This is a genomic window from Thermobispora bispora DSM 43833 (assembly GCF_000092645.1).
Lineage (GTDB): Bacteria > Actinomycetota > Actinomycetes > Streptosporangiales > Streptosporangiaceae > Thermobispora > Thermobispora bispora.
In genome coordinates, this window is record NC_014165.1 from 1,139,478 (window position 1) to 1,370,163 (window position 230,686).

At 72.5% G+C, this 230,686-nt stretch carries 188 protein-coding genes, 1 tRNA gene, 3 rRNA genes and 1 pseudogene (2 of these 193 only partly in view); 122 read left to right on the top strand and 71 right to left on the bottom strand.

Annotation, left to right across the window (positions count from 1 at the left end; all coding sequences use genetic code 11):
* The 5 genes from TBIS_RS05050 to TBIS_RS05070 all read left to right on the top strand — a co-directional run.
* On the top strand, positions 1-750 hold the 3' portion of the coding sequence (locus TBIS_RS05050; protein WP_013131267.1) for an ABC transporter permease. The gene continues 120 nt to the left of window position 1, outside the view; the window shows 750 of its 870 coding nt (coding positions 121-870); its start codon lies off the left edge, out of view; it ends in the stop codon at positions 748-750.
* Entirely contained in the window at positions 747-1,535 is a 789-nt protein-coding gene (locus TBIS_RS05055) for an ABC transporter permease (protein ID WP_013131268.1), read from the top strand. The genes TBIS_RS05050 and TBIS_RS05055 overlap by 4 nt, the downstream gene beginning before the upstream one ends.
* A gap of 18 nt (positions 1,536-1,553) precedes the next feature.
* Positions 1,554-2,948: an NAD(P)/FAD-dependent oxidoreductase gene (locus tag TBIS_RS05060; RefSeq protein WP_013131269.1), complete on the top strand. Its 1,395-nt coding sequence runs from the start codon at positions 1,554-1,556 to the stop codon at positions 2,946-2,948.
* Positions 2,949-3,131: 183 nt separating this feature from the next.
* Complete coding sequence (locus TBIS_RS05065) at positions 3,132-3,506, top strand: ArsR/SmtB family transcription factor (protein WP_013131270.1); 375 nt, start codon at positions 3,132-3,134, stop codon at positions 3,504-3,506.
* Positions 3,499-3,975 (top strand): SRPBCC family protein, encoded by a 477-nt coding sequence (locus TBIS_RS05070; RefSeq protein WP_013131271.1) that lies wholly within the window; start codon positions 3,499-3,501, stop codon positions 3,973-3,975. Before TBIS_RS05065 ends, TBIS_RS05070 begins: the two co-directional genes overlap by 8 nt.
* A 59-nt stretch (positions 3,976-4,034) precedes the next feature.
* Here the strand turns inward: TBIS_RS05070 and TBIS_RS05075 are convergent, their stop codons facing one another.
* From TBIS_RS05075 to leuE, 3 genes are all read right to left on the bottom strand, one after another.
* A complete protein-coding gene (locus TBIS_RS05075) occupies positions 4,035-4,907 on the bottom strand; it encodes a phosphotriesterase family protein (protein WP_013131272.1) in 873 nt (290 codons plus the stop codon).
* A 274-nt stretch (positions 4,908-5,181) separates the two neighbouring features.
* Entirely contained in the window at positions 5,182-5,907 is a 726-nt protein-coding gene (locus tag TBIS_RS05080) for an SDR family oxidoreductase (RefSeq protein ID WP_013131273.1), read from the bottom strand.
* Positions 5,908-6,101: 194 nt separating this feature from the next.
* Positions 6,102-6,758, bottom strand: a complete 657-nt coding sequence (leuE, locus tag TBIS_RS05085; protein WP_013131274.1) for a leucine efflux protein LeuE — start codon at positions 6,756-6,758, stop codon at positions 6,102-6,104.
* Positions 6,759-6,904: 146 nt separating this feature from the next.
* Here leuE and TBIS_RS05090 point away from each other — a divergent pair, with 146 nt between their 5' ends.
* The 5 genes from TBIS_RS05090 (at position 6,905) to TBIS_RS05115 (ending at position 14,119) form a co-directional block, all read left to right on the top strand.
* Positions 6,905-8,293, top strand: a complete 1,389-nt coding sequence (locus tag TBIS_RS05090; RefSeq protein WP_013131275.1) for a selenium-binding protein SBP56-related protein — start codon at positions 6,905-6,907, stop codon at positions 8,291-8,293.
* Complete coding sequence (locus TBIS_RS05095) at positions 8,290-8,892, top strand: hypothetical protein (RefSeq protein ID WP_013131276.1); 603 nt, start codon at positions 8,290-8,292, stop codon at positions 8,890-8,892. Before TBIS_RS05090 ends, TBIS_RS05095 begins: the two co-directional genes overlap by 4 nt.
* A 496-nt stretch (positions 8,893-9,388) precedes the next feature.
* On the top strand, positions 9,389-10,861 hold the full coding sequence (locus tag TBIS_RS19730; protein ID WP_013131277.1) for a carbohydrate binding domain-containing protein: 1,473 nt from the start codon (positions 9,389-9,391) through the stop codon (positions 10,859-10,861).
* Between the two features lie 171 nt (positions 10,862-11,032).
* Positions 11,033-12,511: a carbohydrate-binding protein gene (locus TBIS_RS05110; protein WP_013131278.1), complete on the top strand. Its 1,479-nt coding sequence runs from the start codon at positions 11,033-11,035 to the stop codon at positions 12,509-12,511.
* 276 nt (positions 12,512-12,787) lie between these two features.
* Entirely contained in the window at positions 12,788-14,119 is a 1,332-nt protein-coding gene (locus tag TBIS_RS05115) for a hypothetical protein (protein ID WP_013131280.1), read from the top strand.
* A 321-nt stretch (positions 14,120-14,440) separates the two neighbouring features.
* Here the strand turns inward: TBIS_RS05115 and TBIS_RS05120 are convergent, their stop codons facing one another.
* Positions 14,441-15,643, bottom strand: a complete 1,203-nt coding sequence (locus tag TBIS_RS05120) for an AI-2E family transporter (protein ID WP_242384312.1) — start codon at positions 15,641-15,643, stop codon at positions 14,441-14,443.
* A 975-nt stretch (positions 15,644-16,618) separates the two neighbouring features.
* On the opposite strand from TBIS_RS05120, the gene TBIS_RS05125 reads away from it, so the two are divergent.
* The 3 genes from TBIS_RS05125 to rrf all read left to right on the top strand — a co-directional run bounded on the left by TBIS_RS05125 (position 16,619) and on the right by rrf (position 21,620).
* Positions 16,619-18,156: ribosomal RNA gene (locus TBIS_RS05125) — 16S ribosomal RNA — on the top strand.
* A 180-nt stretch (positions 18,157-18,336) separates the two neighbouring features.
* Positions 18,337-21,377: ribosomal RNA gene (locus tag TBIS_RS05130) — 23S ribosomal RNA — on the top strand.
* Between the two features lie 126 nt (positions 21,378-21,503).
* Positions 21,504-21,620, top strand: a 5S ribosomal RNA gene (rrf, locus tag TBIS_RS05135).
* The 16S, 23S and 5S rRNA genes sit together here, the layout of an rRNA operon.
* Positions 21,621-21,694: 74 nt before the next feature.
* Here rrf and TBIS_RS05140 read toward each other — a convergent pair.
* A complete protein-coding gene (locus tag TBIS_RS05140; protein WP_013131282.1) occupies positions 21,695-22,171 on the bottom strand; it encodes an Lrp/AsnC family transcriptional regulator in 477 nt (158 codons plus the stop codon).
* Positions 22,172-22,300: 129 nt separating this feature from the next.
* On the opposite strand from TBIS_RS05140, the gene TBIS_RS05145 reads away from it, so the two are divergent.
* A complete protein-coding gene (locus TBIS_RS05145) occupies positions 22,301-23,194 on the top strand; it encodes a phenylalanine 4-monooxygenase (RefSeq protein WP_013131283.1) in 894 nt (297 codons plus the stop codon).
* Between the two features lie 66 nt (positions 23,195-23,260).
* Here the strand turns inward: TBIS_RS05145 and TBIS_RS05150 are convergent, their stop codons facing one another.
* Both TBIS_RS05150 and TBIS_RS05155 read right to left on the bottom strand, forming a co-directional pair.
* Entirely contained in the window at positions 23,261-23,536 is a 276-nt protein-coding gene (locus tag TBIS_RS05150) for a hypothetical protein (RefSeq protein ID WP_013131284.1), read from the bottom strand.
* A gap of 620 nt (positions 23,537-24,156) precedes the next feature.
* Positions 24,157-25,767, bottom strand: coding sequence for a PucR family transcriptional regulator (locus TBIS_RS05155; protein WP_013131285.1), 1,611 nt, complete (start codon positions 25,765-25,767; stop codon positions 24,157-24,159).
* A 495-nt stretch (positions 25,768-26,262) separates the two neighbouring features.
* On the opposite strand from TBIS_RS05155, the gene TBIS_RS05160 reads away from it, so the two are divergent.
* From TBIS_RS05160 to TBIS_RS05170, 3 genes and pseudogenes are all read left to right on the top strand, one after another.
* On the top strand, positions 26,263-27,558 hold the full coding sequence (locus TBIS_RS05160; protein ID WP_013131286.1) for an aspartate aminotransferase family protein: 1,296 nt from the start codon (positions 26,263-26,265) through the stop codon (positions 27,556-27,558).
* Positions 27,545-29,037: pseudogene (locus TBIS_RS05165) on the top strand (CoA-acylating methylmalonate-semialdehyde dehydrogenase). The gene TBIS_RS05160 and the pseudogene TBIS_RS05165 overlap by 14 nt, the downstream one beginning before the upstream one ends.
* A gap of 75 nt (positions 29,038-29,112) precedes the next feature.
* On the top strand, positions 29,113-30,306 hold the full coding sequence (locus tag TBIS_RS05170; RefSeq protein ID WP_148231459.1) for an extracellular solute-binding protein: 1,194 nt from the start codon (positions 29,113-29,115) through the stop codon (positions 30,304-30,306).
* A 51-nt stretch (positions 30,307-30,357) separates the two neighbouring features.
* Here the strand turns inward: TBIS_RS05170 and TBIS_RS05175 are convergent, their stop codons facing one another.
* A complete protein-coding gene (locus TBIS_RS05175; RefSeq protein WP_013131288.1) occupies positions 30,358-30,600 on the bottom strand; it encodes a hypothetical protein in 243 nt (80 codons plus the stop codon).
* Between the two features lie 170 nt (positions 30,601-30,770).
* Positions 30,771-32,132: a 4-aminobutyrate--2-oxoglutarate transaminase gene (gene gabT / locus TBIS_RS05180; protein ID WP_013131289.1), complete on the bottom strand. Its 1,362-nt coding sequence runs from the start codon at positions 32,130-32,132 to the stop codon at positions 30,771-30,773.
* A gap of 102 nt (positions 32,133-32,234) precedes the next feature.
* Between gabT and TBIS_RS05185 the strand changes: the two genes are divergently transcribed.
* On the top strand, positions 32,235-33,716 hold the full coding sequence (locus tag TBIS_RS05185; RefSeq protein WP_041431224.1) for a PucR family transcriptional regulator: 1,482 nt from the start codon (positions 32,235-32,237) through the stop codon (positions 33,714-33,716).
* Between the two features lie 10 nt (positions 33,717-33,726).
* On the opposite strand, the gene TBIS_RS05190 is transcribed toward TBIS_RS05185, so the two are convergent.
* Positions 33,727-34,356 (bottom strand): TetR/AcrR family transcriptional regulator, encoded by a 630-nt coding sequence (locus TBIS_RS05190; protein WP_013131291.1) that lies wholly within the window; start codon positions 34,354-34,356, stop codon positions 33,727-33,729.
* A 213-nt stretch (positions 34,357-34,569) separates the two neighbouring features.
* Between TBIS_RS05190 and TBIS_RS05195 the strand changes: the two genes are divergently transcribed.
* A complete protein-coding gene (locus tag TBIS_RS05195; protein WP_013131292.1) occupies positions 34,570-36,015 on the top strand; it encodes an aldehyde dehydrogenase family protein in 1,446 nt (481 codons plus the stop codon).
* Positions 36,016-36,103: 88 nt separating this feature from the next.
* Here TBIS_RS05195 and TBIS_RS05200 read toward each other — a convergent pair whose 3' ends face one another.
* Entirely contained in the window at positions 36,104-37,069 is a 966-nt protein-coding gene (locus TBIS_RS05200) for a trypsin-like serine peptidase (RefSeq protein WP_013131293.1), read from the bottom strand.
* 177 nt (positions 37,070-37,246) lie between these two features.
* Between TBIS_RS05200 and dxr the strand changes: the two genes are divergently transcribed.
* Positions 37,247-38,449 carry a 1-deoxy-D-xylulose-5-phosphate reductoisomerase gene (gene dxr / locus TBIS_RS05205; RefSeq protein WP_041431977.1) on the top strand — a complete coding sequence of 401 codons (1,203 nt, stop codon included), beginning with the start codon at positions 37,247-37,249 and terminating at the stop codon, positions 38,447-38,449.
* Between the two features lie 279 nt (positions 38,450-38,728).
* On the opposite strand, the gene TBIS_RS05210 is transcribed toward dxr, so the two are convergent.
* Entirely contained in the window at positions 38,729-39,778 is a 1,050-nt protein-coding gene (locus TBIS_RS05210; RefSeq protein WP_242384313.1) for a lytic polysaccharide monooxygenase, read from the bottom strand.
* A gap of 410 nt (positions 39,779-40,188) precedes the next feature.
* Here TBIS_RS05210 and ispG point away from each other — a divergent pair, with 410 nt between their 5' ends.
* The 3 genes from ispG to TBIS_RS05225 all read left to right on the top strand — a co-directional run bounded on the left by ispG (position 40,189) and on the right by TBIS_RS05225 (position 44,201).
* The gene (gene ispG, locus TBIS_RS05215) at positions 40,189-41,349 is read left to right on the top strand and encodes a flavodoxin-dependent (E)-4-hydroxy-3-methylbut-2-enyl-diphosphate synthase (protein ID WP_013131296.1); all 1,161 of its coding nucleotides are present in this window, start codon (positions 40,189-40,191) and stop codon (positions 41,347-41,349) included.
* Positions 41,350-41,669: 320 nt separating this feature from the next.
* Positions 41,670-43,277: an alpha/beta hydrolase gene (locus TBIS_RS05220; protein ID WP_013131297.1), complete on the top strand. Its 1,608-nt coding sequence runs from the start codon at positions 41,670-41,672 to the stop codon at positions 43,275-43,277.
* Between the two features lie 78 nt (positions 43,278-43,355).
* Positions 43,356-44,201 carry a GNAT family N-acetyltransferase gene (locus tag TBIS_RS05225; protein ID WP_206207268.1) on the top strand — a complete coding sequence of 282 codons (846 nt, stop codon included), beginning with the start codon at positions 43,356-43,358 and terminating at the stop codon, positions 44,199-44,201.
* A 583-nt stretch (positions 44,202-44,784) separates the two neighbouring features.
* Here TBIS_RS05225 and TBIS_RS05230 read toward each other — a convergent pair.
* The gene (locus tag TBIS_RS05230) at positions 44,785-45,327 is read right to left on the bottom strand and encodes a TetR/AcrR family transcriptional regulator (RefSeq protein ID WP_013131299.1); all 543 of its coding nucleotides are present in this window, start codon (positions 45,325-45,327) and stop codon (positions 44,785-44,787) included.
* 145 nt (positions 45,328-45,472) lie between these two features.
* Here TBIS_RS05230 and TBIS_RS05235 point away from each other — a divergent pair, with 145 nt between their 5' ends.
* The 4 genes from TBIS_RS05235 (at position 45,473) to TBIS_RS05250 (ending at position 51,846) form a co-directional block, all read left to right on the top strand.
* On the top strand, positions 45,473-47,641 hold the full coding sequence (locus TBIS_RS05235; RefSeq protein WP_241019887.1) for an MMPL family transporter: 2,169 nt from the start codon (positions 45,473-45,475) through the stop codon (positions 47,639-47,641).
* Positions 47,642-48,220: 579 nt separating this feature from the next.
* Entirely contained in the window at positions 48,221-48,619 is a 399-nt protein-coding gene (locus TBIS_RS18075) for a hypothetical protein (protein ID WP_013131301.1), read from the top strand.
* 791 nt (positions 48,620-49,410) lie between these two features.
* Positions 49,411-50,640 (top strand): HEAT repeat domain-containing protein, encoded by a 1,230-nt coding sequence (locus tag TBIS_RS05245; RefSeq protein ID WP_013131302.1) that lies wholly within the window; start codon positions 49,411-49,413, stop codon positions 50,638-50,640.
* Positions 50,641-50,829: 189 nt separating this feature from the next.
* Positions 50,830-51,846, top strand: coding sequence for an ATP-grasp domain-containing protein (locus tag TBIS_RS05250; RefSeq protein ID WP_013131303.1), 1,017 nt, complete (start codon positions 50,830-50,832; stop codon positions 51,844-51,846).
* 31 nt (positions 51,847-51,877) lie between these two features.
* Here the strand turns inward: TBIS_RS05250 and TBIS_RS05255 are convergent, their stop codons facing one another.
* Together TBIS_RS05255 and TBIS_RS05260 are read right to left on the bottom strand one after the other, a co-directional pair.
* A complete protein-coding gene (locus TBIS_RS05255) occupies positions 51,878-52,354 on the bottom strand; it encodes a TIGR00725 family protein (protein ID WP_013131304.1) in 477 nt (158 codons plus the stop codon).
* A gap of 25 nt (positions 52,355-52,379) precedes the next feature.
* Positions 52,380-53,141, bottom strand: a complete 762-nt coding sequence (locus TBIS_RS05260) for an SDR family oxidoreductase (RefSeq protein ID WP_013131305.1) — start codon at positions 53,139-53,141, stop codon at positions 52,380-52,382.
* A gap of 761 nt (positions 53,142-53,902) precedes the next feature.
* On the opposite strand from TBIS_RS05260, the gene TBIS_RS05265 reads away from it, so the two are divergent.
* Complete coding sequence (locus TBIS_RS05265) at positions 53,903-54,661, top strand: GntR family transcriptional regulator (RefSeq protein WP_013131306.1); 759 nt, start codon at positions 53,903-53,905, stop codon at positions 54,659-54,661.
* Between the two features lie 205 nt (positions 54,662-54,866).
* Complete coding sequence (locus TBIS_RS05270) at positions 54,867-55,451, top strand: GNAT family N-acetyltransferase (RefSeq protein WP_013131307.1); 585 nt, start codon at positions 54,867-54,869, stop codon at positions 55,449-55,451.
* A 359-nt stretch (positions 55,452-55,810) separates the two neighbouring features.
* Here the strand turns inward: TBIS_RS05270 and TBIS_RS05275 are convergent, their stop codons facing one another.
* On the bottom strand, positions 55,811-57,130 hold the full coding sequence (locus TBIS_RS05275; RefSeq protein ID WP_013131308.1) for an FAD-dependent oxidoreductase: 1,320 nt from the start codon (positions 57,128-57,130) through the stop codon (positions 55,811-55,813).
* A 301-nt stretch (positions 57,131-57,431) separates the two neighbouring features.
* Between TBIS_RS05275 and TBIS_RS05280 the strand changes: the two genes are divergently transcribed.
* Positions 57,432-57,899 carry a hypothetical protein gene (locus TBIS_RS05280; RefSeq protein ID WP_241019888.1) on the top strand — a complete coding sequence of 156 codons (468 nt, stop codon included), beginning with the start codon at positions 57,432-57,434 and terminating at the stop codon, positions 57,897-57,899.
* Between the two features lie 188 nt (positions 57,900-58,087).
* Entirely contained in the window at positions 58,088-59,830 is a 1,743-nt protein-coding gene (locus tag TBIS_RS05285) for a proline--tRNA ligase (protein ID WP_013131310.1), read from the top strand.
* A 7-nt stretch (positions 59,831-59,837) separates the two neighbouring features.
* Here TBIS_RS05285 and TBIS_RS05290 read toward each other — a convergent pair whose 3' ends face one another.
* Positions 59,838-60,383: a ferritin-like domain-containing protein gene (locus TBIS_RS05290; RefSeq protein WP_013131311.1), complete on the bottom strand. Its 546-nt coding sequence runs from the start codon at positions 60,381-60,383 to the stop codon at positions 59,838-59,840.
* Positions 60,376-60,876: a hypothetical protein gene (locus tag TBIS_RS05295; protein ID WP_013131312.1), complete on the bottom strand. Its 501-nt coding sequence runs from the start codon at positions 60,874-60,876 to the stop codon at positions 60,376-60,378. Before TBIS_RS05295 ends, TBIS_RS05290 begins: the two co-directional genes overlap by 8 nt.
* A 148-nt stretch (positions 60,877-61,024) precedes the next feature.
* Here TBIS_RS05295 and rimP point away from each other — a divergent pair, with 148 nt between their 5' ends.
* From rimP to dapB, 13 genes are all read left to right on the top strand, one after another.
* The gene (gene rimP / locus TBIS_RS05300) at positions 61,025-61,540 is read left to right on the top strand and encodes a ribosome maturation factor RimP (protein ID WP_013131313.1); all 516 of its coding nucleotides are present in this window, start codon (positions 61,025-61,027) and stop codon (positions 61,538-61,540) included.
* 24 nt (positions 61,541-61,564) lie between these two features.
* Positions 61,565-62,554: a transcription termination factor NusA gene (nusA, locus tag TBIS_RS05305; protein ID WP_050760442.1), complete on the top strand. Its 990-nt coding sequence runs from the start codon at positions 61,565-61,567 to the stop codon at positions 62,552-62,554.
* Positions 62,538-62,831 carry a YlxR family protein gene (locus TBIS_RS18545; protein ID WP_013131315.1) on the top strand — a complete coding sequence of 98 codons (294 nt, stop codon included), beginning with the start codon at positions 62,538-62,540 and terminating at the stop codon, positions 62,829-62,831. Before nusA ends, TBIS_RS18545 begins: the two co-directional genes overlap by 17 nt.
* 231 nt (positions 62,832-63,062) lie before the next feature.
* Positions 63,063-65,948: a translation initiation factor IF-2 gene (gene infB, locus TBIS_RS05310; RefSeq protein WP_013131316.1), complete on the top strand. Its 2,886-nt coding sequence runs from the start codon at positions 63,063-63,065 to the stop codon at positions 65,946-65,948.
* Between the two features lie 68 nt (positions 65,949-66,016).
* A complete protein-coding gene (locus TBIS_RS05315) occupies positions 66,017-66,316 on the top strand; it encodes a DUF503 domain-containing protein (protein WP_013131317.1) in 300 nt (99 codons plus the stop codon).
* Positions 66,317-66,366: 50 nt separating this feature from the next.
* Positions 66,367-66,861: a 30S ribosome-binding factor RbfA gene (gene rbfA, locus TBIS_RS05320; RefSeq protein ID WP_013131318.1), complete on the top strand. Its 495-nt coding sequence runs from the start codon at positions 66,367-66,369 to the stop codon at positions 66,859-66,861.
* Positions 66,858-67,886: a DHH family phosphoesterase gene (locus tag TBIS_RS05325; protein WP_013131319.1), complete on the top strand. Its 1,029-nt coding sequence runs from the start codon at positions 66,858-66,860 to the stop codon at positions 67,884-67,886. The genes rbfA and TBIS_RS05325 overlap by 4 nt, the downstream gene beginning before the upstream one ends.
* Positions 67,883-68,782: a tRNA pseudouridine(55) synthase TruB gene (gene truB, locus TBIS_RS05330; protein WP_013131320.1), complete on the top strand. Its 900-nt coding sequence runs from the start codon at positions 67,883-67,885 to the stop codon at positions 68,780-68,782. The genes TBIS_RS05325 and truB overlap by 4 nt, the downstream gene beginning before the upstream one ends.
* Before the next feature lie 96 nt (positions 68,783-68,878).
* Entirely contained in the window at positions 68,879-69,826 is a 948-nt protein-coding gene (locus TBIS_RS05335) for a bifunctional riboflavin kinase/FAD synthetase (protein WP_013131321.1), read from the top strand.
* 186 nt (positions 69,827-70,012) lie between these two features.
* Positions 70,013-70,282: a 30S ribosomal protein S15 gene (gene rpsO / locus TBIS_RS05340; RefSeq protein ID WP_013131322.1), complete on the top strand. Its 270-nt coding sequence runs from the start codon at positions 70,013-70,015 to the stop codon at positions 70,280-70,282.
* Positions 70,283-70,645: 363 nt separating this feature from the next.
* Entirely contained in the window at positions 70,646-72,967 is a 2,322-nt protein-coding gene (locus tag TBIS_RS05345) for a polyribonucleotide nucleotidyltransferase (protein WP_013131323.1), read from the top strand.
* A complete protein-coding gene (locus TBIS_RS05350) occupies positions 72,967-74,274 on the top strand; it encodes a M16 family metallopeptidase (RefSeq protein WP_013131324.1) in 1,308 nt (435 codons plus the stop codon). The genes TBIS_RS05345 and TBIS_RS05350 overlap by 1 nt, the downstream gene beginning before the upstream one ends.
* A gap of 548 nt (positions 74,275-74,822) precedes the next feature.
* A complete protein-coding gene (gene dapB, locus TBIS_RS05355) occupies positions 74,823-75,560 on the top strand; it encodes a 4-hydroxy-tetrahydrodipicolinate reductase (RefSeq protein ID WP_050760443.1) in 738 nt (245 codons plus the stop codon).
* 474 nt (positions 75,561-76,034) lie between these two features.
* Here the strand turns inward: dapB and TBIS_RS05360 are convergent, their stop codons facing one another.
* The 4 genes from TBIS_RS05360 to TBIS_RS05375 form a co-directional block, all read right to left on the bottom strand.
* A complete protein-coding gene (locus tag TBIS_RS05360) occupies positions 76,035-76,907 on the bottom strand; it encodes a 1,4-dihydroxy-2-naphthoate polyprenyltransferase (RefSeq protein ID WP_013131326.1) in 873 nt (290 codons plus the stop codon).
* Between the two features lie 595 nt (positions 76,908-77,502).
* Positions 77,503-78,072 (bottom strand): GNAT family N-acetyltransferase, encoded by a 570-nt coding sequence (locus TBIS_RS05365; protein WP_338113498.1) that lies wholly within the window; start codon positions 78,070-78,072, stop codon positions 77,503-77,505.
* Positions 78,073-78,150: 78 nt separating this feature from the next.
* Positions 78,151-78,852, bottom strand: coding sequence for a CGNR zinc finger domain-containing protein (locus TBIS_RS05370; protein WP_013131328.1), 702 nt, complete (start codon positions 78,850-78,852; stop codon positions 78,151-78,153).
* A gap of 49 nt (positions 78,853-78,901) precedes the next feature.
* Positions 78,902-80,341, bottom strand: a complete 1,440-nt coding sequence (locus tag TBIS_RS05375) for an aminotransferase-like domain-containing protein (RefSeq protein ID WP_013131329.1) — start codon at positions 80,339-80,341, stop codon at positions 78,902-78,904.
* Between TBIS_RS05375 and TBIS_RS05380 the strand changes: the two genes are divergently transcribed.
* Entirely contained in the window at positions 80,340-81,293 is a 954-nt protein-coding gene (locus tag TBIS_RS05380) for a DMT family transporter (protein ID WP_013131330.1), read from the top strand. The genes TBIS_RS05375 and TBIS_RS05380 overlap by 2 nt on opposite strands.
* Positions 81,294-81,356: 63 nt before the next feature.
* Here the strand turns inward: TBIS_RS05380 and TBIS_RS05385 are convergent, their stop codons facing one another.
* The 3 genes from TBIS_RS05385 to TBIS_RS05395 all read right to left on the bottom strand — a co-directional run bounded on the left by TBIS_RS05385 (position 81,357) and on the right by TBIS_RS05395 (position 84,355).
* On the bottom strand, positions 81,357-81,833 hold the full coding sequence (locus TBIS_RS05385; RefSeq protein ID WP_041431237.1) for a GntR family transcriptional regulator: 477 nt from the start codon (positions 81,831-81,833) through the stop codon (positions 81,357-81,359).
* Between the two features lie 102 nt (positions 81,834-81,935).
* Entirely contained in the window at positions 81,936-82,610 is a 675-nt protein-coding gene (locus TBIS_RS05390; protein ID WP_013131332.1) for a JAB domain-containing protein, read from the bottom strand.
* A gap of 1,007 nt (positions 82,611-83,617) precedes the next feature.
* Entirely contained in the window at positions 83,618-84,355 is a 738-nt protein-coding gene (locus tag TBIS_RS05395) for a GntR family transcriptional regulator (RefSeq protein ID WP_013131333.1), read from the bottom strand.
* Between the two features lie 109 nt (positions 84,356-84,464).
* Between TBIS_RS05395 and TBIS_RS05400 the strand changes: the two genes are divergently transcribed.
* From TBIS_RS05400 to TBIS_RS05410, 3 genes are all read left to right on the top strand, one after another.
* The gene (locus TBIS_RS05400) at positions 84,465-84,785 is read left to right on the top strand and encodes a hypothetical protein (protein ID WP_013131334.1); all 321 of its coding nucleotides are present in this window, start codon (positions 84,465-84,467) and stop codon (positions 84,783-84,785) included.
* Between the two features lie 498 nt (positions 84,786-85,283).
* Positions 85,284-86,201, top strand: a complete 918-nt coding sequence (gene dapA / locus TBIS_RS05405; RefSeq protein WP_013131335.1) for a 4-hydroxy-tetrahydrodipicolinate synthase — start codon at positions 85,284-85,286, stop codon at positions 86,199-86,201.
* 77 nt (positions 86,202-86,278) lie between these two features.
* Positions 86,279-87,964 (top strand): ribonuclease J, encoded by a 1,686-nt coding sequence (locus TBIS_RS05410; RefSeq protein ID WP_013131336.1) that lies wholly within the window; start codon positions 86,279-86,281, stop codon positions 87,962-87,964.
* A 203-nt stretch (positions 87,965-88,167) separates the two neighbouring features.
* Here TBIS_RS05410 and TBIS_RS05415 read toward each other — a convergent pair whose 3' ends face one another.
* The 3 genes from TBIS_RS05415 to TBIS_RS05425 are packed head-to-tail and all read right to left on the bottom strand — an operon-like array spanning position 88,168 to position 91,477.
* Complete coding sequence (locus tag TBIS_RS05415) at positions 88,168-89,322, bottom strand: hypothetical protein (protein WP_013131337.1); 1,155 nt, start codon at positions 89,320-89,322, stop codon at positions 88,168-88,170.
* The gene (locus tag TBIS_RS05420; RefSeq protein WP_013131338.1) at positions 89,319-90,578 is read right to left on the bottom strand and encodes a glucarate dehydratase family protein; all 1,260 of its coding nucleotides are present in this window, start codon (positions 90,576-90,578) and stop codon (positions 89,319-89,321) included. The genes TBIS_RS05415 and TBIS_RS05420 overlap by 4 nt, the downstream gene beginning before the upstream one ends.
* On the bottom strand, positions 90,572-91,477 hold the full coding sequence (locus TBIS_RS05425) for a 5-dehydro-4-deoxyglucarate dehydratase (protein WP_013131339.1): 906 nt from the start codon (positions 91,475-91,477) through the stop codon (positions 90,572-90,574). The genes TBIS_RS05420 and TBIS_RS05425 overlap by 7 nt, the downstream gene beginning before the upstream one ends.
* Positions 91,478-91,815: 338 nt before the next feature.
* Here TBIS_RS05425 and TBIS_RS05430 point away from each other — a divergent pair, with 338 nt between their 5' ends.
* A complete protein-coding gene (locus TBIS_RS05430; protein WP_013131340.1) occupies positions 91,816-92,619 on the top strand; it encodes an NAD-dependent epimerase/dehydratase family protein in 804 nt (267 codons plus the stop codon).
* 1 nt (position 92,620) lies between these two features.
* On the top strand, positions 92,621-94,093 hold the full coding sequence (locus TBIS_RS05435) for an aldehyde dehydrogenase (NADP(+)) (RefSeq protein ID WP_013131341.1): 1,473 nt from the start codon (positions 92,621-92,623) through the stop codon (positions 94,091-94,093).
* A gap of 183 nt (positions 94,094-94,276) precedes the next feature.
* On the opposite strand, the gene TBIS_RS05440 is transcribed toward TBIS_RS05435, so the two are convergent.
* Complete coding sequence (locus TBIS_RS05440; protein WP_013131342.1) at positions 94,277-95,587, bottom strand: pectate lyase family protein; 1,311 nt, start codon at positions 95,585-95,587, stop codon at positions 94,277-94,279.
* Between the two features lie 298 nt (positions 95,588-95,885).
* Between TBIS_RS05440 and TBIS_RS05445 the strand changes: the two genes are divergently transcribed.
* From TBIS_RS05445 to TBIS_RS05495, 11 genes are all read left to right on the top strand, one after another.
* Complete coding sequence (locus TBIS_RS05445; protein ID WP_013131343.1) at positions 95,886-96,752, top strand: carbohydrate ABC transporter permease; 867 nt, start codon at positions 95,886-95,888, stop codon at positions 96,750-96,752.
* On the top strand, positions 96,749-97,645 hold the full coding sequence (locus TBIS_RS05450) for a carbohydrate ABC transporter permease (protein ID WP_013131344.1): 897 nt from the start codon (positions 96,749-96,751) through the stop codon (positions 97,643-97,645). The genes TBIS_RS05445 and TBIS_RS05450 overlap by 4 nt, the downstream gene beginning before the upstream one ends.
* A gap of 19 nt (positions 97,646-97,664) precedes the next feature.
* Complete coding sequence (locus TBIS_RS05455; RefSeq protein ID WP_013131345.1) at positions 97,665-98,975, top strand: ABC transporter substrate-binding protein; 1,311 nt, start codon at positions 97,665-97,667, stop codon at positions 98,973-98,975.
* 74 nt (positions 98,976-99,049) lie between these two features.
* The gene (locus tag TBIS_RS05460; RefSeq protein ID WP_013131346.1) at positions 99,050-100,213 is read left to right on the top strand and encodes an enolase C-terminal domain-like protein; all 1,164 of its coding nucleotides are present in this window, start codon (positions 99,050-99,052) and stop codon (positions 100,211-100,213) included.
* Between the two features lie 45 nt (positions 100,214-100,258).
* Positions 100,259-101,032: an IclR family transcriptional regulator gene (locus TBIS_RS05465; RefSeq protein ID WP_013131347.1), complete on the top strand. Its 774-nt coding sequence runs from the start codon at positions 100,259-100,261 to the stop codon at positions 101,030-101,032.
* Between the two features lie 72 nt (positions 101,033-101,104).
* Entirely contained in the window at positions 101,105-103,627 is a 2,523-nt protein-coding gene (locus tag TBIS_RS05470) for an FtsK/SpoIIIE family DNA translocase (RefSeq protein ID WP_013131348.1), read from the top strand.
* A 104-nt stretch (positions 103,628-103,731) separates the two neighbouring features.
* On the top strand, positions 103,732-104,463 hold the full coding sequence (locus tag TBIS_RS05475; protein ID WP_013131349.1) for a helix-turn-helix domain-containing protein: 732 nt from the start codon (positions 103,732-103,734) through the stop codon (positions 104,461-104,463).
* Positions 104,464-104,492: 29 nt separating this feature from the next.
* Positions 104,493-105,914: a 30S ribosomal protein S12 methylthiotransferase RimO gene (gene rimO / locus TBIS_RS05480; RefSeq protein WP_013131350.1), complete on the top strand. Its 1,422-nt coding sequence runs from the start codon at positions 104,493-104,495 to the stop codon at positions 105,912-105,914.
* Positions 105,911-106,624 (top strand): CDP-diacylglycerol--glycerol-3-phosphate 3-phosphatidyltransferase, encoded by a 714-nt coding sequence (gene pgsA / locus TBIS_RS05485; RefSeq protein WP_013131351.1) that lies wholly within the window; start codon positions 105,911-105,913, stop codon positions 106,622-106,624. The genes rimO and pgsA overlap by 4 nt, the downstream gene beginning before the upstream one ends.
* On the top strand, positions 106,621-107,115 hold the full coding sequence (locus tag TBIS_RS05490) for a CinA family protein (RefSeq protein WP_013131352.1): 495 nt from the start codon (positions 106,621-106,623) through the stop codon (positions 107,113-107,115). The genes pgsA and TBIS_RS05490 overlap by 4 nt, the downstream gene beginning before the upstream one ends.
* Positions 107,116-107,365: 250 nt before the next feature.
* Complete coding sequence (locus TBIS_RS05495) at positions 107,366-107,734, top strand: helix-turn-helix domain-containing protein (RefSeq protein WP_013131353.1); 369 nt, start codon at positions 107,366-107,368, stop codon at positions 107,732-107,734.
* Here TBIS_RS05495 and TBIS_RS05500 read toward each other — a convergent pair.
* On the bottom strand, positions 107,731-108,516 hold the full coding sequence (locus tag TBIS_RS05500) for an Fpg/Nei family DNA glycosylase (protein WP_013131354.1): 786 nt from the start codon (positions 108,514-108,516) through the stop codon (positions 107,731-107,733). The genes TBIS_RS05495 and TBIS_RS05500 overlap by 4 nt on opposite strands.
* A gap of 19 nt (positions 108,517-108,535) precedes the next feature.
* A complete protein-coding gene (locus tag TBIS_RS05505; protein ID WP_013131355.1) occupies positions 108,536-109,000 on the bottom strand; it encodes an RrF2 family transcriptional regulator in 465 nt (154 codons plus the stop codon).
* A gap of 336 nt (positions 109,001-109,336) precedes the next feature.
* On the opposite strand from TBIS_RS05505, the gene TBIS_RS05510 reads away from it, so the two are divergent.
* Positions 109,337-110,515 (top strand): ROK family transcriptional regulator, encoded by a 1,179-nt coding sequence (locus TBIS_RS05510; protein WP_013131356.1) that lies wholly within the window; start codon positions 109,337-109,339, stop codon positions 110,513-110,515.
* 247 nt (positions 110,516-110,762) lie between these two features.
* Here the strand turns inward: TBIS_RS05510 and TBIS_RS05515 are convergent, their stop codons facing one another.
* The 4 genes from TBIS_RS05515 to TBIS_RS05530 form a co-directional block, all read right to left on the bottom strand.
* Complete coding sequence (locus TBIS_RS05515) at positions 110,763-112,241, bottom strand: glycoside hydrolase family 3 protein (RefSeq protein WP_013131357.1); 1,479 nt, start codon at positions 112,239-112,241, stop codon at positions 110,763-110,765.
* Between the two features lie 108 nt (positions 112,242-112,349).
* On the bottom strand, positions 112,350-113,201 hold the full coding sequence (locus TBIS_RS05520; protein WP_013131358.1) for a carbohydrate ABC transporter permease: 852 nt from the start codon (positions 113,199-113,201) through the stop codon (positions 112,350-112,352).
* A complete protein-coding gene (locus TBIS_RS05525) occupies positions 113,198-114,202 on the bottom strand; it encodes a carbohydrate ABC transporter permease (RefSeq protein ID WP_013131359.1) in 1,005 nt (334 codons plus the stop codon). Before TBIS_RS05525 ends, TBIS_RS05520 begins: the two co-directional genes overlap by 4 nt.
* A 5-nt stretch (positions 114,203-114,207) precedes the next feature.
* A complete protein-coding gene (locus TBIS_RS05530; RefSeq protein WP_013131360.1) occupies positions 114,208-115,539 on the bottom strand; it encodes a sugar ABC transporter substrate-binding protein in 1,332 nt (443 codons plus the stop codon).
* 422 nt (positions 115,540-115,961) lie between these two features.
* On the opposite strand from TBIS_RS05530, the gene TBIS_RS05535 reads away from it, so the two are divergent.
* The 4 genes from TBIS_RS05535 (at position 115,962) to fahA (ending at position 119,903) form a co-directional block, all read left to right on the top strand.
* Positions 115,962-116,519 carry a MarR family winged helix-turn-helix transcriptional regulator gene (locus TBIS_RS05535; protein WP_013131361.1) on the top strand — a complete coding sequence of 186 codons (558 nt, stop codon included), beginning with the start codon at positions 115,962-115,964 and terminating at the stop codon, positions 116,517-116,519.
* A 125-nt stretch (positions 116,520-116,644) separates the two neighbouring features.
* Entirely contained in the window at positions 116,645-117,844 is a 1,200-nt protein-coding gene (locus TBIS_RS05540) for a homogentisate 1,2-dioxygenase (RefSeq protein ID WP_013131362.1), read from the top strand.
* Positions 117,841-118,722, top strand: coding sequence for a hypothetical protein (locus TBIS_RS05545; RefSeq protein ID WP_013131363.1), 882 nt, complete (start codon positions 117,841-117,843; stop codon positions 118,720-118,722). The genes TBIS_RS05540 and TBIS_RS05545 overlap by 4 nt, the downstream gene beginning before the upstream one ends.
* Positions 118,719-119,903, top strand: coding sequence for a fumarylacetoacetase (fahA, locus tag TBIS_RS05550; protein WP_013131364.1), 1,185 nt, complete (start codon positions 118,719-118,721; stop codon positions 119,901-119,903). The genes TBIS_RS05545 and fahA overlap by 4 nt, the downstream gene beginning before the upstream one ends.
* A gap of 391 nt (positions 119,904-120,294) precedes the next feature.
* Here the strand turns inward: fahA and TBIS_RS05555 are convergent, their stop codons facing one another.
* The 4 genes from TBIS_RS05555 to TBIS_RS05570 all read right to left on the bottom strand — a co-directional run bounded on the left by TBIS_RS05555 (position 120,295) and on the right by TBIS_RS05570 (position 130,279).
* Positions 120,295-121,644, bottom strand: coding sequence for an MFS transporter (locus TBIS_RS05555; RefSeq protein WP_013131365.1), 1,350 nt, complete (start codon positions 121,642-121,644; stop codon positions 120,295-120,297).
* Positions 121,645-121,856: 212 nt separating this feature from the next.
* A complete protein-coding gene (locus tag TBIS_RS05560; protein WP_013131366.1) occupies positions 121,857-124,211 on the bottom strand; it encodes a cytochrome P450/oxidoreductase in 2,355 nt (784 codons plus the stop codon).
* Positions 124,212-124,480: 269 nt separating this feature from the next.
* Positions 124,481-125,149: an IclR family transcriptional regulator gene (locus tag TBIS_RS05565; RefSeq protein WP_013131367.1), complete on the bottom strand. Its 669-nt coding sequence runs from the start codon at positions 125,147-125,149 to the stop codon at positions 124,481-124,483.
* A 192-nt stretch (positions 125,150-125,341) separates the two neighbouring features.
* The gene (locus tag TBIS_RS05570) at positions 125,342-130,279 is read right to left on the bottom strand and encodes an ATP-dependent helicase (protein ID WP_148231461.1); all 4,938 of its coding nucleotides are present in this window, start codon (positions 130,277-130,279) and stop codon (positions 125,342-125,344) included.
* Positions 130,280-130,387: 108 nt separating this feature from the next.
* On the opposite strand from TBIS_RS05570, the gene TBIS_RS05575 reads away from it, so the two are divergent.
* The 3 genes from TBIS_RS05575 (at position 130,388) to TBIS_RS05585 (ending at position 132,729) form a co-directional block, all read left to right on the top strand.
* A complete protein-coding gene (locus tag TBIS_RS05575) occupies positions 130,388-130,582 on the top strand; it encodes a DUF3046 domain-containing protein (protein ID WP_013131369.1) in 195 nt (64 codons plus the stop codon).
* 130 nt (positions 130,583-130,712) lie between these two features.
* Complete coding sequence (locus TBIS_RS05580) at positions 130,713-131,591, top strand: ABC transporter ATP-binding protein (RefSeq protein ID WP_013131370.1); 879 nt, start codon at positions 130,713-130,715, stop codon at positions 131,589-131,591.
* 61 nt (positions 131,592-131,652) lie between these two features.
* On the top strand, positions 131,653-132,729 hold the full coding sequence (locus TBIS_RS05585) for an ABC transporter permease (RefSeq protein WP_013131371.1): 1,077 nt from the start codon (positions 131,653-131,655) through the stop codon (positions 132,727-132,729).
* Positions 132,730-132,824: 95 nt separating this feature from the next.
* On the opposite strand, the gene TBIS_RS05590 is transcribed toward TBIS_RS05585, so the two are convergent.
* On the bottom strand, positions 132,825-133,100 hold the full coding sequence (locus TBIS_RS05590) for a hypothetical protein (protein ID WP_013131372.1): 276 nt from the start codon (positions 133,098-133,100) through the stop codon (positions 132,825-132,827).
* 736 nt (positions 133,101-133,836) lie between these two features.
* Between TBIS_RS05590 and recA the strand changes: the two genes are divergently transcribed.
* The 3 genes from recA (at position 133,837) to rny (ending at position 137,616) form a co-directional block, all read left to right on the top strand.
* Positions 133,837-134,934 (top strand): recombinase RecA, encoded by a 1,098-nt coding sequence (gene recA / locus TBIS_RS05595; RefSeq protein ID WP_013131373.1) that lies wholly within the window; start codon positions 133,837-133,839, stop codon positions 134,932-134,934.
* A gap of 159 nt (positions 134,935-135,093) precedes the next feature.
* The gene (locus tag TBIS_RS05600; RefSeq protein WP_242384340.1) at positions 135,094-135,732 is read left to right on the top strand and encodes a regulatory protein RecX; all 639 of its coding nucleotides are present in this window, start codon (positions 135,094-135,096) and stop codon (positions 135,730-135,732) included.
* A gap of 270 nt (positions 135,733-136,002) precedes the next feature.
* Entirely contained in the window at positions 136,003-137,616 is a 1,614-nt protein-coding gene (gene rny / locus TBIS_RS05605) for a ribonuclease Y (RefSeq protein WP_013131375.1), read from the top strand.
* Positions 137,617-137,798: 182 nt separating this feature from the next.
* On the opposite strand, the gene TBIS_RS05610 is transcribed toward rny, so the two are convergent.
* From TBIS_RS05610 to TBIS_RS05630, 5 genes are read right to left on the bottom strand one after another with little or no spacing between them, the layout of a single operon-like run.
* Positions 137,799-138,557, bottom strand: coding sequence for a type 2 periplasmic-binding domain-containing protein (locus TBIS_RS05610; protein WP_041431240.1), 759 nt, complete (start codon positions 138,555-138,557; stop codon positions 137,799-137,801).
* 55 nt (positions 138,558-138,612) lie between these two features.
* A complete protein-coding gene (locus tag TBIS_RS05615; protein ID WP_013131377.1) occupies positions 138,613-139,479 on the bottom strand; it encodes an amino acid ABC transporter permease in 867 nt (288 codons plus the stop codon).
* Positions 139,476-140,147 (bottom strand): amino acid ABC transporter permease, encoded by a 672-nt coding sequence (locus TBIS_RS05620; protein ID WP_013131378.1) that lies wholly within the window; start codon positions 140,145-140,147, stop codon positions 139,476-139,478. The genes TBIS_RS05615 and TBIS_RS05620 overlap by 4 nt, the downstream gene beginning before the upstream one ends.
* 18 nt (positions 140,148-140,165) lie before the next feature.
* Positions 140,166-140,999 carry a glutamate ABC transporter substrate-binding protein gene (locus TBIS_RS05625; RefSeq protein WP_050760447.1) on the bottom strand — a complete coding sequence of 278 codons (834 nt, stop codon included), beginning with the start codon at positions 140,997-140,999 and terminating at the stop codon, positions 140,166-140,168.
* Between the two features lie 35 nt (positions 141,000-141,034).
* Entirely contained in the window at positions 141,035-141,787 is a 753-nt protein-coding gene (locus TBIS_RS05630) for an amino acid ABC transporter ATP-binding protein (RefSeq protein WP_013131380.1), read from the bottom strand.
* A gap of 207 nt (positions 141,788-141,994) precedes the next feature.
* Here TBIS_RS05630 and miaB point away from each other — a divergent pair, with 207 nt between their 5' ends.
* The gene (miaB, locus tag TBIS_RS05635) at positions 141,995-143,491 is read left to right on the top strand and encodes a tRNA (N6-isopentenyl adenosine(37)-C2)-methylthiotransferase MiaB (protein WP_013131381.1); all 1,497 of its coding nucleotides are present in this window, start codon (positions 141,995-141,997) and stop codon (positions 143,489-143,491) included.
* Between the two features lie 63 nt (positions 143,492-143,554).
* Here the strand turns inward: miaB and TBIS_RS19280 are convergent, their stop codons facing one another.
* On the bottom strand, positions 143,555-143,728 hold the full coding sequence (locus TBIS_RS19280; RefSeq protein ID WP_158306177.1) for a hypothetical protein: 174 nt from the start codon (positions 143,726-143,728) through the stop codon (positions 143,555-143,557).
* Positions 143,729-144,623: 895 nt separating this feature from the next.
* Here TBIS_RS19280 and TBIS_RS05645 point away from each other — a divergent pair.
* Positions 144,624-145,607, top strand: a complete 984-nt coding sequence (locus tag TBIS_RS05645; RefSeq protein ID WP_013131383.1) for a ribonuclease Z — start codon at positions 144,624-144,626, stop codon at positions 145,605-145,607.
* 242 nt (positions 145,608-145,849) lie between these two features.
* On the opposite strand, the gene TBIS_RS05650 is transcribed toward TBIS_RS05645, so the two are convergent.
* Positions 145,850-146,557, bottom strand: a complete 708-nt coding sequence (locus TBIS_RS05650) for a class III extradiol dioxygenase subunit B-like domain-containing protein (protein ID WP_013131384.1) — start codon at positions 146,555-146,557, stop codon at positions 145,850-145,852.
* 328 nt (positions 146,558-146,885) lie between these two features.
* On the opposite strand from TBIS_RS05650, the gene miaA reads away from it, so the two are divergent.
* From miaA to TBIS_RS05680, 6 genes are all read left to right on the top strand, one after another.
* Positions 146,886-147,821: a tRNA (adenosine(37)-N6)-dimethylallyltransferase MiaA gene (gene miaA / locus TBIS_RS05655; protein ID WP_013131385.1), complete on the top strand. Its 936-nt coding sequence runs from the start codon at positions 146,886-146,888 to the stop codon at positions 147,819-147,821.
* A gap of 1 nt (position 147,822) precedes the next feature.
* Entirely contained in the window at positions 147,823-148,635 is an 813-nt protein-coding gene (gene dapF, locus TBIS_RS05660) for a diaminopimelate epimerase (protein ID WP_013131386.1), read from the top strand.
* Positions 148,636-148,686: 51 nt separating this feature from the next.
* Positions 148,687-149,496 (top strand): SCO6745 family protein, encoded by an 810-nt coding sequence (locus TBIS_RS05665; RefSeq protein WP_241019890.1) that lies wholly within the window; start codon positions 148,687-148,689, stop codon positions 149,494-149,496.
* A 149-nt stretch (positions 149,497-149,645) separates the two neighbouring features.
* The gene (locus TBIS_RS05670; protein ID WP_242384314.1) at positions 149,646-152,006 is read left to right on the top strand and encodes a tetratricopeptide repeat protein; all 2,361 of its coding nucleotides are present in this window, start codon (positions 149,646-149,648) and stop codon (positions 152,004-152,006) included.
* A gap of 421 nt (positions 152,007-152,427) precedes the next feature.
* Positions 152,428-153,381, top strand: coding sequence for an ABC transporter substrate-binding protein (locus TBIS_RS05675; RefSeq protein WP_013131389.1), 954 nt, complete (start codon positions 152,428-152,430; stop codon positions 153,379-153,381).
* Positions 153,382-153,617: 236 nt separating this feature from the next.
* Positions 153,618-154,376 carry an HNH endonuclease family protein gene (locus TBIS_RS05680; protein ID WP_013131390.1) on the top strand — a complete coding sequence of 253 codons (759 nt, stop codon included), beginning with the start codon at positions 153,618-153,620 and terminating at the stop codon, positions 154,374-154,376.
* A gap of 258 nt (positions 154,377-154,634) precedes the next feature.
* Here TBIS_RS05680 and TBIS_RS05685 read toward each other — a convergent pair whose 3' ends face one another.
* From TBIS_RS05685 to aceB, 4 genes are read right to left on the bottom strand one after another with little or no spacing between them, the layout of a single operon-like run.
* Positions 154,635-155,885 (bottom strand): (Fe-S)-binding protein, encoded by a 1,251-nt coding sequence (locus TBIS_RS05685; protein WP_013131391.1) that lies wholly within the window; start codon positions 155,883-155,885, stop codon positions 154,635-154,637.
* Positions 155,886-155,934: 49 nt separating this feature from the next.
* Positions 155,935-157,158 carry an FAD-binding oxidoreductase gene (locus TBIS_RS05690; protein WP_013131392.1) on the bottom strand — a complete coding sequence of 408 codons (1,224 nt, stop codon included), beginning with the start codon at positions 157,156-157,158 and terminating at the stop codon, positions 155,935-155,937.
* Entirely contained in the window at positions 157,158-158,609 is a 1,452-nt protein-coding gene (locus TBIS_RS05695) for an FAD-linked oxidase C-terminal domain-containing protein (RefSeq protein ID WP_013131393.1), read from the bottom strand. Before TBIS_RS05695 ends, TBIS_RS05690 begins: the two co-directional genes overlap by 1 nt.
* A 40-nt stretch (positions 158,610-158,649) precedes the next feature.
* Positions 158,650-160,236 carry a malate synthase A gene (gene aceB / locus TBIS_RS05700; RefSeq protein ID WP_013131394.1) on the bottom strand — a complete coding sequence of 529 codons (1,587 nt, stop codon included), beginning with the start codon at positions 160,234-160,236 and terminating at the stop codon, positions 158,650-158,652.
* A 696-nt stretch (positions 160,237-160,932) separates the two neighbouring features.
* On the opposite strand from aceB, the gene hflX reads away from it, so the two are divergent.
* The 5 genes from hflX to holA all read left to right on the top strand — a co-directional run bounded on the left by hflX (position 160,933) and on the right by holA (position 169,436).
* Positions 160,933-162,336: a GTPase HflX gene (hflX, locus tag TBIS_RS05705; RefSeq protein ID WP_241019892.1), complete on the top strand. Its 1,404-nt coding sequence runs from the start codon at positions 160,933-160,935 to the stop codon at positions 162,334-162,336.
* 538 nt (positions 162,337-162,874) lie between these two features.
* Entirely contained in the window at positions 162,875-164,080 is a 1,206-nt protein-coding gene (locus TBIS_RS05710; protein WP_013131396.1) for an amidohydrolase family protein, read from the top strand.
* 466 nt (positions 164,081-164,546) lie between these two features.
* Positions 164,547-165,608 carry a ComEA family DNA-binding protein gene (locus tag TBIS_RS18550; RefSeq protein WP_242384315.1) on the top strand — a complete coding sequence of 354 codons (1,062 nt, stop codon included), beginning with the start codon at positions 164,547-164,549 and terminating at the stop codon, positions 165,606-165,608.
* A 128-nt stretch (positions 165,609-165,736) separates the two neighbouring features.
* Entirely contained in the window at positions 165,737-168,316 is a 2,580-nt protein-coding gene (locus TBIS_RS05720; RefSeq protein ID WP_013131398.1) for a ComEC/Rec2 family competence protein, read from the top strand.
* A 154-nt stretch (positions 168,317-168,470) separates the two neighbouring features.
* Entirely contained in the window at positions 168,471-169,436 is a 966-nt protein-coding gene (gene holA / locus TBIS_RS05725) for a DNA polymerase III subunit delta (RefSeq protein WP_206207302.1), read from the top strand.
* A gap of 263 nt (positions 169,437-169,699) precedes the next feature.
* Here the strand turns inward: holA and rpsT are convergent, their stop codons facing one another.
* Positions 169,700-169,987 carry a 30S ribosomal protein S20 gene (gene rpsT, locus TBIS_RS05730; protein WP_013131400.1) on the bottom strand — a complete coding sequence of 96 codons (288 nt, stop codon included), beginning with the start codon at positions 169,985-169,987 and terminating at the stop codon, positions 169,700-169,702.
* A gap of 1,445 nt (positions 169,988-171,432) precedes the next feature.
* Here rpsT and lepA point away from each other — a divergent pair.
* The 3 genes from lepA (at position 171,433) to hemW (ending at position 175,378) form a co-directional block, all read left to right on the top strand.
* Positions 171,433-173,262, top strand: a complete 1,830-nt coding sequence (lepA, locus tag TBIS_RS05735) for a translation elongation factor 4 (protein WP_041431995.1) — start codon at positions 171,433-171,435, stop codon at positions 173,260-173,262.
* Between the two features lie 203 nt (positions 173,263-173,465).
* Positions 173,466-174,092, top strand: coding sequence for an MOSC domain-containing protein (locus tag TBIS_RS05740; RefSeq protein WP_013131402.1), 627 nt, complete (start codon positions 173,466-173,468; stop codon positions 174,090-174,092).
* Between the two features lie 65 nt (positions 174,093-174,157).
* A complete protein-coding gene (hemW, locus tag TBIS_RS05745; protein ID WP_041431249.1) occupies positions 174,158-175,378 on the top strand; it encodes a radical SAM family heme chaperone HemW in 1,221 nt (406 codons plus the stop codon).
* A gap of 197 nt (positions 175,379-175,575) precedes the next feature.
* Here hemW and TBIS_RS05750 read toward each other — a convergent pair whose 3' ends face one another.
* Positions 175,576-176,379: a DUF3097 domain-containing protein gene (locus TBIS_RS05750; RefSeq protein WP_013131404.1), complete on the bottom strand. Its 804-nt coding sequence runs from the start codon at positions 176,377-176,379 to the stop codon at positions 175,576-175,578.
* 345 nt (positions 176,380-176,724) lie between these two features.
* On the opposite strand from TBIS_RS05750, the gene hrcA reads away from it, so the two are divergent.
* Genes hrcA through TBIS_RS05765 form a run of 3 tightly spaced genes read left to right on the top strand, consistent with a single transcriptional unit; the run spans position 176,725 to position 179,625 of the window.
* On the top strand, positions 176,725-177,747 hold the full coding sequence (gene hrcA / locus TBIS_RS05755; RefSeq protein WP_013131405.1) for a heat-inducible transcriptional repressor HrcA: 1,023 nt from the start codon (positions 176,725-176,727) through the stop codon (positions 177,745-177,747).
* Positions 177,748-178,878 (top strand): molecular chaperone DnaJ, encoded by a 1,131-nt coding sequence (dnaJ, locus tag TBIS_RS05760; RefSeq protein WP_013131406.1) that lies wholly within the window; start codon positions 177,748-177,750, stop codon positions 178,876-178,878.
* A gap of 6 nt (positions 178,879-178,884) precedes the next feature.
* Entirely contained in the window at positions 178,885-179,625 is a 741-nt protein-coding gene (locus tag TBIS_RS05765; protein WP_013131407.1) for a 16S rRNA (uracil(1498)-N(3))-methyltransferase, read from the top strand.
* A gap of 4 nt (positions 179,626-179,629) precedes the next feature.
* On the opposite strand, the gene TBIS_RS18080 is transcribed toward TBIS_RS05765, so the two are convergent.
* Positions 179,630-180,322 (bottom strand): hypothetical protein, encoded by a 693-nt coding sequence (locus TBIS_RS18080; protein ID WP_013131408.1) that lies wholly within the window; start codon positions 180,320-180,322, stop codon positions 179,630-179,632.
* Complete coding sequence (locus TBIS_RS05775; RefSeq protein WP_041431998.1) at positions 180,319-180,831, bottom strand: SigE family RNA polymerase sigma factor; 513 nt, start codon at positions 180,829-180,831, stop codon at positions 180,319-180,321. Before TBIS_RS05775 ends, TBIS_RS18080 begins: the two co-directional genes overlap by 4 nt.
* A gap of 208 nt (positions 180,832-181,039) precedes the next feature.
* Between TBIS_RS05775 and TBIS_RS05780 the strand changes: the two genes are divergently transcribed.
* The 7 genes from TBIS_RS05780 (at position 181,040) to era (ending at position 186,500) form a co-directional block, all read left to right on the top strand.
* Positions 181,040-181,384, top strand: a complete 345-nt coding sequence (locus tag TBIS_RS05780) for a histidine triad nucleotide-binding protein (protein WP_013131410.1) — start codon at positions 181,040-181,042, stop codon at positions 181,382-181,384.
* Between the two features lie 59 nt (positions 181,385-181,443).
* A complete protein-coding gene (locus TBIS_RS05785; RefSeq protein ID WP_013131411.1) occupies positions 181,444-182,466 on the top strand; it encodes a PhoH family protein in 1,023 nt (340 codons plus the stop codon).
* A 37-nt stretch (positions 182,467-182,503) separates the two neighbouring features.
* Positions 182,504-182,974, top strand: a complete 471-nt coding sequence (ybeY, locus tag TBIS_RS05790; protein ID WP_013131412.1) for an rRNA maturation RNase YbeY — start codon at positions 182,504-182,506, stop codon at positions 182,972-182,974.
* On the top strand, positions 182,947-184,305 hold the full coding sequence (locus TBIS_RS05795) for a hemolysin family protein (RefSeq protein WP_013131413.1): 1,359 nt from the start codon (positions 182,947-182,949) through the stop codon (positions 184,303-184,305). The genes ybeY and TBIS_RS05795 overlap by 28 nt, the downstream gene beginning before the upstream one ends.
* Positions 184,306-184,574: 269 nt before the next feature.
* Positions 184,575-185,231, top strand: coding sequence for a hypothetical protein (locus TBIS_RS05800; protein ID WP_013131415.1), 657 nt, complete (start codon positions 184,575-184,577; stop codon positions 185,229-185,231).
* Positions 185,228-185,563, top strand: a complete 336-nt coding sequence (locus TBIS_RS05805; RefSeq protein WP_013131416.1) for a hypothetical protein — start codon at positions 185,228-185,230, stop codon at positions 185,561-185,563. The genes TBIS_RS05800 and TBIS_RS05805 overlap by 4 nt, the downstream gene beginning before the upstream one ends.
* Before the next feature lie 25 nt (positions 185,564-185,588).
* Positions 185,589-186,500, top strand: coding sequence for a GTPase Era (era, locus tag TBIS_RS05810; protein WP_241019894.1), 912 nt, complete (start codon positions 185,589-185,591; stop codon positions 186,498-186,500).
* 139 nt (positions 186,501-186,639) lie between these two features.
* Here era and TBIS_RS05815 read toward each other — a convergent pair whose 3' ends face one another.
* Positions 186,640-186,879, bottom strand: a complete 240-nt coding sequence (locus tag TBIS_RS05815) for a DUF2630 family protein (protein ID WP_013131419.1) — start codon at positions 186,877-186,879, stop codon at positions 186,640-186,642.
* Positions 186,880-187,201: 322 nt separating this feature from the next.
* On the opposite strand from TBIS_RS05815, the gene leuA reads away from it, so the two are divergent.
* Positions 187,202-188,932 carry a 2-isopropylmalate synthase gene (leuA, locus tag TBIS_RS05820; protein WP_013131420.1) on the top strand — a complete coding sequence of 577 codons (1,731 nt, stop codon included), beginning with the start codon at positions 187,202-187,204 and terminating at the stop codon, positions 188,930-188,932.
* Positions 188,933-189,057: 125 nt separating this feature from the next.
* Here the strand turns inward: leuA and TBIS_RS05825 are convergent, their stop codons facing one another.
* Positions 189,058-189,894: a TetR/AcrR family transcriptional regulator gene (locus tag TBIS_RS05825; protein WP_013131421.1), complete on the bottom strand. Its 837-nt coding sequence runs from the start codon at positions 189,892-189,894 to the stop codon at positions 189,058-189,060.
* A 113-nt stretch (positions 189,895-190,007) separates the two neighbouring features.
* Between TBIS_RS05825 and TBIS_RS05830 the strand changes: the two genes are divergently transcribed.
* Positions 190,008-190,937, top strand: coding sequence for an NAD-dependent epimerase/dehydratase family protein (locus tag TBIS_RS05830; RefSeq protein ID WP_013131422.1), 930 nt, complete (start codon positions 190,008-190,010; stop codon positions 190,935-190,937).
* Positions 190,938-190,980: 43 nt separating this feature from the next.
* Here the strand turns inward: TBIS_RS05830 and rocD are convergent, their stop codons facing one another.
* The 3 genes from rocD to TBIS_RS05845 form a co-directional block, all read right to left on the bottom strand.
* Entirely contained in the window at positions 190,981-192,204 is a 1,224-nt protein-coding gene (rocD, locus tag TBIS_RS05835; protein ID WP_013131423.1) for an ornithine--oxo-acid transaminase, read from the bottom strand.
* Positions 192,201-193,037 carry a dimethylargininase gene (gene ddaH, locus TBIS_RS05840; RefSeq protein ID WP_013131424.1) on the bottom strand — a complete coding sequence of 279 codons (837 nt, stop codon included), beginning with the start codon at positions 193,035-193,037 and terminating at the stop codon, positions 192,201-192,203. Before ddaH ends, rocD begins: the two co-directional genes overlap by 4 nt.
* A gap of 103 nt (positions 193,038-193,140) precedes the next feature.
* Complete coding sequence (locus TBIS_RS05845) at positions 193,141-193,590, bottom strand: Lrp/AsnC family transcriptional regulator (RefSeq protein ID WP_041431256.1); 450 nt, start codon at positions 193,588-193,590, stop codon at positions 193,141-193,143.
* Between the two features lie 421 nt (positions 193,591-194,011).
* Between TBIS_RS05845 and TBIS_RS05850 the strand changes: the two genes are divergently transcribed.
* Positions 194,012-194,929, top strand: a complete 918-nt coding sequence (locus TBIS_RS05850; protein ID WP_041431258.1) for a LysR substrate-binding domain-containing protein — start codon at positions 194,012-194,014, stop codon at positions 194,927-194,929.
* A gap of 9 nt (positions 194,930-194,938) precedes the next feature.
* Here the strand turns inward: TBIS_RS05850 and TBIS_RS05855 are convergent, their stop codons facing one another.
* Positions 194,939-195,829, bottom strand: a complete 891-nt coding sequence (locus tag TBIS_RS05855; protein WP_013131427.1) for a helix-turn-helix domain-containing protein — start codon at positions 195,827-195,829, stop codon at positions 194,939-194,941.
* A 223-nt stretch (positions 195,830-196,052) separates the two neighbouring features.
* Between TBIS_RS05855 and TBIS_RS18555 the strand changes: the two genes are divergently transcribed.
* Positions 196,053-196,595, top strand: coding sequence for an ATP-binding protein (locus TBIS_RS18555; RefSeq protein ID WP_013131428.1), 543 nt, complete (start codon positions 196,053-196,055; stop codon positions 196,593-196,595).
* A gap of 95 nt (positions 196,596-196,690) precedes the next feature.
* On the opposite strand, the gene TBIS_RS20040 is transcribed toward TBIS_RS18555, so the two are convergent.
* Positions 196,691-197,407, bottom strand: a complete 717-nt coding sequence (locus TBIS_RS20040; RefSeq protein ID WP_013131429.1) for a DUF5941 domain-containing protein — start codon at positions 197,405-197,407, stop codon at positions 196,691-196,693.
* Complete coding sequence (locus TBIS_RS20045) at positions 197,404-198,996, bottom strand: CDP-alcohol phosphatidyltransferase family protein (protein ID WP_013131430.1); 1,593 nt, start codon at positions 198,994-198,996, stop codon at positions 197,404-197,406. The genes TBIS_RS20040 and TBIS_RS20045 overlap by 4 nt, the downstream gene beginning before the upstream one ends.
* A 392-nt stretch (positions 198,997-199,388) precedes the next feature.
* Between TBIS_RS20045 and recO the strand changes: the two genes are divergently transcribed.
* On the top strand, positions 199,389-200,171 hold the full coding sequence (gene recO / locus TBIS_RS05875) for a DNA repair protein RecO (RefSeq protein WP_013131431.1): 783 nt from the start codon (positions 199,389-199,391) through the stop codon (positions 200,169-200,171).
* A gap of 157 nt (positions 200,172-200,328) precedes the next feature.
* Entirely contained in the window at positions 200,329-201,114 is a 786-nt protein-coding gene (locus TBIS_RS05880; RefSeq protein WP_013131432.1) for an isoprenyl transferase, read from the top strand.
* 26 nt (positions 201,115-201,140) lie between these two features.
* On the opposite strand, the gene TBIS_RS05885 is transcribed toward TBIS_RS05880, so the two are convergent.
* The 3 genes from TBIS_RS05885 to TBIS_RS05895 all read right to left on the bottom strand — a co-directional run bounded on the left by TBIS_RS05885 (position 201,141) and on the right by TBIS_RS05895 (position 202,781).
* Entirely contained in the window at positions 201,141-201,689 is a 549-nt protein-coding gene (locus TBIS_RS05885) for a CGNR zinc finger domain-containing protein (RefSeq protein WP_013131433.1), read from the bottom strand.
* A 93-nt stretch (positions 201,690-201,782) separates the two neighbouring features.
* The gene (locus tag TBIS_RS05890; RefSeq protein ID WP_013131434.1) at positions 201,783-202,211 is read right to left on the bottom strand and encodes a Fur family transcriptional regulator; all 429 of its coding nucleotides are present in this window, start codon (positions 202,209-202,211) and stop codon (positions 201,783-201,785) included.
* Positions 202,212-202,355: 144 nt separating this feature from the next.
* Positions 202,356-202,781 (bottom strand): DUF6703 family protein, encoded by a 426-nt coding sequence (locus TBIS_RS05895; RefSeq protein WP_013131435.1) that lies wholly within the window; start codon positions 202,779-202,781, stop codon positions 202,356-202,358.
* A 128-nt stretch (positions 202,782-202,909) separates the two neighbouring features.
* Here TBIS_RS05895 and TBIS_RS05900 point away from each other — a divergent pair, with 128 nt between their 5' ends.
* Together TBIS_RS05900 and TBIS_RS05905 are read left to right on the top strand one after the other, a co-directional pair.
* On the top strand, positions 202,910-203,233 hold the full coding sequence (locus TBIS_RS05900) for an antibiotic biosynthesis monooxygenase family protein (protein WP_013131436.1): 324 nt from the start codon (positions 202,910-202,912) through the stop codon (positions 203,231-203,233).
* Positions 203,234-203,458: 225 nt separating this feature from the next.
* On the top strand, positions 203,459-204,844 hold the full coding sequence (locus TBIS_RS05905; RefSeq protein ID WP_013131437.1) for a glycine--tRNA ligase: 1,386 nt from the start codon (positions 203,459-203,461) through the stop codon (positions 204,842-204,844).
* Positions 204,845-205,061: 217 nt separating this feature from the next.
* On the opposite strand, the gene TBIS_RS05910 is transcribed toward TBIS_RS05905, so the two are convergent.
* Positions 205,062-206,549, bottom strand: a complete 1,488-nt coding sequence (locus TBIS_RS05910; RefSeq protein WP_013131438.1) for an alpha/beta hydrolase — start codon at positions 206,547-206,549, stop codon at positions 205,062-205,064.
* 359 nt (positions 206,550-206,908) lie between these two features.
* Here TBIS_RS05910 and ppdK point away from each other — a divergent pair, with 359 nt between their 5' ends.
* Together ppdK and TBIS_RS05920 are read left to right on the top strand one after the other, a co-directional pair.
* Complete coding sequence (gene ppdK / locus TBIS_RS05915) at positions 206,909-209,545, top strand: pyruvate, phosphate dikinase (RefSeq protein WP_013131439.1); 2,637 nt, start codon at positions 206,909-206,911, stop codon at positions 209,543-209,545.
* Between the two features lie 131 nt (positions 209,546-209,676).
* Positions 209,677-210,984 carry a deoxyguanosinetriphosphate triphosphohydrolase gene (locus tag TBIS_RS05920; RefSeq protein ID WP_013131440.1) on the top strand — a complete coding sequence of 436 codons (1,308 nt, stop codon included), beginning with the start codon at positions 209,677-209,679 and terminating at the stop codon, positions 210,982-210,984.
* 8 nt (positions 210,985-210,992) lie between these two features.
* Here TBIS_RS05920 and TBIS_RS05925 read toward each other — a convergent pair whose 3' ends face one another.
* A complete protein-coding gene (locus tag TBIS_RS05925; RefSeq protein WP_148231612.1) occupies positions 210,993-211,838 on the bottom strand; it encodes a M23 family metallopeptidase in 846 nt (281 codons plus the stop codon).
* A 294-nt stretch (positions 211,839-212,132) separates the two neighbouring features.
* Here TBIS_RS05925 and dnaG point away from each other — a divergent pair, with 294 nt between their 5' ends.
* From dnaG to TBIS_RS05940, 3 genes are all read left to right on the top strand, one after another.
* Positions 212,133-214,070 (top strand): DNA primase, encoded by a 1,938-nt coding sequence (dnaG, locus tag TBIS_RS05930; protein WP_013131442.1) that lies wholly within the window; start codon positions 212,133-212,135, stop codon positions 214,068-214,070.
* A gap of 155 nt (positions 214,071-214,225) precedes the next feature.
* Positions 214,226-215,362 (top strand): RNA polymerase sigma factor RpoD, encoded by a 1,137-nt coding sequence (gene rpoD / locus TBIS_RS05935; protein WP_041431263.1) that lies wholly within the window; start codon positions 214,226-214,228, stop codon positions 215,360-215,362.
* A gap of 109 nt (positions 215,363-215,471) precedes the next feature.
* A complete protein-coding gene (locus TBIS_RS05940; protein ID WP_013131444.1) occupies positions 215,472-215,981 on the top strand; it encodes a hypothetical protein in 510 nt (169 codons plus the stop codon).
* A 340-nt stretch (positions 215,982-216,321) separates the two neighbouring features.
* Here TBIS_RS05940 and TBIS_RS19740 read toward each other — a convergent pair whose 3' ends face one another.
* Entirely contained in the window at positions 216,322-216,627 is a 306-nt protein-coding gene (locus tag TBIS_RS19740; protein ID WP_013131445.1) for a hypothetical protein, read from the bottom strand.
* Between the two features lie 148 nt (positions 216,628-216,775).
* Here TBIS_RS19740 and TBIS_RS05950 point away from each other — a divergent pair.
* Positions 216,776-216,848, top strand: a tRNA-Asn gene (locus TBIS_RS05950).
* A gap of 216 nt (positions 216,849-217,064) precedes the next feature.
* On the opposite strand, the gene galK is transcribed toward TBIS_RS05950, so the two are convergent.
* Positions 217,065-218,186 (bottom strand): galactokinase, encoded by a 1,122-nt coding sequence (gene galK / locus TBIS_RS05955; RefSeq protein ID WP_013131446.1) that lies wholly within the window; start codon positions 218,184-218,186, stop codon positions 217,065-217,067.
* 72 nt (positions 218,187-218,258) lie between these two features.
* On the bottom strand, positions 218,259-218,996 hold the full coding sequence (locus TBIS_RS05960) for a GntR family transcriptional regulator (protein WP_013131447.1): 738 nt from the start codon (positions 218,994-218,996) through the stop codon (positions 218,259-218,261).
* A 288-nt stretch (positions 218,997-219,284) separates the two neighbouring features.
* On the opposite strand from TBIS_RS05960, the gene TBIS_RS05965 reads away from it, so the two are divergent.
* From TBIS_RS05965 to TBIS_RS06015, 10 genes are all read left to right on the top strand, one after another.
* A complete protein-coding gene (locus tag TBIS_RS05965; protein WP_013131448.1) occupies positions 219,285-220,397 on the top strand; it encodes an ABC transporter substrate-binding protein in 1,113 nt (370 codons plus the stop codon).
* 20 nt (positions 220,398-220,417) lie between these two features.
* On the top strand, positions 220,418-221,956 hold the full coding sequence (locus tag TBIS_RS05970) for a sugar ABC transporter ATP-binding protein (protein WP_013131449.1): 1,539 nt from the start codon (positions 220,418-220,420) through the stop codon (positions 221,954-221,956).
* Complete coding sequence (locus tag TBIS_RS05975) at positions 221,949-222,908, top strand: ABC transporter permease (protein WP_013131450.1); 960 nt, start codon at positions 221,949-221,951, stop codon at positions 222,906-222,908. Before TBIS_RS05970 ends, TBIS_RS05975 begins: the two co-directional genes overlap by 8 nt.
* Complete coding sequence (locus TBIS_RS05980; protein ID WP_013131451.1) at positions 222,905-223,891, top strand: ABC transporter permease; 987 nt, start codon at positions 222,905-222,907, stop codon at positions 223,889-223,891. The genes TBIS_RS05975 and TBIS_RS05980 overlap by 4 nt, the downstream gene beginning before the upstream one ends.
* 11 nt (positions 223,892-223,902) lie before the next feature.
* Positions 223,903-224,790 carry a 3-hydroxy-5-phosphonooxypentane-2,4-dione thiolase gene (gene lsrF / locus TBIS_RS05985; protein ID WP_013131452.1) on the top strand — a complete coding sequence of 296 codons (888 nt, stop codon included), beginning with the start codon at positions 223,903-223,905 and terminating at the stop codon, positions 224,788-224,790.
* Positions 224,791-224,891: 101 nt separating this feature from the next.
* Positions 224,892-226,547, top strand: coding sequence for a glycerol-3-phosphate dehydrogenase/oxidase (locus tag TBIS_RS05990; protein WP_013131453.1), 1,656 nt, complete (start codon positions 224,892-224,894; stop codon positions 226,545-226,547).
* Entirely contained in the window at positions 226,544-228,055 is a 1,512-nt protein-coding gene (locus TBIS_RS05995; RefSeq protein ID WP_013131454.1) for an FGGY-family carbohydrate kinase, read from the top strand. Before TBIS_RS05990 ends, TBIS_RS05995 begins: the two co-directional genes overlap by 4 nt.
* A gap of 839 nt (positions 228,056-228,894) precedes the next feature.
* Entirely contained in the window at positions 228,895-229,317 is a 423-nt protein-coding gene (locus TBIS_RS06005; protein WP_013131455.1) for a hypothetical protein, read from the top strand.
* Between the two features lie 391 nt (positions 229,318-229,708).
* The gene (locus TBIS_RS06010; RefSeq protein WP_013131456.1) at positions 229,709-230,308 is read left to right on the top strand and encodes a hypothetical protein; all 600 of its coding nucleotides are present in this window, start codon (positions 229,709-229,711) and stop codon (positions 230,306-230,308) included.
* Positions 230,292-230,686 carry the 5' portion of an OmpA family protein gene (locus TBIS_RS06015; RefSeq protein WP_013131457.1) on the top strand. Its footprint extends 187 nt past the window's final position, so only the first 395 of its 582 coding nucleotides appear in the window; its start codon is at positions 230,292-230,294; its stop codon lies beyond the right edge, outside the window. The genes TBIS_RS06010 and TBIS_RS06015 overlap by 17 nt, the downstream gene beginning before the upstream one ends.

Genomic DNA, 230,686 nt, shown 5'->3' on the forward strand with positions numbered 1-230,686 from the left:
TCGGGCAACGTGACCGACGGTTACGTGTTCACGTGGAACTGGCAGAGCTACGTCGACGGGATCACCACGTACACGGACCAGATCGTCCGTTCGCTGGTGTACGGTTTCCTCGCCACCGTCATCGAGCTGATCATCGGCTTCCCGGTGGCGTACTGGATCGCGTTCAAGGGCGGCCGGCACAAGTCGGTCTACCTGTTCCTGATCCTGCTGCCGTTCCTCGTGTCCTTCGTGCTGCGGACCATCTCCTGGCAGTTCCTGCTCTCCGACAACGGGATCCTGCTCGGCCCGCTGAAGAGCATCGGCCTGATCCCCAAGGACATGCACATCCTCGCCACGGGGGCCGCGGTGGTCTGCGGGCTGGTCTACAACTTCTTCCCGTTCATGGTGCTGCCGATCTACGCGGCGCTGGAGCGGATCGATCCGCGGGTGCTCGAGGCGGCGCAGGACCTGTACGCGAGCAAGTTCCAGACCTTCCTGCGCGTGGTGTTCCCGCTCTCACTGCCCGGGGTGTTCGCCGGCGTGCTGATGACGTTCGTGCCGGCCACCTCGGACTACGTGAACGCCACCGTGCTCGGCGGCACCGGTAACACGATGATCGGCAACGTCATCCAGAACCAGTTCCTGATCAACCAGGACTACCCGGTGGCCTCGGCCCTGTCGTTCACGCTGATGGCGATCCTGCTCATCGGGATCTTCCTCTACGCCAGGGCGCTCGGCACCGAGGACGTGCTGGAGGTGGCGGCCCGATGACGAAGGTCCGCCGGCTGCTCTCCGGCCGCCTGCTCCAGATCTGGACCTGGCTGGTGATCGCCTGGCTGCTCCTGCCGATCGCGGTGATGATCCTCTTCGGGTTCAATGACACCAAGGGGCGCTACAACACCGCCTGGCAGGGGTTCACGCTCAAGTGGTACGGCAAGCTGTTCGAGATCGAGGACCTCACCCGGGCCCTGGTGAACTCGCTGCTGCTCGCCCTGCTCACCATGGTGATCGCCGGGGTCCTCGGCTCGATGCTCGGGCTGGCGCTCGGCCGGTACCGGTTCCGCGGCTCCGGCGCGCTCAACGTCGTCATGTTCGCGGCGATCTCCTGCGCCGAGATCGTGATGGGCGCCTCCCTGCTCTCGCTCTTCGTCACCCTCGCCGTGCCGCTCGGGTTCTGGACCATCCTCATCTCCCACGTGATGTTCTCCATCTCGTACGTGGCGGTGACCGTGCGGGCGAGGGTGATGACGCTCGACCGCTCGCTCGAGGACGCGGCCAGGGACCTCGGCGCGGGCACCTGGGACACCTTCCGCCTGGTGACGCTCCCCCTGATCTTCCCGGGGGTGCTCGCCGGCTCGCTGCTGGCCTTCGCGCTCTCGATCGATGACTTCGTGATCACGAACTTCAACGCGGGCGGCACGGTGACGTTCCCCCTGTGGATCTGGGGGGCGACCCGTGTCGGGATCCCGCCGCAGGTCAACGTGATGGGAACGCTGATCTTCGCGGCGGGAGTCCTCATCGCGTTGGGCAACCTCCTCCTGACACGTCGTCGCTGATGTTGGGATGTGAAATGTGTGGATCCGCTGAAGTCTCTTGCTGACGCGGAGCGCAAACCGTACTGGCTGGACCGGCCGGATGTGCCGGACCCGATGCCGCCGCTCACCGGCGGCACCACCGCCGACCTCGCCGTGGTCGGCGGGGGATTCTCCGGACTGTGGACCGCGCTGCTGGCGAAGGAGCGCGACCCTTCGCTCGACGTGGTCCTGGTAGAGGGCCATCGGATCGCCTGGGCCGCCACCGGCCGCAACGGCGGCTTCTGCGAGGCGAGCATCACGCACGGGCTCGCCAACGGTCGCGAACGCTGGCCCGACGAGATCGCCGTCCTAGAGCGGCTCGGACGGCAGAACCTCACCGAGATCGAGGAGTCGATCCGCCGCTACGGCATCGACTGCTCGTTCACGCGGACCGGCGGGCTGCGGGTCGCCACCCAGGAATGGCAGCTCGCCGCGCTGGACGAGGACGCCGCGGCGTACGCCGAGCTCGGCCTCCGGGTCGACCGGCTCGACCGGGACCAGGTGCGGGCCGAGCTCGACTCCCCCACCTACCTGGGCGGGCTGTGGGACCGCGACGGGGTCGCGACCGTCGACCCCGCACGGCTCGCCTGGGGGCTGCGGGACGCCTGCCTCCGGCTCGGCGTGCGGATCTACGAGTACACGCCGGTGCGCGCGGTGCGGGACGCCGGCGGCCTGCTGGAGCTCGTCACCCCGGTCGGCATCGTCCGGGCGCGGCGGGTGGCGCTCGGCACCGGCGTGTTCCCGCCGCTGCTGCGGAGGCTGAAGTGGTTCGTGGTTCCGGTGTACGACTACGCGCTGATCACCGAGCCCTTGCCCGAGGCGAGGCTCGCGGAGATCGGCTGGCGGAACCGGCAGGGCATCGCCGACTCCGGCAACCAGTTCCACTACTACCGGCTCACCGATGACAACCGGATCCTGTGGGGCGGCTACGACGCCGTCTACTACAGCGGGGGCCTGATCAAGGCGGAGTACGACCAGCGGGACGCCACGTTCGAGAAGCTGGCGCGGCACTTCTTCGAGACCTTCCCCCAGCTGGAGGGCGTGCGGTTCACCCACCGCTGGGGTGGCGTCATCGACACGTGCAGCAGGTTCTGCGCCTTCTTCGGCACCGCCTTCGGCTCACGCCTCGCCTACGCGGTCGGGTACACCGGGCTGGGCGTGGGCGCCACGCGGTTCGGGGCGAACGTGATGCTCGACCTGCTCTCCGGCAGGGAGACCGAGCGCACCCGGCTCCGCATGGTGCGGGAGAAGCCGCTGCCGTTCCCGCCCGAGCCCTTGCGCTCCGGCGTCATCCAGCTCACCCGGTGGTCGATCGCCCGGGCGGACGCCCACCAGGGCAAGCGCAACCTGTGGCTGCGCACCCTGGACGCGATGGGCCTCGGGTTCGATTCCTGATCCCTCCGTTTCCGGTTCCGGCGCGGCCGTGGCGGGATGCCCGGCGGCGGGGACGTGCGCCCCGCCGCGCCCGCCCGGCCGCGCCGCCCTACCGGCGCAGTGGCGGCCACCGGGATGGCGCTTGACGACGTCCCCGTCCGGGCGCATTCTTAACTTACTCGTTCTAGAACAAGGTGGTTATTAATGGCGACAGACCGGCTGAGCCTGGTGTTCGGAGCGCTCGCCGATCCGACCCGCCGGGCGATCCTGACCCGGCTGGCCAAGGGCGACGCGACCGTCGGCGATCTGGCGGCCCCGTTCGACATGTCCCAGCCCGCGATCTCCAAGCACCTCAAGGTGCTGGAGAAGGCCGGTCTCATCTCCCGCATCCGCCGGGGAACCGCGCGGCTCAGCCATCTGGAGGCGCGGCCGCTCTACGAGGCCAGCGCCTGGCTGGCGCGTTACCAGAGGTTCTGGGACGAGAGCCACGAGCGGCTCGACGCGCTGCTCGAGGAGCTGCAGGAGGACGAGCCGGACCGCGCCGGCGCGGCCCGGGAGAGGGGAGAGGACGATGGGTGAGACGCGCATCACCGCGGAGCCCGGCCAGCCGCTGATCACGATCGAGCGGGAGTTCGCCGCCCCGCGCGACCTGGTGTTCCGCGCCTACACCGACCCGGAGCTGCTCGTGCGGTGGCTCGGCCCGCGCGAGCTGACCACGACCGTCGACTACTACGAGGTCCGCGACGGCGGCCGGTGGCGCTACGTCCAGCGCGACCCCCAGGGCAACGAGTACGGCTTCCACGGGGTCTTCCACGGCACCCCGTCGCCGGACCGCACCGTGCAGACCTTCGAGTTCGAGGGCGCGCCGGGCACGGTCTCGCTGGAGACGCTGACCATGGAGGAGCGCGGCGGCCGGACGCTGGTGCGCACGGTCGTCGGCTACCAGTCGGTCGAGGCCCGGGACGCCGTGATCACCGCCGGGATGGAGCACGGTCTCCGCGACTCCCATGAACGCCTGGCGGAGCTGCTCACCGGGCTGCGAGGCTGAGCACCCGCACGGCGGGCGGGCCGGCGCCCCCGGCCCGCGGGCGGGCGGGGCGGTCCCGCTCAGCCCGCCAGCCAGCGGACCGGGTTCTCCCGGGTGATCAGCCGGATGGTGCCCTCGCCGACCCCCGCGTCGCCGAGCGCCGGGATGAGCGTGTCGAACAGCCGGCCGTACCCGTGCCCGCCGTACCCGGCGAGGTGGTCCCGCCGGGAGACGCCGCTGCTGAGCAGCACCCGCTCGCCGTGCCCGGCCTCGAGCAGGGCGAGCACGTGCTCGGCCTCCCGCACGCTCACGTACGCGCCGGTCTCGGCGATCTTCCGCTGGGCCGGGACGTCGGCCGCGACCCCGCAGAGCCGGTGCGGCGGCACACCGTGGGAGAGGAGGAGCTCCAGCGGCTCCATGCCGTGCGCGACCACCGGGAGCCCGCTCCGGCGCGCGGCGCGGGCCGCGGCGAGGATGGCGCGCTCCTCCGCCTTGGTCGGCGCCTCGCCCCAGCAGGACGCCACGATCAGCCCCGGCCGCACCCCGGAGCCGTCGAAGCCCGCCCCGATCTCGCGGAGCAGGCCCGCGGTGAGGTCGTCCAGCCCGCACGGCCGGATCAGCTCCGCGGAGAACGGCTCGGGGGCGAACCCGGTCGCGGCGACCACCGGGACCCGGCAGGCCGAGGAGATCCGGACCAGGGCGGCCGGATCACGCCCCATGCCGAGGCAGGTGTGCTCGACCACCAGGCCGAGGCCGTGCTCCAGGCCGAGATCCCGGATCTCGGCGACGACGTACCGCTCCTCGTCGAGCCAGCGGTGGGGATCGGAGGGCACGCCGATCCCCCAGCGGGTGTCGGTGCGCAGGTGCTCGTGGGGGAGGATCGGGCCGGTCACCTCCGAGGCGGGCACCGCCCCGGTGACGGTCTGGATACGGGGGAAAGACGCGCCGAGCATAAGGGGACATTAACTGATTCCGTTCTGAGGGCCGCTCGCCCCCTCGCATTCCGTGCGCGCCACCCCGCGCGCCCCGCGGACGGTCCGGCGCGGTGCCGGCTCCCGGTCCGATGGGGTGCCGGCTCCCGGCCTGATGGGCGCAGGCTCCCCGTGCCCGGCGCCGGGCCCGCTCGCGGGGGCAGGGGCGGCGGCCGCCGGGCTCGCGGGCCGGCGCGCCGGCCGCGGCGGCGCACCGGCCTCCCGGGCCCGCCTTCCGGGCGCGCGCCCGACGGGGTCAGCTCATGGTCTTGCCGCCGTTGACCGCGATCCGCTGCCCGGTGATGAACCGGGCCGCGGGCGAGGCGAGGAACGCCACCGCCTCGGCGACGTCGAGCGGCGCGCCCATCCGGCCGAGCGCGACCCCGTGCAGGTACTCCTGGAACGCCTCGGGCGGGGTGCCCGCGTGGCGCTCCACCGGGATCCAGCCGGGCTCCACCGTGTTCACGGTGATCCCGTACGGCCCGAGCTCCCGCGCCCAGGACCGGGTGAGCCCGTGCATGGCGGCCTTGGCGGCCACGTAGTGCCCGAACTCGGGGTTGCCCAGGTCGGTCACCTCGCTGCCGATGTTGATGATCCGCCCGGAGCCGGCCTCCTTCATGCCGGGCAGCACGGCCTGCAGGATGAGCAGCGGGGCCTTGACGAAGAACCGGAGCTGCCGGAGGTGGTCCTCCCAGGTCTGCTTCTCCACCGGGATGAACGGTTGCGGGCCGGTGGCGTTGTTGACCACGACGTCGACCCGCCCGAGCTCGGCGATGCCCTGCCGTACGGCCTCCTCGTCGGTGACGTCGAACCGGGCCAGGCGGGCGGAGTGGCCGCGGGCGGTGATGCGGTCGACGACGGCGGACGCACCGGCCGTGTCGTGGGCGTAGTTGACGGCGACGTGCCAGCCGTCGGCGGCGAGCCGCTCGGCGATGGCGGCTCCCAGGCCGCGCGACGCGCCGGTGACGAGTGCGGTGCCCATGGGCGCCTTTCTGATCAGCGGACGGTCCTGGACGGCCGCTCACCGGACGCCCCGCCGGCGCCGCGCGGGTTGCGGCCGGTTCCCGGGGGACGGGCGCGCGTGGCGCCGGGCGCGGAGAGGGGGAGCGGGACGGGAACGGCGGACGGATCACCCTGGGCCGGCGGAGGCCGCGGCCTCGCCGCGCCCGGGCGCGGCTAGCCGAGGGAGGCGGTGGCGAGCTTGATCCCGAAGCCGAGGAAGAGCGCCCCGACCCCCGTGGAGAACCCGGCGCTGAGCCGGCGGCCGCGCCGGAACCGCTCGGCGATGTACGAGCCGCCGAAGATCAGCACGGTGAGGTACGTGAAGCTGCAGAGCTGCAGGATCAGCGCGAGGATCAGGAACGACAGCGCCGGGGCGCTGTAGGACGGGTCCACGAACTGCACGAAGAAGGCGACGAAGAACAGGATCGCCTTGGGGTTGAGCAGGCTGATCGTGAGCGCGGTCCGGAACGGGCTCCGGCCGCTCCGCGCCTGGGCGTGCTCGGGCAGCGCCTGGGCGGCGGCCTTGCCGCGCCAGGTCTTCCAGGCCGCGCGCAGCAGGCCGAGGCCGATCCAGGCGAGGTAGCCGGCCCCGAGGTACTTCACGATCATGAACAGCCACGGCGTGGACTTCAGCAGCGAGGCGGCCCCGGCGGCGGAGAGGAACATGAGCACGCCGTCCCCGACGAAGACCCCCATGGCCGCGCGGTAGCCCGCCTTGACGCCGTGCCGGGCGGCGGTGGAGAGCACGTACAGAGAGTTGGGCCCGGGCAGCAAGATGACCAAGATCGTCCCGGTGATATAGGCCCAGATGTTGGTGATCCCGAAGAACATCCCAGATCCCCCTTGAGCGGCGGGTATCACGATATAGCAGCCGGTCACGGCCGGACATCGGATATCCGCCCCGCCGTGGCCCGGCCATGTGGAGGGCCGAAATCTCCTATTGACCGAGTTAGGAATGTAGGAAATATGCTGAGCGCATGACACTCTGGAAGCCGGACCCCACGTTCTATCCCTCCCCAAGGGACGCCGCCGCCGCGCCCCCGGAGAAGCTCGCCTACGTCGCGGCCTTCGACCGGTCGGCCCAGCGCCCGGACGCGCTCGTGGTGCTCGACACCGACCCGGCCTCCCCGACGTACGGCAAGGTCGTCGGTTGGACGGACCTTCCGTACACCGGAGACGAGCTCCACCATTTCGGGTGGAACGCCTGCAGCAGCTCACTGTGCCCCTACGCCCCGCACCCGCACGTGGAGCGGCGCTACCTGATCGTGCCGGGCCTCCGCTCCTCCCGGATCTACGTCTACGACACCAAGGATCGGGTCAGCCCCGAGCTCGTCAAGATCATCGAGCCGGAGGAGTTCGGCAAGCGCACCGGATACTCCCGGCCGCACACCGTCCACTGCGGCCCCGAAGGCCTCTACGTCTCCGCGCTCGGCGGGTGGGAGTCGGACGGCCCGGGCGGCATCGCCCTGCTCGACCACACGTCGTTCGAGGTGCTCGGCCGGTGGGAGGTCGACCGCGGGACCCAGCACCTCGCCTACGACTTCTGGTGGCACATCAACCACGACGTGCTCGTCAGCTCGGAGTGGGGCACGCCGTCGATGATCGAGAACGGCGTGGTCGGCGAGCTGCTGCTCGGCCGCAAGTACGGCCACCGGCTCCACTTCTGGGACCTGCGCAAGCGCAAGCACATCCAGGAGGTGGACCTCGGCGACCAGTACCAGATGCCGCTCGAGCTGCGCCCGGCCCACGACCCGACCCAGACGTACGGGTTCGTCGGCGTCGCGATCAGCGTCGAGGACCTGTCCGCCTCGGTGTGGGTCTGGTACCGGGAGGGCTCCCGCTGGGAGGCGCGCAAGGTCATCGACATCCCGGCCGAGCCCGCGTCGCCCGACGAGCTGCCCGACATCCTCAAGCCGTTCGGCGCGGTGCCGCCGCTCGTCACCGACATCGACCTGTCCGTGGACGACCAGCGGCTCTACGTGTCGTGCTGGGGCACCGGCGAGATCAAGCAGTTCGACGTGTCGGACCCGTTCAAGCCGGTGGAGCTCGGCTCCATCCGCCTGGGCGGCATCGCCCGCCGGACCCCGCACCCGGCGGTCCCCGACCTCCGGCTCGGCGGCGGGCCGCAGATGGTCGAGGTCAGCCGGGACGGCCGCCGGGTCTACGTGACCAACTCGCTCTACGGGGCTTGGGACGACCAGTTCTACCCCGACGGGGTGGGCGCCTGGATGGCGAAGATCGACGCCGAGTCGTTCACCCTCGACGAGCGGTTCTTCCCGCACGGTGACGACTTCCGCGGGCTCCGCCCGCACCAGACCCGGCTGCAGGGCGGCGACGCGTCCTCCGACTCCTACTGCTACCCGTGACCCTCGCCGCCGTCATCCTGCTCGGAGTCTTCCACGGCATCAACCCGGCCATGGGCTGGTTGTTCGCCGTGGCCCGCGGGCTGCAGGAGCGCAGCCGCGACCTGCTGCTGCAGTCCCTGCCGGTGATCGCGCTGGGGCATCTCGGCTCGGTGGCGCTGGTGGTCGTCGTGGTCACCCTCACCGGGTCGCTGGTCACCGGCACCACCCTGAGCATCGTGTGCGGGCTGGTGCTCGTCGGATTCGGGCTGTGGCGGCTGCTCGCCAAGCGGCACTTCCGCTGGGTGGGCATGCGGCTGTCGCTCCCGCAGCTCGCGGCCTGGTCGTTCCTCATGTCGTCGGTGCACGGCGCCGGGCTGATGCTGCTGCCCGTGCTCACCGGCATGCCGGCGGCCGGGCATCACGGCCACGCCATGTCCGGCGGCCTGCTCGTCGCCGGGATCCACACCCTGGCGATGTTCGTGACGGCCACGGTCATCGCCGTGATCGTCTACGAGATCGTGGGCGTGGCCATCCTCCGGAAGGCCTGGTTCAACCTCGACCGCATGTGGGCCTTCGCCCTGATCGGGGCGGGCGTCTTCTCGCTCGTCGGCGCGGTGTGAGCCCTCCCGCGCCGGCGTGATGCGCTCCCGCGGGCCCGGTCCCGCCCGGGCCCGCGGCCGCAATCCACGGCGGACGGTCCTGTGGCCCCGGCGCTCGCCGGACCGCTCGCACCGCCGCGTCCGTTTCCCCGCCTCCACCGCGCTTCCGCCCGGCGGCCCGCGCTTCCGCCCGGCGGCCCGCCCTTCCGTCCGGCGGCCCGCCCGCCGGAGGCCCGCTCCCTGTTCATCCTCTTCATCCTCATCCGTTTCTCCGCCGTACCCGTGCCGGGCTCGGCCGCCCGGCACGCTCCCATCCCCACCGGCCCCGGGCTCCGCGATCGGTCTCCGGCGCCGATCACGCCGCCCCGCCGGGTCCGCACCGCCGTGGCGGCCGCCCGGATCCCGGTTCGCCGCCCGGCCTCCGCCGGTGAGATCCGCTCTTGCCGCGCGCCCCGGCCGGAGTTAGCATCCGGCTAACTCTTAGGAAACTTTCCTTTTAGAATCCCCGGGAGCGCGCATGAGAGGACCGCTCGGCCTCGGCGTGGCCGCCGCCCTCGTCCTGTCCGGCCTGTTCACCGGCACGGCGCACGCCGAAAACCTCGTCACCAACCCCGGGTTCGAGTCAGGGCTCTCCGGATGGACGTGCTCGCCCGCCTCCGGGGCGCAGGCCGTCTCCAGCCCGGTGCACGCCGGGTCGCGGGCGCTCGCGGCGACGCCGACCTCGAGCGACCACGCCCGCTGCGAGCAGACGATCAGCGTCCGGCCGTCGACGACCTACACGCTCTCGGCCTGGGTCCGGGGGAACTACGTCTTCCTCGGGGCCACCGGCGACCAGGTGAACGCGCAGACCTGGGCCTCGCCCGGCAGCGCGTGGACCCGGCTGACCACCTCGTTCACCACCGGGCCGTCCACCGGCAGCGTGACCGTCTACCTGCACGGCTGGTACGGCCAGGGCACCTACCACGCCGACGATGTCGAGCTCGACGGCGGGCACCCCGCGCCCTCGCCGTCGCCGAGCCAATCGCCCTCGCCCGGCGAATCGCCGTCGCCGTCCCCCTCGGTGCCGCCGAGCCCGTCACCGTCCCCCTCGGCCTCGCCGTCGCCCGGCACCCCGCCCGCGGGGGAGATCACGTTCGCGCCGTACATCGACATCACCATGCCCACCCCGTCGCTCACCGACGCGTACCAGGCGACCGGGGTCAAGCACTACACGCTGGCGTTCGTGCTGGGGGACAGCACCGGCTGCAACCCGTCCTGGGGCGGCACGATCCCCATCGACGACCCGCGGATCATCAACGACGTCCGGGCGCTCCAGGCCAGGGGCGGGCAGGTGATCGTGGCGACCGGCGGCGCGCTCGGGCCGTACCTGGAGCACGTGTGCGCCACCCCGGCCGCCCTGCTCGCCGCGTATAAGAAGGCGCTCGACACCGTCGGCACCAACCACCTCGACGTGGACATCGAGGCCTCCATCGACGCCCACAAGGTCAACACCGCGCTCAAGCAGCTCCAGGACGAGCGGGGCACCACGATCAGCTACACGCTCCGGGTGCAGGGCCAGGACTACGGGGTCGATCCGTTCTCGGTGCAGATCCTCCAGGACGCCGCGGCCAAGGGCCTGGAGGTCCTGGTCAACCCGATGCTGATGAACTTCGGCCACACCGGGAACTGGGGCGAGGCCATGGTCTCCGCCGCCGAGGCGACCCTCGGCCAGATGCGGGAGATCTGGCCCGGCAAGAGCGAGGCCCAGCTCAAGCGGATGCTCGGGCTCACCCCGATGATCGGCAGGAACGACACCGGCCCGATCACCACCCAGGCCGACGCCCGCACGCTCCTCTCTTACGCGCAGGCCAACCACGTGGGGCGGATCGCGTTCTGGTCGGTCGGCCGCGACAACGGCGGCTGCCCGGACGGCACGCTCTCCCCGACCTGCAGCGGCATCGCGCAGTCCCCGTACGAGTTCACCCGGATCTTCGCGGCGTACACCGGCTGACCCCGCGTCGCGCGCCCGCGCGGTGACGCCGCGGGGCCGCCACGGCCGATCCCTTCCCCCGTCCGGCCAGGCACCGCCGCCCGGCGGTGCTCCGCCGCGCCGTACCCGAGGGGCGGGTGCGCCGCCCGCCCCTCGGCCGTCCCCTTTCCCCCGAACCCGAGTGAGGAAGCGATGAGACACCGGTTACGCAGCGGCCGGCGCCTCCGCCCGGCCATGGCCCTCCTGGCCGCCCTCGCCCTGGCCCTCACCGGCCTCACCGCCGGGGCCACCGCGGCCTCCGCCACGGCCGCCGGGAGCCGGGCGGTCGCGCAGGCCTACCCGGCGTGGGCCCCGTACACCTGGTACGCCGTCGGGGCGCGGGTGACCCACGACGGCGTCGACTACGAGTGCATCCAGGCGCACACCTCGCTGCCCGGCTGGGAGCCGCCCGTCGTGCCCGCCCTGTGGCGGCCGATCTCCGGAGGCTCGCCCGGCCCGAGCCCGAGCCCGAGTCCGCAGCCCGGCGTCCCGGGCAAGCCCGGCAAGCCGACCGTCACCGCCACCACGAACTCGTCGATCTCGCTCTCCTGGGCGGCCTCGAGCGGGACGGTCACCGGATACCGCGTCTACGAGGGCGGCACCGTGGTGGCCACGGTGAGCGGGACCAGCGCGGTCATCTCCAACCTGGGCGCCTGCACCACCCACACCTACACCGTGCGGGCGTACAACTCCGCGGGCGAGTCGCAGCCGAGCGACCCGGTGACCGCCACCACCGGCGGGTGCAGCGGGGGAGGCGGCAAGCTCCCCGGCGCGCCCTACCTCTACCTGGGCTGGGGCGACCCGCCGAACCCGGTCACGGTGATGAACGCGACCGGGGTCAAGCACTTCACCATGGCGTTCATCCTCTCCGGTGGCGGGTGCACCCCGGCGTGGGACGGGTACCGGCCGCTGCACGGCGGCCCGGACGCCGCGGCGATCTCGCAGATCAAGGCCGCCGGCGGTGACGTGCAGATCTCCTTCGGCGGCTGGCAGGGCAACAAGCTCGGCCCGAACTGCGCCACCCCCGAGGCCTTCGCCGCCGCGGTCCAGCAGGTGATCGACGCCTACCGGCCGGCCGCCGTCGACTTCGACATCGAGAACATCGACGAGTTCGAGAACGAGGTCGTCCAGGACCGGATCCTGCGCGGCCTGAAGATCGTCAAGCAGAACAACCCGAACGTCAAGGTGATCATCACCTTCGGCACCGCCGTCACCGGGCCGAACTACTGGGGGACCCGCCTGATCAACCAGGCCAAGGCGTTCGGGGTGGACATCGACAACTACACGATCATGACCTTCGACTTCGGCGGCGGCCCCGACATGTACCAGAGCACGGTCCAGGCGGCCGAGGGCCTGAAGAACGCGCTCAAGGCGGCGTGGGGCTGGTCGGACGCCACCGCCTACGCCCGCATGGGGATCTCCGGCATGAACGGGCTGTCCGATCAGCACGAGCTGACCACGGTGCAGGCCTGGACCCAGATCCGGGACTGGGCCAAGTCGAAGGGTCTCGGGCGGCTGGCCTTCTGGTCCGTCAACCGCGACCGCGGCTGCCCCGGCGGCGGCGTGGTCTCCCACTGCAGCGGCATCGCGCAGAACGACTGGGACTTCACCCGGGTGACCGCGGGGTTCTGAGCTCCTGAGACCCGGCCCGGATCAGGCGGCCGGCCGGCGGGGAATCGTCACCCGTCGTGCCGGCCGCCGTTCCGTGTCGGCGCGAGCAGGCCGATCAGCATGCCCACGACCATCGCCACGGCGAGGGTGATCCACAGCCGAGTCTTCATGGACGTCTCCTCTTTGCTACGGTGCGTAGGAATGCTACTGCGGAGCGTGATGGAGTGGGTGTGATTGACGTAATTTCTCCCCCCAAGTCGGCACCACGTGCGTTTGTCGGGCAATCTTGACTGCACCATGGACCACGCAATCCCAGTCGGGCTCATCCTCATCACCGGTGTCGTCCTCGCCATCGTGGCGCAGCGCAAGGGCTGGCAGCCCTCGCTCGCGGTCACCCTGGCGGCCGGCATCGGCGTCCGCGTGCTGATCCTCGTGCTCGCCGCGGTGGACAGCTGGCAGCCCGTCGACTACGCGCGAAGCTTCCGGCCGGCCGGGGAGGCCATCCTCAACCACCGCGACCCGGTGCTGGAGAGCAACGGGGGATGGCACTTCCTGCCGATGATCCCGTACTGGTACGGCCTGCTGCTCTGGATGGGCATCCCCTGGGAGTTCGCCGGGCGGCTGGTCACGGTCGTCTGCGACATCGTGCTCATCCCGCTGGTGGGCAAGCTCGCCGGCCCGCCGAACGAGCGGCTGCGGGCCTTCCAGTACGCCTGCAACCCGCTCGCCATCCTGGTCGCGTCCGTGCACGGGCAGGTCGAGCCGGTCTCGCTGGTCTTCGCCGTGGCCGCGTTCGTCGTGGCCCGCGGCCCGGGCGGCTGGCGGCGCCCGGAGCCGCTGCCGTGGCTGCGGCCCCGGGAGCTCGTGCGCCGCTTCACCCACCCGCTGGAGGAGGACCGCGGCGCGACCTCCCGGGCGTTCTGGGCCGGCGTGCTCATGGGCCTCGCGCTGTCCGCCAAGAGCTGGCCGGTGATCCTCGTGCCGGCCCTGCTGATGTTCCTGCCGGGCCTGCGCTCCCGGGTGATCTCCGTCGTCGCGATCGGCGTGCCGCCGGTCCTCCTGCTGCTCTCGCTGCCGCTCGGAGGCTGGACCGCCTGGGAGCAGCTCCCCGAGGTGCTGAAGATCATCGGGCTGCGGCCGGGCGACGTCCGGCCGATCACCGGTGACTGGGGATGGACCGCCGTGCTCAACGGCGGCGAGTGGGTCCTCAACCCCACGGCCGCCAAGATCGGCCAGTACATGATCTACGCCGCGACGCTGGCGTGCCTGTACTGGTGGCGGAAGGCCGACCCGATCGACGTGTCGATCGCCATCCTGCTCGCCTTCATGATCTTCACCCCGCGGCTGGGGGCGCAGTACCTGCTGTGGTTCATGCCGTTCCTGGTCGCCCGGCCGACCCGGTGGGCGTGGCCCACGATCATCGGGTGCTCCCTCTGGGCGGCTGTCGGATATCTCGTGCTCACCCAGTTCCCCGGCGTCACCTGGTACCGGCTCCACTCGCCCTGGGCGATCAGCTCGGTCGTCCTGTTCCCGCTGATCATCGCGGCGATGCCGTGGCGCAGGAGAGAGGCCGAGGAGAGCGGGCCGGACGCCATCACCGCCCGCCCGGCCGCGGCGCCCACGCAGTGACGGGGCCCTAGCCGCGGCCGGTGGCCGTGGCGCGGACCGCGGTCACCGGACCGCCGTGCCGTACCGCGGGCGAGGCGGTCGTGCGCGGTGCGGCCCGCGCCTCGCCCGGCGGGGCCCAGGTTCACCGCGGCGTCGCCACACGGCGCGCGAAGGCGGCCCGCGCCGGCGGGTACGGCGCGGCCGGTACGGGCCGGCCCGCCTTCGCCATCGGAGGCCGGACCGGGCGGACAGCTCCCGGGCCGTCACGATCGTCCCGCCCGGCAGGGTCACTTGGTGAGCGCCTCGGCGCGGCGCCTCGCCTCGTCGCAGACGCCGCGCGGGCTACGGGCGGTGCGCCGTGATCTGTCCGGAGTCGGCCGCCCGCCCCTCCCCGGGATCGGGCGTGGTGGGTCCCGGTCCGGGGTCGGATTCCGGCCCGGGTCCGGGCCGCTGCCCGGGCCGCTCGGCCTCGCCGCCGCCCGGGCCGTGCTGCGGCGGCCGGGTATCCTCCGGCGGTCCGGCCGGAGCGGGCACTTCCCCGGAGACAAGGGCGGCCGCCCACTTGCCGCGGGGATCGCTGTCGATGAGCAGGGCGCGGACGAGCAGGCTCAGCGGGATCGCGAGCAGGGCGCCGAGCGGTCCCAGCACCCAGGTCCACATGATCAGCGACACGAAGGTGGCGGTGGTGGAGAGCCCCACCGCGTCGCCCAGGAACTTCGGCTGGATGAACGACTGGACCACGACGTTGATCACGACGTAGGCGACGATCACCAGCAGCATCGTCCGCGGGCCGCCCTCCAGCAGCCCCAGCAGGGCCGGCGGGGCGAGCCCGAGGATGAAACCGATGTTCGGGATGTAGTTCGTGATCAGCGCCAGCACGCCCCACAGCAGGGGGAGCGGCACCCCGAGCACGTACAGCGCGGCCACGTCGAGGATCGCGCAGATCAGGCCGAAGATGGTGGAGACGATCAGGTAGCGGCGCGTCTTGTCCGTGAACGAGGTGAGCGCCTGGGCGAGCGCCGGCCGCTCCGGGGCGATCGCCGCGATGACCCGCGAGAACATCGGGGCGTCGAGGCACATCGCGAGCAGCAGCACGACGATCAGGAACAGGCTGGAGAGCACCCCGACCAGGCTGCTGAGCACGCTCTGCGCCAGCTCGATGATCTTGCCGGGGTCCAGGGATGAGAGCACCTTGTTGAGCTGCTCGCTTCCGTACCCCCGCTCGGCCGCCCACCGCTGCAGGTCGGTGAGCATCGCGGTGACCTGGTCCGCGTAGGTGGGGGCCAGGATGGCGAGCTGCGCGGCCGCCAGGCTCAAGATCGCGATCATGCTCAGCAGCACGAGCAGGACCACGACCAGTGGGATCGCGATCTGCATCCAGACCGGGGCCTTGCGCCGGGCGAGCCACTCACGGAGCGGCGAGACCGCGATGACGAGCGTCAGCGCCAGCACGATCGGCCCGATGATAGACGACACCGCGTGGATCCCCGCCAGCGTGATCACCGCGGCGGCGGCGCCGACCAGGACGACCAGGGCGCGAGGCATTCCCGGTTGCCGAACCATCCCCCATTCCTACCCTGTTCCGAGGATCTCGCAAGCCGGCCCGGCGTCCCGGCGCGGCATCGAGGCCGGCGTCCTGGCCTCGTACCGGCGGAGCGGGCTCCCCGCGCGGGCGAGCCCGGCCGGGGTGCGCGGTGCAGCCGGGCGACACCGTGGCGGGCTCCTCATGCGGGGGAGCCCGGCCACCGCAGCCCCCTCATTCTTCACGAGGCCGCGCGCTTCCCGAGGCGCGTCACCTCACCGATCGAGAGATCGCGCCGGGCCGGCACCGTGCGCTCCGGCCTGGCGGCGGATGGCGGGGGACGCGCGGGAGCTCGGGTCCGGAGCCCACGGGCCGCGGATTCCGCCCCCGGCGCCGGCCCGCGCGCCAGGGGAATCCTCCGTCCGCGCCGCCGTGCACGACCACCTCCGAAACCCTGGTATCTTCTTTTGCCGCGAGGAGACGCGGCGGCGCTCCGAAGGCCGGCGATCACCTCCCGGAGCTCCCGGGATCAGACGGTAATCGACCGGGCTAAAATGGAGATAGCCGCGAGTCCTCCCTCAGCAGTGAGGGTGGAGACGGCGCCGTCCGATCGGCGGATCGCCCACCGGGCCCAGAGGGTGCGGCCGGGAATACCGCGCGACGGACGACGTTGAACCTCGAGGGTATCCGCGGACCGCCGATGAGGTAGGATGCGGAACCCGCCTTGCCACGCGTGAGACATCGCCCCACGGACGATGTCAGGGAAACGCGAGAGACGAGGTAACATACCTCGCGCGGATCACCGGAGTACGCGAAACGGACACACCGCAACGGTGTGCACCGCGGAGCGGACCCGATGAGAAGCGCGCCGGTGGCAAAAGCAGCCGCCGGACCGGGATAAGATACCTCCCCGGAACCGGGCCTCGGAAGAGGCGACGGGGACGGCGGAGACGCCCGCAGCTTGAGAACTCAACAGCGTGCCCTGTGTTACGAGACCTCGACTGGAGAGTTTGATCCTGGCTCAGGACGAACGCTGGCGGCGTGCTTAACACATGCAAGTCGAGCGAGGACCGCACCTTCGGGTGTGGAGCCGAGCGGCGAACGGGTGAGTAACACGTGAGCAACCTACCCCTGGCACCGGGATAGCCCCGGGAAACTGGGATTAATACCGGATACGACCACTTCCCGCATGGGATGGTGGTGGAAAGGTTCCCCCTTGTGGGGTTCCGGCCAGGGATGGGCTCGCGGCCCATCAGCTAGTTGGCGGGGTAACGGCCCACCAAGGCGATGACGGGTAGCCGGCCTGAGAGGGCGGTCGGCCACACTGGGACTGAGACACGGCCCAGACTCCTACGGGAGGCAGCAGTGGGGAATCTTGCGCAATGGGCGGAAGCCTGACGCAGCGACGCCGCGTGGGGGATGAAGGCCTTCGGGTTGTAAACCTCTTTCAGCAGGGACGAAGTTGACGTGTACCTGCAGAAGAAGCGCCGGCCAACTACGTGCCAGCAGCCGCGGTAATACGTAGGGCGCGAGCGTTGTCCGGAGTTACTGGGCGTAAAGGGCTCGTAGGCGGCTTGTCGCGTCGGCTGTGAAAGCCCACGGCTCAACCGTGGAATTGCAGTCGATACGGGCAGGCTAGAGGGCGGCAGAGGGGAGTGGAATTCCCGGTGTAGCGGTGAAATGCGCAGATATCGGGAGGAACACCGGTGGCGAAGGCGGCTCCCTGGGCCGTCCCTGACGCTGAGGAGCGAAAGCGTGGGGAGCGAACAGGATTAGATACCCTGGTAGTCCACGCCGTAAACGTTGGGCGCTAGGTGTGGGGATCTTTTGTGATCTCCGTGCCGTAGCTAACGCATTAAGCGCCCCGCCTGGGGAGTACGGCCGCAAGGCTAAAACTCAAAGGAACTGACGGGGGCCCGCACAAGCGGCGGAGCATGTTGCTTAATTCGATGCAACGCGAAGAACCTTACCAGGGCTTGACATGCTGGGAAATCCCGCAGAGATGCGGGGTGCCTTCGGGCGTCCAGCACAGGTGGTGCATGGCTGTCGTCAGCTCGTGTCGTGAGATGTTGGGTTAAGTCCCGCAACGAGCGCAACCCCCACCCTATGTTGCCAGCGGGTTATGCCGGGCACTCATGGGGAACTGCCGGGGTCAACCCGGAGGAAGGCGGGGATGACGTCAAGTCATCATGCCCCTTATGCCCTGGGCTGCAAACATGCTACAATGGCCGGTACAATGGGCTGCGATCCCGTGAGGGTGAGCGAATCCCCAAAGCCGGTCCCAGTTCGGATCGGGGTCTGCAACTCGACCCCGTGAAGTCGGAGTCGCTAGTAATCGCGGATCAGCAATGCCGCGGTGAATACGTTCCCGGGCTTTGTACACACCGCCCGTCACGTCCTGAAAGTCGGCAACACCCGAAGCCGGTGGCCTAACCCCCTTTTTTGGGGGAGGGAGCCGTCGAAGGTGGGGCTGGTGATTGGGACGAAGTCGTAACAAGGTAGCCGTACCGGAAGGTGCGGCTGGATCACCTCCTTTCTAAGGATGAAATTCGTCGCGCGCGAGCGCGGCGCACGCCATGCGAAAGCGTGGCGAAATCACTCTCGAATGCGAGGTCCGGGGATCTTCCCCGGGCGCGGGCACGCTGTTGGGTTCTGAGGGTGCGGGCGTGCACCCGGATGAAGCTTGAGAACTGCATAGTGGGTGCGAGCATCGTGTAGTCAAGTTACTAAGGGCACACGGTGGATGCCTTGGCACCAGGAGCCGATGAAGGACGTGGGAGCCTGCGATAAGCCTCGGGGAGCCGGCTACCAGGCGTTGATCCGGGGATTTCCGAATGGGGGAACCTGGCCCGAGTTGTGTCGGGTCGCCGCCGTCTGAACGCATAGGACGGTTGGTGGGAACGCGGGGAAGTGAAACATCTCAGTACCCGCAGGAAGAGAAAGCAATCGCGATTCCCTGAGTAGTGGTGAGCGAAAGGGGAAGAGGCTAAACCGGTGGCGTGTTAAAGCCGGCAGGCGTTGCGTTACCGGGGTTGTGGGACGCTCCTTTGCAGTCTCTGCCGGGGCTGCGGGCAGTGAGAAATCGGTGGGATAGCCGAACGCTCTGGAATGGGCGGCCGTAGACCGTGAGAGCCGGGTAGGCGAAATCTTGCCGACTGCCTGGGGGTGTTCCCGAGTAGCACGGGGCCCGAGGAATCCTGTGCGAATCTGCCAGGACCACCTGGTAAGCCTAAATACTCCCTGGTGACCGATAGTGGACGAGTACCGTGAGGGAAAGGTGAAAAGCGCCCCGGTGAGGGGTTGTGAAATAGTACCTGAAACCGTGTGCCTACAAGCCGTGGGAGCTTGGCAGCGCCCTTTGGGTGTTGTCGTGATGTGACCGCGTGCCTTTTGAAGAATGAGCCTGCGAGTTGACGTGCGTGGCGAGGTTAACCCGTGTGGGGGAGCCGTAGCGAAAGCGAGTCTGAATAGGGCGTTGAGTCGCGTGCGTCAGACCCGAAGCCGGGTGATCTACCCGTGGGCAGGGTGAAGCTCAGGTAAGACTGGGTGGAGGCCCGAACCCACCAGGGTTGCAAACCTGGGGGATGACCTGCGGGTAGCGGTGAAAAGCCAATCGAACTCGGTGATAGCTGGTTCTCCCCGAAATGCATTTAGGTGCAGCGTCACGTGGTCCTTGCCGGAGGTAGAGCACTGGTTGGCCGATGGGCCCTCACAGGTTACTGAGGTCAGCCAAACTCCGAATGCCGGTAAGTGTGAGCGTGGCAGTGAGACCGCGGGGGATAAGCTTCGTGGTCGAGAGGGAAACAGCCCAGATCACCGGCTAAGGCCCCGAAGCGTGTGCTGAGTGGGAAAGGATGTGAAGCCGCTGTGACAGCCAGGAGGTTGGCTTAGAAGCAGCCATCCTCTAAGGAGTGCGTAATAGCTCACTGGTCTAGTGGTTTTGCGCCGACAATGTAGCGGGGCTCAAGCACACCGCCGAAGCCGTGGCGTCTTCCGCGTGTGCGGGGGACGGGTAGGGGAGCGTCGTGCGGCGGGTGAAGCGGCGGGGTGACCCAGCCGTGGACGCCGTGCGAGTGAGAATGCAGGCATGAGTAGCGTTTCAGAAGTGAGAAACTTCTGCGCCGGATGACCAAGGGTTCCTGGGGCAGGTTGATCCGCCCAGGGTAAGTCGGGACCTAAGGCGAGGCCGATAGGCGTAGTCGATGGGCAACGGGTTGATATTCCCGTACCCGCCGTGGCGCGTTCTGCCGCTTCGGTGGCAGGTAAGCGATGGGGGGACGCAGGAAGGTAGCCCATCCCAGGCGGTGGTTGTCCTGGGGTAAGCATGTAGGGTGCGGGGTAGGCAAATCCGCCCCGTGTTAAGCCCGAGATGCGATGCCGAGCCGATTGTGGCGAAGTGGGTGATCCTCTACTGCCGAGAAAAGCCTCTAGCGAGCGCTATGGCGGCCCGTACCCTAAACCGACTCTGGTGGTCAGGTAGAGAATACCGAGGCGTTCGGGCGAACCGCGGTTAAGGAACTAGGCAAATTGCCCCCGTAACTTCGGGAGAAGGGGGGCCTCTGCTGGTGTAGGCACGTGCTGCCGAAGCTGGTGGGGGCCGCAGAGAATAGGCCCAGGCGACTGTTTACTAAAAACACAGGTCCGTGCGAAGTCGTAAGACGAAGTATACGGACTGACGCCTGCCCGGTGCCGGAACGTTAAGGGGACGGGTTAGCGGCCTTTCGGGGTTGCGAAGCTCGGAACCTAAGCGCCGGTAAACGGCGGTGGTAACTATAACCATCCTAAGGTAGCGAAATTCCTTGTCGGGTAAGTTCCGACCTGCACGAATGGCGTAACGGTCTGGGCACTGTCTCAACCGCGGACCCGGCGAAATTGCACTACGAGTAAAGATGCTCGTTACGCGCAGCAGGACGGAAAGACCCCGGGACCTTCACTGCAGCTTGGCATTGGCGTTTGGAATGGCTTGTGTAGGATAGGTGGGAGACTGTGAAGCGGGCACGCCAGTGTCCGTGGAGTCGCCGTTGAAATACCACTCTGGCTGTTTCGGACGTCTAACCCGGGTCCCTTATCGGGATCGGGGACAGTGCCTGGTGGGTAGTTTGACTGGGGCGGTTGCCTCCTAAAGGGTAACGGAGGCGCCCAAAGGTCCCCTCAGCCTGGTTGGAAATCAGGCGTTGAGTGTAAGGGCACAAGGGGGCTTAACTGTGAGACCGACGGGTCGAGCAGATGCGAAAGCAGGGCCTAGTGATCCGGCGGTGGCGAGTGGAAGCGCCGTCGCTCAACGGCTAAAAGGTACCCCGGGGATAACAGGCTGATCATCCCCAAGAGTCCATATCGACGGGATGGTTTGGCACCTCGATGTCGGCTCGTCGCATCCTGGGGCTGGAGTAGGTCCCAAGGGTTGGGCTGTTCGCCCATTAAAGCGGTACGCGAGCTGGGTTTAGAACGTCGCGAGACAGTTCGGTCCCTATCCGCTGCGCGCGTAGGAGACTTGAGGGGGGCTGTTCCTAGTACGAGAGGACCGGAACGGACGAACCTCTGGTGTGCCAGTTGTGCCGCCAGGTGCACGGCTGGTTGGCTACGTTCGGTTGGGATAACCGCTGAAAGCATCTAAGCGGGAAGCCCGCCCCGAGATGAGGTCTCCCTCCGGGTGAACCGGGTAAGGCTCCCAGTAGATGACTGGGTTGATAGGCCGGTGGTGGAAGCGCGGTAACGTGTGGAGCCGACCGGTACTAATAAGCCGAGAGGCTTGACTTCACATGCACGCACCCACTATGGGGTTCTCAAGCGGCCGGAAACGCCGTCCTCACCTGAAGGCTTGCCGCTATCCCGCGTCGAGCAGGTGAATTCCGAGCTCCGCGGATACGGTAAAATAGGTTTCGCCACGGTGGCCATAGCGGAAGGGAAACACCCGGTCACATTCCGAACCCGGAAGTTAAGCCTTCCAGCGCCGATGGTACTGCACCCGGGAGGGTGTGGGAGAGTAGGTCGCTGCCGGGCGTCATCTTCACAAGCGGGAGGCCGTTCCCACCCGATGGGAGCGGCCTCCCGCTTTTTCGTGTCTCCCGCTCCGGTCATCTGCGGCGTGGGTCCACCGCGGCCGCCCGGAGCAGCGGGTCGACCCGAGCGGGTATCTGTGTGGAGAGCGCGATCATGGTGTCGGTCCGGTGCACGGCCGGCGAGGAGAGGATCCGGGAGATGATCTCCTGCAGGTGGGGCGTGCTCTGCGCCACCACCCGGCAGAGCAGGTCGGCGTGGCCGCTGGTGCCGTACACCTCGAGGATCTGAGGGATCTCGTTCAGCGCCTCCACCGCCTCGGGCAGCCGGCCCTGGGCGATCTGCAGGGAGACGAACGCGAGGATCGGGTACCCGATCGCCTCGGGGTCGATCGTCGGGCCGAAGTCACGGATCACCCCGCGCGCGGTCAGCTTCTCCAGCCGGGATTGGACGGTCCCCCGGGCGACACCGAGCAGCCGGGCCAGCTCGGTCAGCCCGATCCGGGGGTGGGCGCGCATCGTGATCAGCAGGCGGGCGTCCAGGGCGTCGAGCATAGGGCGAGGGTAGGTCCGGCTGGTCGAATCGACCAGTCTTCGCCCGCAGATCGCCGCGAAGTTGAGCGTTCTGTGCACACAAACTGGTCACTCTTGTCAGCGAATCCACTACTTGTTGTGATATCGACCATGTTCGAGGAGGCCCAGTACTTCGCCCCGGTCGCGACGAAGGACGACGGGTCCGTCGTCGTCGAGCTGGCCAAGAGCCACCCCGGGTTCGCGGACGAGACCTACCGTCGGCGGCGCAATGAGATCGCCGCCCTCGCCCTCGCCTACCGCCCTGGCGACCCGCTCCCCACCGTGGAGTACACGGACGAGGAACACCGGGTCTGGGCGCTCGTGTCCAAGGAGCTCGCGGTGAAGCACCGCCGGTACGCGATCCGCGAGTTCCTCGAGGCGGCCGAGCGGCTCGCCCTGCCGAAGGACCACGTGCCGCAGCTTTCCGAGGTCACCGAGCTGCTCGAGCCGATCACCGGGTTCCGGTACGTGCCGGCGGCCGGGCTGGTGCCGCTGCGGCAGTTCTACGGCTCCCTGGCGGACGGCGTGTTCCACTCCACCCAGTACGTGCGGCACCACACCGTGCCGTTCTACACGCCGGAGCCGGACATCATCCACGAGGTCATCGGCCACGCCAACACCCTGGCCTCGCCCCGGCTCGCCGAGCTGTACCGTCTCGCCGGCCAGGCGGCACGCCGGGTGGAGACGGAGGACGCCCTCGAGTTCGTCTCCAAGGTCTTCTGGTTCACGCTCGAGTTCGGCGTGATGCGGGAGGACGGCGAGACGAAGGCGTACGGCGCGGGCATCCTCAGCTCCTACGGCGAGATCGAGGAGTTCCAGAAGATGGACATCCGGCCGCTCGACATCGCCGCGATGGGCACGACCACCTACGACATCACCAAGTACCAGGAGGTGCTCTACGAGGCCGCCTCGCTCGACCAGCTCGAGGACGTGGTGGGCACGTTCTGGGCGACCTGCGACGATGACTCGATCGCCCGGCTCGTCCGGGAGGCGGACGGGCGGTAGCGCCCTTGGAGACCCGTTGCGGCGGGCCGTCCGCTGCGGGAGGTGCGGGCGGAGCCGGCCACCGCGTCAGGCGGTGCGCGGCCCCGGGCTCCGGCGATCACGCCTCGTCTCCGGACGGTCCGCCGCATGGGACCGCAGCCATGCGTCGGTCTGGCGGGCCCGCTGGACGAACTCCTGCGCCGAATTCGCCTCGATGTAGATGAGCGCGCCGTCCCGGCGGCGGCGCATCCCCCAGTAGCGCCTCGTCGCCTCGCCCCACCAGATGGTCCACGCGGGGAAGCGCGCGGCGAGCGCGCGCACCACCTCGGCCGGGCTTATCTGCGGTTCTCTCGTCGTCTGCACAGAGTGAAGACAAGCACGATTCGCACCGTGCGCGCGAGTGCACGGAACGTAGCCAAGTGGCAGGTTTCTTCCACCCGGGGAGGCAGTTCTACCTTCGGGTATGCCGTGGTTGGACCGACAGGGTGCGCAAAGCGTCCTGAAACGGTCCGCCCGTGCGCGGACCGAGTTCTCGCGAACCCGCCGTCCCGCCTCACCTGCGGAGCCGTGTCCCGGCTGACCTGAAACAGCCCCGCCTCGCTCGCCTGAAGGCACCGCCCCCGCTCACCTTGAAGAGCCCGGTCCCCGCTCGCCTGAAGGCACCGCCCCGGCTCACCCCTGCAGAGCCCCATCACCTCACATGCGGAGCCCTGGCCCGCCTCCCCGGAGAGCGTCAGCCCGCCTCATCCGGAGCGCGCGAGCGCGGGCCTGAGCACGGCCCGCCCAGGCCGAGCGAGCCCCGGCCTGGGGTTCCACCGGCACCGTGGCGAGGTGAGGGCCTCACGCAGCCCGAGGACTCACCGGCCGGCACCGCGGCCGCGCGCAGGCCCCGCCGGCTCGCCGGGCGGGCCCGCCCGGCTCGGCTCCCCGCGGGACGGCGCCCGGCCGAAGGGCGGCGCGGCCGCCCGCGGGGTTTCCCTCGCTCAGCCGCGCTCGTTCCGGAACGTCTCCAGCGCGAGCAGGGCGACGTGCAGGGAGAGGCACGACTCCACGTCGTCCAGATCGGTCCCGAGGATCCGCTCCAGCCGGCGTAACCGGTCGTAGAACGCGGGGCGGGACAGGTGCGCCCGCTGCGCGGCGACCGCCTTGTTCCGCCCGGAGTCCAGGTAGATGCGGAGGATCTTGGTGAGGTCGCCGTTCCGCTGCGCGTCGTACGCGAGCAGCGGGCCGAGCTCCCGCTCGGCGAACGTCTGCAGCCGCGCGTCGTCCCGGAGCAGGTGGAGCAGGCCGCGCAGCCGCAGGTCGGGCAGGCGGTAGTACGGTCGTCCGTCGGGCTGGCGCACCGCCACCTCGGCGACCTGCTCGGCCTCGAGGAAGCTGCGCCGTACGTCCTTGAGCGACTCGACCACGGAGCCGGCGGCGAGCACGAACGAGGCGGGGAGCACGGCGCGGAGCCGCTCGGAGAGCGTGCCGAGCACGTTCTCGGCGGAGGCGCGGGGCGGGAGCGGGATGAGCATGCCGACCCGGTTCTGATCGAGTGTGCCGACGAGGGCGGGCAGCTTGCCCTCACGGCACGCGGCGGCCGCGGCCTCGGCCAGCTCGCCGAGCCGGGCCTGCTCGCCGAGCGCGGTCCCGCCCGAGGTGATCGGCCGGATCACCGCGCTGAGCAGCCTGCGCCCGGTGAGGGGAACCCCGAGCGCCCGCGCGCGGGCGGCGGCCTCGTCCGGGTCGGAGTAGGCGTGGCTGAGGATGCCGGAGAGGACCGTCCCGTGCGCCTGCCGTTCCAGTGACTCCTGGTGCCGTTCGAGCAGCCGGCTGAGGGCGAGGGTGGTGGCCGCCCGTTCGGCGAGCACGATGTCCCGCGGGCTCGGCGGGCCCTCACAGAAGAGGATCAGCCGGCCCCAATCCTGTCCCCGCGCGCCCACCATGGTGACGAGCCACCCCGAGGCCGCGTCGTAGGCGGTCCGTTCACCCGGGGAGACCGCCCGGGACCGGGTCTCCCAGTTGGCGAGGAGCGCCTCGGTCTCCTGGCCGGCGGGGTCGCAGGCGAGCACCTGGTGGGCGAGGTTCTCCAGCAGGACGGGCCGCCCGGAGAAGCGGGCCACCTGGGCGAGCACCTCCGCCGGGGAGGCGCCTTCGACGGAGAGCTCGGTGAAGACGTCGTGGAGCTGTTTGGAGGCGCGCAGCTCCTCGAGCTGGATGTCGATGATCCGTTCGTGGACCGACTCGGTGATCTGGACGAACGGGGTCTCCCTGGAGAGGGTGATCAAAGGGAGCCCGTGCTCCTCGGCCGCCTCGACGATGGCCGGCGGCAGCTCCCGCACGAACCTGCGTCCCAGCTCCACGATGAGCCCGGCGGCGCCGACGGCGGCCAAGTCCGCGACGTACTGGACCAGCTTCGCCGGGTCGTCGGGCAGCGCGACGCCCGTGGTGAGCACGAGTTCGCCACCGCGCAGCAGCTGCGCGATGTCGTAGATCTCGCCCACGTGAACCCAGCGCACTCTGGTGTCCAGCCGGTCGGCGCCGGCGACGACGCGAGGATCCCCCCGGCGGACCGCATCGAGAGCGAGCACGTCGGCGACGGTGGGAAGCATGCACCGAGGCTACCTGATCAGGTTGTAAGCATGTAAAGCCGCTCCCTGACATGGTGGACGGCATCGGGCCCGCCCGGAGGGCGGCTCGGCGGCCCGCCGTATGAGCGGTCGCATGGGCACTCCGGCCCGCGCGTGGAGGACTTCGCGGCCCTTCTCTTCGCGGGGGCGGACCGGCCCGCGCGCGGGGGACTACGCCCGCTCCGGGAGCGCCCGCTGGAACGGCACCGGGCCCGGCGCGCGGGACCGGCCCTCCGCAGGCTCGGGTACGGCACGGCCGGGACCGGCCCGGCGCGCGCCGGCCGTACCGGACACTCCGTCGAGAAGTCGTACCGGACATTCCGCCGAATAGGGGACAGGTGGCGAGTTGCCTGGTCGCCGGTGCCGGCGCCCGTCCGCGGGCGCGCCGGGCGGGGTTTCCGGAGTGTCAAGGATTTTCAAAGATCCCCGACATGTTGCGGGTTAGGCGCGGCCCTCGCCCGCCGCGATACTCGGAGCATGCCGGACCTGCTTGCACGCCATCGCGCGGTCATGCCGAAATGGATGACCCTGTACTACGACGAGCCCATCGAGATCGTCAGCGGTAAGGGATGCCGTGTCGTCGACTCGACGGGCAAGAGCTACCTCGACTTCTTCGCCGGAATCCTCACCAACATGATCGGGTACGACATACCCGAGGTGAAGGAGGCCGTTGAGCGGCAGCTCGCCACGGGTGTGGTGCACACCTCGACGCTGTACCTCATCCGCGGCCAGGTCGAGCTCGCCGAGAAGATCGCCCGGCTGTCCGGCATTCCGAACGCCAAGGTCTTCTTCACCAACTCCGGCACGGAGGCCAACGAGACCGCGCTGCTGCTCGCCACCTACGCCCGGGGCACCGACCAGGTGCTCGCCATGCGGCAGAGCTACCACGGCCGGTCGTTCGGCGCCATCAGCGTCACCTCCAACCGGGCCTGGAAGAACAACTCGCTCTCCCCGCTGAACGTGCACTTCCTGCACGGCGCCGACCGGCACCTCCCCCAGTTCCGCGGGATGTCGGACGAGGAGTACATCGCGGCCTGCGTGGCGGACCTGCGCCACGTGCTCGCCACCGTGGCGGCCGGCAAGGTGGCCGCGCTGATCGCCGAGCCGATCCAGGGCGTGGGCGGCTTCACCATGGCGCCCGACGGCCTGTTCGCCGCGTACAAGGAGGTCCTCGACGAGGAGGGCATCCTCTTCATCTCCGACGAGGTCCAGACCGGCTGGGGCCGTACCGGGTCGGCGTTCTTCGGGATCCAGAACCACGGCGTCACGCCGGACATGATCACCTTCGCCAAGGGGATCGGGAACGGCTTCGCCGTGGGCGGGGTGGTGGCCCGCGGCGACCTGATGGACGCCCCGCACGCCATCGGCCTGTCCACCTTCGGCGGCAACCCGATCGCGATGACCGCGGCGAACGCCACCCTCGACTACGTGCTCGACCACGACCTGCAGGCGAACGCGGCCCGGATGGGCGACATCATCATCCCCGGCCTGCGGGAGGCGGCGCGGCGGCTGCCGATCGTCGGCGACGTCCGCGGCAAGGGCCTGATGTTCGCGATCGACCTGGTCGACCCGGCCACCCGCGAGCCCTCGCCGCCGCTGGCCGCCCGGTTCATGGAGGAGACCAAGAAGCGCGGGCTGCTCGTCGGCAAGGGCGGCCTCTACGGCCACACGGTGCGGATGGCCCCGCCGCTCACCCTCAGCGAGGAAGAGGCCCGGGAGGGCCTGGGCATCATCGTCGCCGCGCTGGAGGCCATCAACGATGAAGCACGTTAGCCACTGGATCGACGGGGCCGAGGTCCGCGGCGAGGGCCGTACCGGGGAGATCTACAACCCGGCCACCGGCGAGGTCACCGGGCAGGTGGCCTTCGCGACCGTGGCCGAGGTCGACGCCGCGGTCGAGGCGGCCAAGCGCGCCTTCCCCGCGTGGCGGGACACCTCCCTGGTGAAGCGGAGCAAGATCCTCTTCGCCTTCCGGGAGCTGGTCGACAAGCACCGGGACGAGCTCGCCGCCCTGATCAGCTCGGAGCACGGCAAGGTGCACTCCGACGCGATGGGCGAGGTGGCCCGCGGCCTGGAGGTGGTGGAGTTCGCCTGCGGCATCCCCCACCTCCTCAAGGGCGGCTTCTCCGAGAACGTGTCGACCAGGGTCGACTCGTACTCGATCCGGCAGCCGCTCGGCGTGGTCGCCGGGATCACCCCGTTCAACTTCCCGGCCATGGTGCCGATGTGGATGTTCCCCATCGCGATCGCCTGCGGGAACACCTTCGTGCTCAAGCCGTCGGAGAAGGACCCCTCCGCGTCGATCTTCCTCGCGGAGCTCTGGCGGCAGGCCGGGCTGCCCGACGGCGTGTTCAACGTCGTGCAGGGGGACAAGGTCGCGGTGGACCGGCTGCTCGAGCACCCGGACGTGCGGGCCGTCTCGTTCGTCGGCTCCACCCCGATCGCCCGGTACGTGTATGAGAAGGCGACCGCCCACGGCAAGCGGGTCCAGGCGCTCGGCGGCGCGAAGAACCACATGCTCGTGCTCCCCGACGCCGACCTCGACCTCGCCGCCGACTCGGCGGTCTCGGCCGGGTTCGGCTCGGCGGGCGAGCGGTGCATGGCGATCTCGGTCGTGCTCGCCGTCGACCCCATCGGGGACGCCCTGGTGGAGAAGATCGTCGAGCGGACCCGCCGGATCGTCGTCGGCCCCGGGGACGACCCGGCCTCGCAGATGGGCCCGCTGGTCACCGCGGCCCACCGCGACAAGGTCGCCTCCTACCTCGACATCGCGGTGGACGAGGGCGCCAAGATCGTCGTGGACGGCCGGACCACGCCGGTCCGCGGCGGCCGGGGGAACGGCTTCTGGCTCGGCCCGACGGTGATCGACCACGTCACCCCGGGCTCCCGGGTGCACCGCGAGGAGATCTTCGGCCCGGTGCTGTCGATCGTGCGGGTGCGGTCGTACGAGGAGGGCATCCGGATCATCAACTCCGGCGAGTACGGCAACGGCACCGCGATCTTCACCAACGACGGCGGCGCGGCCCGGCGCTTCCAGAACGAGGTGGAGGTCGGCAGGTCGGCATCAACGTGCCGATCCCGGTGCCGATGGCGTTCTACAGCTTCGGCGGCTGGAAGGCCTCGCTGTTCGGCGACACCCACGTGCACGGCACCGAGGGCGTCCACTTCTACACCCGGGGCAAGGTCGTGACCTCGCGCTGGCTCGACCCCTCCCACGGCGGGGTGAACCTGGGCTTCCCCACGAACTCGTGACCTTCCGGTGATGCGCGTGCCGCCACGGGCCTCCGCGGGGTTCCGCCCCCCGGTAGGCTCGTGGCGTCCGCGTTCATGAGGGGAGTGCTCCGGGTGGGCAGCATGCGCCTCGGCGTCGCCGTCGCGGTGGCCGGGTTGCTCGCCGCCGCCTGCGGTGCGACCGGTGGGCCGGGGGCCGGCGAGACGCGCGCCGGCTCACGGGCGGCCCCGGCCGCGAGCTCCGCGACGCCGTCCCCGCCGTCCGCGCCGGCACCGGGCCCGGCCCGATCCCCGCTCGCCTCGATCGGCCCGGGCGAGGGGGAGGTCAGCGTGCTCGCGCCCGGCGGGTACGCGGAGTGGGGCGGCACCGACCCCAAGGTCAACTGGATCAGCGGGTTCGAGAAGTCCACCGGGTGCAAGGTCACCCTGCGCTCCTATGACCCGGAGCGGAGCGAGGAGCCGGGCGGATTCGACCCGGGCTCGTTCGACGTGATCGCCGCCCCGCCGCAGGTCTCCGGCCGGCTGATCGCCGAGGGCAAGGTCGCGCCGCTCAACACCGGCCTGATCGACGGGTACGGCGAGATCCCCAAGCGGCTGCGCACCCTGCCCGCGGTGCGCCAGGGCGACCGGGTGTACGGCGTGCCGTTCCTGTGGGGGATCACCGAGGTGCTCTACGACCCGGTCCGGGCGAACCCGGCCGGCAGGTCGGCGCTGTTCAGCGGCGCCGCGCCCGCGCTGATCAAGGACAGCCCGATGTCGATCGCGGAGGCGGCGCTCGCGCTCCGGGAGCGGGGCGAGAAGATCGACGACCCGTACGACCTCACCCCGGAGCAGCTCGAGCGGGCGGTCTCCCTGTTCCGCTCCGGGGCGCAGGCGCTCTGGCGCGACCCCATCGAGGTGGTCGAGGGGTTCGCCTCGGGCACGGCGCGGCTCGCGCTCGGCACGCCGTACCACCGCGACGTGCTCCGGCGCGGGGGCAGGCCGATCGCCGCGGTGCCCGCCCGCCCGGTGACCGGGTGGGCGGACGCGTGGCTGGTGTCGGCGGCGGCCGCGCACCCGTCCTGCGCGTACCAGTGGCTGAGCTGGACCCTCTCCGCCGAGGTGCAGCGCAAGGCCGCGGCATGGAACGGGCTCGCCCCGGTCAACCCCGAGGGGTGCACCGGCCGGACCCAGCGGATCTGCGAGATCTACCGGGTGGGTGAGCCCGGGGCGTTCGACGGCGTGCTCTTCGCGGTCCGGCCGCCCGGTTACGCGCAGTGGGCCGAGCGCTGGGCGGAGCTGCCCCGCTGACCGGGCCCGGCAGGCCGCGGGTAGGGCCACCCCGGCGGCGCGCCGTACCGATCAGGGCATCGCGGCCCGGTGGCGCCGGGGCAGGGGGACCTGCCCCTCGGGCAGGGGCAGCAGGGCCTCGGCGCAGTCGTCGCAGGCGTGGACCGGGGCGTTGTCGGGAAGCCTGCCCACCTTGACGCGGGGGCGAGGCCACTTCTTGTGGCATACGACGCACGCGTCGCCGTCCCGCTGTGTCACCGTCAGGCCCGCCGGGTCGAACAGGAGCATCCCGGCCTCGTTCGGGTTCCAGACCATCGCGGTCTCCCCTCGATCGCGTACCGGAACCGTTATAACGCGGTCACGGTAGGTGATCGACGCTCGAGGCCCCAAGGAATGCTTAAATCACGGCATAGTAGGGATCGTTAATGACAAAAGGGACATCCGGCATCAAGCCAGATGTCCCTTTTTGTTGCCGCTTAAACGGTTTAAACGGTCTTGTCGTGCTCGGCGATGGCCTTCTCGAGGATCGAGAGCCCTTCCTCGAGCAGGTGGTCCGGGATGACCAGCGGCGGCAGGAACCGGAGCACGTTGCCGTAGGTGCCGGCGGTGAGCGCGACCAGGCCCTCGGCGTGGCACCGCTTCGCCACGTCGGCGGCCGGCAGCGGGTCCTTGGTGCCCGGCACGACGAGCTCGATCGCGGTCATCGCGCCGCGGCCGCGGACGTCGCCGACGATGCGGTACTTCTCCTTGAGCGCGTGGAGCCGGGGGAGCATGACCTCGCCGATGTGGCGGGCGCGCTCCACCAGCTTCTCCTGCTCGATGGTCTCGAACACGGCGAGCGCGGCCTCGCAGGCGAGCGGGTTGCCGCCGTAGGTGCCGCCCAGGCCGCTCGGGTGGACGGAGTCCATGAGCTCGGCCCGGCCGGTGACCGCGGCGAGCGGCAGACCACCCGCGATGGCCTTCGCCGTGGTGATGATGTCGGGGACGATGCCCTCGTCCTCGCAGGCGAACATGTGGCCGGTCCGGGCGAAGCCCGTCTGGACCTCGTCGGCGATGAAGACGATGCCGTTCTCCCGGCAGAACTCGGCGATCCGCGGGAGGAAGCCGCGCGCAGGAACGATGAAGCCGCCCTCACCCGCGATCGGCTCGATGATCACGGCGGCCACGTTCTCCGCGCCGATCTGCTTGTCGATCATGTCGATCGTCTGCGCGGCCGCCTCCTCGGCGCACCGCTCCGGGCCGGTGGGCCAGCGGAACGGGTAGGCGAGCGGCGCCCGGTACACCTCCGGCGCGAACGGGCCGAACCGGTGCTTGTACGGCACGTTCTTGGCGGTCAGGGTCATCGTCAGCAGCGTCCGGCCGTGGTAGGCGTGGTCGAAGACGACGACCGCCTGCCGCCCGGTGGCGTGCCGGGCGATCTTGATCGCGTTCTCCACCGCCTCGGCGCCGGAGTTCACCAGGATGCTGCGCTTCTCGTGGTCGCCGGGGGTGAGCTGGTTGAGCCTCTCGCAGACCGCGACGTACGACTCGTACGGGGTGACCATGAAGCAGGTGTGGGTGAACCGGCCGACCTGCTCCCGCACCCGCTCGACCACCCGCGGCGCGGCGTTCCCGACGCTGGTCACGGCGATGCCGGAGGCGAAGTCGATGAGCGAGTTGCCGTCGACGTCGACCAGCACGCCGCCGCCGGCGCGCTCCACGAACACGGGGAGGATCGTGCCGACGCCGGGCGGCACGGCCGCCTGCCGCCGGGCGAAAAGCTCCCGCGACTTGGGACCGGGGATCTCGGTGACGAGGCGGCGCTCCTGGGGAAGCAGCGGGCCGCCCTCAGTGGTGGCAGTGCTCATGCCACGACGCTATGGCCAGGCATTTCCCTTGCGGATGTGTCATCGTGGCACAATGAAGACGGACATTTTGCCAAGGTGGCGAAAGACAGCCGGGGGAGGGACGTGGCGCCCACGCTACGCCGGGTGGTGGCGATCGCACCGCTCCACCTGACCGTCCTCGCCGGGCGGCGGCACCTCGACCGGCCGGTCCGCTGGGTCGCCGTGAGCGAGCTGGAGGACCCCACCCCCTTCCTGGAGGGCGGCGAGCTCGTCCTCACCACCGGGATGCGCCTGTCCGGCGCGGACGCCGGGCCGTACATCGACCGGCTCGTCGCCCGTGGCGTGGCCGGGTTCGGGTTCGGCGTGGGCCTCACCCACGACCGGGTGCCCCGGGAGTTCATCGACGCGGCCGAGGCGGCCGGGCTGCCCCTCGTCGAGGTGCCGCGGGAGACCCCGTTCATCGCGATCGGCAAGGCGGTCAGCGAGCTGCTCGCCGCCGAGCAGTACGAGGAGCTCAGCCGGGCCTTCGCGGCGCAGGGCCGGCTCACCCGGGCGGCCCTGCAGCGGGACGGCACCGCGGCCGTCGTGGACCGGCTCGCCAAGGAGGTCGACGGCTGGGTGATCCTGTTCGACCAGGCCGGCGCGGTACGGCGCGCGGCCGACGCCTCGGCGCCCGCGGCCGGGAGGGCGGACGGCCGGTGCAGTGAGCGCGTCGAGCGCGCCGCCCGGTCGCTCGAGCCGGAGCTCGCCCGGTTCCGCCGGGCCCAGTCACCCGCGAGCCTCGCGCTCTCCACCCCCGACGAGCACGTCATCGTCCATCCGCTCGGCCGGAAGGGGTTCCTCGCCGTCGGCTCGGAGCGGCCCTTCACCCCGAACGGGCACACGATCGTCAACGCCGCCGGGTCCCTGCTCACCCTCACCCTGGAGCAGGGGCGCGAGCAGCGGACCGCGGCCGCCCGGGTCCGGTCCGCGGCGCTCCGGCTGCTGCTCACCGGGGAGACCGAGGCGGCCGGGGAGGTGCTCGCCGCGCTGGGGGAGCGGCTCCCGGACCCGCCGTACATCGTGCTCGCCTGCGCCGCGGGGGACGAGAAGGCCGGGGCGGCGGAGCTGGAGGAGCTCGCCGAGGCCCTGCCCTGCTTCACCGCGCCGTGGGAGGGGATGCTCCTGGCCATCGCGCCGGCTTCCGCGGCCGACGACATCGCCGCGATCGCGGCCCGGCACGGCCGGGTCGGGCTCAGCGCCGAGGGGGCCGACCTGCCCACCGCCGTCGACCAGGCGAAACGGGCGCTCGCCGCCGCCTCGCCGGTGGCGCGGTTCGCCGATCTGGCCGGGCAGGGGCTGCTCTCCCTGCTCGATCCGGCGGCCGCCGCCTCGTTCGCCGCCGCCATCCTCGCCCCCTTGCGGGAGTACGGCCGCCGCACCGACCTGGTGGAGTCGCTCCGCGCCTACCTGGCGTGCAACGGGCACTGGGACGCGGCCGCCCACCGGCTCGGGATCCACCGGCACACGCTGCGGTACCGGATGAAGCGGGTGAGCGAGCTGCTCGGCCGCGACCTGGACGACCCCGGGGCCCGGGCCGAGCTGTGGATCGCGCTGAACGTGTGAGCCCGTGGGCTCAGTCCCGCTCCTTCACCATGAAGTGGCGGATCACCGCGGTGGTCACGGTCTCATAGGTCTTGCCGTCCGGCAGGTGCCCGGCACGTTCCAGACTGAGCGCGCCCTGCGCCGCCGCCCATAACGCGTCGGCGATCTTCCGCGGCTGGGTGGGCGTCAGGTAGCCGGCCGCGATGCAGTCCGCGATGATCCGGTCGGCGATGTTGAGCGCGGCCCGGGCGAGGGTGCGGGCCCGCTCGCTCGGCGTGAACCCGGGGATGGCCCGCTCGAACATCAGGCTGTAGTAGCCGGGCTCGGCGAGGGCGGCCTCCCGGTACGCGGCGGCGAGGGCGGTGAGCCGCTCCAGCGGGTCGCCCCGCTTCGGCAGGGCTTCGAGGCGGCGGCGGATGTGCTCGAACCCCTCAAGGTAAAGGGCCTCGGCGAGGCCCTCCTTGCTGCCGAACATCGTGTAGATGACCTGGGTCGAGCAGCCGGCCTCGGCGGCGATCCGGCGCACGGTCAGGCTCTCCGGCCCCGCCTCGGTGAGCAGCCGGGTGGCGACGTCCATGAGGCGGGTACGGAATTCGTCGTAGGTGTTCCGATGGCCGCGCGTGTAGGCGCCCTGCAGTCCGAGCGGCGTCGGCGAACCCATCAGCGACGAGCCCTTCTCACGTTGGGGGTCCCTGGGCGGACCCAGTTAGGCCTAACCCCGCTGCGCGTGTTCAAACCGACTAAACGGAAATCGTGCTGAAACCGCCGCGCAGCCGTGACATAACCATATTTATACATAGTGGCGTGCTTGCGCCCAATATTGTGCTGAGCGGAGTAGATTGGCCGCGCCGGCCGGTGGCGTAGCGTGGGAGGCATGGACGCCAGCCCCACACCTGAACCTCGTCCCTTCTGGCTCGCCGGCCGTCCCGCGACCGGGAGCGCCCAGCAGACCGTGACCAACCCGTACGACGGCCGCGTCGTGGGGGTGCACTCGGTTCCGACGCCGGAGCAGGTCGAGCAGGCCGTGGCCGCGGCCCACGCCGTACGCCACAAGGCGGCGGCGCTGCCGATCCACGTGCGCGCCGAGGCGCTCGCCCACGTCGCCCGCCGGCTGGCGGAGCGCGCCGAGGAGTTCGCCCGGCTGATCAGTGCCGAGAACGGAAAGCCTATCTTCTGGGCGCGTGGTGAGGTCAACCGCGCGATCTCCACGACCCGCTTCGCCGCGGAGGAGGCGCGCCGGTTCAGCGGCGAGGTGATGCGGCTCGACACCGACCCGGCCGCGCAGGGGCGGCTCGCCTACATCACCCGGGTGCCGCACGGGCCGGTGCTGGCGATCACGCCGTTCAACTTCCCGCTCAACCTGGTCGTGCACAAGGTCGCCCCGGCGATCGCCGTCGGCGCCCCGGTCATCGTGAAGCCCGCCCCGGCCACCCCGCTCTCCGCGCTCGCGCTCGGGGAGATCCTCGCGGAGACCGACCTGCCCGAGGGGATCTTCTCCGTCCTCCCGGTCCCGAACGAGCAGGCCGGGCAGCTCGTCGACGACCCGCGGCTTCCGGTGATCTCCTTCACCGGCTCCGGCCCGGTCGGCTACTCGATCATGGACCGGGTGCCGCGCAAGCACGTCACCCTCGAGCTCGGCGGCAACGCGGCCGCGGTGGTGCTCGCCGACGCCGACCTCGACTGGGCGGCCCAGCGGATCGCCCTGTTCTCCAACTACCAGGCCGGCCAGAGCTGCATCGCCGTGCAGCGGGTGATCGTCGAGGAGCCGGTCGCCGACGTCTTCACCGAGAAGCTCATCGCCGCGGTCGAGGCGCTGGTCACCGGTGACCCGGCCGACGAGCGGACCCAGGTCGGCCCGCTGATCAGCGAGGCCGCGGCGGAGCGGGTGGAGCAGTGGGTGAAGGAGGCCGTCGCCGCCGGGGCCCGCGTGCTCACCGGGGGCACCCGCGAGGGGACGACCTTCGCGCCCACCGTGCTCACCGACGTGCCGCGGGACGCGAAGGTGGCCTGCGAGGAGGTGTTCGGCCCGGTCATGATCGTGCAGCGGGTCGCCTCCGTCGACGAGGCCTTCGCCGCGGTGAACGACTCCAAGTACGGCCTGCAGGCCGGCGTGTTCACCCGCAACCTCGACATCGCGTTCCGGGCGAACCGGGAGCTGGAGGTCGGCGGGGTCGTCATCGGCGACGTGCCGTCCTACCGCGCCGACCAGATGCCGTACGGCGGGGTCAAGCAGTCCGGTGTCGGCCGCGAGGGCCTGCGCTCCGCGATGCACGACCTGACCTACGAGAAGGTCATGATCCTCACCGGCCTCACGCTCTGAGCCTCACGAATCGAGGTCCGCCCAGTGGCCAGGGTGCCGTCACGTCCCGGCCGGCGGGGCCGTCCACCCGCCGGCCGGGACGCCCGGGTCAGGCGCGCTCGGCCTTCAGGAACAGGTTCTTGATCGCCGGGCCGAAGTACGGGCCGTACATCGTGCGGTGGTCGGTGCTGTACTTGAAGCTGCTCACCGAGGTGAGCACCCCGCGCCCGGTCGCCGGATCGAACGAGGTCAGCCACGGCCCGCCGCTCGCCCCGGCGGTGAGCTCGCACCGCAGCCCCTGGCCGCGGGTCTGGCCGTGCGGGTCGTCGTGGGGCACGCCCGCGCAGTAGAGCAGCCGCTCGCCGCTGTACGGCGGATCGGCGGGGAAGCCGAAGCCGTAGGTCTGCTGCCCGCGCCGGGCGTTGAAGCCGATCTCCTGCCCGCCGACCACATCCCCGAGACGACGGCCGCCCGGGCCGTCGTTCACCACGACCATGCCGACGTCGTAGTCGTCGTTCCCGTCGCGGGCCCACTGCCGGGGCACGAACATGCGCCGCGCCGTGTAGGTGCCGTACGGGCGCCGGCCGGGCTGGTACCCGGGGACGAAGACCCAGTTCTCCGCCCAGGCGCCGGTTCCGTTCTTGACGCAGTGGCCGGCGGTGACCACCACGGACCGGTTCGCGCTGCGCACGGCGCTCGCCGAGCAGGCGAAGTCGACGCCGTTCATGGTGAGGAAGACGCGTCCGGTGGTCTTCCGCACCAGCCCGCCCGCCTCCCACACGGACCCGCTCGTGGTCGACCGTACGGCGGCGCGCCGCTCCCTGGCGAGCGGGAGGCGGCGGGCCGCCGCCGGGGGCAGGACGGTGGCGGCGAGCGAGCGCACCCGGTCGGCGGTCTCGCCGGCGCCGGGCAGGTCGATCGGGATCGCCCGCTCCATCCGCTCCGGCGTCCAGTGCGCGCCGGCGATGGGGGCGGCGAGGTGTTCGACGGCGTCGGCCACCGGGAGGAGCTCGGCGTGCGGCCCGGCGACGGCCCCGGCGGCGAGCGCTGCGGCGATCAGCAGGGGGAGGCTCATGGCACCGAAGTGTGGACCACGAGAAGTGATCATGCTGCTACTTTTCGTGAATCCCCTGGTGGGTGCGTGGTGATCCAGTCCGCGGCCGGCGGGCCGCCGCAGGCCGCCGGCCCGTCCTCCCGCCCCCTTCCGGGACGAGGACGACGCGCGGTGCGCATCGGGGAGAATGGGAGCGTGCTGTCCGAAACCAGCCCGCCGGCGGAGTCCCGCGCCGAGCCCCGCTCGATCGTCGTGCTGGGATCGACCGGCTCCATCGGCACCCAGGCCCTCGACGTCATCGCACGCGCCCCCGACCGGTTCCGCGTGGTCGCGCTCGCCGCTGGCGGCGGGCGGGTCGAGCTGCTGGCGCGCCAGGCCGCCGAGTTCGGGGTGGCCGCGGTCGCCGTCGCGGACCCGGGGGCGGTCCCGGCGCTGCGGGAGGCGCTCGCCGCGCGGGGCGCGCGGCCGAAGATCCTCGCCGGCATGGAGGGCGTCGCCGAGCTCGCCGCCCACCCGTGCGACGTCGTGCTCAACGGCATCACCGGCGCGCTCGGGCTCACCTCCACGATCGCCGCGCTCGAGGCCGGGCGGACGCTGGCGCTCGCGAACAAGGAGTCCTTGATCATCGGCGGCCCGCTGGTGAAGCGCCTCGCCGGGCCGGGACGGCTGATCCCCGTCGACTCGGAGCACTCCGCGCTCGCCCAGTGCCTCTGGGCGGCCGGGCCCTCGGGCGCGGACCCGCGCGCCGTGCGCCGGCTGGTGATCACGGCGAGCGGCGGGCCGTTCCGGGGGAGGACCAGGGCCGAGCTCGAGGACGTGACGCCGGAGATGGCGCTCAATCACCCGACGTGGAACATGGGCCCGGTGATCACCGTCAACTCGGCCACCCTGGTCAACAAGGGCCTCGAGGTGATCGAGGCGCACCTGCTCTTCGACATCGGCTTCGACCGCATCGAGGTGATGATCCACCCGCAGTCGGTGATCCACTCGATGGTCGAGTTCGTCGACGGCTCCACCATCGCCCAGGCGAGCCCGCCGGACATGCGGCTGCCGATCTCCCTCGCCCTGGGCTTCCCCGAGCGCGTCCCCGGCGCGGCGCCGGCCGTCGACTGGACCCGGGCGCACACCTGGACGTTCGAGCCGCTCGACGACGAGACGTTCCCGGCCGTCGCGCTCGCCCGGCACGTCGGCGAGCTCGGCGGCACGGCCCCGGCCGTCTACAACGCGGCGAACGAGGTGTGCGTCGAGGCCTTCCTCAAGGGCAGGCTGCCGTTCCTCGGCATCGTCGACACGGTCGGCAAGGTGGTGGCCGAGCACACCGTGGGCCCGGCCGATTCGGTGGAGGAGGTGCTCGCCGCCGACGCCTGGGCGCGGGAGCGGGCGGCCGAGCTGGCCGGCTGAGCGCGAGGTCCCGGTAGGGCGGCGGAAGGGCGGCCGAGCGCGGAAAGCGGGCCGATCGGGTACGGAAGACCAGGCCGAGCACGGGAAACCGGCCGGGCGCAGGCGACCGGCCGTTCACGGAACGCCGGCCGGGCGTGCGGGAGGGCCGGCCTGCTGTTCCGGAAAGCGGGCGGAAAGGGAAATCCGGGACGGCGGGAAAGCCCGCCGCCCCGGATCACATCACCGGCCGGTATGACCGGGCGGGCCGGTCAGGGCCGGATGGGCAGCCTCCGCCTCGGATCAGGAGGCCTCGCAGGACACCGACGGAGCCTCGTCGCTCGGCCCGTTCGCGATGAAGCCGAACGTGGTGGACCCGTGCGCCTCCACGTTGCCGTTCCAGCTCTCGTTCTTCACCGTGACGGTGCCGTTCGACTGGCTGAGCCGGCCGTTCCAGACCTGGGTGATGGACTGGCCGCTCGCCGGCTGCCAGCTCACGCTCCAGCCGGACAGCGCCGTGTGGCCCGAGTTGTGGACGGTGACCTCACCCTGGAAGCCGCCGCTCCAGGAGTTGACGACCCGGTAGGTCGCCGTGCACTGACGCTCCGACGGCGGCGGGGAGACCGGCGGAGAGACCGGCGGGGAGACGGGCGGCGAGACCGGCGGGCTGCTCGGCGGGTTGGTCGGGCCGCCGGAGCCGGGGCCGATGCCGGTCACCTCGCCGTTGCCGCCGTCGAACACGACGTCAGAGCAGTTGTAGAAGGTCTCCTGGCTGTCGGACCGCTGCCAGATCGAGTAGATGATGTGCCGCCCCGACTTGTTCTCGGGCAGCTTGGCGTTCCAGTAGTAGTAGGCGTCCTCGTTGCCCGGCGAGCCGACGCTCGGCGGGTCGGTGACCTCGCTGAACGGCGTGGGCTCCAGGTCGTCCCAGCTGAGCGGGCGGTTCGGGTCCCAGGAGTCCTTGGTGACGTACAGGCGGAAGGTGCCCGGGTGGTGGGCCCACATGTTGTACCGGATCTGGATGGTGGCGCCCGCCGTCAGGTGGGTGACGGGCCAGTCGTCCCGGGCCAGGTCGAAACCGCTGAAGTCATAGACCTTGGCGTCCGCGCTGCACAGCTTGCCGTCGGGGATGTACCCGCGCGTCCGCCCGGCGCCGTCCGAGCGGAGCACGGCGAACCAGTTGTACAGGGCGTTGGTGCCGCTCTGGGCCACCGCGGCCGCGCAGGCGGGGTTGTTCGGCACGATGTTGCCCTGCGGGGTGAGGCCGTCCTTCCAGCACAGGTAGGTGCGGCTGCCGGGCATCATCATCGCGCCGTGCGCCGCCGCCGGGGACGACGGCAGGACACTGGCCACGAGGGCCGCGAGCGCCGCGGCTGAGATGCTGACTGTCGTTTTCGACGTGCTTCTACGAAGTCTTCCCACGGCTTAACCCTTTCGCTGGTCATGGCTGCCGTATGGGTGGTGCGGCACGGGCGACGCCGGACACGTCGGCCAGAGGGCAGCCGGTGACCGTCTGTCGGGATGCGCGAGCGCTCACGCGGTTCGGACTGTAGACCGGCCGGCGGGCCCGGCCCAGGGAGGCGGGGCGACCGGAGGGCGGGCTCCGGCGTTTGCCCAGGTAAATGCGGATAAAGTCAACGAATTTTCATGAAAGCTTCATTGCGGCGCAGCCGTACGGTCGCCGGCGGCGCGGCGAGCCGCCGCGGGGCACTGCCTAGACTGGGAACGCCTCCACGGCATCGCCGATACCACAAGGTGCTGATATGTCTGTTGATCTCGGGATTCCCACAGTCCGGACCAAGCCGATCGCCAAGCGGCGGGTGTCCCGGCAGATCATGGTCGGCTCGGTTCCGGTCGGCGGTGACGCGCCGATATCGGTCCAGTCGATGACCACCACGGTCACGGCGGACGTCAACGCCACACTCCAGCAGATCGCCGAGCTCACCGCGGCCGGATGCCAGATCGTGCGCGTCGCCGTGCCCTCCCAGGACGACGCGGACGCGCTGCCGGAGATCGCGAAACGGTCCCCGATCCCGGTGATCGCCGACATCCACTTCCAGCCGAAGTACGTGTTCGCCGCGATCGACGCCGGCTGCGCCGGCGTGCGGGTGAACCCCGGCAACATCAAGAAGTTCGACGACAAGGTGGCCGAGATCGCGAAGGCCGCCTCGGACGCGGGGGTCCCCATCCGCATCGGCGTCAACGCCGGCTCGCTCGACCCGCGGTTCCTCAAGAAGTACGGCAAGGCCACCCCCGAGGCCCTGGTCGAGTCGGCGCTGTGGGAGTGCTCGCTCTTCGAGGAGCACGGCTTCCGGGACATCAAGATCTCGGTGAAGCACCACGACCCGGTGGTGATGATCCAGGCGTACCGGCTGCTCGCCGAGCGGTGCGACTACCCGCTGCACCTGGGCGTCACCGAGGCGGGGCCCGCCTTCCAGGGCACGATCAAGTCCGCGGTGGCGTTCGGCGCGCTGCTCGCCGAGGGGATCGGCGACACGATCCGCGTCTCGCTCTCCGCGCCGCCCGTGGAAGAGGTGAAGGTCGGCACCCAGATCCTGGAGGCGCTCGGGCTCCGGGAGCGCGGCCTGGAGATCGTCTCCTGCCCGTCGTGCGGGCGCGCCCAGGTCGACGTGTACACCCTCGCCGAGCAGGTGCAGGCGGGCCTGTCCGGCCTGAAGATGCCGCTGCGGGTCGCCGTGATGGGCTGCGTGGTGAACGGGCCGGGCGAGGCGCGCGAGGCCGACCTCGGCGTGGCCTCCGGCAACGGCAAGGGCCAGATCTTCGTCAAGGGCAAGGTCATCAAGACCGTGCCGGAGTCGCAGATCGTCGAGACGCTGATCGAGGAGGCGCTCCGCCTCGCCGAGGAGATGGGCGTGGACCCGGAGAGCGGCGAGGGCACCGGCCCGCAGGTGGTCGTCCGCTAGACCGGGGCCGGCCGTACCGGTGGGCGCGGGTGCGCTCCGGCATGCCGTGACCGCACCCCGGTGACTCGTCCGTCACCACGCCCCGCTGACCGGCCCGCGTTCCCAATCGGCCCGGCGGTCTCCATCCACGGCGGCCGAGCCGTCTCCACGTCCGGACGGGCCGGAGCGCCCCACCGGGCGGCGTTCGCCTCCGGCGTGCGACACAGCGCAATGGCTTGATTACACACTGGCAGGAATCGCGCGGACCGGCCGGTGGCCGTCCGCGCGCTCCTGGAAGCTGTCCTCTGCCGTACGTGAGCCGCCAGAGGGGAGCGTCGCCGGTGAGACAGGTCCTCGCAGTGGTCGCGGGCGCCGCCGCGCTGATCGCCGGATCGGCCGTCCCCGCCGGAGCGCGGCCCGCACCCGGGCGCGGCATCGCCTGGCGCCCCTGTGACCGGACGCTCACCGCCCGGCCGCCCCTCGGCATCGGCATCCGCGCGGCCCGGGAGGATCCCGGCGGGAAGCGGGCCGGGCGCGCCCTTCAGGAGGAGTGCGCCACGGTCCAGGTGCCCCTCGATCACTCCCGGCCGGACGGCCGGCAGATCACCCTCGCGATCAACCGGATCAGGGGCACGGCCCCCCGGAACGGCGAGCACCGCGGCGTGCTGCTCGTCAACCCCGGCGGGCCGGGCGGGTCCGGGCTGGAGCTCGCCCGCCACGTGGCGGCCCTGCTGCCGCCCGAGGTCGCGGCGCGCTACGACGTGATCGGCTTCGATCCGCGTGGCGTGGGCGCCAGCCGGCCCGCCCTCACCTGCGTGGACGCCCGGCGGTACTTCGCGGCGCCCCGGCCGGACAACGTGCCGCGCACCGCGGCGGAGGAGGACGCGCTGGTCGCCCGCGCGAAGCGGTACGCGAAGGCGTGCGGCGAGCGCTGGGGCTGGTTCCTGCCGCACCTGCACACCGAGAACGCCGCGCGGGACATGGACGTGATCCGCGCGGCCCTCGGCGAGGAGAAGATCAGCTACCTCGGCTACTCGTACGGCACCTACCTCGGCGCCGTCTACGCCACGCTCTTCCCGCACCGGGTCCACCGGCTGGTGCTCGACAGCGTCGTCGACCCGGGCCGGGTCTGGTACGACTCCAACCTCGATCAGAACCACGGCTTCGACCGGCGGCACCGGGACTTCCTCGCCTGGGTGGCGCGGTACCACGCCGAGTACCGGCTCGGCCGGACCGAGGCGGCGGTGAGCCGCGCCTGGTACGCGCTGCGCGACCGGCTCCGCACCCGGCCGGCGGCCGGGATCATCGGGCCGAGCGAGCTCGACGACATCTACACGGCCGGCGCGTACTCCTCACGGCTCTGGCCCGCGCTCGCCGGCGCGTTCTCCTGGTACGTGCACCGCGGGGAGACCGCGGGCCTGGTACGGCTGCACCGCGCCCTCGGCAAGGAGGACGAAGAGGAGGAGAACTCCTACGCCGTCTACCTGGGCGTGGAGTGCCGCGACGCCCCCTGGCCGCGCGACTGGGCGCGCTGGCACAGGGACACCGTCCGGTCGCATGAGGACGCCCCGTTCATGGCCTGGCCGAACACGGTCTACAACGCGCCGTGCGCCTTCTGGCCGGTGCCCGGGCGCACCCCCGTGCGCGTGGGCACGGACCGCCTGCCCCCGGTGCTGCTGATTCAGTCCGAGGGCGACCCGGCCACGCCGTACCCGGGGGCGCTGACCGTGCGCCGCCTGTTCCCCACGGCCCGGCTGGTCGTCGAGAGCGGCGGGGGCGACCACGGGGTGTCGCTCGGCGGGAACCCCTGCGTCGACGACCGGCTCGCCGCCTACCTGCTGGACGGGAGAGTCCCGGAGCGCCGCAGCACCGGGCACGCCGACGCGGTCTGCCCGGCGCCGCCCGCGCCGGAGCCGGCCGCGGCCGAGGACGGCGACCGTCGGCCGTGACCTGCGCGGACCGCACCGGACGGTTCGATCACCGGACCGGTGCGGATCAGCGGGCGGGCGGTGGCGTACGCTGGCTGCGTGAGGCTGGGGATTTCGGCGTCGCGTGTGCTCGACGACCGTGATCGGGACGAGGTGCTCGAGCTCCTCGACACCGATCCGATCACGAACGTGTTCGTCGCCGCCCGGGTCCGGACCGTCGGTCTGAACCCCGCCCGCCTCGGTGGCCAGATGTGGGGGTACGGCCCGCGGGGCCGGCTCGTCTCCCTCTGCTACGCCGGGGCCAACATGGTGCCGGTGAACGCCACCCCGGAGGCCGTGCAGGCCTTCGCCGAGCGGGCCCGGCGGCAGGGCAGGCGCTGCTCGTCGATCGTCGGCCCGTCCGAGGCCGTGCGGCAGCTCTGGGAGCGGCTCGAACCCCACTGGGGGAAGGCGCGGGCGATCAGGTGGGTCCAGCCGGTCATGGCGACCTCCTCGGCCCCACCGGTCAAGCCCGATCCCCGGGTGCGCCGGGTGCGGCCGGAGGAGCTCCCGATCCTGCTCCCGGCGTGCATCGCGATGTTCACCGAGGAGATCGGCGTCCCGCCGGACAACGGGGACGGCGGCGCGCTCTACCGGTCGCGGGTGGCCGAGCTGATCCGCATCGGGCGGTCGTACGCCCGCATCGACGACGGCAAGGTCGTGTTCAAGGCGGAGATCGGCGCGGTGACGCCGCACGCCTGCCAGATCCAGGGCGTGTGGGTCCACCCGGAGATGCGCGGGCGCGGGCACGCGGTGGCCGGGATGGCCGCCGTGGTGGAGGAGGCGCTCAAGCACTTCGCCCCGGTCGTCACCCTCTACGTCAACGACTTCAACCTGCCGGCCAGGGCCGCCTACCGGAAGGTCGGCTTCAAGGAGGTCGGCACCTTCACCTCGGTGCTGTTCTGACCCGCGGGCCGGCCGTCCCGGCCGGCCCGGAGCGGTCGCCGGGTGCCGTCCCGACCGGTGAGTGCGTCGTCCGGTGCCGTCCTGGTGCCGGGCCACGGTCCGACGGGGGCGGGGCCGCCCGCCGTGCGGCGCGGACGCCGGGCGGCGGGCCTGCTTCGCCGGCGGGCGTGCACCGGACGGCGGGCGTGCGGCCCATCAGGCGTGCCTGACGGCGGGCGGCGTGCATCGTCCGGGTGCGGCCGCCCGTGCGGGGCGCGGTCCGGCCCTCAGCTCCCCACGGCCGGATCACGTGCGCGGCCGCCCGCGCAAGGCGAGGGCCATCGGCGCCGGTGGCGAGCGGCGGTGTCCGCCCGGCCGCGCGTTCACGCCGATCGGGCGTCCCGCACCGGCGGTCACGCGCCCACCCGTGCGCGGCCGCCCGTGCGGGGCGCGGGCCGGCTGCACCCCGCACGGGCCGGAGCGTGCCGGGTCCCCGGCCCGGAGGCCGGGATGGTGTGCCGATCCGGGACGGCGAGCGGGGCCGGGGAGCGGGGCATGTGGAGCCCGTCTTCCGCCGGCCCGGCGCCCCTTATTGGACCCCACGTCAAGATCCGCCGTAGAGGGCGAGCACAATATCGGTGAGCGTCTCGGCCACGGTCTCCTCCGGGAGATCGAGGGTCTTGACCACGCTCACCTGCACCGCGCCGAGCGCCGCGCAGGCGCGGATCCGCTCCTCGGCGGAGGGGGTCGTTCCGGTGAGCTTGGTGAAGATCTGCTCGCTGAACGCCTTGATGGCCTCCCGCGGAGACCCTGGCGGTGCGTCGTCCGCGCCGCCGATGTCCTCGGTGAGCAGGCGGATCACCGTGCGGTGCCGTACCGCGAACTCGATGAAGGCCCGCAAGAACGCCTGCGGGCCGGGGTAGTCGGTCTCCAGCAGGGCGATCAGGTCGTCGGCGGCGGGCGTGATGAGCTCTTCGACCAGCCGGTCCTTGGGGTGGAAGTGGTAGGCCACCGCGGTCTTGGTGATCCCGACGGCCGCGGCGATGTCGGCGAGCGAGGTGGCGGCGTAACCCCGCTGGGCGAATAGCTCCCGGGCGGCGGCGAGGATCTTCGATCGCGTCGCCCTGCCCTGATCGGCAGTGGTCATGTTCTGATCCGTGCCTTTTCGGCGTACGCTCGTACTGTACTACCGTATAGAACTTGCGTATGAATCCTACCTAAAAGGGCATTTGGGGGAAATGAGCGCGCTATTAGGACGGCTGGGGGGTTGGTGCGCACGGCACGGCCGTATCGTGCTCGCGCTCTGGGTGCTCCTCGCCGGGCTGCTGACCGGGGCCACCCTGGTCTGGGGCAGGCCGGTGAACAACAACGTCGCGATTCCCGGCAGTGACGCGCAGATCGCGCACGACCTGATGCGCGAGGGCTTCGGCCCGGGCTACGACGTCGGCGGCACCGTACAGCTCGTGCTCTACACCGCGGACGGCACGCTCCTCGAGAAGCCGCGCAAGAAGGCCGTCGAGAAGGCCCTGGACGAACTGCGCCGGGTGCCCAACGTCGCCAAGGTGGAGACGCCGTACCGGATGGGCGGCATCGCCGCCAACATGCAGATCGGCATGATCGTGGTACGGCTCGGCAGCGTCGAGGGCGTCTCTCCGACCGAGAGCGCCCGGCAGCTCACCGCGGCCGCCTCGCCACCGCTCACCGAGGCCGGGATCGAGGTGGTGCCGGCCAACCCGGGCACCCCGGCCGACAAGGAGATCAAGTCGGGCACCAGCGAGATCATCGGCCTGCTGATCGCGCTCCTCGTGCTGCTCTTCGCCTTCGGCACGCTGGTCGCCGCGCTCATCCCGATCTTCACCGCGGTGATCAGCATCGGCGTCGGGCTCGGCGTGATCGGGCTGCTCGGGCACGTCGCCGACGTCCCCAGCACGGCCCCGGTCATCGCGACCATGATCGGCCTCGGGGTCGGCATCGACTACGCGCTCTTCCTGCTCTCCCGGTACCGCCGCCTGCTCGCCGAGGGCGTGCCGGTGGTCGAGGCGGTCCGGCAGACCATCTCCAGCTCGGGCGGCGCCGTCGTGTTCGCCGGCGGCACGGTGATCATCGCGCTGAGCGCGCTCATGCTCGCCGGATTCCCGGTGCTCACCGCGCTCGGCTGGATCACCGGGATCTCCGTCGTCTGCGCCGTGCTCACCTCCATCACGCTCGTGCCCGCGCTGCTCGGGATCCTCGGCCACCGGATCAACGCGCTCCGCATGCCGTTCTTCGGCAGGTCGGGCACCGACGGCAGCGGCTGGGCCCGGCTCAGCGACTGGGTCGCCGGGCGGCCGTGGCGGGTGCTCCTGATCACCACGGCCGTGCTCGCCGCGCTCACCGTGCCCGCGGCCGGCCTGAAGCTCGGCTCGCTCGACGACGGGTACGGCGATAAGAACACCCCGTACCGGCGCGCCTACGAGCTGCTCGAGGCGGGGTTCGGCCCGGGCGCCAACGGGCCGATCATCGTGGTCGCCAAGGTCGGTGAGCAGGTCGACGAGGACGACAAGATCGTCTCGACCGTCAAGCGCCGGATCGAGCGCGTCGACGGCGTGTCGTACGTGATGGACCCGCAGATCAACGAGAACGGCCGCTCGCTGCTCATCCAGGTGCTCCCCGACTACGCGCCGAGCGACGCGCGCACCATCGACGTGGTCAAGGCGATCAGGGCGCTCGACATCCCCGGCGTCGAGCTCCACGTGGGCGGCAAGGTCGCGGGCCTCGCCGACGCGAGCGACCAGATCGTGGAACGGACCCCGATCGTGGTCGGGGTGGTGGTGCTGCTCAGCGCGCTGTTACTCCTCCTGGCCTTCCGCGCGCCCATCATCGCCCTCAAGGCCGCGGTGATGAACCTCGTCTCCCTCGGCGCGGCCTTCGGCACGCTCGCCGTGGTGTTCTCCGTCGGCCTGGGCAGCAGCCTGATCGGCATGGACCCCCCGCCCTCGGTCGAGGGCGCCTACCTGGAGACGCTCTTCTTCACCGTGCCGATCGAGCGGTACGTCCCGCTCATGCTGTTCGCCGTGCTGTTCGGGCTCTCCATGGACTACGAGGTCTTCCTCCTCACCTCGGTACGGCAGGCCTACGCGCGGCACGGGGACAACCGGCGGTCGGTCGCCGAAGGGCTCGGCGCGACCGGCCGGGTCATCACCTCGGCCGCGCTCATCATGGTCGCGGTCTTCACCGCGTTCATCGCCTACCCCGACCCGCTGGTGAAGGTGTTCGGCGTCGGGCTCGCCGCCGCGATCGCGGTCGACGCCACCATCATCCGCGGCTTCCTGGTGCCGTCGACGATGGTGCTGCTCGGCAGGTGGAACTGGTGGATCCCCCGGTGGCTCGACCGCATCCTCCCCAACCTGGCGATCGAGGGGGCGGAGGAGACGGCGGAGCGGCCGGTGCGGGAGCCCGACCTGGCGGCCACCGCCCGGTAGGCGCCCGGCGGGCGCCGCCCTGCAGGCGTGACCAACGTGCCCGCGGCCGGATGGGCCGCGGGCACACGCGTGCCATGGCGCGCACCGGAATCCACCCTCGCCCGGTGCGGGCCCGTTCCCTGCGCGCGGAGCACCGCCTCCTGGCGCGTCCCCTGCGCGGAGCACCGCCCCCTGCGGTGCGTCCTTCACCGTCGCTCCGTCGCGCTCCCGCCGCCTTCGCTCACGATCTGATCCATCGCCGTGCCGCCGCCGGGTGCCCGGCCGACGGGGAGCGCCGTCCGGGCACCCGGCATCCCGGCGTTCTCGAGCGCGATTAGCGCAATTTGTCCGCTACACGGTTTTTGAGAAAAGCGCTAAAGCGGACATATTGCTACAAACGCAGGATTAATCGTATGGAGCAATTGATAAACCGATAACAGGGAACCAAAAGTCTTGGATCTCCGTTTGCGGCACGACGTGTCCGGAAATCTAGGAAGCGCAGGGAACGTGGCTCGGTAATGGGCCATTGAGACATTTTCCCGGTATCTCGGGAAAATGTCGTGGATTCAAGTGCAGTGTTTCCTTTCAAGGAGGAACGTCATGGCCATGTTGAAGAAGGCTTTCGCCGGGCTCGCGCTCGGCACCGTCATCGCCGGCGGCATGTTCGCCCTGGGTGCCGGCGCTGCGGTGGCCGCCGAGGGTCCGGGGGCCGTTCCGGCTGAGCACGCACACGTGGACCAGGACCTGTGGAACCGCGGCCACGCTGCGTTCTACCCCCAGGGCCACCTGTGGGGCAGCCTCTTCTACCGGGACACCGGCGACGCTAAGGACGCCTTCGGCCTCGCGGCCAAGGACATCGCCGTCGGCTTCCAGGAGAAGGCCAACAAGAACAGCTGGCTCGGCCTCAGCGAGTGGCTCAACCACCACCTGTGGGCCAACGCGCACGAGCGGCTCAACAACCACGCTCACGCCAAGGAGCGGGTCCACCCCGTCCGGTGAGAAGCGGTGATCCGGCGCCCGTGGCCGGCCAGCCGTACCCCACGGGCGTGAACCGGGCCGCGACAGGGTGGGAAGCCGGAAGCGTTCTCCGAGCCCGTGCCGTAGTCCACGCCGGCTGATTCCGGCGGGTTCAGGTCGAGGACGGGTCCTCCCCGATCGCCGTCCGCGGCGGGGAGGACCTGGCCTTCCCGCCCGGAGGACCTGCCGTGGCCCACCGGTGGCCGTGCCGGGCGATGTCCGGCGGTGCGGCGGCGAGGGCCGGTGGCGTGGGCCCGGTTCATGTCCCTCGGCTCCATTTCCCGCACGGGCGCACCGGCGTGTTTCCCGCTGGCTTTTCCCGTACACGGCGTATGTCGCGGCCGCCCCGGCGATCCCGTGATCTCCGCTCGATCCCGTCATCGATTCGCGTGGGGCGGGGATTCGTGAAATGGCGTGGGACGGGGCAGGCCGTCCCGTCATCGCATTCCGCTCCAGGACTTCCGGATTCGCCCTCGGATTCCCGCATTCCGCCCCAAGGACCGCGCTCCGCCGCCGGATTCCCTCACCCGCGGTCTCCGCGCCGTTGCTCCGCCGTTCTCCAGCAGCGGCCTGCATTCCCACCGGCGCCCGGCGGAACCGATCGATCCGAACACCCCACCGGCCCGCCGTCTCCGGTGGTCACGACACCCGAGGGCTCCGGGAGCGGCGACGGTCTCCGCCGTCCCGGACCACCGCCTTCGGCACCGCGGTCTCCCGGCACATGATCGGAAACCGCGTGCGCGACAAGATCAACGGGTGTCACACTGATCGTCGTGGGCGATCACGACGTGCTGGCCGGGCTCGACGAGATCCCCTGGGAGGAGCTGAGGCACTGTTACGGCCCGGCAGGAGACGTCCCGGGCCAGCTGCGGGCGCTGCGCTCCCCGGACCCCGTGGAGCGGGAGCGCGCCCTCTGGCACCTGTACGGCAACATCTACCACCAGGGCGGCCGGTATGAGGCGGCCGCGTACGCCGTCCCGTTCCTCGCGCGGCTCGCCCTCGACCCCGGGACCGAGCAGCGGGCCGAGATCGTGGTGCTGCTCGGCGCGCTGGCCATCGGCTACGACGACGATCTGCTGCCGCACGGGCTGGACATCGCCGCATGGCGGGCCGAGATCGAGCGGAAGCGCAGCGCCGGTGACGAGGGGGCGATGCGCGAGACGGGCGAGGGGGTGGCGGCGGCCGCCGGCGAACCCGAACAGCGGATCGGGCAGGAGCGCCGGGACGTGTACGACATGAGGTGGGTGGACGTGTACGGCGCCACGGAGGCGGAGCTGGCCGCCTACGACGCCGTGCTGGCCGAGATCCCCCGGCTGCGCACCCTGCTGACCGCGGACGACCCACGGCTCCGCGCCGCCACCGCCGGCCTGCTGGGCTGGTTCCCGGAGGAGGCCGCCGGCTCGGTGGCCGCGCTCGGGGAGCTGCTGGAATCGGAGGCCGTCCCCATCGTCCTGGCCAACGCGATCGTCTCGGTCGGGCTGCTCTCCGGCACCGGGCTGATCCCGCGGCTGCGCGAGCACCTCGGCGGCCCCGACCCGCTGGTGCGCTGGGCCGCCGCCGTGGCCTTGGCCCGGCTGGGCCGTACCGACCCGGAGGTGATCGCCGCGCTCACCGCCGCGATGGCGAGCATGCCGCTGGCGTCCCCCGAGGACCTGCACTTCCACGACGGGAACACCCGCGACTACGCCGCGCTGGCCCTGGGCGCGGTGGCCGACCGGGTGCCGCCGGAGGCCGTGGACGGCGTGCTGGACGCGCTGGCGCGGCACCGATACCTGACCAAGGAGATGGTCGGGGCCGCGCTGCGGCTCGCCTTCCCGGACGGACCGCTCCGCCGGGTGCCGCCGTTCGCGGAGCTGACCGCCCCCCAGCGGCGGCTGGTGCGCATCCTCGCCGACCTCGACCCCGACTCCTGGCGCGGGTGCCACTTCGACCGCACCCTGCAGAAGTGGAACCTGCCCGCCGACCGCGCCGCGTGCCGTGCCTACGCGGGCCTGCCCGAGTGAGCCGCCCCGCGCACCGCTGACCCGGTACCACGGCCGCGGCCGTCGGCCCGCTCGCGGGCATGGCCGCCGGACCGGCGGCCCACGCGCGGTCACCCCGCGCCCGCCGAGGAGAACACCGGGGGAAGCGCCACCGGAAAGGGCCCGTCCGGTGCGAAACCGGACCATCCCGCTGTGATAGACCTTGGGCCCATGCACCAGTTCTCCGCACCAGGCGATCCGGCGGAGCCCGCCCGGATCACGGATGACCCGCGTCCACCGGAACCGCGCGCCGCGGAGCCGCCCGCCGGACCCGCGGCCGGGACCTCCAATCCCGCGATCGGCGGCCTCGGCACCGGGCGCTCCCCGGCACCGCGGCCGGGCCGCGGCGGCCCGGGCGATCGGCTCCGCCGGGTCGCGTACGTCACCGCCGCCGGGGACGCCGCGGCGGAGGACGACGAACGGGAGGTCGTGCTGGCGGCCTGGCTGGGCGCCGGGATCGAGGGCGTGCCCGTCGCCTGGGACGACCCTGGAGTCGACTGGGCGTCGTTCGATGCGGCCGTGGTCCGCTCGGCCTGGGACTACATCGACCGCCGGGACGAGTTCGTCGCGTGGGCGCGCCGGGCGGAGGCGGTGACCCGGCTGTTCAATCCGGCGTCCGTGATCGAGTGGAACACCGACAAGACCTACCTGCGCCGGCTCGGCGTGCCGATCGTGCCGACCCGGTGGTTCGAGCCGGGGGAGGAGCTCGATCTGCCCGGGTGGGCCGAGTACGTGGTCAAGCCGGTCGTCTCCGCCGGGGCGCGCGACACGGTGCGCACCGCGGACAGGGCCGCCGCCGAGGCTCACGCCGCCCGCCTGCTCGGCCAGGGCCGGGCCGTCATGGTCCAGCCGTACCTGGAGAGCGTGGAGCACGAGGGCGAGCTGTCCCTGCTGTACTTCGGCGGGGAGTTCAGCCACGCGGTACGGCGGCGCCCGATGCTCGCGGGCACGGAGTCGGGCCACCCCCTGGCGACGCTGCGCGACCCGGACGACGATCAGTTCGCCCTCGCCGAGCGCACGCTGAGCGCGGTCAAGGAGGACCTGCTCTACGCCCGGGTTGACGTGGTCCGCATGCCGGACGGGGAGCCGGTGCTCATGGAGTTCGAGGTGACCGAGCCGTACCTCTTCCTCCGGACCGAGCTCGCCGCGCCCGAGCTCTTCGCCCGGGCGCTCGCCGCCCGGCTCTGATCGCCGCCCGGGTACGGCCCGGCGGCACCGGTCAGCCGTCCGGTCGGCCGGCCAAGGCCAGCCGTACCGCCTCGGCGGGGTCCGCCGCGGCGAGCAGGCCCGGGACCGGGCGGCCGGATGAGTCGAGCACCCGCCACCCGCCGAGGGTGACCACCGGGGTGCCGCCGCGCCGGGCGAGCGCGAGCTCCGAGAGCGTGCCCCACGAGCCGCCGACCACGATGACCGCGTCCGCGGCCCGCACGATGATCGCGTTGCGCGCCTCGCCCATGCCGGTGGGGATGGCGACCGTGAGGTGCGGGTTGGCGCCGGTCCGGTCGCGGCCGGAGAGGATGCCGACCACGATGCCCCCGGCGGCGCGGGCGCCGGCGGCCGCGGCGGCCATCACGCCCCCGTAGCCGCCGCAGAGCACCACCGCGCCCCGCTCGGCGAGCAGGCGGCCCACCTCCCGGGCCGCCTCGGCCTCCTCGGGCGTGCACTCCGACGGCCCGCACACGGCGATCTGTGCCACGGGCGGGAGTGTACGGCGGGCCCGGTCAGCCGTGGGTGGACAGGCCGCCGTCCACCGGGATGACCGCGCCCGTGAGGTAGGAACCGGCCCGGGAGGCGAGGTAGATCGCGGTGCCCGCCATGTCGTCCGGCCGCCCGATCCGGCCGAGCGGGACGGTGCTCTCGATCGCGCCGCGCAGCTCGGGGTCGTCGAGGGCGAACGCCATCATCTTCGACTCAAAGGGGCCGGGCGCGATGGCGTTCACGGTGATCGACTCGCGGGCGAGGCGGTGGGCGAGCTGCCGGGTGAGCATGTGCACCGCCGCCTTGGAGGCCGCGTACGCGTAGTTCTCCATCGCCGGGACCCGGATCCCGTCGATCGAGCCGATGTTGATCACCCGGGCCGGGTCGTCGGGCGTGGCGGCCGCGCGCAGCAGCGGGAGGAACGCCCGGGTGAGGAAGAAGATCGCCTTGACGTTGACGTTCCAGACCTTGTCGAAGCCGTGCTCGGGGTACTCCTCGAGCGGTGCGCCCCAGGCGGCCCCGGCGTTGTTCACCAGCACGTGGAGCCGGCTCTCCCGGGCGGAGACCGCCTCCACCAGGGTCTGGATCCCCTCGCTCGTCGACAGGTCGGCCTGGATCGCCTCGCAGCCCAGCTCGGCGGCGGTGGCGTCGAGCTCGTGCTTCTTCCTGGACGCGATGTAGACGGTCGCCCCGGCGTCGCGGAAGCCCTTCGCGATCATCTTCCCGATGCCGCGGGAGCCGCCCGTGACGACGACGGTCTTGCCTGCGACGGAGAACAGAGTCATGTTCGGATCATACCGACCAGTCGGTTCCTCGGCCCGAGGGTGATCCGCCCTGGTTCTCACCGGGCGCTGCCGCGCACGGCTGGGCGGGACCGGTCTCGGGAGCCGCGGCACGGGGTGAGTGAGCGCGGCGCGTGGCCGGGCCGGGCGCCCGGTGGCCGATCGCCTGTCCGGGCGCCGGCCGGAGGGGGAGAGGGCGCGGCCGCCGGACGGGCAGACCGACCGGTGCGGCACGGAGCCACCCGGTTGAGCCGCCCGGTTCAGCACGGAGCCAACCGGTTCGGCCACCCGGTGCGGCATGGGATCGCCCGGCGCGGCGAACCCGGCGGGCCGCCGGCGTGACGAACAAGGGGGAGCACTGGAACGGCGCGGAAAAGCGGACGGCGCGTCCTGACGGGTGTGGGGAACCCGTCAGGACGCGCGCCGCTACCGCGCGGGGGACCTCGACCCCGGCGAGGGATGAGGCCGAAGCCCCGCCAGCGCGGAGTCCATGGGGACCGGCCCGGTCACCGCGCGGGGGCGCGGAGCGCCGGTCCGTGGCCATCGGCGGCCGGACGCCGCAGACCGCGGCCGGCCGCTCCGAAGAGGCGACGAGGCGCGAGCGGCATGCGCCCGCGGTCGGCACGCACCCATCCGTCAAAAGGATGGATTTGTACCAACATTTGGATAATCGCGGTCCGGCGGCCTCCGGTCAAGTGGTCATTTCCCCCGTGAGACGATGATCGTCTAGGTTTGTTGGAACAAAAGGTCGAATTGAGGGAAAGATGGCACGATTATCGCTCTATCAACAGGTGGCGGCCGCGCTGCGGCGGGCCATCTACACGGGCGAACTCGCGCCAGGCGACCAGATACCCACCGAGGCCGACCTCATGGAGACCTACGGGGTCAGCCGCAACACCGTTCGGCTGGCCCTGGGCGAGCTGGAGAACGAGGGCCTCATCCTGCGGATGCGCCGCCGTGGAACGTTCGTACGGGAACGCCGCCCCCTCCTCATGCGCCCCCAGGACGAGTTCCGCTACCTCGAGCAGGGCGAGCCGCGCTTCGACTCGTTCGTCCACGCCGTCACCGCGGAGGGCCGCAAGCCCGACCAGCGGATCGAGGTCTCCATCGTCGAGCCGAGCCCCGACATCGCGGCCCGGCTCGCCCTCCCCAAGGGAGGCCTGGCCGTGGTACGGCGCCGTCTCCGCTACGTGGACGGCCGGCCGTACAACACCAACGACTCCTACTTCCCCTTCGACCTGGTCGCCGCATCGGAGATCGCCAGACCGGGGAACATCACCCGCGGGGCCAACCGCGTGCTGGAAGAGCTCGGCCACCCCCAGATCCGGGTCGTCGACGACATCTCGGCCCGGATGCCGACCGCCGATGAGTCCCAGCGGCTGCGGCTCGACCCGGGAACCCCGGTCATCGTCCACATCCGCGTCGGTTACGACCCCGAGGACACCCCGGTACGCGTCGCCGTGTCCGTGCTCCCGGCCGACAAGCACCTGATCCGTTACGAGCTGGAACGCCGGCGTCATTGACGGGACACGGCTGATCCGCGTGCCCCGGCGGCCCACCCGGTCCGGCGTCGCCGGCCGTCACCGGCGATCCTCCGGCCGGCCGCGCGCTCCTCCTGAGAGATAAGTCCTCTTTCTTCCGTTCTCTGGCTGCTCTGCGCCGTCATCCGGTCACGCTTCGTGAATTTTTCACGACTCACCGCATTCGAACCGAATTCGAAGGAGTCTCATGTCCATCGCCACGCTCCATCGCGCCCCGGAACTCCTCCTCCGCCGGGCCGACCTCGACGACTTACCGGGGGTGCTCCGGCTGCTCGCCGAGACCGCGGGCTGGCTCCACTCCCTCGGCGTGCGCCAGTGGCCGGCCGGTGGCTTCCCCGCCGCCCGCATCCGCCCGCTCATCGAGGCCGGGACCATGTACCTGGTCGTGGACGGCGACGCGGAGACGCCGGCCGCGACGATCACCGTCGACGACCACGCCGACCCCGAGTTCTGGGGGCCGGCCGACCGGCCCGGTGACGCCCTGTACGTGCACAAGCTCGCGGTGAGCCGGGCGCACGCGGGCCGCGGGCTCGGCGAGGCGCTGCTCGGCTGGGCCGGGCTGCAGGCCGCGGCCGCGGGCCGCCGCTGGCTGCGGCTCGACTGCGCCAAGCACAACACGCGGCTCCAGGCGTACTACCGGAGGCTGGGATTCCGGCACGTCCGCACCGTGGACCTGCCGCACCGGGCCTCCGGCGCGCTATTCGAGCGCCCGGCGGGCTGGGCGCAGCCCGGCGGCCCGGCCGCGGCGTTCACCGCGCTCATCCCCGGGTAGCGCGTCTTCCCGAACGTCTCCCGCGTCGCGGTCCGCCCGGAGCCGGCCCAGGTGTCCGCCGGCTCCGGGCCCCGTGGGAGCCCGCGCCCGCCCGGCGCCGAGCCGCCGGGCGGGCGCCGGCCGCTCCGGCACCGCGCCGGGCCCGCGCCGGACCCGGGCGCCCGGATATGCGGCGCGTGCCGACGGCCGCGCCGGCGCCCCACCGGCATGCGGCTTGCCGTACGCGCGCCTCTGCTCCTCCGCAAGGCGCACCCGTTCCGGTCCTCACGGCGCACGCCTTCAGGCCCGGCGTGGCCCTCGCGCGCCCGTTCCGGCCGGACGTTGGCCCTCGCGCCCGTTCCCGCCCGGCGTCCGCGCCCTCACGCGCGCCCGGTCTCCGGGACCCGGCCGCAGGCCGCGAGCATGGCGTCGCGGCCGATCAGCTTCACCCGGCGCCCTCGCCCGAGCCGGGCGGCGAGCTCCGCCTCCGCCCGCTCGATCGCGAGCCAGTCCCGGTACGTCACCGGCCGGATCCCCCGGGCGCTCAGCAGGTCGTCGAAGCGCGGGCGCGACGGGTCGGGCACCGCCTCGGCGAGCAGCGTCCGGGCGGTCTCGGCCGCATCGGACTTGTTGGTGCCGATGACCCCGGACGGGCCGCGCTTGAGCCAGCCCGCGACGTACTGCCGGTCCGCCACCTTTCCCGCGACGTGCGGCACGGTCATCGTCCGGGGGTCGAACCGCACCCCGGGCAGCGGGACGCTCCGGTAGCCGATCGACCGGATCACCATCCCGGCCGGGATCGTCGTGTACTCGCCGGTCCCCTCCACCCGCCCGTCCACCAGGCGGGTCCGCTCCAGCCGGACCCCCTCGACCCTGGACGTGCCGACGATCTCCACCGGGCGCAGCCAGAAGCGCACCTCCACCCGCCGGGGCCGGCCCGCCGGGACCCGCCGCGACCACGACCGCAGCACCTCCACGACGCCCGCGGCCTGCCGGGAGAGCCCGGTGAGGTCGCCGACGGCCAGCTCGTCGGCGCGGGCGAGCACGTCGGCGTTCTCCAGCTCGCCGAGCTCCCGGAGCTCCTTCAGGGTGAACTTCGCGTGCTGCGGTCCGCGGCGGCCGATCATGTGGATGCGCCTGACCCGGGACGCGGCGAGCCGCCGGAGCACCTCCTCGGGGATGTCGGTGCCGCGGAGCTCGTCCGCCGACCGCGCCATGATCCGCACCACGTCGACGGCGACGTTCCCCACCCCGATGACCACGACCTCCTCGGCGTCGAGGGAGAACGTCTCGGGCGGCACGTCCGGGTGCCCGCAGTACCAGTTCACGAAGTCGGTCGCGGCCACGCTGCCCGGCAGGTCCTCGCCCGGCACCCCCAGCCTCCGGTCGACCGCGGCGCCCGTGCAGTAGACCACCGCGTCATAGCAGGCGAGCAGGTCTTCGACCGACACGTCGGTGCCGACCTCGATCCCGCCGAGGAAGCGCACCCCCGGCGTCTCGAGCACCCGCCGGAGGTATCCGGCGATCGACTTGATCGACTCGTGATCCGGGGCCACGCCGTACCGGACCAGCCCGTAGGGGGTCGGGAGCCGCTCGAGCACGTCGATCTCCACGGTCCGCTGGGCGTGCTTGAGGAGCGCCTCGGCCGTGTAGATGCCGGCGGGGCCGGAACCGACGATCGCGACACGCAAGGCCACCATGGACCTCCTCGCGGGAAACCCCGGGTTTCCTCATTCCTACCCGGACGCGCACCCGCCGGGGAGGGAGGCGCGAGGTGTCACCGCAGCGTAAGGCCCCGGATACGCGGGCCTGGCCGATCCTTTCCCCGTTCTAGAGCGAAAACAAAGGAAAAGCCCGGGACGAGCGGGCCCCGGGGTGGCACGCTCCCAAGGCATGAGGGGATTCCACGGGGGAGGGGAGCAGATGCCCGGTGCACCGGCCCGGAACGACGGCGGGCGCGCGGGCGCCGGCGGCGCCGCGTTAACCGGCGGCGGTGTCGCCGTGATCGATGACGCGGACGGCGCACCGGCCGGCGCCGCCGCACGGGAACGGGCGTGCCCCCCATACGCGCGGCGGTACGAGGCGCTCGGCCGGGTCATGGCGGCGCTCGCCGGGCACGCGGAGCTGCTGCAGGCCTGCCGTGAGCTCGCCTGGTGGCGGGGCGACGATCACTGCTGGCACATCGAGTGGCGGGAGGGGCCGCACGCCTGCGAGGTCGCCGAGATCCTCGTCGGCGGGGAAACGGAGCTGAACGGCCTGGCCGTCCCGGTCGGGCCGGTCACCGGGCGCACGGCGTCGCTCGACGTCATGGGGGTGGGGTTCGTCCTGCGGGCGATCGATCCGCTCGGGATGGAGCGGCTCCGTTCCCGGCCCGGGGTGTGGCGGATGGCCGCCGCGCTCAACGGCGCGGTTCCCGCGGGCGGCCGGAGCCGGACCGGGCGGCACTGGGAGGCGCTCCTCGGCGGCTGAAGCCCCGCGCGTTCCGCCGCCGGCCCGCCGCTCGGGCGCGTGACGGGGCGGCGCCGGCGGCCCGCGGCCACGGGGCCGCGGCCCGCCGGAAGCCGATAATCTTAGGGGACACGTTCTTCCGTCACCCGTCTCCCACGGCGTCTCCGAGGAGATATCGCGCGAGACCCCGTCACGAGCAAGGAGTAGCCGTGCTGCTGCGCATGTCGACGCTGTTCCTGCGCACACTGCGTGAGGATCCGGCGGACGCGGAACTGCCGAGTCACAAGCTGCTCGTGCGCGCCGGGTACATCCGCCGGGTCGCGCCCGGCGTCTACTCCTGGCTGCCGCTCGGCAAGATCGTGCTGGAGAACATCGCGCGGGTCGTGCGCGAGGAGATGGACCGGATGGGCGCCCAGGAGGTGCTGTTCCCGGCCCTGCTGCCCCGCGAGTACTACGAGGCGACCGGCCGGTGGACCGAGTACGGCGACACCCTGTTCCGGCTGAAGGACCGCAAGGGCGCCGACTACCTCCTCGGGCCCACCCACGAGGAGATGTTCACCGACATGGTCAAGGGGGAGCTCTCCTCGTACAAGGACTTCCCGGTCACGCTCTACCAGATCCAGACGAAGTACCGGGATGAGGCGCGGCCCCGGGCCGGCCTGCTGCGGGCCCGCGAGTTCGTCATGAAGGACTCCTACTCCTTCGACCTCGACGACGACGGGCTCAAGCGCTCCTACGAGGCGCACCGGGAGACCTACATCCGGATCTTCGACCGGCTCGGCCTCGACTACCGGATCTGCTTCGCGGTCTCGGGTGCGATGGGCGGCTCGGCCTCCGAAGAGTTCCTCGCGCCCTGCCCGAACGGGGAGGACACGTTCGTCGCCTGCCACGGCTGCGGCTACGCCGCCAACGCCGAGGCGGTGGTCACCCCGGCGCCGCCGGCGGTGACCGCCGAGCACCCGCCGATGCAGGTCCTCGACACGCCGGACACCCCGACGATCGAGACGCTCGTCAGCTACGTCAACGAGCACTACGGGCTCGGCATCACCGCGGCCGACACGCTGAAGAACGTCGTGGTCAAGGTGCGCACGCCGGGCTCGGACGAGGTCAAGGTCGTCGTGATCGGCGTGCCCGGCGACCGCGAGGTCGACATGAAGCGCCTGGAGGCGGCGCTCGCCCCCGGGGTGCCGGAGATCTTCACGGCGGAGGACTTCGCCGCGCACCCGGCGCTGGTGCGCGGGTACATCGGGCCGCAGATCCTCAAGTCGCTCGGCATCACCTACCTCGTCGACCCGCGGATCGTGCCGGGGTCGGCGTGGGTGACCGGGGCGAACCAGCCGGGCAAGCACGCCGCCCACGTGGTCGCCGGCCGGGACTTCCAGCCGGACGGAACGATCGAGGCGGCGGAGATCAAGCCGGGGGACGCCTGCCCCCGCTGCGGCGGCCCGCTCTCCATCGACCGCGGCATCGAGATCGGGCACATCTTCCAGCTCGGCCGCAAGTACTCCGACGCCGCGGGGCTCGACGCGCTCGGCCCGGACGGCAAGCCGATCCGGATCACCATGGGCTCGTACGGCATCGGCGTCTCCCGCCTGGTCGCGGTCATCGCCGAGCAGAGGCACGACGAGCTCGGCCTGGTGTGGCCGCGCGAGGTCGCCCCGGCGGACGTGCACATCGTCGGCACCGGCAAGGAGAACCAGATCGAGGTCGCGGTCGAGCTCGCCGAGACGCTCGAGTCGCGCGGCCTGCGCGTGCTGGTCGACGACCGGCCCGGTGTCTCGCCCGGGGTGAAGTTCAAGGACGCCGAGCTGCTCGGCATGCCGACCATCGTGATCGTCGGCCGTGGGCTCGCCAACGGCGTGCTGGAGCTGCGCGACCGGGCGAGCGGGGCACGGGAGGAGATCCCGCTCGGCGAGGCCGCCGACCGGATCGTCGCCGCCTGCCGCGGCTAGCCTCCCGTCACCCGCGCGGCGTGCCGCCCGCCGGGGTGGCCGTGGGCGTGGCGGACGGCTCCGCCGGCCCGGGAGACCCCGGCGTGGTCCCGGCCTGGCCGGGCATCCCGGGGAACGCCTGGAGGGTCTCCGGCCGCCAGCCGTAGGCGCGGGTGGCGCACTCCTGGGCGGCGAGCGCGGCGAGCCGCCGGAGCGACGGGTCGTTCACGGCGGCGAGCTCCAGGTATGCGGTGATCAGGCCCTCCTCCACGTGCGCGGCGAGGCGGGCCGCGTCCTTCGCGCTCTCCACCGGGAACGGCAGCCGGTAGGCCGGGCTGGGCTCGGCGGGAGAGCCGCCCATCCGGACGATGAGCGAGCGGAGCTGGTCGCGGCGGGCCCGGTGGGCGTCGAAGCCCGCCCGCGCGCGGGCCCGCAGCCTGCCGTCCGTCCGCGCCCCGACCACTCCGTAGGCGTACACGGCGGCGTGCTCCGCGGCGAGCGCCTTGGCGAGCGCGGCGGCCGGGGCCGGCGGTGCGGGCGAGGGCGTCGTGCGAGCGGCGGGCACCTCAGTCATGCAGCCTTCCCAGGGCGACCACGTGGACGGCCTCACACGCGCCGATGCTCGCCAGGAGCTGGGCGAGCGCCGGCGAGGCGGACGCCATCTGCGTCGGCCGCCCGGCGGCCGCTCGCCGCTCGGCGGCGCGGAGCCCGCTGAGGGACGCGTCCGGGCTCGCGGTCGCCGAGGGAGACGGTGCCGGCGAGGCCGGGGCCGATGGGGAGGCGGCGTCCTCGGGCAGCAGCCGCCGCAGCGCGTCGAGGTGCGCGGTGTGCCGCTGCACGAACGGCTCGAGCGCGGGGGCGAGCCCGGTGTGCGCGGCGGCCGTCTGCCGGTAGAGCGCGATGAGCCGCGTCTTGTCCTCGATGAGCGAGCGGAGCAGCACGGTCTGCGGGTCCGGCGGCCTCGGGGCCGGGGGCTCCTCCCGCGAGCAGCCGCCGAGCGCCAGCCCGGCCGCCGCGGCGCCCAGCAGCGCGCGCCTGGTCACCCGCGGCCGGTCGAACTGCTCCACGGCACAGAATCGTAGAGGTCCGCGGGCGCTGATCCACCGCCGCGCCACGGCGTGGGTCACCCGCTCGCGTGCGGCGCCTTGTCCATGCCGCAGTATCGATAGGCTGTTGGCACATCGGGCGGGGCACACCAGTGAAAAGGAGGGCGGAATGGGCAGCGACGCTCGGCGGGGCCGGCTGGTGGAGCTTCTCGGCCCGGTGGTCGAGGCCAAGGGGCTCGACCTGGAAGACGTGACGATCACCTCGGCGGGGCGGCGCCGGATCGTGCGCGTGGTGGTGGATCGGGACGGCGGCGTGACCGTGGACGAGATCGCGGACGTCAGCCGCTCCGTCTCCGATCGGCTCGATGAGGTGGACGTCCTCGGTGACGCTCCGTACGTGCTGGAGGTCACCTCCCCCGGGGTGGACCGGCCGCTCACCGAGCAGCGCCACTGGCGGCGCGCGCGGGGCCTGCTGGTGAAGGCGGTGCTGCGGGACGGCGGCACGGTCGAGGGCCGGATCACCGACGTGACCGAGACCGAGGTCGAGCTGGACGGGACGCGCCGCATCCCGCTGGCCGACCTGGTGAAGGGGCGGGTGCAGCTCGAGTTCGGCCGGCCTCGCGACGCCGGCACGGCCCGTGGTGGAAATGGCAAGGACGCCCTTGCGATCGGCGACGAGGGCTAAGGGGGAGGCCTTGTGGACATTGACATGAGCGTCCTACGCAGCCTGGAGCGGGAGAAGGACATCTCGTTCGACCTCGTCGTCAAGGCGATCGAGGACGCCCTTCTGATCGCCTATCACCGCACCGAGGGGGCCGCGCCGAAGGCCCGCGCCGAGCTCGACCGCGAGACGGGTCACGTGACCATCTGGGCGGCCGAGCTCGACGAGAACGGCGAGGTGATCAGGGAGTACGACGACACTCCGAGCAACTTCAGCCGGATCGCGGCCACGACGGCCAAGCAGGTCATCCTGCAGCAGCTCCGGGACGCCGAGGATGAGATCAACTTCGGCGAGTTCGCCAGCCGGGAGGGCGAGCTGGTCTCCGGCGTGATCCAGCAGGGCAGGGACTCGCGGGTGGTGCACGTCGACCTCGGCAAGATCGAGGCGATCCTCCCGCCCAACGAGCAGGTCCCCGGGGAGGAGTACCGGCACGGCGACCGGATCCGCTGCTACGTCGTGCAGGTGAAGAAGGGGCCGAAGGGTCCCTCCGTGACCCTGTCGCGGACCCACCCGAACCTGGTGAAGAAGCTGTTCGCGCTGGAGGTGCCGGAGATCGCCGACGGCACGGTGGAGATCGCCGCCATCGCCCGCGAGGCCGGGCACCGTACGAAGATCGCGGTGCGGTCGCGCCGGCCGGGGGTGAACGCCAAGGGGGCGTGCATCGGCCCGATGGGCTCCCGGGTGCGGAACGTGATGGCGGAGCTGCACGGCGAGAAGATCGATATCATCGATTGGTCGGAGGATCCGGCCGAATTCGTAGGGAATGCCCTCTCGCCGGCGCGCGTTTCACGAGTCGAGGTGGTAGACCGCGAGAATCGGGTCGCGCGTGTCACCGTTCCCGATTACCAGCTCTCGCTGGCGATCGGGAAGGAGGGACAGAACGCCCGTCTCGCTGCGCGTCTGACCGGATGGCGGATCGACATCCGGCCGGATACTCAGGAGGCACCGGCAGATCCTGCTGATGTCTCGGCAAGGTAAGCTGGAACGGAGTGGCCGGACGGCCCCGCTGCGAACTTGTGTAGGATGCCGAGTTCGCACGGTAAAGTCCGAGTTGCTCCGTACGGTCGTGGTTGAGGGGGCGGTCGTCCCCGATCCACGAGGACGGCTTCCGGGGCGCGGTGCGTCGTTGCACCCGTCCTTGCGCTGTCTGGAGCTCGCCGAGCGCCGGAAGGCGTTCCCTCGCGCGTTCCGCGTCGAAGGGCCGCTTGAACTGGGCGCTCTGCGGGTCTACCTTGAGGGGCTTGATGTCGGGTAGGTCCGGGTGAACGGTTACCACTTCGACCGCAGATCTCGGTTCCGAGATCGAAGCGCACCGGCTCGGGGGAAACCTCCTGAGCGTGTGGGGCGCATGACCATCCGCAAGACGCCGAGTTGACGGGCGGAGATCAGATTGAGATGAGCGCCTGATGAGCACGCGGCGATGAGTACGTTCAGGTAGCGACGGTCCGGCGGCCCTGCAGGCTCCCGGACCGAGTTAGGGAGTGCAGTGGCGAAGGTCCGGGTATACGAGCTCGCCAAGGAATTCGGTGTCGAGAGCAAGGTCGTCATGGCCAAGCTCAACGAGATGGGCGAGTTCGTCAGGTCGGCGTCCTCGACGGTCGAGGCGCCGGTCGTCCGTAAGTTGACTGAGGCTTTCAAGAACGAAGCCGCCGCCAAGAGCGGCGCGAAGGAACAGGCCAAGGAGGCGCAGCCCAAGCCCGCGCAGCAGGCGGCCGGGAGCGCGGCCGCCCAGGCGCAGGCCCAGGCCCAGGCCAAGCCGGCGGGCACCGCAGGCGCGGCGGCGAAGCCGGCCCCGAAGCCGGCGCCGCCACCGGGCGCGCGTCCGGTTCCCACGCCCCCGCCGTCCGCGGCTCAGCCGGCGGCACGGCCTGGCGGGGCGGTTCCCGAGGCTCCACGTCCCCAGCCCCCGGCGGCCGGTCCGCGGCCGACCCCCGCGTCGATTCCGAAGCCGGGTCCGCGGCCGGGGCCCATTCCGCGTCCTCCGGTGCCGGCGCCCCCGCCCGGTGCCGCCGGCGCCGTTCCACGTCCTCCCATTCCGAAGCCCGGCCCGCGTGGCCCGCGCCCGGGGAACAACCCGTTCACGTCCACGACGGGGATGGGGCAGCGCCCCCGGCCCGCCGGTGGCCCGGCCGCCGGTGCCCAGCCGCGGCAGCCCGGCAAGGACGCGCCGATTCCGCGTCCGCCGTCCGCGCGCGGTGGCCCGGGCGGCCCGGTGCCGCGTCCCGGTGCGCCGCGCCCGAGCCCGATGATGATGCCGCAGGGCCGTCCGGCCGCTCCCGGTGCCCGGCCCGGCGCCGGGCGTCCCGGTGGGGGCGGCGGCCGTCCGGCCGGTGGCGGCCGTGCCGGCGCGGGCTTCGGCGTCTCCCGTGCGGGTGGCGGCGCCGGTCGCCCCGGTGGCGGCGGGTTCGGCGGCCGTCCGGGTGGTGGCGGCCGTGGCCGTGGCGGGTCCGGTGGCGCCTTCGGCCGTCCCAGCGGCCGCCCGGCGCGTGGCCGCAAGTCGAAGCGCCAGCGGCGCCAGGAGTTCGACAACCTGCAGGCCCCGACCATCGGCGGTGTGCAGGTCCCCCGCGGTAACGGGCAGACCATCCGCCTGCCGCGCGGGGCGACCCTCACCGACTTCGCCGACCGGATCGGCGCGAACCCCGCGTCGCTCGTGCAGATCCTCCTGCACCTCGGCGAGATGGTCACCGCGACCCAGTCGGTCAGCGAGGAGACCCTGCAGCTCCTCGGTGCCGAGCTCGATTACGACGTGCAGATCGTCAGCCCGGAGGAGGAGGACCGCGAGCTCCTCGAGTCCTTCAACATCGAGTTCGGCGAGGACCAGGGCGACGAGGCGGACCTCGTGCCGCGGCCGCCGGTCGTGACCGTCATGGGTCACGTCGACCACGGTAAGACCAAGCTCCTCGACACGATCCGGAACACGAACGTCGCCGCGCGGGAGGCCGGTGGCATCACCCAGCACATCGGCGCCTACCAGGTGACCACCACGCTCGACGGCGAGGAGCGGAAGATCACCTTCATCGACACCCCGGGTCACGAGGCGTTCACCGCCATGCGGGCCCGCGGTGCCCAGGTGACCGACATCGCCGTGCTGGTGGTGGCGGCCGACGACGGCGTGAAGCCGCAGACGATCGAGGCGCTCAACCACGCCCGGGCGGCCGACGTGCCGGTCGTGGTCGCGGTCAACAAGATCGACAAGGAGGGCGCCGACCCGATCAAGGTCCGGTCGCAGCTCACCGAGTACGACCTCGTGGCCGAGGAGTACGGCGGTTCCACGCTCTTCGTGGACATCTCCGCCAAGGAGGGCATCGGCATCGACAACCTGCTCGAGGCCATCCTCCTCACCGCGGACGCCGAGCTCGACCTGCGGGCCAATCCGGACATGCCCGCTCAGGGCGTGGCGATCGAGGCGCACCTCGACAAGGGCCGCGGCCCGGTGGCGACCGTGCTGGTGCAGCGCGGGACGCTGCGGGTCGGTGACTCGATCGTGTGCGGTGAGGCCTTCGGCCGGGTCCGGGCGATGCTCGACGACAACGGCAAGGCGCTGAAGGAGGCGCCGCCGTCCTGCCCGGTCCAGGTGCTCGGTCTCACCTCCGTCCCGCGGGCCGGTGACAACTTCATCGTCGTCCCCGACGACCGCGTGGCCCGCCAGATCGCCCAGCAGCGTGCGGCGCGGCAGCGGTCGGCCGAGATGGCGAAGTCCGGGCGCCGCCGCACCCTCGAGGAGATGTTCAAGGACCTCGAGAAGGGCAAGGTCAGCGAGCTCAAGCTCATCATCAAGGGCGACGTCTCCGGTTCGGTCGAGGCCCTCGAGGACGCCCTCCTCAAGATCGATGTGGGCGAGGAGGCCAAGCTCCGCGTCCTGCACCGCGGGGTCGGCGCGATCACGGAGTACGACGTCAACCTGGCGATGGCCGACGACAACGCGGTCATCATCGGCTTCAACGTGCGCCCGGAGGTCCGGGCCCGCGAGCTGGCCGAGCGCGAGGGCGTCGACATCCGGTACTACTCGGTCATCTACCAGGCGATCGAGGAGATCGAGGCCGCCCTCAAGGGCTTGCTCAAGCCCGAGTACGAGGAGGTTGTCACCGGTACCGCCGAGATCCGGGAGATCTTCCGGGTGCCGAAGATCGGCAACGTCGCCGGTTGCGTGGTGCGCAGCGGTGTGATCACCCGGAACAGCAAGGCCCGGCTCATCCGGGACGGCACGGTGGTGGCCGACAACCTCACCATCGAGTCGTTGCGCCGGTTCAAGGACGACGTCACCGAGGTCCGCGAGGGCTTCGAGTGCGGTATCGGCCTCGGCTACAACGACATCAAGATCGAGGACGTCATCGAGACGTTCGAGATGCGGGAGAAGCCGCGCGCTTGACAGGCCGTGCCGCCGCCCGCCCGGGCGGCGGCACGACCTTGTCACCGCCGCCGGGTCTTTGAACGGTCATGTACATCGGTGCACTCACCTTCGACATCCTGCTCGGCGACGTACGCTCGCTGAAGGAGAAGCGCTCCGTGATCCGGCCGATCATCGCCGAGCTGCAACGGCGGTTCCCCGGGATCGCGGTGGCCGAGACCGGCCACCTCGACCTGCACCGCCGGGCGGAGATCGGCGTGGCCGTGGTCTCCGCCACGGCGGCCAACTGCGGTGAGGTGCTCAGCGCGTGCGAGCGCGTGGTGGCGTTCCACCCGGAGATCGAGCTGCTGTCCACCCGGCAACGACTCTTCAACGACCACGAGGAATGAAGCGGCGAGGCAGGCGCGTAGGCCACAGGCCTATTCGAGGGAGCGGGAGCATGGACGCAGCGGCGCGCGCCAGGAGGCTGGCCGACCGCATCAAGCAGGTGGTCGCCGAGATGCTGGAGCGCCGGATCAAGGACCCCAGGCTCGGGTTCGTCACGGTGACCGACGCCCGGATCACCGCCGACCTGAGCGCGGCCACCGTCTACTACACGGTGTTCGGGTCGGAGGAGGAGCGCGCGGCCACCGCGGCGGCGCTGGAGAGCGCCAAGGGCCTCATCCGGTCCGAGGTGGGCCGGCGGACCGGCCTGCGGCACACGCCCACGATCGCCTTCGTCCACGACCCGCTGCCCGCCAGCGCCCGGCACCTCGACGACCTGTTCGCCATCGCCCGGGCCCGCGACGCCGAGATCGCCAAGCAGGCCGAGGGGGCCCAGTTCGCCGGGGACGCCGACCCGTACCGGGTCCCCAAGGAGGCCGAGGAGGACCGGGAGAACGGCGAGGAGGACGGCGAGGAGGACACGGCCTCCGGCCGGGCGGGGGACAGGTGAGCGGGGCCGGCGCGCCGATCGGCGAGGCGGATTGGGCGCGCGCGGCCGAGCTGGTGCACGCCGCCGGCCGGGTCGCGCTCGCCTGCCATGTCTCGCCCGACGGGGACGCCCTCGGCTCCATGCTCGGGCTCGGGCTCGCGCTGCGCCGCGCGGGCAAGGACGTCGTGGCGTCCTTCGGCGACCGCGACGCGGCCGTGCCCCGCATGCTGCGCTTCCTGCCCGGGCGGGAGCTGCTCGTGGCGCCGTCCGCGTTCCCGGCCGAGCCGGAGCTGATGATCACGTGTGACGCGTCGAGCCGGGAACGGCTCGGCCTGCTCGAGCCCAACGCCGCCCGGGCCGGTGAGCTGATCGTGATCGACCACCACGCCTCCAACACCGGGTTCGGCTCGGTGCACCTCGTCGACCCGGAGGCCCCCGCCACGACCGTGCTCGTGGCGGAGCTCCTCGACCGGCTCGGGATCGAGATCGACCGCGAGGTGGCCACCTGCCTGTACACCGGGCTGGTCACCGACACCGGCTCGTTCCGCCACTCGTCGGCCACCCCGGCCGCCCACGCGATGGCCGCGCGGCTGATCGCGAAAGGGGTCGCGCCGGACGAGATCGCCCGGGCGCTCTTCGACAGCGTGCCGTACGGCTACCTGCACGTGCTCGGCACGGCGCTCGGCCGGGCCGCGCTCGAACCGTCGGCCGCCGCCGGCCACGGGCTGATCTGGACCTATGTCACGCGGGAGGACCGGGCCCGGTACGCTCTGCCGTACGACGAGCTGGAGGGAGTGATCGACGTCGTGCGGCGGGCCGACGCCGCCGACGTGGCCGTCGTGCTCAAGGAGACCGACGACGGCGAGTGGCACGCCTCGGTGCGCTCCCGGTGCGCGGTCGACGTCGGCCGGGCGTGCGCCGCGCTCGGCGGCGGGGGCCACCGCCGCGCCGCCGGCTTCGCCACCTCCCTCCCCCCGGAGCAGGCCATCGCGGCCCTCCGCCCGCACCTGACCGCCGCCACCCGAGCAGACCTGGACGCCCGATGAGCACGGATCGAGCCCGACGCACCCCGCCGCCGAGCGGCCTGGTCATCGTGGACAAACCGGCCGGCTGGACGTCGCACGACGTCGTCGCCAAGATCCGCCGCCTCGCCGGCACCCGCCGGGTCGGCCACGCCGGCACCCTCGACCCGATGGCGACCGGGGTGCTCGTCGTGGGGGTGGAGAAGGCCACCCGGCTCCTCGGCCACCTGGCGCTCGCCGAGAAGACCTACGAGGCGACCATCCGGCTCGGGGTGGCGACCGACACCGACGACGCCGAGGGGCAGGTCACGGCCACCGCCCCCGCCGGGCACATCACGGACGAGCGCCTCCACCAGGCGGTCGCCTCGCTCACCGGCGAGATCATGCAGGTCCCGCCGCAGGTGAGCGCGATCAAGGTGGACGGGCAGCGCGCCTACCGGCGGTCCAGGGCGGGGGAGCGGGTCGAGCTCGCCGCCCGCCCCGTCACGGTCCACCGGTTCGAGGTGACCGGGATCCGCAGGAGCGGCGACGTCATCGACGTGGACGCGGTCATCACCTGCTCGAGCGGCACCTACATCCGCGCCCTCGCCCGGGACCTCGGCGCCGCGCTCGGCGTCCACGGCCACCTCACCCGGCTCCGGCGCACCCGGGTGGGGCGGTACGGCGTCGAGTCGGCGCGCACCATCGACGAGCTGAGCGACGAGCTGGTGATCATGCCGATGGCCGAGGCGGTGGCCGCCGCCTTCCCGTGCCGGCGGGTCACCGCCGCCGAGGCGCGGCGCGTGGTGCACGGCGGGCGGCTGCCCGCGGCCGGGCTCGGCCCGGGACCCGTGGGGGTGTTCGGCCCCGGGGGCGAGCTGCTCGCGCTCGTCGAGGAGAAGGGCGGCACGGCCAAGCCGCTCGCGGTCTTCGTACCGTGACACCGGGAGCGGGAGAGCCGGTTCTCAGGCGCTTCCGCGGGCATGGCACTCTTGTCTACTGCCGGTTGGCCACGCCGTAGGAGAATCGAGGTCGAAGTGCAGAGCTGGCACGGTCTGGACGAAGTCCCCGGCGACTGGGGCAGGTCCGTCGTGACGATCGGCGTGTTCGACGGGGTGCACCTCGGCCACCAACGGCTGGTGGGCCGGGCGGTCGGCCTCGCCAGGGAGCTCGGGCTTCCCGCCGTCGCCGTCACCTTCGACCCCCACCCCGACGAGGTGGTCCGCCCCGGGAGCCACCCGCCGCTGCTCACCGGGCTGCGGCGGCGGATCGAGCTGCTCGCCTCGCTCGGCGTCGACGCGGTCTGCGTGCTCCGGTTCACCCTCGAGCTCTCGCGGATGTCGCCGGACGAGTTCGTGCAGACCGCGCTGGTGGACCGGCTCCACGCCGCCCACGTGGTGGTCGGGGAGAACTTCCGCTTCGGGCACAAGGCGGCCGGTGATGTGGAGACCCTGCGCACGCTGGGGGAGAAGTACGACTTCGCCGCCGAGGGCGTGCCACTGGTGAGCAACGGCGTGGCGATCTCCTCCACCCTGATCCGCGAGCGCGTCGCCGCCGGTGACGTCGCGGGCGCCGCCGCGGCCCTGGGCCGCCCGCACCGGGTCGAGGGCGTCGTGGTCCGCGGCCACCAGCGGGGCCGGGCGCTGCTGGGCTTCCCCACCGCGAACGTCGAGTCGCCGCCGCACACCGCCATCCCCGCGGACGGCGTCTACGCGGGCTGGCTGGAGTGCACCCAGCGGCCCTCGCCGTACGAGGGCGAGCGCTGGCCGGCGGCGATCTCCATCGGCACGAACCCGACCTTCGAGGGGCGGGAGCGCACGGTCGAGGCGTACGCGCTGGACCGGGACGACCTCGACCTGTACGGTGCGCACGTGGCCGTGGACTTCGCCGAGCGGCTCCGCGACACGCTGCGGTTCGAGTCGATCGAGGCGCTGATCGCGCAGATGCGGGAGGATGTCGAGCAGGTCAGGCGGCTGATCACCTGACCGGCCCGGCCGTCGCCCGGACGTGGGACGGGCCACCGGTGGTAGCCTTACTTGACGGCTACGTAGTGGTGGTGCCTTTCGCGCCACCCGCGAGACCGGTCACGGCGACTGTAGGCACGCGCGGTCGTCCGCGGGCCGGTTCGGTCGGTTCGCGTGCCTCCTGTACGGGAAAGGAAGAGAGAAAGAGTGCCGCTCGACGCCGCTACCAAGAAGGCGATCATCAGCGAGTACGCCACGTCACCGAACGACACGGGCAGCCCGGAGGTGCAGGTCGCGCTGCTGACCCAGCGCATCAAGGACCTGACCGAGCACCTGAAGGTGCACAAGCACGACCACCACAGCCGCCGCGGCCTGCTCCTGCTCGTCGGCCGGCGTCGGCGGTTGCTCAACTACCTGCAGGCGCAGGACATCAACCGCTACCGCTCGCTCATCGAGCGGCTCGGGCTGCGGAGGTAACTGAAAAGGAGCGGTGAAATCCTCGCCGCTCCTTTCTCGTAGCCCGTAACAATGAATGACGACGTAAAGCCCGGCGGGCCCTCACGAAGCGGCCTGCCGGCTGACAACTGAACAGCCGGTGGGGATGAGGAAGCCCGACGGGCGGACTCGACCCGACAGACGAATCCCGCGTCCGAACGAGTGCAGCACGCGCGGTCCCGCGGGCGTGAGAGGGCCGGTCCTCGGTAGTGGCCCCCGGTTGGGATACGGCACGTGCCGTACCTGCGGCAACCGGGCGCTTCGATCGAAGACCGGCGCTGCACTGAACGGGGAGCCCGGCACACGACAGGACGCGGGAGACCGATTCCATCAAGGAGGTCCCCCGTGGAGGGTGTCCACACATCTGAAGCCGTAATCGACAACGGCTCCTTCGGCACGCGCACGGTCCGCTTCGAGACCGGGCGCCTGGCCCGTCAGGCGACGGGAAGCGCGGTCGCCTATCTCGACGACGAGACGATGGTGCTCTCGGCCACCACCGTCTCCAAGCAGCCCAAGGAGGGCCTGGACTTCTTCCCGCTCACCGTCGACGTCGAAGAGCGGATGTACGCGGCGGGCAAGATCCCCGGCTCGTTCTTCCGCCGGGAGGGCCGCCCGTCCGAGGACGCGATCCTCACGTGCCGGCTGATCGACCGGCCGTTGCGCCCCTCCTTCGCCAAGGGCCTGCGCAACGAGGTCCAGATCGTGGCGACGGTCCTGGCGATCCACCCCGACCACCTGTACGACGTGGTGGCGATCAACGCGGCGAGCATGTCGACCCAGCTCGCCGGCCTGCCGTTCTCCGGCCCCATCGGCGGTGTGCGGGTCGGCCTGATCGACGGCAAGTGGGTGGCGTTCCCCACCTACTCCGAGCTGGAGAACGCGACGTTCGACATGGTGGTCGCCGGCCGGGTGCTCGAGGACGGCGACGTGGCGATCATGATGGTGGAGGCGGAGTCGACCCGCAACACCCTCAAGCTGGTCGCCGAGGGCGCCGTCGCCCCCACCGAAGAGGTGGTCGCCCAGGGCCTGGAGGCCGCCAAGCCGTTCATCAAGGTCCTCTGTGAGGCCCAGGAGAAGCTCGCCAAGGTCGCGGGCAAGGCGCCGGGCAACTACCCGATCTACCCCGACTACCAGGACGACGTCTACGAGGCGGTCTGCGCGGCGGTCAAGAGCGAGCTCGCCGCGGCGCTCACCATCCCGGGCAAGCAGGAGCGCGAGCTCGAGATCGAGCGGGTGAAGGCGATCGCCGCCGAGAAGCTGCTCCCGGAGTTCGAGGGCCGGGAGAAGGAGATCGGGCCCGCGTTCCGGGCGCTCACCCGGCAGCTCATGCGGGAGCGCGTGCTCAACGAGGGCATCCGGATCGACGGGCGGGGCCCGAAGGACATCCGGCAGCTCAACGCGGAGGTGCACGTCATCCCGCGGGTGCACGGCTCGGCCCTGTTCGAGCGCGGCGAGACCCAGATCCTGGGCATCACCACGCTGAACATGCTCCGGATGGAGCAGACCATCGACACGCTCAACCCCGAGCGCACCAAGCGCTACATGCACAACTACAACTTCCCGCCGTACTCCACCGGTGAGGTGGGCCGGGTCGGCGCGCCCAAGCGGCGGGAGATCGGCCACGGTGCGCTCGCCGAGCGGGCGCTGCTGCCCGTGCTCCCGTCCCGGGAGGAGTTCCCGTACGCGATCCGGCAGGTGTCGGAGGCGATCGGGTCGAACGGCTCGACCTCGATGGGCTCGGTCTGCGCCTCGACGATGTCCCTGCTCGACGCCGGTGTGCCGCTCAAGGACATGGTGGCGGGCATCGCCATGGGCCTCATCGGTGAGAACGGCAAGTACGTCACGCTCACCGACATCATCGGGGCCGAGGACGCCATGGGCGACATGGACTTCAAGGTCGCCGGCACCCGGGACCTGATCACCGCCCTCCAGCTCGACACCAAGCTCGACGGCATCCCCGCCGAGGTCCTCGCCGGCGCGCTGAAGCAGGCGCGGAGCGCCCGGCTGGCGATCCTCGACGTGATGAAGGAGGCCATCGACGCCCCGGCCCCGCTCAACCCTAACGCGCCGCGGATCCTCACGCTCAAGGTGCCGGTGGACAAGATCGGCGACGTCATCGGCCCCAAGGGCAAGATCATCAACCAGATCCAGGAGAAGACCGGCGCCGAGATCACGATCGAGGACGACGGCACCATCTACATCGGCGCCACGGACGGCGCGTCCGCCGAGGCGGCCAGTGCGCTGATCAACGGCATCGCGAATCCGCACATGCCGGAGGTCGGTGAGCGGTACCTCGGCACGATCGTGAAGCTCGCCGCGTTCGGGGCCTTCGTCTCGCTGCTCCCCGGCAAGGACGGGCTGCTGCACATCTCGCAGATCCGCAAGCTGTACGGCGGCAAGCGGATCGACAACGTCGAAGACGTGCTGACCGTCGGCGAGAAGATCCAGGTCGAGGTCGTCGAGATCGACTCGCGCGGCAAGCTCTCCCTCGTCCCGGTCGAGGTCATCGAGCGGGAGCGCGCCGAGAAGGAGAAGGCCGAGAAGGAGAAGGCGGAGAAGGAGAAGGCCGCGGCGGCCGCCACGGCGTCCGCGGATGAGGACGAGCAGCCGCGGCGGCCCCGGCGCCGCCGTACCCGCGCGGGACGTACGACGCAGCGCAACACGTGATGACGACGACGTTGTACCCGGGCAAGGACGGCGCGGGCGTCGTGCGCCGCACGGTCCTGCCCGGAGGGTTGCGGGTTGTCACCGAGACCATGCCGACCGTGCGCAGTGTCGCGGTCGGCATCTGGGTCGGCATCGGGTCACGCGATGAGGCCCCCGAGCACATGGGGGCCACCCACTTCCTCGAGCACCTGCTCTTCAAGGGCACGCCCACGAGGAACGCCATGGAGATCTCGGCGTCCATCGAGGGCATCGGCGGTGAGATCAACGCCTTCACCGCCAAGGAGTACACCTGCTACTACGCCCGGGTGCTCGACGAGGACCTCGCGATCGCGATCGACGTGCTCGCGGACGTGGTCACGTCCTCCCTGCTCGCGCCGGAGGACGTGGAGTCGGAGCGTGGCGTGATCCTCGAGGAGATCGCCATGCACGACGACGATCCGGCGGACCTCGTCCACGAGGAGTTCTCCGCCGAGCTGTTCGGCGACACGCCGATCGGCCGGCCGATCCTCGGCAACGAGGAGTCGATCAACGCCCTCACCCGGGACCGCATCGGGGAGTACTACCGCCGGTTCTACGTGCCCTCCCGCACCGTGGTCTCGGTGGTGGGCAACGTGGACCACGAGCGGGTGGTCGACCTGGTGGCGGCCGCCTACGAGCGGGCCGGCGCGCTGCACGGCCCGGCGGAGCCGGCGCCGCCGCGGATCGGCGGGCCGGGCGTGCCGCAGCGGTCCGGGGTCCGGGTGATCGCCCGCCCGACCGAGCAGGCCAACCTGGTGCTCGGCACCACGGCCTACCCCCGGACCGATGAGCGGCGCTTCGCCCTGGGCGTGCTGAACGCGGCGCTCGGCGGCGGCATGTCGTCCCGGCTCTTCCAGGAGATCCGGGAGAAGCGCGGCCTGGCGTACAGCACGTACAGCTTCACCGCGCACTACGCCGACACCGGCCAGTTCGGCATCTACGTCGGCTGCCTCCCGTCCAAGATCGACGAAGTGCTGAAGATCTGCCGGGACGAGATGGCCCGGGTGCTGACCGAAGGGCTCACCCCGGAGGAGATCGCCCGCGGCAAGGGGCAGATGCGCGGCGGGCTCGTGCTCGGCCTGGAGGACACCGGCTCCCGGATGTCCCGGATCGCCAAGAGCGAGCTGGTGTACGAGCGCCTCATGCCGGTCGACGAGGTGCTCGCCCGGATCGCCGCCGTCACTCCGGAGGACGTCGCCGCGGTCGCCCAGGACGTGTTCAACCGCCCGCTCACGCTCGCGGTGATCGGCCCGTACGAGGACCGGGACTTCGGCTTCGCCATCGCCTGAGCGACGGGTGGGCCGGCCGGGTGCGCCGGGACCGGTGCTCCGGGGCCGGGCGGGTGCCGGGTCGGCGCGCGCCGGCATGGGCCCGGCCCGGCAGGGGTTCCCCGACGGTTCCGCCCGGTACGGCACGGCACCGGGCGGCCGCCGGCATCGCAGGCGGCCCCGGGCATCCGGCCGGGTGGCGGCCGGTCCGGTCGCGACCGGCTCCCATCCGCCTCCCATCCGCGAGCTTTCGCGGCCCCGGGGCGCGCCCACCGGCGCCCGGGGTGTGCGCCGAGGTGTGCTTGATCCCGGCGGCACGGATGCGCCGATCCGCGCGCTCCGAGGCCGCGGGCCCGGGTGGCCGTCACCGGGCGGCCCGGCGGGTGCTCTCCGGGGTTGGGCGCATGCCCGCCGGGGCGATGGGCCCGTTCCCGATCCCCGGCCGATGGCCCGGGCATCCGGCGCGGCCGTACCCGTGGGCGGGCGGTCTCCGGGCCGGTTCGGCCCTCGGGAACGCGGCACGCCCGCGCGGCGACCCGGATCCACCGGTCGCGGTATAGCCTTGCCCCGTGATTAAGGTCGGTGTTCTGGGCGCTCGTGGGCGCGTCGGTGTGGAAGTCTGCAAGGCCGTGCACGCGGCCGAGGACATGGAGCTCGTGGCCGCGGTCGACAAGGACGACCCGATCGAATCCCTGACCAAGGCCGAGGTGGTGGTCGACTTCACCCACCCGGACGTGGTCATGGGGAACCTCGAGTGGTGCATCCGCCACGGTCTCCATACCGTGGTCGGCACCACCGGCTTCGACGCCGCACGGCTGGAGCGGGTCCGCGGCTGGCTGGCGGAGAACCCCGGGGTCAACTGCCTGATCTGCCCCAACTTCGGCATCGGGGCCGTGCTGATGATGCACTTCGCCCGGCTCGCCGCGAAGTACTTCCCGTCCGTGGAGATCGTCGAGCTCCACCACCCGAACAAGGCCGACGCGCCGTCGGGCACGGCGCGCCGGACCGCGGAGCTGATCGCCGAGGCCCGGGCGAAGGCCGGGCTGGGGCCGTCCCCGGACGCGACCACCGCCGAGCTGGACGGCGCGCGTGGCGCCACCGTGGAGGGCGTCCGGGTGCACGCGGTACGGCTCTCCGGGCTGGTCGCCCACCAGGAGGTGCTCTTCGGCGGCGAGGGCGAGACCCTCACCATCCGGCACGACACCCTGAACCGGGCCTCGTTCACCCCCGGGGTGCTGCTCGGCATCCGCCGGGTGCGGGAGCTGCCCGGCCTCACCGTGGGACTGGAGCACCTCCTGGACCTGTAGCCCGCGCCCCCTGGGGACGGGCCGGAGCCCTCGGGCCCGTCGTCCCCCTGGAATCGCGGCTCACGCCCTCCGGGGAACGCACGCGGGCCGTGGGAATCTCATCGAGGGGGCATCGCATCTCGCCCCGGGGCATGCGGCCTCGAGGCCGACGCCCCGGAGCGGGAGCCGTGGCCGAAGCCGGTGCCCGGCGGCCGCCCCGGGTACCGGTGGCTCCCCGGGCCCGGTCGCCGGCACTGCCCGCCATCGGTACGCGGCCGCCCGCCCCTCCGGTCATCGGCACGACGGGACGCGAGCCCTCGGGGCGCCGGCCCGCGGCCCCGGGGACGAGCCGGGTGCCTGCCGGGCGGGCGCGGCCGCGCTGCGACGGTCCGGATCTCCGGCGGCGAGGGACGGTGGCCCGCCTTGGCGCGCAACCGTGCGCGTGGGCGCGTCCGTGTGGCCCCGGGCGCGCCGCCGGGGATCCCGCGGGCGGCCTCAGGAGAGCGCCAGGCCGAGCGTGAAGAGAGCGCCGAACGCGAGCTGCAGGCTCCCGGTCTGGCGGAGGCTCTCGATCAGCGCCCGGCCGGTCGCCCCCGACCGCACCGTCCGCACCGGTGCGATCGCGAGGGGCAGCGCGAGCACGGGCAGCGCCGCGAACGGTCGCCACGGGATCAGCGCGACGGCGATCACGAACGGGATGAGCAGCGTCGCGGTGTACAGCAGGCGGGTGCGGGCGTCGCCCAGCACCACGGCGAGCGTGCGCTTGCCCGCGCGATCGTCCGTCGGGATGTCGCGGAGGTTGTTCACGATGAGGAGCGCGCACGCCAGCAGCCCGACCGGGACCGCCGCGGCGAAGGCGAGCCAGCTCCACCGCTCGATCTGCACGTAGACGGTGCCCACCACGGCGACGAGGCCGAAGAACGTGAACACGGAGACCTCGCCCATGGCGCGGTAGCCGTACGGGCGCGAGCCGCCGGTGTAGAACCAGGCGGCGAGGATGGCGGCGAGGCCGACGAGCAGCAGCCACCACGCCCCGATCGCCGCCACGAGGACGAGCCCGGCGACCGCGGCGGTGAGGAAGCAGCCGAGCGCGGCGGCGAGCACCGCCTTCGGCGTGGCCGCGCCCGAGCCGACCAGCCGCATCGGCCCGACCCGGTCCTGGTCCGCGCCTCGCACCCCGTCGCTGTAGTCGTTCGCGTAGTTGACCCCTACCTGCAGGGCGAGCGCGACCAGCAGCGCGAGGAGGGCGCGCCACCAGACCGCGCCGCCCTCCGACCACGCGATGCCGGTGCCGACGGCGACGGGAACGATCGCCGCGGGCAGGGTCCTCGGGCGGGCGCCCGCTAACCATTGCGCTGGCGTGGCCACGTGTCTCCTCACTTCGCCGGGGATGGTGCGGCTTGATCCGCGGTGCGGATGCGCGGCGCGTGGTGGCGCCGGTGCCACCACGCCACGATAGCCGCGCGGCAGCGGACGCCGGTCACGGCCTCGGCCGCCCGCCCGCGGCGCGGTCACCCCGGGGCCGGGGCCAGCGCCGACCCGCTGATCCGCGGCGAGGTGGCGTCCCGGCCCGCCGCCGGAACGGGATGCTCCGGGCGCCGGTGCCGCTCGGCCGCCGTCGCAGGCCGGCCGCGCGACCTCGGGCACCGCCGGTACTCGTGGGCCGTCGCGGCGGGCGTACGCCGGGCCTCGCCGGTGCGCGGAGCCGGGAGAACCGGGCACCTGCCGGGCTTCGGGGTGCGCGCCCTGGCTTCCGGGGGGACGGCCGCCCGCCCTTGCGGCATCGCCGGGCACGGGCCACGACCGCGGCCGCCGGGCACGTGTCCGCGCGCCCGGCGCGACGTCGCGCTCGCCCGTCACGGGACCCGGCGGGCGTGGGGTCTCGCCGCCGGGAACGCGCCGGATCCGCCGCGACGTTGGTGCGCGGCGCGGCCGGCACCGTCGGCCGGTACGGCGCCGCGGGTCAGCTGATGTCGGTGCAGAGCCGGATCATGCGGATCGGGCGTCCCATGTCGAGCACCCGCTCGGCCTCGTCCTCGCCCCAGCCGGCCGACTCCAGGAAGCTCAGCATGGGGTAGTTGTCGGCGAACACCCAGGTCACGACCATGCTGTAGCCGTCCTCGCGGAGGTAGTCGACCGTCGCGTTGAGGAGGCGGCTGCCGTGGCCGCGCCGGATGTGGTTGGGGTCGACGAGCAGCGTCAGCAGCTCGGCCGTGGTGCTCGAGCTGAGATCGGGGTCCTCGGCGGGGCCGTGCGAGGCGATGCCGACCACCCGGTCCGTCGCGCGCTCCGCGGCCGGCGGGACGTAGACCCGCCCGCCCGGGCCGAGGGCGGTGAAGGCGTCCGTGTCGGGCACCACGCGCTCGACCGCGACGAGCACCCGGTGCCGCGGGGTGGGCGGGGAGAGGATCGCCTCCTCCCACTGCCGGCGCCACATCTTCTCCGCCGCCGGCCCGGTCATCTGCTCCAGCGGGCCGGGTGGCAGGAACTCACGGTATGCGTACTTCCACGCCCGGATCTGGGTGCTCGTCACCGCGTCAACGTCTTCTGGACGGGCTGGTCTGACACCCATTCGGCCGGCTCCTTTCTTTGCCGCTACAACGCTACTGGGTCAGGACGGCCTGGGCGTGCCTTGCGCCCGGCGCCGCGCCCGATATGCCCGCGTTTTGGTGCGGTTGCCGCACACGCGCATGGAGCACCAGGCGCGCGATCGGTTCTTGGACGAGTCGATGAACGCCCACTGGCAGGTGCTCTCGGCGCACACCTTCAGCCGGGACCACGTTCCCTCCGCGTACGCCGCCGGGATCATCCCCGCGATCCGGGCCAGCCCGGCCGCGGCTCCGGAGCGGATCGGCTCGAGCGTGGGGGCGCCGGTGGCGAGCGAGACGCGCACCGGGAGCGCGGCCAGCACCGCGTCGAGGTCGGCGGCGTCCCTCACCGCGTCCCCCGCGTCCTCCGCCGCGTTCTGGGCGTTCCCGGCCGTGCCCTCCGTGGGGGCGTCAGTGGCGTCCCCGGCCGGGTCCCCGCCGGGCTCCTGCGCGGTGTCCCCGGCCGCGGCGCCCGCGGGCTCGTCCGCGGTGTCCCGGGCGGTGTCGCGGCCTGCGCCGCCGTGGCCGCGGCGGAGCACGGCCCGCAGTCCCTCGCGCAGCCGGATCGCCAGGGCGAGGTCATCGTCCGCGGCCCGGTCGCCGTCGCCGATCAGCCCGCGCTCCCGCAGCCAGGCGGTGAGCTCGGCCGGCGAGGTCAGCCGGTCGGCGTCCGACTCCACGTCGTAGGTGTTCACGAAGTCGCGGAGCAGCTCCGCCGGGCCCATCGGTCGATCACCTCTCGTGCCAACTGTAGGCCAGTGACCGGGCCCTCCGTCAGGCACCGGTCCCCCTGGTCCCGGCGGCCTCCGTCCCGCCCGCGCCCTGGGCGAGCACCGCGCCGAGCCGGCGGACGCCCTCCTCCAGGTCCGCCGCCCCGGCCGCGGCGGTGTGGGTGAGCCGCAGCCGCGGCCCCGGGGGCTCGGACGGGTAGTAGATGCGCCCCGGGCTCACCAGCACGCCGTTCAGCCGGGCGGCCTCGACCAGGGACGCCTCGTCCACCTCCTGCGGGAGCCGTACCCACAGGTGCATGCCGCCGCGCGGCACGAGGTGCACCCGGGCGGCGGGCGCGTGCCGGGCGAGCGCGGTGAGCAGCGCCCGCTGCCGGGAGACGACCTCCCGCTGCACCTCGGCGAGGTGGCGCCGCCAGGCGGGGGAGCCGATGAACTCCAGGGCCGCCTCCTGCAGCGGCCGGGCCACGAAGAACGAGTCCACGGCCTGGACGGCGCGGAGCCGGTGCGCGGCCGGCCCGCGGGCGATGACACCGGCGATCCGCAGGCTGGCCGCGGAGATCTTGCTGAGCGATCGCACGTGCACCACGGTGCCGTGGGCGTCCAGGGTCACCAGCGGCGGCGGGACCCGCCCGGCCGCGAAGTACGCGGCGTAGTCGTCCTCGATCACGAAGGCCCCGGCCGCCCGCGCCACCGCGAGCACCTCCTCCCGGCGGTGCCTCGGCAGCGTGGCCCCGGTGGGGTTGTGCAGGGTGGGCTGGCAGTAGAAGACCCGGGCCCCGGTCAGGGCGAACGCCTCGGCGAGCAGCTCGGGGCGGACCCCCTCCTCGTCGATGGGCACGGCCACCACCCGCAGCCCGGCCGCGCGGGCCGCGGCGAGCGCCCCGGGGTAGGTGGGGGTCTCGACGAGCACCGGGCCGCCGGGCGCGGCGAGGGCCCGGAAGGCGTGGGCGAGCGCCGCCTGGCCGCCGCCCATCACGAGCACGTCGTTCTGCGTCACCGTGCCGCCCACCTCCGCCGCGAACCACCGCCGGAGGCCGGCGAGGCCGTTGAGCGGCGGCGCCGACCAGGCGTCCGGCCGCCGTACGGCTCGCGCCATCGCCGCGGCCAGCGCCTTCGCCGGCCGCAGGTCCGGGTGGAGGTAGCCGCCGGTGAGCGGCACGACGCCGTCGGGCGGCTCGGCCAGCAGGGTGGTCACGGCCGAGTCGTCGACCACCCGGTCGCCGAGGGCCACGGTCTGCCACGAGGTGTCGGGCGTCTCGGCCGTGGCGGGGTGGGACGGCGCGACGTACACCCCGCTGCCGGGCTTGGAGATCACCAGGCCCTCGGCGGCGAGCCGGGCGATGGCCCGGGAGACCGTGATCGGGCTCACCCCGTGCCGGCGCATGATCTCCCGGCTCGACGGCAGCCGATCGCCCGGCCGGGACCGTTTCACCTCCTCGCGGAGGATCGCGGCGAGCCGGGCGATACTGCTATCGTTTTGCATGAGGAATCAAGATAGCGTTATCGTTCGCGGCGCGATAGCGGCACCCCCGGACCGGAGGTCCGCGTGGCGGGGGACCCTGCTCGCCGGCCTCGGCGTGGCCGCCTTCTCCGGCACGCTCCCCGCGACCGCGTTCGCGCTGCAGGGGTTCGACCCGTACCTCGTCGCGGCCGGGCGGGCCGCGCTGGCGGCGCTCGCCGCGGCCATCTGCCTGAAGGCGGCGGGCGCGCCGCTGCTCCCACCCCGGGCCTCCCTGCGGTCGTACGCGGTGATCGCGCTCGGGGTGGTCATCGGATTCCCGCTCTTCAGCGGGCTCGCGCTCGCGGCGGGTGCGAGCACCGCGCACGCCGCGGTGGTGATCGGGCTGCTGCCCGCGGCCACCGCCGTCGGCGCCGTGCTCCGGGCGGGGGAGCGGTCCCGGCCCCTGTTCTGGGCCGCCTGCGCGGCCGGCGCGGTGTCGGTCACCGTGTTCACCCTCACCCGAGAGGGCGGCCGCCTCACCGGGGCCGACGCGCTGCTCGCCCTCGCCCTGGTCGCGGCCGCCGCCGGCTACACCGAGGGCGGGCGGCTGGCCCGGGAGACGCCCGGCTGGCGGGTGATCTCGCACGCCCTGGTCCTCGCCGCCCCGGTGACCGTGCCCGCGACCGCGGTGCTCGCCGCGGTCACCGAACCACGGCCCACGGCGGCGTCGCTCGCCGGGTTCGCCTACGTCGGCCTGATCTCCATGTTCCTCGGCTTCTTCCCGTGGTACGCCGGGCTGGCCGCCGGGGGCATCGCCCGGGCGGGGCAGACCCAGCTCGCCCAGCCGCCGCTCACCCTGGTCTGGTCCTGGGCGCTGCTCGGGGAACGGTTCGGCACGGCCACGCTCGCCGCGGCCCTCGCCGTGCTCGGCTGCGTCGCCGTGACCCAGGCCGCCCGCGACCCGGGAGCCGGGGCGCGGACCGGGGGCCGCTGATCCCGCCCGCTCACGCCGGCGTGACCTCCGGCCGCCCGGCGCAGCGCCGGGACGAGGCCCGCGTCACGCCGGCCAGTTATCCGGCGGGGAGACGTACGTGCCGCGGTAGGGGACGGTGAACACCCAGCCCTGGTCGCGCAGGTGGCGGACGGCCTGGCGCACGGTGGCCTTGGCCACGCCGTACTCCCGCATCAGCGCCTTCTCACTGGGGATCGGCCGGTGGACCGGGATCTCGCCGGACCGGATCCGCTTCTCGATGTCCGCGGCGATCCGCTGGTAGACCGGCATCCGCTCGGGCGGGCGCGGCGTGCCGGGGCGGCCGACGAAGGTGCCCTGACCCTGCACCGTGTAGACGAGACCCTGCTCCCTGAGCTCCCGGGCCACCCGCCGCGCGGTCAGGCGGGCGATCCCGTACTCGGCTTCGAGCTCGGCCTCGCTCGGGATCGCGTCGCCGGGGAGCAGTTCCCCTTTGTCGATCTGCTCCCGAATCCTCTCGGCGATCTGCTTGTAGATCGGCACGGGTCCGTCTCGATCGAGCACGGACGCATGATAGACGAATCGATACGTATACCTACGAAACAGACATGTAGTGCACCAATGTAGTGGTGCAGTACACGTATACATTGGTGCGGTACTGGTCTATCATTGAGCGTGCGCATCCTCGTGCGGCACACGGCGCCAGGCCGTGTCGGTGACGATCAGGTGGTCGAGGAAGCGGAGCCCGACGGTCTCCGCCGCGGCGCGGAGCCGAACGGTGACCTCGACGTCGGCCGGGCTCGGCTCGAGCGAGCCGCCGGGGTGGTTGTGCGCGAGGCCGAAGGCGGCCCCGCCCGAGACGAGGACGGTGGTGATGATGTCGCGAACGGGTGCGGAGGTGTGGTCGCTTCCGCCCTCGCTGACCACGGCGCGGCGGAGCACCGTGCCGCGCGTGTCGCAGATCACCGCGACGAGCCGCTCCCGCGCGAACCCGCGGAGCAACGGCGCGGCGGCGGCCGCCAGGTCGGCCGAGCAGGTGATCCGGATACGCTCGGGCTCCGCCTGGGCGCGGCGCATGAGCTGGAAGGCGGCGGCGACCCGGGCCGCCTTCGCCGGCCCGATCCCGGGTACGGCGAGCAGCCGGTGCGGCTCGGACCGGGACAGCTCCCCGAGGGTGCCGCAGTGCGCGATCAGCCGGGAGGCGAGCTCGACGGCGTTGACGCCCTTGCCGCCCGAGCCGAGGAGCAGGGCGAGCAGCTCCCGGTCGGCGAGCGCGGCCGCGCCCGCGGTCAGCAGCCGCTCGCGCGGCCGATCCGCCGGCGGGAGATCCTTGACACGCATCGGCACCTCCGGGTCGGCAACCTTGGAACGTTTTATCAACGGCCACCGACAGTCACCGGTGGGCCGGGCCGGCGTGCCCCCGGACCACACGCCGATGCCGTCGATCCCGCCGGCCGTACGGCCGTGCCCGATTAGCCGTGGGCAAGCCCGCCCCGTCCGGCCGTACGGCACGCTCCGCGGCGGCGTGGTGCGGCGGGCGGCGCCCCGGCGACGGCGGCCTGAAGGGGTGCCTCGGAGCTGGGACCCCTGGGGAGGTGGCCACGGGCAGGGTGTCCCGGGCAACAGGCCGGGCTGGCGTCCGGCCTCGCGGGAACACGGGGTCCGCGTTCGGCGGCGCGAGGACACGCGGTGACGCGGCGGGCGCGGGCGCCGTGGGGACAACCGCGAGACGCGGTGACAGGCCGCCCGGCACTGATCCCGTCCGCCGCGGGCGCCCTGCGAGCGCCTCGCACCCGGCCGGCGGGGTCGTACGCAGGTCATTCCCGTCAGCGGCGCCGGGGAGCCGGCGCCTGCCCACGGCCGGCCGGTCAGTGCTTGGTGCGAGCCCGGGCGCACGCGGGCGCCTTCGCTCATCGCCGTGATCGGCGGGCATCGTGCGGGAGCCGGCCACATGGACGTCCCGGTCGCCGGAGCCGCCCCTGCGTGCCGTGCGGTGCGCCGCCGTTCACCGTGTGGTGCGCGGCCGATCGCGGTGGCCGGGGCGCCCCAGCGGAACACGGGCCCGCCAGGGCCGACGCGGGGGTTCGCCGCGGCGGGGATGCGCGGGCCGGTGGGCCCCGGTGGGCCGCCACCCACCGGGGCCCGGAGCATCGAGTGATTGGAGTCCCACGATGCACGTCCAGCGTACGCGTCGTCCTGGGAGGCCGGGGGGAACGAGCATCTCCCCGGTGAGGCGCGGGTCGCCCCGCGGACGCGGCCCGCTCCGGTGGGCCGATGGGAGGTCAGCGGAGCGCCGCGGAATCCCCGGATCGCCGGTCCGGGGCCGGTGCGCCGGCGGGCCGCCGCGGTCACGGGCGGGCCGGAATGCCGTAGACCAGGCGGAACCGGTCACCGGGGACCACGAGGTCGTGGGTCTCCACCGGGCGCCCACCGGCCCAGTAGGTGCGCTCCACCTGCATGACCTGGACCCCGGTGGGGAGCTGGAGCAGGTCGCTCTCGCCCGGCTGGGGCACCCGGATGTAGACGCTCTCGCTGATCTCGTCGACCGGCGTGCCCGCGGCCGCCAGCCGGGCGGCGGCGCCGACGCGCTCGGCCGTCCCCTCTTCCGGAGCCTGGCTCTGCCCGAACTCGGTCGGCTCGTACACGGTGAGGAGCTGCATCGGGCGGTCGTCGCCGCGGAACACGAAGCTGACCTTGATCACCGGGACCGGTTCGGGGAGCCGGAGGCGCTTGGCGACCTCCGGTGGCGGATCGGCGAGCTCGCTCCGCCAGGTCCAGGTGGGCTTGAGGCCGAGGGCCTGCATGTCCGCGACGAAGGCCGCCTGGGGGTCGGCGTGACGGTCGCGGTGGAGGGGGAAGAGGATCGGCTTCTCGCGCACGCGGTGCCCCGAGCTCACCCGGCCGATGATCAGGCCTTCCTGGGCGAGCACGCGGAGCGCGTGCCGGGCCGCGGTCTCGCCGACGCTGTACTTCCGCGTGATCTGGTGGCGCGACGGGATCGGCGCGCCCGGGGGAAGCGTGCCGTCGATGATCTGCCGGCGCAGATCTTCCACCACGCGCAGATAAACCGGATCGGAATTCGCCATTCGTCATTCCTTGGAGCTGACGTGGACTGCGGCTTCTGCGTATCCGTCCTACCACAGAGCGTGACGGCCGCAGTCTGTGATTCCACCTTTGCCCGGAGAAGGGCGGCGCATGGGCCGCACCACGACGCCCCGTGACGGTGACGCCGCGCTTCCGCCGGAGTACCACGGCCTGCACGTCGCCCCGGTGCAGCCCGGCCACGAGGCCATCGAGTGGCTGACCCCCACCAACCGCAGCGACCGGGTACGGGTGGTCCAGCACACCTGCGAGTGCCGGACCACGATCTACGAGCTGTGCCGTTCCGGCGGGCTGATGTTCATCCGGCGCACCGTCCGCACCGCGAAAGGGGCGCGGGTGCACGAGACCGAGCGCCTGATCACCGCGCGGATGGAGCGGCTCTGGATGCGGCTCCTCCTCGGCCAAGCCCGGTGAGGCGGCTCTCCCCGGCCGGTCCCGATGAGGCGGTTCTTGCCCGGGATCGGTTAGGCGGTTCTCACCCGGGCCTGGTGAGGGGGCTGCTCGGCCAATCCGGTGCGGCGGCACTCCCCGGGGGCACGTGACACCGGAGCCGCTCCCGAGCGAGGCGCTCCGGCCGCGGCACGGCCGTCCCCGTCCGGTGGGAGACCGCTCCAGGCGGATCGCGGGAACGCGAGCGCTCAGGCCGGCCACTGCCGCCGGGGACCGTTCCGAACGCCGGCGTCTTCGTGGCCGGGAAGCGAACCTCTTCGCGACCGGGAAGCGACCGGCGCTTTGCAATGAGGCCGGTGTAACGCGAGCGGCCTTTGGAACGATTGGGGGAATGGAGGCCGCTGATATGTGTACCCCCGAGCACATATCAGCGGCCTTTCCGGTTCTCATCCGGTCGTGACGGCGTCGATCACCGGGTGGCGGGCTCCACCAACCCGCGCGGTTGCGGGTAGCGTTCGGTCTATGGCATCGCCAACTGGAACTTCCGACGCCCCCTTCGGCCGCATGCTGACCGCGATGGTGACGCCGTTCACGTCGGACGGAGCGGTCGATTACGAGGCCGTCCAGTGCCTCGCGGAGTACCTGGTCGACGAGCAGCGCAACGACGGCCTGATCGTCAACGGCACCACCGGGGAGTCCCCCACCACGACGGACGAGGAGAAGGAGCGCATCCTCCGGGCGGTCGTCGAGGCCGTCGGTGACCGGGCCTTCGTCGTCGCCGGAGCCGGCACCAACGACACCCGGCACAGCGTCGAGCTGGCCAAGGCCGCCGAGCGGGCGGGCGTGCACGGCCTGCTCGTGGTGACGCCCTACTACAACAAGCCACCGCAGGAGGGCCTCTACCGGCACTTCTCCGCCGTCGCCGATGCCACCGGCCTTCCGGTGATGCTCTACGACATCCCCGGGCGGACCGGGGTGCCCATCGCCACCGAGACACTGCTCCGGCTCGCCCAGCACCCGCGGATCGTCGCGGTGAAGGACGCCAAGGGCGACCTGTTCGCGGCCTCCCAGGTGATGGCCGCCACCGATCTCGTGTTCTACTCGGGCGACGACCTCATCAACCTGCCGTGGCTCTCGGTCGGCGCGGCGGGGTTCGTGAGCGTGATCGGCCACGTGGTCGGCGCCGATCTCGCCGCCATGATCCAGCACCACCGTTCCGGGAACGTCGCCGGCGCCCTGGAGATCCACCGCCGCCTGCTCCCGGTGGCCGCGGGGATCATGACGCGCACCCAGGGGGCGATCATGGCCAAGGCGGCCCTGAAGCTGGTCGGCCAGGACGCCGGCCATGTCCGGCTGCCGCTCGTGGACGCGACCGAGGAGCAGATCTCCCTGCTCCGCGCGGACCTGTGCGCGGCCGGCGTCAAGCTGGCCGATGGCTGATTCCGATGGAGACGAATGAGCGAGCGGAATACATGGAAGGACAGATCTGACCGGCACGAGGCGGGGGAGGGACGCGTATGAGCCACCCGCATCCCGAGCTCGGGCCGCCCCCGCCACTGCCAGCCGATGGCCTGCGCATCGTGCCGCTGGGCGGCCTGGGAGAGATCGGCCGCAACATGGCGGTCTTCGAGTTCGGCGGGCGCCTGCTGGTGATCGACTGCGGGGTGCTCTTCCCTGAACCCGACCAGCCCGGCGTCGATCTCATCCTGCCGGACTTCGACTACATCCGGGGGCGCCTCGACGACATCGAGGCGCTCGTGCTCACCCACGCGCACGAGGACCACATCGGGGCGGTGCCGTACCTGCTCCGGGAGCGCCGGGACATCCCGATCGTCGGGTCGCGGCTCACGCTGGGGCTGGTCGACGTCAAGCTCAGCGAGCACCGCCTCCAGGCGGTCAAGGTGGAGGTCGCCGAGAACGAGCGGCGGAGGTTCGGGCCGTTCGACTGCGAGTTCATCGCGGTGAACCACTCGATCCCGGACGCCCTCGCCGTGGCGATCCGGACGCCCGCCGGGCTCGTGCTCCACACCGGCGACTTCAAGATGGACCAGCTCCCGCTCGACGGGCGCCTCACCGACCTCGGCGCCTTCGCCCGGCTGGGCGCCGAGGGCGTCGACCTGCTGATGTCGGACTCCACCAACGCCGAGGTTCCGGGGTTCGTCACCAGCGAGCGGGAGATCGCCCCGGTCATCGACGAGATCTTCCGCACCGCCGAGAAGCGGATCATCGTGGCGTGCTTCGCCTCGCACGTCCACCGGGTCCAGCAGATCATGGACGCGGCGCAGCGGCACGGCCGCAAGGTGGCGCTGATCGGCCGGTCGATGGTGCGCAACATGGGCGTCGCCCGGGACCTCGGCTACCTGAAGGTGCCCCCGGGGCTGCTCGTGGACTCCCGGGAGGTCGAGGAGCTGCCGCCGGAGTCCGTGGTCCTCATCTGCACCGGATCGCAGGGGGAGCCGATGGCGGCGCTCTCCCGCATGGCCAACCGGGACCACCCCATCCGCATCGCGGCCGGGGACACCGTCCTGCTCGCCTCGTCCCTGGTCCCGGGGAACGAGTCGGCCGTCAACAAGGTCATCAACGGGCTGAGCCGGTGGGGGGCCCGGGTGGTGCACCGGGGCAACGCCCGGGTGCACGTCTCCGGCCACGCCGCGTCCGGTGAGCTGCTCTACGTGCTCAACCTCACCAAGCCGTCCAACTTCATGCCGATCCACGGGGAGTGGCGGCACCTGCGGGCGCACGCCAAGCTGGCGAGCCTGACCGGGGTCCCGGAAGAGAACATCGTGATCGCCGAGGACGGCGTGGTGGTCGACCTGGTGGACGGCAGGGCGCGGATCGTCGGCGCCGTGCCGTGCGGTTACGTGTTCGTGGACGGCACCTCGGTCGGCGACATCACCGACGTGGCGCTGAAGGACCGGCGCATCCTGGGGGACGAGGGGTTCATCTCGATCGTGGTGGTCGTCGACTCGACCACCGGCAAGCTCGCCGGCGGCCCGGAGATCACCGCTCGGGGGTCGGGCATCGAGCCGGAGGCGTTCGACGCGGTGATCCCGCAGATCGAGCAGGCGCTCCACGAGGCCGCCGCGTCGGGTGTCACCGACCCCACGCAGCTCCGCCGTACCGTCCGCCGGACCGTGGGGCGCTGGGTGCACGAGACCTACCGGCGCCGGCCGATGATCATCCCGGTGGTCATCGAGGTCTGAGCTCGGCACGCCGCACCGGCGCCGCGCACCGAGGCCGGCGCGGACGGCCACGGCCAGGGCCGCGATCCGCGAGCGGCGGTGCGCCGGGCGCCGGCGGGGCGGGGGCGCCCGGCGAGCGCACCGGCCGCCCCGGCACCCCGCCGCACCGGTGGTGAGCCGCGCACCACCGGTCACGCTGCGGCGCGGCGCACCCGAGGGGAAGGTCAGCCCCGGTCCGATCCCGCGCCCGGGCCGTGCCCGGTCGCCGCGATCGCCTCGGCGATGGCCTTCAGCCGGGCGGCCGAGGCGAGCCCGGCGTGGTACCAGTGGATCTCGGCGGCCCCGGCCGCGCGGTACGTCTCGGCCAGCCGGGCGAGGGCGGCGCCGTCCGCGGGCCGCGGGGGCAGGGCGAGCAGGTAGGCGCCCACGCGCGGGCCGAGCCGGCCGAGCGCGCGCAGCCCTTCGGTGTCGGTCTCCGGCGCCCCCCAGCAGCTCCCCACGAGCAGGTCCACGTCCACCCCCTCGGGCACGGTGGCGAACGGGCCGGTCGCCCACGGGTCGGCGCTGGCGTGGAGGGTGATCGGGATCCCGGGCCGGACCGACCTCGCCTCGGCGATCAGCAGGTCGCGCAGCTCCCCGGCGAGCCCGGTCCGCAGGTCGCGCACGGTCTCCGCCATGTCGCCGAGGGCGTCCTCCACCGACACGGGCGCCCCGTCGACCCCGGCCCGCACCCGGGAGCGCAGCTCCGGGACGTCGAGCCCGGCCGACTCGTACCGGGCGCGGCAGGCCGCGCAGAAGCAGAGCGACAGCAGCGCCGTCTGCACGGGCGACCAGTCCGCGCCGTCGGTCTTCTCGTGGTGGCCGCCGTGCTTGAACCCGAGCGCCCCGCACGCCTCCAGGATCAGCGCGTCGGGGGCGCCGAGCTCGACCACCTCGTGGACCAGGGTGCGGCAGTACTCCCGCACGTCGGCCGCTGCCGGGCAGAGCGCGTACGGGTACGGCTCGCCGAAGGCGTTGGTGACCACCAGGTCGGGCGCGGACGAGCCGAGCACCGAGTTGTGGGTGAGCACGGTCCAGGCGTGCACGGGCAGGCCCTCGGCGCGCAGGGCGTCGCGGGCCTCGCCGAACGGGTCGGCCGAGGACATCCAGGCCGGCCGGGGCGGGACGAGCCGGTGCCCGCGCCAGGCCTCCTCCCGGACGGGGACGTAGCACGCGGCGTGCACGTCGACCAGCCGGTGCTCGGGGTGGTGCGGGGTCGCCGCCCGCGTGGTGTGGTAGGCGGCGGCGAGCGCGACCGCGTCGGCGCCGAGCGCCTTCAGGCGGCCGGGGGCCGCGGGGTCGCCGACGATGTCCCAGGGGTAGGCGTAGACGACGTTCACCAGAATCCTCTCCGGGTGGAAAAGCTCGGATCGAAGCTCCGCATGTATCCTTCGTCGTCCCGGGTGCGGATGCCACAGCGCTCGTACTGCTCGTGCATGACGGCGAGCGCGTCGCGGTCGAGCTCCACGCCCAGCCCGGGCCCGTCCGGCACGGGGACGGCGCCGTCGACGAACCGCAGCGCGCCCGGCGCGACCACGTCCTGCCCGTCCTGCCACGGGGTGTGCGTGTCGCAGGCGTGGGTGATCGCCGGGGTGGCGGCGGCGAGGTGGGTCATGGCGGCGAGGCTGATCCCCAGGTGCGAGTTCGAGTGCATCGACAGCTCGATGCCGAACGTGGCGCACAGCGTGGCGATGTGCGCGGAGCGCACCAGCCCGCCCCAGTAGTGGTGGTCGATGAGCAGCACCCCGATCGGCCTCCGCTCCACGGCCGCGGGCAGGTGCTCGGGGGTGACCACGCACATGTTCGTGGCGAGCGGCATGGGCACCTCGGCCGCGACCCGGGCCATGCCGTCGATCCCCGGGGTGGGGTCCTCCAGGTACTCGAGCACGCCGTCGAGCGCGCGGCCCACCCGGATCGAGGTCTCCACCGTCCAGGCGGCGTTCGGGTCCAGCCGCAGGGGGAGGCCGGGGAACGCGTCCCGGAGGGCCTGGATCGCCTCGGCCTCCTGCTCGGGCGGGAACACCCCGCCCTTGAGCTTGATGGAGCGGAAGCCGTACTCGCCGATGAGCAGGCGGGCCTGGGCGACGATCCCGTCGGGGTCGAGCGCGGGGCCGAAGCGGTCCTCGGGCTTCCCGGGGTGGCCGGCCCACTTGTAGAAGAGGTAGGCGCTGTACGGCACCGCGTCCCTGACCTTGCCGCCGAGCAGGTCGGCCACGGGCCGCCCGGCCGCCTTGCCCTGGATGTCGAGGCAGGCGACCTCGAACGCGGCGAAGACCCGGTCGACGGTCTTCACCCGGCTGGAGGAGCCGGTGAGCCCGTGCATGTCGGTGACGATGTTCGCGCCGACCACGTCGGCCACCCGCCGGTAGATGCGGTGCAGCGCGTAGACGTCGAGCCCGGGGAGCCGCGCGGCGGCGGCGCGGACCTGCTCGAGGTGGGCGAGGTCGCCGTAGGTCTCGCCCAGGCCGGTGATGCCCTCGTCGGTGACCACCTCGACGATGGTGCGCAGCGCCCATGGCTGGTGCACGCCGGCGGCGTTGAGCAGCGGCGGGTCGCGGAACGCCACCGGGGTGACGCGGACCTCCCGGATCAGCATCCGGCGATCTCCAGTCCCTTGGCGATGAGACGTTCCAGCCGGGCGATGTGCTCCGGCGTGGGGTCGACGAGCGGTGGCCGGACGGAGCCGGCGTCGATGCCGCGGAGGGTGACGCCCGCCTTGATCAGCGCCACCGCGTACCCGGGCACCTGGTCGCGCAGCTCGACGAGGGGGCGGTAGAACTCGGTGAGGAGACGCTGGGCGAGCTTGTCGTCGCCGCCGGTGAGCGCGCGGTAGAAGGCGAGCGCCACCTCGGGGAGGAAGCCGTACACGGCGGAGGAGTAGAGGGGCACGCCGAGCCCGCGGTAGGCGTGCGCGGTCATCTCGGCCGTGGGGAGCCCGTTGATGAAGAGGAGCTCCCGGTCGGTGGCCCGCCGTACCGCGAGGAGGATCCGCTGGAACAGGTCGATGTCGCCGATCCCGTCCTTGAACCCGACCACGTTGGGAAGCCCGGCGAGGCCGGCGGCCGCGTCGGGGGTGAGCCGGGCGTTGCCGCGCAGGTAGACGATGAGCGGCAGGTCGGTGGCGGCGGCGAGCTCGCGCACGTAGCGGGCCACGCCCTCGGGCGGGGCGCTCACCAGGTAGGGCGGCATGACGAGCAGCCCGTCGGCGCCGGCCGCGGCCGCCCGCCTGGCGCACTCGCGGGCGTACGGCAGGGAGCCGCCGGCCCCGGAGAGGACCGGGACCCGGCCCGCGGTGGTCTCGACGGCGACCCGCACCACGCGCTCGTACTCGTCCGCGTCGAGCGCGTGGAACTCGCCGGTGCCGCAGGCGGCGAAGACCCCACCGGCCCCCTTGGTCACTCCCTGGTCCACGTGCCGGGCGAGCATCTCCTCAGCGAGCCTCCCGTCGCCGCCGAACGGCGTGACCGGGAAGAAGAGAACCCCCTCGAGGTGCATTCCACATCCTTCGCTTTCCGTTGATCATCGGTGTCCGGGCGGCATGTGCCTGCCGCCCGTTCGGCGCCCGCGGGCGCCGGAAGGCCAGGAACGCGGTGCTCGACGGCAGGGAGCGCGGGTGCGGCGAGCAGGCGGGATCGCCAGAGCGCCCCTGTTCACATAGCAGAACCTCGTCCCTCCTTATGTACATCACGACGGTAGGAATCGGGAAGAGGCGCCGTCAAGGGAGCTGAGTCGCATATCTGAATGAGATTCACTCTTGTGAACAGAACCGAATCCTGCCAGACTGGCGACTCCAGCGGACAGTGAACGGACCACCCGCCGAAACGAGGAGGCTCATGCGGATTCTCATCACCGGTGCTGCGGGCGGCGTCGGCACGCTGCTGCGCCCCCGCCTGGCCCGGCAAGGGCGGGTTCTGCGCCTGCTCGACATCGCCCCGATCGAGGCCGGACCGGGCGAGGAGGCGGTGACCGCCGACATCACCGACCCCAAGGCCATGGCCGAGGCGATGGACGGCGTCGACGCGGTGCTCCACCTGGGCGGGCACAGCCTGGAACGGGCGTGGGAGGAGATCCTCCACGTCAACATCCACGGCACCTATGTGGTGCTCGAGGCGGCGCGGAGGGCCGGGGTACGGCACGCGGTGCTGGCGAGCAGCAACCACGCGGCCGGCTTCCACCCCCGGTCGGCCGGGGAGGCCCCTGACTACCTCTTCCCCCGCCCGGACACCTACTACGGCGTGAGCAAGGTCGCGGTCGAGGCGCTCGGCTCGCTTTACCACGACCGGTACGGCATGCACGTCACCTGCCTGCGGATCGGCTCGTGCTTCGAGCGGCCCAAGGACACCCGCATGCTCTCCACCTGGCTCTCCCCGGACGACTGCGCCCGCCTCGTCGAGGCGGCGCTCACCGCCGAGGGGTTCCACGTCGTCTGGGGCATCTCGGCCAACACCCGGCGCTGGTGGTCGCTCGAGGAGGGCCGCGCCATCGGCTACGAGCCGCAGGACGACGCCGAGGTCTTCGCCGCCGAGCTCATCGCCGAGCACGGCGAGCCGGACCCGGAGGACATCGCCCACCGCTACCTGGGCGGCGCGTTCTGCGGCCCCCGGTACCACGCCGACAACCTGACGGGGGGACGGTGAGATGGGCGCCGGGGACGCGGGAACGGTGACCCCGGCCGGCGGGGCCGCGACCGCCGCGGAGGCGGTGCGCGAGGCGGTCGAGCGGGCGGCCGCGGCCTGGGAGGCCTGGCGCGCGGCCGGCCCGGCCGGGCGGGCCCGGGCGCTCGAGGCCGCCGCCGAGGCGCTGCTCGACCACACCGAGGAGCTCTGGCCGGTCGCCGACGCCGAGACCCACCTCGGCGAGACCCGGCTGCGCGGGGAGATCGCCCGCACCGCGGCGCAGCTGCGGCTCTTCGCCGGCGTGCTGCGCGACGGCGGCTACCTGGAGGCCACCATCGACCACCCGGACCCGGAGGCGACCCCGCCCCGCCCCGACGTGCGGCGGATGAACCACCCCATCGGGGTGGTGGCGGTGTTCGCGGCGAGCAACTTCCCGTTCGCCTTCTCCGTCGCCGGCGGGGACACCGCGTCGGCGCTCGCGGCCGGCTGCCCCGTGGTGGTCAAGGCCCACGAGGGGCACCCCAAGACCTCCGAGCTCACCGCGTCCGTGGTACGGCAGGCCCTGCCCGACCCCGCCCTGCTCGGCCTGGTGCACGGCTTCGAAGCGGGGGAGCCGCTGGTCACCCACCCGCGCGTGGCGGCCGTCGGGTTCACCGGCTCGCTCGCCGGCGGCAAGGCGATCCAGGCGCTGATCCGCCGGCGGCCGGACCCGATCCCGTTCTACGGCGAGCTGGGCAGCGTCAACCCGGTGATCGTGCTGCCGTCCGCCGACCCCGCCGCGGTCGCCGAGGGGTTCGCCGCCTCGCTCACCCTGGGCGTGGGCCAGTTCTGCACCAACCCCGGCCTGGTGTTCGTCCCGGCGGACCGGCCCGAGTTCGAGCGGGCGATCGCGGACGCGGTCGCCAAGACCACGGGCGGGCGGATGCTCACCGCGAAGATCCGCGACGGCTACCTGCGCGGCGTGGACCGGATCGCCGGCGCCGGCCTCGCCGTGCTCGCCCGAGGGCGGGCCGGGAGCGCGCCGGACGCGGTCGCCCCGCAGGTTTTCGTCACCGACCTGGACGCCTTCGCCGCCGGGCTGCCCGCGCTGGCGGAGGAGTGCTTCGGGCCCGCCTCGATCGTGGTCCGGTACGGTGACCCGGCCGAGCTGCCCGCCGTGCTGCGCCGGCTGCCCGGGTCGCTCACCGCCACCGTGCACGCGGCGAGCCCCGGCGAGGCGGGCGGGCTCGTGCCCGTGCTCGAGCGGCTCGCCGGCCGCCTGATCTGGAACGGCTGGCCGACCGGCGTCGCGGTCTGCTGGGCCATGCACCACGGCGGGCCGTGGCCGGCCACGACCTCGGCCGCGCACACCTCGGTCGGCGCCGCGTCGATCAAGCGCTGGCTGGTGCCGGTGGCCTACCAGGACTGGCCGGCCGAGCTGCTGCCGCCCGAGGTACGGGACGGCAACCCCCTCGGTGTCCCGCAGCGGGTGAACGGGCGGCTGGTGCGCCCGTGACCGGCGCCGGGCCCGCCGCCGGGCGGGCCCGGCCGTCACGGGGCCGCCGTGAGGCCGCCGCGGGGCCGTCACGGGGCCGGCGCGGGCCGCCCGGCGCGCGGGCGCCCGCCCGGCGGGGCCGGACGGGCGCGGAAAGGGGCCGTGGGGGAGAGGGCCTGTGACGCGGGCGTCCGATGGGCGCCGTCAGAGCAGGCGGCCGGCGCCCGCGTGGGCGGCGACCTTCGCGGCGACGGACGGCGCCGGGTCGATCTTGGTGTACCGGGTCGGCGTCCAGCCGGCGTCGGTGCCGAGGTCGGGGTCGTTCGCCGCGTTGTAGACGCCGATCAGGTCGATCGGCTGGAGCCTGCCGTCGATGCGCGCCACGTTCTCCCGGGCGGTGAGCGCGGTCCCACCCCAGTCGTGGAGCAGCGTGGCCGGGTTCACGCCCTTGCCCAGGTGGAAGTGGTTCCGCTCGGCGTAGATCTGCGACTGGACGCCCACGCCGAGCGCGTAGACGAACGTGCCCGGGTCGGGGATCTCGTAGGAGTTGTTGTAGACGTGGACCTTGCCGAAGCGGACGCGCGGCAGCCGCTGGAGCGTGTTCGTGAACCGGTTGTGGTGCACGGTCACGTTGAGCTTGCCGGCGTCGTTCGCGGGGTTGTCGGTCGAGCCGATCAGCATGGTCTTGTCATGGTCGGCGAAGACGTTCCATGACACCGTCACGAGGTCCGACCCGTTGGTGATGTCGAGCTGGCCGTCGTGCACCTGGTACGGCCGGCCGAAGTAGTGCGGCTGGGCCGAGTCGGGGTTGTCGCCGTCGGTGAACGTGTTGTGGTCGATCCACACGTTGGTGGACCGGGTCACCGAGATGCTGTCGTAGGCCGAGTTCCAGTTGCCCTCCGGGCCGTCGGTCGGGTCCCACTGGGGGAAGCAGTCCGCGGCGTCCTCGAACCGGATGTTCCGGATGATCACGTTGCGCGCCTGGTCCACGCGCAGGTTGAGGTGCCGGATCACCGCGCCGGGCAGGCCGACGATCGTGGTGTCCGAGGGCACCCGCAGCACGATGTCCGCGGCCTGCGCGGCCGCGGAGGCGGCCCGCGCCTCCTCGAGCGGCCCGGACGGTTCCCGGTCCCGCCCCCAGACCTCCGGGTCGTAGGCGGCGAGGTAGGCCTCGAGGGAGTACCCGTTCCGGACGTAGTCCGCGCAGGTCTTGCCGGTGTCGATCACGCCCTTGACGTAGATGATCCGCGGCCCGGGCGCGGCGAGGGCGGCGGCGAGCCCGTCCCGGTCCGTGACCACGTGGATGTTCTCCCGGGGCGCGCCGGATCCACCGGTCGTGCCGCCGTTCGCCGAGGCCCAGCCGTCGTTCGGGGGCAGGGTCTCGTGGCCGAGCCGCCAGGCCTTGCTGCCCGGCCGGAGCGGGTCGTGCTCATCGGCGGCCTGGGCGGCCGGCGCGCTCATGGCCGCCACGGTGACCGCGATGGCGGCCGGCAGGAGGACGGCTCGTGCACGCATCATGCCTCCTTCCCGCGGTCCCCGGCGCGGGACCGCGTCGGGATCGGGGGGTGGGCGGCCCGGCCCGGGTGTGGTGTGGCGCGGGCACACCACACCCGGGGGCCACATCCATGAATCACGTTCATGTCCGTGAAACGTAACCGGACCGTACGGCGTGAGCGCGCGGCGGTCAAGACCCACGCGAATGTCCGATCGCTTCCGGAATTGGGCCTTGACAACTTTTGGGGTGGCCGAGCACCGTTGATCCGTCCACGTTTGTGAACGCCATTCAGAAGTGTGATTCCCGGGAGGTGCGCCGGTGGTGGCGTTGCGCCGCAGGGCGGTGCCCTACCTGCTGATCTCCCCGACGGTCGCGCTGATCGCGGCCTTCCTCGCCTACCCCATCGCCAGCGTGGCGTACTACAGCCTCCAGCACCGCAACCTGATCCGGCCGTGGGCGGACGGGTTCGCCGGGCTGGAGAACTTCCGCCGGATGCTCTTCGAGGACGAGCTCTTCTGGCAGAGCCTCGTCTTCACGGCGAAGTGGGTGGTCACCGAGGTGGGCCTGCAGTTCGTCCTCGGGCTCGCGCTCGCGCTCATCGTCAACGAGACCTTCATCGGACGAGGGCTCGCCCGGGCGCTCGTCTTCTCCCCGTGGGCCGTCTCCGGCGTGCTCACCACGGGAATCTGGATCCTGCTCTACACGCCCGGCACCGGGGTGCTGCGCTTCCTCGGCCACCCCGAGGCCGCCCCGCTCGGCGATCCCGACGCGGTCTTCCCCGCCGTCGTCCTGGCCGAGCTGTGGCGGGGCGTGCCGTTCTTCGCGATCCTGCTCCTCGCCGGCCTCCAGGGCATCCCCGGCGAGCTCTACGAGGCGGCCTCGGTGGACGGGGCCGGGCGCATCCGCCGCTTCATCCACATCACGCTGCCCCACCTGAAGGACGCGATCGTGCTCGCCACGCTCCTGCGCTCCGTCTGGGAGTTCAACAACGTCGACCTGCTCTACACGCTCACCGGCGGCGGGCCCGCGCACCTCACCACAACGCTCCCGCTCTACGTGGCGCAGCGCGCCATCGACGCCAAGGACTTCGGGTACGGCTCCGCGCTCACCATGGCCGGCTTCGCGATCCTGCTCTTCTTCTCGATCCTCTACCTGAGGGTCACCAGGTTCGGAGGTGAGCGGTGACCCCGGGCGTGAGCGCCGACGTGATGACCCGCCCGCCGCAGGCCGCGCGGGCGGCGACCTCGCGGGCACGGCGCCGGGCCATGCGGGACCCCGGCCGGGCGCTGCGGCTCTACCTGCCGCTCGCCCTCTACCTCGCCTTCACCCTGGTCCCGTTCTACTGGATGATCTGCTTCGCGCTGCGGCCCTCCGGGTCGACCTCGCTCGTGCCGTGGCCGATCACGTTCGAGAACTTCGAGACCGTCTGGAACGACATCGGCTACGCGGTGTTCTTCAAGAACAGCGTGATCGTCGGCGTGTGGTCGCTGCTCGCCACCACCGTGCTCGCCCTGATGGGCGGCTACGCGCTGGCCCGGTACCGGTTCCGCGGGCGGACGCTCTTCATGATCGTCCTGCTCTGCAGCCAGTTCATCCCCGGCGCGATGCTGCTCATCCCGCTCTTCTCGATCTTCAAAGGGCTCGGCCTGATCAACAACCTGTGGAGCCTCATCATCGCGGACACGGTGTTCAACCTGCCGCTGTCGATCATCCTGATGAGCGGCTTCATCACCGCGGTGCCGTACACGGTGGAGGAGGCCGCGATGGTGGACGGCTGCACCCGCCTGCGGGCCTTCTTCGCCGTGGTCCTGCCCCAGCTCCGCCCGGGACTGATCGCGGTCGGGTCGTTCGCCTTCATCCACACCTGGAACAACTTCCTGTTCGCGCTCATGTTCATGAGCCGGGAGGACGGGTTCACCATCCCGGTCGGGCTGAGCTACACGATCGGGGAGTACAGCGCCGACTTCGGAGCGCTCGCGGCCGGGGGCGTCGTCGCCGCGCTCCCCGTGGTCCTGGTGTTCGCCGTGATCCAGCGCTATCTCGTGCGCGGGATCAGCGCCGGTGCGGTCAAGGGATGACTCCCCCTGGAGGAACCAGATGAGATCCACTCAGAGCACCGCCGTGGGGCGCCGCCTCCTGCGCGCGGCGGCCTGCGCCCTCCTCGCCGTGATCGTCGCCGCGTGCGGCTCCACCGGCCCCAGCGAATCGGGCAAGGTGACGATCACCTTCTGGGACAACAACGGGGGCGTCCGGACCCCGATCTACAAGGAGCTGATCAAGCGCTTCGAGCAGGCCAACCCGGACATCCGCGTCGAGTACGTCGGCATCCCCATCTCCTCGGTCCAGCAGAAGTACGACACCGCGGTCGCCGGCGGGGACACCCCGGACGTCGGCGGCGTCACCACCTCCTACCTCGCCAACCTCGTCGGCCAGCAGGCCCTCGAGCCGGCCGAGGACTGGCTCGCCAAGAGCTCGGTGAACGGCAAGCTCGCCCCCGCCATGCTCGAGGCCGCGCGCAAGGCCTCCCCGGACGGGAAGCTCTACCTGGTCCCGAACACCTCCAACCTGGACGTGATCTGGTACCTCAAGGACCGGCTTCCCGAGCCGCCGAAGACCTGGGACGAGTTCTTCGCCGCGGCCGACCGGCTGACCAAGGCCCCCGACGAGTACGGCTACACCATCCGCGGCGGCGCCGGATCGATCTTCCAGATCCTCGCCGAGATGTACGCCTACTCGGGCGTGACCGAGTTCTTCGACGCCTCGGGCAAGAGCACGGTCAACCACCCGGACAACGTCGAGTTCCTCACCAAGATGGCGGCGATCTACAAGAAGAACACCCCGGCCGCCGACGTCACCAACGACTTCGCCAAGATGGTCGCCCAGTTCGGCACCGGCAAGATCGCGATGATGCACCACAACCTGGGCTCGTACAACGACCACGTGAAGGCCCACGGTGCCGACAAGATCGGCGCGGTCGCCCTCCCGGTCGGCCCGTCGGGGCGGCGCACGATCGTCGCCAACCCCGTCGACGGCTTCGCGGTCTTCAAGAACAGCGAGCACAAGGAGGCGGCCTGGAGGTTCGTCGAGTTCCTCGTCTCCCATGAGGCCAACAGCTACTGGAACGAGCAGGTCGGGCAGATCCCCGCGAACACCGAGGCCCAGGCCGACCCGTGGGTGTCGCAGCTCCCGCACCTGAAGATGGCCGTCGAGACCCTCGAGGACCCGAACACGGTGGTGGTCTCGCCGCCCTACCACCTGCCGCAGTTCTCCTCGATCACCAAGTCCGAGACCGAGCCGCTCTTCCAGAAGGTGCTGCTCGGCGAGATGCGGCCCAAGGAGTTCCTCGACACGCTCGCCCAGAAGCTCACCGACGCCCAGGCCGAGTGGAACCGGGCCCAGTGCGGATGAGACCCGCGGGCGGGCCGGCGCCAGCCCGGCCCGCCCCACCCCGTCCCACCGGCTCAGCGGAGAAGGGAGGCCCGATGGCGGTCATCGAACGCGTCGTGGTGACGGTCTTCACCACGGTCACCCACTCCTACGTCGACGAGCACGGGCACCGGCACCCCGGGCCGCCGCGCGAGGTGACGGAGGCGCTGCTGACGATCACCGACGCCGACGGGGCCTCCGGCCACTGCCTCACCAAGCCCGACACCGTGCGCGAGGCGGTGGTCGGCGGCTACCTCGGCCCCGCGCTGCTCGGCGAGGAGGGGTTCGACCGGGAGCGGCTCTGGCACCGGATGGCCCGCCGGCAGCGGGGCTCGCAGGGCGCGTTCTCCGACCGCGCGCTCAGCGCGGCCGACCAGGCGCTGTGGGACCTCGCCGGGCGCCGGCTCGGCCTGCCGGTGTGGCGGCTCCTCGGCGGCGCGCGGGCGGAGGTGCCCGCGTACGCGAGCACCATGTGCGGGGACGACATCCCCGGCGGGCTCGCCACCCCCGAGGACTACGCGAACTTCGCCAAGGAGCTGGTGGCCCGCGGGTACCGCGCCATCGAGCTGCACACCTGGATGCCTCCGCTCCCGCACGGGGTGGACCGGGACATCGCGGCGTGCACCGCGGTGCGCGAGGCGGTCGGGCCGGACATCGAGCTCATGCTCGACAGCTACCACTGGTACTCCCGGTCCGAGGCGCTCACCCTCGGCCGGGCCCTCGACGAGCTCGGCTTCGCCTGGTTCGAGGAGCCGATGGAGGAGGCCTCGGTCCAGTCCTACCGGTGGCTCGCCGAACAGCTCCGCACGCCGATCATCGGCCCGGAGACCGCGTGGGGCAAGCACATGGCGCGGGCCGAGTGGGTGGTGGCCGGGGCCTGCGACATCCTCCGGGTGGGGGTGGTCGGGTCCGGCGGCATCACCCCCGCGCTCAAGGCCGTCCACCTCGCCGAGTCGTTCGGCATGGACTGCGAGATCCACGGCAACGGCTCGGGCGCGCTCGCCGTGATCGGCGCCACCCTCAGCGGGCGCTGGTACGAGCGGGGCCTGCTCCACCCGCACTCCGACTACGACACGCCACCGCCCCACCTGCGCTCGATCGTCGACCCCCTGGTGGACGGGAAGGTCCGGATGCCCACGGCGCCCGGGCTCGGCGACGACATCGATCACGATTACATCGCGGCCCGCACCGTGGCGACCTGGGAGAGCCGGCTCCGCTAGCACACTCACAATAGGAGGCGAAGGCGGGCCAGGGGAGGTGCACAAGTGGCGGGAACGGTGCCCCACGTCAAATCGGCGCTCCGGACGGTCGAACTGCTGGACTTCTTCGCCCAGCACCCCGGGCTGCACAGTCTCACCGACATCCACGGCAAGCTCGGCTACCCGAAGAGCAGCCTCCACGCGCTGCTGCGGACCCTCGTCGACCTGGGCTGGGTGGAGACCGACGCCACCGGAACGCTCTACCGGATCGGCATGCGGGCCCTGCTCGTCGGCGCGACCTACATCGACGGCGACGCGGTCGTCCAGCTCTCCCGGGACGCGCTCGACTGGCTGGCCGAGGCGACGGGGGAGACCGTCCACCTCGCCCGGCTCGACCACTCCGACGTCGTCTACCTCGCCACCCGGGCCTCCCGCCACTACCTGCGGCCGTTCTCGCGCGTCGGCCGCCGCCTCCCGGCGAGCACCACCGCGCTGGGCAAGGCGATCCTGGCGACCCGCGACGACGAGGAGGTGCTCCGCATCCTGCCCGCCGAGCTCCCCAGGCTCACCCGGAACACGATCGTGGACCGGGACGAGCTCCTCGCCGAGCTGCGGGAGATCCGGGAGCGCGGGTACGCGATCGACCGGGAGGAGAACACCGAAGGGCTGCGCTGCTTCGGCGTCGCCCTGCGGCTCACCGACCCGCCCCGGGACGCGATCAGCTGCTCGATCCCGGTGCCGCGGCTCACCCCGGACCGGGAGCAGGACATCGTCGCCTGCCTGATCGAGGCGCGGGAGCGGATCGAGCGCCTCCTCATGCGGGAACGCCGAGCGATCTAGCGGCCAACGCGGGCAATCCGGGCTCGGCGCGTCACGCTGATATCCGGCGTTCTTCCCGGTAACTTCGGCATCATGGCCACCCGTACGTCCGGACAGGGGCCCGGCAAGCGCCCCACGCGCCCCGGGCCTCGTACGGCTTCCGCGAAGCGCCCCCCGGCCCCCCGGGCGGGATCGAAGGCCAAGGTCCCGCCGAAGGCGGCCCGCAAGCGCCCCGTCGCCGCGGGCCACGACCCGATCAGCTTCTTCTTCCTGATCATCGGCAAGATCGTCATCGGCGTGTGGCTGCTGCTCGCGCGCTCCGTCGGGGCGGCCGCGCGGGCGCTCGGCCGGGAGGCGCGCGACCTCGACCCGGCGCACCGGCGCGACGGCCTCGGCCTCTCCGTGCTCGCCGGCGCGATCGTGCTCGCCGCGATGATCTGGCGGGAGTCGAAGACCGGCGTGGCGGCCGTGGTCGACGCGGTCGTCCGCGGCACGGTCGGCTCCCTCGCCTGGGCGGTGCCGATCTTCCTCGCGCTGCTCGCCTGGCGGGTGCTCCGGCACCCGGACCGGGGCGCGGAGACCGGGCGGATGGGGATCGGCTGGATCGCCCTGGTCGTCGGGATCCTCGGGATCGTGCACGTCGCCCACGGCACGCCGTACCCGGCGGGCGGCCCGAACGACGGGATGGACAAGGTCGCGGCGGCCGGGGGCATGCTCGGCTTCCTCGCCGCGGCGCCGCCGGCGAGCATCCTGCCGGACTTCATCACGATCCCGTTGCTCATGATGCTCTCCGGGTTCGGCCTGCTGGTGATCACCGCGACGCCGATCTACCGGATCCCCGAGCGCATCGCCGAGATCCGGCAGCTCATCTTCCAGCGGCCGAAGGCGGACGAGGACACCCGGCCGGCCACCCCGCGCCGCCGGACCCGGCGGCCCGCGGCGGACCGGCGCCCCGGCGAGGGCGACAAGCCGTACGACACGCCGGTGCTCACCGAGAAGGACCACTCCCCGGAGATCATCCCGGGCCTCGTGGACGAGCCGCCCGCCGCGGCGGAGGAGCGCCCCGAGCCCAAGCCGGAGCCGCCGCGGGAGCCTCCGCTGCCGACCGAGCCGCCGAAGAAGGCCGAACAGCTCGAGCTCACCCAGCAGGAGGGGACCTACCGGCTCCCCGAGCTGCGGCTGCTCAAGCCGGGCACCCCGCCCAAGCCGGCCACCCAGGCGAACCGGGACGTGGTCAACGCGCTCACCAGCGTGCTCGAGCAGTTCTCGGTCGACGCCCAGGTGGTCGGGTTCACCCGCGGTCCGACGGTCACCCGGTACGAGATCGAGCTCGGCCCCGCGGTGAAGGTGGAGAAGGTCACCGCGCTGGCGAAGAACATCGCCTACGCGGTCAAGTCCGCCGACGTGCGGATCCTCTCCCCGATCCCCGGCAAGTCGGCGATCGGGGTGGAGATCCCCAACCCCGACAAGGACCTGGTGTCCCTGGGGGACGTGCTGCGCTCGCCGGTGGCCCAGGCCGAGCACCACCCGATGATCGTCGGGCTCGGCAAGGACGTCGAGGGCCGGACCATCGTCGCCAACCTGGCGAAGATGCCGCACATCCTCATCGCGGGCGCCACCGGCGCGGGCAAGTCGACCTGCATCAACGGCCTGATCACGTCGATCCTCATGCGGGCCACCCCGGACGAGGTCCGCATGGTGCTCATCGACCCCAAGCGGGTGGAGCTCAACATTTACGACGGGATCCCCCACCTCATCACGCCGATCATCACCAACCCGAAGAAGGCCGCGGAGGCCCTCGAATGGGTGGTCGGCGAGATGGACCGCCGCTACGACGACCTGGCGGCGAGCAACTTCCGGCACATCGACGACTTCAACCGGGCGGTGCGCGAGGGCACGCTCGTGGCGCCGCCGGGGAGCGAGCGGGTCTACCGCCCCTACCCGTACCTGCTGGTGATCATCGACGAGCTCGCCGACCTCATGATGGTCGCCCCCCGGGACGTGGAGGACTCCATCGTCCGGATCACCCAGCTCGCCCGGGCGGCCGGCATCCACCTCGTGATCGCCACCCAGCGGCCCTCGGTGGACGTGGTCACCGGCCTCATCAAGGCCAACGTGCCGTCCCGGCTCGCCTTCGCCACCTCCTCCCTCGCGGACTCGCGGGTCATCATCGACCAGCCGGGGGCGGAGAAGCTCGTCGGGCAGGGCGACGCGCTCTTCCTGCCGATGGGCGCGAGCAAGCCCATCCGCCTGCAGAACGCCTACGTCTCCGAGCAGGAGATCGCCGCGGTCGTCGCCCACTGCAAGGCGCAGATGCGGCCCGAGTACCGGGAGGACGTCGTGGCCCCGGCCACGGCGAAGCGCGAGATCGACGAGGACATCGGCGACGACCTCGACCTGCTGTGCCAGGCCGCCGAGCTGATCGTCACGAGCCAGTTCGGCTCGACCTCGATGCTCCAGCGCAAGCTCCGGATCGGGTTCGCCAAGGCGGGCCGGCTCATGGACCTGCTGGAGCGGCGCGGCGTCGTCGGGCCGAGCGAGGGCTCCAAGGCCCGCGAGGTGCTGGTGAAACCCGAGGATCTTCCGGCGCTCCTGGCGGAATTGCGCGGCGAATGACCGTGCTCTGGGTATACCTCCCTGTACTGAGCGTAGTCGAGCCATGTCCATGCGGCTCCGCGGATGCGGGCGAGCCGAGAGCTCGGACAGGGAGCTGATGACGGATGAGCGTTGGCACAGTGATGGCGGAGGCGCGACAGGAGGCCGGGCTGACCGTGGCCCAGCTCAGCGAGCGCACGCGCATCCGCGAGGCGATCATCGAAGGGATCGAGCGGGACGATTTCTCCTCGTGCGGGGGTGACTTCTACGCCCGCGGGCATATCCGGGCGATCGCGTCCGCCCTCGGGCTCGACCCGGAGGCGATGGTCCGGCAGTACGAGGCCGAGACCCGCGGCAGCTACCAGCCGGTCCGCGCCGCGGAGGTGTTCAAGGCGGACCGCCTGCTCTCGGGCGGGATGCGCCGGTCGGGGTGGACGGCGGTGATCGCGGTGGCCGCCGCCCTGGTCGCCGTGTTCGCGCTCACCCGGCTGTTCGGCGGGTCGGCGGAGGAGACGGTGAAGCAGGCCCCGGCCGCGGGGCAGGTGCAGAACGCGGTCTCCAAGCCGGAGCGCGCGGCGCCCGCCGCGCCCGCGGCGCCCGAGCGGGTGACCGTGAAGATCTCCACGGTGCGGCCCGCCTGGCTGAACGTGCAGGACGCCAAGGGGAAGGAACTGTTCGAGGGGGTGCTCCCGGGCGGCAAGACCAGCACCTGGACCTCGAAGAGCCGGCTGCGGATCACGTTCGGTGACGCCGGGGCGGTCAAGGTCGAGGTGAACGGCCGGCAGCTCGGCAGCCCGGGCCGGGACGGCCAGATGGTGCGGCGGACCTACGGCCCGCAGAGCCCGGCTCCCCGCTGAGGCCAGACTCCCGATACCGTAGTTCCATCATGTCCTCTCGCCGAACCGTATCGCTGATCACGCTGGGCTGCGCCCGCAACGAGGTCGACTCCGAGGAGCTCGCGGCGCGGCTCGAGGCCGCCGGCTGGCGGCTGTCCGACGACGATCCCGACGTGATCGTCGTCAATACCTGCGGCTTCATCGATTCGGCGAAGAAGGAATCGATCGACACCCTGCTCGCCGCGGCCGATTCCGGGGCCAAGGTGGTGGCCGCCGGCTGCCTGGCCGAGCGGTACGGCAAGGAGCTCGCCGAGGCGCTCCCCGAGGCCACCGTGATCTCCTTCGACGACTACGCGGAGATCGGCGACCGCCTCGACGACGTGCTCGCCGGCCGGCCGCTCCGGCCGCACACCCCGCGGGACCGGCGCAGGCTCCTGCCCATCACCCCCGTGGACCGGTCGGCCGCGCGAGCGCGGATCCCCGGCCACGGCGCGCGGGCGGACGAGCCGCTGCCGGAGGGCGTGGCCCCCGCGAGCGGCCCGCGCACGCTCCGCAAGCGGCTGACCGGCGGCCCGGTCGCGCCGATCAAGCTCGCCTCGGGGTGCGATCGGCGCTGCGCGTTCTGCGCGATCCCGGCATTCCGCGGCGCGTACGTGTCACGGCCGCCGGAGGACCTGATCGCGGAGGCGCGCTGGCTCGCCGAGCAGGGCGTTAAGGAGATCGTGCTCGTCAGCGAGAACTCCACCTCGTACGGCAAGGACCTGGGCGACCTGCGGGCGCTGGAGAGGCTGCTGCCCAAGCTCGCCGCGACCGAGGGGATCGAGCGGGTCCGGGTCAACTACCTGCAGCCGGCCGAGCTGCGGCCCAGCCTGATCGAGATGCTCACCTCGACCCCGGGCGTGGCGCCGTACTTCGACCTGTCCTTCCAGCACGCGAGCGGCCCGCTGCTCCGCCGCATGCGGCGGTTCGGCGACGCGCGCCGGTTCCTCGACCTCCTCGAGCGGATCAGGGAGCGCGCACCCGAGGCGGGGATCCGGTCCAACTTCATCGTCGGCTTCCCCGGGGAGACCGAGGAGGACTTCGCGGAGCTGAAGGGCTTCCTGGAGGAGGCGCGGCTCGACGTGATCGGCGTCTTCGGGTACTCCGACGAGGAGGGCACCGAGGCGTACGGCTTCCCCGACAAGCTCGACCAGGACACGATCGACGAGCGGGTGGCCGAGCTGAGCGCCCTCGCCGACGAGCTGATGGCCCAGCGGGCCGAGGAGCGCATCGGGACCGAGCTGGAGATCCTCATCGAGGAGGACCTGGGCGACGGCGGCTATGAGGGCCGCGCCGCGCACCAGGGCCCGGAGGTCGACGGTACGGTCACCGTGCAGGGCGGCAGCGGCCTGAGGCCCGGCCAGATCGTGCAGGCCGTGGCCGTCGGCTCCGAGGGGGTCGACCTGGTCGCCCGAGTCAAGGCCGGCACATGAGGGAACGCGGCGAGCCACCGGCCGAGGCGGCGCGGCCGCCCGAGACGGCGTGCGCCGGGCAGCCGCCGGCCCCGGACGCGGAGCCGGCCCCGGCCATCCCGGCGCTCACGGTGACCGGTGCGCCCCCGGCCGGGATCGGGGTGCCACCGCGCGAGGGCCGGGTGAGCCCGTGGAACATCGCGAACGTGCTCACCGTGGTCCGCCTGGTGCTCGTCCCGCTGTTCGTGGCCTTCCTGCTCCTCGACGGCACGGGCTGGCGGATCGCCGCGCTCGTTCTCTTCCTCCTCGCCTCGGTCACCGATCAGCTCGACGGCTGGCTCGCCCGCCGGTACGCGCTGATCACGGATTTCGGGAAGATCGCCGACCCCATCGCGGACAAGGCGCTGATCGGCGCGGCGCTGGTCTGCCTCTCCTTCCTCGGTGAGCTGCCCTGGTGGATCACCGTGGTCATCCTCGGCCGGGAGGCCGGGGTGACCCTGCTCCGCTTCCTGGTGATCCGGCACGGCGTGATCCCGGCGAGCTACGGCGGCAAGGTCAAGACCGTGCTGCAGATCGTGGCGATCGCCCTCTACATCCTCCCCGGGGCGCCGCACTGGGCGCGGCTGGCCGCGATCTATCCCGCGGTGGCCGTGACCCTCGGGACCGGCGTTGACTACGTGGTCCGCGCGATCAGGCTGCGCCGGATGGCGAAGCTGGCACGCACGTCATGAGGCATCTGGCCGCGCAGGTATTGTCGATACTGGTCCGGTTGAAAGCGACGGTGTCCGTGGCCGAGTCGCTCACCGGCGGTCTGCTGGGCGCCACCCTGACCGACGTCCCCGGGGCGTCCGCCGCATTCCGAGGCGGAGTGATCGCCTACGCGACCGAGGTGAAGGCGAGTGTGCTCGGCGTCCCGGCCGAGCTGCTGGCGCGCGAGGGAGCGGTGCACCCCGAGGTCGCGGCGGCGATGGCCGCCGGGGTGCGCGAGCTCACCCGTTCCGATTACGGGATCGGGCTGACCGGGGTGGCGGGCCCGGAGCCCCAGGACGGCAAGCCGGTGGGCACGGTGCACATCGCCCTGTGCGGCCCCGGCGGCCGCACCTGGCACCGCGATCTCCGGCTGACCGGGGGCCGGGAGGAGATCAGGCGGGAGTCCTGCGCGGAGGCTTTGGGCCTTTTGGCAGGTGTGCTCCGGGCAAAACTTGGGGAACAATCCGGGTGATCACCGCGTTACGTCACCAGCGAACACACTCGCCACGGGCTGCCGCGGTGTCGTCCTCTACAGGTACGGTGAAGCTGTGATTGAGGTCCGTGAGGCATCGGCGAGCAAGAGAACCACTCGCCCGGCGAGGGGGCCGAGCGATCCGATGGTGACGGCGAGGAGAACGTCCCAAAAGCGTGCGAAGGGTGGGCGGCGCGAGCCCACCACCGGCGCGTCCGCCAAGGCGCGCCCTGCGGGGAGGGAGCGACAGATGATCCTGCTGCGTCACCTGCTCGGCGACGTACTGCGGCGGCTGCGGGTTCGGCAGAATCGCACCCTCCGCGAGGTCTCCACGCTGGCGCGGGTCTCGCTCGGCTACCTCTCGGAGGTCGAGCGCGGGCAGAAGGAGGCCTCCTCCGAGCTGCTCGCCGCGATCTGCGCCGCGCTGGGCGTGCCGCTCTCCCAGGTGCTGCGCGAGGTCTCCGACCAGTTCGCCCTCGCCGAGCTTCAGGACGCCCCCGTGCTCGCCGACGTGCCGGAGCGGGAGCGGCTGCCGGTGGCGGACACCATGCCCCCGGCGGAGTTCACCGGGGAGTTCTCCGAGTACACGCCCGAGGTCAAGGACATGGTCGCCGCCTAGGACGGCTGGCAGACCGGGCACCAGTAGATCAGCCGTTCGTCCGGCGCGGTCCCCAGCTCGCCGCGGCTGATCGGGGTGCCGCAGCGGCGGCAGGGGCGGCCGGCCCTGCCGTACACGAAGAGCTCACGTCCCCGGCGGCGGTCACCGGTGGAGACCGGTAGCGGCTGGTCCTTGGCCGCGTCCAGCAGCTCACGGGCGATGGCCGCCAGCGCCTCCAGCTCGTCCACGGGGATGGAACCGGCCGCGCGCCAGGGCGACATGCGCGCGGCGAACAGCGTCTCGGCCCGCCAGATCGTGCCGAGCCCGGCCAGATTCCGCTGATCGAGCAGTGCCTCACCGATCGCCCGCCCGGGAGCGCGCGCGAGGTTCCGCGCGGCCCACGCGGCGTCCCAGTCCGGCCCGAGCGGGTCGGGCCCGAGATGACCGACCACCCGATCCTCACGGTCCGTGGGGAGCAGCTCCGTCACCCCCAGCCGGATGCCGACCGCCTGCCAGGTCTCATTGGCGAGGATCAGCCGCACCACATCGCCCCCCGGGATCGGCCGGCCGGCCCGATCGATCCGCCACCGTCCGTCCATGCGCAGGTGGGTGTGGATGGTGAGCCCGCCCTCCACCCGGGTGAGCAGGTGCTTGCCGCGGGAGACGGTGGTGAGCACGGCACGCCCGCGCAGGTCCGCGGTCGCATGGCGGGGCACCCGGAACTCGGACCGGGTGAGCACCCGGCCGTCGAGGCTCTCGCGGAGCCGCTTCGCGGCCCGGTAGACGGCGTCGCCCTCGGGCATGGCCCCGCCTACCGGAGCGTCACACCGGGGTCCGGGAGCGCCATGCGGCGGGGTCCGCGGCCAGCTCCTCGACCTCCGGCGGCAGCTCGCCCTTGGCGACGTGCTCGAGCGTGACGCGTTCGAGAATCGCCCGTTCGCTCGCCCGGAGCGCGATCCATACCCGCTGCAGGGCGTGGGCGGCGCCCGTGTACCCGACCTCCTCGGGACGTTCTCCGCGGACGTTGGCGAGCGGTCCGTCGACCGCGCGGATCACATCGGCCAACGTGATCTGATTGGCCGGCCGGGCCAGGACGTAACCCCCCTCCGGACCCCGCTGTCCCCGGACCAGGCCGGCCCGGCGCATCTGCAGCAGGATGTTCTCGAGATATTTCGGGGGCATGTCCTGCCCCTGAGCAAGCTCGCCCACCGTGGTTGGCCCATCGCCCGCGGCGGCGAGCTCGGCCGCGGCACGGAGAGCGTAGTCGACACGGGCAGAAAGTCGCATGTAGTCGATTATCCCGCCTGGTAGGGGCTGGTTCTGCGCGCGGGTCCCGGGACCGGAGCGGTGACCCGCGGTGACCGTAATCGCGGCCGGTTCGATGACCGGAACGGCGACCGGCGCGCGACCGGTACGGCCCGGGCTATCGCATCCGCGGACAGGGGGAGCGCAAGCGCCCGGACCGGCGTAGCGTGTGAGGTGACGGGCATGGCCGGGACGCAGTTCCGGGTCGGGCGGATGCCGCATCCGGCCGGGTAAGCTAGCAGGAAAGTTTATTGACTATTTCCCGTCGGAAGCCCTGACGAGCAGGGAAGACGGGGAGCGACGATAGCGAGCGGGAGCATGGTGCGACGTCCAGGCGTGCCGAGGCTGCTGCGGGAGATCAACGACCGGGCCGCCCTCGAGCTGCTGCTCACCTCCGGGCCGCTGACCCGGGGGCAGATCGGTGAGCTGACCGGGCTCTCCAAGGTCACCGCCTCGCAGACGCTCGCCAGGCTGGAACGGCGCGGTCTGGTGCAGGTCGTCGGCGAGCAGGCGGGCAACCGGGGACCCAACGCGGCGCTCTACGGCATCGTCCCGTCCTGTGCCTACGTCGCCGGCCTCGACGTCGGCCCGGAGCGGATCACCGCCGCGATCGCCGACGTCAACGGCGACCTGGCCGCCGAGGTGACCATCACCCCCGATGAGGAGGAGGACCCGGTCCGGCTCGTGCACAAGGCGATCGCGAAGGCCTGCCGGTCCGCGAAGGTCGCGATGAGCCGGCTGCGCGGCATCGTGGTCGGCGCCCCGGGAGTGGTGGACCCGGGAACCGGGGACGTCCGGTTCTCCTTCGACCTCCCGCACTGGCACGAGGGCGTGCAGCAGTCCCTCGCCAAGGACCTGCGCCGGGACGTCACCATCGAGAACGACGTCAACCTCGTCGCCCTCGCCGAGCGCGCCACCGGCGCCGCCCGGGACGTGGACGACTTCGTGCTCCTGTGGATCGGCCGCGGCATCGGCCTCGCCATCGTCCTCGGCGGCCGGCTGCACCGCGGCACGTCGGGCTACGCCGGGGAGATCGGCTACCTCCCCGTGCCCGGCGTCCCGCTCGCCGAGGACATCAAGGCCACCCCGGGCCGGCTGCCGTCGCTCGCCGGCGGCTTCCAGTCGCTCGTCAGCGCCGAGGCGGTGACCGAGCTCGCCCACGAGCACGGCTTCACCGGGGCGACCGCCGCCGAGTGCGTGACCGCCGCGGTCGCCGCGGGGGAGCGGGGTGAGCGGCTGCTCGACGAGATCGCCTCACGGCTCGCGCTCGGCGTGGCCTCGGTGTGCGTCGTGCTCGACCCCGGGCTGGTGGTGCTCTCCGGTGAGGTGGGGCTCGCCGGCGGGACGAGCCTCACCACCCGGGTGGAGGAGGCGGTGGCGCGCATCTGCCCCATCCGGCCGCGGGTGGTCACCAGCACGGTCGAGGGCAACCCGGTGCTCCGCGGCGCGGTGCTCGCCGCGCTCGAGCAGGCCCGGGAAGAGATCTTCTCGCTGTGAGAGGCGCCGCTCGGCTCTGGTGCTGAGAGGCCGCGCGCGTTCTTGCTCTGAGAGGTGCTGCTCGGCTTTCGTTGTGAAAGACCGCGCCCGGTCTCGTACTGAGGGGCGGCGCCCGCCTCTCGTTCTCAGCGACGGCGCCCGGGTCTCGCCCTGAGGGCGGTGCCGGGCTTACGCCTAAGAGGGTGCCGGGCTTACGCCTGAGAGGCGGCGCCCGGCGCCGGCCGCGCGCCGGGCGCCGCCCGCGGGGTCAGCCCCGCAGCAGCTCGACCGCGGCCTGGGCGTTCGCCCGGGCCGCGCCGTACGTCGCGATGTAGGCGGCGGCGGGCGGCCGCCAGATCGGCAGCCCCATCTCGACGATGACCGCGTCCGGCCGCTCGGCGAGCAGCGCCGAGATCAGCTCCCTGCTGTGCGCGTGCCGGTGGGCGTCCTTCACCACGATGATCAGGGAGCGCCCGGCCGCCCGGTCCAGCAGGGCTCGGGCGTCGGCCTCCGCGGGCTTCACCCGGGCGACCTCGGCCTCGGGCAGCCAGGGCGCGAGCCCCCAGGGCACCTCGCCGACCGCGATGCTCGGCGGGGTGTCGAGCTCCACCACGAACGGATCCACCAGGGGCGGTGCCGTACCGGTGAGCGAGACCGCGCGCCGGGCCGCGGCCAGCCCGATCCCATCGCTCCCGGCGGCGCGCTCGTGCGGGGCCGCGAGCCACTCGCGCAGCCGGGCGACCCGCTCGTTCGCCTCCTCCAGGCGGGAGAGCGGGAGCCGGCCCTCGGCGACCGCGTTCCGGATCCCGGCGAGCATCTCCCGGATGTCCTCCGGCGTGGGCAGCGGGCCGAGGCAGAGCAGGTCGGCCCCGGCCGCGAGGGAGCGGATCGCGCCCTCGACCAGGCCGACGCTCTTGCTCACCGCGTGCATGTCGAGCGCGTCGGAGATCACCACGCCGTCGAAGCCGAGCTCCTCGCGGAGCAGGGTGGTGAGCGTCGCGCGGCTCAGCGTGGCCGGCAGGTCGCCGGTGAGCTCGGGGATCGCCACGTGCGCGGTCATGATCGACTTCGCGCCGGCCTCGATGGCCGCGCGGAACGGGACGAGCTCGCGCTCCCAGAGCAGCTCCCGGGAGGCCCGCACCACCGGGATCTCCAGGTGGGAGTCCTGGGAGGTGGCGCCGTGGCCGGGGAAGTGCTTCACGCAGGCCGCCACCCCGAGCGACTGCAGGCCGCGGACCGCGGCGACCGTGTGCCGGGCGACCAGGTCGGCGGACGAGCCGAACGACCGGGTGCCGATGACCGGGTTGTCGTCGGCGGTGTTGATGTCGGCGACCGGGCCCATGTCGAGGTTCACCCCGCAGGCGGCGAGCTCGGCGGCGATGGCCCGGTAGACCTGTTCGGTCAGCTCCACGTCGTCGACCGCGCCCAGCGCCGCGTTGCCCGGGTACGGGCTGCCCGTGTGGTAGGCGAGCCGGGTGACGTCGCCCCCCTCCTCGTCGAGGGAGATGATCGGGTGGCCGGCCGCGTTGAGGCTCGCCGTCAGGGCGGCGACCTGCCCGGGGTCGCGCACGTTGAAGCCGAAGAGCGTCACGCCGCCGAGGCCGGCCTCCAGACCGCGCAGGACCCACTCGGGGGCGGTCGTGCCCTGGAAGGCGACGAGCAGCGTCCCCGCCGCCAGGCGGTGCAGCCCTTGGTCGCGCACGGACGGATCGGCGACGCCGTACCCGGGATCGCGGGATGCGGACATGCTGAATCGGCTCCTTGTCTCGGTGGGTGTGCTGCTCCGGCGGTGGGCGCGGTACGGCCGCGCCGGGGTGCGGCGCCGCCGTACCGCCGGGCGGGCGGCCGCCGGCGTCTATCCCTTGACGGCGCCCGCGACCAGGCCGGAGACCATGCGGCGCTGGATCAGGAGGAAGAAGACGAGGACCGGGATGGTCATCAGCGTGGAGGCGGCCATGATGCCGCCCCAGTCGGTCGAGCGCTGCCCGACGAAGAAGCCCAGGGCGACCGGCATCGTGTACTTGCCCTGGTCGTTGATGAGGGTCAGCGCGTAGACGAACTCGTTCCAGGTGGTGATGAACGAGAAGATGCTCGTCGCCACCAGGCCGGGGGCGACGAGCGGGAACAGCACCCGCCAGAACGCGGTCGCCCGGCCCGCGCCGTCGATCCAGGCCGCCTCCTCCAGCTCCTTCGGCACCGCGGCGACGAAGGTGCGGAGCATCCAGATGGAGAACGGCAGGGTCAGCCCGACGTTCACCACGACCAGGCCGAGCAGCCGGTCGTAGAGCCCCAGCCGGTTGATCGTGGTGAACAGCGGGATGAGCAGGGCCTCGGCCGGGACCATCTGGACGATCAGCAGCAGGATCAGGAACGTGGTGCGGAACCGGAACCGGAACCGGGCCACCGCCGTGGCGGCGAGCAGCGCGAAGACCGCCCCCACCACCACGGTGGCGAGGGCGACGATCGCGCTGTTGAGCAGGTACCGCCAGACCGAGTGCCCCGCCACCCCCTTGACGAACACGCGCGAGACGTGGTCGAGCGACGGCGGGTCGGGGAAGGGGATGAACTCCGTGGTGAAGATCTGGTCGTTCGGCTTGAACGCCGTCGCGACCATCCAGTAGACGGGGAAGACGGCGAAGAGGAAGACCGCGATGCCGGCGGCGTTGAGCGCGGCCCGGCCGATCTTCTGGCGGAGGAGCGGGCTCATCGGACGTCCTCCGTGGTCACGATCTGCCGGACGTACACGCAGGTGACCACGAGCAGGATGGCGGTCAGCACGACGGCGATGGCCGCGCCGAGGCCCATCTTGGGCGGGTTGCTGAACGCCTCGGCGTAGCTCCACAGCGACAGGTTGAACGCCTCCCGGTTCACCGTGCCGCCGGCCAGCAGGTAGAGCTGTGTGAACACCTTGAAGTCCCAGATGATCGAGAGCACGGTGAGCACGGCGAAGATCGGCTTGAGCATCGGGAAGGTGATCTTCCGGAACGTGGTCACCCCGCCGGCGCCGTCGACCACGGCCGCCTCGTACAGCTCACCGGGGATGCTCTTCAGCCCGGCGAGCACCGACACGGCGATGAACGGGAACGACGCCCACACCACCGTGACGATCAGCACGAAGTACAGCGTCACCGTGTCGTTGAACCACGGGTAACCGGTCCAGTCGGCGCGGCCGAAGAGCAGGCCGGAGAGACCGTCGGGGAGCAGGTTGAGGGCCCAGTTCACCACCCCGGAGTCCGGGTCGAACATCCACTTCCACACCACGGCCTGCGTGGTCGGTGGCGTCGCCCAGGCGGCCATGATGCCGACCACCACGAAGGTCGACATCTTCGGGCCGAGCCGGTGGAGCAGCAGGCCGACGAGCGTGCCGAGCACCAGGGTGAGCGCCACCGTGATGAGCGCGAAGACCACGGTGTTCCGCAGCGAGGACCAGAACAGCGGGGACTCCAGGACCCGCTGGTAGTTCTCCAGGCCCACGAACTCGGCCGGCGCCGGGTTCTCGGCCCTGATCTGCCGCAGCCCGACCTGGTGGAAGGACATCACCACCATCCGGCCGAGCGGGTAGAGCAGCAGGGCGGCGATGACCAGCAGCCCCGGGGCCAGCAGGGCGTACGGCACCACCCAGTGGGGCAGGCCGGAGCCGCGTGGCGCCCGGGGCGCCGGGGCGGAGGTGCCGGCTCCGCCCCGGGTGATCGTCGACGTGCGCGCCATGACCCTTACTGGTTGAGGATCGCCTCGAGCTCGGCGTTGGCGTCGGCCAGCGCCTGGTCGATGCTCTTCTTGCCCTCGATCACCGCGCGGGCCGCGTTCTGCAGGACCGCCTTGGTGTCGTTGGCCTCGGCCCAGTTCGGGCTGGCCGGGAAGCCGCGGGCCACCTTGAAGGTCTCGGTGAACGGCTTCTGCGCGGGGTCGGCGCCGAGCTCATCGAGCGCCTCGGGGTAGAGCGGGAGCAGGCCGCCCTCCTTGGCGTACCGCACCCCGAACTCCTTGCCCGCGGCGAGCTTGAGGTACTCGGCGGCGAGCTCGAAGTTCTTGGTGTCCTTCCAGATCGCGATGTCGTTGCCGCCCTGGAAGGCCGGGGCGGGGCCGCTGCCGTCCTTGGACGGGACGGAGAAGAAGGCCATCTTCGACTCGTCGATCTTGCCCTTGCTCTGCTCCTTGATCGCGGCGATGTCCCAGCCGCCGGTGATGTACATGCCGACCTTGCCGGCGGCGAACCGCTGGGCGATCTCGACGGAGTTCTGGGTGAGCCGGCCCTTGCCGGAGACCCCGTGCTTGGCGACGAGGTCCGTGTAGAACTGGAAGCCCTCCTTGAAGCCCGGCTCGGTGAGCTTGCCGACCCAGCGGCCGTTCTCGAAGACCGCGAAGTCGCCGCCGGCCGACCAGACGAACGGGGAGAGGGACATGTTCGCGTCGGAGCCGCCGTTGAAGGCGAAGCCGTCGACGTCCTTGCCCTTCGCCTCCACGATCTTCTTCGCCGCGGCGACGAGCTCGTCCCAGGTCTTCGGCACCTCGATGCCGAGCTCCTCGAACCAGTCCTTGCGGTAGAGCACCGCCCGGGTGCCGCCGCCCCAGGGGACCGCGTGGATCCGGCCGTTGATGGTCTCGTAGCTCCACAGGTTCTGCGGGATCTGCTGGAGCTCGGGGTCGTTCTTGACCACGTCGGTGATGTCGGCGAGCGCCTCCAGCGCCACCCAGGCGGCGACCTGGTCGTTGCCGATCTCGGTCACGTCCGGGCCCTCACCGCCGGCGAGCGCGGCCGTCCACTTCTTCTGGGCGTCGGGCCAGGGGATCCACTGGACCTTGACGTCCGCGCCGGTCTTCTGCTTGAAGGCCGCGTTGAGGTCGTCCATGTACTTGTTGGAGACGTCGGTGGGGGCACCGAGACGCCATACGGTCAGGGTCTGGCCGGCGAACTTCTGGCCGGTGGCCGCCGACGCGTCCGCGGACGGCGCCGTCCTGGCGGAGTCGTCGGATCCGCATGCGGCGAGTCCCAGGGCCAGGGCGGCGGTCGCGGTGGTCGCGGCCGCGATCTTCAGGATTCTCATCTGCGGGTCTCTCCCTTCCCGGCCTCGCGTCGGAACGCGCGGCCGGGGAACCGGTGTCCCACGCCCGGTTCCGGCGCGCGTTCCTTCCGGTCGGCGATCACGGCGCCCCGAGGCCTGAGCGCCCGGGGTGAACGGCAAACTAACAAGAAACTTTCTTAAGAGAAACCCTTGTTAGCGTATCGTGATGAGAGCGGGTCCCACCGGTGAACCGGGGATCCGCCCGCCCGCCGGCGCGGTGGTGCCGCCCGCGCCGGCGGGCCCGGCCGCCCGCGCCCGGGACCCCGCGGTACGGCCGCCGCCGGGCGCGCCCGCCGTACTTCACGGGCACCGGAGCGCCGCGTGGAGCGCGCGGGATGGTAGTTCAAGCATTTACTAACCAGCCGGTGCGGTGACCGGGCCATGGGGTCTTTAAGGTGAGGGGCATGGCCGGCAACGATCTGGAGCAGGGCGCCACGTCACGCGCGGGTGAGCCCGACTTCTGGTCCTTCATCGAGCTCGCCAACCGCCGGCTCGCCACCGAGTACGGCTTCCCCCACCGGCTCGCCACCGAGGTGCTGCTCACCCTCAACCGCGCCTCCGACGTCGTCACCTACGACCTGGAGGCCGCGGTGCACCGGCCGCGCGGGCTGTCGTGGTCCGGGTTCCGCCTGCTCTTCGTCACCTGGCTCGCCGGCCCGCTCGAGCCCAAGCGCGCGGCGACGCTCACCGGGATGAGCCGCGCGGCAGTCTCCAACCTCAGCAAACGCCTGATCGCCGACGGCCTGCTCGCCCGCACCCCGGACGAGCACGACGGCCGGTCCGTACGGCTCTCGCTCACCGAGAAGGGGCACGAGACCATGGTCGAGGTGTTCCGGGCGCAGAACGAGCGGGAGCACGAGTGGACCAGCGTGCTCACCGAGACCGAGCAGCGCATCCTCATCATGCTGCTCAACAAGCTGATCACCAACCGGGACCAGTTCGACGTCCGCGGGCGCCACTGAGCGCCGCGCCGGCGTCCCCGTTTCCGGGTCTTGGCGGCCTTTTGCGGCCCGCCCCTACCCAAAACTAGTTAACACATTTACTATGTTGCCCACCGTAACCACCGCAGCCACGCTGGAGGCGAGCCATGGCGTACTACCGCCGGGTGGGCGACGTCCCGCCGAAGCGCCACACGCAGCACCGGGATGAGACCGGGCGGCTCTACTACGAGGAGCTCATGGGCGAGGAGGGCTTCTCCTCCGACTCCTCGCTCCTCTACCACCGGCACCTGCCCTCGGCGATCGTCGGCTTCGAGCCGTGGGAGCCGCCGGACCACACCACCACGCCGAACCACCCGCTGCGCCCCCGGCACCTGCGGCTCCACGCCCTCTTCCCGGGCGACTCCTGGCGGGACGCCGACGTGGTGACCGGGCGCCGGATGATCCTCGGCAACGCGGACGTGCGCATCTTCTACGTGGCGGCGGGCAAGGAGTCACCGCTGTACCGCAACGCGACCGGCGACGAGCTCGTCTACATCGAGTCCGGTGAGGCCGTCGTCGAGACCGTGTTCGGCCCGCTCCGCGCCAAGACCGGCGACTACGTGGTCATGCCGGCCTCCACCATCCACCGCTGGCTGCCCCAGGGCGGCGAGCCGCTCCGCGCCTACATCATCGAGGCCTCCGGCCACGTCGCGCCGCCGAAGCGCTACCTTTCCCGGTACGGCCAGTTCCTCGAGCACGCGCCGTACTGCGAGCGGGACCTGCACGGGCCCGAGGAGGTGCTCTGCGTCGACGGCACCGACGTCGAGGTCCTGGTCAAGCACCGCGGCCCGGGCGGCATCGCCGGCACCAGGTTCGTCTTCGAGCGCCACCCGTTCGACGTCGTCGGCTGGGACGGCTGCCTGTACCCCTACACCTTCAGCATCTTCGACTTCGAGCCGATCACCGGGCGCGTCCACCAGCCGCCGCCGGTGCACCAGGTCTTCGAGGGGCACAACTTCGTCGTGTGCAACTTCGTGCCCCGCAAGGTCGACTACCACCCGCAGGCCATCCCGGTGCCGTACTACCACTCGAACGTCGACTCCGACGAGGTGATGTTCTACTGCGGCGGGAACTACGAGGCGCGGAAGGGCTCCGGGATCGGCCAGGGCTCGGTCTCGCTCCACCCCGCCGGCCACACCCACGGCCCGCAGCCCGGCGGGTACGAGCGGAGCATCGGCGTGGAGTTCTTCGAGGAGTACGCCGTCATGGTCGACACCTTCCGCCCGCTCGAGCTCGGCGAGGCCGCGCTCGCCTGCGACGTCGACGGCTACCAGTTCAGCTGGGCCGCGCAGAGGCAGGGGAAGTGACCGCGCCGGCCGGGGTCCCGGAGTTCGCGCGGGCGCTCCTCGACGACGCGGCCATGTTCCCGCCCGGGCTGGCCCCGCTCGCGGAGGCGGTACCCGCGCACCGGCGGCACGAGTCCGCGCCGTACGCCGGGCTCGTCGGCCCGCTCGTGGTCGCCGCGGACGCCCTGGATGAGCTGGCCGGGCTGCTGCCCGCCGGGGACGGTCCCCGTCTGCCCCTCACGGTGACCGTCCCCGGCGGCCCGGCCGCGGCCGCGGCCGCGCTCGCCGCCGCGGCCGCCCTGCCGGTGGACCTGCGCGCCGTGGAGGTCGCGGTCCCCGACGGGATGGGCGCGGATCGGCTGCTCGCCGAGCTGGACCGGGCCGGCTTCGGGGAGGGCGTGCACGTCTACGTGGAGGTGCCACGGGACGAGCGCCGGCCCGGGATCATCGCGGCGCTCGCCGCCACCCGGTACCGGGCGAAGTTCCGCACCGGCGGAGTCCGGGCCGAGCTGTACCCCGGGGAGGCGGAGCTCGCCCGGGCGGTGAAGGCGGCGGTCGACGCGGGCGTGCCGTTCAAGGCCACCGCCGGCCTCCACCACGCGGTGCGGAACACCGACCCCCGCACCGGGTTCGAGCAGCACGGGTTCCTCAACCTCCTGCTCGCCACCGACGCCGCGCTCCGCGGCGCCGGCGAGGACGAGCTGGCCCGGGTGCTCGCCGAGCGGGACGGCGCCGCGATCGCCGCCCGCGTGGCCGGCCTCGGCGACGAGCGGGCCCGTGCCGTACGGGAGGCGTTCGTGTCCTTCGGCACCTGCAGCATCGCCGAACCGCTCACCGACCTCGTCCGCCTCGGCCTGCTGCCGCCGGAGATGTCGCCCACACAGGAAGGGACCGCATGACCAGGATCGACATCCCCGAGGGATCGCCGTTCGGGCTCGACAACCTGCCGTACGGCGTGTTCTCCACCCCGGGCACCCCGCCGCGGGTCGGCGTCCGGGTGGGCGACGCCGTCGTCGACCTCGCCCGGGCGCTCGGGGACGAGGTGTTCGCCCGGCCGTCGCTCAACGCGTTCATGGCCCAGGGCCATCGGCGCTGGGCCGAGGTGCGCGAGCGGATCGCCGAGCTGGTCCGCGGCGACCTCCCCGACGACGCGGTGCACCCGGTGGGCGGGGTGCGGCTCCACCTGCCGTTCGAGGTCGGCGACTACGTCGACTTCTACGCCTCCGAGCACCACGCCGCCAACCTCGGCCGGCTGTTCCGCCCCGGCTCCCCGCCGCTGATGCCGAACTGGAAGCACCTCCCGGTCGGCTACCACGGCCGCGCCGGGACCGTGGTGGTCTCCGGCACCGACATCGTCCGCCCGTGCGGGCAGCGGAAGGCCCCCGGCGATCCGGCCCCCGCCTTCGGCCCGAGCCGCCGCCTGGACATCGAGGCCGAGCTCGGGTTCGTCATCGGCACCGGCTCCGCCCTCGGCGAGCCGGTGCCCTGCGAGGAGTTCGCCGAGCGGGTCTTCGGCGTGGTGCTCGTCAACGACTGGTCGGCCCGGGACATCCAGTCCTGGGAGTACGTGCCGCTGGGGCCGTTCCTCGGCAAGAGCTTCGCCACCTCGATCTCCCCATGGGTGGTGCCCCTGCTCGCGCTCGAGGCCGCCCGGGTGAGCACGCCGCCCCAGGACCCGGTGCCGCTGCCGTACCTGCGGGAGAGCGCGCCGTGGGGGCTGGACATCGAGCTCACCGTGGCCTGGAACGGCCAGGTGGTCAGCCGCCCGCCGTACCGGGAGATGTACTGGTCGCCCGCGCAGATGCTCGCGCACATGACGGTCAACGGCGCGTCGACCCGCACCGGCGACCTCTTCGCCTCCGGCACGATCTCCGGCCCCGGCCCGGACCAGCGCGGCTCGTTCATCGAGCTGACCTGGGGCGGCAAGGAGCCGATCGAGGTGAACGGCGAGCCGCGCACCTTCCTGGAGGACGGCGACGAGGTGGTGATCTCCGCGACCGCGCCCGGCGCCGGCGGCGGCCGGATCGGCTTCGGCGAGGTGCGAGGGCGCATCCTCCCGGCCCGGTGCCCCGCCTCCTGACCCGTACGGCTCGCCCTCGGTACGGCCCGGCCGGTGCCCGTCCCGGCCGCATCGGGCGGGCCGGCCGAACACCATGCGGGCATGGCCCCGGTGCCGTGGCCGGCGGCATGGCCGGCCGGCTTTCGGCCCGGATCGGCGCGGATCCCTGATCGAGCGGCACGGCCGGCGGAGGAGACCGGGCCTGGATGTGGACATCGACCCGGCGGGGGACCGGCCTCGGCCCTGGACGCCGACCCGGCGGGCGGGCGGCCTCGGCCATGGACCCCGGCATGGAGGCATGGCCCGCGGATGTCCTGCCGGGCATGCCCGCCTCCGATCCCGCCCCGGGATCGGCCCGAAACGACGAGGCCCACCGTGGCACGCGGCCACGGTGGGCCTCCGCGTCACCGGGTCATGCCACCCGGTCGAGGTCGAGCCCTCTGGTCTCCGGCCCGGTGACCACCGCGATGAACGTGATCGCCATGGTGACCACCAGGTAGGCGATGACCATGCCGACCCCGAAGCCGTTGATCAGCCACACCGCGATGAACGGGGCCGGGGCGCCCGCGATGATCGACGAGCCCTGGAAGACCAGGGAGGCACCCGCGTAGCGGTACCGGGTCGGGAAGAGCTCGCTGATCCAGGCGGCCTCCGGCCCGGCCAGCGCGCCGTGGAAGAACGCGCCGACGCAGACGCCGATCCACAGCAGCGGGACGCTCTCGAAGTGCACCAGCCAGAAGAACGTGGGCGCCCAGATGATCAGCACGCCGCTCGCCACCAGCATGGCGGTCTTGCGGCCGACCCGGTCGGACCACGCGCCGCCGCCGATCATGCCGATGAACTGGAACAGGGAGCCGAAGGTGACCGCGAGCGTCACATCGCCGCGGTCGAATCCGAAGAAGGTCGTGGCGTAGGCGATGACGAAGACGGTGTAGATGTAGAAGGCGATGTTCTCGCCGAGCCGCATGCCGAGCCCGCGGACCACCTGACGGGGCCGGGAGAGGGCGAGGACGATGCTGGACCGGCCGTGCGTCTCCGCCTCCGCGGCCGCCCGGGCCGCCTTGGCGTTCTCCTGCGCGCGCTGGAACACCGGCGACTCCTCCACGCCACGGCGGATCCAGAAGCCGATGGCGAGCAGGGGCGCCGCGAGCAGGAAGGCGATCCGCCAGCCCCAGGTCTCGAAGCTCCCCGCCGGGACGGTCAGCCCGAGCACCGTGATCACCGCGGCGGCGAGCACCGTGCCGGCCGGCGCGCCCGCCTGCGGCCAGGACGCCCAGAACCCACGGCGGCGCGGCTCGCCGTACTCGCTCACCAGCAGCACGGCGGCGCCGAACTCCCCGCCGAGGCCGAAGCCCTGCAGCAGGCGCAGGATGACGAGCAGGAAGGTCGCGGCGATCCCGATGTCGTGATAGGTCGGGAGCAGGCCGATCGCCGTGGTGGCGCCGCCGATGAGCAGGAAGGTGACGACCAGCATGGGCTTGCGCCCGAACCTGTCACCGAGGTGGCCGAAGACGATCCCGCCGAGCGGGCGGGCGACGAAGCCGATCCCCTGGGTGGCGAGGGCGAGCAGGAGCTTGGTGAACCCGTCGTCCCCGGGGAAGAAGAGCGGTCCGAGAACGGTCGCGGCGAGCACCCCGTAGACCGCGAAGTCGTACCACTCCAAGACGGCACCGATCATGCTGCCGGTGAGCACCCGCTTGAAGCCGGGGGTGGCGCTGCGTTGACCGATTTCGGCCTGGCCGTGGGCGACCTTGGGCGTCATGGTCTGTCCTTTCGATCGTGGCTGTGCCTCTTCGCCCCGAAACCGAGGCCGCGATGTCGCCAGGGATGTATGGCGGCAGCGAGAGCAGAGGCGGGGGGTGTTGTCGAAAGCGCAACAGGTGGTGAGGGGGGATGGTGGTGTGGGATTCGGGAATGCGCGGTGGGGGATGATCGTTTCCGGCCGGCCGCCGGCGACGGCCGGCCGTACCCAGATCAGAGGCGCAGGGTGATGCTGCCGCCGCGGGCGCGCGAGCAGCAGGTCATCATCGAGGAGTGCTGCGCCCGCTCGGCCTTGGTGAGCACCATGTCGCGGTGGTCGACCTCGCCCTCCGCGACCGGGACCTCGCACGTGCCGCACAGGCCCTCTTCGCAGTCGCTCAGCACGTCGATCCCGGCGGCGCGGAGCGCGCCGAGCACGGTCTGGTCGGCCGGAACCCGGATCACCCGGCCCGAGTCGGCCAGCCGGACGTCGAAGGCGTGGTTCTTCGCCGGGTCGAACCGGTCGAGCGCGGAGACGAAGCTCTCCACCCGGACCGCGTCGTCCGGCCAGTGCCGGGTCGCCTCGGCCACCGCGTCGAGCATCCGCTGGGGGCCGCACACGTAGATCTGCGTGCCCTCCTGCGGCTCGGCGAGCAGCCGGGCGATGTCGAGCCGCGTCCCCTCGGCCGAGCGGTAGAGGGTGAGCCGGTCGCCGTGGTCGCGCCGCAGCCGACCGAGGAAGGCCATGGCCGCGGCCGACCGGCCGCAGTAGTGGATGTGGTAGTCGGCTCCCCGGCGGCGGGCGCGATCGGCCATGGTGATGATCGGGGTGATCCCGATGCCGCCGGCGATGAAGACGTACCGCCGCGCGCCTGGGTCGAGCGGGAAGTTGTTCCGCGGGCCGCGCATCAGCAGCACGTCACCGACGGCGAGCCGTTCGTGCACGTACCGGGATCCGCCGCGGCTGTCCGGGTCCTTGAGCACCGCGATCTGGTACGTGGACCGGTCATCGGGGTCGCCGCAGAGGCTGTACTGCCGGGTGAGCCCGCCCAGCTCGAGATCCACGTGGGCGCCGGGGGACCATGCCGGCAACGGCTTGCCGTGCGCGTCGGCGAGCGTGATCCGCACGATCCCCTCGGCCTCGGGCTCGATCGCGAGCACGGTCACCGACCGGGGGAGCGGGCGCCGGGCGGAGCCGATCTGCACCGGAAGCCGGCGGCGTAAGATCTCCGGGTTCGTGCGCTCGGGGTTGCGCGCCGGATCCCACTGCACCCACAGGTGCTCCGGGCCGCGGAACGAGATGTTGGGCAGGTAGCTGAACCTCTGGCCCGGGACCAGCTCCATGTGCGGCAGCCGGGTGGTGAGCTCCTGCAGGATGATCTGGAGCTCCATCCGGGCGAGGTTCTTGCCCATGCACTGGTGGGCGCCGTAGCCGAAGGTCAGGTGATCGCCGGCGTTCTCCCGGCGGACGTCGACCTCGTCGGGGCCGTCGAACCGCCGCTCGTCGTGGTTGGCCGATGAGGTGACGATGAGAAGCTTCGCCCCTTTGGGGATCTCCACGTCGCCGATCTTGGTGTCGGTGGTGGCGATGCGCCGCCAGGCCTTGACCGAGCCCGAGTGGCGCAGGCACTCCTCGACCGCGTTGGGGATGAGGCGCTGGTCGGCGCAGATCTCCTCCCACACCGGGCGGTTCTCCAGCAGCAGCCGGATCGCGTTCGCCGCGGCGTTGGCCGTGGTCTCGTGCGCGGCCACGATCCCGGCCATCATGATCGAATGCAGGTACGAGTCGGTGATCACGTCCGGCATCTGCGGCTGTAGCCGGATCGCGTACGGCATCCAGCCGGGCCCCGAGGGGTCCTGGCGCATCCGGTCCAGGACCTCGCCGGCGAACCGCCAGAACCGGCCCACCGACTCCGCCACGGCCACCTGCTCTTCCTGCGTCGGGCGGCCCCACGTGTTCACCACGTGCGCGACCGAGTACTTGCGCAGCATGGCCATGTCGTCCTCGGGCACGCCGAGGAAGTGCAGCGCGACCGTGAGCGGGACGTCGTAGAGCATCTCCTCGACCAGGTCGGCCTTGCCCGTGTCGATGATCCGGTCGACGTGCTCGCGGACGAGGCGCCGCACCAGCGGCTCATGGTGGGCGAGCTGGGCGGGGGTGAACGGCTCCATGAGCGCGCGCCGGCGCCGCATGTGGACGGGTTCGTCCTCGTTGACGAGGGTGCGCCTCATCGCGTAGCCGTACCGCTCCAGCACGGCGGTGGCCTCGTCGCAGACCGGGGTGACCTTCTCCAGCGCGATGGACGGCGAGAAGGTGATGTTGTCGCGGAAGACCGCCTTGACGTCCTCGTACCGGGTGACCACCCAGTAGCCGAGCCGCGGGCTGTAGAACACCGGCTCTCCGTCCCGCGACCACCGGAGCGAGCCCGCGGGGTCCTCCTGGAAGGTCTCGTGGAACGGGTCGAACGCGGCCGCGTTCGCCGAGATCGGGCGGCCGCTCGGATCGACTCCGGGGTGGAACGGGCATCCCGTGGCCGCGGGAGCGGCATCCCCTGACCCGCGGATGGCGGCAACCGGCTCTGAGCCCATCGCGTCTCCCTTCGCAAGGCCGGTGACCTGCGGTTTTACTCATATCGAACACTTATGTGCGATATGAGTAACGTGCCAGCAGAGTAAGGTGCGTCACAGGTCAAATCAAGGGTGTTCTGCGGGTGATTTGCCTGGAACGTTCCGTAATGGGAGAAAGGGCGCGGCCGGACGTGCCGTGAGCGGGTGCGGGGGAGGAGGGCCTCAGCCGTCGATCAGCCCTCGACCGGCTCCGAGCCGGCCGCGGGCCGGCGCGGCCAAGGCGGGCGGCCTCAGCCGTTGATCAGCCGTCCGAGGTGGCGTGCCGCCTCTGTGACGGCGGCGGCGGCCAGCTCCGTGTCGAGCCCTTCGGTGGAGACCACCCCGACGCTGCGCTCGATCGCGCCGGTCGGCACGCGGATGCCCGCGGCCACACCGACCGCGCCGTGCTGGAGCTGGTTCCTCGTCAGGCTGAACCCGTCCCGGCGCGCCTGCCGGACCAGCTCGGGGTCGCCGGGGCGCTCCGGGCGCATGGCGAGGATCGCGATCCCGGACGCGCCCTTGTTGAGCGGGTGCCTGCTGCCCACCCGATAGCCCACGCTCAGCACGGCGTCCTTGGGCTCGGCCACCATGATCACGACGCAGGTGTCGCCCTCGGCCGCGGCGATGAACGCGGTCGCCCGGGTGCGCTCGGCGAGGTCCTGGATCACCGGGCGGGCGCTGTGCATGAACTGGGGCTCGAAGCGCGAGGCGAGCAACGCGACTCCCACCCCGAGCCGGATGCGGCCGTCGCCGGTCCGGGTGACCAGGGAGTGGGCCTCCAGCGTCGCCACGATGCGGTAGCAGATGGCCCGGTGGGTCTCCAGCCGCTTGGCCAGATCGGCCACGGAGATCCCCGACGGGCTCTGCGAGATGATGTCGAGTGCCCGGAGCCCGCGGTCCAGGGTGTGCAGGATGCTCATCGACTTCCTTGCCGCATGCGTCGCCTCTGGAGATCCTAGCCCCGGCCCTTGGGGGTCCCATCTGCGGTCTCGCGGCGATGCGTGCCCCGCGCGTCACCCGGTACGGCACGCGTCAGCGGTACGGCGCGCCGCGTCCCCGGCCGGCGACCGGCCGATCCCGGCGCCCCGTGGCCGGGGCGGAGCCGGGACGGCTCACGCGCGGATGCGCAGGCCCCGCGGGGTCGGGTGGAACCCGGCCTCCTCCAGGACGGCGGCGATCGGTGATGCGGTGATCGGCGCCCCGTTCGCCCGCTCCACGGTGAGCTTCTCCAGGGCGCCCATCCGCACGGTGGCGGCGAGCGCGCGCGCCGCGGGCGCCAGATCGTCCTCCGAGCCGAAGGACAGCAGGCTCTTCCCGCCGCGCTCGAGGTAGAGGGCGAGCCTGCCGTCCACCAGCACCACGAGCGCACCCGCCTTCCGCCCCGGCCGATGGGCCGCGTCCGCCGGCCCCTCCGGCCAGGGCAGGGCCGCGCCGTACGGGTTGGCCGGGTCGGCGGCGGCGAGGACGACCGCCTGCGGGGCCGTCCGGGCCGGCCCGGTGCCCGGCGCCGCGGACGGCGGCGCGCCCGTCACGGGCCACTCGGAGGGGCCCGCCACGGGGTGCGCGGAGGCGGACGCGTCCGGCCGGTGGACCATCGCGCGCATCCGGTCGACCGCCCCGGGCAGGGCGAACTGGGCCGCGCCGAGACCCTCGACGAAGTACCCCCGGCGGCACCGCCCGCTCTCCTCGTAGGCCCGCAGGACCTGGTAGATCGCGGAGAACCCCCCGGGCGGCCGCTCGGCCGTGATGCCGCCGCGGGTGAGCACGCCGTGCCGGTTGAGCAGCGCCTCGGCCTGGGCCTGGGCCCGCCGCGTCTCGTCCTCGGCCGGGGCGGGCACCAGCCACCACCGGCCGCTCACCGTCGGCGGCCCGCTCCGGGTGGGGAGCATCGGCCTGCGGCGCCGCGCCGTACGGGGCCGGTGGGCGGGCCGCCCGGTGCCGAGCACCGCGCGGAGCGGGGCGAGGGTGTCCCCGGTCACCCGGCCCGCCCAGACCAGGTCCCACAGCGCGGCGGCGAGCGCCGCGTCGTCGGGCACGGCCCCGGGGTGTCCGGCGCCGGCCCGCGCCGCCGGCGAGGTCCGCCCGGGCGGTGCCTGCGCGGACGATGCCCCTCCGGGCGGTGCGGCGCCCGGGCTCCCGGCCGATGCCGCCGTCCCGGGATCCGCGAGGTCCCGGAGCATCGCCGCGCCGACCCGGTCGGACAGCTCGCGGAAGAACAGCGCCCCACCGCCGCTCAGGACCTCGATGATCCGCTCGTGCAGCGGGGTCATGGTGATCTCCAGCGGCCGGGGGAGCAGCAGCGGGGCGGTGTCCGCGAAGTAGAGCGCGACCCAGCCGTCACCCCCGGGCAGGGACCCCTGACCGGCCCAGATCACCTCGCCGGAGGCGGTGAGCTCGTCGAGCAGGTCCGGTGAGTAGCCGGGGACCCGGGCCGGCAGGATCAGGGTCTCCAGCGCGGACGCGGGGACCGCCGCGCCCTGCAGCCGCTCGATCGCGTCGACGAGGGCGTCCATGGCCCGGTCGCGCCAGGAGCCGCCCGGCCGGTATGCCGGGCCGGTCCCGGTGGCCCCGATCGCGGGCCGGCCCGCCTCGGCACCGTCCCCGGGGACCGGCGCGATGCCGTGCCAGGCGGGGAGGAAGGCGGCGAGGACCTCGGGCTGGACCGGTTCGACCTCCTTGCGGAGCCGGGCGAGCGACCGGCGGCGGAGCATGCGCAGCACGCCCGCGTCGCACCACTCGGCGCCCCGGCCGCCCGGGCGGAACTCCCCGGAGACCACCCGCCCCGCCGCAGCGAGGCGGCGCAGCGCGTCCTCGATCACGGCGACCCCGACGCCGAACCGGGCGGCCGCGGTGCCGGCGGAGAACGGGCCGCGGGTCCGGGCGTGCCGCGCCACGAGATCGCCCAGCGGGTCCGGCCGGGCGGCGGGCGTGTCCGGCCCGCCGTGATCCGGCGGCTCCAGGAACTCCCGGGGCACGCCCGGGGGGAGCGGCACCCCGAGGGCGTCGCGCAGCCGCCAGGCGTCCTCGGCCGCCGCCCACTGCTCCCGGCCGGCCACGCGCACCCGGATCGCCCGGCGCTGCCGTTCCAGCTCGGCGAGCCAGCCGGGGTCGCCGCCCCGGACCGCGACGTCCTCGGCGAGCAGCGGGCCGTGCGAGCGGAGCAGGTCGGCGAGGTCCTCGGCATCCCGGAGCGGCCGGTCCAGCCGGGCCAGCTCCCGCTCGGTCTCCGCCACCACCTCGGGGTCGAGCAGCTCGCGCAGGTCGGCCTGGCCGAGCAGCTCGGCGAGGAGCGCGCTGTCGAGCGCGAGGGCCTGCGCCCGGCGCTCGGCGAGCGGCGCGTCGCCCTCGTACATGAACGCGCCCACGTACCGCAGCAGCAGCGACGCGGCGAACGGGGAGGCCTGGGCGGTCTCCACCTCGACGATCCGCACCCGCCGGGCCGCCACGTCCCGCAGCAGCGCCACTAGGCCGGGCATGTCGAACACGTCCTGGAGGCACTCGCGCACGGTCTCCAAGACCACGGGGAAGCTCGGGTACCTGCTCGCCGTGGCGAGCAGGTGCGCGGCGCGCTGGCGCTGCTGCCACAGCGGGGTCCGCCGGCCCGGCAGGCGGCGGGGGAGCAGCAGGGCCCGCCCGGCGCACTCGCGGAACCGCGCGGCGAACAGCGCCGACCCGCCGAGCTCCTCGGTGACGATCCGCTCGATCTCGTCCGGGTCGAAGAGGGCGAGGTCGGTGAGGGGGTCGTCGGTGGTGTCCGGGATGCGCAGCACGATGCCGTCGTCGGCGTGGATCGCCTGGGCGTCGATCCCGTACCGCTCGCGCAGGCGACGGCCGATCGCGAGCGCCCACGGCGCGTGGATCCGCGTGCCGTACGGGGAGTGGATCACCACGCGCCAGTCGCCCAGCTCGTCGCGGAAGCGCTCCACCACGATCGTGCGGTCGTCGGGCACGTACCCGGTGGCCTCCCGCTGCTCGGCCAGGTAGGCGAGCAGGTTGCGGGCGGCGTACTCGTCCAGCCCGGCCGCCCGGAGCCGCTCGCGGGCCGCCCGCGGCTCCGCGCCGGACAGCTCCCGGAGGAAGGCGCCGATGGCGCGGCCGAGCTCGGCCGGCCGGCCCGGCGCGTCGCCGTGCCAGAACGGCAGCTTGCCCGGCTGGCCCGGGGCGGGGGAGACGAGCACCCGGTCGGCCGTGATCTCCTCGATCCGCCAGGAGGTGGCGCCGAGGACGAACACGTCGCCGGGCCGCGACTCGTACACCATCTCCTCGTCGAGCTCGCCGACCCGCGACCCCTTCTCCCCGGCGAGGTACACGCCGAACAGCCCGCGGTCGGGGATGGTGCCGCCGCTGGTGACGGCGAGCCGCTGGGCGCCGGGGCGGGCGCGCACGGTCCCGGTCACCCGGTCCCAGACGATGCGCGGCCGCAGCTCGGCGAACTCCTCGCTCGGGTAGCGGCCGGCGAGCATGTCGAGCACCGCCTCGAGCGCGGTCCGCGGCAGCGTGGCGTACGGCGCCGCCCGGCGGATCACCGCCTCGAGCTCGTCGACCTTCCACTCGTCGAGCGCGGTCATCGCGACGATCTGCTGGGCGAGCACGTCGAGCGGGTTGCGCGGGTAGCGGATCTCCTCGATCAGGCCGGCCCGGACCCGCTCGGCCACCACCGCGGTCTGGATGAGATCCCCCCGGTACTTGGGGAAGATCACGCCACGGGAGACCGCGCCCACCCGGTGGCCGGCCCGGCCGATCCGCTGCACGCAGCTCGCCACGCTGGGCGGGGCCTCGACGCAGGCCACCAGGTCGACCGCGCCCATGTCGATGCCGAGCTCGAGGCTGGAGGTGGCGACCACGGCCGGGAGGCGGCCCGCCTTCAGCGCCTCCTCGATCTGGGACCGCTCCTCCTTGGAGACCGACCCGTGGTGGGCCCGGGCGACCTCCCGCGGCGCGCCCGCGGCCACCCCGGCCTGCGCCATGATCTCGGCGGGCGCCCCGCCGGGAGCGCCGCCCGCCCCGCGCGGCCGGCCGTTCCGCGCCGGATCCGCGGCGAGCCCGTCCGCCCCCGGGCCGTCCGTCTCGGTGCCCAGCGGTCCGCCGTCCCCGGCCCGCCGCTCCTCGGCGAGCTCGTTCAGCCGGGTGCACAGCCGCTCCGAGAGCCGCCGCGAGTTGGCGAACACGATCGTCGACCGGTGGGCCTCGATGAGGTCGAGCAGGTGCCGCTCCACGTGCGGCCAGATGCTCCGCCGGTGCTCGGGCGGCACGCCGTCCGCGCCCGGGGCCGGGGGAGCGAGCTCGGTCATGTCCTCGACCGGGACCACCACGTCGAGCTCGATCGACTTCTCCGCCGGCGGCTGCACCACCACCGCCGGGCGGGCCCCGCCGAGGAACGCGGCCACCTCGCCGACCGGCCGTACCGTCGCGGACAGCCCGATGCGCTGCGCGGGGGCCGGCAACAGGGCGTCGAGCCGTTCCAAGGTGAGCGCCAGGTGCGCGCCGCGTTTGGTGGCCGCGATCGCGTGGACCTCGTCTACGATCACGGTCTCCACACCGCGCAGCGCCTCGCGCGCCCGCGAGGTGAGGATGAGGTAGAGCGACTCGGGCGTGGTGATCAGGATGTCGGCCGGCCGGGCGGCGAACCTGCGCCGGTCCTCCGCGGTGGTGTCCCCCGAGCGGATCGCCACCGAGATGTCCGGCGCCGGCAGGCCCAGCCGCAGCGCGGTCTGCCGGATGCCGGCGAGGGGAGCGCGCAGGTTCCGCTCGACGTCCACGGCGAGCGCCTTCAGCGGGGAGACGTACACCACCCGGCAGGTGCGCGGTGCGGCCGGCCGCCCCTCGGGGGGTGGATCCCCGCCGTCCCGCATCCGCTCCGCGGCGAGCCGGTCGATCGCCCACAGGAACGCGGCGAGGGTCTTCCCCGAACCGGTGGGCGCGACCACCAGCGTGTTCTCTCCCCGTGCGATCGACGACCAGGCGCCCTCCTGCGCCGCGGTGGGCGTGACGAAGGCGGTGGTGAACCACTCCCTGGTCACCGCGCTGAAGCAGTCGAGCACGCTCACCAGCCCATAATGCCCACGCCGCCCGACAGAACCGTCCGGCTATGAGGCCCGGGGGACGGAGGCGCCGGGCCCGGATGGCGGGCACGGCCCGCCCGGCCATAGGGTGAGGTCATGCGTCTGTCGGACTTCTGGGACCGGATGCGCCGCCACTTCGGTGAGACGTACGCCGAGTCGTGGGCGAAGGACTTCGTCATCGCCCGGCTCGGCGGCCGGACCGTCGAACAGGCCCTCGCGGACGGCTTCTCGGCCAAGGAGGTCTGGCAGGCCGTCTGTGAGATCGAGGACGTGGATCCGAAACTCCGCTGATCCGCGTGGCGGTGCATCCGAAACGCCGTCGCCGGGATGCGCCGGGTGGGATTTTTCATACTTTGTCGGCGCAGGCATCTGCTTGAATCACGCTTGACCCTGCATCAGCGACGCGTGATCGAGGCGGCCTGTGCTTGAAATCGACGACCTGCGCAAGCGCTTCAAGGAGAAGACGGCGCTCGACGGAGTGAGCTTCACCCTCCGGCCCGGCGAGATCTTCGGATTCGTCGGCGCCAACGGAGCGGGCAAGACGACGACCATGCGGATCATCATGGGCGTGCTCGAGCCCGACTCCGGCGAGGTGCGGTACCAGGGCCGCCCCCTGACCCCCGACGACCGCCGGACCTTCGGCTACATGCCGGAGGAACGCGGGCTGTACCAGAAGATGCGGGTCGCCGAGCAGATCGAGTACTTCGGCCGGCTCCACGGGCTCGGCGCCAAGGCGGCGCGCCGCGCCACGGCCGAGCTGATCGAACGGCTCGGCCTCGCCGAGCGCCGCAACGACGCGATCGAGGCGCTCTCCCTCGGCAACCAGCAGCGGGTACAGCTCGCCGTCGCGCTCGTCCACCGCCCGGCCGTGCTCATCCTCGACGAGCCGTTCTCCGGCCTCGACCCGCTCGCCGTCGACACCCTCGCCGGCGTGCTGAAGGAACAGGCCGCCTCCGGGGTCCCGGTCATCTTCTCCAGCCACCAGCTCGACCTGGTCGAACGGCTCTCCGACTCGGTCGGCATCATCTCCGCCGGGCGCATGATCGCCTCGGGGACGGTCGCCGAGCTCAAGGCGCGGGAGGGCCGCAAGCGGCTGAAGGTCGTGGTCAGCGGCGCCCGGCCCGGCTGGGCCGACGGGCTCCCCGGGCAGGTCACCGAGGCGGGCGACCGGCAGGTGCTGATCGCCGAGGACGGCGACGGCCAGGCGATCCTCCGCGCCGCGCTCCAGGCCGGGCGGGTCGAGCACTTCGGATGGCAGGAGCCGACGCTCGCCGAGCTGTTCCGCGAGGTGGTGGCGTGAGCGGCGGCGGGCAGGGCTGGGCCGGCCGGTCCGGGGACCGGCCGCGAGGTGAGGAGAGGTCATGAGCCGGATCGCGCTGGTGGCACGGCGGGAGATCGTCACCCGGATCAGGACGAAGAGCTACGTGATCGGCCTGGTGCTGAGCGCACTGATGGTGGTGGCCGCGGCGGCCGTCCCCAGGATGATCGGCGACCAGACGTACGACGTCGGGGTGGTCGGCCCCGTCCCCGCCGCGGTGGAGGGCGTCGCGTTCCGGCCGTACCCGGACGAGGCCGCCGCCCGCGCCGCCGTGCTCGCCGGGGAGATCGACGCGGCGCTGATCAACGACGAGAAGGTGCTCGCCCACGGTGAGCTCAACGAACGGCTCGGCCTCATCCTGCAGAGCGCGCACCGTGAGGCCAAGATCGCGGCCGCCGGGATCACGATCACGCCGTTGCGCGTGGAGTCCGTGGGGGAGGACGCGGAGCACACCGGGATGCGCACCGGGGTGGCCGCGCTCCTGGTGATCGTGCTGTTCTTCCTGCTCATCTACACCGCGATGTACGTGGCGATGGGCGTGGTGGAGGAGAAGGGCAGCCGGATCGTGGAGATCCTGCTCACCTCGCTGCGCCCCTGGGAGCTGCTCGGTGGGAAGATCATCGGGCTCGGGGTGCTCGGCCTGATCAACCTCGGCGTGATCGTCGTGGCCGGGCTGGGCGCCGCCTTCGCCATGGGCACCGAGCTCCCGCCGGGGATCGGCGGCGTGGTGGCCGGCGCGATCGGCTGGTTCGTGCTGGGCTACCTCTTCTTCGCCACGCTCGCGGCCGCCACCGGCTCGCTCGTCTCCCGCCAGGAGGAGCTCAACAGCGTCATCGCGCCGCTGACCATGCTGATGTCGCTCACCTACCTGGTGGCGTACGCGGCCGCCTTCCAGCCCGGCGGCGCCTTCGCCCGGGTCTTGTCGCTGATCCCGCCGTTCTCGTCGATGGTGATGCCGGTGCGCATGACAACGGGCGACGTGCCGATCTGGGAGATCGCCCTGTCGGCGGTGCTCATGGCGGCGGCCACGGTGGGCGTCCTGCTCGCCGGCGCCCGTGTCTACGAGCGGGCCGTGATCCGCACCGGGGCGAGGGTCAAGCTGCGCGAGGTCATCGGCTGAGCGGGCGCCGGTCGGCCGCGCGGTCATCGGGCCGGGCGCGGCACCGGCGCGGCCGGCCGCGCGAGCGGATCGTCCCCCGTCCGAGGGACGGGCCGTCACTCCGGGGCGGCGAGCAGCTCCTTGAGGAGATCGGCGGTGTGCGCGGGGTCGCCCGCGCGCTCCTGGCCCTTCGGCGACCACAGGTAGACCCAGCCGTCCGGGGCGGGCGAGGCGAGGACCATGGTCTGCTTCCTGGTCTCCGGATGCCAGACCCACAGCACGGGCTCGCCTTCGCCGACGATGCGGCAGGACAGTCCCCGCTCCGGGAGCTGACGGGCGAGCGCGTCCAGGAGAGCGCGACGCTGCTCGCCGTACGCGCTGCTGCTCGTCACGTTGCCGCCTTCGAGGAGGACATCGCCGTGTGTCAGGGCCTTGTCCCAGGATCGCGGCCGGCCATCTCGGCGACAACCAAGGCGAGGTAAGGGCAGGAGAATGTAACGTCTCCGCTGGCCCGGTCCCATGCCGGCGGCCACGCGCGGCGATCGGCGGCCGTTGCCGCAGGGCTGCGGTCGCCCCGGCGGGCCGGCCGGGTCGCCTGACCGTTCCTTGGTACGGCGGGGCGTGTCCGATCGCCCGGCGGTACGGCCGGGCGTGTCCGGGCGCGCAGGGCCCCGGTCGCCGGGGCTCCTGGCCGGCCTGAGCGGCGGTCGGCGTGCCCGAGCGCGCAGGGCCGCCGGCCTCGCCCGATCGGTACGGCGGAGCCCACCCGGGCGCGGCCGTACGGTGCGGGCCCGTGCGTGCGCGCCACTGTCGCACGCGGATGGAGTGGCAGTGAACTAGCTCGCTGAGGGCCCGTGCGCGCGCCACTGTGCCAGAACCCGGCGTCCGGTGCGTGGCCCGGCCTGGTGGCGGGCCACGTCCTCCCGGCGGGAGCCTCCGCCGGGCGTCCCGGGATCACGCCGTCCGGCGGGTGATCGAACAATAGTTCGGCTATAGTTGAGTGGTCGCTGGCCGCGGCGCCCCGGCCGCATTCCGGCGGCCCGTGATTCGGGGAAGCCCGGGAAAATGTCGGCGGCGCCCCGTAGCGTTCCGGTGACCGAGCAGACGACGACCCTCCCAGGGGGACCAATGGCACTCAGCGATCGCGAGAAGGCCCTTGAGACCGCCCTCGCGCAGATCGAGCGGCAGTTCGGCAAGGGCTCCGTCATGCGCCTCGGCGACGAGGCGCGCGCTCCGATCGAGGTCATCCCGACAGGTTCCATCGCCCTCGACGTCGCCCTCGGCATCGGCGGCTTCCCCCGCGGCCGGATCGTGGAGGTCTTCGGCCCGGAGTCCTCGGGTAAGACGACCGTCGCGCTGCACGCGGTCGCCAACGCGCAGAAGGCCGGGGGCATCGCCGCGTTCATCGACGCCGAGCACGCGCTCGATCCGGAGTACGCCAGGAAGCTCGGCGTCGACGTCGACGCGCTGCTCGTCTCCCAGCCGGACACCGGGGAGCAGGCCCTCGAGATCGCCGACATGCTGATCCGCTCCGGGGCGATCGACATCATCGTCATCGACTCGGTGGCGGCGCTGGTGCCGAAGGCGGAGATCGAAGGGGAGATGGGGGACAGCCACGTCGGCCTCCAGGCGCGCCTGATGTCCCAGGCCCTGCGCAAGGTCGCCGGCGCCCTCAGCCACACCCGGACCACCGCAATCTTCATCAACCAGCTCCGCGAGAAGATCGGCGTGATGTTCGGCAACCCGGAGACCACCACCGGTGGCAAGGCGCTGAAGTTCTACGCGTCGATCCGGCTGGACGTCCGGCGGATCGAGACGCTCAAGGACGGCACCGAGCCCATCGGCAACCGCACCCGGGTGAAGGTGGTCAAGAACAAGCTCGCCCCGCCGTTCCGCCAGGCCGACTTCGACATCCTCTACGGGGTGGGCATCTCCCGCGAGGGCGGCCTCCTCGACATGGGGGTCGAGCAGGGGATCGTGCGGAAGGCCGGCGCCTGGTACACCTACGAGGGCGAGCAGCTCGGCCAGGGCAAGGAGAACGCCCGGAACTTCCTCAGGAACAACCCGGACATCGCCGACGAGATCGAGAAGAAGATCAAGGAGAAGCTCGGCATCGGCCCGCGCCTCGACACCTCCTCCGGTGCCTCCGGCGCGGCGGCCTCCTCCGCCTCCGCGACCCCGGTGACCGGGCGCGGTGCCAAGGCCGCGGTGCCCCCGGCCCGGTGACGTCTGAGCGCGCCGGCGGGAGGTGACCGGGTGATGCCCGGCCTGGACGGAGCCGACCCGGCCGGCCCGGCTCACGGCCCGGACGACGCGGCCGATCCCGGGCAGGCGGAGCCCGGCGTCTGGCAGGAGGAGCCCGGCGTAGACGGGCACGGCCGGGCGCTGACCCGGGGTGACCGCGGACGGGGCTCCGCGGCGCGGAGCGCGCGCCGCGGAAGCGGCCGGAGCGGCCGGCCGGGACGGCGGTGGGCCGCCCCCGGCGCCGAGCAGGCCGGCCCCGGGGGAGCGGGCGCCGACACCGACCCGGAGGCGGAGGCGAAGGCGATCTGCCTGCGGCTGCTCGCGCGGGCCCCGCGGACCCGGGCGCAGCTGGCCGACGCTTTGCGCAGGCGGGGCGTGCCCGAGGAGACGGCGCGGGCGGTGCTCGACCGGTTCGCCGAGACCGGGCTCATCGACGACGAGGCGTTCGCCGACGCCTGGGTGAGCTCGCGGCACCTCGGCCGCGGGCTGGCCCGGCGGGCGCTCGCCCACGAGCTGCGGCATCGCGGAGTGGCCGAGGAGACCGTGCGGCGCGCGATCGACCGGCTCGACCCGGAGCGGGAGATCGCGACCGCGCGGGAGCTGGTGGCGCGGAAGCTCGCCGCCACCCGGGGCGCCGACCCGCGGGTCCGGGCGCGCCGGGCCGTGGGGATGCTCGCCCGCAAGGGGTACCCCGCCGGTTTGGCGTTCCAGCTCGTCCGGGAGGCGCTGGAGGCCGAGGGCATCGAGGCGGACGACCTGGGGCCTTCGGGCGATCCGTGACGTCCTTCTGGGATATCCTTGGCAATCTTTGCTTGCCCGTTACCTGTTCGACGCTTAATCTCGACCGCAGTGAGGAGTTACTCCGCACAGCGCGGATTCCGCCATGGTGAACGCCATATAGCCACCGATGGGCCTGTGATCCCCACCGGGCGTCCGGCCGGGTGCCCAGGGGTTGCGACATATGCGGCCTGGTGACATTCACCGGGCGCTGCCGTGCTGCGCGTGTAACCCCTTGCGTGGACTGTGCCGAGGCGAGAGGGGTGAGCGCGGATGGTTGAGATCGTCCTGCTGGCTGTGACGCTCTTGCTCGCGCTCCTGCTGATCGTCTCGCTCATCATGTTCTTCCGCCGCCTCGGAAGCATCACCCCACCGCCCCGGTCGCAGGTCATGGAACGGGTCCGGGCCGAGATCAACGAAGAGCTCGAGCGGGCCAGGCGTGAGGCCGCGGAGATCCGCAGCAAGGCGGAGCGGGACGCCGGGGAGATCCTGAAGAAGTCGGAGGCCCTCGCCGAGAGCGCCGCCCTGATGCGCAAGGAGGTGGAGGAGGAGGCGCGGCTGCTGAAGTCCGAGCTCCGGCAGATCCGCGCCGACTTGGAACGCCGGGAGAGCCGCCTGCTGGAGCGGGAACGGCGGCTCGACGAGGAGGCGCGGCGGCAGGCCGAGCGGGCGCGCCAGCTCGCCGAGACCGAGACCGAGCTGGCCGACCGCCGCCAGGAGCTCGAGCGCATGGCCGAGGAGCGCCGGGAGATCCTGGAGCGGGTGGCCGGGCTCACCGCCGAGCAGGCCAAAGCCGAGCTCATCAAGCAGATCGAGAACCAGGCGAAGCGCGAGGCGGCGCTGATCGTCCGGGAGATCGAGGCGGAGGCCCGCCGCGAGGGCGAGAAGCGGGCCCGCAAGATCGTCACGCTCGCGGTCCAGCGGATCGCCGCCGAGCAGACGGCGGAGTCGGTGGTGAGCGTGGTCCACCTGCCGAGCGACGAGATGAAGGGCAGGATCATCGGGCGGGAGGGCCGCAACATCCGGGCCTTCGAGTCCATCACCGGCGTCAATCTGATCATCGATGACACGCCCGAGGCGGTGCTGCTCTCCTGTTTCGATCCGGTGCGGCGTGAGACGGCCCGGCTCACGCTCGAGAAGCTCATCCAGGACGGCCGCATCCACCCCCACCGCATCGAGGAGGCCTACGAGCAGAGCAAGGTGGAGGTGCGGGACCTGTGCGTCCGCGCGGGCGAGGACGCGCTGGTCGAGGTGGGCATCACCGACATGCACCCCGAGCTGGTCCTGCTGCTCGGCCAGCTCCGCTACCGCACCTCCTACGGGCAGAACGTGCTCAAGCACCTGATCGAGACCGCGCACATCGCCGGGATCATGGCCGACGAGCTGGGGCTCGACCGCGATCTGGTGAAGCGGTGCGCCCTGCTCCACGACATCGGCAAGGCGCTCACCCACGAGGTCGAGGGCAGCCACGCGCTGATCGGGGCGGAGATCGCCCGGCGGTACGGCGAGCACGAGGACGTGGTGCACGCGATCGAGGCGCACCACAACGAGGTGGAGGTGCGGACGGTCGAGGCGGTCCTCACCCAGGCGGCCGACGCGATCAGCGGCAGCCGTCCCGGTGCGCGGCGCGAGTCACTGGAGGCGTACATCAAGCGGCTGCAGCGCCTGGAGGAGATCGCCCAGGCGCACGCGGGCGTGGAGAAGGTGTTCGCCATGCAGGCCGGCCGGGAGATCCGGGTGATGGTCCGGCCCGACGAGGTGGACGACATCCAGGCCCAGGTGATCGCCAGGGACGTGGCGAAGCAGATCGAGGAGGAGCTCACCTACCCCGGCCAGATCAGGGTCACCGTGGTCCGCGAGTCCCGGGCCACGGAGTACGCCCGCTGACCCGGCGGCCACTCGTCCGCCACTTCGATCACAGACGGGCCCATTCCGGCCATCCGGACCGACCTCTTCACCGGAGTACGCCCGGCTGACCCGGCCGCCGGTCGTCCGCTACTTCGATCACAAGCCGAGTCCACCCAGGCACCGGGACCGACCCCTTCTCCGGAACACGCCCGCCGCCCCGGCTACCGTGCGGTGGCGGGGAGCTCTGGCGGAGCGGTGTAACGGGTTGCGAGCACCCCGAGATGCTCGATGACCGCCCGCTTCCAGCTCCCGTCCTCGAACATGTGGCGCAGCGCCTCGGTCACCCGGTCGCGCAGCGCCGCCGACGACGTGCCGATGCCGTACTCGATGGTGGCCAGCGGCCGGCCGCTGAACCGGAACCGGCCCGGGTACTGCACCGCCAGCCCGGCGAGCACCGGGGCGTCGGCGACGATCGCGTCGCACCTGCCGTCGGCGAGGAGCGGCGCGCACGCGGCCGGCACGTTCGCCTCGGCGAGGAACGCGTGCTTCCAGGCCTCGCCGAACCGGGCGACCAGCGGCCGGGCGGAGGAGCCGGTCGCGCACACGCACCGGCCGGCGAGATCACGCACCCCGCGGATGGCGAGGTCGTTCGCGCGCACCAGGATGTTCGTGGTGGTCACCAGGTAGGGCCCGGCGACGTACCGGGTCTCGCCCCCGGGGAACGCCGGGCCCATGGTGCCCAGGACGAGATCGGCCTGGGCCGCGTCGCCGGTGAAGACGATCTGATCGTCGCGGTAGCCCAGCTCACGCGCGACATAGCGGACGACCGCGATGTCGAATCCGGTGAGACCTCCGTCCGGCCGCTGGTTCACCAGGCCGGGCTGGCCCAGGCGAACCGCGACGACGAGCCTGCCGCTGTCCCCGCATCCGGTCAGGAGCGCGGCCGCCACGCCCAGCACGACGACAACGACACGCCACACGCGATCACTATCGGGGCGGTGCGGCCGCGCGGGGTGCAGCGACACGGCAAAGTTTTCACCCGGTCATCGCCGCCTCGCCTTGAACCACGGTGGTGACCGGCTTGGCCGCGGTCCGGGTGCTGCGCCGGCTCCGCCGTTCGAGCCAGGTCGCCAGGTAGCCGAGCGCCACGTTGATCGCGATGTAGATCACCGCGATCACGATCACCGAGGGGATCAGGTTGAAGTAGTTCGCCGGCACGACCCGGGCCCCGGCGTTGAGCAGGTCCGCATAGGCCACGATGAACCCGAGCGCGGTGTCCTTGAGCAGCACGACGAGCTGGCTGACGATCGCCGGCATCATCGAGGTGATCGCCTGCGGCAGCAGGATCAGCCGCATGACCTGGTTCTTCCGCAGCCCCATCGCGTAGCCCGCCTCGGACTCCCCGCGCGGCACCGCCCGGATCCCCGCCCGCACGATCTCCGCCAGCACCGAGCCGTTGTAGACGGTGAGCCCGAACACCACCGCCGCGAACTCGCTGACGACCAGCCCCAGCAGGCTCCCGCCGTACTGGGCGAAGAAGATCATCATGAGCACCGGGACCGCGCGGAAGAACTCCGCGATGGCCCCGGCCGGGATCCGGATCCACCAGTGGTCGGACAGCCGGGCGATGCCGAACACGGTGCCGAACGCGAGCGCGAGCACCGCGGCGACCAGGGCCGCGGCCAGGGTGTTCCACAGCCCGGGAAGGATCAGCTCGGTCCAGGTGTCCGCCTGGAGGAACGGCCGCCAGAGGTCGGGCTCCCACTGCCCCTTCTCGTCGAACTTCAGCCAGATGAAGTACGCGACGAAGAGGAACAGCACCCCGAAGGCGAAGGTGAGGACGTTGTTGCGCAGCCGGGCCTTCGGCCCGGGGACGTCGTAGAGGACCGTCGCCCGGCTCATCTCACCACCGCCAATCGCCCGGCCAGCCAGCCGAAGGCCAGGTTGAGGGGGAGGGTGAGGATGACGAACCCGGCCGCGAACCCGAGGAAGAGCGGGATCACCGCGTCCCCGTGCGCGTCGAAGAGGTTCTTCATCCGCAACGCCGCCTCGGCGACGCCGATGGCCGCGGCGACCGTCGTGTTCTTGATGAGGGCGTTGAGCAGGGTGCCCAGCGGTGCGACGACCGCGCGCATCGCCTGGGGCAGGATCACCAGCCGCAGCGTCTGCGGGAAGGTGAGCCCGAGCGACCGCGCGGCCTCGGCCTGCCCCAGCGGGACCGTGTTGATCCCCGACCTGATCACCTCGCACACGAAGGCCGCGGTGTACGCGGACAGCCCGAGCGTGGACAGCCAGAAGCTGTTCACCGAGAGGTCATCGGCCGAGAACCGGACGTCCATTACCGTGCCGAGGCCGAGGCCGCAGAAGACGATGACGAGCGTCAGCGGGGTGTTGCGCAGCACGTTGACGTACAGCGCGCCCGCCCACCGCAGCACCGGCAACGGGCTCACCCGCATGGTGGCGAGCACCGTGCCCCAGACCAGCGAGATGAGCGCACTGAGTGCCGCGAGCCTCACCGTGAGCCCGAACGCCTGCAGGATCACGGGAAGCTCTTCGACGACGGCCTCCACGCGATCTCCTCCCGGCCGTCAGTACCGCTCCAGCTGCGGCGGGGTGGGGAAGTACTTGCCGAACTCGCCGAAGTTGTCGTCGATGAACTTCCGCCAGCTCCCGTCCTGGAACATCTTCTCCAGGGCGTTGTTGATCGCGTCCCGGCCCGCCTTGTCGTCCTTCTTCAGGCCGATGCCGTACTTCTCGGTGGAGAAGGGCTTGCCGACCAGCTTGAACTTGCCCGGGAACTGGGCGGCGAACCCGGCGAGGATGGTGGCGTCGGTGGAGATGGCGTCGACCTGCTTGTTCTCCAGCAGCGGCAGGCAGGCGCCGTACCCCTGCTGCTGGGTGAGGTTCTTCGCCTCCCACTCCGGCCCGAACATGTCCGCGAGCCGCTTCGGCGAGATGGAGCCCTGCGCGCCGCAGACCTTCTTGTCCTTCAGCGACTGCACGTCCGTGATGCTGTCGTCGTCGGCCCGGATGAGGATGTCCTGCCCGGTGACGAGGTACGGCCCGGCGAACGAGACCTTCTCCTTGCGCTCGTCCGTGATCGAGTAGGTGGCGATGACCATGTCCACCTGGCCCTGCTGGATGAACGGCTCGCGGTTGGCCGACTGGGCCTCCTTGAACGTGATGCCGCTCTCGGGGACGCCGAGCTCCTTGGCGATGTAGCGCGCCACGTCGACGTCGAAACCGGCGTAGGTGCCGTCGGGCTTCCTCAGCCCCAGGCCGGGCTGGTCGATCTTGATACCGATGGTGAGCTTCTTCTCGTTCTTCGCCTTGTCGACGATGGAGTCGGCTTTCGACTGGCCGCACGCGGTGAGGCTGGTGGCCAGCGCCGCGAGCGTGACCAGGGTGGCTGCGAGTCGCATTCGCGTCACCTTTCGCTTTCTGAGCCAGGGGGTCATCAATGGGTGAGGATCTTTGAGAGGAAGTCGCGGGCCCGCTCGGTCGCCGGGTTGGTGAAGAACTCCGCCGGCGGAGCCTCCTCGACGATCTGGCCGTCCGCCATGAACACGACGCGGTTGGCCGCGCGCCGGGCGAACCCCATCTCGTGGGTGACCACGAGCATGGTCATGCCGTCCCGGGCGAGCTCGATCATCACGTCGAGCACCTCCTGGACCATCTCGGGGTCGAGGGCGGAGGTGGGCTCGTCGAAAAGGATCATCTTCGGGTCCATCGCGAGGGCGCGCGCGATGGCGGTGCGCTGCTGCTGGCCGCCGGAGAGCTGCGCCGGGTACTTGTGCGCCTGGTCGGCGATGCCGACCCGGGCGAGCAGCTCCAGTCCCCGCCGTTCCGCCTCCTGCCTGGAGACCCCCTTGACCTTGATCGGCCCGAGGGTGACGTTCTCCAGGATCGTCATGTGGGAGAAGAGGTTGAACGACTGGAACACCATCCCGATCTCGGACCGGACCTTGGCCAGCGCCTTGCCCTCGGCGGGCAGTTCCTGCCCGTCGAACGTGATCGTGCCGGAGTCGATCGTCTCCAACCGGTTGATCACCCGGCACAGCGTGGACTTGCCGCTGCCCGATGGGCCGACGACCACGACCACTTCGCCGCGCCGCAGGCTCAGGTCGATGTCCTTGAGCACGTGGAGCGACCCGAAATGCTTGTTGACCCGTTCGAGTCTGACAAGCGGACCGGTCTCGGTGTCCGTCATGCTGTCAACCTAAAGGCGGTCATATCTCCAAATCACTAGCCGGTGCGTACCGATCCGGTCACGGCCCTTCCGATCCGGTCACGTCCCTTCGGGGTCCCGCCCGCCGGTTGCCGGGCGCCGCCGTACCGCCCGCCGGCGCGTGATCGTCCGTACGCCGAGGGTGAACGGTACGGGGTGGGATGGGCGAGCGCCTACCCTTGTATTGCGATGACTGCGACCACGACGGGCACCGAGGGCGCACCCCGCACCTACGAGGTGCGGACCTACGGGTGCCAGATGAACGTCCATGACTCCGAGCGGATCGCCGGGCTGCTGGAGTCCGCCGGGTACGTCCGCGCCCCCGAGGGGGAGATCGCGGACGTCATCGTGTTCAACACCTGCGCGGTGCGGGAGAACGCGGACAACCGGCTCTACGGCAACCTCGGCCACCTCCGGCCGATCAAGATGGCCAGGAAGGGCATGCAGATCGCCGTGGGCGGCTGCCTGGCGCAGAAGGACCGGAGTGAGATCATCCGCCGCGCGCCGTGGGTGGACGTCGTCTTCGGCACCCACAACATCGGCTCGCTGCCCGCGCTGCTGGAGCGGGCCAGGGTGGCCCAGGAGGCCCAGGTCGAGATCAAGGAGGCCCTGGAGACCTTCCCGTCCACGCTGCCGACCAAGCGGGAGTCGGTCTACGCCGCGTGGGTGGCGATCTCGGTCGGGTGCAACAACACCTGCACGTTCTGCATCGTGCCGTCGCTGCGCGGCAAGGAGCGGGACCGCCGGCCCGGCGACATCCTCAGCGAGATCCGCGCGCTCGTGGCGGAGGGCGTGATCGAGGTCACCCTGCTCGGGCAGAACGTCAACACCTACGGGGTGGAGTTCGGCGACCGGCAGGCGTTCAGCAAGCTGCTGCGGGCCTGCGGGGAGATCGAGGGCCTGGAGCGGGTCCGGTTCACCTCGCCGCACCCGGCCGCGTTCACCGACGACGTGATCGCGGCGATGGCGGAGACGCCCAACGTGATGCCGAGCCTCCACATGCCGCTGCAGTCGGGCTCGGACCGGATCCTCCGCGCGATGCGCCGGTCCTACCGGGCCGAGCGGTTCCTCGGCATCCTCGAGCGCGTCCGCGCCGCCATCCCGGACGCCGCGATCTCCACCGACATCATCGTGGGCTTCCCCGGGGAGACCGAGGAGGACTTCCAGCGCACCTGCGAGGTGGTCCGCGAGGCGCGGTTCGCCCACGCGTTCACCTTCCAGTACTCGATCCGCCCCGGCACGCCGGCCGCCGCGATGGAGAACCAGGTGCCCAAGGAGGTCGTGCAGGACCGGTACGACCGGCTCATCGCCCTCCAGGAGCAGATCTCCTGGGAGGAGAACAAGGCCCAGGTGGGGCGGACGGTCGAGGTGCTGATCGCCGAGGGCGAGGGCCGCAAGGACGACCGGACTCAGCGGATCTCCGGCCGGGCCGCCGACTACCGGCTCGTGCACGTGGCCCCGGTGGACGCCCGGCCGGGCGACATGGTGACCGCCGAGGTGACCTACGCGGCGCCGCACCACCTGGTGGCGGACAAGGTCCTCGCGGTGCGGCGCACCCGCGCGGGCGACGCCTGGGAGGCGCGGCAGGGCACCGCGCGCTGGCGCGAGGTGGTCAACCTCGGCATGCCGACGATCGGCCGGCCGCCCGCGCCGGCCTCCGCACCGGCGTGCCCGTCCGGCCACTGAGCCGGCGCGTCCGCGGCCGGTGAGCCGCGCGATGGCCCGGGACTGGTCCGTCCGGTCACTGAGTCAGCCGCTCATCAGCCGCTGGAGCACCTGGTGGCAGTAGGACCGGCGGAGGCCGTCGAAGGTCGCGCACGGGTTGGGGATCCGGTGCGGCCCCACCGGCGTGGGCCAGTCGATGTGCGGCTTGGTCCACCGCTGTGACGCGTTCTTCCGGGCCCGCTTCTGCTTGGCGGTCACCCGCGGCGTGGTACGGCGTGGCCGCGTGCGGTTGCGCCCGTCGGCGCGCGGCCGCCCGGTTCCGGAGGCCACCCTGGGGCGTCCGTCGCCGTGGGCCGCCCGGTCCGGTGCCCGGCCGTCGCCGGACCGCGGGGTGGGCGCCGGCCGGTCGCCCGTACCGGACGCCTCCTCGCGGGCGTCCTCCGTTGCCCGGCCGGGCGTGCGCCCGGGAGCGCGCTCGGGGCCGGTCTCCGGGCCGCCACCGATGCCCTGGGGTGCTCCGGCTCGCTGATCTTGACCGGCTCCGGTGGCGTATGGGGCTCCGTCCCCGGGTGCTGCGCCGTCTCCGGTGCCGTGGGCCGCTCCGGCCCGCTCGGTGTTTCCTCCGGTGCCGTGCGCCGCTCCGTCCCGCTGCCCGGGCGTGGGCGGAGGGGCCGCCGGGTCCGCTCCGGGGCGGTTCGCGCGTGTCCCGGCGCCGGGGCCGGTGGGATCCGGAGATCGGGTGGCGGCGTCTCCGATCCGGGACACGGCGAGCGCCCGATCGGCCGGGGGAGAGCCGCTGGCCGAGGCCGGCTGCGGCACGGCCGGGCGCCCTTCCGGGGCGGAGGCGCCGAGCGCGATGCCCAGCCCGGCGACGGTGACCACGCCGGTGACCCCGGCCACGGCGAGCAACATCGAGCCCTGTCGTTTTCTAAGCCGTGGCGAGAATTCCGACAATTTCCCAATTCTTTCGTCGCGCCGTTTCCTGTTCCTCCCATCGGCAAGTCTGCCCACGTGAGCGCGGTCTCGGCAGCGGGTTCTCCCGATTTCGCCGCGCCGAACCGACCCGGGGATCCTGAATTTCCACGAAATATGGCTGTTTTCTGATTCCGGCCTGCGGCCCGAGCGGCGCCGTCTCCCCGCCTACCATCACACTGTGTCCGTGCGCGAACTCGTCGTCCTCGGCACCGCGAGCGCGGTGCCGACCCGCGAGCGCAACCACAACGGGTACCTGCTGCGCTGGGACGGCGAGGGATTCCTGTTCGATCCGGGCGAGGGCACGCAGCGGCAGATGCTCCACGCGGGCGTGAGCGCGCACGACATCACCTGGATCTGCGTCACCCACTTCCACGGCGACCACTGCCTCGGCCTCCCCGGGGTGATCCAGCGCATCGCCCGGGACAACGTGCCGCACCCGGTGCAGGTCGCCTACCCGGCGGCCGGTGAGGAGTACTGGCGCCGGCTGCGCCACGCCTCCGCGTTCGCCGACACCGAGGTGATCGTGCCCCGGCCGGTCTCCGGCGACGAGGCCCGGCTGCCCGCGGGCCCGCTCACCCTCACCGCCCGGCCGCTCTCCCACCCAATCCCCTCGTACGGCTACCGCATCGAGGAGCCGCCCGGCCGCACCATGCTCCCCGCCGAGCTGGCCCGGCGCGGGATCCACGGGCCGATGATCGGCGAGCTGCAGCGGAAGGGCTCGATCACGGTCCCGGACGGCTCGGTGGTGACGCTCGAGGAGTGCAGCGTGCCCCGGCCGGGGCAGAGCTTCGCCTTCGTGATGGACACCCGGCTCTGCGACGCGGCGTTCGCCCTCGCCGACGGCGTCGACCTGCTGGTCGTCGAGGCCACGTTCCTGTCGGCCGAGGCCTCGCTCGCCGCCCACTACGGGCATCTCACCGCGGCCCAGGCCGGGCGGCTCGCCGCCGCGTGCGGGGTCCGCCGCCTGGTGCTCACCCACTTCTCAGAGCGGTACCCGGTCGCCGAGGAGTGGCGCTTCCGCGAGGAGGCGGGCAAGGCGTTCTCCGGGGAGATCATCCTCGCCCGGGATCTCGCCCGGATCCCGGTGCCGAAGCGCCGGCGGGAGCGGGACGCCCGGCCCGGGGATCGGCCGGCCGGAGAACCGCCGGCCTCGCACGGCTGACCGTCCGCGCCACCGGGCCTCAGCGCCACCGTCGCCACCCACCGCCCTCCCGGCCATCGGGTCGGCCGGTATGACCCTCAACGAGCGGTCGGTGCCAGCGGGCCTCAGCGCCACCGTCACCGGACGGTCGGCCTCCCGGCCATGGGCCGGTCGGTGTCACCCTCATCGGGCGGTCAGCGCCACGGCCTCCGGCCGGTGGGCGGCACCGCCACCGGCCGGTCACCGGCACCGTGAACGGGCGGTCAGTCCCACCGCCATTGGGCCACGAAATAGCTCACCCCGTACGGCGCAGCCCGGTAGAGCAGCTCGCTCCGCCGCGGCGGAGCGCCCTCGGCCGCGCCGGCGAGCACCTGGAACGCGGCCCTGCCTCCCACCCAGAGCTCGGCCGTCCGTGCGGGATCGAGGCCGGCGAGCCGGTCGAGGTCCGCGGTGGCGAGCGCGTCCGCGACCATGTCGTCGTACGGCACGGCGTCGGGGTGGACGTACCCCGGCGATCGCTCGGTCAGCCGGGCCGATCCGTCGCCCATGGTGAGCAGCGCGACCCGGTCGGCCATCCGCGCGATCCGCCGCCCCAGGGCCGCGCACTCCGGGCCGGGGGCGTCGCACGCCACCGCCTCGAACCGCAGCGGCGGCAGCGCGCGGCCGGTGGCCGCCCGCCACCGGTCGAGCAGCCAGCGGCCGATGGTGAGCGACAGCGGCAGGCACGGCGCGCCGGTGCCGGTGCGGACGTCCACTCCCCACGGCCTCAGGGTTCCGGCCGCGTCCCCGGGGTAGGCGGCGGTGCGCTCCGCTCCGCCGGTGACGACGAGCAGTTCGGGCCGGGCGTCGGCGAGCGCCGTGATCGCCGAGGCGCACGCCGCGCGGAGGTCGTCGAGCTCGGGCGCGGCCGCGCCGGCGAGCTCCGGGACGATCAGCGGGGGATGCGGGCAGACGGCTGCTGCGATGAGCACCTCCTCACCCTATCGCCCCGGTGATCTCCCGGCCGGGGAGGCCGCCGCGGGCGGGGGCGTGATCGACCGCTCGGCACGGCCCGCGCCCTGGGGCCGGGGGAGGGGTCGTCCGGGCGCGCAGCGGGGCCCACCGGCGTAGCCCCCCGGGGATCCCATCGGGCGGGTGATCGACGGCATGGCGCGCCTCGGCCGCATCGGCCCGGCCCACCAGAGCGGCCGGACCGGGGACCGCATGACGCCGAGCGGACGGCGACCCGGAGGCCTGAGAGGACGCCCGCCCACCGCCGGAGCGGACGCCGGACCTCTCCGGCGCTGCCACACTGGACGTGTGGGACGGCTACCTGTGATCGCCATCGTGGGCGCCACCGCGGCGGGCAAGTCCGACCTCGCCGTGGAGCTGGCGCTCCGGCTCGGCGGTGAGGTGATCAACGCCGACTCCATGCAGCTCTACCGGGGCATGGACATCGGCACGGCGAAGCTGTCCCCGGCCGAGCGGCGGGGCGTGCCGCACCACCTCCTCGACATCTGGCCGGTGCGCAAGACCGCGACCGTCGCCGAGTACCAGCGGCTGGCCCGGCCGATCATCGAGGACCTGCTCGCCCGCGGCCGGGCGCCGATCCTGGTCGGCGGATCCGGGCTCTACGTCCGGGCCGTCCTCGACGATCTGGACTTCCCCGGCACCGATCCGGAGATCCGGGCCCGGCTGGAGCGGGAGCTCGCCGAGACCGGCCCGGCGCCGCTGTACGACCGGCTCAAGCGCCTCGACCCCGTGGCCGCCGAGAAGATCCTGCCGAGCAACGGCCGGCGGATCGTCCGCGCCCTGGAGGTGATCGAGCTGACCGGGCGGCCGTTCTCGGCGAGCCTGCCGGAGTACCGGGCGGTCTACCCCAGCGTGCAGATCGGGCTCGCCGTGCCCCGGCCGGTGCTCGACGAGCGGATCGAGCGGCGGGTCGACCGGATGTGGCGGGCCGGCCTGGTCGACGAGGTCCGCGCCCTTCTCGCCGAAGGGCTCGCCGAGGGGAGGACGGCGAGCCGGGCGCTCGGGTACGCGCAGGTGCTGCGGTACCTCTCCGGTGAGTGGAGCGAGGAGCAGGCCCGGGAGGAGACGATCCGGGCCACCCGCCGGTTCGCCCGGCGGCAGGAGTCCTGGTTCCGCCGCGACCCCCGGGTGATCTGGCTCCCCTTCGACGCGCCCGACCTTGCCGGCCGCGCGCTCGAGTGCGTGCGGGAGGCGGCCGCCGCGCCCGGCCCTACACTCGGGTGACATGCGGTTCGTGAAGGGCCACGGCACCGAGAACGACTTCGTCATCATCCCGGATCCCGAGGGCCGGCTGGAGCTCAGCCCGGAGACGGTCGCGGCGATCTGCGACCGGCGCACCGGGATCGGCGGTGACGGGGTCCTGCGCGTGGTCCCCACCGCACGCTGCCCCGAGGTGGCCGATCAGGCGGGCGAGGCCGAGTGGTTCATGGACTACCGCAACGCCGACGGCAGCCTCGCGGAGATGTGCGGCAACGGCGTGCGGGTCTTCGCCCGCTACCTGGTCGACGCGGGGCTCGCCGCGCCCGGTGAGTTCGGGGTGGCCACCCGCGCGGGGGTCCGGCGGGTGCGCATCGCCGCCGAGGGCGACGTGACCGTCGACATGGGCCGGCCGCGCGTGCTCGGCGAGAGCCGTACCGCGGTGGACGGGCGCGAGTACCAGGGCCTCGGGGTGAGCATGGGCAACCCGCACCTGGCCTGCCTGATCGAGGACCCGGTGGCCGGGCTCGACCTCAGCCGGCCGCCGCGGTTCGACGCCGCGGTCTTCCCCGACGGGGTGAACGTCGAGCTGTTCAACCTGACCGGCGACCACCGGGTGACCATGCGGGTGTACGAGCGCGGCTCCGGGGAGACCCGGTCCTGCGGCACCGGGGCGGTCGCCACCGCGGTGGCCGCGGCCCGGGCGGTGGGGGAGGAGACCGGCACCTGGGCCGTCCGCGTCCCCGGCGGCGTGGTCACCGTGACGCTCGACGCCACCACGAGCTGGCTCACCGGTCCGGCCGTGCTCGTCGCCTCCGGTGAGATCCCCGCCGTGCTCTGAACACCATCCCCCGCCGCGCGCCGGACGGCGTTGCAGAATGATGTTCTGATCATGGATCATCGCCCGGGCCAGTGGGGTGCCCAGGCCGAGCCCAGGAGGACGGACATGGACCCGCGCAGCGCGGTGGTGGCGACGAAGACCGCGATCCAGACCCTCGGGGGAGGCTTCATGATCTCCCGGGAGGCGAAGGCGCTCTGCGACCGCCACGGTCTCGACGGCAGGCAGATGTACTTCCGTGGCCGGTGCGGCGTGCTCGGCGAGGTCGACGCGGACGTCGTCCTCTCCGCCGTGGTGTTCTTCCCCGCGGAGCACGTGCGCGAGTCATGGGAGGGCGGGCGGAAGCTGCCGGCCGCCGAGGCCGCCGAGCTGTACGCGTCCGCCTGCCACGACTGGGGGCGGCGCAAGCTCGCCGGCTTCTCCGGCGCCGGCCGCCTCGCCGAGCTCCTCGGCGCGATCGTGGACGCGGCCGACGTGCGCGGCGCGCCGCTGTTCGCCGGCTGGCGGGCGATGCCCCGGCCCGCGGACGACCCGGCCCGGGCCGCCCACCTGCTCCAGGTGGTGCGCGAGCTGCGCGGCGGCAAGCACGCGATCGCGGTGCTCGCCAGCGGGCTCGAACCGCTGGACGCGATCATCATCGGCGCCGGCGACTTCGGCAAGTCGACCGGTGCCGACGTCGCGCGCTTCCTCAACTGGCCCGAGCCGTACCCCGAGCCCACGCCGGAGAAGGTCGAGCGGCGGGCGAAGGCCGAGGAGCTGACCGACGACCTCGTCGCCCAGGCGTATGAAACGCTCACCCCGGCGGAGCTCGACGAGCTGGCGGGGCTGCTCGACGAGGCCATGCGCACCGCCTCCGCCCGGTGACGTGAGCCGGCCGGGCCGGTGAGCCGCGGGGCCGCGCGACGGGCCTGGTCATCCTCGTGACCGGCCCTCGGCGGCCGCGGCCCGGCCCGGTCCCGTACGGCACGGCCGCGCCGGCATTGCCGTACGGCGGTGACCCATGCCGTACGGCCGTGACCGCGACAGGCCACGGCGCGGCACCGGCCGCTGTTTGGGTCATGCTCCCCGACCTGGCAGACTGGCTGCCCATGGACGTGGACATCTGGGCCTGGGTCGGTGGCGCCCAGCGTGAACTGCACGAATCCGGAAACACGCAGCTCGCCGTCGTTCTGGCCGACGTACCCGCGCAGGCGCTGGAGGGCCGCTACGCTCAGCTCGACGTCGTCGCCCCCGCGATCGCGGAGCAGGCAAAGACCCTCGGCAAGCCGTGGCTGGAGCTCTTCGCGCGCTACTGGCATCTGATCGGCCGGGTGGGGGACCGGGCCAACGGCGCGATCGCGCTGGGCGACGCCCGCGCCCTCGCCGAGTTCGCCCGGCGGGACGACGTCCGTGACTGCCCGTCGGCGCCGGCCGCCGCCGAGGTCCTGGCGATGGCGATGGCGAACACCGACGGTCCAGGGTTCGCCACCGAGCGGCTGGCGCTGCTCAACTCGGCCCTCGAGGGGGTGGGGCCGGAGTCGCCGGCCTACTCAGGCCTGGCCACGCAATACGTCGCCGCGCTCCTCGACGACGGGAAGCCGGGCGAGGCGGTCGTCTACGCCGAGTCGGCGCTCGGGCGGCTCCGCGACGCCGGGCGGCAGCCGAGCTGGGAGCTGGCCGCGGCCCACGCCCGCGCGCTGCTCGCCGACGGCCGCGCCGATCAGGCGCTCTCCGTCCTCGAGTCGGCGACCGGTTTCAAGCCGGACGACCCGGTCGCGAAGGACCGCCGGGAGGCCCTGCTCAAGACCCAGATCCTGATCGCCGCCGACCGGATCCCCGAGGCGTACGACGCGCTCCCCGACCTCGACGTGGTGGGCGAGCACCCGCGCGAGTGGGTGGACTGGGCCCACGCGGTCGTGCGGCTCGTCGAGCGCGGCGCCATCGCCAACACCTGGCAGCTCGGCCGGGTGCTGCGCCAGTGGATGCTGTACTTCGAGCAGACCGGCGGCCACCGCGCACGGTTCGAGCTGGCGCTGATCGCCGGCCACCTTGCCATCGGCCGGCAGATCGCCTGGCAGGCCCGGCTGCTCGCCGACTACGCCGAGGCGGCGATCCCCGAGCTCACCGCCCGCGACGGCCTGGAGAAGCGGGTGGCCGAGCTGCGCGCCGCCGCCGAGCAGGTCACCGAACCCGCGCCCCCGGGCCCGCGCGACGAGCTGGTCCAGTACTTCGACGCCGCCGACCGGGGCCAGAACGCCGACCCCGAGCGCTGGGGCGCCTGGCTCTGGCCGCTCTCCGGGACCGACCTCCCCGCCACCCGCCGGCACACCAGCGCGCTGGGCTTCCTCGGCTACCCGGCCACGGCCGCGGACCTGTACTGGAAGCCGGTGGTGGAGGACGGCGACCCGGCCGCGGCCGACGAGGAGGACGTCGCCAACCTCACCGGGCTGCTGATCCAGGCCGGTCAGGACGATCGGGTCGAGCGGCTCGCCGGCCTGCTCCCCGAACGGCTCGCCTACCTGACCCGTGCCCGCCTGTACCGGGCGCGCGAGCGCTGGGCGGACGCGGCGGCCGCCGCGGAGCGCGCCGTCTCCGCCGGGGACGCCGTGGAGGGCCGCCGCCTGTGGTCCGCGGCGGTGCAGCAGCTCGGCGGCAACGCCAAGGCCGCCGAGATCCTCCGGCCGCTCCTCGACTCCCCGCAGGCCACCGAGGACGACCTCTGGCGGATCGTCGTGCTCTGCACCATGGCCGAGGACTGGGCGTCCGTCCGGGCCGCCGGGACGAAGCTCGGCATGCAGTTCAAGACGCAGGAAGGCCCGATCGACGAGGAGTGGCACCTGATCCGGGCCGTGCTCCCCACCCCGGACGGCGGCCGGCAGGAGGTGCTCGCCCTGCGGACCGGGCCGGCCACCGCCCGGCTGCTCATCCCGCAGCCCAAGGGCATGGAGTACAACGCGGGGGACGTGATCGTCTTCGACCCGCGGCCGCTGGAGCCGATCCCGGAGAGCGAGGAGGAGCGGGAGGGGTTCCTCCCGCCGTTCGCCGGGATCACGATGCTGCGCCCAGGCGGCTACACGAGCTGGTTCTTCGACGGCGCCAGGCCCACCGAGGAGGAGTGGGCCGAGTTCAACCAGGTCCTCGCCGAGCGCGGCTGGCCGATGTGGGTCTACAGCGACGAGAGCTACACGGTCCGCAACCCGGCGACCGGGGAGCGGATCCCCGGGGTGTTCGGGTGGGTGGCGATCCCGCCGAACGTCACCCCGGCGCAGCTCGACGCCGTGCTCGACGACGTGACCGAGCAGTGGGCGCACCCGCTCGCCTGGCTCGACCTCGCCCGGGAGGTCGGCATCGAGGTCGAGCGGCACGAGAACATCGTCAAGGAGTACGGCCTCTGAGGCTCGCGTCGCGGCGCACGGCCTCGCGGGTTCGCCCGGAGCGCGGCCTCCCGGGCCAGCCGCGCGGTGATCACCGTGCCGTGACCCGGCCCCCGGTGCCGCCGCCCGGGCCGCGCCGCGGCCTGCTCCTCCGCCGTGGCGCGCCCGTGGCACGGCCGGGCACGGGAATGCAGGGTCCCGGCGTGGGCGGGACGCGGAACCCCGCGCCGCCCCCACGGGGCGGCGGTGCCCGCGAGTCCCGGTGCCCGGATGAACCCGGATGAGCCGGGCGCTCCATCGCGAGCGGCGCCCGGCCGCGCTCCGGTATGGAATACTCTGCCGATGTCCGCCGGCGTCACCGCCCGGCCGTGGCCGTGCCGTCCGCGCCGGCCGTTTCCTGTCATGAGATCGCGCAGGCCGTGCGACATCAGGCTGGGGTCAGATGAAGAGGGTCCGTCTCTTAGCCGCAGTGCTCGCGTCCGCGCTGCTCCTGACCGCCTGCAGCGGGGATGGCGAACCGGAGGGCGCCGGCACGCCGTCACCGGAGGGCGCCCGGACCGTGCGGATCGCCCTCCACCCCTGGATCGGCTATGAGGCCAGCGCCGCGGTGGTCGCCTACCTGCTCAAGCGCGAGCTCGGCTACAAGGTCGAGTACGTGCGGGGGACGGAGGCCGAGTCCTGGAAGGGCTTCGAGGACGGCACCGTCGATGTGATCATCGAGAACTGGGGCCACCAGGACCTGAAGCGGGAGTACATCGACCAGAAGAAGGTGGCGGTCAGCGCCGGGCCGACCGGCAACCGCGGGGTGATCGGCTGGTACGTGCCCGAGTGGATGGCGCAGCGGTACCCCGAGCTCACCACCTACCAGGGGCTGATCGAGCACTACCGGCTGTTCCGGACCGAGAAGAGCGGGAACCTGGGGCAGCTCCTCGCCGGGGATCCCTCGTTCGTGAGCCACGACGAGGCGCTGATCAGGAACCTCAAGCTGCCGTTCAAGGTCGTCTACACCAAGGGCGAGGGCGAGCTGATCGAGGCGGCCCGGAAGGCGACCCAGAACCGGAGCCCGCTCCTCATGTACTTCTACGAGCCGCAGTGGCTCTTCAAGCAGCTCAAGCTCGTCAAGGTCAACCTCCCGCCGTACGCCCTGGGCTGTGACAAGGATCCGGAGCGGGTGGCCTGCGACTACCCGCCGTACCTGCTGGACAAGATCGTCAGCGCGCGGTTCGCGGAGAACGGCGGCAAGGCCTACGAGCTCATCAAGAACTTCACCTGGACCAACGAGGACCAGAGCGCGGTCGCGTACGACATGGCGGTGAACAACATGTCCGCCGACGACGCGGCGCGGAAGTGGATCGAGGCGAACAAGGTCGTCTGGCAGTCCTGGCTCCCGTCCTGAGCGGTGGGCCCGTGGAACCGGCCCGGCCGGAGCCTCGCCGGAGGCCATGAGCGCGTTGCGCTGCCCGCTGTGCCCGCGTACCCGCTGTGCCCGCCCACCCGGCGTCCCGGGCTTCCGGCCCGGTGATCTCGACGCGCCCGGGCGGGGCCACACCCTGACGACCGGGGTGATTTCTCCCGCTTATTTGCCTTTGCTATAGATACCTAGGTCAAGATCACCAAGACCTAGGGGGGCCATTGGGCGGGAGACGATCCCTGATCGCGAGCGCGGCCCTTGCGCTGGCCGTGCTGACCGGATGCGGAACGGCGGACGGCCTCGACATCGCCGACGGCCGCCCGGCGGGCGGGAAGGCCGCCGAGGCGGCGACCGGCACCAGCCCGCTGGCGAATCCGGACGGCACGCGTCCCGGGCTGGCCGCGATCACCTCGGCCGATGAGCGGGCCGAGGCACGGGCTCTGATCGAGCGGCTCCGGACCAAGGGGCGAGGACCGAAGACCGGCTACGAGCGGGAGAAGTTCGGGTACGCCTGGGCCGACTCCGTGGACGGCATCCCGTTCGGGCGCAACGGATGCGACACCCGCAACGACGTGCTGAAGCGGGACGGCCAGCGGCTGCAGTTCCGGAGCGGGTCGGACTGCGTGGTGATCTCGATGACCCTGTTCGACCCGTACACCGGCAAGACCATCGAGTGGACCAAGCAGAACGCGGCCGAGGTGCAGATCGACCACGTGGTGCCGCTCTCCTACTCCTGGCAGATGGGCGCGTCCCGGTGGAGTGACGAGAAGCGCCGGCAGCTCGCCAACGACCCGCTCAACCTCATGCCGGTCGACGGCGCCACGAACTCGCGGAAGGGCGACTCCGGCCCGGCGTCCTGGCTGCCGCCGCGCCGGGAGATCCGCTGCGCGTACGTGGTCCGGTTCGCCCAGGTGGCGCTCAAGTACGACCTGCCCGTCACCACCGCGGACAAGGAGACCATGCTGCAGCAGTGCTCCTGAGCGCGGCCGCCGCGCGGCCGGACAGGGGCGCCGCCGGGGACCGGGGGCGTCGCCGGGACGGGAGGCAGGGCCGCTCGGCCGTGGGCCGGTGACGTGCGCGCGCCGGGGCCGGCGTCGGCGGGTGCCGTCGCCGCGCCGCGCCCCGCGCCGGCCGCAGCGCCCCGCGCCGGCCGCACGGTGGCCGGGCCGCGCCCCGGTCGGCCAGTGGCCGGAACTGCGCTCCCCGGTCAGCCGGTGGCCGAGGGGCTCCGCTCCCGGTCAGCCGGTGGCGCGGCCGAGGCTCCCGGCCGGCCTGCCGCGGAGCGACGCGTCGAGCACCTCGGCGGTGTGCGCGACCCTGAGCGGCCCCTTGCCGGCCCGCCGGACCGCGGCGGCGATCTGCAGGGTGCACCCCGGGTTCGCGGAGACGAGCAGGTCGGCACCGGTGGCGAGCACGTGCCCGGCCTTCCGGGCGCCGAGCTCCCGGGCCGCCTCCGGCTGGAACAGGTTGTAGGTGCCGGCCGAGCCGCAGCAGATCTCCGCCTCCGCGATCTCCACCAGCCGCAGCCCGGGGATCGCGCGGAGCAGCTCGCGCGGCTGCGACCGGATCCGCTGGGCGTGCGCCAGGTGGCAGGCGTCGTGGTAGGCGACCGACAGGTCGAGCGGGTGGCGCTCGGCGACCGGCCCCAGCTCGGCGAGGAACTCGGCGAGGTCCTTCACCCGGAGGGCCTCGGCCCGGGCCGCCCAGCCGGGCTCGTCGGCGAGCAGCTCGGCGTACTCCTTCATGGTCGAGCCGCACCCGGCCGCGTTGACCACGACCGTGTCGACCCCGGCCCGTTCGAAGACGGCGATCGTCCGCTTGGCGAACCGCTTCGCCTCCGCCTCGCGGCCGGAGTGGAGGGAGAGCGCGCCGCAGCAGCCCTGCCGGGGCGGGATGACCACGTCGCAGCCCTCGAGCGCGAGCACCCGCGCGGTGGCCGCGTTGACGTGCGGGAAGAACTCGCCCTGCACGCAACCGGTGAGCAGCCCGACCCGTGCCCGGACCGGGCCCCGCGCCCGGACGAACGGCGGGAGCCGTACCGGGCGGGCGGTCCCGGGGGCGAGCTCGGCCATCGCCCCGAGCGCGGGGTGCACCCGCTCGAGGAACGGCCGCAGCCGCTTGCTCAGCCGCATCGGCAGGCGCATCGCCCGCAGCCTGCGCCGGTAGGGGAAGAGCGCGAAGACCAGCGCCCGGATCGCCCGGTCCTCCGGCCGCCGCACGTGCTCCCGCTCCACCACCGCCCGGGTCCGCTCGATCAGCCGGTCGTACCGGACGCCGGACGGGCAGGCGGTGACGCAGGCCAGGCACCCCAGGCACGCGTCGAAGTGGCCGGCCATCTCGTCGGTGAGCGGGGTGCCCTCCAGGTACTGGCCCATGAGGTGGATCCGCCCGCGCGGCGAGTCCATCTCCTCGGCCCACAGCACGTAAGTCGGGCAGGTGGGCAGGCAGAAGCCGCAGTGCACGCAGTCTCTGATCAGCCGGGGGTCCATGTGCCGTCCTCCAGTAGCTCGGCCCGCGCCGCACCGGCCCGGGGCGCCATCAGATGCCTCCCACGAACCGGCCGGGGGACAGCCGGCGCTCAGGGTCGAACCGTTCCTTCACCCGGCGCATCAGGGGGAGGCCGGGCACGTCGCCCCAGAAATCCACCGCGACCCCGGCGGGTGCGGTCAGCACGGTCAGCCGCCCGCCGGCGGGGCGGACGCGCTCCCGTGCCGCGGTGACGAACTCCGCGGCCCGCTCCGGGGACGGCAGCGCCACCCGCAGGTCCGGCCGCCCGGCCGACCCGCGGACGCGAGGCGCGACGCCGAGCCCGTCGGCCACCGAGGCCAGGGCGCGCAGCATGCCGGGCAGGGCGGCGGGCAGCCCGCGCAGGCCGAGCAGCAGGTCATCCCCGGGCAGCCGCCCCCACCAGGCGGGCGGCTCGTCGGTGACCTCCGCGTCCGGCCCCAGCAGCTCCTGGGCGAGCTTCGCCCGGTCGGCCGCCGCCGCGCCCTCGACGAGGACGGAGACCGTGACCGGGCTCTCCGGGCCGGGCCAGTCGAGCTCCACGGCCGCCGGTTCGAGCGGGTGGGCGGCGACCCGCAGGTCGATCGCCTCCGGCGCGGGGTAGACGGCCGTGACCCAGCGGCGGTCGGCGGGCAGGGGGTGGAGGCGGAAGGCCGCCTCGGCGATCACGCCGAGCGTGCCGTACGACCCGGTGAACAGCTTGCCGAGGTCGTAGCCGGCGACGTTCTTCACCACCTTGCCGCCGGACTTGGCGACCGTGCCGTCGGCGAGCACGACCGTGACCCCGATGAGCAGGTCCCGTGGCGCGCCGAACCGGAAGGCGAGCGGACCGGCCACCCCGGTGGCGAGCACCCCGCCGACCGTGGCGCCCTCCATCGGCGTGTCGAGGATCAGCCGCTGCCCCTTCGCGGCGAGCACCTCGGCGAGCGAGGCGAGGGTCACCCCGGCCTGGACCCGGACCACCAGGTCGTCGGCGGCGTGCTCCAGCACCCGGTTGAGGCAGCACGTGTCGACCAGCAGGTCGCAGCGCTCGGGGGGACGGCCCCAGTGGAGCTTGGTGCCGCCGCCGGTCGGGACCACGGCGAGGCCGTGCCGCGCGGCGGCCCGGAGCACCGCGGCGAGCTCCTCGGTGGTCTCCGGGAGCGCCACCCAGCGGGGGAGGACGCCCGCCACCGCGTCCCCGGGGCCGGCCCCGCGGACGGCCACCCCGGTGGCGACCAGGTCGGCGTGGGCGCCCGACGCGTCGAACCCGGCCATCAGAACTGCTCCGCCAGGCCCGACTCCACCAGCGGGTGCACGCCCTTGTGCACCCGGGGCGCCTCCCCGCAGAGCCGCGGTGTGGGGAAGACCTTCCCGGGGTTGGCCACCCCCGCCGGGTCGAAGGCGCACCGCACGAGCTGCATGGTGTCGAGATCGTCCTCGCTGAACATGCGCGGCATGTAACGGGCCTTGTCCACGCCTACCCCATGTTCTCCGGTGATCGAGCCGCCGTGCTCGAGGCACAGGTCCAGGATCCGCCCGCTCACCGTCTCGGCCCGCTCAGCCTCCCCTGGGTCGGCGTCGTTGAAGAGCACGAGCGGGTGGAGGTTCCCGTCGCCCGCGTGGAAGACGTTCGCCACCCGGATGCCGTACTCGTCCTGGAGCCGGCCGATCGCGGCGAGCACCTCCGGGAGGGCGGACCGGGGCACCACCCCGTCCTGCACGATGTACGCCGGGCTGATCCGGCCCACGGCGGCGAACGCCGACTTGCGGCCCTTCCAGATCGCCGCCCGCTCCTCGGCCGACGCCGCGGTCCTGATCTCGAAGGCCCCGCACGACAGGCACAGGTCCCGCACCGCGGCGAGCTCGCTCTCCACCTCGGCCCGCGGGCCGTCGAGCTCGACGATGAGCACGGCGCCGGCGCCGGGGGGGTAGCCGCAGGCGACCGCGGCCTCGGCGGCCTCGATGGCGAGCGCGTCCATCATCTCGATCGCCGCGGGGACGATCCCGGCGCCGATGATCGCGGACACGGCCCGGCCGCCGCTCTCGATCCCGGGGAACGCCGCGAGCAGGGTGGTCACGGCCTCGGGCGCGCGCGACAGCCGTACGGTGATCTTTGTGGCGATGCCGAGGGTGCCCTCCGACCCGATGAACGTGCCGATCAGGTCGTAGCCGGGGTCGAGGTGGGACAGCTCCACGACCTCCCCCTCGGGGGTGACGATCTCCAGCCCGATCACGTGGTTGACCGTGAAGCCGTACTTCAGGCAGTGGGCGCCGCCGGAGTTCTCGGCGACGTTCCCGCCGATCGAGCAGACCTGCTGGCTGGAGGGGTCGGGGGCGTAGTAGTACCCCTGGTCCCGGACCGCCTCGGTGATCGCCAGGTTGGTGACCCCGGGCTCGACCACGGCGAGCCGGTTCGGGATGTCGATCTTCAGGATGCGCCGCATCCGCGACGTGACGACGAGGATCCCGTCGGCCCGGGGAAGGGCTCCGCCGGACAGCCCGGTCCCCGAGCCGCGGGCCACGAAGGGAACGCCCGACCGGTGGCACAGCCGCACCACCTCGGCCACCTGCTCCGTCGTCTCCGGCAGCACGACGACCCCCGGGGTGGCGCGGTGGATGGTGAGCCCGTCACACTCGTAGGTCCGCAACCGAACGGGGTCGGTGATGACCGCGCCCGGCGGGAGCACCTCGGTCAGCCGTGCCGTCAGCCGTTCGAGTGCGGACATGGCGGGCACACCTCCTCACCTGGTCGTCACACTCTCCTTTCTACGGCAGGCGGGCGTATGCCGGGAGCGTAAGGAACTCGACGAAGTCGTCGTCAAGGGCGACCTCCTTGAACAGCTCGGTCGCCTTGGCGTAGAGGTCGGCGTCGTAGCCGGGCTCCTGGGCGATCTTGGCGAGCTCCTCCTCGATGACCCGCTCGACGAGCTCGCGGGTCACCCGCTCGCCGGTGTCGGCGAGGTCGACGTCGTTGTGGATCCACTGCCAGACCTGCGACCGGCAGATCTCGGCGGTGGCCGCGTCCTCCATCAGGTTGTGGATGGCGGCCGCGCCCTGCCCGCCCATCCAGGCGGCGAGGTAGCGGATCCCGACGTCGACGTTGTTGCGCAGCCCGGCCTCGGTGATCTGCCCCGGCGTCTTCGACACGGCGAGGAGGTCCTCCGCGGTGACGCTGACGTCCTCGCGCAGCCGGTCGAGCTGGTTCGGCCGGTCGCCGAGCACCTGGTCGAACACCTCGCGGCAGACCGGGACCAGGTCGGGGTGGGCCACCCACGAGCCGTCGAAGCCGTCGTTGGACTCGCGCTGCTTGTCGGCCCGCACCTTCTCCAGGGCGACCCGGTTGATCTCCGGGTCGCGGCGGTTCGGGATGAACGCGGCCATGCCGCCGATCGCGTGAGCGCCGCGCTTGTGGCAGGTGCGGACGAGCAGCTCGGTGTAGGCCCGCATGAACGGCGCGGTCATGGTCACCGCGTTCCGCTCCGGCAGCAGGAACTCCCGGCCGCGGGTGCGGAACTTCTTGATCACGCTGAACAGGTAGTCCCATCGGCCGGCGTTGAGCCCCGCCGAGTGCTCGCGCAGCTCGTAGAGGATCTCCTCCATCTCGAAGGCGGCCGTGATGGTCTCGATCAGCACGGTCGCCCGGATCGTGCCGCGCGGGATGCCGAGCAGCTCCTGGGCGCGGACGAACACGTCGTTCCACAGCCGCGCCTCAAGGTGCGACTCCAGCTTCGGCAGGTAGAAGTACGGGCCCTTGCCCTTGTCGATCTGCCGCTTGGCGCAGTGGAAGAAGTAGAGGCCGAAGTCGAACAGCGAGCCGGAGATCTCCTCGCCGTCGACCAGCACGTGCTTCTCGGGCAGGTGCCAGCCGCGCGGCCGGACCACGATCGTGGCGAGCTCCTCGTCGGGCTTGAGCGCGTAGCGCTTCTCGCCGATCGAGAAGTCGATCGTCCGGTCGAGCGCGTCACGCAGGTTGATCTGGCCCCTGATCGTGTTCTCCCAGGTGGGGGTGTTGGCGTCCTCGAAGTCGGCGAGCCAGACCTTTGCGCCGGAGTTGAGCGCGTTGATGGTCATCTTCCGGTCGACCGGGCCGGTGATCTCCACCCGCCGGTCGACCAGGCCCGGCGCGGGCGGGGCGACCCGCCAGTCGGGGTCGTTGCGGATGTGCTCGGTCTCGGGAAGGAAGCGGAGCGTGCCGCCCGCCGAGAGCTCGGCCTGGCGCTCCTGGCGGAGCCGGAGGAGCCGCTTGCGCTCGGGGTTGAACTCGCGGTGCAGGGTGGCGACGAACTCGAGGGCCTTCGGCGTGAGGATCTCGTCGAACCCCTCGTGCATAGGTGCCTTGATCTCAACGCTCATGGGGACACCTTTCCACGATCGGGAAATTCACTTCTAAATTGTGGAATCGACGCTACTGCAGAGCCGGAACGGGGGTCAACGCGGGGTCCCGCCGGGCGGGCGCGGACCGGGCTCGGGCGCCGGGGCGGGCGGCGATGACCTGCGGTGCCGTACGGGTCCCGGGGCAGGAGGAATCCCCGGGGCCGGGTCGTGAGGCGCGAGGTGCGCCATCGCGCGGCAGGCCATGCCGTACGCCGCGGGTCCGGGGCGTGGGCGCGCGGGCTCGCCCGGCGGCGGGGCCGGGCGCCGGCGGTGGCGCGCCGGGCGGCGGGCCGTACGGCCCGGTCGTCCTGACCGGCATGGAGCAGCGGCCCGGTGAGGTGGGCGACGTCCTCCTCGCGGGCCTCGGCCGGGTCGCCGCCCCGGCCACCGGCTTCCGGTACGGGGTCCGCGGCCGTGGCCGGGCGGCCGAGGAGGCCCAGCGCGGCGGTACGGCGGCGCGGGGCGGACCACGGGAGTGGGCCGGAGCAGCCCGGGATCAGGGCCGGGGTGACGGGCCGCGCCGGTCACGGCCGGAGGCGCGACGGGCGCCTCGCGCCAAGCGGAAATATGGGGATGCGGTACGGGGGAGAACCGTGGGACGATCGGGGTAAACCCGGATGCCGCCGGGGAAGAGACCGGGGCGCCGGATTGTTCGCCTCAACAGAGATGACATTCATGGGAAACGAGTACGAGGACCACACCGTAGGCGATTTCGAACTCGAGCAGCGCCAGGCCCTCCGCAGGGTGGCGGGCCTGTCGACCGAGCTGCAGGACATCACCGAGGTCGAGTACCGGAAACTCCGTCTGGAACGGGTGGTTCTCGTCGGGGTATGGACGAGCGGCACGCTCGAGGAGGCGGAGAACTCGCTGCGCGAGCTCAAGCTCCTCGCCGAGACCGCGGGCTCCGTCGTCCTCGACGGTCTGATCCAGCGCCGTGACCGGCCCGACCCCGCCACGTACATCGGCTCGGGTAAGGCTCAGGAGCTGGCCGACATCGTGGCGGCCACCGGTGCCGACACCGTGATCTGTGACGGCGAGCTCACCCCGGGCCAGCTCCGCCGGCTCGAGGAGATCGTCAAGGTCAAGGTCGTCGACCGGACCGCGCTGATCCTCGACATCTTCGCCCAGCACGCCAAGAGCCGCGAGGGCAAGGCCCAGGTCGAGCTCGCCCAGCTCGAGTACCTGCTGCCCCGGCTCCGAGGCTGGGGTGGCAACCTGTCCCGCCAGGTCGGCGGCCGGGCCGCCGGCGGCGTGGGCATCGGCGGCCGCGGTCCCGGTGAGACCAAGATCGAGCTGGACCGGCGGCGGATCCGCGAGCGGATGGCCAAGCTCCGCAAGCAGATCAAGGAGATGTCGGTCGTCCGCCAGACCAAGCGCCGGCGCCGGCAGAACCGCGACGTGCCCGCCGTGGCCATCGCCGGGTACACCAACGCCGGCAAGTCGTCCCTGCTCAACCGGCTCACCGGGGCGGGCGTGCTCGTCGAGGACGCGCTCTTCGCCACGCTCGACCCCACCGTGCGCCGGGCGCGCACCCCGGACGGCCGGGTCTTCACCCTCGCGGACACGGTCGGCTTCGTCCGGCACCTGCCCCACCAGCTCGTCGAGGCCTTCCGCTCCACGCTGGAGGAGGTCGCCGACGCCGACCTGATCCTGCACGTGGTCGACGGCTCGCACCCCGATCCGGAGTCCCAGATCGCGGCGGTGCGCAAGGTGTTCGCCGAGATCGAGGGCGCCCTGGACATCCCCGAGATCATCGTGATCAACAAGGCGGACATCGCCGACCCGGTCGTGCTCGCCCGGCTCTCCGCCAAGGAACGGCACAGCGTCGTCGTGTCCGCGCGGACCGGGGAGGGCATCGACCGGCTCCTCGAGGCGATCGCGCGGGAGCTGCCCGAGCCGGATCGCGAGGTACGGGTGCTGGTGCCGTACGAGCGGGGTGACCTGATCTCGCGGGCGCACACCGAGGGCACGGTGCTGTCGCTGGACCACACCCCCGAGGGCACGATCCTGCACGCCCGGGTCAGGCCGGACCTGTACGCCGAGCTCGACCGGGTGGCCAAGCCCGTCGAGACCGTCTGATCCGCGGGCGGCGCGGTTCGCCGCCCGCGGTGCCGGGCCCTGCCGCGGTACCGCCCGCGACCCGCTCCGTCCCGAGCGGGCCCTGGAGCGGGCGTATGGAATGTGACCCGCCGGCGGGTCGTGACCGCCGCCGATGCGCTTGCTAGGATTGGCCGAGTCTAACGGTAGGTTAAGAGGCGGGTAACGATATAGCAGCGGCCATCGCCGGACCGAGGGGAGCGGTACTCATTTCGCACCGCACGGGCGTTCTGTGAGTGGTTTCGGCGGAATGGTCGCCTTACGCGGCACGCGATCGCTGTGCGGATCGCGTTCTTTTTGATAATGCTGTACAGCAGGCATGCTTGTGAAATAACGTGACCTAAAACTGAATCGCCCCAGGTTCGCGGTCTCCCGCGCGCCCGCCCCCGGCGCCAGGGTCATCCCAGAGAACCGGTGCGATGAGGCAGGAGACCCCCATGACGGCCGGACAGCGAACGGGCCCCGCGACCCCCGCGGACCGGGTCCATTCGGTGTCCGGGGATGCCAGGTAGGTGGTCGGATGACCGTTCGCCTCCTCACCAACATCGGTCGCCTGTGGACCGGCCACGAAATCTTCGGCAACGCCGCGATCCTGGTCCACAACGACCGCATCGCCTGGGTCGGACGAGCCGCCGACCTTCCGCAGAGCGTTCCCGGCGTCGTCGACGACATCGTCGACGTCGATCACGTCGAGAACCTGGGCGGGGCGCTGGTGACGCCCGGCCTCATCGACGCGCACACCCACCCCGTCTATGCGGGCAACCGGTACGCCGAGCTGGCGATGCGCTCCGGCGGCTCCAGCGCGGCGGCGATCGCGGCGGCGGGCGGCGGCATCAACTCCACCATCACCGTCACCCGTGGTACCGACCCGTGGACCCTGTGCAACGGGGTGCGCGAGCGGCTCCGGGATTGGCTCCTGAGCGGCACCACCACCGTCGAGGCGAAGACCGGCTTCCACCTGACCCGCGACGGCGAGCTCGCCTCGGTGCGGCTCCTCCGGGACCTGGAGAAGGATCCGATGATGCCGCGGGTCCACGTCACCTTTCTCGCCGCCCACGTGGTGCCGCCCGAGTACTTCGGCAGGCAGCACGACTATGTCGAGGCCGTCGCCGGCTGGTGCACCGACGCCGCCGCGGCCGGGGCGGACAGCGTCGACGTTTACTGCCACGACGGTCACTTCACCCCAGAGGACGCGCGCTGGATCCTCGCGGCCGGCCGCAACGTGGGCCTGACGCCCCGCCTCCACGTCGGCGGGACGGCCGTGCCCCGGGCGCTCCAGGTCGCGGCCGAGATGCAGTGCGCCGCCGACCTCATCCACAAGGTCACCGACGAGGACATCGAGATGATGTCGCGGTACGGCATCCCCGCCGTGGTCTGCCCGGCCACAGCGCTGCAGTCGGGGCACCTCCCGCCGGTGCGCCGGATGATCGCCAAGGGGATCCCGGTGGCCCTGGGCAGCGACCACAATCCCGGCCACTGCGGCATCACCTCCATGTCCCTGGTGATCAGTCTCGCGGTGGCGGCGTTCGGGATGAGCGTCGGCGACGCGCTCCGCGCGGCCACCCTGCACGCGGCTCAGGTGCTCAAGCTGGAGGACCGCGGCATCCTCGCCCCGAACCGGCTCGCCGACATCGTGCAGTGGGACGCCGACCACGAGGGCGCCTTCGCCTGGTCCTTCGGGCTCAAGCCCCGCCGTGTCTGGCGCGGCGGCGTGCCGGTGCAGTGACCGGCCGATCGGCCGCGGGCGTCCGGTACGGCACGCCCGATGACCGTACGACTCTCGCCTTCGCCGGGGACTCTGCCGAGCGCATGAGCCGGCCGCTCGTGCCGTCCGGGCTCGGCCGGCCCGTGCTCCAGCACCGCGGCCTTCCTCGCTTCCTCGGCGCTTCATCAGCGCGGCGCATGGTCATCACGTGGCGCACGGTTCCATGACCGTCACCTGCCATGGCTGATGACCGTCACCTGCCACGGTTCATGACCTGACCCGCCGTGCGCCATGGCCGCGGCCGGCCGTACCTCTTGGCGATCGGGTGAGCCGCGCGCCGCGACTGGGGCGCGCTCGCCGGGTGAGGCTGTGGCGCCCGCCGCCCGGCCGGGCGAGCGGCGCACGGGGGCCGGCGATCCGGCGCGGTCGTCCACAGAACCGCTCTCGGCGGCGGGGCCGTCCACTCCGGCCGCCTACCGTCGCCCCCATGCGAAGGAAGCTCCTGCCGGGCACCGGTCTTCTCCCCGATGATGCCGCGACCGCCCGCCTCCACGGGCTGATGCGCCCGGCGGACGCGGCTGCTCACGCGGCGGCTCACACCGTGCTCCCGCCCGACCCCACGGCCGCCATCGCGTCCGTTTCCGGCTCCACGGCTCCCGCCGCGTCCGTTCCCGGCCCCGGGGCGCCGGCTGCGTCCGTTCCCGGCCCCGGGGCGCCCGCCGCGTCCGTCCCCGGTCCCACGGCTCCGCCCTCCGCCCGGCTCCGCTCGGCGCCCACCGTGCCGGGGCCGCCGCCGTCGTTCGGCGCGCTCCCCGGGCCGGGCACCCGGAGCGCGGAGCCGGAGCGGCACGATGAGCCCGTCCCGGCGCCGGGGTGGCCGGGCGCGCGGCCCACGGGAGTGCGCGCGGCGCTCGGCCGTTCCCTGCCGCGGCTCGACCCCGGGAGCCCGGGCCTGCGCGCGTTGATCGCGGCCGGGGTGCTGGCCGCGCTGATCACCGCGGTCTTCGTCTGGCGATCGAGGCCGGTGGCCGAGCCGATCCCCCCGCCGGTCCCTGTCGCCTCCGGCGGGCCGGCGGCCACGGAGGCGGCCGGCTCGCCCACGCCGACCGCCCTGGTGGTGGTCCACGTGACCGGCAAGGTCCGCCGTCCCGGCGTGCTCACCCTCGCCGCCGGCTCCCGCGTGGCCGACGCGATCGACGCGGCCGGCGGGGTGCGGAAGGGCGCGGATCCCGGCCCGATCAACCTCGCCCGCCGGCTCGTGGACGGGGAGCAGATCGTGGTCGGCGGTGCGCCACCGGGCGCGCCCACGCCACCGGGTGCGCTCGCGCCACCGGTGCCGGGCGGATCACCGCCGGGCCCGATGGTGAACCTCAACACCGCGACCGCCGAGCAGCTCACCGCGCTGCCGGGGGTCGGTGAGGTGCTGGCGCAGCGCATCATCGAGTACCGCACCGCGCACGGCGGCTTCCAGAGCGTCGACCAGCTCAAGGACGTGCCCGGAATCGGCGGCCAGCGGTTCGCCCGGCTGCGGGACAAGGTGTCGGTGTGAGGGCCGGCGAACCCGGCGGGGACGCGCCCCTCCGGCCTGACCGGGCCTCGGCGCGGGCCGACGTGCTTCCACCGGCACCCCGGGCGGCACTCCCGGACATGCCCCCGGCAGCATCACCGTCCCCGCCCATGACCGCGTCCCAGACCGCCCCTCTGGCCGTGTCCCAGCGCGTCCCTCTGGCCGCGTCCCCGGCAGCCCTCCCGGCGGCCTCCTCGGTCCTCGTCCCGGCCGCGTCCCTGGCCGTGCCCTTGGCCGGCCCGGCGGTCTCATCCTGGCTGACCGCGCTCGTGCTGCTCGGCAGCCCACCGGCGGCGGGAGCGGCCGTGGCGGTGGCGGCCGCCGCTGCCGCCGCGATGATCGCGGCGTGGCTCGTGCCGCGCCGGCGTCGCCGGGCGCCCGCCCGGGCGGCGCGGCCCCGCCCGTCCCAGCACGGCCCCACGGGGACCGGCCGCGCCGTCGCGACCCGCCCCGCCTCGGCGGTCCCACCGTGCCCACGTGACGTTCCCGGGGATCCGGCGCCGGTCGCACGGGCCGCGCTCGCGGTCCTCGCCGCCATCGCGGCCACCGCGGCGGTGACGGCGGCGCGGGTCGGCGCGGTGCGCAGCGGCCCCGTGGCCGAGCTGGCCGCGGCCGAGGCCACGGTCACCGCCGAGGTGGTGCTCACCGATGACCCGCGGATCCGGCCGGCCCGCACGGGGGCGTTCCTGCGGGAGCGGGCGGCCGTCCACGGCCGCATGGTCTCGGTGTCCTCCCCCGCCGAGCGGGTCCGCACCGGCGTGCCGGTCCTGCTGCTCGGCTCCGGCCCGGGATGGGCCGGTCTGCTGCCCAGCCAGCGGATCAAGGTGCACGGGCGGCTGGTGCCCGCTGAGCCGGGCGAGCTGCTCGCCGCCGTCATGCTGGTCCGCGGGCCGCCCGAGCCGGTCACGGGCCCCTCGCCCGTCCAGCGGGTCGCGGCAGCCCTGCGCGCCGGCCTGCGCGAGGCATGCGATGTCCTCCCGCCCGAGCAGCGCGGGCTGCTGCCCGCGCTCGTGGTCGGCGACGTGTCCCGGATGGACGAGCAGGTGGCCCAGGACATGAGAACCGCCGGGCTGAGCCACCTCACCGCGGTCTCCGGGGCCAACCTCAGCATCGTCGCCGGTGCCACGCTCCTGATCGCGAGAGCCGCCGGCCTCCCACTGCCCGCCAGGGCGCTCGCCGCGGCGGCCGCGATGATCGCGTTCGCCGTGGTGGCGCGGCCATCGCCGAGCGTGCTCCGCGCCCTGGCCATGGGCTTGGTCGCCGCCCTAGCGCTCGGCACCGGCCGGGTGCGCGACGGGGTCACCGCCCTCTGCGCCGCCGTGTTCGGGCTGATCCTCTTCGACCCGGGGCTGGCCAGGGAGTACGGCTTCGCGCTCTCGGTCTGCGCGACCGCGGGCATCCTGCTCCTCGCACCCCGGTGGCGTGACCGGCTCGCCCGGCGGCTGCCGCCGTTCGCCGCGGAGGCGATCGCCGTGCCGGCCGCGGCCCAGGCGGGCGTCACGCCCGTGCTGGTGCTCATGGCCGGCGGGCTCGAACCGGTCGCGATCCCCGCCAACCTGCTGGCGGACCCCGCGGTGGCGCCCGCGACCGTGCTGGGGTTCACCGCCGCCGCCGTGGCCCCGGTGAGCATGCCGCTGGCTCAACTCGTGGTCCGCCCGGCCGGGCTCGCGGTCGGCTGGATCATCGCCGTGGCGGAACGGGCCGCGGCCGTCCCGTTCGCCACCATCGCGTGGCCCGGCGGGCCGCCCGGGCTGGCGCTCCTGGCCGTGGCCGCACTCCTGGCCTGGGCCGTGCTGCGCAGGCGCGTGCTCCGGCGGATCGCGATCGCGCTCGCCGCCGGAGCCCTGCTCGCGGTGCTCGCCGTCCGCCCGGTGGCCGCACCGTGGCCGCCGCCCGGCTGGCTCCTGGTCGCCTGCGACGTCGGCCAGGGCGACGCCGTCGTGCTGTCGGCCGGTCCCGGGGCCGGGGTGGTGGTCGACACGGGGCCGGATCCCGCCCGGGCCGGCCGCTGCCTGCGCGACCTCGGGATCCGCCGGGTGCCGCTGGTGGTGCTCACCCACCCTCACCTCGACCACGTGGGCGGGCTGGCCGGGGTGCTGCGCGGCCGGTCCGTCGGGGCGGTGGTGGTCGGCCCCGGCCGTCCCGCGCGGAGCGAGGCCGGCCGCGTCTCCCGGGAGCTGCGGGCCCACCGCATCCCCGAGTGGGTCGTGCCGCCCGGCACCCGATGGCGGTTCGGCGCCACGGAGATCACCGTGCTGGCGCCGGCGGCCGGGCCGGTGCGGGCGGGTCCGGGGGAGGAGGCCGCGGTCAACAACGCGAGCGTCGTCCTGCTCGCGCGCTGGCTGGGCACGGCCGGCGAGCCGCTGGGGTCGGCCCTGCTCACCGGGGACATCGAGACCGAGGCGCAGGCCGAGCTGCTGCGCCGGGGAGTGCCCGCGGTCGACGTGCTCAAGGTCGCCCACCACGGGTCGTACCGGCAGGATCCCGCCTTCCTCGCCGCCACCCGGGCACGGGTCGCGCTGATCAGCGTGGGAGCGGAGAACGGCTACGGCCACCCGGCGCCCGGGACGCTGCTCCGGCTCCGGCTGCTCGGCATGCGCGTCTACCGGACCGACGTCGGCGGGGACATCGCGGTCACGGCCTCCGGAGGCCGGCTGGCCGTGGTGGCCCGGGGACGGGCTCCGCGATGAGCGCCCTCCCGGCGCCGCGGGCGCAAGCGGCCAGGACGGCAACGGGCGTGCTGTCTCATCGGCGGGTCATCGGCGGGTGCGGAACCGATGGCCACGGCGCGGGCCCCGGCGATCGATGTGCCCGGGGAGCGCACGGCGTGGCATGCTGCCAGACATGGCGAACCCGGCACCCGTGACCCTGATCATCGGCGACGAGGAGTTCCTGGCCGACCGCGCCATCCGCGCCACCGTGGCGCAGGCGCGCGGCACCGACCCAGGGATCGAGGTGCATGAGCTCGCCGGTGGGGAGGCCGAACCCGGGGATCTCGCCCGGGTCGCCTCGCCGTCGCTCTTCGGCGACCGGTCCGTGGTGCTGATCAGGTCGGCCCAGGAGCTGAAGAAGGAGGTGATCAACGAGGTCCTCGCCTACGCGGCCGACCCGGCCGAGGACGTCCACCTCATCGTCGCCCACGACGGGGGCGCGAAGGGCAAGGCGCTGGTCGACGGGCTCAAGAAGGCGGGCGCCCATGTGATCACCGTGGCCAAGCCGACGAAGCCGGGGGAGCGGCTCGACTTCATCCGGGGCGAGTTCGAGCGCGCCGGCCGTACGATCACCCCGGCCGCGGCGCAGGCCCTGCTCGACGCGGTCGGCAGCGATCTGCGCGAGCTCGCCGCAGCCTGTTCCCAGCTCGTCTTCGACACCCCGGGCGAGAAGATCGACGAGGCCGCCGTCGCCCGCTACTACCGGGGCCGCGCCGAGGTCACCGGATTCTCCATCGCCGACCTCGCCATCGAGGGGAAGCTCGGGGAGGCGCTCGAACAGCTCAGGTGGGCCCTCGCCACCGGTGTCGCGCCCGTGCTGATCGTCAGCGCGCTCGCCAACGGGCTCCGGGCGCTCGCCAAGGTGGGAGGCGCACCGCGCAACCTGCGCGGCGGCCAGCTCGCCTCGCACGTAGGGCTGCCCCCGTGGAAGATCGAGCGGGTGCGGCGCCAGCTCGCGGGCTGGGGCCCGGAAGGGCTCTCAACCGCCATGCAGGCCGTGGCCGTCGCCGACGAGCAGGTCAAGGGCGCCGGCACCGACCCCGCGTACGCACTGGAGCGGGCCGTCCAGGTCATCGTCGCCAGCCGCACCGGCCGCTGACTCCGGCGCATGCCCCGCCGCGGCCACCGCCGCCGGTTCGGCCGGGACGGCATCCCGTGGCCGTCGTCCCATGAACGCGCAGAACTCCACCCGGTGCGCAAGGAGCGCCTGAAGCCGCCGCCGGGCCGTACCACGTCCGGTCGGTGCGGCTCCGGGTCAGACCGGGCCGTGCCCGGAGCCTCCGCACAGCCCGGGCACGCCGAAACGCGTGCACACCAAAACGCCGCACCCCGCGGCCGGGATGCGGCGTGACGTTGGCCCGCTCAGGCGTCGGCCTTCTGGGCGGCCGCCTGGAGGGCGGCGGCGCGCTTGGCGATCGCCGACTTCCGGTTGGCCGCCTGGTTCTTGTGGATGACGCCCTTGCTGACGGCCTTGTCGAGCTGCCGGCAGGCCGCACGCAGGAGGACGATCGCCTCCTCGACGTTGCCCTGGTCGGCGGCCTCGCGGAACTTGCGAATCGCCGTCTTCAGGGACGACTTGACAGCCTTGTTCCGCAGCCGGCGCTTCTCGTTCTGCCGGTTGCGCTTGATCTGGGACTTGATGTTCGCCACGAAGGAAGCCTCAGCAGTGATTCCGGATCCGATGGGGCGCGCGCGGGCTGATGGAAGGCGCGCCACACGCAGTTGGACACAGTACCAACAGCCCGTGCCGACGCTCAAATCGCACCGGTGGACCGCTGATCGGCGTCAATGATATCGCGCCGGCGCACCTGACGGGCGCCCGTCGCCCGCGGTCCGTGTCCCCGATCTCCAGAGGTCCGTACTCGATCTCCCAGGGTCAATGAGCCGGTTCCCGGAGAAGCCTCACAGGGTTGGTGAGCTGGTCCCCAGAGGGCCACGCCCGATCTCCCGGGGGCAACGGGCCGGTGCCGATCCGGACGCTGCCGGGTGGCGTTCCCGGCCGGGGCCGACCGCGGCGTGCCGCCGTGCCAGTGGCCACAGGGCTGACCCTCGGCTTCCCAGCCCTCGCCACGTGGTGGCGGGAACGGCGCCGCCGGCATGGCCCCGGAGGTCCATGCCCGGCTTCCAGGGCTCATCGCCGCTCCCTGGGAGTCCGGGCCTGGGATCCTCGGGTTCATGGGCCGGGCTCCCGGAGGTCAGAGGGCTCTTCTCGGGAGCGGGCCCGGTCCGCGGACGCGCCCGAGCCGGGGCGATCCGCCGCCCGCCGTCCTATGCGCACGGCTACGTCCGTGCCGGCCGGTGAGATCTCGCCCGAACGGCTGGTGGGATCTCGCCCGGACGCCGTTCCTTCCCGCGCGTATGAGATCCCGGTCTTGACACCGAGCGCCGCTTGCCGTAGGGCCTTCCCGTCCCGCGTGTATGCGATCTCCGAGCGCCGTCCCTGCCCGCTTGGACGGAATTCGATCACCGGGCGGGCGTCGGTGAAGCCTGTGCATCGCCCCTGCCCGTGTGGACGGAGACCCGGAGCTTCCCGCGGGTACGGGACTCATCGTCCACGATCAGCGGGGCCGCCGTGATCGCGCCCGCCCTTCGCGCGGGCACGGGACCCCAGCGCCGTCCCCGCGCGTAGATCCCGAGGTTTCGGAGGCGTGTTGGCCCGGAAGGCCCCTGCCGTCCCCGCGCGCGTAGATCCCGAGCGCTGTTCCTGTCCCGCGCGTGCGGATACGTTGGCCGCCGAGTCCTCTGGAACACTCGACCGGCGGTCCCTGCCCTGCGCGGGCGGATACGTTACTTATCCGGACTTGGCCGGCCGCTCACCGCCCATCCGGCGCACGCCCGGCTCGACCCGTCCGGCGGCCCGCTCGGCCCCGGCGGGGCGCGGTCCGGAGGGTTCGCCCCGCCGGCTCCGGCGCGCCGGCGGCCCCGCTGCCCAGGCGGAATCCGCCCGATGGTCGCCGGGTGGTCAAGGCAAGCGGCGGGACATGCCACCATGGAGGATGGCTGGTCCGCCAGCCATCGGAATGGGCGGGCGCGCCGAGCTGCGCGAGGCGGCCCGGCCGATCGGCAGCAAACCCTTCGTGTCGAAACGGACCCCTGTGCGCACTCAGCCTGGCCAGACCGACCCCGCGTTGATCCGCAACTTCTGCATCATCGCGCATATCGACCATGGCAAGTCCACCCTCGCCGACCGGATGCTGCAGCTCACCGGCGTGGTGGACGAGAGATCGATGCGCGCGCAGTACCTCGACCGAATGGACATCGAGCGGGAGCGCGGCATCACGATCAAGTCTCAGGCCGTACGGCTCCCGTGGAAGGGGTACGTCCTCAACCTGATCGACACGCCGGGGCACGTGGACTTCACCTATGAGGTGTCCCGGTCGCTGGAGGCGTGCGAGGGCGCGATCCTGCTGGTCGACGCGGCGCAGGGCATCGAGGCGCAGACGCTGGCCAACCTCTACCTGGCCATGAACGCGGAGCTGCACATCATCCCGGTGCTCAACAAGATCGACCTGCCCGCGGCGCAGCCGGACAAGTACGCCGAGGAGCTGGCCGGGCTGATCGGCTGCGAGCCCGGCGAGGTGCTGCGCGTGTCGGGGAAGACCGGCGAGGGGGTCGAGGCGCTGCTCGATCACATCGTGGCCACCGTCCCGCCCCCGGTCGGGGACCCGGACGCCCCGCCGCGGGCGCTCATCTTCGACTCGGTCTACGACACCTACCGGGGCGTGGTCACGTACGTCCGGGTGGTCGACGGGCACCTGGCCAACCGCGAGCGGGTGCTGATGATGTCCACGGGCGCCCAGCACGAGCTCCTGGAGATGGGCGTGATCTCGCCGGAGCCCGTGCCGTCCGAGCACGGCCTCGGGGTCGGCGAGGTGGGCTACCTGATCACCGGGGTGAAGGACGTCCGCCAGTCCCGGGTCGGTGACACGGTGACCAGCGCCGCCCGGCCCGCGGACACGCCGCTCCCCGGGTACGAGCACCCCAAGCCGATGGTCTACTCCGGCCTCTACCCGGTGGACGGCGACGACTACCCCGAGCTCCGGGACGCCCTGGACAAGCTCCAGCTCAACGACGCCGCCCTGGTGTACGAGCCGGAGACGTCGGCCGCGCTCGGCTTCGGGTTCCGCTGCGGGTTCCTCGGCCTGCTGCACATGGAGATCGTCCGGGAGCGGCTGGAGCGCGAGTTCAACCTCTCGCTCATCTCGACCGCGCCGAACGTCATCTACCGGGTGGTGATGGACGACGGGAAGGAGTTCACCGTCACCAACCCGTCCGAGTTCCCGCAGGGGAAGGTCGGCGCCGTCTACGAGCCCGTGGTGAAGGCGACCGTGATCACGCCCGCCGACTACATCGGCGCGATCATGGAGCTCTGCCAGAACCGCCGCGGCCAGCTCCAGGGCATGGACTACATCTCCGCCGACCGGGTGGAGATCCGGTACATCCTGCCGCTCGCCGAGATCATCTTCGACTTCTTCGACCAGCTCAAGTCGCGCACCCGCGGCTACGCGTCCCTCGACTACGAGCCGTACGGCGAGCAGCAGGCCGACCTGGTCAAGGTGGACATCCTGCTCAACGGCGAGCCGGTGGACGCGTTCAGCGCGATCGTGCATCGGGACAAGGCCTACTCCTACGGCGTGGAGATGGCCCGGAAGCTCAAGGAGCTCATCCCGCGGCAGCAGTTCGAGGTGCCGATCCAGGCCGCGATCGGCTCCCGCGTGATCGCCCGGGAGAACATCCGCCCGCTGCGGAAGGACGTGCTCGCCAAGTGCTACGGCGGTGACATCACCCGTAAGCGGAAGCTGCTGGAGAAGCAGAAGGAAGGCAAGAAGCGGATGAAGATGGTCGGCCGGGTCGAGGTGCCCCAGGAGGCCTTCGTCGCGGCGCTGGCCACCGACACCGGCTCCGGGGACAAGGGCAAGAAGTAGCGCTCCGGGGACGAGCGGTAAGGCTCCGGGGACATGGGCGAGAGGCCGGCGGCGCCCGCCGGGTCCAGGCGCCGGCCGGTCTGGGCGCCCGCCGGGCCCGCACGGGGCACGGCCCCGCCCGGCGAGACGGGGCTGCCGCCCGCCCCTTCGACGCCGCGGAAAACCGTTTCCTCCCGGGTGGGCGCCTCCCGTAGCCTTGGGGGGTGCGAATCCGCTCTGTCAACGTGGGCCGGGCCGTCGACGCCGAGTGGGCGGGGCGGCTCAAGCGGACGGCGATCGACAAGCGCCCGGTGGCGGGCCGGGTCTCCGTGGGCGGGAACGGCCTGGCGGGCGACGAACGCGCCGACGTGACGCACCACGGCCACCCGGACCAGGCGGTCTACGCCTACGCGCGGGAGGACTACGACTGGTGGGAGTCCCAGCTCGGCCGTGAACTCCGCGACGGCCTGTTCGGGGAGAACCTCACCACGGTCGGGGTCGACGTGACCGGCGCGCTGCTCGGCGAGCGGTGGCGGGTGGGCACCGCGGTGCTCGAGGTGACCGGCCCTCGCACGCCGTGCGCGGTGTTCCGGAACTGGATGGGCGAGCCGGGCTGGGTCAAGCGTTTCACCGAGGCGGGCCGCCCGGGCGCGTACTTCCGGGTGATCGAGACCGGGGAGCTCGGCGCGGGGGATGAGATCGAGGTGCTGGAGCGCCCGTGGCCGAGCGTGACGATCGGCGAGGCGTTCGCCGCGTACCACGGCGACAAGGAGCTGATGCGCCGGGTGCTCGCCGTCCCGGGGCTCGGCGAGAAGTGGGACCGGATCGCGGCACGGGTGCTGGGCTCCTGATCGGTGCCGGCCGATGGCCGCCGGGCCTGTCCCGGGTACCCGGGCGGCGGCGGCAGACTTAAGGCGTGCCTTCCGTGCTTCCCGACGGTGACCCTGCGCCGCCCACCGGTGAGCTGCCCGCGAGCGCGCTCGACGGGCTCGGCTCGCGCCCCTTCGGGTTCTACGTCCACGTCCCGTTCTGCGCGACCCGCTGCGGGTACTGCGACTTCAACACCTACACCGCCGCCGAGCTCGGCCCCGGCGCCTCTCCCGCCGGCTACGCGGACACGGTGATCCAGGAGGTACGGCTGGCCCGGCGCGTGCTCGGCGACGCAGCGCCCCGGGTCGAGACCGTGTTCTTCGGCGGCGGCACGCCGACCCTGCTCCCCGCGGCCGACCTGGTGCGGATCCTCCGGGCGATCGCCGGCGAGTTCGGGCTCGCCCCGGGGGCGGAGGTGACCACCGAGGCCAACCCGGAGTCGGTGAGCCCGGCCTACCTGGAGGAGCTGCGCGCCGGCGGGTTCACCCGGGTGAGCTTCGGCATGCAGAGCGCGCGGGAGCACGTGCTCCGGGTGCTCGACCGCCGGCACACCCCCGGCCGCGCGGTCCAGGCCGTACGGGAGGCGCACGCGGCCGGGTTCGCCCACGTCAACCTCGACCTGATCTACAACACGCCGGGGGAGAGCGACGACGACTGGCGGGCGACCCTGGAGACGGCGCTCGCCGCCGGGCCGGACCACGTCTCCGCCTACTCGCTGATCGTCGAGGACGGCACGCGGCTCGCCGCGCGCGTCCGGCGGGGGGAGCTGCCCATGCCCGACGAGGACGTGGCCGCCGACCGGTACCTCATCGCCGAGGAGCTGCTCTCCGCGGCAGGGTTCCGGTGGTACGAGATCTCGAACTGGGCCCGCACCGAGGCGGGCCGGTGCCGCCACAACCTCCTCTACTGGACCAGCGGCGACTGGTGGGGCGCGGGCCCCGGGGCACACGGCCACGTCGGCGGCACGCGGTGGTGGAACGTGAAGCACCCGGCCCGGTACGCCGCGCGGCTCGCGGCCGGCAAGTCGCCCGCGCAGGCCCGGGAGGTGCTCACTCCTGAGGAACGGGCGACCGAGCGGATCATGCTGGAGCTCCGGCTCGCCACCGGGCTGCCCCTCGACGCGATACCCCCCGGGGCGCGCCCGGCCTGCGCCCGGGCCCTCGCCGATGGGCTGCTCGAGGTGGAGCCGTTCAAGGCGGGGCGGGCCGTGCTCACCCTGCGGGGGCGGCTGCTCGCCGACAGCGTGGCCCGGGACCTGGTCGGCTGATCGCCGGCCGGCCGCGGCTCGCCCCGGCCGATCGCTCCGGCCATCGCACCGGCCGATCCGCACCGGGCGCCCGATGCGGTCCCCGACGCGGTCCATCCGGCACGGCGGCTCCATCCGGCCGGTCACGCCGATGGCCCTCATCCGGTCCGGTCACGACCCGCCGCCCGCCCGATCCGGGCCGGCCGCGACCCGGCGGCTCAGTCCGGCTCGGTCACGAAGTCGATGAGCTCCTCCACCCGGCCCAGCAGCGCGGGCTCCAGGTCGGCGTAGCTGCGGACCCGGCCCAGGATGTGCCGCCAGGCCTCCTGCGGGGTCATCCGCCAGCCCAGCGCGGCGATCACCCCTTCCTTCCACGGCACCCCGTGGGGGACCTCCGGCCAGGCGCCGATGCCGAGCACCGCCGGCTTGATCGCCTGCCAGATGTCCACGTACGGGTGGCCGACCACGAGCACGTGATCGCCGGAGACCTGGGCGGCGATCCTGCTCTCCTTGGACCCGGGCACGAGGTGGTCGACGAGCACGCCCAGCCGGCGCCCGGGGCCGGGGGCGAACTCCGCGACGATGTCCGGCAGGTCGTCGATGCCCTCCAGGTACTCGACGGCCACGCCCTCCACCCGAAGGTCGTGCCCCCAGATCTTCTCGACGAGCTCCGCGTCGTGGACGCCCTCGACGTAGATGCGGCTGCCGCGGGCGGTCCGCGCCCGCAGCCCTTCCACCGCGATCGACCCGGACGGGCTCCGCCGTGGGCCACGGCCGGAGGCGGCCGGCCGGACGAGCGTCACCGGCTTTCCCTCGAAGAGGAATCCGGCGGGGATGAGCGGGAAGACCCGCCGCTGCCCGAACCTGTCCTCCAGGGTGACGGCGTCCTTGCCGCAGTCGACCACCGCGCCGCAGAATCGGCCTTCGGCGTCCTCCACCACCAGGCCCGGCTCGGCCGGGATCTCGGGGATCGGCCGGCGCCGGGAGCGCCGGTCCTCGGAGAGCACGTCGCGCCCGTACATGCGGCGAACGCTAGCAGACCGGGGGAGCCCATCCCGCCCGCCCGGGGAACACCGCGCCCGATCGGCGCGGGCGCCCGTGGCGGGGCGGCCGGCCGTACCGGAGGCGGCACGGCCGGAGGGAGGCGAGCGGCGCGCGGGTGGGACGCGCAGGACCGCCCGGGACACTGCCCGCGGCAGGGGTCGCCATGCCAGAACTTTTGCGGTATGTCGCTTCTAAGCCCTTGAGTGCTGGTTGTTCCGTGAGGCCATCGTGTCATCGCATCTCACGGGTGCTGACCGTACACTTGGCACTCGGGAACACAGAGTGCCAAGGGCTGCGTTTCCCAAGGACAGGGAGGTGAGACCTTGCTCGACGACCGCAAGCTGGCCGTGCTTCGCGCCATCGTCGAGGACTACGTGTCCACCAAGGAGCCGGTCGGGTCCAAGGCGCTCGTGGAGCGACACAATCTCGGAGTCTCCCCGGCGACGGTCCGGAACGACATGGCGGCACTCGAGGAGATGGGATACATAACGCAGCCCCATACGAGCGCGGGTCGAGTGCCGACCGACAAGGGCTATCGCCTGTTCGTCGACCGGCTCTCGCAGATCAAGCCGCTCTCCGCCGCGGAGCGCAGGGCGATCGAGACCTTCCTCGCCGGTGCGGTGGACCTCGATGAGATCATCTCCCGCACGGTACGGCTCCTCGCCCAGCTCACCCGGCACGTCGCGGTCGTGCAGTACCCCTCCCTGTCCAAGTCGTCGGTGCGTCACGTCGAGCTCGTGCCGCTGACCGCGCGGCGGCTCATGCTCGTGCTCATCACCAACACCGGCCGGGTCGAGCAGCGGGTCGTGGAGACGACCGAGGACATCGACGAGGACCAGATCGCCAACCTCCGCAACGTCCTGAACTCCTGCCTGGACGGGTGCGGCCTCTCCCAGGTGCAGGAGACCGTCGCCGACCTGCCCGAGCGGCTCCCGCCCGAGGAGCGCCAGCTCGCCGCCACGGTCCTGTCGGTGCTCCTGGAGACGCTCGTGGAGCGCCACGACTCGAAGATCGTCTTCGGCGGGACGGCGAACCTCGCCGCGTCCGACTTCAACGTCGGGCTGCGCGACGTGCTGGAGGCCCTGGAGGAGCAGGTCGTCCTCATGCGGCTGCTCGGCGAGGCCAACGGCAGCGGCGGCATGGCCGATCTCACGGTACGGATCGGGTCGGAGAACCCCTACAGTGTGCTGCGGGGCACGTCGTTCGTCTCCGCCGGGTACGGTACCGGCGATCGGGTGCTGGCCCGGCTCGGCGTGCTCGGACCGACGCGAATGGACTATCCGGTAACGATGGGCGCCGTGCGCGCCGTTGCGCGCTACGTAGGCCACATATTGGCGGGGTCATAAGTGGCGACCGACTATTACGCGATCCTCGGGGTACGGCGCGACGCCAGCAAAGAGGAGATCAAGAAGGCGTACCGCCGTCTCGCCCGTGAGCTGCACCCTGACGTCAATCCCGACCCGGCGACGCAGGAGCGGTTCAAGGAGATCACCCAGGCGTACGAGGTGCTCTCCGACGACAACAAGCGCCGCATGTACGACCTGGGCACCGATCCGCTGAACTCGACGGCGACCGCCGGGGCCGGCGGCTTCGGGGCGGGCTTCGCGTTCAGCGACATCATGGACGCCTTCTTCGGCACGTCCACGTCGCGGGGGCCCCGGCCGCGGGCCAGGCGCGGGCGCAACGCCACGATCAGGGTGGAGCTCGACCTCGCGGAGGCGGCCTTCGGCTGCACCCGGGAGATCGTCGTCGACACGGCCGTGCTCTGCGACATGTGCCAGGGCTCCGGCGCCTCCCCGGGCACCCACCCCGAGACCTGCGACCTGTGCCGCGGGACCGGTGAGATCTCGCAGGTGACCCGGTCGTTCCTCGGCCAGGTGATGACCTCCCGCCCGTGCCCCCAGTGCGGCGGGTACGGCACGGTCATCCGGCACCTGTGCCCGGAGTGCTCCGGTGAGGGCCGGGTGCGCACCCGGCGGACGATCAAGGTGAAGATCCCGGCCGGCGTCGAGGACGGCACGCACATCCAGCTCGCCGGGGAGGGCGAGGTCGGCTTCGGCGGCGGGCCGCCCGGCGACCTGTTCCTCGAGATCGTCGAGCGTCCGCACCCCATCTTCGAGCGCCAGGGCGACGACCTGCACTGCACGGTCCAGATCCCGATGACCGCGGCCGCCCTCGGCACCACGCTCACCATCGAGACCCTCGACGGTGTCGAGGAGGTCGACATCCGCCCGGGCACCCAGCCGGGCCAGGTCATCCGGCTGCACGGCAAGGGCGTCCCGCGGCTCAACGAGACCGGCCGGGGCGACCTGCACATCCACGTCAACGTGGAGACCCCCACGAAGCTCGACGCCCAGCAGGAGGAGCTCCTGCGGCAGCTCGCCAAGCTCCGCGGCGAGGAACGGCCGCCCGGCAAGTTCGCCCCCGGTCAGCAGGGCTTCTTCGCCCGGCTGCGCGACGCGTTCAACGGCCGCTGAGCCCTCATGAGCGTTCCCGTCTTCCTATCCGACGCGGCCGGCTCCGCGGAGGACCACATCGTCCTCTCCGGCCCCGAGGGGCACCATGCGGCGACCGTGCGGCGGCTCCGGCCGGGCGAGCGGGTCGACATCACCGACGGCGCCGGCCGGGTCGCCGAGTGCGTCGTGGCGGAGACCGGCAAGGACGTGCTCACCGCGCGGGTGCTCCGGCGGTTCCACGCCGAGCCGCCCCGCCCCCGGCTGATCGTGGTCCAGGCGCTCGCCAAGGGCGACCGGGGCGAGCTCGCCGTCGAGATGATGACCGAGGCCGGGGTGGACGTGATCGTGCCGTGGGCGGCCTCCCGGTGCGTGGTGCAGTGGAAGGGCGATCGTGCGGCCAAGGCGCTCGCGCGCTGGCGGAGCACGGCCCGCGAGGCGGCGAAGCAGTCCCGCCGGTTCCACCTGCCCGAGGTGACCGAGCAGGCCTCGACGGCTCAGGTCGCCGAGCTGATCTCCGGTGCGGAGCTCGCGGTCGTCCTCCACGAGGAGGCCGAGCGGCCGCTCAGCGGCATCACCCCGCCCCGGGGCCCCTCCGCCGGGGACATCGTCGTGGTGGTCGGCCCCGAGGGCGGCATCACCGAGGAGGAGCTCGCTCGCCTGAGCGAGGCGGGAGCCGTACCGGCCCTGCTCGGGCCGACGGTGCTGCGCACGTCCACGGCGGGGGTCGCCGCGGCCGCCGTGCTGTTCGCCCGCTGCGGGCGCTGGTGACGCGTCACTCCGCGGACTCGGAGGTGACCGGGCTCGACGTGGTGATCAACGGTTCGGGCTGCTCGCTCGGCGGCACCGCCTGGGTGGGCGTCGGTGCCGGGGTGGGCTGATCGCTCGGCCGGGACGGCACGTCCGGCCTGCGGGTGCCCGGCACCGCCGTCGGGGTGATACGCCCATCGGCCGGCACCACGGTGGGGCAGACCTGCGCGGGCTCATCCGCGGGGGCGGTCGTCGCCTGCTCGGCCGGTCCGCCGTCGTCTGACGCGCACGGGCTCGGTGACGGGGACGGCGACGGTGGATCGCTCGGTTGCGGCGGCTGCGGCGCGATCGGGGTCTGGGCGTACCCGGACGGCTCCGGATCGGCCGTGGGGGCCACCGCGGGCGCGCTGGGGGAGGCGGGCGGACGCCGGATGGAGGACGTGTCCACGACCTCGCGATCGTCGCTGGAGTGCATGATCGTCCGCTCCACCACCTGCGTGCGCAGGCCGGGGAAGATCGTCACGACTGCGGCCGCCGCAAGGACGACTCCGACCACCGAAGCGCCGGCCCGCCACCACCAGAGGTTCCGCAGCCGGCGCCGCTCGATCCGGGTGCGGATGATCTCCAGACCGTCGGGAGACGGCTCGACCGAGTCTGCCTCCGCGTGCAAGGCACGGCGGAGCAGCTCGCCGAGTTCGTCGTCGGGCGGGAGGGTCATGCCAACTGCTCCAGTGCCATTCGTAATGCGGCCATGCCGCGGGCCGTGTGACTTTTCACCGCACCCTTGCTGATGCCCATCGCATCCGCGATCTCGGCCTCCGACAGGTCACCGTAATAGCGCAGCACGAGCGCCTCGCGCTGGCGGGGTGGCAGGCCGCGCAGCGCCTTGATCACGGCAGAGCGCTCCAGCTCGCCCATCGCCCAGTTCTCGGCGCTCGGCGCGTCGGGCACGCCCTTGGGGGCGTACTTCTCGCTCACCGCCCGGCGCCGCAGCACGGACCGGGACCGGTTCACCACGGACCGCCGCAGGTACGCGAGCGCCTTGTCGGCGTCCCGTAACCGGCGCCACGCACCGTGGACCGCGACGAACGCGTCCTGCACCACCTCTTCGGCGCTGGCGACGTCGCGCACCAGCAGCACCGCGAGGCGCACGAGCGACTGGTAGTGCGCCCGGTACAGCGCGGTCAGTGCCGTGTCGGCGTCCCAGCTGACCGGCGCCGCCCTCATCGACCTGTCGGCCACAAGGGTCTCGGTGGTCACATCATTTTGACGTCCGTCATTTCCCGCGGGTTTACGTTCTTCGGAATCCTTGGAGGGCATGACCTAGCGGCTTCCTCGCCCGGCGAGAGGAAGGGTTGGGGGGAGTGTCGCACACTCACATTAACGCGGTGATCCACAGCGGCAGCAACGAAAGACAACGGCTACTCTTACGTTCGTGACCGATTGCCTGTTCTGCAAGATTGTGGCCAGGGAACTCCCCGCGGACATCGTTCTCGAGGCGGGGCGGGCGCTCGCGTTCCGTGACATCAACCCTCAGGCCCCGACGCACGTCCTCGTGGTCCCGAAGGCGCACTACGAGAACGCCGCGGCGCTGGCGGCCGCCGACGACGGGCTCGCCGACGACGTGCTGAAGACGTGCCACGCCGTGGCCGTCAAGGAGGGCATCGCGGAGAGCGGTTACCGGATCGTGTTCAACACCGGGCCGCAGGCAGGGCAGACTGTGTTCCACGTTCATGCCCATGTTCTCGGGGGCAGGGCGCTGAACTGGCCGCCGGGCTGAGCCGCTGGCTAGCATGACGATGAGAGGTTAGGGAGGCGAAGAGGCCGATACGGCCGCCCATGTCCGAGTCACCACAGCGATCCCGTACGACCAAGGCCAAGGTGGTCATCCCCGAGGGGCGGTCGATGGTCAGCCTCCTCGGTTCGGGCGACGAGCTGCTGCGGGTCATCGAAGACGCATTCCGCGCCGACATCCACGTCCGCGGCAATGAGATCACGATCACGGGCAGCCCGGAGGAGAGCGGTCTCGTCGTCCGGCTCTTCGAGGAGCTGGTCGAGCTGATCGACTCGGGGACCGAGCTCACCCCGGACTCGGTAGAGCGCAGCATCGCGATGCTGCGGGCGGCCACGGAACGGCCGGTCGACGTTCTCTCGCTCGACATCCTGTCCGCCCGTGGCCGGACCATCCGCCCGAAGACGCTCAATCAGAAGCGGTACGTCGACGCGATCGACAAGTACACGATCGTCTTCGCCATCGGCCCGGCGGGGACCGGGAAGACCTACCTTGCGATGGCCAAGGCCGTGAAGGCCCTGCAGAGCAAGCAGGTCACCCGGATCATCCTGACCCGTCCCGCGGTCGAGGCCGGTGAGCGGCTCGGGTTCCTGCCGGGCACGCTGTACGAGAAGATCGATCCCTACCTGCGGCCGCTGTACGACGCCTTGCACGACATGATCGACCCTGAGTCGATCCCGCGGCTTATCAACCAGGGCACGATCGAGGTCGCGCCCCTGGCGTACATGCGCGGCCGGACCCTGAACGACGCCTTCATCATCCTCGACGAGGCGCAGAACACCTCGCCCGAGCAGATGAAGATGTTCCTCACCCGGCTGGGCTTCAACTCGAAGATCGTCGTCACCGGCGACGTGACGCAGATCGATCTTCCACCCGGTCACGAGAGCGGGCTGAGGGTCGTCCAGGACATCCTGGACGGCATCGACGACATCTACTTCTGCAGGCTGACCAGTGCCGACGTGGTACGGCACCGGCTGGTGACGGACATCGTCAACGCGTACAACCGATACGACCAGGCGATGGCCTCCGGGCCGCGCGCCATGGTCAAACGGCCCAAGGGGAGACGATGACCGGGCGTCCGCGCCGGGGCCGTCGTGAGGAGACCTCGTGAGCATCGAGCTGGCCAACGAATCCGGGGTGGAGATCGACGAATCCGCCCTCGTCGACCTCGCCGAGCACGTCCTGCACCGGATGGGGATCAATCCGCTCGCCGAGCTGTCGATCCTCGTGGTCGACGAGGCGGCCATGGCCGAGCTGCACGAGCGGTGGATGGGCGAACCCGGGCCGACCGACGTGCTCGCCTTCCCCATGGACGAGCTGCGGCCGCACTCCACCCGGGACGAGGAGCACCCGCCGAACCCGGCGCTCCTCGGCGACGTCGTCCTCTGCCCGCAGGTGGCGGCGAAGCAGGCGGCCGAGGCCGGGCACGGGGCGCAGGAGGAGCTCGAGCTGCTGTGCACCCACGGAATCCTGCACCTGCTCGGGTATGACCATGCCGAGCCCGAGGAGCACGCGGAGATGTTCGGGCTCCAGGAGGAGCTGCTGAACTCATGGCGGGAGGTGCGCCGCAAGCCGTGATCAGCGGCTGGCTGCTGTCCGCCGTCGCCCTGATCATGGTGGCCGGCCTGCTCGCGAGCGCCGAGACGGCGCTCGCCAGGATCTCGCGCGTCCGGGCCGAGGAGTTCGTCAAGGCGCGGCGGCGCGGCGCCCGGCGGCTGCAGGCGATCGTCGCCGAACCGCCCCGCTACCTCAACCTGCTCATGCTCCTCAGGCTGAGCTGTGAGCTGGTCGCCACCGTCATCGCCACCCTGCTCTTCATCGACTGGCTCGGCGACCGGGGGCTCGCCTACGCGGCCGCGGCCGCCGTGATGATCCTGGTGAGCTACGTGATCGTCGGTGTCTGCCCGCGCACGCTCGGCCGCCAGCACGCCGAGCCGATCGCGCTCGCCAGCGCCCCGATCGTGTACGGGCTCACCCGCATCTTCGGCCCGCTGCCCACCCTGCTGATCCTGCTCGGCAACGCGCTCACCCCGGGCAAGGGGTTCCGGGAGGGGCCGTTCACCTCCGAGGCGGAGCTGCGCGACCTGGTCGACCTGGCGGAGAAGGGCCGGGTGATCGAGCCCGGCGAGCGGGAGATGATCCACTCGGTCTTCGAGCTGGGGGACACGCTGGTCCGCGAGGTCATGGTGCCGCGCACCGACATGGTGTTCATCGAGCGCGGCAAGACCCTGAGCCAGGCGCTGTCGCTCGCGCTGCGCAGCGGGTTCTCCCGCATCCCGGTGGTCGGCGAGAACGAGGACGACGTCATCGGGATCGCCTACCTCAAGGACATCGTCCGCGCCATCCAGGAGACCGGCGACTCGTCGGCGAAGGTCGAGAAGCACATGCGGCCGGCCACGTACGTGCCGGAGAGCAAGCTGATCGACGAGCTGCTCCGCGAGATGCAGGCGCGGCAGATCCACCTCGCCATCGTGATCGACGAGTACGGCGGGACCGCCGGCCTCGTCACCATCGAGGACATCCTCGAGGAGATCGTCGGGGAGATCGCCGACGAGTACGACCAGGAGGCGCCCCGGGTGGAGTGGCTCGAGGAGGGGGTGGCCCGGGTCACCGCGCGCCTCTCCGTGGACGAGCTCGCCGAGCTGTTCGACACGGAGATCGACATCGAGGGCGTGGACACGGTCGGCGGCCTCCTCGCGCACGCCCTCGGCCGGGTGCCGATCGCCGGCTCCGAGGCGGTGGTGGACGGGCTGCGCCTCACCGCGGAGACGCTCGCCGGCCGGCGGAACCGCATCGGCACGGTGGTGGTCCGCCGGGTCGAGCCGACGGGCGAGGACGGCGAGAAGGTCGCGACCGCGGCCGGCGACCGCGAGCAGCGCTCCGGCGCCCACCCCGATCGGTCCGCCTGAGGACGCGGCGCCGCCGGGCCGAGGCCGGTCGGATCGGGGACGGGCCGCGGCCGGGCGCGGTGGCACCGGGCCGGATGCGGGCGCGGAGGCACCGGGCCGGATGCGGGCGCGGCGAACCCTGCGGCATCGGTCACGGATCCGCATGCTCCCGTGGCGGAAGCGCAGGGAGATCGCGGGGATACGCAACGTGATTATCCGGGGCCGGTAACGGGAAGACAGATCCACGGTGGCATGGCCGCCGAACGAGCCCACGGACACCGGAGAAGGACATGCGGATCCTCCCGGCCACCGCCCTGATCGGGGTGCTCCTGATCGCCACGGCCTCCAGCGGCCTCGAGGCGCCGCCGCCCACGTACGCGTCCACCCGGCGACCGCCGCCGGCCGGGGTGCTGAGCTCTCTCCGCGCGCTGCCGGACGCCTTCTGGCCCCGGCTGCGCCCGGCCTGGCGGCCGCCGTTCCGGCCGAGCAGCCGGGACTGCCGGGCGCTCTTCGACGCGGCGGCGGGGAGGTTCCCCCGCGACGGCCGCCTCGACGTGGCCGCCGGCACCTTCGACGGCGTCCACGTGGGGCAGTTTGCGGCCGTGGGGCTCGCCGAGTACCCCGGAGGGCTGGCCCGCCACCGCTTCGGCGAGCTGCGCGCGGCCCTGGCGGGCTGCACCCGGGCCGATGGCGGCACCCCGGCGGCCGCCGACCTGCTCACCGCCGCGGAACCGCCGGTCGAGGTGCCCGCCGGGGCCGGGGAGGCGGCCGCCCGCGTGCTGACCGGCCGGGTCGGTGGTTACCCGTACGAGATGCACGTGGTGGTGGCCGGGACCGGGGGTACGGTGCTGGCGCTCGTGCACGGCGGGATCGCCCCGCCGGACATGTCCGGCACGGTGGAGCTGACCAGATCGCTCCTCCGGGAAGTCGGTAACCTTGAGCCGTGACCGAAACGCTCGACCCCGAGGATCAGAAGATCGTCACGCTGGCGCGGGCCGCCCGCGCGCGCAACGGGGCCCCCGAGGGCGCCGCCGTACGCGATGAGATCGGCCGCACGTACGCGGCGACCGGGGTGCGGTTGCCCTCGCTCACGCTGACCGCGGTGCAGGTCGCGGTCGCCATGGCGGTGTCGAGCGGAGCGAGCCGGCTGGAGGCGGCCGCGCTCGTCACCGAGGCCGACCGCCCGGCCGAGGAGGACCTCGCCGTGCTCGCGGACATGGGCGGTGCCCCGCTGTTCCTGGCGGGCCCGGACGGCAGCGTGAAAGGCCGGTGCGCCTGACGTGAGCCGAGAGGGTGCGCCTGACGTGAGCGAGAAGACCGAGTTCCGCGCCGGGTTCGCGTGCTTCGTCGGCAGGCCGAACGTCGGGAAGTCGACGCTGATGAACGCCTTGGTCGGCACCAAGGTGGCGATCACCTCGTCGAAGCCGCAGACGACCAGGCGCGCCATCCGGGGGATCGTGCACCGGCCCGATGCGCAGCTCATCATCGTCGACACCCCCGGCTTCCACCGCCCGCGCACCCTGCTCGGCGAGCGGCTGGACAGCCTCGTGCTGTCCACCCTCTCCGAGGTCGACGTGATCGGGTTCTGCATCCCGGCGAACGAGCCGATCGGCAAGGGCGACCGGTTCATCACCGAGAAGCTCAAGGCGGTCAAGGAGACCCCGGTCGTCGCGATCGTCACCAAGTGCGACGTGGCGTCGCGGGAGCAGATCGTCAAGCAGCTCGTCGCGGTCGAGCAGCTCGTCGACTTCGCCGAGGAGATCGTCCCGGTGTCGGCGGTGAGCGGTGAGCGGCTCGACGTGCTCACCGACCTGCTCGTCGCCCGGCTGCCCGTCTCCCCGCCGCTGTACCCCGAGGGCGAGCTGACCGACGAGCCGGAGCAGGTGCTGGTCGCCGAGCTGATCCGGGAGGCGGCGCTCGAGGGGGTGCGGGACGAGCTGCCGCACTCGATCGCGGTGGTGGTCGAGGAGATGAAGCCGCGGGAGGACCGCGACGATCTCCTCGAGATCTACGCCGACATCTACGTGGAACGGCCGTCGCAGAAGGCGATCGTGATCGGCCCGGGCGGGGCGCGGCTCAAGGAGGTCGGCATCCGCGCCCGGCGGCAGATCGAGGCGCTGCTCGGCACCCACGTCTACCTGAGCCTCCACGTGCGGGTCGCCCGGGAGTGGCAGCGCGACCCCAAGATGCTGCGCCGGCTCGGCTTCTACGACTGATCCGGCCGGCGCGCGAGGGTACGGCCGTGCGGGTCCCCGGGCGCGGGGGACGCCGGTCGCCGGGCGCGGAGGTCACGGGCGCCGGCGGGCGGGACCACCGGCCGCGCGGCCTTGACCCGCGGCGCGGCGAGCGGGTGCGTCACTCCTCGAAGTCCTCGCTGACCGGGCGGGGCAGGGCGAGATCCGGATCCTCGCCGGCATCGCGGAGCGCGCGGCGTTGCCGCAGCAGATCCCAGCACCGGTCGAGCTCCGCCTCCAGGAACCGGATCCGCTCGTGCTCCTCCCGCCTGGTCAGCTCGCCGGCCGCGAGGCGCTCCCGGAGCAGGCGCTCCTCGGCCACCAGATCTTTTATCTGTCCGAGGATCTCGCTATCCTTCATGCATCGACCGTACTTCCCTTCCCGGTGCCGTACCGGGCCGGGTGGGGGAAGCCGGCGCACACCGCATCGCCGCCCATCTCGATATTCGGGCATCGGCGATATTCGGCTTTCGTCTTCTGCTAACGTGATTGACATGCTGCGCGGGCTCCTGCTTAGCCGCCGCGGCGAGGGTCGGTAGGAAGGTCGGCACCCTCGCCGCGGAGCGAGTCGTGCACGTCGGCCGATTCGGAGTCCATCACCGGCGACCTTCTCTGAGTCTCTGATCCGGGATTCTTCTTCTCCCGTGTTCTCGCATGGCGCCGGACGTTCGATGAGGAGCGTTATGTTCGCACCGCAGCAGCCCAGCCCGATGCCGTTCCACCGCTACACGCCGTTCAAGCCGGTACGGCTGACCGACCGCACCTGGCCGGACAAGGTCATCACCAAGGCCCCCCGGTGGTGCGCGGTCGACCTGCGGGACGGGAACCAGGCCCTGATCGACCCCATGGACTCGCACCGCAAGCTCAAGATGTTCGAGCTGCTGGTCCGGATCGGGTTCAAGGAGATCGAGGTCGGGTTCCCCGCCGCGTCGCAGACCGACTACGACTTCATCCGGAAGATCATCGAGGAGGACCGGATCCCGGACGATGTAACGATCCAGGTCCTCACCCAGGCCCGCCCGGAGCTGATCGAGCGGACCTTCGAGTCGCTGCGCGGCGCCAAGCAGGCGATCGTCCACCTGTACAACTCCACCTCCACGCTGCAGCGCCGGGTGGTGTTCGGGCTGGACAAGGACGGCATCACCGCCATCGCGGTCGAGGGCGCCAAGCTGTGCAAGAAGCTCGCCGAGGACATGGACGGCACGGAGATCTACTTCCAGTACTCGCCCGAGTCCTTCACCGGGACCGAGCTCGAGTACGCGGTGGAGGTCTGCAACGCCGTCAACGAGGTGTGGGAGCCCACGCCGGACCGGAAGGTGATCATCAACCTGCCGGCCACGGTCGAGATGGCCACCCCCAACATCTACGCCGACCAGATCGAGTGGATGCACCGTAACCTGGCGCACCGCGACTCGATCGTGCTGTCGATCCACCCGCACAACGACCGTGGCACGGCCGTGGCCGCCGCCGAGCTCGGGTACATGGCGGGCGCCGACCGGATCGAGGGCTGCCTCTTCGGCAACGGTGAGCGCACCGGCAACGTCTGCCTCGTCACCCTGGGCATGAACCTGTTCTCCCAGGGCATCGACCCCGAGCTGGACTTCTCCGACATGGACGAGATCCGCCGGGTCGTCGAGTACTGCAACCAGCTCCCGGTCCACCCGCGCCACCCGTGGGCGGGCGACCTGGTCTACACGGCCTTCTCCGGCTCGCACCAGGACGCGATCAAGAAGGGCCTGGAGGCCCTGGAGCGCGACGCGGCGGCCGCCGGGGTCCCGGTGGACAAGTACCGCTGGGAGGTTCCGTACCTGCCGATCGACCCGAAGGACATCGGCCGCACCTACGAGGCGATCATCCGGGTCAACAGCCAGTCCGGCAAGGGCGGCGTCGCCTACATCATGAAGACCGAGCACAAGCTCGACCTGCCGCGGCGGCTGCAGATCGAGTTCTCCAAGGTCATCCAGGCGCACACCGACACCCACGGCGGGGAGGTCACCCCCGAGCAGATGTGGGAGATCTTCGCGGACGAGTACCTCCCCAACCCCGCCAAGCCGTGGGGCCGGCTGGGCCTGCTCGCCCACCGCCACTCCTCGACGGTGGACGAGAAGGACGTGATCAGCGCCGACGTCCGGATCGACGGTCAGATCCGGGAGATCGAGGGCGTGGGCAACGGCCCGATCTCCGCCTTCTGCGACGCGCTCGCCAACGTCGGCTTCCACGTCCGCGTGCTCGACTACGTGGAGCACGCGATGAGCGCGGGCAGCGACGCCAAGGCGGCCTGCTACGTGGAGTGCGAGGTCGGCGGGCCGGACAACCGCAGGGTCCTGTGGGGTGTCGGCATCGACGCCAACACCACGACCGCCTCGCTCAAGGCGATCATCTCCGCGGTCAACCGCGCCGTGCGCGACTCCTGACCGCGGGCCTGACGGACGTGTGATCCGGCGGGGCCGGGGCATCCCGGTCCCGCCGGATCGTTTTCCCGGCCGGTACGGCTTCCGGCCGCGCGTCGCCGGCTCTGCCGGATGGGCGATGAGCGGTCTTATCCGGACCGGGATTCCGGGCCCGTGGCACCGCTGGACGCCGGCCCGCGACTCCGGCCGCCCCGGCGTCCGCGGCTCGGGCGTTCGGCCGGCGCCTCGTACGGCTCGCCGGGCGGGACGCGCCCATGCGCGCCCGGCTGCGCGGGGAGGCCGATCAGCCGGGCGAGGCAGGCCATGGTGTGCTCGAAGAACTCGTCCCGGCGCTCGATCACGTTGGTGAACTGGCCGAACAGCTCGAAGCTGACCATGCCGAACAGGTCCGTCCAGGCGATGCCGGCGCGGGCGACCACGTCGTCGGGCACGCCGGGCATGAACGACCGGACCCGGTCGAAGTCCGCCGACAGCGTCGCGGGTGGCTCCGGGAGGGTGGGCGGCGGGGAGAGCCGCCCCGCGGCGTGGGCGTCCGCGACGATCCGGCCGAAGACCCGCAGGCTCCGCGAGGCCGGCTCGATCGTGTCCCCGGGCGCGCGGTACCCCGGCACCGGTGAGCCGTACAGCAGCGCGTACTCGTGCGGATGCGCGAGCGCCCACTCCCGTACGGCACGGCAGACCCTGAGCCAGCGCCCCGTGAAGTCGTCACGCGGGAGGGCCGCCTCGGCCAGCTCCACGGCCTCACCGATCGCGTCGTAGCCGTCGATGATCAGCGCGGTGAGCAGGTCGTCGCGGCTGGGGAAGTACCGGTAGATCGCCGAGGACACCATGCCCAGCTCACGGGCGACCGCGCGCAGGGAGAGCCCTGCCGCGCCATGGGTGGCGAGATGGCGGCGGGCCACGTCGATGATCTCGCGGATCAGTTCCTGCCGGACCCGCTCGCGTGCGGTACGGCCTGCGTTCACGGGTCCAGGCTAGCAGAGCACTGAACGCAAACGAGAGCACTGCTCTTGACGACACGTGCTCCAATAAGAGAGCATTGCTCTCGTTTTAGAGCATTGCACGGAAGGATGAGGAGATGGGGGAGCACGTCATCGTCGGAGCGGGCCAGGTCGGCGGCCTGCTCGCCGAGCTGCTCGCGGACCGTGGGCACGAGGTCGTGGTCGTGACCCGCTCGGGCTCCGGGCCCGACCGGCCCGGCGTGCGGCGGGTCGCCGCCGACGCGGCGGACGCCGCGGCCATGCGCCGGATCGCGGTCAAGGCCGATGCCCTCTACAACTGCGCCAACCCCGCCTACCACCGGTGGGCGCAGGACTGGCCGCCGATCGCCGCCGCGCTGCTCGCCGCGGCCGAGGACTCCGGCGCGGTGCTGGTCACGCTGAGCAACCTGTACGGCTACGGCCCGGTGGACGGCCCGATCACCGAGGACCTGCCCCTGGCCGCCACCGGGACCAAGGGGCGGGTGCGCGCCCGCATGTGGGAGGAGGCCCGGGCCGCGCACCTCGCGGGCCGGGTGCGGGTGACCGAGGTGCGCGCCTCGGACTTCTTCGGCCCGCACGCCTCCGACCGGTCGTACCTGGGGGCACGGTTCGTCGGCCCGCTGCTCGCCGGCCGGCCCGCGACCATCGTGAACGACCCGGACGTCCCGCACAGCTGGACCTACCTGCCCGACGTGGCCCGGGCCCTCGCCGCGGTCGCCGCCGACGAGCGGGCGTGGGGCGGGGCGTGGCATGTGCCGTCCAACCCGCCGATCACCACCCGCGAGTTCGCCGAGCGGCTCTGCGTACTCGCCGGCGCCCCCGCGCCCCGCCTGAGGCGCATCCCCGGCTGGGCGGTCAAGGCGGCCGGCCTGTTCGTGCCGTTCCTGCGGGAGCTGGAGGAGATCCGCTACCAGTTCGACCGGCCGTTCGTGCTCGACGCGTCGGCCACCGAGGCGGCCCTGGGCCTCGCCCCCACCCCCCTCGACGACGCGTTGCGGGAGACCATCGCCTGGTGGCGGGGGCGCTGACCCGGGCCGCCCGCGACACGGTGCGGGCCGGCAAGCGGGCCGGTCAGAGCTCCTGGAGCACGTGGTCGAGCTGCTCGATGGCCCAGGCCAGGTCGTCCTTGGAGACCACGAGGGGCGGGGCGAGGCGGATCGTGGAGCCGTGGGTGTCCTTCGCCAGCACGCCGCGGCGCATCAGGGCCTCGCAGATGCGCCGCCCGGTGCCGAGCTCCGGATCGATGTCGATCCCCGCCCACAGGCCGCGGCCGCGCACCGCCGTGATGGCCGGCCGGCCGTGGCGGGTCCGCGTCTCGGCCAGCTCGCGCAGCCGCTCGTGCAGGAAGGCCCCGAGCTCGCGGGCCCGCGCCTGGTACTCGCCGGTCTTCAGCAGCCCGATCACGGCGATCGCCACCGCGCAGGCGACCGGGTTGCCGCCGAAGGTCGAGCCGTGCTGGCCCGGCTTGAGCACGCCGAGCACCTCCGCGTCCGCGGCCACCGCGGAGACCGGGATCACCCCGCCGCCGAGCGCCTTGCCGAGCAGGTACAGGTCGGGCACGACGCCCTCGTGGTCGCAGGCGAAGGTCCGGCCGGTGCGGCCGAGGCCCGACTGGATCTCGTCCGCGATGAAGAGCACCCGGTTCGCCGAGCAGATCTCCCGGACCGCGGTGAGGTAGCCGTCCGGGGGCACGTACACCCCGGCCTCGCCCTGGATGGGCTCGAGCAGCACGGCCACCGTGTTCTCGTCGATCGCCTCCCGGATCGCGTCGGCCGAGCCGTACTTCACCACCCGGAACCCGGGGGTGAACGGGCCGAAGCCGCCGTACGCGTCGGGGTCGCTGGAGAACCCCACGATCGTGGTGGTGCGGCCGTGGAAGTTGTTCTCCATGACGATGATGTTCGCCTGGTCCTTGGCCACGCCCTTGACCTCGTAGCCCCACTTGCGGGCCACCTTGATCGCGGTCTCCACGGCCTCGGCGCCGGTGTTCATCGGCAGCACCATGTCCTTGCCGCAGAGCCCGGCGAGCGCGGTGACGAACTCGGCGAACCGGTCGTGGTGGAACGCGCGGCTGGTCAGGGTGAGCCGGTCGAGCTGATCGCGGGCCGCCGCGATGATCGCCGGGTGGCGGTGGCCGAAGTTCAGCGACGAGTAGCCGGCGAGGCAGTCGAGGTAGCGCTTCCCCTCCACATCGGTGACCCACGCGCCCTCTCCCGTGGCGAGGACCACGGGGAGCGGGTGGTAGTTGTGCGCGCTGTGGCGCTCGGTCAGGCGGATCAGCTCTTCGGTGATCATCTGATCTCCAGGGTGCAGCACTTCGGACCACCACCGGCCTTGCGCAGCTCGCTGAGGTCGACGGGGATCACCTCGAAGCCGCGGCGCTCGAGCTCCCGGATGAGCCCGGTCGCCTCGGCATTGATCACGACGTGCCTGCCGTCGCTCACCGCGTTGAGGCCGAGCACCTGCGCGTCCTCGGCCGAGGCGATGACGGCGTCGGGGAACATGTACTCCAGCACCCGCCGGCTGCCCTCGGAGAAGGCGCCCGGGTAGTAGGCGATGTTGCCGCCGTCCAGCGGGAAGAGCGCGGTGTCCAGGTGGTAGTAGTGCGGGTCCACCAGGCGCAGGGTCACCACCGGCCGGCCGAGGAACTCCTGGGCCTCCAGGTGGGCGGCGACGTCGGTGCGGAAGCCCGTCCCTGCCAGGATCACCCGGTCGAGCACGAGGAAGTCGCCCTCGCCCTCGTTGGTGGCGGTGGGCTCCATGACCTCATAGCCCCGCTCGGCGAACCAGCGCAGGTAGGCGCCGGCCTCGGCGGCGCGCTCCGGGTACCGGAACTTCGCGCCGTAGACCCGACCGTCCACCACCAGGGCGCCGTTCGCCGCGAACACCATGTCGGGCAGGCCCTCGATCGGCTCGATCAGGCTCACCTTGTGCCCGAGCCGCTCATAGGTCTCCCGCAACCGTTCCCATTGCTCGATCGCCTTGGCGGTGTCGGCGCCCTTCACCGGATCCATCCACGGGTTGATGGCATAGCTCACGGTGAAGTACTCCGGCCGGCACATCAGGTAATGACGTACCGTGGCGTGCCGCTCACAATGCGTGGTTTCAGCAGGGTGCGCGATCGTCATCGACAACTCCATAGGGGTACGCCGGACACTGGTCAGCGTAGGAACGCGGCGGAGCCCGGCCAATGCGTCTGTGTTGCGCCCTGCTTTCGATCGGTTGCGTATTTCAGTCGCTCACCGGCGATCTGTTAACCAGCCGGGAGAGCACGATCGAGCTCTTGGTGCGGAGCACGAACGGCTCGGCCGCGATGTGCTCGATCACCCGCTCGACATGGCCCACGTCGGGCGCGCGGATGTGGAGCAGCGCGTCGGCCTCGCCCGTGACCGTGCACGCGGAGACGACCTCCGGATGCCGGGCGACGGCCTTGCCGATCTCCGCCGGGGAGGTCTTGTCGCGGCAGTAGACCTCGACGTACGCCTCGGTCGTCCAGCCGAGGGCCGTGGGCTCGACCCGCGCGCTGAAGCCGGTGATGACCCCCGCGGCGACGAGCCGGTCGATCCGCCGCTTCACGGCCGGGGCGGACAGTCCTACCTGAGCGCCGATCTCGGCGTACGTCGCGCGGGCGTCCTCGATGAGGGCCCGGATGATGGCGCGGTCAAGGTCGTCCAGCTTCACGAGGACCTGTATACAGCCCACGGACCGGAATCCCGATATCGGCGGCGGCGGAACTCGGGGGTGCCACCGCGCCGCGGGCCGGCCGCCGCACCCCGATCCCGTGCCCGGGCGGATCGCCCGCCGGCCTCGCCGAGCCGGCGGGCGCCCCACCACCCCATACCGCCGGCGGTGAGGCCGGGCCGGGGCCGGCCCGGGGATCCTCCGGCCGCCTGGCGCGGCCCTCGTCGTGGATCCCGGCGGCTCGCCGCCCTCGTCCCGGAGCCTGGGCGCGGATGCCCGCGACCCCGCGCCGTGGCCGGCGTCGCGTTAGGCAGCAACCGATTCCAGAAGGAAAACGCCTGATCAGGGCCGGGAAAAGGTATTGAAAGTTCATACCGGCGGGCGGGCGCCGTACGCGACTGAGACGGTCACAATTGGTGACGTGGCGGACGTCAACTTCACCCTCGTCCAGCTGCGTTACTTCGTGACGGCGGCCGAGCTCGGCAGCATGACCGCGGCGAGCAAAGAGCTGATGGTGGCGCAGTCTGCCATTTCGGCCGCCATCGCGCAGGTGGAGAGGGAGCTCGGTGTTCAGCTGCTGATCCGCCACCACGCCCGGGGCCTGTCGCTCACCCGGTCGGGGGAGCGGTTCCTCGCCGAGGCGCGGGAGTTCCTCGCCCACGCGGCCGCGCTCGCCCAGTCGGCGCGCGGGCTCGCCGTCTCGCTCACCGGCGAGCTCACCATCGGGTGCTTCACCGCGATCGCCCCGTTCTACCTGTCGCGGCTGCTCGGCGAGTTTGCCTCCCGGTACCCCGAGGTGCGGGTCACGGTCGTCGAGGGCGGGGTCGCTGAGCTGGAGTCGGCCCTGCTCGACGGCAGGTGCGAGCTCGCTCTGGTCTACGGCACCGATCTCGCGCTCGACCTGGAGATCCGCCCGCTCACCCAGGTCCGGCCGTACGCGCTGCTGCCGCCCGGCCACCGGCTCGCGAGCGCCGAGACGGTCTCGGTCGCCGACCTCGCCTCCGAGCCGCTGATCATGCTGGATCTGCCGCGCAGCCGCGACTACTTCCGCGCGCTCTACACCACGGAGCCGCGGGTGCGGTTCCGTACCTCGAGCTATGAGACGGCGCGATCGCTCGTCGCCGGAGGGCACGGCTACTCGATCTTCACCGAGCTGCCGCTCACCGACGAGACCTACGACGGCGGCCGCGTGGTGACCGTGCCGATCAGTGACGAGGCTCCGCCGCTCAACGTGGTGCTCGCCTCCGTCCGCGGGGTGCGGCCCACGGCCCGCGCCGTCGCCTTCAGCGAGACCTGCCAGGAGTTCTTCGCCCGGCTCTCCCGGGAACGGAAGGCCTAGGCGCGGCGGTCAGCCGAGCCCGTCGAGCAGCCGCTCGAGGAACGCGCGCGATCGCGCGGGCGAGTGCGCCTCCACGGATAGGGCGTTCATCACCCGCAGGTACGGCTCGGTCTCGGCGGGCTTGTCGAGGTAGGCGGCGCTGTTGAGCTGCTCCATGTAGACCACGTCCGGCAGGTCCGGGGACTCGAACCGCAAGATCGTGAACGGGCCGGCCGCGGCCGAATGGCCGCCCCGGTCGAACGGGAGCACCTGGAGGGTGACGTTCGGCATGGTGGTGATCTCGATCAGGTGCTCGATCTGGCCCCGGAGCACCTTGGTGCCCCCGAACGGGCGGCGCAGCGCCGCCTCGTCCACCACGGCCCACAACCGCAGGGGGTCCGGCCCGGTCAGCCGCTCCTGCCGCCGCATCCGGACGGCGACCCGCTGCTCCACCTCGCGCTCGGTCGCGTCCTTGTGGCGGTGCTTGATCACCGCGCGTGCGTAGTCGGGGGTCTGGAGCAGCGCGGGGATGAACTGGACCTCGAAGGTGCGGACGACCGAGGCGGCGTCCTCCAGGCCGATATAGGACTCGAACCAGCTCGGCAGCACGTCGTGGTACTCGCGCCACCAGCCGGGGGCGTTCGCCTGCCGGGCCATGCCGAGCAGGGTCTCGCGATGGTGGGGGTCGGTCACGCCGTAGAGCGTGAGCAGGTCGGCGATGTCACGCTCCTTGAACCCGACGCGGCCGAGCTCCATCCGGCTGATCTTGGCGTTCGACGCCCGGATGGCCCGCGCCGCCTGGCCGGGGGTGGTGCCCGATGCCCGGCGTAACCGCCTGAGCTGCGCGCCGACGAGGATGCGCATGACCGTCGGCCCGCCGCGCGGGGCGGGCTTCGCGGTGGCTCTTTGCGGCCTGCTCATTTGATGAATCTCCATCTGCAACCTTACGGCGGGTTCGGTCGAACCGAAAAGGAGCTTCGCGCTCGGAGAGTGATCGTATCCGGGCGCGCGTCGGCCCAGTCCTGGAACGACCCCGAATGCGGCTCGAAATGACATTTGCAGGCGCACCGGTGCTTGCCCGCGCAACGTACGGGGCAAGATACAGGCGGCGAGGAAGGTACGGGTGACGACCTAGGGAACGGCGATGTACGCGGATCTGGCAGGACCTGGTGAGGCCACTGCGCCTCCATGGCTGACATCGGTCTTCGAGCAGAACGGGTCCGCCGATCCGTCCGGCCCGCCGGCCGCCACCTGTTCCCTCGCCGGACGGACGACGTCGCCCGCGGCGGCCCGTGAGTTCGCCGCCCGGATCCTCGCCGACTGGGGGTTGCCGCATCTCATTGCGGACGTGCAGCTGGTCGTCTCGGAGCTGGTGACCAACGCCCTCCGGCACGCCCTCGCGGCCGGCCCGGCCTCGGGCTCGCCCATCCTGCTCCGGCTGGTACGGCACCGCTCGTACGTGGGCTGCGGGGTGAGCGACGACGGCGATGGGGCGCCCGCCCTGGTCGCGGGGGGCGACGACCTGTCCGAGAGCGGCCGCGGCCTCCACCTGGTCGACGCGCTCAGCTCGGCCTGGGGGTGGCTCCCGGTCGAGGGAGGCAAGGTCGTGTGGGCGTTGTTCGACGCCGGGGGCGGGGCCGCCCCGGACGGCGCCGCCGGCGGCCCGGAGGCCACCGGCGGGCGATGATCGGAGGGCTTTCCGGTCCGCGCCGGGACGGGCGGCGGCCCGGCGTGAAGGACTGATCGCCGGGCCACCGGACGCGCGCCGGGACCGGCGCCCGGTCAGTGCTGCTCGGCCTCCCCGGTGAGCTGCTCGGCGGCCTCCTCCGGGGTCTGCTCGAGGTCCTGGTCGGCCTGGGCCTTGAGCGCGGCCGACTCCTTGTCGAGGCGGACCCAGCTCGTCACGCTCTCGGCCGCGAACAGCACGAGCAGGTAGACGGTGAGGATCGCGGCGACCGGGGTGAGGACGCCGAGCGCCGCGGCCGCACCGATGATCAGCAGGCGGACCTCCCAGCCGAGCCCGGCGAGGAAGATCCACTGTGGGGGCCAGATGCCCTGCCGGGTCCGGTAGACGGTGTCGTAGGTGTGGTACCCGATCACGTAGATCAGGGCGAAGAGCAGCCACTTCGGGGTGTCCGTGGCGAGGCCGAGCAGGATGATCGTCAGGAACTCGGCCGCGCGCAGCAGCGGCGGGGTGAGCCAGTCGAGCCGTCCCAGGTGGTGGTGCGGCGCGGTGGGCACCGCGAGGAGGACGAGCACCAGCACGGGGGTGAGCAGGATCGGCCCTTCGGTGAGCACCCCGCCCACGGCCATCGCCACGATGGCGGCGATCGCGAGGAGGGTCGCCGGAACGGGGGACACCCCGCGCCCGAACACGCCCTTCAGCACGGCGACGAGGGGGCCGTCGTCGCGGTAGGCGATCAGGCGCTCCGTCTGGATGCGGAGGCGCTCCTCGTGGGGGTCGGTGATCGTGGTGGCCTGCGGCTGCTGGATGATCATGCGAGAGACCTCAGGAAACGTCCGGTGATCGTGTAGACGGCCGCGACGCTGCCCCAGGTCACCAGGGTGAGGAAGGTGACGCGCGGGTCGAAGAAGGCCGCGGTGATCGCGATGGCGGCGAAGCGCTCGCCGATCGGGAACACGATCATCTTGCGGGCCCAGTGCACGGGCCGGAACTTCCCGGCCTTGGTCCAGAACTTCAGGAGCCTGCGCAGGCCGGTGGAGCGGCTCAGCCGGCGCTCCTCCAGCGCCTGGCGCAGCGGCCGGTCATCGGGCACCGTGAACGCCAGGGTGGGGAGCGGCAGGGGCGGCTTGCGGCGGTTGGCGGCGCCGAAGGCGAAGTCGAGCAGGTGCTTGACCGACTGCAGGGCGATCGCGATCAGCGCCAGGGTCCAGATCTCCTCGCCGTCGCCGAACTGCCCGGAGACCGTGGCGCCGACGGCCAGGCCGACGAAGACGATGTACTCCTTGAACCGGTCGAAGGTGGCGTCGAGCCACGCCCCCAGGACGCTGAACTTCCTGGCGTAGCGGGCGAGCTGCCCGTCGACGCAGTCGAAGACGAACGCGAAGTAGATGAGCACGGCGCCGGCGATCGCGCCCCAGCGGGTGCCGGTCGCGAACGACCCGGCGGCGAGCACGCCCAGGAAGATCGAGAACAGGGTGACGTGGTTGGGCGCGAGACCCCGGCGGGCCGCCCAGCGGGCGATGTACCGGGAGTAGGTGCTGACGAAGAACGTGGTGAAGAAGCCGTCGGCGCCCTTGACCGCGTTGTTGAGGCGGGCCCGGTCCTCGTCGTACCCGGACATCTCCACGAGCGCCTCGTCCGCCTCGGCCTGGGTGCGGATCCGCCGGTAGAACAGGTCACGGCGGCCGCGCACCCCGACCGACACGCCCTTGCGCACCAGGCCGAAGACGAGGAGCTCGACGACGTCGTCCTCCGGCCCGAACAGGTGGGCGATCTCCGCGAGCTCCCGGGCGGTCTCGGCGAGCAGGGCGGCGTGCCGCTGGTGGAGGTGGAGCGGGCCGAGCAGCACGGCGTTCGGGCGGGTGACGGCGTGGTGGGCGGTGCCGACCGAGATCACCCGGCCCCGGCTGGCGCGGGTGCGCTGGGGGAGCCCTTCGATCGACTTCATGCCGATCTCCGGCTCGGCCTCCTCGATCGGCGGCAGCTCCTCCACCTCGGGGGAGTCCTCGTCGCGCTGCTCCCGGGCGATCAGCGCGAGCGCCGCCCGCTTCGCCTTGCTGAGCTGGTAGATCAGCTCGTCGTGGATGAGCGAGTCCGCCGGGAGGATGAGGATGTTCTCCGTGCAGTCCTCGACCAGATCGGCCAGGGCCCGTAGATCGCCGGCGATGTCCGGGCTCTCGACGACCTTGCCGAGGTGGCCGCGGTAGGCCGGGGCGTGCTCGGGCCGGGCTATCGTCACCGGCGCGGGGTCCAGCGAGGTGACCTGCCCGACCAGTCGGCCGTACGCGGTCGGAGCTCCGGGGAGCGACGTCAACCGGATATCGGTCGGCAGGGCGGGTGGGCCGCCTGGTGGAGGAGAACCGAAGGGGTTGGGCGGCGAGCCCAGCAGGACCACGCGGGTCATGGCAACCTTTCACGCGATGGGGGAGTGGCCCGTGGGTCGTATCCCCTGATCTGTCGCCTGTCGCGGCCGCACAGACGGCGCCTCGCCACGCCGGGTCCCCGTCCGGGATGTCCGTGTAGAGGCGTGTCGCGCCTGGCCTTGTCCTCGCTTACGGCAAGATCCCGGGACACTCCCTGACTTGACCGATGCGGGGAAGTCCGCCGGAAAAGCTTAGTGACCTTTCGTAAGCGTGGTGAATCCCGTCAGAGCTGTATGTCCTGATATGCGTGCTTGATCGGGTCTGGTGACCAAGATCTTGGCCAGATCATTACTGAAGTCTCACCGTTCGTGCCCCATAATCCGCCGCGCACCGCGGCGGCCGGGCAGGCCGGGCCGGGCCGTACGATGGCCTGGTGAGCCTCTACCGGGATGAGGGCGTGGTGCTGCGCACCCAGAAGCTGGGGGAGGCCGACCGCATCATCACGATCCTCACCAAGCGCACCGGGAAGGTCCGGGGCGTGGCCAAGGGCATCCGCCGGACCACCTCGCGCTTCGGCGCGCGGCTCGAGCCGTTCACCCACGTCGACCTGCAGCTCCACGCCGGCAGGTCGCTCGACGTGATCACCCAGGCGGAGACCCTGCACCCGTACGGCCAGGCGATCGTGCGCGACTACGCGCGCTACACGGCCGGGATGGCCATGCTGGAGACCGCCGACCGGCTCGCCGCCGCGGAGAAGGAGCCCGCCCTGCGGCTGTTCCTGCTCCTGGTGGGCGGGCTGCGCACGCTCGCCGAGGGGGCGCACGAGCCGCGGCTGGTGCTCGACGCGTTCCTGCTGCGCTCGCTCGCCGTCGCCGGGTACGCGCCCGCGCTCACCGCGTGCGCCCGGTGCGGCGGCGAGGCCGTCCAGGCGTTCGCGATCGCGGCGGGCGGGGCCGTCTGCGGGGCGTGCCGCCCGCCGGGGGCCGCGGTGCCCGCGCCCGGGACGCTCGAGCTGATGAACGCCCTGCTGCGTGGCGACTGGGCGACCGCGGACGGCTCCGAGCCCCGCCAGCGGAGCGAGTGCAGCGGCTTCGTCGCCCGGTACCTGCAGTGGCATCTGGAGCACGGCATCCGCTCGCTCCGCCACGTCGAACGGGACTGGCCGCTCCGGCGGGCGGAGCCGGACGCCGCACCGGCCTACGGCGCGCACGGCTGAGCCCGCACGGCGCGCGGCCGAGCGCCCGGGTGGGCTCCCGGAGGGCCGGTGCGCCGGCGGAACGGCCCGCCGGACGCCTCCCGGGCCACCCCCGAGCCCGGGGCCCGGCCCGGCGGCGCGTCCAGGGGACCCGCCGGCAGGCAATACCCTTCAGACCATGGTCCGTCCACCCGCTCCGCATCCCTCGGGGGCGAGGCCGCCCGAGATCCCCCGGGAGCTGCTGCCCCGGCACGTCGCGATCATCATGGATGGCAATGGCCGCTGGGCCAAGGCCCGCGGGCTGCCCCGCACCGAGGGCCACAAGAGAGGGGAGTACTCCCTCTTCGATGTCATCCAGGGCGCCATCGAGCTCGGCATCCCGTACCTGTCGGCGTTCGCGTTCTCCACGGAGAACTGGAAGCGCTCCCCGGAGGAGGTCCGCTTCCTCATGGGCTTCAACCGGGACGTGATCCGCCGCCGCCGCGACGAGCTCCACGAGATGGGGGTACGGGTCCGGTGGGCCGGGCGGCGGACCCGGCTCTGGCGGAGCGTCATCAAGGAGCTCGAGGACGCGGAACGGCTCACCCGGAACAACACCACGCTGACCCTGCAGTTCTGCGTGAACTACGGTGGCCGGGCCGAGATCACCGACGCCGCCGCGCGGCTCGCCCGGGACGTCGCCGCCGGGCGGGTCAACCCGGACAAGATCACCGAGAAGGTCTTCGCCCGTTACCTGGACGAGCCGGACATCCCGGATGTGGACCTGTTCATCCGGTCGTCCGGTGAGCAGCGCGTTTCGAACTTCCTGCTCTGGCAGTCCGCCTACGCGGAGATGGTCTTCCTCGACCGGCTCTGGCCCGACTTCGACCGCCGGGACCTGTGGGAGGCCTGCCGGATCTTCGCCAAGCGCGAGCGCCGGTACGGCGGGGCCGAGCCGAACGAGGTCCGCCCCGCCTCAGGCTGACCGGCGCGCGCCGCCGGGGCGCCGCGTCACGAGGCGCAGCGGCGGCGGGCCCGGTAGGCGGCGACGTGCATCCGGTTCCCGCAGGTACGGCTGTCGCAGTAGACACGGGAGCGGTTCCGGGACTCGTCGACGAACACGTTGGAGCAGCCGGGCGCCCCGCAGGTGCGCAGCCGCTCCCACTCGTCCTGCACCAGCACCTGGGCGAGGGCGATGCCGCAGTCGGCCGCGATGTGCTCGGCGAGCGACGCGCCGGGCGCGAAGTAGTGCAGGTGCAGCGGCTGCCCGTCGTGCTCGGTGAGGCTGGGGGTGATCCGCGTGCGGGCGAGCAGCCCGTTGAGCAGCCGGACCGCGGTCGCCCGGTCCGGTGCGGTGAACACGCTGCGGAACACCTCCCGCAGCGCGCGGACCTCCTCGAGGTCCCGCTCGGTCACCGTGCCGATCCCGCTGATGAGACGGCGGCGGACGAAGTCCTGGAGATCCTCGACTCCGGCCAGCCGGTCCCGGTCGCCGCTCACGGTGTTGATCAGATCCACCACGGTGCCGAGCGCGTGCACCATGTCATGGCTGAACGGCACGTCGAAACTCCCACTGTCGCGGCGAGGCGGCCAACTCCCGGAAGATCGCAGCCTACCGCCCGGCGGGCCGCCGCGGGGCCGTACCGGACCCGATCACTCCGCCGCGGCGGCCTTCTCCGTCTTTTCCGCCTTGCCCGCCTTCTCCGTCTTCGCCGCGCAGGCCGAGCAGGTGCCGAACACCTCGACGGTGTGGGTGACGTCGGTGAAGCCGTGCTCCAGGCCGATGTGCTCCGCCCAGCGCTCGACGCTGGGCTCCGTCACCTCGACCGTCAGGCCGCACTTGCGGCACACCAGGTGGTGGTGGTGGGTCTCGGTCTCACAGGCTCGGTAGACGGACTCACCGTCGTCGGTGCGCAGCACATCGACGCGTCCCGCGTCCTGAAGCGACTGCAGCGCTCGGTACACGGTCGTGAGTCCGATCTTCGAGCCGCACGCCCGCATCTCGGCGAACACGTCTTGAGCGCTCCGGAACCCGGCGCTCTGGCGCAGCACCTTGTGAACGGCCTCGCGGCTCTTGGTCATGAAGGCTCCCGTGTACGGCTTCGTTCTACCGAATTTACCCAGTCGGGGCGCGTTACGGACGTCATGGTCGCGTCGCTCACCGGGTGGCCTTCTCCCACCCGCCGCGGGCCGTCCCGCACCCGGGCCCGGGCCGGGCCGCCGGGCTCAGATCAGGCCGAAGCGGGTGGCGGCGAGCAGCACCAGGAAGGCGATGAGCGCGACGCGCAGCACCCGCCCGGTGACGCGGAGGCTCGGCCAGGACAGGTACGCGAGCCAGGTGACGAAGCCGAGCACGGGGAGCACGGCGATCCCGCCGCGCCAGTCGGCCACGACCAGGCCGGCGAGCAGGAGCCCGACCATGACGAGCGGCACGAGCCAGCGCGGGAGCTGGAACAGGAACACCAGCGGTGCGGCGCTCTTCCGCTCGATCGCCCGGCGCAGCCCGGTGGCGTCCGGGGTGTAGAAGTGCTCGCCGGCCGGCAGCGGCCGGCGCGGCCGCGAAGCCCGCGCCCCGGACCTCCCCTCGGCCGGCCGCTGCGCCAGCGGGTGGCGCGGGAGCCCAGGGCGCCGCGTCGGTTTCTCGCTTCCCACGCCTCGAGCGTAGTACCCGGCGGGCCGCGGACCGGCCGGTGCCGCGGGCGGGCACGCGCCGGGCCGGTCACCGTTCCCGCGCCGAGGGGGGTTCCCGGGCGGCGCGGGGGAGATGGCATGCTGGGCGCATGCTCGCCCTCATCCGGTGCACGGTCCCCGCCGCGCAGGCGGACGAGTTCCTCGCGCAGGCGCGCGAGGCCCTCGCGGTGCTCGCCGCCCAGCCCGGGTACCTGGGCGGGCGGATCGGCAGGTCGATCGACGAACCGAACCTGTGGGTCCTGGCGAGCGAGTGGGAGGGCGCGGGCTTCTACCGGCGCGCGCTGTCCGCGGCCCGGATGGCGATGTACCCGCTCATGGCGTTCATGATCAACGAGCCCGGGGTGTTCGAGGGGGTGTACGAGCTGCCGTCCGCCCGGGGGCCGGAGGCCGAGGGGGCCGTCCCCAAGCACTGAGCGAAACAGGGCGGATTCCCCTAAGCTTGACCACGGATCCACGGGGCAGGTACGTGGCCTGAGCGCACGCGGACCTGTCCACCGGCGGAGCGCCTCTCGGGGACGCCGGCGGGCGCCGCCGGATCGCCCACGGCCGGGGACCCGTTGGGCGTACCCTGTTACGAACGATCATCTGACTCCGAACCTGATCCCGATTCCGACACCCAGCCGGATGGAGTTCCACTGATGGCCCGTCGCACCGACGTTCTGGACACGATCGTCAGCCTCGCCAAGCGTCGCGGGTTCGTCTACCCGTCGAGCGAGATCTACGGTGGACTGCGCGCATCCTGGGACTACGGACCCCTGGGTGTCGAGCTGAAGAACAACATCAAGCGCGAGTGGTGGAAGGCCATGGTCCAGGGCCGCGAGGACGTCGTCGGCGTGGACTCGTGCGTCATCCTCGCCCGCGAGGTGTGGCAGGCCAGCGGCCACGTCGACACGTTCACCGACCCGCTGACCGAGTGCCTCTCCTGCCACAAGCGCTACCGCGCCGACCACCTCATCGAGGCGTACGCCGCAAAGCACGGCGCCGAGCCCGCCGGCGGCCTCAACGACGTGAGCTGCCCCAACTGCGGCAACAAGGGGGCGTTCACCCCGCCCCGGCAGTTCAGCGGCCTGCTGAAGACCTTCCTCGGCCCGGTGGAGGACGAGTCGGGCCTCGCCTACCTGCGCCCGGAGACCGCCCAGGGCATCTTCATCAACTTCCTCAACGTCCAGCAGTCGGCCCGCAAGAAGATCCCGTTCGGGATCGGCCAGATCGGCAAGTCGTTCCGTAACGAGATCACCCCCGGCAACTTCATCTTCCGGACGCGCGAGTTCGAGCAGATGGAGATGGAGTTCTTCGTCAAGCCGGGCACCGACGAGGAGTGGCACCAGTACTGGATCGACGAGCGGCTCCGCTGGTACATCGACCTGGGGATCAACAAGGACAACCTCCGGCTCTACGAGCACCCCAAGGAGAAGCTGTCCCACTACTCGAAGCGGACCGTTGACATCGAGTACCGCTTCAACTTCCCCGGCATGGAGTGGGGTGAGCTCGAGGGCATCGCGAACCGCACCGACTTCGACCTCAGCTCGCACAGCAAGGCCTCCGGCCAGGACCTGTCCTACTTCGACCAGGAGACCGGGCAGCGCTACATCCCGTACGTGATCGAGCCGGCGGCCGGGGTGGACCGGACCGCGCTCACCTTCCTCCTCGACGCGTACACGGTGGACGAGGCGCCCAACGCCAAGGGCGAGATGGAGCAGCGGACCGTGCTCCGCCTCGACCCGCGGCTCGCCCCGGTGAAGGTGGCCGTGCTCCCGCTCTCCCGCAACGCCGACCTGTCGCCGAAGGCCCGCGACCTGGCCGCGCAGCTGCGCCGCAGGTGGAACGTGGAGTTCGACGACGCCGGGGCGATCGGGCGCCGCTACCGCCGGCAGGACGAGATCGGCACCCCGTACGCGGTCACCATCGACTTCCAGACGCTGGAGGACAACGCGGTGACGGTCCGCGAGCGGGACAGCATGGCCCAGGAGCGGATCTCCATCGACCAGGTGGAGGCCTACCTCCGCGAGCGGCTGGACCGCTGAGCCGCTCGAGCGCCGAGCGCGCGACGCGGGCTCCCGCAGGCCGAGCGGCCGGATCCTTGACGGCTCACGGCCCGCTGCGGGCCCGCGGCTGCATCCCTGAGACGTGAGCGGCCGGTCCGCCGAGGGCTGGCCGCGCCGTCCGGCCGCCGTTCGCCGCCCCCGGTGGGCGTCACCGGAGAGCTCCGCGGCAACGGCGTCCCGCGGCCCGGCGGCCCGCTCACTCGCGGCAGCGCAGCCCGTTCTGCGGCACCTTCCCCTCGAGCAGGTAGGCGTTCACGGCCGAGTCGATGCACCGGCTCCGGCCGTACGCCCCGTGGCCCTCGCCCTCCAGGGTGAGGAGCACCCCGGTGCGGAGCAGCCGGGCGAGCCGCGGCGCCCACTGGTACGGCGTGGCCGGGTCGTTGGTGACCCCGATCACGAGGATCGGCGGGGACCCGGTCGCGTCGATGCGCCGGGCCTCGTCGTTACCGGGGACCGGCCAGACGCTGCACGCGCCGGCGCTCACCGCGGTCTCGGCGAAGATCGGCGTCTTCGCGCGCAGCTCGCGGGCGAGGGCCTCGGCCTGGGCCACGCTCGGCCGGTCGGTGGTGTCCGCGCAGAGCACGGCCGGCAGCGCGAAGTGCAGGGAGGCGTAGGTTCCGTCCGGCCGGCGGGAGGCGTAGTCGTCGGCGAGGGTGAGCAGGCCGCTCATGTCGCCCTTGTCCGCGTCGCGGAGCGCCTCGGTGAGCAGCGGCCAGCTCTGGTCGCTGTAGAGGGCGTGGGCGATCGCGATCCGCGCGATGTCCTCGGTGACGAGCCGGTCGCCCACCTTCACCGGTGCGCGCTTGAGCCGGTCGAGCAGGGTGCGCACGGTCTTGTCCGCCTGCTCGGCGTCCGCGCCGAGCGGGCAGCCCTCCGCGGACTTCACGCAGCCGGCGAGGTACTGCTCGTACGCCTTCTGGAAGCCGAGCGCCTGGGTCCGCGCCATCTCGAGCAGCCCGACCGTGGGGTCCACGGCCGAGTCGAGCACCATCCGGCCCACCTTGTCCGGGTAGAGGGTCGCGTAGACCGCGCCGAGGTGGGTGCCGTAGGAGAAGCCGAAGTAGTTGAGGCGGGGCTCGCCGAGGGCCTGGCGCAGCCGCTCCATGTCGCGCGCCACGTTCACCGTGCCGACGTACGGGAGGATGCGGCCGGCGTTGCGCTCGCAGCCCTGCGCGAACTCGGTGATGAGCCGGGTCTCCTCGGCGATGTCGTCGCTCGGCTCGTGCGCGAGGTACCAGTCCATCCGGGGGCCGTCGAGGCAACGGATCCCGCTGCTGCGGTCCACGCCGCGGGGGTCGAAGCTGACCAGGTCGTAGCGTCGGTTGAGGGCGCGGAACGCGAACGCGGCGTTCATCAGCGTGGTGACCCCTGAGCCGCCCGGGCCGCCGAAGTTGAACACGAGCGAGCCGAGCCGTTCGCCCGGTCCGGTCGCCGGAACCCGGACCAGCGCGATCCCGATCTTCTCCCCGTCCGGCCTGGCGTAGTCGAGCGGCACCTGCAGGGTGGCGCATTCGAAGCGCGGGCTGGGAGTGGAGGAGACGCCCTCGCACGGGCCCCAGGTCAGCCCCTGCCCGGCTCGGGAGGCGGGGGAGAGCTCATGGGCCCCGCAGGCCATGGCGGCCGGGCCGAGCACCCCGGCTCCCAGGATCAACGCCAGTACGGCTCGCCAGGTCTTTCGTGGCACGTCACCCTCCGCGTTCGGATGAATTCGGAGGGTTATCACTCTATATATCGCACGGCGCGCGGTAAGCGGGTTAGGCGCGGCGTCCGCGATCGGATCTCAGTGGCGACTGGTCTATGCCAATTGTCTAGTCCAATTCACCGTCGCTTCGTGAAGAATGGTGATCGTTCAAAACGTGAGATGATCTATGAGAAATTCTGCTGATCTTTCCGTTTCGGGACTGTGGATTAGACCTATACAGGACCTTCTACCTGGACTTATGTCATTTGCCGGGGTAAGTGAGGTTTGGGGGTGCTTTTCACAGGTAGAGTCAAAGATGCGCGAGTGACTGCGCGTTGTAGGAAGTCGCAAGAGGAGTGCACGTGCCCAAGTTCGTTTACGACTTCTCCGAGGGCAACAAAGATCTGAAGGACTTGCTCGGCGGCAAGGGTGCCAACCTGGCGGAGATGACCAATCTCGGGCTTCCCGTGCCTCCCGGCTTCACCATCACCACCGAGGCGTGCCGCCATTACCTTGCGCAGGGGACGGTCCCCGAAGGGCTTGACGAAGAGGTGTCCCAGCACCTGGCGAAGCTCGAGGCCAGGATGGGGAAGCGCCTGGGCGACCCGGACGACCCCCTGCTCGTCAGCGTGCGCTCCGGGGCGAAGTACTCGATGCCGGGCATGATGGAGACCGTTCTCAACATCGGCCTCAACGACCGGTCGGTCCTCGGGCTGGCCAAGCAGTCCGGCAACGAGCGGTTCGCCTGGGACTCCTACCGCAGGCTCATCCAGATGTTCGGCAAGACCGTCCTCGGCATCGAGGGCGAGCTGTTCGAGGCGGAGCTCGAGCGGCTCAAGAACGGCAGGCAGGACACCGACCTCAGCGCCGAGGAGCTGCGCGGTCTCGTCGACACGTACAAGGGCATCGTGCGCGAGCACACCGGCCGCGAGTTCCCCTCGGACCCGCGCGAGCAGCTCGACCTCGCGATCAAGGCGGTCTTCGACTCGTGGAACACCCCGCGCGCCAAGCTCTACCGGCGGCAGGAGCGCATCCCCGACGACCTCGGCACGGCGGTCAACGTCGTGACCATGGTCTTCGGCAACCTCGGGGAGGACTCCGGCACCGGCGTCGCGTTCACCCGGGACCCCGGCACCGGCCGCAAGGGCGTGTACGGCGACTACCTGCCGAACGCCCAGGGCGAGGATGTGGTGGCCGGCATCCGCAACACCATCCCCCTGCAGGAGCTCGAGCGGCTCGACCCCAAGTCCTACCGCGAGCTCCTCGACATCATGGCCCGCCTGGAGAGCCACTACCGCGACCTGTGCGACATCGAGTTCACCATCGAGCGCGGCAAGCTCTGGATGCTCCAGACCCGGGTCGGCAAGCGGACCGCGGCGGCCGCGTTCCGGATCGCCACGCAGCTCGTCGACGAGGGCCTCATCGACATGGACGAGGCCGTCAAGCGCGTCTCCGGCGCGCAGCTCGCCCAGCTCATGTTCCCGCGGTTCGCCGAGGACGCCGCGCACCGGCCGATCACCAAGGGCATGAACGCCTCGCCCGGCGCCGCCGTGGGCAAGGCCGTGTTCAGCTCGGAGCGGGCCGTCGAGCTCGCCGAGAAGGGCGAGGCGGTCATCCTCGTCCGGCGGGAGACCAACCCGGACGACCTCGGCGGCATGATCGCGGCCCGCGGCATCCTCACCTCCCGGGGCGGTAAGACCTCGCACGCCGCCGTGGTCGCCCGCGGCATGGGCAAGACCTGCGTCTGCGGCGCGGAGGAGCTCGACGTCGACGTCGTCAACCGGCGGTTCACCGCGCCCGGCGGGGTCGTCGTCAACGAGGGCGACGTGATCTCCATCGACGGCACCACCGGCGCCGTCTACCTCGGCGAGGTGCCCGTGGTCCCCTCCCCGGTGGTCGAGTACTTCGAGGGGAAGCCCGTCGACGACGAGCTGGTCGCCGCGGTCGACCGCATCATGCGCCATGCCGACTCGGTCCGCCGCCTCAAGGTGCGGGCCAACGCCGACACCCCGGAGGACGCCGCCCGCGCCCGCCGGTTCGGCGCCGAGGGCATCGGGCTGTGCCGTACCGAGCACATGTTCCTCGGTGAGCGGCGCAAGCTCGTCGAGGACCTGATCCTCGCCGCCACGCCGGAGGAGCGGCAGGCCGCGCTCGACGCGCTGGAGCCGCTGCAGACCAAGGACTTCGTCGGCATCTTCACCGCGATGGACGGCCTGCCGGTCACCATCCGGCTGATCGACCCGCCGCTGCACGAGTTCCTCCCCGACCTCACCGAGCTGGCGGTCAAGGTGGCCACCGCGGGCGAGGCCGCGAGCGAGCGGGACCGCAAGCTGCTCGAGGCGGTCAAGCGGCTGCACGAGCAGAACCCGATGCTCGGCCTGCGCGGCGTACGGCTCGGCCTCGTCATCCCGGGCCTGTTCGCCATGCAGGTGCGGGCGATCGCCACCGCGGCGAAGCAGGTGCCGAACGCCAAGGCGGAGATCATGATCCCGCTGGTGAGCACGGTGCAGGAGCTCGAGATCGTCCGGGAGGAGGCGCAGCGCATCCTCGCCGAGGCCGGCGTGGACGCCATGATCGGCACGATGATCGAGGTCCCGCGGGCCGCGCTCACCGCCGGCCAGATCGCCGAGGCCGCCGAGTTCTTCTCCTTCGGCACCAACGACCTCACCCAGATGACCTGGGGCTTCTCCCGGGACGACTGCGAGAGCTCCTTCTTCGGCAAGTACTTCGACCTCGGGGTCTTCGGGGTCTCGCCGTTCGAGTCGATCGACCGCTCCGGCGTCGGCCGGCTCATGCGGATCGCCACCGAGGAGGGCCGCCGGACCAGGCCCGATCTCAAGCTCGGCATCTGCGGCGAGCACGGCGGTGACCCGGCCTCGGTGCACTTCTGCCACGAGCTGGGGCTCGACTACGTCTCCTGCTCGCCGTTCCGCATCCCGATCGCCCGGCTCGAGGCGGGCCGGGCGGCGGTGAGCGCCGAGGGCTCCGACAGCCGCTGACCGTCGCACATCCGGCGGCGGGCCCGGTGGCCCGCCGCCGGTGCGGTGCCGGATTCGCCAGTCGTGAGCACCGGAGATAGGGGGTACGCTCCTTTCCCCACTTGCGTGGGGCGCAGGTGGAAGGAGGAGGCATGGCCCGCTATACCGAGCACGATCTGGCGCGCTGGGCGCCGGAACCGCCGGCCGACCCGCAGCGGAGCGCCTTCGAGCGGGACCGGGCCCGGGTCCTGCACAGTGCCGCCCTGCGCGGACTCGCCACGAAGACCCAGGTCATCACCCCCGCCGACCACGCCGTCCTGAGCAACGCGCGCACCAGGCTGACCCACTCGCTGGAGTGCGCGCAGATCGGCCGGGAGATGGGCAAGGCGCTCGGCCGGGACCCGGACCTCGTGGAGACCGCCTGCCTCGCGCACGACCTCGGCCACCCGCCGTTCGGGCACAACGGCGAGGCCGCGCTGGACGCGTTCGCCGCGCCCTGCGGCGGGTTCAACGCCAACGCCCAGAACCTGCGCGTGCTCACCCGCCTGGAGGCGAAGGTCCTCACCGAGGACGGCCGCAGCGCCGGTCTCAACCTGACCCGGGCGACGCTGGACGCGGTCTGCAAGTACCCGTGGGCCGCGCCCACCACCCCCGACCCGGACGTCCCGCGGGCCGCCCCCGGCGAGCCGTACTGCGCGTACGCCGAGGACCTCGGCGTGTTCCGCTGGATCAGGGAGGGCGCGCCCGACCGGGTGCCCTCGTTCGAGGCGCAGATCATGGACTGGGCGGACGACATCGCCTACTCGGTCCACGACCTGGAGGACGCCCTCACCGCGGGCCTGGTCACCCCGGCCGCGCTCCGCGACCCCGAGGAACGGCTCGCCATCTGCCGGCTCACCCAGCGGTGGCACGCCCCCGACGCCGACCTCCACGAGCTCGCCGAGATCTTCGCCCGGCTGATCGCCGAGCCGATCTGGCCGGAGCGGATCGACGAGGGCCTCGCCGGCCGCGCCGCGATCAAGCGGCTCACCAGCACGCTCATCGGCCGCTTCTGCCGGGCCGCCCAGGAGGCCACCCGCGAGGCGTACGGCTGCCGCCCGCACCCGGCGGGGGAGGAGCCCGCGGGCCGCTACGCCGCGGCGCTCGTGGTGCCCCGGGCCACCCGGCTGGAGTGCTCCCTGCTCAAGGGCGTGACCGGCTACTACGTGATGTCGCGCACCGACCACCGGGCGCGGCAGGCGCGGCAGCGCGAGCTGCTCACCGAGCTGGGGGACATGATCCTGCGCGGCGCCCCGGAGACGCTCGACCCGGCCCTCCGCCCGGCGTTCGAGCACGCCGCCGACGACGCGGCCCGGCTCCGCGTGGTCGTCGACCAGCTCGCCTCGCTCACCGACGCCACGGCCATGGCCTGGCACCGCCGGCTCTCCGCCGCCCACGGGGCCCGGCGCGCGGTGTGCTGAAGCCGTGCCTAGTTGACGTCGTCGATGACCACGGGCTCGGGGCTCTTCTTCGCCGCCTTCTTCGTCGGCGTCGGGCGCGGGTTCGGCTGCGGCCGGGACGATCCACCGCCGCCGCCGGTCTGGGCCGAGCCGCACAGCTTGGTGCACGGCGGGAGGTTCCCCAGGCGCTTGCGCAGCGCGAGCATCTCCTCGCGCGGCGAGTACGTGCGGTTGCCCTTCTCCCAGGCCTCGAGGTAGGGCCAGGGCTTGACCATGCCCCGGCGGATCCACCAGTACTCGGGCGGGGCCGGCCAGCTGATCGCGAAGTAGAGGTTGCTCGCCGTGTTCCGCGCGTTCCCCGAGTTGCCGACTGTGCCGAGCCGGTCGCCCGCCTTCACCTTCAGGCCGGGGCGGACCTTGGGGTCCACCGTGTCGAGATGCCCGCCGAGGTAGAGCACGCCGTCGACGCCGAGGATGGTGACGAAGCGCCCCTCCCGGTCGGGACCGCGGTCGGTCGCCGGGGACCACCGGTCCGTCGTGTTCACCTCGCGGACCTCACCGTCCACGGGGGAGACGAAGGCGCAGCCCTTCTTCGCCCAGATCGTGGTCTTGGGCAGCACGAGGAGCTTGCGCCGGTAGGAGACCTTGCAGCCCTGGACGGGGAAGACGTAGGTGTACGGCGATACCTTGGGCGGCGGGATCAGCACCGGAGGGTCGCCGGGCGGCGGGGAGATCTCCTCCGCCCCGGTGGGGGTGCTGGTCGCGGCCACGGGCGTGGTCGAGGCGCTCATGCCGGTGACGCCGGCCGCGGGCGCGCCGCAGGCGGCCGCCAGGCACGCGGCACCGGTGAGCACCGCAAGTCTCCCCGATCGCATGACCTCCACCTGGTCGAGAGTACCGAACCTTTTTTACCGAACCTTCACATTCGTCACTACCGCTCGTGAAGATCTCTCAGGAATCTCCGGCCCAGGAATGCCCGTCCCCGGAAGGCCCGCCCGCGCGGCAGGCCGCCGTCCCGCGTCGTCGCCGGCCGCGCGTCGCCGGGGATCCGCCCGGGATGCGCCCGCACGGCGGCGTGGCCCGCCCCGGACGAGCCGCTGGGGCGGCGGGGCGGCCGTCCGGCGGGCCGCGGGGGACGCACCCGCCCGGCCAGGTCCTAGACTCGCAGCGTGGCAGGGCGGATCAGTGATGAGGACATCGCGCTCGTCCGGGAGCGGTCACCGATCGCCGAGGTGATCGGCGAGCACATCCAGCTCCGCAACGCCGGCGGCGGGAACCTGAAGGGGCTGTGCCCCTTCCACGAGGAGAAGACCCCGTCGTTCAACGTCACGCCCTCCCGGGGGTACTACTACTGCTTCGGCTGCGGCGAGGGCGGGGACGTCATCACGTTCATCCGCAAGATCGAGAACCTCAGCTTCACCGAGGCGGTCGAGCGGCTCGCGCAGCGGGCCGGGATCCGGCTCCGCTACGTGCAGGGCGGGTACGTGCCCGGCCGCGAGCAGGGGGAGCGGACCCGGCTGCTCGCCGCGCACCGGGCCGCCGCCGAGTTCTACGCCGAGCAGCTCACCACCCCGGAGGCGGCGCCCGGCCGGCGCTTCCTCGCCGGGCGCGGGTTCGACCGGGCGGACGCGGAGCGCTTCGGGGTCGGCTACGCCCCCGCCGCGTGGGACGCGCTCTCCCGGCACCTGATCGCCCGCGGGTTCACCGTGCAAGAGCTGATCAAGGGCGGGCTCGCCAAGGAGGGCCGCCGGGGCCCGGTCGACCGGTTCCGCGGCCGCCTCATCTGGCCGATCCGCGACATCGTCGGCGACGTCATCGGCTTCGGCGCGCGCAAGCTCCACGACTCCGACGACGGCCCCAAGTACCTGAACACGCCGGAGACCCCGCTCTACCGCAAGAGCCAGGTGCTGTACGGCATCGACCTCGCCAAGCGGGAGATCGCCAAGCGGGGGCAGGTGGTGATCGTCGAGGGGTACACCGACGTGATGGCCTGCCACCTCGCGGGGGTGCCGACCGCGGTGGCCACCTGCGGCACCGCCTTCGGCGAGGAGCACATCAAGATCCTGCGGCGGCTCCTGTTCGACCAGGCCGAGTTCCGCGGCGAGGTGATCTTCACCTTCGACGGGGACGAGGCCGGGCAGCGGGCGGCGCTCCGCGCGTTCCAGGAGGAGCAGCGGTTCGTCACCCAGACCTTCGTCGCGGTGCAGCCCGACGGCCTGGACCCGTGCGAGCTCCGGCTCGAGCGCGGCGACGCGGCCGTGCGCGACCTCATCGCCAGCCGGGTGCCGCTGTTCGCCTTCGCCATCCGCAGCGTGCTCTCCCGGTACGACCTCGACACCAACGAGGGCCGGCTCGCCGCCCTCGACGCCGCCGCGCCGATCGTCGCGTCGATCAAGGACCCCGGGCTGCGCAAGGCGTACGCGGTCGACCTGGACCGGTGGCTCGGCTTCATGGACGAGGGGTTCGTGCTCCGCCGGGTCCAGCAGGCCGCGGCCCGTCAGAGGGCGGCCCGGCGGCGCGGCCCAGGGCACGCCCAGCCGCCGGCCGAGCCGGCCGCCCGGCCCTCCGGCGCGCCGCCCGGGGGAGCCCGGCGGCAGCAGGCCCGGCCCAACCCCGCCGACCCGGCCGTCCGGCTCGAGGCCGAGGCGCTCAAACTCGCCATCCAGCGGCCCGCGCTCCTCGGCCCCGAGTTCGACGCGCTGGGCGCCGAGGTGTTCACCGTCCCCGAGCACGCCGCGCTCTACGAGGTGATCACGGCGGCCGGCGGGACCGCGGCCGCCGGGCCGGGCGGCCAGGAGTGGGTCGACCGGCTGCTCCAGGGCGCGGCCGCGGCCGGCTCCGCGGAATCCGATCTCACCGGGCTCGTCACCCGGCTCGCGGTGGAGGCGCCGTTCGCCGACGCCGAAGACGAAGAGCGGTACGGCACCGCCGTGCTCGCGGGCCTTCAGGAAATCGCGGTGGGCCGCGCGATCGCGCGGGTGAAGTCGCGCTTGCAGCGGCTCAATCCGGTCGAGGAACAGCAGGAGTACAACCGGCTGTTCGGCGAGCTCATCGCGCTCGAGCAGCAGCGCAGGGTGCTCCGCGAGCGCGCCACAGGCGCCTCTTGATCAGGCACCTGATGACTCATCCTTCCCACTTACCGTCAGGTTAAACACGATTTTCGATCTCAATTCGAGGAGCTTTCTCTCTTACCTACAGTGACAAAAATAGGTCTGCCATTTTCTTGTGCTTATACCGCAGACTGTGTTTCGTGGGTGCATCGGTGCTGCCAAGCAGGACGCCATCGGTAGACCGGGTGGCGTACCACGCCGCGAAGGAGAGGACCCGCGGCGGTGTCGCGATCGATGACGTGGCCGTCGCGGCCGACCGAACCGAGCCGTCCGACGACGCGCTGGACCGCGTCGTCCAGATGCTCGCAGACGAGGACCTCGAGGTCCTCGCCGCCGAGGACGAGGACCCCATCAGGTTCGATGAGGAGGACTTCGACTCAGGGGCGCCGACCAACGACCTCGTCCGGATCTACCTCCGTGAGATCGGCAAGGTCCCGCTGCTCACGGCCGAGGAGGAGGTCGAGCTCGCCAAGGCCATCGAGGCGGGACTGTTCGCAGAGGACAAGCTATGTGAGAAGAAGGCCGCCGGGATCGAGTGCCCCGAGCTGGAGGACCTGGTCTGGGAGGGCATCCGGGCCAAGCAGCGGCTCATCGAGGCGAACCTGCGGCTCGTCGTCTCCATCGCCAAGCGGTACGTGGGCCGGGGCATGCTCTTCCTCGACCTCATCCAGGAGGGGAACCTCGGCCTGATCCGCGCGGTCGAGAAGTTCGACTACACCAAGGGCTACAAGTTCTCGACCTATGCCACGTGGTGGATCCGGCAGGCGATCACCCGGGCGATCGCCGACCAGGCCCGCACCATCCGGATCCCGGTGCACATGGTCGAGACGATCAACAAGCTCGTCCGGGTGCAGCGCCAGCTCCACCAGGACCTCGGCCGGGAGCCGACCCCCGAGGAGATCGCCAAGGAGATGGACCTGCCCGTCGAGCGGGTGGTGGAGATCCAGCGCATCGCGCAGGAGCCCGTCTCCCTCCAGTCGCCGATCGGCGAGGAGGACTCCGACCTCGGCGACTTCATCGAGGACGCCGACGCCGTGGTGCCCCTGGAGGCAGCCGCGTTCATCCTGCTCCAGGACCACCTCGACGACATCCTCTCCACGCTCTCCGAGCGGGAGCAGCGGATCATCCAGCTCCGGTTCGGCCTCGCCGACGGCCACCCGCGGACGCTTGAGGAGGTCGGCCGGGAGTTCGGCGTCACCCGGGAGCGGATCCGGCAGATCGAGTCGAAGACGCTGGCGAAGCTCCGCCATCCGACGCGGGCCCAGGTGCTCCGGGACTACCTGGACTAGGCGGCGCGCGGGGGCTCACGGGAGGGCCCGCCCGGGCCCCCGCCGGCATGCCCGCGGCGCGGCGCCGGGTAGCCTGCGGGTATCGACGGTCGCGTGATGGCGGTGGTCCATGGCTCGTTCCGTGCTCTCCCTACTCGGCGGCCGCATCGGGTTCCGCCGGCTGCCCGGTGAGGTGCGCGCCGCGCTCGCGCTCGAGCGGGGCGAACGCGTGCTCACGCACGCCCGGACCTCGGACGGCGGTCACTGCGTCGCCACCACCCAGGCGCTCCACCTGCCGGGCGGCGTCCGGCTGCCGTGGCATCTGGTCGACCGGGCCACCTGGACCGAGGAGGCCCTCACGGTCACCATGACGGACGGCCGGGTGCACCGGGTGCCGGTCGCCGAACCCGGGCTCCTGCCCGAGACGATCCGCGAGCGGGTGACCGCCACGATCGTGGTGAGCCAGTACGTCTCGCTCGGCGACCGGGGCGGGGTCCGCCTGATCGCCCGCCGGGTCCCCGGCTACGACCTGCCGCGCTGGGAGTTCCTCTTCGACCCCGGGCTCGACCCCGCCGATCCGGGCCTGCGCGCCCTCGCCGAGCAGGCGCTGGAGGACGTACGGCGCAGCCTCGGCGTGTGAGGCGGCCGCGGCCCGGCCGCCATGGCGGCCGCGTCGCCGTGATGCGGCCTAGCCGTCCTTGCTCGGCCGGGCGGTCGTGCGGCGGTCCGAACGCGGTGGCCGGCCCGGCCTGGCCTTCGTGGTCCCGCTAACGGCTGTGAAGTCGCCCGTCGTGATGCGGCCCGCCGTCATGCGGCGTCATCGTGATGGGGCCCGGCCGTCGCCGGGCCTTCCGCCGCCCGGATGCGCTCCGGCCGGCTCTCATGGCCCGTCCGGCCCTTGTGACGCGGCACGGCCATATGCGGCGGGGGACCGGCGCGAGCGCCACGGCACCGGTGGGCCGGCCGGCAGGGCCTCCCGGTCAGGTGGCCGGGCCGCCCTCCTCGGCCGCGACGCCCGCGCCGCTCACCTGCCCGGCCGGCATCGGCTCCTCCTCCGTGCGGAGGAACGGCACCGACCCGCCGAACCGGTCCCGGGCGAAGTCCTTGGCCTTGCCGGCCGCCTTCGACGCCTGGGCGCCCACCAGCCCGGCCGCCTCCTGCAGGGTGGGGTTGTCCGCGATCCGCTGGACCAGGCGCTTGATCTGCTCGTAGCGCTCCCGGCCGGCCCGGGCGCCCAGCACGTAGCCGATGGCCAGCCCGGCCGCGAACATGGCCCTGTACCGCATCATCCACCTCCACGCTTCCCTCGCGCTCCTACCCCGCAGGGATCCGACTATCCAACGGGCGGCTCCGTGTCACAACCACCCCGGAAAGTGCGCTACTCTTATTTCGGCACCGCGACCGAGGGCGCAAGCCCCGGAGATGGTGTGGCGATCCCGTGTAGCTCAATTGGCAGAGCAGCCGGCTGTTAACCGGCAGGTTATAGGTTCGAGTCCTATCACGGGAGCGGGTCGAACCCGGCGGGTTCGTGGCGACACGGACCAGCCGGGTTTTCTTTTGCCCGATGTTCCGGCCGGCCGCCATCCGGGTGGGCCGGCCCGCGGGACCGGCAATGGGGCCGCGGCCCGGGCGGTGCGCCGGGTGCCGCCAGTCCGCCGGTGCCATGGGGCGTCCCGGTGGCGTCCGGCCCGGGGCCCGCGCCAGGGCCGTGCCCGGCGGACCCTCAGGCGATCCTGCGGGCTCCGGCGGCCGGGGCGGCCCGGAGGAAGCCCGGTTCGGCCCACCCGCGCGCCGCGTAGGCCTCGCGCACCGCGGCCTCGACGTCCTCCAGCCTGCCCTCGGGGACGAGCGCGAGGACGGACCCGCCGAACCCGGCACCGGTCATCCGCGCGCCCCGCGCGCCTCCGCCGACCGCCGCCTCCACCGCCACGTCGAGCTCGGGGCAGGAGACCTGGAACTGGTCGCGCAGCGACAGGTGCGAGGAGATGAGCAGGGAGCCGAGCTGATCGAGCGCACCGGCGCGCATCAGCCCCACCGCCGCCTGCACGCGGTGGATCTCCGTCACCACGTGCTGGGCCCGGGCGCGCTCGGCCCCGCTCAGCCGCTGCAGCGCGGAGGCGAGGTCGGTCACGTCCCGGAGGGCGGGCACGCCGAGGCGCTTCGCCGCGTTCGCGCACTCCTGCCGCCGCTCGGCGTACCGTCCGTCCCCGAGCGCGTGGCGGACCCGGGTGTCGATGATGAGCAGGCGCAGGCCGTGCTCGGCGGGCCGGAACGGCACCGGCCGGCTCGCCAGGGACCGGCAGTCGAGGAAGAGCGCGTGGTCCTCCCGGGCGAGCGCCGAGACCGCCTGGTCCATGATCCCGCAGGGCACGCCGGCGAACTCGTTCTCCGCCCGCCTGCCGATCCGGGCCAGCTCCATCGGCTCCAGGCCGAGGCCGTACAGGTCGCTCAGCGCGAGGGCGGTGACGACCTCGAGCGCGGCGCTCGAGGCGAGCCCGGCGCCCCGGGGCAGGTCCCCGTCGATGAGGATGTCGGCGCCGCGGACGTCGTGGCCCTCCTCGCGCAGCGCCCAGAACACCCCGGCCGCGTACCGGGCCCAGCCGCGGGCCAGGTCGAGGTCGCCGAGGACCTGGTCCTCTCCCGGCGCCTGCAGCGAGGCGATGCGCACGGTGCCGTCATCGCGCGGTCTCACCGCCGCGGTGATGCCCCAGGGGACGGCGAACGGGAGCACCAGGCCGTCGTTGTAGTCGGTGTGCTCGCCGATGAGGTTGACCCTGCCGGGAGCGTGCCAGACCCCCGCCGGATGATCGCCGTACGCCTCACGGAACGCCTCGACAACCCGCATGAATCCACACTCCGGACATCCTTGGCCTTGCGGGTAGGGTAACCGGCCGCCCTCCCGGTCCCCGGGCGCCCGTCAGCGGATGCCGACGTAGAACCGGATCTGGTCGCTGCGGTGGAGCGCGTAGTAGGCCTCGAACCGGGTGCTGTCGCGCAGCCAGGCGACCGACTCGATCCCGAGCAGCGGGGTGGAGGTGGAGACCTCGAGCATGGCCGCCTGCTCCCGGTTGGGGAAGACCGCCTCGATCCAGCGGTCGGCGCCGGCGGGCTCGATGCCATAGCGCCGGCGGAGCACGTCGTAGAGCGACTGGTTCTCCAGGGAGGCGCGCTCCAGGCCGGGGACGAGGCGGGCAGGTAGGGCGGTGTCCACCAGGAGCCATGGCTGCCCGTCCACGCGGCGCAGCCGGCGCAGCCGTACCACCGGCTCACCCACGGGGATCTGCAGCAGGCGGGACTCGCGGTCGTCGGCCTCGCCCAGCTCCTGCCGGATGGTCTGGGTGGTCACCCGGCGGCCCGAGCCGCGCAGGTCCTCGGCCGATCCCGTCACCGAGCCCACGAAGCGCAGCTCGGTCTTCTGCGGGGAGACGAAGGCGCCGCGGCCTTTGACCTTATAGATCAGGCGCTGCTGGACGAGCTCGCGCAAGGCCTCCCGGACCACGGTGCGCGAGACGCTGTACATGTCGCTGAGCTCCGCCTCCGAGGGAAGCGGCTGGTCGGGCTTGAGCTCGCCGCTCTCGATCTGCGCGCGCAGCGCCCGCATGAGCTGCATCCACAGCGGCTCCGCCCCGTCTCGGTCGAGGCGCGGATACGTCATCGTCACGTCCCCTTCATCGGCTCTCGGCCGCCTTGATCATGCCACGTCTCGCCGCCCCCTGGCCCCGGCCACTTGTAATGACAACACGGATGCCGGGCGCTCGAATGTTGCACCGCGATAACCCGCCTACATCGTAATGAAACCGACTCTTGACACGCTATTAGCACGGTCCTAACGTACCTGTCACTACAGACCTGTAATGACAGGTCACCTACCAGGCCGCCACCACGGGGTGCGCGGGCCTGGCGAGGACATTCCGCTCCGGCGACAGCTCTTTTGGAGACCTCGATGCGTACCCACCCCAAGAACCGGCCGTGGCGTACGGCTCTCGCGGCGTCGGCGACGGCCTTCGCGCTGCTGCTCGCCGCCGGCTGTGGTTCCGCAGGCTCCGGCGACACCGCGGATGCGAAGCAGGCCGAGGGGGACAAGCCGTTCATCGCGCTCAGCAACGGCTTCATCGGCAACGGCTGGCGGCAGACGATGATCGCCAAGTTCGAGGAGGCGGCCAAGCAGGCTCAAGCCGACGGCCTGATCGGCAAGTACAAGGTGGTCAACGCGCCAGGCAACAATTCGGCCACCGAGCAGGTCGCGCAGATCAAGAGCCTGCTCCTGCAGAAGCCGGACGCCCTGCTGATCAACCCGGCCTCGCCGACCGCGCTCCAGCCGGTCATCCAGCAGGCGTGCGACGCGGGCGTCAAGGTCGTGGTCTTCGACTCGGCGATCGACGCGCCCTGCGCCTACATCCTGCAGAACAGCTTCGTCGACTGGGCCACCTACGCGGCCAAGCCCGTGCTCGAGAGCATCGGCGGCAAGGGCAACGTCATCGTCGTCCGGGGCGTGGTCGGCTCGCAGCCCGAGGCCGAGATGTACGAGACCACCAAGAAGATCCTCGCCGAGTACCCCCAGGTGAAGACCGTGGCGACGGTCACCGGGATGTGCGACGGCGCGACCGCGCAGAAGGCCGTGCTCGGCGTGCTCCCCAGCGTCTCCACGGTGGACGCCGTGATCGGCTGCGGTGACGGGTACGGCGTCGCCCAGGCGTTCGCCACCGCCGGCAAGCCGATCCCCGCGGTGACCTTCGAGACCAACGGGCGGGCGCTCAGCTACTGGAAGGACAACAAGATCGACAACGGCTCGGTGGCCGTCATGTCCGACCCCGCCCAGTCGGTCGCCGCGCTGTGGGCCGCGCTCGACCTGCTCGAGGGCCGCGACCTGCCCAAGCAGATGACCTTCCCGATCGTCCTCATCGAGGAGAAGGACCGCGACACCTGGGCGAGCGTGCTCAAGCCCGACGAGTACGCCGCCTGGCCGTGGACCCGTGAGCTGTTCCGCCAGCAGGTCGAGGCCATCAAGACCGGCGGCGAGCCGGTGCAGCCGCCGATCCCCTCCACCACCGGCTGACCTCGGGAGGGCGGAAGCTGATGCGCCTCGACAAGGTCCGGGTGGCGCCGCCCGCGGCGCCACCCGTCCGGGGTGAGGACGGCCGCCGGCCGATCGTCGCCGCCAGGGGCGTGACCAAGACCTACGGGCGCACCCGGGCCCTCGCCGGGGTGGACCTCGAGGTCCGCTCCGGCGAGGTGCTCGGCCTGGTCGGCCACAACGGCGCCGGCAAGAGCACCCTCATGCGGATCGTCGCCGGGCTGGAGGACTGCGACGGCGGGACCGTCACCGTGCACGGGCAGGAGGCGTCCGGCCCGGGCGGCCGCCGCCCCGGCGCGTTCCGGGCCATCCGCATGGCCTACCAGGAGACGTCGCTCTGCCCCGAGCTCACCGTGGCGGAGAACATCTGGGTCTCCTCCCGGCACTGTCTTCCCCGGGCCCGGTGGCGGCGGGCCGCCGCCGAGCGGGTCCGGCGCCGGCTGGACGAGATCTTCCCCGGCCACGGCGTGGCGCCCGGTGACCGGGTGGAGAACCTCTCCCTCGCCCAGCGCCAGATGGTGGAGATCGTCCGGGCCAGCCTCGCAGACCCGTTGGACCTGCTCATCCTCGACGAGCCCACCGAGTCGCTCGGCCCGGACGCGGCGCGCTCCCTCTACGCCTATGTCCGCAGGATCACCGCGCAGGGCGCGGCCGTGCTGCTCATCTCGCACCGGATCCGCGAGGTGCTCTCGGTCGCCGACCGTGTGGTGGTGCTCCGCGATGGGGCCGTCGTCGCCGAACGGCCGGCCGCCGGCCTCGGCGAGAACGACGTGCTCACCCTCATGGGCGCCGAGGTCGCCGCCCCGGCCGAGCGCACCCCCGCGCCCGCCGCGGCCGGCGCGGCGTCCGGCCGCCCGATCGTGGCGGAGCTGCGCCGGGTCACGGCCCCCGGCCTCCGCGACGTCTCCCTCCGCGTCGCCGAGGGCGAGGTGGTGGGCCTCGCCGGGCTCGCCGGCCAGGGCCAGCAGGAGGTGCTCGAGCGGCTCTGGCGCCCGGTGCGGCGGGACACCGTGGCCCGCGGCGCCCGCGCATACGTGCCCGGTGACCGGCAGCGGTCCGGCGTCCTCCCCCTGTGGAGCGTCGGGGAGAACCTCATCGTCTCCGCGATGCGCCGCATGGCCCGGCTCGGGCTGTGCCGCCCGGCCGAGGAACGGGCCGTCGTCCGGAGCTGGGTCGACCGGCTCGCCATCCGCGGCGGCGCCGACGCGATGATCACCGAGCTCAGCGGCGGCAACCAGCAGAAGGTGCTCGTCGCCCGGGCCTTCGCCTCCGGCGCCGACCTGATCCTGCTCGACGACCCGTTCCGCGGCGTCGACGTGCACACCAAGACGGACCTGTACCGCCTCATCCGGCAGGAGGCGGCCCAGGGCCGCAGCATCGTCTGGTACTCCAGCGAGAACGCCGAGATGGCGCACTGCGACCGCGTCTACGTCTTCCGCGCCGGGCGGGTGGTGGCCGAGCTCACCGGCGACGAGATCACCGAGGAACGGATCATCGCCGCCTCGTTCGCCGAGGACGAGGGGGTGGACGGCCATGAGTGAGGCGCTCCTCACCGCACGGCCGGGCCGGGCCTGGGTGCGCACCACCGCCTCGGCCGCGGTGAGCGCCGTCGCGCTGATCGTCATGATCGGCGTCTGCGCGTCGCTCCAGCCGGACGTGCTCAGCGTGACCGGCCTCTCCCTGGTCCTGTCCTCGACCGTCCCCCTCGTCATCGCGGCCCAGGCTCAGATGACCCTCATGGCGGTCGGGGACATCGACCTCGGGATCGGCAACTTCGTCGGCCTGGTCACCGTGATCTCCGCGACCTACCTGGTCACCTCGCCGCTGACCGGGGCGGCCATCCTGCTCCTGCTGGTCGCCGGGTACGCCGTGCTCGGCGCGCTGATCCACCTGCGGCGCGTGCCGTCGCTGATCGCCACCCTCGGCGCGTCGTTCGTCTGGCTGGGGCTCGGGCTCTTCGTGCTGCCCACCCCGGGCGGCTCCACCCCGGATTGGCTCGCGGCCTTCGGGTCCTGGCAGCCCGCCGGGTTCCCCGCGCCCCTGCTCCCGATCCTCACCGTGACCGCGGTGGTCTACCTCCTCACGGTCCGCGGCGCGCTCGGGGTCCGGATGCGCGGGCTCGGCAGCAATCCGGTCGCCCTGCAGCGCGCCGGGGTGAGCCTGCTCGCCGCTCGGGTGAGCGCCTACGCCATCGCAGGGGCGCTTGGCGTGCTCTCCGGCCTCATCCTCACCTCGCAGGCCGGCGGCGGTGACGTCTCGTCGGCCTCCAGCTACACGCTCATGACCGTGGCCGCGGTGATCCTCGGCGGCGGCTCGTTCTCCGGCGGGCGGGCCGTGCCGATCGGCGCCGCGATCGGCGGCGTCACCCTCGGCCTGGTGAGCGTGGTCCTCAGCCTGCTCGACGTCGCCTCCAACATGCAGTCCGCCGTGCAGGGCGTGATCGTCCTCGCGGTGCTCGCCGGGCGGGCCGTACTGGGGAGGACCCTGCGATGAACCCGCGCACGCTGCTGACCCGGCCGTGGATCTGGGGCTTCGCGGCCGCCGCGCTCGTCTGGGCGATCATCTTCGCCATCTCCGGCCAGGGCGGCGGGCAGACCGTCTCCCTCGCCTTCTCCCTCGCCCCCTACCTGGTGATCGTCGGCCTCGGCCAGATGCTCGTCATCACCGCCGGGCCGGGCAACATCGACGTCTCCGTGGCGTCGGTCATCTCGCTCGCCGGCTTCGTCTCGGTGGCCGTTGCCTCGGCCACCGGGTCGGCCACCGTGGGCATCCTCGCCGGCATCGGCGCCGGAATCGCCATCGCGCTGATCAGCACGGTGGCGATCCTCGGCCTGTCGATCCCACCGATCATCGCCACGCTCGCCGCCGGCCTGGTGGCCTCGTCGATCACGCTCTCCATCGCCGACGGGTTCACCGCCGTGCCCGACGCCGGGCTGCGGTGGCTGCTCAACCTCCGGCCGGCCGGGGTGCCGCTCCCCGCCGTGGCGGTGGTCCTCCTCACCGTGCTCGTGGCCCTGGTGCTCCGCCGCACCGTCTACGGGCGGTCGCTGATCGCCGTCGGGCAGAACCGGCGGGCGGCCGAGCGGGCCGGCATCCCCGTGGCGCGGGTCATCGCCGCCACCTACCTGGCGAGCGGCGCGCTCGCCGGGCTGGCCGGGGCGCTGCTCGCCGCCTACATCGCGCCCTCACCCGATCTGGGCACCCGCTACCTGCTCGACTCCGTGGCCGTGGTCGTCATCGGCGGGACGCTCATCTCCGGTGGCCGTGCCGTACCGCCCGGCGTGTGGGGCGCGGCGCTCTTCTTCATCCTCCTCGACGGCCTGGTGAACCTCGTTGGCTGGAGCACCGCCGCCCAGAACCTCTTGAAGGGAGGTCTCGTCCTCTTCGTCCTCTTCCTCGCCGGCGGGGGTGATCGGGTGGTCCGGCCCGCACCCCGCGCCGGCGGTGACCGGCAACTGGAAGCACAGAGATCCTAGGAGAATCCTCAATGCCCGATATCGACGGTCTTCTCGAGGCTCGGAACTTCACCGGCGACCAGACCTCGACCGGTGGCTTCCACGTCAAGGGCGCAAACGCCCAGGACTGGGGCCTGCAGAACCGTCTCTCGCGGATCTTCCGGCCGAGCACCGGCCGCACCGTGATGCTCGCCTTCGACCACGGTTACTTCGTGGGGCCGATGGCCGGGCTGGAGCGGCTCGACCGGGACATCGCCCCGCTCGCCCCGCAGGCCGACGCGATCATGATGACCCGGGGCGCGCTGCGGACCAGCATCCCCTCGGACACCGACGCCGCGGTCGTGCTCCGGGCCAGCGGCGGCCCCAGCATCCTCCGCGAGCTCTCCGACGAGCACATCGCCCTCGACATCGAGGACGCGATCCGGCTCAACGCCGCCGCGCTCGCCATCCAGGTGTTCATCGGCGGTGAGCACGAGTCCCGCTCCGTGGCCAACCTGGCCCGCCTCGTCGACGTGGGCCAGCGGTACGGCATCGCCGTCCTCGGCGTCACCGCCGTCGGCAAGGAGATGGCGCGCGACGCGCGGTACTTCCGCCTCGCCACCCGGATCTGCGCCGAGATGGGTGCGCACATCGTGAAGACCTACTACGTGGCCGACGGCTTCGAGACCGTCACCGCGAGCTGCCCGGTGCCGATCATCGTCGCCGGCGGCAAGAAGGTGCCCGAGCTCGAGGCGCTCACCCTGGCGTACCGCTCCATCCAGGAGGGCGCGGCCGGGGTGGACATGGGCCGCAACATCTGGCAGAGCGAGCACCCCGCCGCGATGCTCGCCGCGGTGCGCGCGGTGGTGCACGACGGCGCCAAGCCCGAGGAGGCCTACGAGCTCTACCAGGAACGGGCGGCCGCCGGCGCCGCATCCTGACCGTCCGATGGCGGCGGCGCCCGCGGTGCACGCGGGGCCGGACCGCCGGACCCCGGCCATGCCGGGTGCCGCCGCCCCGCCATCTCCGGGAGCTTTTCGCCATGTCACACCAACGGCCCGGACGCGACGGCGTGGACGTGGTCGTCATCGGAGCCGGGATCAACGGGCTCGCCGTCGCGCGCGACGCCGCCTCCCGCGGGCTGCGGGTCGTGGTCGTCGAGCGCGCCGACGTGGGCTCCGGCACCTCGAGCACGTCCAGCCGTCTCATCCACGGCGGCCTGAAGTACCTCGAGCGCTACGACTTCAAGCTCGTGCACGAGTCCATTCGCGAGCGGCACATCCTCTTCCGCACCGCGCCGCACCTCGTGCGCGACTACCCGATGCTCATCCCCTTCTACGCCGGGAACAGCAGGCCGGGCCCGAAGATCCGGCTCGGTCTCCTGGCGTTCGACATCATGGCCGGGCCCTGGGGCCGCGGCCTCAGCCGGGGCGTGTCCCCCCGGGAGATCGCCCGGCGCTGGCCGACCCTCTCCCGGGACGGGCTCCGCGGCGGCGCGATCTTCCACGACGCGCAGGTGCCCTGGGCGGAGCGCCTCTGCGTCGAGCTGCTCCTCGACTCCGAGCGGCTCGGCGCCCGGGTGCTCACCCACACCACCGTCACCGGGCTGATCGTCGAGGGCGCCCGCGTCCTCGGCGTGCGGATCAGGGACAACCAGACCGGGGAACAGGGCGAGATCCGCGCCGGCGTCACGGTCAACGCGGCCGGCCCGTGGATCGACCGCGTGCTCGACGGCCAGGTGGCCAGCCCGCGCCTCAACGGCGGCACCAAGGGAAGCCACGTCGTGGTCGACCCGTTCCCCGGCGCCCCCGACACCTGCATCTTCTTCGAGGCCGCCGCCGACCAGCGGCCGATCTTCGTCTTCCCCTGGGCGGGCCGGTACCTCCTCGGCAGCACCGACCTGACCTACGACGGCGACCTCGACGAGGTCGTCGCGAGCGACGCCGAGATCGACTACCTCCTCTCCGAGACCAACCGGATCTTCCCCTCCGCCGGACTGACCAGGGACGACGTGCTCTACAGCGTCGCCGGTGTACGGCCCCTGCCGTACACCGAGGGCGTCAAGGACAACGCCGAGATCAGCCGCGGGCACAGCGTCCACGACCACGCCCCGGCCTACCGCGGGCTGCTCACCGTGATCGGCGGCAAGCTCACCACGCACCGCGCGCTCGGTGAGGACGTCACCGATGCGGTGCTCCGGGTGCTCGGCCGGGGACGGCGGCGCTGCGTCACCCGGCGGCGGCCGCTCCCCGGCGCCGAGGTCGCCGATTGGAAGGCGTTCGCCCGCGATTTCGTGCGCTGGTCGCCGCTCACCAGGGCGCAGTCCACGCGGCTCCTCGACATCTACGGGGTGCGCGCCCGCCGGGTGCTCGACCTCGCCGCGTCCCACCCTGACCTCGCCGAGGTGGTCGACGAGGAGACCGGCGCGCTCGCGGCCGAGGTGGTGCTGGCCGCCCGGGAGGAGAAGGCCGTGACCCTCGGCGACATCCTGCTCCGCCGCACCCTCATCGGGCTCGGCCCCGACATGGGCCTCTCCGCCGCCCGGGCCTGCGCCGAGGTGGCGGTCCGGCATCTGGGCTGGGACGAAGAGCGGGCCCAGGCCGAGATCGCCGCATACGAGGCGGAGGTGCGGCGGCGGTACCGGCCCCGCGTGCTCGCCGCGCAGACGGGAAAGCGCGGTGAAGGGAGGTTCTCGTGACGGCCGTCTGTTACATCGGGGTGGACGTCGGGCTCACCGCCACCAAGGCGGCGGCCTTCGACCCGGCGGGCCGCGAGATCGCCGTCGTCCACGCGCGGACACCCCGCACCAGCGTGACCGCGCACCGGCACGACGTCGACATGGACGGGCTCGCCGAAACGGTCCTGTCGCTGCTCGGGGAGCTCGCCGGCCGGCTCGCCGCCGAGGGGTACGCCCCGGCCGGCATCGGCGTGGCCGGGCACGGTAACGGGATCTACCCGGTCGACGCCGAGCTGCGGCCCGTCGGCCCGGCCATCGCCTCGTCGGACAGCCGGGCCCAGCCCATCGTGGACGCGATCCCCGCCGAGGCGGCCCGGCGGCTCGCCCTGGAGACCGGCTCCATTCCCTGGGCCGCGCAGCCCGCGGTGCTGCTCCGCTGGCTCCACGACCACGCGCCGGAGGCGTACGCCGCGACCCGCTGGGTGCTCTCCTGCAAGGATTGGGTGACCGCCCAGCTCACCGGTGTTCCCAGCGCCGACTACAGTGACGCGAGCGCGTTCGGCATGGTCGCCCTCGACACCCGGGCCTACAGCCCCACCGCGCTGGAGCTTGTCGGGCTGCCCGCGGGCGACCTGGAGCGGTTCCCGGCGCTGCGCCAGTCCGGGGAGGTGGTCGCCGGGCTGAGCGCCCGGGCGGCCGCCCGCACCGGGCTGCCCGAAGGGCTCCCGGTGATCGCCGGGTGCATGGACTGCGTCGCCGCCACCCTCGGCGCGGGCGGCCGCGGGCTCGGCGAGGTGACCATCATCGTCGGGACCTGGGCCATCAACGGCGTCGTGGTCCCGGCCCGCACCCCGGCGCCCGAGGTGACGCTGAGCGCGCTCATGCCCGACCCGGGCACCATGCTCGCCATGGAGGTCGCCCCGACCTCGGCCGCCAACCTCGAGTGGCTCGCGTGCGCCGCGGCGCCGCACGGCGACGCCGGCGTGCCCGCGGCGGAGCTGCTGCGCGAGGCCGCGGCCGTCCCCCCGGGCGCCGAAGGCCTGCTGTTCTTCCCGTTCGTCAACGGGGCGCCGGAGCACCCGGAGGCCTCGGGGACCTTCCTCGGCATCTCCGCCCTGCACCGGCGGGGCCACCTCACCCGGGCCGTGATCGAGGGCGTCGCCCAGTACCACCGCATGCAGCTCGACCGGGTGCTCGCCAGCGGGGCCGGCATCGCCGACCGGCCGTGGCGGCTCGCCGGTGGCGGGGCCCGCTCCGAGGTGTGGGCGCAGATCTTCGCCGACGTGCTGGGCAGGCCGGTGCTGCGCCAGCTCACCAGCGAGCTCGGCGCGCGGGGTGTCGCCTCCCTGCTGCCCGAGGCGCTCGGCCACGACCGCGGGTCCTGGGCGGCCGGTGAGGATCTGTGCGTCCACCCGGGCCCGGACCGGGAGGTCTACCTCCGGCAGGCCGAGCTCTTCGAACGCTGCCTCGGTGGCATGGTCGCCCCGTGGACGGAGGTCGAGCGGTACCGCCGCGCGGCGGACGGGTGATGCCGTGTGCCCGCCCGGCGGCGGAGAAGGGCGGCGCATCGCCCTCGTCCGGTGAGTCACCATGCCGCCGTTCGCCGGGCGGGCATGCCTCATCGCGCGGCAGGCCACGACCCGATCCGTGCCGACCGGGACCCGGCCGGCACGGAGACCGGGCCAGGACGGCACGGCAATACGCCGGTGGCCCGCCGCTGCGCCGCCGGTCTTTCATCGCACTTGTGGTTCTTCACCTTATTTCGCGGTGATTTCGCCGGTGAAACGGTGCGAACCCGGAGACGGTTTCCGCCGTCGGACCCCACAGGGTGCCGAGGGGCGAACTCGCGGAGGCCGGTTCTCCGGGTGACCTCATGAATCGGTCCACACCACCCGGTTGCCCGTCCGCATTCCCTTATCGGTGCCCGTTCTCCGGTCATGCATCGAAAGGGGAGACGCCATGGGGAAGGAACCCGGGTGGTACACCGATAGCCGCGGAGAGAAGCGGTTCTGGGACGGTTCGTCTTGGACCGATCGCGTCAACGATGACAAATGGGGCTGGACCCGGAGCGACCGCGTTCCCTTTGACGGCCCTCCCCGGGGAGAACGCGACCCGTACAAGCCGCCACCGCCGGGGGTGTCCTGGCGCGCGCGGCGGGGGCCGCGGGAGGCGGTGCGGCCGGGGAAGGGCTCGGGTTCCTCCTCGTCCTCATGTTCATCCCGGTCCTCCTGCTCCACCTGCTGCCGGCGTTCCTTTTCTGGTCTACGTCCTCCGCTGGCCGCTGCTGATCGCCTGGGCGGCCATCACCGTCGTCGGCATCCGGCGGCTGATCAACGGGCCGCGCCGGGTCAAGGGCATCGCCAAAGGGGTGGCGATCTGGGCGCTCGTGGGCCTGATCACGGTGAACGGATTCGAGACCGCGTGGAAGACGGCGAATCCGGAGCCGTACGAAGTGAGAATGGCCCGATCAATGCTGGTGGAAATCACCCAGGGCGCCGCCTCGAAAGTGTGCCGGGTCATGCCCGAGGACGAAGCGCGCCGGCTGGCCGAGCACTACGGCGAATCCAGCTGCTACGACACGGTGGTACGGCTGGGCCGGAGGTACCGCTCCTTCGACGAGGAATCCGAAGACGTGGAAATCACCCTGCTGGGCTCCCGCGAGATGTCCGGTGAGCCGGTCGGCGTGGATTCGCTCACCGTGCACCGGGCGCGGCTGGGGGAGAACCTGTTCGGCTGGCGGGAGATCGAGTTCGTCCCCGGTCTGGAGGCCTTGGTGTCGGTGCGCTGGTGACCCGCCCGCGTCGCGCGGTGCGGTCGATGGGATCTGCGCGGCGCACCGATCTCGAGCGGGGCATCCGGTCCGGTGCACCGCGCCGGCCGGGTGGCCGAGCCCTCGCGGGATGCCGATGGCCCGCGACGCCGGGTGGAGCCGGCGGCCTGGGCCGGCCGGCGGAGCCGTGCCGTGGCGCGGGCGGTCCGGCACCGTGGCGTCGGCGGTCTCCTGTCAAGGCAACCTTTTCTCCGGTAGACCCCGATTTGTCATGGCGCCATGGGCCGACGGTAGATTCCCATGCTTGTACCGCATCGCCGGTGTGGTGCAGCCGGACCGCGGCCCGCCGCGTGGCACGGAACCCCGCGAACCCCGGGCCGCGTGATCGAGTCGAGACGGTCAGAGGTGGACGGTGAGACGAACCACGATCATGCCGCTGGTGACCGGATCGGTCCTCGCGCTCCTGCTGGCCGGGTGCGGGGCGCTCGGGTTACCGGGAGGAGACGACACGAGCGCCGCGGAACGGCCCGCCCAGAAGCAGGGGACGAGCGCCACCGCCGCCTCGCAGGACGAGGCCCCGGCCGACCGGCGGAGCGCGCCACCGGACCGGGTGCTCGCCACCCGCACCATCTCGACCGGCAAGACCGAGCTGCGGGTGGAGATCACCGGCCTCAAGCGGGAGGGCAAGCTCACCACGCTGAGCTGGACGGTGACCAACACCGGCGACCGGTCGTGGGACATGTCCAGCAAGCTGGGCGACATCAACGCGAACCTCGGCCTGACGGTCGCGGGCGTCAGCCTGATCGACCGGGTCAACGGCAAGCGGTACCGGGTCGCGCGCACCGGGGATTACCCGAACTACCAGTGCGTCTGCTCCGACTACGACATCGAGACCCACCCCGGGGAGGTCCTCCACCTGTACGCGGTGTTCGGCTCCCCGCCGCCCGAGGTCACCAAGGTCGACGTGGAGATGAAGGCGCTGGGTGTGTTCACCGATGTCCCGATCTCGTGAGCGGTTCGCGGCCCTGATCCTCGCGCTCGCCGTCATGGCCGCCCCCGCCTCCGCCTGGGCGGATCGGGCGGCCCCCACGCCCGTGCCCGAGGACGCGGTCATGCCCGTGGAGGACCTCATCACCCCCGTCGAGGACGTGATCGCCGAGGTCGAGTCGCTCGACGGGACGGAGAGCGAGGAGAAGCAGGGCGAGCAGATCACCCTGGCGCTCACCGCCGACGTGCTGTTCCCCTTGGACAAGGCCACGCTCACGGCCAAGGCCCGGCAGCGCCTGCGGGAGATCGCCGAGAAGATCAAGTCCGACGGCGCCGGCGGCCTGATCCGGGTCGAGGGGCACACCGACGACCAGGGCAGCGACGCCTATAACCTGGCGCTCTC

What these genes read in the sequence shown, in the direction of transcription:
- TBIS_RS05055 (WP_013131268.1), top strand. Translation starts at nt 747, where the DNA reads ATGACGAAGGTCCGCCGGCTGCTCTCCGGCCGCCTGCTCCAGATCTGG.
- TBIS_RS05065 (WP_013131270.1), top strand. Translation starts at nt 3,132, where the DNA reads ATGGCGACAGACCGGCTGAGCCTGGTGTTCGGAGCGCTCGCCGATCCG.
- TBIS_RS05070 (WP_013131271.1), top strand. Translation starts at nt 3,499, where the DNA reads ATGGGTGAGACGCGCATCACCGCGGAGCCCGGCCAGCCGCTGATCACG.
- TBIS_RS05075 (WP_013131272.1), bottom strand. Translation starts at nt 4,907, where the DNA reads ATGCTCGGCGCGTCTTTCCCCCGTATCCAGACCGTCACCGGGGCGGTG.
- TBIS_RS05080 (WP_013131273.1), bottom strand. Translation starts at nt 5,907, where the DNA reads ATGGGCACCGCACTCGTCACCGGCGCGTCGCGCGGCCTGGGAGCCGCC.
- leuE (WP_013131274.1), bottom strand. Translation starts at nt 6,758, where the DNA reads ATGTTCTTCGGGATCACCAACATCTGGGCCTATATCACCGGGACGATC.
- TBIS_RS05090 (WP_013131275.1), top strand. Translation starts at nt 6,905, where the DNA reads ATGACACTCTGGAAGCCGGACCCCACGTTCTATCCCTCCCCAAGGGAC.
- TBIS_RS19730 (WP_013131277.1), top strand. Translation starts at nt 9,389, where the DNA reads ATGAGAGGACCGCTCGGCCTCGGCGTGGCCGCCGCCCTCGTCCTGTCC.
- TBIS_RS05110 (WP_013131278.1), top strand. Translation starts at nt 11,033, where the DNA reads ATGAGACACCGGTTACGCAGCGGCCGGCGCCTCCGCCCGGCCATGGCC.
- TBIS_RS05115 (WP_013131280.1), top strand. Translation starts at nt 12,788, where the DNA reads ATGGACCACGCAATCCCAGTCGGGCTCATCCTCATCACCGGTGTCGTC.
- TBIS_RS05120 (WP_242384312.1), bottom strand. Translation starts at nt 15,643, where the DNA reads ATGCCTCGCGCCCTGGTCGTCCTGGTCGGCGCCGCCGCCGCGGTGATC.
- TBIS_RS05140 (WP_013131282.1), bottom strand. Translation starts at nt 22,171, where the DNA reads ATGCTCGACGCCCTGGACGCCCGCCTGCTGATCACGATGCGCGCCCAC.
- TBIS_RS05145 (WP_013131283.1), top strand. Translation starts at nt 22,301, where the DNA reads ATGTTCGAGGAGGCCCAGTACTTCGCCCCGGTCGCGACGAAGGACGAC.
- TBIS_RS05155 (WP_013131285.1), bottom strand. Translation starts at nt 25,767, where the DNA reads ATGCTTCCCACCGTCGCCGACGTGCTCGCTCTCGATGCGGTCCGCCGG.
- TBIS_RS05160 (WP_013131286.1), top strand. Translation starts at nt 26,263, where the DNA reads ATGCCGGACCTGCTTGCACGCCATCGCGCGGTCATGCCGAAATGGATG.
- TBIS_RS05170 (WP_148231459.1), top strand. Translation starts at nt 29,113, where the DNA reads ATGAGGGGAGTGCTCCGGGTGGGCAGCATGCGCCTCGGCGTCGCCGTC.
- TBIS_RS05175 (WP_013131288.1), bottom strand. Translation starts at nt 30,600, where the DNA reads ATGGTCTGGAACCCGAACGAGGCCGGGATGCTCCTGTTCGACCCGGCG.
- gabT (WP_013131289.1), bottom strand. Translation starts at nt 32,132, where the DNA reads ATGAGCACTGCCACCACTGAGGGCGGCCCGCTGCTTCCCCAGGAGCGC.
- TBIS_RS05190 (WP_013131291.1), bottom strand. Translation starts at nt 34,356, where the DNA reads ATGGGTTCGCCGACGCCGCTCGGACTGCAGGGCGCCTACACGCGCGGC.
- TBIS_RS05195 (WP_013131292.1), top strand. Translation starts at nt 34,570, where the DNA reads ATGGACGCCAGCCCCACACCTGAACCTCGTCCCTTCTGGCTCGCCGGC.
- TBIS_RS05200 (WP_013131293.1), bottom strand. Translation starts at nt 37,069, where the DNA reads ATGAGCCTCCCCCTGCTGATCGCCGCAGCGCTCGCCGCCGGGGCCGTC.
- ispG (WP_013131296.1), top strand. Translation starts at nt 40,189, where the DNA reads ATGTCTGTTGATCTCGGGATTCCCACAGTCCGGACCAAGCCGATCGCC.
- TBIS_RS05230 (WP_013131299.1), bottom strand. Translation starts at nt 45,327, where the DNA reads ATGACCACTGCCGATCAGGGCAGGGCGACGCGATCGAAGATCCTCGCC.
- TBIS_RS18075 (WP_013131301.1), top strand. Translation starts at nt 48,221, where the DNA reads ATGGCCATGTTGAAGAAGGCTTTCGCCGGGCTCGCGCTCGGCACCGTC.
- TBIS_RS05250 (WP_013131303.1), top strand. Translation starts at nt 50,830, where the DNA reads ATGCACCAGTTCTCCGCACCAGGCGATCCGGCGGAGCCCGCCCGGATC.
- TBIS_RS05260 (WP_013131305.1), bottom strand. Translation starts at nt 53,141, where the DNA reads ATGACTCTGTTCTCCGTCGCAGGCAAGACCGTCGTCGTCACGGGCGGC.
- TBIS_RS05265 (WP_013131306.1), top strand. Translation starts at nt 53,903, where the DNA reads ATGGCACGATTATCGCTCTATCAACAGGTGGCGGCCGCGCTGCGGCGG.
- TBIS_RS05270 (WP_013131307.1), top strand. Translation starts at nt 54,867, where the DNA reads ATGTCCATCGCCACGCTCCATCGCGCCCCGGAACTCCTCCTCCGCCGG.
- TBIS_RS05275 (WP_013131308.1), bottom strand. Translation starts at nt 57,130, where the DNA reads ATGGTGGCCTTGCGTGTCGCGATCGTCGGTTCCGGCCCCGCCGGCATC.
- TBIS_RS05290 (WP_013131311.1), bottom strand. Translation starts at nt 60,383, where the DNA reads ATGACTGAGGTGCCCGCCGCTCGCACGACGCCCTCGCCCGCACCGCCG.
- rimP (WP_013131313.1), top strand. Translation starts at nt 61,025, where the DNA reads ATGGGCAGCGACGCTCGGCGGGGCCGGCTGGTGGAGCTTCTCGGCCCG.
- nusA (WP_050760442.1), top strand. Translation starts at nt 61,565, where the DNA reads ATGAGCGTCCTACGCAGCCTGGAGCGGGAGAAGGACATCTCGTTCGAC.
- TBIS_RS18545 (WP_013131315.1), top strand. Translation starts at nt 62,538, where the DNA reads ATGTCTCGGCAAGGTAAGCTGGAACGGAGTGGCCGGACGGCCCCGCTG.
- TBIS_RS05315 (WP_013131317.1), top strand. Translation starts at nt 66,017, where the DNA reads ATGTACATCGGTGCACTCACCTTCGACATCCTGCTCGGCGACGTACGC.
- rbfA (WP_013131318.1), top strand. Translation starts at nt 66,367, where the DNA reads ATGGACGCAGCGGCGCGCGCCAGGAGGCTGGCCGACCGCATCAAGCAG.
- truB (WP_013131320.1), top strand. Translation starts at nt 67,883, where the DNA reads ATGAGCACGGATCGAGCCCGACGCACCCCGCCGCCGAGCGGCCTGGTC.
- TBIS_RS05350 (WP_013131324.1), top strand. Translation starts at nt 72,967, where the DNA reads ATGACGACGACGTTGTACCCGGGCAAGGACGGCGCGGGCGTCGTGCGC.
- TBIS_RS05370 (WP_013131328.1), bottom strand. Translation starts at nt 78,852, where the DNA reads ATGGGCCCGGCGGAGCTGCTCCGCGACTTCGTGAACACCTACGACGTG.
- TBIS_RS05380 (WP_013131330.1), top strand. Translation starts at nt 80,340, where the DNA reads ATGAGGAATCAAGATAGCGTTATCGTTCGCGGCGCGATAGCGGCACCC.
- TBIS_RS05375 (WP_013131329.1), bottom strand. Translation starts at nt 80,341, where the DNA reads ATGCAAAACGATAGCAGTATCGCCCGGCTCGCCGCGATCCTCCGCGAG.
- TBIS_RS05390 (WP_013131332.1), bottom strand. Translation starts at nt 82,610, where the DNA reads ATGCGTGTCAAGGATCTCCCGCCGGCGGATCGGCCGCGCGAGCGGCTG.
- TBIS_RS05395 (WP_013131333.1), bottom strand. Translation starts at nt 84,355, where the DNA reads ATGGCGAATTCCGATCCGGTTTATCTGCGCGTGGTGGAAGATCTGCGC.
- TBIS_RS05400 (WP_013131334.1), top strand. Translation starts at nt 84,465, where the DNA reads ATGGGCCGCACCACGACGCCCCGTGACGGTGACGCCGCGCTTCCGCCG.
- dapA (WP_013131335.1), top strand. Translation starts at nt 85,284, where the DNA reads ATGGCATCGCCAACTGGAACTTCCGACGCCCCCTTCGGCCGCATGCTG.
- TBIS_RS05410 (WP_013131336.1), top strand. Translation starts at nt 86,279, where the DNA reads ATGAGCCACCCGCATCCCGAGCTCGGGCCGCCCCCGCCACTGCCAGCC.
- TBIS_RS05420 (WP_013131338.1), bottom strand. Translation starts at nt 90,578, where the DNA reads ATGCTGATCCGGGAGGTCCGCGTCACCCCGGTGGCGTTCCGCGACCCG.
- TBIS_RS05425 (WP_013131339.1), bottom strand. Translation starts at nt 91,477, where the DNA reads ATGCACCTCGAGGGGGTTCTCTTCTTCCCGGTCACGCCGTTCGGCGGC.
- TBIS_RS05430 (WP_013131340.1), top strand. Translation starts at nt 91,816, where the DNA reads ATGCGGATTCTCATCACCGGTGCTGCGGGCGGCGTCGGCACGCTGCTG.
- TBIS_RS05435 (WP_013131341.1), top strand. Translation starts at nt 92,621, where the DNA reads ATGGGCGCCGGGGACGCGGGAACGGTGACCCCGGCCGGCGGGGCCGCG.
- TBIS_RS05440 (WP_013131342.1), bottom strand. Translation starts at nt 95,587, where the DNA reads ATGCGTGCACGAGCCGTCCTCCTGCCGGCCGCCATCGCGGTCACCGTG.
- TBIS_RS05455 (WP_013131345.1), top strand. Translation starts at nt 97,665, where the DNA reads ATGAGATCCACTCAGAGCACCGCCGTGGGGCGCCGCCTCCTGCGCGCG.
- TBIS_RS05460 (WP_013131346.1), top strand. Translation starts at nt 99,050, where the DNA reads ATGGCGGTCATCGAACGCGTCGTGGTGACGGTCTTCACCACGGTCACC.
- TBIS_RS05470 (WP_013131348.1), top strand. Translation starts at nt 101,105, where the DNA reads ATGGCCACCCGTACGTCCGGACAGGGGCCCGGCAAGCGCCCCACGCGC.
- TBIS_RS05475 (WP_013131349.1), top strand. Translation starts at nt 103,732, where the DNA reads ATGAGCGTTGGCACAGTGATGGCGGAGGCGCGACAGGAGGCCGGGCTG.
- rimO (WP_013131350.1), top strand. Translation starts at nt 104,493, where the DNA reads ATGTCCTCTCGCCGAACCGTATCGCTGATCACGCTGGGCTGCGCCCGC.
- pgsA (WP_013131351.1), top strand. Translation starts at nt 105,911, where the DNA reads ATGAGGGAACGCGGCGAGCCACCGGCCGAGGCGGCGCGGCCGCCCGAG.
- TBIS_RS05490 (WP_013131352.1), top strand. Translation starts at nt 106,621, where the DNA reads ATGAGGCATCTGGCCGCGCAGGTATTGTCGATACTGGTCCGGTTGAAA.
- TBIS_RS05495 (WP_013131353.1), top strand. Translation starts at nt 107,366, where the DNA reads ATGATCCTGCTGCGTCACCTGCTCGGCGACGTACTGCGGCGGCTGCGG.
- TBIS_RS05500 (WP_013131354.1), bottom strand. Translation starts at nt 108,516, where the DNA reads ATGCCCGAGGGCGACGCCGTCTACCGGGCCGCGAAGCGGCTCCGCGAG.
- TBIS_RS05505 (WP_013131355.1), bottom strand. Translation starts at nt 109,000, where the DNA reads ATGCGACTTTCTGCCCGTGTCGACTACGCTCTCCGTGCCGCGGCCGAG.
- TBIS_RS05510 (WP_013131356.1), top strand. Translation starts at nt 109,337, where the DNA reads ATGGTGCGACGTCCAGGCGTGCCGAGGCTGCTGCGGGAGATCAACGAC.
- TBIS_RS05515 (WP_013131357.1), bottom strand. Translation starts at nt 112,241, where the DNA reads ATGTCCGCATCCCGCGATCCCGGGTACGGCGTCGCCGATCCGTCCGTG.
- TBIS_RS05520 (WP_013131358.1), bottom strand. Translation starts at nt 113,201, where the DNA reads ATGAGCCCGCTCCTCCGCCAGAAGATCGGCCGGGCCGCGCTCAACGCC.
- TBIS_RS05525 (WP_013131359.1), bottom strand. Translation starts at nt 114,202, where the DNA reads ATGGCGCGCACGTCGACGATCACCCGGGGCGGAGCCGGCACCTCCGCC.
- TBIS_RS05530 (WP_013131360.1), bottom strand. Translation starts at nt 115,539, where the DNA reads ATGAGAATCCTGAAGATCGCGGCCGCGACCACCGCGACCGCCGCCCTG.
- TBIS_RS05535 (WP_013131361.1), top strand. Translation starts at nt 115,962, where the DNA reads ATGGCCGGCAACGATCTGGAGCAGGGCGCCACGTCACGCGCGGGTGAG.
- TBIS_RS05540 (WP_013131362.1), top strand. Translation starts at nt 116,645, where the DNA reads ATGGCGTACTACCGCCGGGTGGGCGACGTCCCGCCGAAGCGCCACACG.
- fahA (WP_013131364.1), top strand. Translation starts at nt 118,719, where the DNA reads ATGACCAGGATCGACATCCCCGAGGGATCGCCGTTCGGGCTCGACAAC.
- TBIS_RS05555 (WP_013131365.1), bottom strand. Translation starts at nt 121,644, where the DNA reads ATGACGCCCAAGGTCGCCCACGGCCAGGCCGAAATCGGTCAACGCAGC.
- TBIS_RS05560 (WP_013131366.1), bottom strand. Translation starts at nt 124,211, where the DNA reads ATGGGCTCAGAGCCGGTTGCCGCCATCCGCGGGTCAGGGGATGCCGCT.
- TBIS_RS05565 (WP_013131367.1), bottom strand. Translation starts at nt 125,149, where the DNA reads ATGAGCATCCTGCACACCCTGGACCGCGGGCTCCGGGCACTCGACATC.
- TBIS_RS05575 (WP_013131369.1), top strand. Translation starts at nt 130,388, where the DNA reads ATGCGTCTGTCGGACTTCTGGGACCGGATGCGCCGCCACTTCGGTGAG.
- TBIS_RS05585 (WP_013131371.1), top strand. Translation starts at nt 131,653, where the DNA reads ATGAGCCGGATCGCGCTGGTGGCACGGCGGGAGATCGTCACCCGGATC.
- recA (WP_013131373.1), top strand. Translation starts at nt 133,837, where the DNA reads ATGGCACTCAGCGATCGCGAGAAGGCCCTTGAGACCGCCCTCGCGCAG.
- rny (WP_013131375.1), top strand. Translation starts at nt 136,003, where the DNA reads ATGGTTGAGATCGTCCTGCTGGCTGTGACGCTCTTGCTCGCGCTCCTG.
- TBIS_RS05615 (WP_013131377.1), bottom strand. Translation starts at nt 139,479, where the DNA reads ATGAGCCGGGCGACGGTCCTCTACGACGTCCCCGGGCCGAAGGCCCGG.
- TBIS_RS05625 (WP_050760447.1), bottom strand. Translation starts at nt 140,999, where the DNA reads ATGCGACTCGCAGCCACCCTGGTCACGCTCGCGGCGCTGGCCACCAGC.
- TBIS_RS05630 (WP_013131380.1), bottom strand. Translation starts at nt 141,787, where the DNA reads ATGACGGACACCGAGACCGGTCCGCTTGTCAGACTCGAACGGGTCAAC.
- miaB (WP_013131381.1), top strand. Translation starts at nt 141,995, where the DNA reads ATGACTGCGACCACGACGGGCACCGAGGGCGCACCCCGCACCTACGAG.
- dapF (WP_013131386.1), top strand. Translation starts at nt 147,823, where the DNA reads ATGCGGTTCGTGAAGGGCCACGGCACCGAGAACGACTTCGTCATCATC.
- TBIS_RS05665 (WP_241019890.1), top strand. Translation starts at nt 148,687, where the DNA reads ATGGATCATCGCCCGGGCCAGTGGGGTGCCCAGGCCGAGCCCAGGAGG.
- TBIS_RS05675 (WP_013131389.1), top strand. Translation starts at nt 152,428, where the DNA reads ATGAAGAGGGTCCGTCTCTTAGCCGCAGTGCTCGCGTCCGCGCTGCTC.
- TBIS_RS05685 (WP_013131391.1), bottom strand. Translation starts at nt 155,885, where the DNA reads ATGGACCCCCGGCTGATCAGAGACTGCGTGCACTGCGGCTTCTGCCTG.
- TBIS_RS05690 (WP_013131392.1), bottom strand. Translation starts at nt 157,158, where the DNA reads ATGGCCGGGTTCGACGCGTCGGGCGCCCACGCCGACCTGGTCGCCACC.
- TBIS_RS05695 (WP_013131393.1), bottom strand. Translation starts at nt 158,609, where the DNA reads ATGTCCGCACTCGAACGGCTGACGGCACGGCTGACCGAGGTGCTCCCG.
- aceB (WP_013131394.1), bottom strand. Translation starts at nt 160,236, where the DNA reads ATGAGCGTTGAGATCAAGGCACCTATGCACGAGGGGTTCGACGAGATC.
- hflX (WP_241019892.1), top strand. Translation starts at nt 160,933, where the DNA reads ATGGGAAACGAGTACGAGGACCACACCGTAGGCGATTTCGAACTCGAG.
- TBIS_RS05710 (WP_013131396.1), top strand. Translation starts at nt 162,875, where the DNA reads ATGACCGTTCGCCTCCTCACCAACATCGGTCGCCTGTGGACCGGCCAC.
- TBIS_RS18550 (WP_242384315.1), top strand. Translation starts at nt 164,547, where the DNA reads ATGCGAAGGAAGCTCCTGCCGGGCACCGGTCTTCTCCCCGATGATGCC.
- TBIS_RS05720 (WP_013131398.1), top strand. Translation starts at nt 165,737, where the DNA reads ATGACCGCGTCCCAGACCGCCCCTCTGGCCGTGTCCCAGCGCGTCCCT.
- holA (WP_206207302.1), top strand. Translation starts at nt 168,471, where the DNA reads ATGGCGAACCCGGCACCCGTGACCCTGATCATCGGCGACGAGGAGTTC.
- TBIS_RS05750 (WP_013131404.1), bottom strand. Translation starts at nt 176,379, where the DNA reads ATGTACGGGCGCGACGTGCTCTCCGAGGACCGGCGCTCCCGGCGCCGG.
- TBIS_RS05765 (WP_013131407.1), top strand. Translation starts at nt 178,885, where the DNA reads ATGAGCGTTCCCGTCTTCCTATCCGACGCGGCCGGCTCCGCGGAGGAC.
- TBIS_RS18080 (WP_013131408.1), bottom strand. Translation starts at nt 180,322, where the DNA reads ATGACCCTCCCGCCCGACGACGAACTCGGCGAGCTGCTCCGCCGTGCC.
- TBIS_RS05775 (WP_041431998.1), bottom strand. Translation starts at nt 180,831, where the DNA reads ATGAGGGCGGCGCCGGTCAGCTGGGACGCCGACACGGCACTGACCGCG.
- TBIS_RS05785 (WP_013131411.1), top strand. Translation starts at nt 181,444, where the DNA reads ATGTCCGAGTCACCACAGCGATCCCGTACGACCAAGGCCAAGGTGGTC.
- TBIS_RS05795 (WP_013131413.1), top strand. Translation starts at nt 182,947, where the DNA reads ATGGCGGGAGGTGCGCCGCAAGCCGTGATCAGCGGCTGGCTGCTGTCC.
- TBIS_RS05800 (WP_013131415.1), top strand. Translation starts at nt 184,575, where the DNA reads ATGCGGATCCTCCCGGCCACCGCCCTGATCGGGGTGCTCCTGATCGCC.
- TBIS_RS05815 (WP_013131419.1), bottom strand. Translation starts at nt 186,879, where the DNA reads ATGAAGGATAGCGAGATCCTCGGACAGATAAAAGATCTGGTGGCCGAG.
- leuA (WP_013131420.1), top strand. Translation starts at nt 187,202, where the DNA reads ATGTTCGCACCGCAGCAGCCCAGCCCGATGCCGTTCCACCGCTACACG.
- TBIS_RS05830 (WP_013131422.1), top strand. Translation starts at nt 190,008, where the DNA reads ATGGGGGAGCACGTCATCGTCGGAGCGGGCCAGGTCGGCGGCCTGCTC.
- rocD (WP_013131423.1), bottom strand. Translation starts at nt 192,204, where the DNA reads ATGATCACCGAAGAGCTGATCCGCCTGACCGAGCGCCACAGCGCGCAC.
- ddaH (WP_013131424.1), bottom strand. Translation starts at nt 193,037, where the DNA reads ATGACGATCGCGCACCCTGCTGAAACCACGCATTGTGAGCGGCACGCC.
- TBIS_RS05855 (WP_013131427.1), bottom strand. Translation starts at nt 195,829, where the DNA reads ATGAGCAGGCCGCAAAGAGCCACCGCGAAGCCCGCCCCGCGCGGCGGG.
- TBIS_RS18555 (WP_013131428.1), top strand. Translation starts at nt 196,053, where the DNA reads ATGTACGCGGATCTGGCAGGACCTGGTGAGGCCACTGCGCCTCCATGG.
- TBIS_RS20040 (WP_013131429.1), bottom strand. Translation starts at nt 197,407, where the DNA reads ATGATCATCCAGCAGCCGCAGGCCACCACGATCACCGACCCCCACGAG.
- TBIS_RS20045 (WP_013131430.1), bottom strand. Translation starts at nt 198,996, where the DNA reads ATGACCCGCGTGGTCCTGCTGGGCTCGCCGCCCAACCCCTTCGGTTCT.
- TBIS_RS05880 (WP_013131432.1), top strand. Translation starts at nt 200,329, where the DNA reads ATGGTCCGTCCACCCGCTCCGCATCCCTCGGGGGCGAGGCCGCCCGAG.
- TBIS_RS05890 (WP_013131434.1), bottom strand. Translation starts at nt 202,211, where the DNA reads ATGACCAAGAGCCGCGAGGCCGTTCACAAGGTGCTGCGCCAGAGCGCC.
- TBIS_RS05900 (WP_013131436.1), top strand. Translation starts at nt 202,910, where the DNA reads ATGCTCGCCCTCATCCGGTGCACGGTCCCCGCCGCGCAGGCGGACGAG.
- TBIS_RS05905 (WP_013131437.1), top strand. Translation starts at nt 203,459, where the DNA reads ATGGCCCGTCGCACCGACGTTCTGGACACGATCGTCAGCCTCGCCAAG.
- TBIS_RS05920 (WP_013131440.1), top strand. Translation starts at nt 209,677, where the DNA reads ATGGCCCGCTATACCGAGCACGATCTGGCGCGCTGGGCGCCGGAACCG.
- TBIS_RS05925 (WP_148231612.1), bottom strand. Translation starts at nt 211,838, where the DNA reads ATGCGATCGGGGAGACTTGCGGTGCTCACCGGTGCCGCGTGCCTGGCG.
- TBIS_RS05940 (WP_013131444.1), top strand. Translation starts at nt 215,472, where the DNA reads ATGGCTCGTTCCGTGCTCTCCCTACTCGGCGGCCGCATCGGGTTCCGC.
- TBIS_RS19740 (WP_013131445.1), bottom strand. Translation starts at nt 216,627, where the DNA reads ATGCGGTACAGGGCCATGTTCGCGGCCGGGCTGGCCATCGGCTACGTG.
- galK (WP_013131446.1), bottom strand. Translation starts at nt 218,186, where the DNA reads ATGCGGGTTGTCGAGGCGTTCCGTGAGGCGTACGGCGATCATCCGGCG.
- TBIS_RS05960 (WP_013131447.1), bottom strand. Translation starts at nt 218,996, where the DNA reads ATGACGTATCCGCGCCTCGACCGAGACGGGGCGGAGCCGCTGTGGATG.
- TBIS_RS05965 (WP_013131448.1), top strand. Translation starts at nt 219,285, where the DNA reads ATGCGTACCCACCCCAAGAACCGGCCGTGGCGTACGGCTCTCGCGGCG.
- TBIS_RS05970 (WP_013131449.1), top strand. Translation starts at nt 220,418, where the DNA reads ATGCGCCTCGACAAGGTCCGGGTGGCGCCGCCCGCGGCGCCACCCGTC.
- TBIS_RS05975 (WP_013131450.1), top strand. Translation starts at nt 221,949, where the DNA reads ATGAGTGAGGCGCTCCTCACCGCACGGCCGGGCCGGGCCTGGGTGCGC.
- TBIS_RS05980 (WP_013131451.1), top strand. Translation starts at nt 222,905, where the DNA reads ATGAACCCGCGCACGCTGCTGACCCGGCCGTGGATCTGGGGCTTCGCG.
- lsrF (WP_013131452.1), top strand. Translation starts at nt 223,903, where the DNA reads ATGCCCGATATCGACGGTCTTCTCGAGGCTCGGAACTTCACCGGCGAC.
- TBIS_RS05990 (WP_013131453.1), top strand. Translation starts at nt 224,892, where the DNA reads ATGTCACACCAACGGCCCGGACGCGACGGCGTGGACGTGGTCGTCATC.